This is a genomic window from Serratia sp. BIGb0163, from assembly GCF_024809935.1.
Taxonomy (GTDB): Bacteria; Pseudomonadota; Gammaproteobacteria; order Enterobacterales; family Enterobacteriaceae; genus Serratia; species Serratia quinivorans.
In genome coordinates this window covers 917,461-1,145,613 of the sequence record NZ_JANUDZ010000001.1, presented here as the reverse complement: position 1 = coordinate 1,145,613, position 228,153 = coordinate 917,461, and the positions used below count along the sequence as shown (strand labels likewise).

The 228,153-nt window shown below is 55.0% G+C and carries 227 protein-coding genes, 3 tRNA genes, 1 other RNA gene, 1 pseudogene and 1 other annotated feature (1 of these 233 only partly in view); of the genes and pseudogenes, 127 read left to right on the top strand and 105 right to left on the bottom strand.

Annotated features, from left to right (window positions below):
* Nucleotides 1-100 precede the first annotated feature (100 nt).
* Both M2406_RS05650 and tus read left to right on the top strand, forming a co-directional pair.
* Nucleotides 101-1,366 carry an MFS transporter gene (locus tag M2406_RS05650; RefSeq protein ID WP_259189943.1) on the top strand — a complete coding sequence of 422 codons (1,266 nt, stop codon included), beginning with the start codon at nt 101-103 and terminating at the stop codon, nt 1,364-1,366.
* A gap of 155 nt (nt 1,367-1,521) precedes the next feature.
* Nucleotides 1,522-2,460, top strand: a complete 939-nt coding sequence (tus, locus tag M2406_RS05645) for a DNA replication terminus site-binding protein (protein ID WP_259189942.1) — start codon at nt 1,522-1,524, stop codon at nt 2,458-2,460.
* Between the two features lie 97 nt (nt 2,461-2,557).
* Here tus and fumC read toward each other — a convergent pair whose 3' ends face one another.
* Complete coding sequence (gene fumC / locus M2406_RS05640; protein ID WP_115184753.1) at nt 2,558-3,955, bottom strand: class II fumarate hydratase; 1,398 nt, start codon at nt 3,953-3,955, stop codon at nt 2,558-2,560.
* 253 nt (nt 3,956-4,208) lie between these two features.
* Nucleotides 4,209-4,562, bottom strand: coding sequence for a hypothetical protein (locus tag M2406_RS05635; RefSeq protein WP_017892718.1), 354 nt, complete (start codon nt 4,560-4,562; stop codon nt 4,209-4,211).
* Between the two features lie 453 nt (nt 4,563-5,015).
* Between M2406_RS05635 and manA the strand changes: the two genes are divergently transcribed.
* Nucleotides 5,016-6,194, top strand: a complete 1,179-nt coding sequence (gene manA, locus M2406_RS05630) for a mannose-6-phosphate isomerase (protein WP_259189164.1) — start codon at nt 5,016-5,018, stop codon at nt 6,192-6,194.
* Between the two features lie 154 nt (nt 6,195-6,348).
* Nucleotides 6,349-7,878 (top strand): YdgA family protein, encoded by a 1,530-nt coding sequence (locus M2406_RS05625; protein WP_112363829.1) that lies wholly within the window; start codon nt 6,349-6,351, stop codon nt 7,876-7,878.
* Between the two features lie 43 nt (nt 7,879-7,921).
* On the opposite strand, the gene M2406_RS05620 is transcribed toward M2406_RS05625, so the two are convergent.
* Complete coding sequence (locus tag M2406_RS05620) at nt 7,922-9,073, bottom strand: serine hydrolase (protein WP_012145003.1); 1,152 nt, start codon at nt 9,071-9,073, stop codon at nt 7,922-7,924.
* Nucleotides 9,074-9,175: 102 nt separating this feature from the next.
* Here M2406_RS05620 and M2406_RS05615 point away from each other — a divergent pair, with 102 nt between their 5' ends.
* On the top strand, nt 9,176-10,105 hold the full coding sequence (locus M2406_RS05615; protein ID WP_259189162.1) for a LysR family transcriptional regulator: 930 nt from the start codon (nt 9,176-9,178) through the stop codon (nt 10,103-10,105).
* A gap of 11 nt (nt 10,106-10,116) precedes the next feature.
* Here M2406_RS05615 and ampC read toward each other — a convergent pair whose 3' ends face one another.
* The gene (gene ampC, locus M2406_RS05610) at nt 10,117-11,253 is read right to left on the bottom strand and encodes a class C beta-lactamase (RefSeq protein ID WP_259189161.1); all 1,137 of its coding nucleotides are present in this window, start codon (nt 11,251-11,253) and stop codon (nt 10,117-10,119) included.
* 191 nt (nt 11,254-11,444) lie between these two features.
* On the opposite strand from ampC, the gene M2406_RS05605 reads away from it, so the two are divergent.
* On the top strand, nt 11,445-12,332 hold the full coding sequence (locus M2406_RS05605) for a LysR family transcriptional regulator (protein WP_012145000.1): 888 nt from the start codon (nt 11,445-11,447) through the stop codon (nt 12,330-12,332).
* A gap of 2 nt (nt 12,333-12,334) precedes the next feature.
* Here M2406_RS05605 and M2406_RS05600 read toward each other — a convergent pair whose 3' ends face one another.
* On the bottom strand, nt 12,335-13,366 hold the full coding sequence (locus M2406_RS05600) for a Mal regulon transcriptional regulator MalI (RefSeq protein ID WP_218217785.1): 1,032 nt from the start codon (nt 13,364-13,366) through the stop codon (nt 12,335-12,337).
* A 225-nt stretch (nt 13,367-13,591) separates the two neighbouring features.
* Between M2406_RS05600 and malX the strand changes: the two genes are divergently transcribed.
* On the top strand, nt 13,592-15,211 hold the full coding sequence (gene malX / locus M2406_RS05595; RefSeq protein ID WP_259189158.1) for a maltose/glucose-specific PTS transporter subunit IIBC: 1,620 nt from the start codon (nt 13,592-13,594) through the stop codon (nt 15,209-15,211).
* Nucleotides 15,204-16,385 (top strand): MalY/PatB family protein, encoded by a 1,182-nt coding sequence (locus M2406_RS05590; protein WP_259189157.1) that lies wholly within the window; start codon nt 15,204-15,206, stop codon nt 16,383-16,385. The genes malX and M2406_RS05590 overlap by 8 nt, the downstream gene beginning before the upstream one ends.
* Nucleotides 16,386-16,422: 37 nt before the next feature.
* Here M2406_RS05590 and M2406_RS05585 read toward each other — a convergent pair whose 3' ends face one another.
* Nucleotides 16,423-16,791, bottom strand: coding sequence for an NUDIX hydrolase (locus M2406_RS05585; RefSeq protein ID WP_259189156.1), 369 nt, complete (start codon nt 16,789-16,791; stop codon nt 16,423-16,425).
* Nucleotides 16,788-17,384: an NUDIX domain-containing protein gene (locus tag M2406_RS05580; protein ID WP_259189155.1), complete on the bottom strand. Its 597-nt coding sequence runs from the start codon at nt 17,382-17,384 to the stop codon at nt 16,788-16,790. Before M2406_RS05580 ends, M2406_RS05585 begins: the two co-directional genes overlap by 4 nt.
* Nucleotides 17,385-17,484: 100 nt before the next feature.
* Here M2406_RS05580 and M2406_RS05575 point away from each other — a divergent pair, with 100 nt between their 5' ends.
* The 9 genes from M2406_RS05575 (at nt 17,485) to add (ending at nt 24,691) form a co-directional block, all read left to right on the top strand.
* Nucleotides 17,485-18,240: a DeoR/GlpR family DNA-binding transcription regulator gene (locus M2406_RS05575; protein WP_012144989.1), complete on the top strand. Its 756-nt coding sequence runs from the start codon at nt 17,485-17,487 to the stop codon at nt 18,238-18,240.
* 384 nt (nt 18,241-18,624) lie between these two features.
* Nucleotides 18,625-19,605: a 6-phosphofructokinase gene (locus tag M2406_RS05570; protein WP_259189152.1), complete on the top strand. Its 981-nt coding sequence runs from the start codon at nt 18,625-18,627 to the stop codon at nt 19,603-19,605.
* Between the two features lie 10 nt (nt 19,606-19,615).
* Nucleotides 19,616-19,930: a PTS sugar transporter subunit IIB gene (locus tag M2406_RS05565; protein ID WP_012144987.1), complete on the top strand. Its 315-nt coding sequence runs from the start codon at nt 19,616-19,618 to the stop codon at nt 19,928-19,930.
* Nucleotides 19,923-21,290 (top strand): PTS sugar transporter subunit IIC, encoded by a 1,368-nt coding sequence (locus M2406_RS05560; RefSeq protein WP_012144986.1) that lies wholly within the window; start codon nt 19,923-19,925, stop codon nt 21,288-21,290. Before M2406_RS05565 ends, M2406_RS05560 begins: the two co-directional genes overlap by 8 nt.
* On the top strand, nt 21,277-22,119 hold the full coding sequence (locus M2406_RS05555) for a class II fructose-bisphosphate aldolase (protein ID WP_259189147.1): 843 nt from the start codon (nt 21,277-21,279) through the stop codon (nt 22,117-22,119). The genes M2406_RS05560 and M2406_RS05555 overlap by 14 nt, the downstream gene beginning before the upstream one ends.
* Nucleotides 22,120-22,193: 74 nt before the next feature.
* Nucleotides 22,194-22,463, top strand: a complete 270-nt coding sequence (locus tag M2406_RS05550; protein WP_259189146.1) for a hypothetical protein — start codon at nt 22,194-22,196, stop codon at nt 22,461-22,463.
* A gap of 9 nt (nt 22,464-22,472) precedes the next feature.
* Entirely contained in the window at nt 22,473-22,910 is a 438-nt protein-coding gene (locus tag M2406_RS05545; RefSeq protein ID WP_026142359.1) for a PTS sugar transporter subunit IIA, read from the top strand.
* A complete protein-coding gene (locus M2406_RS05540; protein WP_259189144.1) occupies nt 22,907-23,503 on the top strand; it encodes an AAA family ATPase in 597 nt (198 codons plus the stop codon). The genes M2406_RS05545 and M2406_RS05540 overlap by 4 nt, the downstream gene beginning before the upstream one ends.
* Nucleotides 23,504-23,692: 189 nt before the next feature.
* Entirely contained in the window at nt 23,693-24,691 is a 999-nt protein-coding gene (add, locus tag M2406_RS05535; RefSeq protein WP_259189139.1) for an adenosine deaminase, read from the top strand.
* Between the two features lie 203 nt (nt 24,692-24,894).
* Here the strand turns inward: add and M2406_RS05530 are convergent, their stop codons facing one another.
* The 6 genes from M2406_RS05530 to M2406_RS05505 form a co-directional block, all read right to left on the bottom strand.
* A complete protein-coding gene (locus M2406_RS05530; protein ID WP_012144980.1) occupies nt 24,895-25,893 on the bottom strand; it encodes a bile acid:sodium symporter family protein in 999 nt (332 codons plus the stop codon).
* 66 nt (nt 25,894-25,959) lie between these two features.
* Entirely contained in the window at nt 25,960-27,000 is a 1,041-nt protein-coding gene (locus M2406_RS05525) for an oxidoreductase (RefSeq protein ID WP_012144979.1), read from the bottom strand.
* Between the two features lie 81 nt (nt 27,001-27,081).
* The gene (gene araC, locus M2406_RS05520) at nt 27,082-27,999 is read right to left on the bottom strand and encodes an arabinose operon transcriptional regulator AraC (protein WP_012144978.1); all 918 of its coding nucleotides are present in this window, start codon (nt 27,997-27,999) and stop codon (nt 27,082-27,084) included.
* Nucleotides 28,000-28,101: 102 nt separating this feature from the next.
* The gene (araH, locus tag M2406_RS05515; protein WP_012144977.1) at nt 28,102-29,085 is read right to left on the bottom strand and encodes an L-arabinose ABC transporter permease AraH; all 984 of its coding nucleotides are present in this window, start codon (nt 29,083-29,085) and stop codon (nt 28,102-28,104) included.
* A gap of 17 nt (nt 29,086-29,102) precedes the next feature.
* Entirely contained in the window at nt 29,103-30,638 is a 1,536-nt protein-coding gene (araG, locus tag M2406_RS05510) for an L-arabinose ABC transporter ATP-binding protein AraG (protein ID WP_259189136.1), read from the bottom strand.
* A 60-nt stretch (nt 30,639-30,698) separates the two neighbouring features.
* Nucleotides 30,699-31,682, bottom strand: a complete 984-nt coding sequence (locus M2406_RS05505) for an arabinose ABC transporter substrate-binding protein (protein ID WP_259189135.1) — start codon at nt 31,680-31,682, stop codon at nt 30,699-30,701.
* Between the two features lie 361 nt (nt 31,683-32,043).
* On the opposite strand from M2406_RS05505, the gene M2406_RS05500 reads away from it, so the two are divergent.
* From M2406_RS05500 to rsxC, 6 genes are all read left to right on the top strand, one after another.
* Entirely contained in the window at nt 32,044-33,729 is a 1,686-nt protein-coding gene (locus M2406_RS05500) for a ribulokinase (RefSeq protein WP_259189134.1), read from the top strand.
* A gap of 29 nt (nt 33,730-33,758) precedes the next feature.
* Nucleotides 33,759-35,264, top strand: coding sequence for an L-arabinose isomerase (gene araA, locus M2406_RS05495; protein ID WP_017892697.1), 1,506 nt, complete (start codon nt 33,759-33,761; stop codon nt 35,262-35,264).
* Between the two features lie 159 nt (nt 35,265-35,423).
* Complete coding sequence (locus M2406_RS05490) at nt 35,424-35,864, top strand: DUF2569 domain-containing protein (protein ID WP_259189133.1); 441 nt, start codon at nt 35,424-35,426, stop codon at nt 35,862-35,864.
* Nucleotides 35,865-36,135: 271 nt separating this feature from the next.
* Nucleotides 36,136-36,717, top strand: coding sequence for an electron transport complex subunit RsxA (gene rsxA / locus M2406_RS05485; protein WP_004938443.1), 582 nt, complete (start codon nt 36,136-36,138; stop codon nt 36,715-36,717).
* Nucleotides 36,717-37,289 (top strand): electron transport complex subunit RsxB, encoded by a 573-nt coding sequence (gene rsxB / locus M2406_RS05480; RefSeq protein ID WP_012144971.1) that lies wholly within the window; start codon nt 36,717-36,719, stop codon nt 37,287-37,289. The genes rsxA and rsxB overlap by 1 nt, the downstream gene beginning before the upstream one ends.
* Nucleotides 37,282-39,510: an electron transport complex subunit RsxC gene (gene rsxC / locus M2406_RS05475; protein WP_259189095.1), complete on the top strand. Its 2,229-nt coding sequence runs from the start codon at nt 37,282-37,284 to the stop codon at nt 39,508-39,510. Before rsxB ends, rsxC begins: the two co-directional genes overlap by 8 nt.
* A gap of 35 nt (nt 39,511-39,545) precedes the next feature.
* On the opposite strand, the gene M2406_RS05470 is transcribed toward rsxC, so the two are convergent.
* Entirely contained in the window at nt 39,546-40,439 is an 894-nt protein-coding gene (locus tag M2406_RS05470) for a helix-turn-helix domain-containing protein (RefSeq protein ID WP_012144969.1), read from the bottom strand.
* A gap of 381 nt (nt 40,440-40,820) precedes the next feature.
* Here M2406_RS05470 and rsxD point away from each other — a divergent pair, with 381 nt between their 5' ends.
* The 6 genes from rsxD to dtpA all read left to right on the top strand — a co-directional run bounded on the left by rsxD (nt 40,821) and on the right by dtpA (nt 46,003).
* Nucleotides 40,821-41,906 carry an electron transport complex subunit RsxD gene (rsxD, locus tag M2406_RS05465; RefSeq protein ID WP_259189091.1) on the top strand — a complete coding sequence of 362 codons (1,086 nt, stop codon included), beginning with the start codon at nt 40,821-40,823 and terminating at the stop codon, nt 41,904-41,906.
* Between the two features lie 9 nt (nt 41,907-41,915).
* Nucleotides 41,916-42,545 carry an electron transport complex subunit RsxG gene (rsxG, locus tag M2406_RS05460; protein ID WP_259189941.1) on the top strand — a complete coding sequence of 210 codons (630 nt, stop codon included), beginning with the start codon at nt 41,916-41,918 and terminating at the stop codon, nt 42,543-42,545.
* Nucleotides 42,542-43,240, top strand: a complete 699-nt coding sequence (locus M2406_RS05455; protein ID WP_259189089.1) for an electron transport complex subunit E — start codon at nt 42,542-42,544, stop codon at nt 43,238-43,240. Before rsxG ends, M2406_RS05455 begins: the two co-directional genes overlap by 4 nt.
* Nucleotides 43,240-43,881 carry an endonuclease III gene (gene nth / locus M2406_RS05450; protein WP_012144965.1) on the top strand — a complete coding sequence of 214 codons (642 nt, stop codon included), beginning with the start codon at nt 43,240-43,242 and terminating at the stop codon, nt 43,879-43,881. The genes M2406_RS05455 and nth overlap by 1 nt, the downstream gene beginning before the upstream one ends.
* Before the next feature lie 5 nt (nt 43,882-43,886).
* Nucleotides 43,887-44,258 carry a hypothetical protein gene (locus M2406_RS05445; protein WP_259189087.1) on the top strand — a complete coding sequence of 124 codons (372 nt, stop codon included), beginning with the start codon at nt 43,887-43,889 and terminating at the stop codon, nt 44,256-44,258.
* Between the two features lie 224 nt (nt 44,259-44,482).
* Nucleotides 44,483-46,003 (top strand): dipeptide/tripeptide permease DtpA, encoded by a 1,521-nt coding sequence (gene dtpA, locus M2406_RS05440; RefSeq protein WP_012144964.1) that lies wholly within the window; start codon nt 44,483-44,485, stop codon nt 46,001-46,003.
* A gap of 69 nt (nt 46,004-46,072) precedes the next feature.
* On the opposite strand, the gene M2406_RS05435 is transcribed toward dtpA, so the two are convergent.
* Together M2406_RS05435 and M2406_RS05430 are read right to left on the bottom strand one after the other, a co-directional pair.
* Entirely contained in the window at nt 46,073-48,163 is a 2,091-nt protein-coding gene (locus M2406_RS05435; protein ID WP_259189081.1) for a prolyl oligopeptidase family protein, read from the bottom strand.
* Between the two features lie 164 nt (nt 48,164-48,327).
* Nucleotides 48,328-48,891 carry a helix-turn-helix domain-containing protein gene (locus M2406_RS05430; protein WP_218217725.1) on the bottom strand — a complete coding sequence of 188 codons (564 nt, stop codon included), beginning with the start codon at nt 48,889-48,891 and terminating at the stop codon, nt 48,328-48,330.
* Between the two features lie 113 nt (nt 48,892-49,004).
* Here M2406_RS05430 and M2406_RS05425 point away from each other — a divergent pair, with 113 nt between their 5' ends.
* The 3 genes from M2406_RS05425 to M2406_RS05415 all read left to right on the top strand — a co-directional run bounded on the left by M2406_RS05425 (nt 49,005) and on the right by M2406_RS05415 (nt 51,343).
* Entirely contained in the window at nt 49,005-50,198 is a 1,194-nt protein-coding gene (locus tag M2406_RS05425) for a benzoate/H(+) symporter BenE family transporter (protein ID WP_259189080.1), read from the top strand.
* 117 nt (nt 50,199-50,315) lie between these two features.
* On the top strand, nt 50,316-50,795 hold the full coding sequence (locus tag M2406_RS05420) for an MEKHLA domain-containing protein (protein ID WP_218217726.1): 480 nt from the start codon (nt 50,316-50,318) through the stop codon (nt 50,793-50,795).
* Nucleotides 50,796-50,842: 47 nt separating this feature from the next.
* A complete protein-coding gene (locus M2406_RS05415; protein ID WP_012144959.1) occupies nt 50,843-51,343 on the top strand; it encodes a cupin domain-containing protein in 501 nt (166 codons plus the stop codon).
* Here the strand turns inward: M2406_RS05415 and M2406_RS05410 are convergent.
* Nucleotides 51,308-52,162 (bottom strand): aminoglycoside phosphotransferase family protein, encoded by an 855-nt coding sequence (locus M2406_RS05410; protein WP_012144958.1) that lies wholly within the window; start codon nt 52,160-52,162, stop codon nt 51,308-51,310. The genes M2406_RS05415 and M2406_RS05410 overlap by 36 nt on opposite strands.
* A gap of 143 nt (nt 52,163-52,305) precedes the next feature.
* Here M2406_RS05410 and M2406_RS05405 point away from each other — a divergent pair, with 143 nt between their 5' ends.
* Both M2406_RS05405 and M2406_RS05400 read left to right on the top strand, forming a co-directional pair.
* Complete coding sequence (locus tag M2406_RS05405; protein ID WP_017892687.1) at nt 52,306-52,683, top strand: RidA family protein; 378 nt, start codon at nt 52,306-52,308, stop codon at nt 52,681-52,683.
* A gap of 111 nt (nt 52,684-52,794) precedes the next feature.
* Nucleotides 52,795-53,064, top strand: a complete 270-nt coding sequence (locus tag M2406_RS05400; RefSeq protein ID WP_026142356.1) for a hypothetical protein — start codon at nt 52,795-52,797, stop codon at nt 53,062-53,064.
* Here the strand turns inward: M2406_RS05400 and M2406_RS05395 are convergent.
* Nucleotides 53,061-53,456 (bottom strand): nuclear transport factor 2 family protein, encoded by a 396-nt coding sequence (locus tag M2406_RS05395; RefSeq protein WP_115184774.1) that lies wholly within the window; start codon nt 53,454-53,456, stop codon nt 53,061-53,063. The two genes, M2406_RS05400 and M2406_RS05395, sit on opposite strands and share 4 nt — an antisense overlap.
* Before the next feature lie 233 nt (nt 53,457-53,689).
* On the opposite strand from M2406_RS05395, the gene M2406_RS05390 reads away from it, so the two are divergent.
* From M2406_RS05390 to gstA, 4 genes are all read left to right on the top strand, one after another.
* Entirely contained in the window at nt 53,690-54,355 is a 666-nt protein-coding gene (locus M2406_RS05390) for an HD domain-containing protein (protein ID WP_259189071.1), read from the top strand.
* Nucleotides 54,356-54,457: 102 nt separating this feature from the next.
* Nucleotides 54,458-54,724: a DUF3811 domain-containing protein gene (locus M2406_RS05385; protein ID WP_012144954.1), complete on the top strand. Its 267-nt coding sequence runs from the start codon at nt 54,458-54,460 to the stop codon at nt 54,722-54,724.
* A gap of 204 nt (nt 54,725-54,928) precedes the next feature.
* Entirely contained in the window at nt 54,929-55,813 is an 885-nt protein-coding gene (gene dapA, locus M2406_RS05380; RefSeq protein WP_017892683.1) for a 4-hydroxy-tetrahydrodipicolinate synthase, read from the top strand.
* 92 nt (nt 55,814-55,905) lie between these two features.
* The gene (gstA, locus tag M2406_RS05375; RefSeq protein WP_017892682.1) at nt 55,906-56,511 is read left to right on the top strand and encodes a glutathione transferase GstA; all 606 of its coding nucleotides are present in this window, start codon (nt 55,906-55,908) and stop codon (nt 56,509-56,511) included.
* 49 nt (nt 56,512-56,560) lie between these two features.
* Here gstA and pdxY read toward each other — a convergent pair whose 3' ends face one another.
* From pdxY to anmK, 5 genes are all read right to left on the bottom strand, one after another.
* Entirely contained in the window at nt 56,561-57,421 is an 861-nt protein-coding gene (gene pdxY / locus M2406_RS05370) for a pyridoxal kinase PdxY (protein ID WP_259189069.1), read from the bottom strand.
* A 65-nt stretch (nt 57,422-57,486) separates the two neighbouring features.
* Nucleotides 57,487-58,761 (bottom strand): tyrosine--tRNA ligase, encoded by a 1,275-nt coding sequence (gene tyrS / locus M2406_RS05365; RefSeq protein WP_012144950.1) that lies wholly within the window; start codon nt 58,759-58,761, stop codon nt 57,487-57,489.
* Between the two features lie 139 nt (nt 58,762-58,900).
* The gene (pdxH, locus tag M2406_RS05360; protein ID WP_012144949.1) at nt 58,901-59,554 is read right to left on the bottom strand and encodes a pyridoxamine 5'-phosphate oxidase; all 654 of its coding nucleotides are present in this window, start codon (nt 59,552-59,554) and stop codon (nt 58,901-58,903) included.
* A gap of 87 nt (nt 59,555-59,641) precedes the next feature.
* Nucleotides 59,642-59,944 carry an MliC family protein gene (locus tag M2406_RS05355; RefSeq protein ID WP_017892676.1) on the bottom strand — a complete coding sequence of 101 codons (303 nt, stop codon included), beginning with the start codon at nt 59,942-59,944 and terminating at the stop codon, nt 59,642-59,644.
* Nucleotides 59,945-59,989: 45 nt separating this feature from the next.
* Nucleotides 59,990-61,111: an anhydro-N-acetylmuramic acid kinase gene (anmK, locus tag M2406_RS05350; protein ID WP_012144947.1), complete on the bottom strand. Its 1,122-nt coding sequence runs from the start codon at nt 61,109-61,111 to the stop codon at nt 59,990-59,992.
* 367 nt (nt 61,112-61,478) lie between these two features.
* Between anmK and M2406_RS05345 the strand changes: the two genes are divergently transcribed.
* On the top strand, nt 61,479-61,943 hold the full coding sequence (locus M2406_RS05345; protein ID WP_026142354.1) for a glycine zipper 2TM domain-containing protein: 465 nt from the start codon (nt 61,479-61,481) through the stop codon (nt 61,941-61,943).
* An 87-nt stretch (nt 61,944-62,030) separates the two neighbouring features.
* Here the strand turns inward: M2406_RS05345 and slyA are convergent, their stop codons facing one another.
* Nucleotides 62,031-62,465 carry a transcriptional regulator SlyA gene (slyA, locus tag M2406_RS05340; RefSeq protein ID WP_012144945.1) on the bottom strand — a complete coding sequence of 145 codons (435 nt, stop codon included), beginning with the start codon at nt 62,463-62,465 and terminating at the stop codon, nt 62,031-62,033.
* Between the two features lie 180 nt (nt 62,466-62,645).
* Between slyA and M2406_RS05335 the strand changes: the two genes are divergently transcribed.
* The 3 genes from M2406_RS05335 to M2406_RS05325 are packed head-to-tail and all read left to right on the top strand — an operon-like array spanning nt 62,646 to nt 65,780.
* Nucleotides 62,646-62,882, top strand: coding sequence for a DUF1656 domain-containing protein (locus M2406_RS05335; RefSeq protein ID WP_012144944.1), 237 nt, complete (start codon nt 62,646-62,648; stop codon nt 62,880-62,882).
* Nucleotides 62,883-62,885: 3 nt separating this feature from the next.
* Nucleotides 62,886-63,743: an HlyD family secretion protein gene (locus M2406_RS05330; protein ID WP_012144943.1), complete on the top strand. Its 858-nt coding sequence runs from the start codon at nt 62,886-62,888 to the stop codon at nt 63,741-63,743.
* A gap of 9 nt (nt 63,744-63,752) precedes the next feature.
* Nucleotides 63,753-65,780 carry an FUSC family protein gene (locus M2406_RS05325; RefSeq protein WP_135344358.1) on the top strand — a complete coding sequence of 676 codons (2,028 nt, stop codon included), beginning with the start codon at nt 63,753-63,755 and terminating at the stop codon, nt 65,778-65,780.
* 9 nt (nt 65,781-65,789) lie between these two features.
* Here M2406_RS05325 and sodC read toward each other — a convergent pair whose 3' ends face one another.
* The gene (gene sodC / locus M2406_RS05320) at nt 65,790-66,311 is read right to left on the bottom strand and encodes a superoxide dismutase [Cu-Zn] SodC (RefSeq protein WP_259189065.1); all 522 of its coding nucleotides are present in this window, start codon (nt 66,309-66,311) and stop codon (nt 65,790-65,792) included.
* A gap of 240 nt (nt 66,312-66,551) precedes the next feature.
* Here sodC and M2406_RS05315 point away from each other — a divergent pair, with 240 nt between their 5' ends.
* The gene (locus M2406_RS05315) at nt 66,552-68,402 is read left to right on the top strand and encodes a polyurethanase (protein WP_135344359.1); all 1,851 of its coding nucleotides are present in this window, start codon (nt 66,552-66,554) and stop codon (nt 68,400-68,402) included.
* A gap of 66 nt (nt 68,403-68,468) precedes the next feature.
* Here the strand turns inward: M2406_RS05315 and M2406_RS05310 are convergent, their stop codons facing one another.
* From M2406_RS05310 to M2406_RS05300, 3 genes are all read right to left on the bottom strand, one after another.
* Nucleotides 68,469-69,365 carry an aldo/keto reductase family oxidoreductase gene (locus tag M2406_RS05310; RefSeq protein WP_259189063.1) on the bottom strand — a complete coding sequence of 299 codons (897 nt, stop codon included), beginning with the start codon at nt 69,363-69,365 and terminating at the stop codon, nt 68,469-68,471.
* Nucleotides 69,366-69,464: 99 nt separating this feature from the next.
* Nucleotides 69,465-69,704 carry a DUF1289 domain-containing protein gene (locus tag M2406_RS05305; RefSeq protein ID WP_012144938.1) on the bottom strand — a complete coding sequence of 80 codons (240 nt, stop codon included), beginning with the start codon at nt 69,702-69,704 and terminating at the stop codon, nt 69,465-69,467.
* Between the two features lie 21 nt (nt 69,705-69,725).
* Nucleotides 69,726-70,655, bottom strand: a complete 930-nt coding sequence (locus tag M2406_RS05300; RefSeq protein ID WP_189636444.1) for a LysR substrate-binding domain-containing protein — start codon at nt 70,653-70,655, stop codon at nt 69,726-69,728.
* A gap of 123 nt (nt 70,656-70,778) precedes the next feature.
* Between M2406_RS05300 and M2406_RS05295 the strand changes: the two genes are divergently transcribed.
* The 4 genes from M2406_RS05295 to M2406_RS05280 all read left to right on the top strand — a co-directional run bounded on the left by M2406_RS05295 (nt 70,779) and on the right by M2406_RS05280 (nt 75,125).
* Nucleotides 70,779-71,420 (top strand): NAD(P)-dependent oxidoreductase, encoded by a 642-nt coding sequence (locus M2406_RS05295; RefSeq protein WP_017892667.1) that lies wholly within the window; start codon nt 70,779-70,781, stop codon nt 71,418-71,420.
* Nucleotides 71,421-71,582: 162 nt separating this feature from the next.
* On the top strand, nt 71,583-73,220 hold the full coding sequence (gene eptA, locus M2406_RS05290) for a phosphoethanolamine transferase EptA (protein ID WP_012144935.1): 1,638 nt from the start codon (nt 71,583-71,585) through the stop codon (nt 73,218-73,220).
* Nucleotides 73,221-73,322: 102 nt separating this feature from the next.
* Entirely contained in the window at nt 73,323-73,943 is a 621-nt protein-coding gene (locus M2406_RS05285) for a TetR/AcrR family transcriptional regulator (protein WP_012144934.1), read from the top strand.
* 84 nt (nt 73,944-74,027) lie between these two features.
* Complete coding sequence (locus tag M2406_RS05280) at nt 74,028-75,125, top strand: alkene reductase (RefSeq protein WP_017892664.1); 1,098 nt, start codon at nt 74,028-74,030, stop codon at nt 75,123-75,125.
* A gap of 70 nt (nt 75,126-75,195) precedes the next feature.
* Here M2406_RS05280 and idi read toward each other — a convergent pair whose 3' ends face one another.
* Nucleotides 75,196-75,735, bottom strand: a complete 540-nt coding sequence (idi, locus tag M2406_RS05275) for an isopentenyl-diphosphate Delta-isomerase (RefSeq protein ID WP_115184785.1) — start codon at nt 75,733-75,735, stop codon at nt 75,196-75,198.
* A 331-nt stretch (nt 75,736-76,066) separates the two neighbouring features.
* Here idi and gloA point away from each other — a divergent pair, with 331 nt between their 5' ends.
* Both gloA and rnt read left to right on the top strand, forming a co-directional pair.
* Nucleotides 76,067-76,474, top strand: a complete 408-nt coding sequence (gene gloA, locus M2406_RS05270; protein WP_259189062.1) for a lactoylglutathione lyase — start codon at nt 76,067-76,069, stop codon at nt 76,472-76,474.
* A 78-nt stretch (nt 76,475-76,552) separates the two neighbouring features.
* Nucleotides 76,553-77,233 carry a ribonuclease T gene (gene rnt, locus M2406_RS05265; RefSeq protein ID WP_259189061.1) on the top strand — a complete coding sequence of 227 codons (681 nt, stop codon included), beginning with the start codon at nt 76,553-76,555 and terminating at the stop codon, nt 77,231-77,233.
* A gap of 68 nt (nt 77,234-77,301) precedes the next feature.
* On the opposite strand, the gene M2406_RS05260 is transcribed toward rnt, so the two are convergent.
* On the bottom strand, nt 77,302-77,649 hold the full coding sequence (locus M2406_RS05260; protein WP_012144929.1) for a Grx4 family monothiol glutaredoxin: 348 nt from the start codon (nt 77,647-77,649) through the stop codon (nt 77,302-77,304).
* Between the two features lie 414 nt (nt 77,650-78,063).
* Here M2406_RS05260 and M2406_RS05255 point away from each other — a divergent pair, with 414 nt between their 5' ends.
* Both M2406_RS05255 and sodB read left to right on the top strand, forming a co-directional pair.
* Nucleotides 78,064-78,885: a C40 family peptidase gene (locus M2406_RS05255; RefSeq protein WP_112363795.1), complete on the top strand. Its 822-nt coding sequence runs from the start codon at nt 78,064-78,066 to the stop codon at nt 78,883-78,885.
* Nucleotides 78,886-79,078: 193 nt separating this feature from the next.
* Nucleotides 79,079-79,657 carry a superoxide dismutase [Fe] gene (sodB, locus tag M2406_RS05250; RefSeq protein ID WP_259189054.1) on the top strand — a complete coding sequence of 193 codons (579 nt, stop codon included), beginning with the start codon at nt 79,079-79,081 and terminating at the stop codon, nt 79,655-79,657.
* A gap of 53 nt (nt 79,658-79,710) precedes the next feature.
* Here the strand turns inward: sodB and M2406_RS05245 are convergent, their stop codons facing one another.
* Complete coding sequence (locus M2406_RS05245; protein WP_004943739.1) at nt 79,711-79,800, bottom strand: YnhF family membrane protein; 90 nt, start codon at nt 79,798-79,800, stop codon at nt 79,711-79,713.
* A gap of 323 nt (nt 79,801-80,123) precedes the next feature.
* On the opposite strand from M2406_RS05245, the gene purR reads away from it, so the two are divergent.
* A complete protein-coding gene (gene purR / locus M2406_RS05240) occupies nt 80,124-81,149 on the top strand; it encodes an HTH-type transcriptional repressor PurR (RefSeq protein WP_012144926.1) in 1,026 nt (341 codons plus the stop codon).
* On the opposite strand, the gene punR is transcribed toward purR, so the two are convergent.
* Nucleotides 81,146-82,090, bottom strand: a complete 945-nt coding sequence (punR, locus tag M2406_RS05235; protein ID WP_259189051.1) for a DNA-binding transcriptional activator PunR — start codon at nt 82,088-82,090, stop codon at nt 81,146-81,148. The genes purR and punR overlap by 4 nt on opposite strands.
* Nucleotides 82,091-82,213: 123 nt before the next feature.
* Between punR and punC the strand changes: the two genes are divergently transcribed.
* Together punC and cfa are read left to right on the top strand one after the other, a co-directional pair.
* A complete protein-coding gene (gene punC, locus M2406_RS05230; protein ID WP_017892658.1) occupies nt 82,214-83,422 on the top strand; it encodes a purine nucleoside transporter PunC in 1,209 nt (402 codons plus the stop codon).
* A 340-nt stretch (nt 83,423-83,762) separates the two neighbouring features.
* On the top strand, nt 83,763-84,914 hold the full coding sequence (gene cfa, locus M2406_RS05225) for a cyclopropane fatty acyl phospholipid synthase (RefSeq protein ID WP_012144923.1): 1,152 nt from the start codon (nt 83,763-83,765) through the stop codon (nt 84,912-84,914).
* Between the two features lie 81 nt (nt 84,915-84,995).
* Here cfa and M2406_RS05220 read toward each other — a convergent pair whose 3' ends face one another.
* Both M2406_RS05220 and M2406_RS05215 read right to left on the bottom strand, forming a co-directional pair.
* Nucleotides 84,996-85,292, bottom strand: coding sequence for an I78 family peptidase inhibitor (locus M2406_RS05220; protein WP_017892657.1), 297 nt, complete (start codon nt 85,290-85,292; stop codon nt 84,996-84,998).
* A 29-nt stretch (nt 85,293-85,321) separates the two neighbouring features.
* Entirely contained in the window at nt 85,322-85,972 is a 651-nt protein-coding gene (locus M2406_RS05215; RefSeq protein ID WP_012144921.1) for a riboflavin synthase, read from the bottom strand.
* Nucleotides 85,973-86,214: 242 nt separating this feature from the next.
* On the opposite strand from M2406_RS05215, the gene M2406_RS05210 reads away from it, so the two are divergent.
* The 7 genes from M2406_RS05210 to M2406_RS05180 all read left to right on the top strand — a co-directional run bounded on the left by M2406_RS05210 (nt 86,215) and on the right by M2406_RS05180 (nt 90,864).
* A complete protein-coding gene (locus M2406_RS05210) occupies nt 86,215-87,591 on the top strand; it encodes an MATE family efflux transporter (RefSeq protein WP_012144920.1) in 1,377 nt (458 codons plus the stop codon).
* Between the two features lie 193 nt (nt 87,592-87,784).
* A tRNA-Val gene (locus tag M2406_RS05205) sits at nt 87,785-87,861 on the top strand.
* 21 nt (nt 87,862-87,882) lie between these two features.
* Nucleotides 87,883-87,959: transfer RNA gene (locus tag M2406_RS05200), tRNA-Val, on the top strand.
* A 21-nt stretch (nt 87,960-87,980) separates the two neighbouring features.
* Nucleotides 87,981-88,057, top strand: a tRNA-Val gene (locus M2406_RS05195).
* A gap of 141 nt (nt 88,058-88,198) precedes the next feature.
* Nucleotides 88,199-88,504 carry a cupin gene (locus tag M2406_RS05190; protein WP_012144919.1) on the top strand — a complete coding sequence of 102 codons (306 nt, stop codon included), beginning with the start codon at nt 88,199-88,201 and terminating at the stop codon, nt 88,502-88,504.
* Between the two features lie 402 nt (nt 88,505-88,906).
* On the top strand, nt 88,907-90,319 hold the full coding sequence (gene pykF, locus M2406_RS05185; protein WP_012144918.1) for a pyruvate kinase PykF: 1,413 nt from the start codon (nt 88,907-88,909) through the stop codon (nt 90,317-90,319).
* A gap of 308 nt (nt 90,320-90,627) precedes the next feature.
* Nucleotides 90,628-90,864, top strand: a complete 237-nt coding sequence (locus M2406_RS05180) for a major outer membrane lipoprotein (RefSeq protein ID WP_005165631.1) — start codon at nt 90,628-90,630, stop codon at nt 90,862-90,864.
* Between the two features lie 140 nt (nt 90,865-91,004).
* Here the strand turns inward: M2406_RS05180 and M2406_RS05175 are convergent, their stop codons facing one another.
* The 7 genes from M2406_RS05175 to sufA form a co-directional block, all read right to left on the bottom strand.
* Nucleotides 91,005-92,018: a L,D-transpeptidase family protein gene (locus M2406_RS05175; RefSeq protein ID WP_112363790.1), complete on the bottom strand. Its 1,014-nt coding sequence runs from the start codon at nt 92,016-92,018 to the stop codon at nt 91,005-91,007.
* Nucleotides 92,019-92,312: 294 nt separating this feature from the next.
* Nucleotides 92,313-92,726, bottom strand: a complete 414-nt coding sequence (sufE, locus tag M2406_RS05170; RefSeq protein ID WP_012144916.1) for a cysteine desulfuration protein SufE — start codon at nt 92,724-92,726, stop codon at nt 92,313-92,315.
* 95 nt (nt 92,727-92,821) lie between these two features.
* The gene (gene sufS, locus M2406_RS05165; RefSeq protein ID WP_012144915.1) at nt 92,822-94,042 is read right to left on the bottom strand and encodes a cysteine desulfurase SufS; all 1,221 of its coding nucleotides are present in this window, start codon (nt 94,040-94,042) and stop codon (nt 92,822-92,824) included.
* Nucleotides 94,039-95,331, bottom strand: a complete 1,293-nt coding sequence (gene sufD / locus M2406_RS05160; RefSeq protein WP_135344360.1) for a Fe-S cluster assembly protein SufD — start codon at nt 95,329-95,331, stop codon at nt 94,039-94,041. Before sufD ends, sufS begins: the two co-directional genes overlap by 4 nt.
* Nucleotides 95,306-96,052 (bottom strand): Fe-S cluster assembly ATPase SufC, encoded by a 747-nt coding sequence (gene sufC / locus M2406_RS05155; protein WP_012144913.1) that lies wholly within the window; start codon nt 96,050-96,052, stop codon nt 95,306-95,308. Before sufC ends, sufD begins: the two co-directional genes overlap by 26 nt.
* A gap of 42 nt (nt 96,053-96,094) precedes the next feature.
* Nucleotides 96,095-97,591, bottom strand: a complete 1,497-nt coding sequence (sufB, locus tag M2406_RS05150; RefSeq protein ID WP_026142350.1) for a Fe-S cluster assembly protein SufB — start codon at nt 97,589-97,591, stop codon at nt 96,095-96,097.
* Between the two features lie 14 nt (nt 97,592-97,605).
* The gene (sufA, locus tag M2406_RS05145) at nt 97,606-97,977 is read right to left on the bottom strand and encodes a Fe-S cluster assembly scaffold SufA (protein WP_012144911.1); all 372 of its coding nucleotides are present in this window, start codon (nt 97,975-97,977) and stop codon (nt 97,606-97,608) included.
* 555 nt (nt 97,978-98,532) lie between these two features.
* Between sufA and M2406_RS05140 the strand changes: the two genes are divergently transcribed.
* Nucleotides 98,533-98,937, top strand: coding sequence for a hypothetical protein (locus M2406_RS05140; protein WP_004943694.1), 405 nt, complete (start codon nt 98,533-98,535; stop codon nt 98,935-98,937).
* Between the two features lie 53 nt (nt 98,938-98,990).
* Here the strand turns inward: M2406_RS05140 and menI are convergent, their stop codons facing one another.
* On the bottom strand, nt 98,991-99,407 hold the full coding sequence (menI, locus tag M2406_RS05135; RefSeq protein ID WP_012144909.1) for a 1,4-dihydroxy-2-naphthoyl-CoA hydrolase: 417 nt from the start codon (nt 99,405-99,407) through the stop codon (nt 98,991-98,993).
* Entirely contained in the window at nt 99,404-102,460 is a 3,057-nt protein-coding gene (locus tag M2406_RS05130; protein ID WP_259189020.1) for an FAD-binding and (Fe-S)-binding domain-containing protein, read from the bottom strand. The genes menI and M2406_RS05130 overlap by 4 nt, the downstream gene beginning before the upstream one ends.
* Nucleotides 102,461-102,714: 254 nt before the next feature.
* On the opposite strand from M2406_RS05130, the gene ydiK reads away from it, so the two are divergent.
* Both ydiK and rprA read left to right on the top strand, forming a co-directional pair.
* The gene (gene ydiK / locus M2406_RS05125) at nt 102,715-103,815 is read left to right on the top strand and encodes an AI-2E family transporter YdiK (protein ID WP_012144907.1); all 1,101 of its coding nucleotides are present in this window, start codon (nt 102,715-102,717) and stop codon (nt 103,813-103,815) included.
* A gap of 250 nt (nt 103,816-104,065) precedes the next feature.
* Nucleotides 104,066-104,176: antisense sRNA RprA (gene rprA, locus M2406_RS05120), an RNA gene on the top strand.
* Between the two features lie 111 nt (nt 104,177-104,287).
* Here the strand turns inward: rprA and ppsA are convergent.
* Nucleotides 104,288-106,666, bottom strand: coding sequence for a phosphoenolpyruvate synthase (gene ppsA / locus M2406_RS05115; RefSeq protein ID WP_017892648.1), 2,379 nt, complete (start codon nt 106,664-106,666; stop codon nt 104,288-104,290).
* 533 nt (nt 106,667-107,199) lie between these two features.
* On the opposite strand from ppsA, the gene M2406_RS05110 reads away from it, so the two are divergent.
* The 9 genes from M2406_RS05110 to M2406_RS05070 all read left to right on the top strand — a co-directional run bounded on the left by M2406_RS05110 (nt 107,200) and on the right by M2406_RS05070 (nt 116,089).
* Entirely contained in the window at nt 107,200-108,021 is an 822-nt protein-coding gene (locus M2406_RS05110) for a pyruvate, water dikinase regulatory protein (RefSeq protein WP_017892646.1), read from the top strand.
* A 194-nt stretch (nt 108,022-108,215) separates the two neighbouring features.
* The gene (locus tag M2406_RS05105) at nt 108,216-109,262 is read left to right on the top strand and encodes a 3-deoxy-7-phosphoheptulonate synthase (RefSeq protein WP_135344362.1); all 1,047 of its coding nucleotides are present in this window, start codon (nt 108,216-108,218) and stop codon (nt 109,260-109,262) included.
* 102 nt (nt 109,263-109,364) lie between these two features.
* Nucleotides 109,365-109,850 (top strand): glutathione peroxidase, encoded by a 486-nt coding sequence (locus M2406_RS05100; RefSeq protein WP_012144903.1) that lies wholly within the window; start codon nt 109,365-109,367, stop codon nt 109,848-109,850.
* A gap of 168 nt (nt 109,851-110,018) precedes the next feature.
* Nucleotides 110,019-110,204, top strand: a complete 186-nt coding sequence (gene hemP, locus M2406_RS05095; RefSeq protein ID WP_012144902.1) for a hemin uptake protein HemP — start codon at nt 110,019-110,021, stop codon at nt 110,202-110,204.
* A gap of 93 nt (nt 110,205-110,297) precedes the next feature.
* Nucleotides 110,298-112,382, top strand: a complete 2,085-nt coding sequence (locus M2406_RS05090) for a TonB-dependent hemoglobin/transferrin/lactoferrin family receptor (RefSeq protein WP_259189014.1) — start codon at nt 110,298-110,300, stop codon at nt 112,380-112,382.
* 63 nt (nt 112,383-112,445) lie between these two features.
* On the top strand, nt 112,446-113,480 hold the full coding sequence (locus M2406_RS05085) for a hemin-degrading factor (RefSeq protein WP_259189013.1): 1,035 nt from the start codon (nt 112,446-112,448) through the stop codon (nt 113,478-113,480).
* Nucleotides 113,477-114,307 carry a hemin ABC transporter substrate-binding protein gene (locus M2406_RS05080; RefSeq protein ID WP_259189011.1) on the top strand — a complete coding sequence of 277 codons (831 nt, stop codon included), beginning with the start codon at nt 113,477-113,479 and terminating at the stop codon, nt 114,305-114,307. Before M2406_RS05085 ends, M2406_RS05080 begins: the two co-directional genes overlap by 4 nt.
* On the top strand, nt 114,307-115,311 hold the full coding sequence (locus M2406_RS05075) for an iron ABC transporter permease (protein WP_012144898.1): 1,005 nt from the start codon (nt 114,307-114,309) through the stop codon (nt 115,309-115,311). Before M2406_RS05080 ends, M2406_RS05075 begins: the two co-directional genes overlap by 1 nt.
* Nucleotides 115,304-116,089, top strand: coding sequence for a heme ABC transporter ATP-binding protein (locus M2406_RS05070; RefSeq protein ID WP_012144897.1), 786 nt, complete (start codon nt 115,304-115,306; stop codon nt 116,087-116,089). Before M2406_RS05075 ends, M2406_RS05070 begins: the two co-directional genes overlap by 8 nt.
* A 48-nt stretch (nt 116,090-116,137) precedes the next feature.
* On the opposite strand, the gene M2406_RS05065 is transcribed toward M2406_RS05070, so the two are convergent.
* From M2406_RS05065 to thrS, 23 genes are all read right to left on the bottom strand, one after another.
* Entirely contained in the window at nt 116,138-117,580 is a 1,443-nt protein-coding gene (locus tag M2406_RS05065; protein ID WP_012144896.1) for a protein adenylyltransferase SelO, read from the bottom strand.
* Between the two features lie 254 nt (nt 117,581-117,834).
* A complete protein-coding gene (locus M2406_RS05060) occupies nt 117,835-118,572 on the bottom strand; it encodes an EAL domain-containing protein (RefSeq protein WP_012144895.1) in 738 nt (245 codons plus the stop codon).
* A gap of 553 nt (nt 118,573-119,125) precedes the next feature.
* Nucleotides 119,126-120,139: a lipoate--protein ligase A gene (locus M2406_RS05055; protein ID WP_259189005.1), complete on the bottom strand. Its 1,014-nt coding sequence runs from the start codon at nt 120,137-120,139 to the stop codon at nt 119,126-119,128.
* Nucleotides 120,140-120,196: 57 nt separating this feature from the next.
* Nucleotides 120,197-120,661: an NlpC/P60 family protein gene (locus M2406_RS05050; RefSeq protein WP_026142348.1), complete on the bottom strand. Its 465-nt coding sequence runs from the start codon at nt 120,659-120,661 to the stop codon at nt 120,197-120,199.
* A 173-nt stretch (nt 120,662-120,834) separates the two neighbouring features.
* On the bottom strand, nt 120,835-121,227 hold the full coding sequence (arnF, locus tag M2406_RS05045) for a 4-amino-4-deoxy-L-arabinose-phosphoundecaprenol flippase subunit ArnF (RefSeq protein ID WP_259189004.1): 393 nt from the start codon (nt 121,225-121,227) through the stop codon (nt 120,835-120,837).
* Nucleotides 121,224-121,571: a 4-amino-4-deoxy-L-arabinose-phosphoundecaprenol flippase subunit ArnE gene (arnE, locus tag M2406_RS05040; RefSeq protein ID WP_135316309.1), complete on the bottom strand. Its 348-nt coding sequence runs from the start codon at nt 121,569-121,571 to the stop codon at nt 121,224-121,226. Before arnE ends, arnF begins: the two co-directional genes overlap by 4 nt.
* Nucleotides 121,568-123,235 carry a lipid IV(A) 4-amino-4-deoxy-L-arabinosyltransferase gene (gene arnT, locus M2406_RS05035; RefSeq protein ID WP_012144890.1) on the bottom strand — a complete coding sequence of 556 codons (1,668 nt, stop codon included), beginning with the start codon at nt 123,233-123,235 and terminating at the stop codon, nt 121,568-121,570. The genes arnE and arnT overlap by 4 nt, the downstream gene beginning before the upstream one ends.
* Nucleotides 123,232-124,137, bottom strand: coding sequence for a 4-deoxy-4-formamido-L-arabinose-phosphoundecaprenol deformylase (arnD, locus tag M2406_RS05030; protein ID WP_259189001.1), 906 nt, complete (start codon nt 124,135-124,137; stop codon nt 123,232-123,234). The genes arnT and arnD overlap by 4 nt, the downstream gene beginning before the upstream one ends.
* Nucleotides 124,134-126,116, bottom strand: a complete 1,983-nt coding sequence (gene arnA / locus M2406_RS05025) for a bifunctional UDP-4-amino-4-deoxy-L-arabinose formyltransferase/UDP-glucuronic acid oxidase ArnA (RefSeq protein WP_259188998.1) — start codon at nt 126,114-126,116, stop codon at nt 124,134-124,136. Before arnA ends, arnD begins: the two co-directional genes overlap by 4 nt.
* Entirely contained in the window at nt 126,116-127,096 is a 981-nt protein-coding gene (gene arnC / locus M2406_RS05020; protein WP_012144887.1) for an undecaprenyl-phosphate 4-deoxy-4-formamido-L-arabinose transferase, read from the bottom strand. Before arnC ends, arnA begins: the two co-directional genes overlap by 1 nt.
* Entirely contained in the window at nt 127,083-128,237 is a 1,155-nt protein-coding gene (gene arnB, locus M2406_RS05015) for a UDP-4-amino-4-deoxy-L-arabinose aminotransferase (protein ID WP_115184797.1), read from the bottom strand. The genes arnC and arnB overlap by 14 nt, the downstream gene beginning before the upstream one ends.
* A gap of 400 nt (nt 128,238-128,637) precedes the next feature.
* Nucleotides 128,638-129,393, bottom strand: coding sequence for a vitamin B12 ABC transporter ATP-binding protein BtuD (gene btuD, locus M2406_RS05010; protein WP_259188993.1), 756 nt, complete (start codon nt 129,391-129,393; stop codon nt 128,638-128,640).
* Nucleotides 129,394-129,418: 25 nt separating this feature from the next.
* Complete coding sequence (locus tag M2406_RS05005) at nt 129,419-129,970, bottom strand: glutathione peroxidase (protein ID WP_012144884.1); 552 nt, start codon at nt 129,968-129,970, stop codon at nt 129,419-129,421.
* A gap of 41 nt (nt 129,971-130,011) precedes the next feature.
* Nucleotides 130,012-131,019, bottom strand: a complete 1,008-nt coding sequence (gene btuC / locus M2406_RS05000) for a vitamin B12 ABC transporter permease BtuC (protein ID WP_012144883.1) — start codon at nt 131,017-131,019, stop codon at nt 130,012-130,014.
* A gap of 175 nt (nt 131,020-131,194) precedes the next feature.
* Nucleotides 131,195-131,653: a DUF2502 domain-containing protein gene (locus M2406_RS04995; RefSeq protein ID WP_259188988.1), complete on the bottom strand. Its 459-nt coding sequence runs from the start codon at nt 131,651-131,653 to the stop codon at nt 131,195-131,197.
* Nucleotides 131,654-132,167: 514 nt separating this feature from the next.
* Nucleotides 132,168-132,464 carry an integration host factor subunit alpha gene (gene ihfA, locus M2406_RS04990; protein WP_004943604.1) on the bottom strand — a complete coding sequence of 99 codons (297 nt, stop codon included), beginning with the start codon at nt 132,462-132,464 and terminating at the stop codon, nt 132,168-132,170.
* A gap of 4 nt (nt 132,465-132,468) precedes the next feature.
* Nucleotides 132,469-134,856 carry a phenylalanine--tRNA ligase subunit beta gene (gene pheT / locus M2406_RS04985; RefSeq protein ID WP_259188987.1) on the bottom strand — a complete coding sequence of 796 codons (2,388 nt, stop codon included), beginning with the start codon at nt 134,854-134,856 and terminating at the stop codon, nt 132,469-132,471.
* A 14-nt stretch (nt 134,857-134,870) separates the two neighbouring features.
* Nucleotides 134,871-135,854, bottom strand: coding sequence for a phenylalanine--tRNA ligase subunit alpha (pheS, locus tag M2406_RS04980; protein ID WP_012144881.1), 984 nt, complete (start codon nt 135,852-135,854; stop codon nt 134,871-134,873).
* A gap of 122 nt (nt 135,855-135,976) precedes the next feature.
* Nucleotides 135,977-136,099, bottom strand: a sequence feature (Phe leader region).
* The gene (gene pheM, locus M2406_RS04975; RefSeq protein WP_197724622.1) at nt 136,051-136,095 is read right to left on the bottom strand and encodes a pheST operon leader peptide PheM; all 45 of its coding nucleotides are present in this window, start codon (nt 136,093-136,095) and stop codon (nt 136,051-136,053) included. It overlaps the preceding feature by 45 nt.
* Nucleotides 136,100-136,215: 116 nt before the next feature.
* The gene (gene rplT, locus M2406_RS04970; protein WP_004943595.1) at nt 136,216-136,572 is read right to left on the bottom strand and encodes a 50S ribosomal protein L20; all 357 of its coding nucleotides are present in this window, start codon (nt 136,570-136,572) and stop codon (nt 136,216-136,218) included.
* Between the two features lie 43 nt (nt 136,573-136,615).
* A complete protein-coding gene (gene rpmI / locus M2406_RS04965) occupies nt 136,616-136,813 on the bottom strand; it encodes a 50S ribosomal protein L35 (RefSeq protein ID WP_004943591.1) in 198 nt (65 codons plus the stop codon).
* A gap of 98 nt (nt 136,814-136,911) precedes the next feature.
* A complete protein-coding gene (gene infC, locus M2406_RS04960) occupies nt 136,912-137,463 on the bottom strand; it encodes a translation initiation factor IF-3 (RefSeq protein ID WP_013812633.1) in 552 nt (183 codons plus the stop codon).
* A 3-nt stretch (nt 137,464-137,466) separates the two neighbouring features.
* Nucleotides 137,467-139,395 (bottom strand): threonine--tRNA ligase, encoded by a 1,929-nt coding sequence (gene thrS / locus M2406_RS04955; RefSeq protein WP_259188983.1) that lies wholly within the window; start codon nt 139,393-139,395, stop codon nt 137,467-137,469.
* A 487-nt stretch (nt 139,396-139,882) separates the two neighbouring features.
* Between thrS and M2406_RS04950 the strand changes: the two genes are divergently transcribed.
* Together M2406_RS04950 and M2406_RS04945 are read left to right on the top strand one after the other, a co-directional pair.
* Nucleotides 139,883-140,557 (top strand): GDSL-type esterase/lipase family protein, encoded by a 675-nt coding sequence (locus M2406_RS04950; protein WP_259188981.1) that lies wholly within the window; start codon nt 139,883-139,885, stop codon nt 140,555-140,557.
* 269 nt (nt 140,558-140,826) lie between these two features.
* On the top strand, nt 140,827-141,975 hold the full coding sequence (locus M2406_RS04945; protein WP_259188980.1) for an acyltransferase: 1,149 nt from the start codon (nt 140,827-140,829) through the stop codon (nt 141,973-141,975).
* A 1,102-nt stretch (nt 141,976-143,077) separates the two neighbouring features.
* On the opposite strand, the pseudogene M2406_RS04940 reads toward M2406_RS04945, so the two are convergent.
* The 6 genes and pseudogenes from M2406_RS04940 to M2406_RS04915 all read right to left on the bottom strand — a co-directional run.
* Nucleotides 143,078-143,374 (bottom strand): annotated as a pseudogene (locus tag M2406_RS04940) (putative metallopeptidase); the annotation flags it as partial.
* A 70-nt stretch (nt 143,375-143,444) separates the two neighbouring features.
* Entirely contained in the window at nt 143,445-144,287 is an 843-nt protein-coding gene (locus M2406_RS04935; RefSeq protein WP_259188978.1) for a hypothetical protein, read from the bottom strand.
* Between the two features lie 216 nt (nt 144,288-144,503).
* Entirely contained in the window at nt 144,504-144,962 is a 459-nt protein-coding gene (locus M2406_RS04930) for a hypothetical protein (protein ID WP_259188977.1), read from the bottom strand.
* Nucleotides 144,884-145,318, bottom strand: a complete 435-nt coding sequence (locus tag M2406_RS04925; protein ID WP_259188975.1) for a lysozyme — start codon at nt 145,316-145,318, stop codon at nt 144,884-144,886. Before M2406_RS04925 ends, M2406_RS04930 begins: the two co-directional genes overlap by 79 nt.
* Nucleotides 145,305-145,706, bottom strand: coding sequence for a phage holin family protein (locus M2406_RS04920; protein ID WP_259188973.1), 402 nt, complete (start codon nt 145,704-145,706; stop codon nt 145,305-145,307). Before M2406_RS04920 ends, M2406_RS04925 begins: the two co-directional genes overlap by 14 nt.
* Nucleotides 145,707-145,892: 186 nt before the next feature.
* Entirely contained in the window at nt 145,893-146,234 is a 342-nt protein-coding gene (locus tag M2406_RS04915; RefSeq protein WP_259188972.1) for a hypothetical protein, read from the bottom strand.
* A 319-nt stretch (nt 146,235-146,553) separates the two neighbouring features.
* Between M2406_RS04915 and M2406_RS04910 the strand changes: the two genes are divergently transcribed.
* A complete protein-coding gene (locus M2406_RS04910) occupies nt 146,554-147,039 on the top strand; it encodes a hypothetical protein (RefSeq protein WP_259188970.1) in 486 nt (161 codons plus the stop codon).
* 169 nt (nt 147,040-147,208) lie between these two features.
* On the opposite strand, the gene M2406_RS26505 is transcribed toward M2406_RS04910, so the two are convergent.
* Nucleotides 147,209-147,547, bottom strand: coding sequence for an antitermination protein (locus tag M2406_RS26505; RefSeq protein WP_405050615.1), 339 nt, complete (start codon nt 147,545-147,547; stop codon nt 147,209-147,211).
* Between the two features lie 241 nt (nt 147,548-147,788).
* Between M2406_RS26505 and M2406_RS04905 the strand changes: the two genes are divergently transcribed.
* From M2406_RS04905 to M2406_RS04895, 4 genes are all read left to right on the top strand, one after another.
* On the top strand, nt 147,789-148,325 hold the full coding sequence (locus M2406_RS04905; protein ID WP_259188969.1) for a hypothetical protein: 537 nt from the start codon (nt 147,789-147,791) through the stop codon (nt 148,323-148,325).
* 520 nt (nt 148,326-148,845) lie between these two features.
* On the top strand, nt 148,846-149,226 hold the full coding sequence (locus M2406_RS04900) for a hypothetical protein (protein ID WP_259188966.1): 381 nt from the start codon (nt 148,846-148,848) through the stop codon (nt 149,224-149,226).
* A 15-nt stretch (nt 149,227-149,241) separates the two neighbouring features.
* Complete coding sequence (locus M2406_RS26500) at nt 149,242-149,424, top strand: ANR family transcriptional regulator (RefSeq protein WP_405050614.1); 183 nt, start codon at nt 149,242-149,244, stop codon at nt 149,422-149,424.
* A 228-nt stretch (nt 149,425-149,652) separates the two neighbouring features.
* Nucleotides 149,653-149,901: a hypothetical protein gene (locus M2406_RS04895; RefSeq protein WP_115059017.1), complete on the top strand. Its 249-nt coding sequence runs from the start codon at nt 149,653-149,655 to the stop codon at nt 149,899-149,901.
* Here M2406_RS04895 and M2406_RS04890 read toward each other — a convergent pair.
* Nucleotides 149,865-151,067, bottom strand: a complete 1,203-nt coding sequence (locus M2406_RS04890; protein WP_259188964.1) for a site-specific integrase — start codon at nt 151,065-151,067, stop codon at nt 149,865-149,867. The two genes, M2406_RS04895 and M2406_RS04890, sit on opposite strands and share 37 nt — an antisense overlap.
* A gap of 352 nt (nt 151,068-151,419) precedes the next feature.
* Complete coding sequence (locus M2406_RS04885; RefSeq protein WP_259188963.1) at nt 151,420-152,046, bottom strand: hypothetical protein; 627 nt, start codon at nt 152,044-152,046, stop codon at nt 151,420-151,422.
* Between the two features lie 286 nt (nt 152,047-152,332).
* Between M2406_RS04885 and M2406_RS04880 the strand changes: the two genes are divergently transcribed.
* Nucleotides 152,333-152,542 (top strand): hypothetical protein, encoded by a 210-nt coding sequence (locus M2406_RS04880; protein ID WP_259188961.1) that lies wholly within the window; start codon nt 152,333-152,335, stop codon nt 152,540-152,542.
* A gap of 127 nt (nt 152,543-152,669) precedes the next feature.
* On the top strand, nt 152,670-153,359 hold the full coding sequence (locus tag M2406_RS04875; protein ID WP_012144877.1) for a MarC family NAAT transporter: 690 nt from the start codon (nt 152,670-152,672) through the stop codon (nt 153,357-153,359).
* Nucleotides 153,360-153,394: 35 nt separating this feature from the next.
* Here M2406_RS04875 and M2406_RS04870 read toward each other — a convergent pair whose 3' ends face one another.
* From M2406_RS04870 to M2406_RS04845, 6 genes are all read right to left on the bottom strand, one after another.
* Nucleotides 153,395-154,522 carry an ABC transporter substrate-binding protein gene (locus M2406_RS04870; RefSeq protein WP_041418547.1) on the bottom strand — a complete coding sequence of 376 codons (1,128 nt, stop codon included), beginning with the start codon at nt 154,520-154,522 and terminating at the stop codon, nt 153,395-153,397.
* A 149-nt stretch (nt 154,523-154,671) separates the two neighbouring features.
* Nucleotides 154,672-155,955 carry a septum site-determining protein gene (locus M2406_RS04865; protein WP_012144875.1) on the bottom strand — a complete coding sequence of 428 codons (1,284 nt, stop codon included), beginning with the start codon at nt 155,953-155,955 and terminating at the stop codon, nt 154,672-154,674.
* A gap of 260 nt (nt 155,956-156,215) precedes the next feature.
* On the bottom strand, nt 156,216-157,535 hold the full coding sequence (locus tag M2406_RS04860; RefSeq protein WP_167796641.1) for a cytochrome c: 1,320 nt from the start codon (nt 157,533-157,535) through the stop codon (nt 156,216-156,218).
* Between the two features lie 12 nt (nt 157,536-157,547).
* Nucleotides 157,548-159,329: a GMC family oxidoreductase gene (locus M2406_RS04855; RefSeq protein WP_026142344.1), complete on the bottom strand. Its 1,782-nt coding sequence runs from the start codon at nt 159,327-159,329 to the stop codon at nt 157,548-157,550.
* A 2-nt stretch (nt 159,330-159,331) separates the two neighbouring features.
* Nucleotides 159,332-160,057 carry a gluconate 2-dehydrogenase subunit 3 family protein gene (locus M2406_RS04850; protein WP_041418546.1) on the bottom strand — a complete coding sequence of 242 codons (726 nt, stop codon included), beginning with the start codon at nt 160,055-160,057 and terminating at the stop codon, nt 159,332-159,334.
* A 308-nt stretch (nt 160,058-160,365) separates the two neighbouring features.
* Complete coding sequence (locus M2406_RS04845) at nt 160,366-161,031, bottom strand: transglycosylase SLT domain-containing protein (RefSeq protein WP_017892622.1); 666 nt, start codon at nt 161,029-161,031, stop codon at nt 160,366-160,368.
* A gap of 109 nt (nt 161,032-161,140) precedes the next feature.
* On the opposite strand from M2406_RS04845, the gene ghoS reads away from it, so the two are divergent.
* The 5 genes from ghoS to M2406_RS04820 all read left to right on the top strand — a co-directional run bounded on the left by ghoS (nt 161,141) and on the right by M2406_RS04820 (nt 165,123).
* Nucleotides 161,141-161,440, top strand: a complete 300-nt coding sequence (gene ghoS / locus M2406_RS04840; protein ID WP_012144870.1) for a type V toxin-antitoxin system endoribonuclease antitoxin GhoS — start codon at nt 161,141-161,143, stop codon at nt 161,438-161,440.
* 131 nt (nt 161,441-161,571) lie between these two features.
* Nucleotides 161,572-162,516: a metal ABC transporter substrate-binding protein gene (locus M2406_RS04835; protein WP_259188956.1), complete on the top strand. Its 945-nt coding sequence runs from the start codon at nt 161,572-161,574 to the stop codon at nt 162,514-162,516.
* A complete protein-coding gene (locus tag M2406_RS04830) occupies nt 162,513-163,403 on the top strand; it encodes a manganese/iron ABC transporter ATP-binding protein (protein WP_017892620.1) in 891 nt (296 codons plus the stop codon). The genes M2406_RS04835 and M2406_RS04830 overlap by 4 nt, the downstream gene beginning before the upstream one ends.
* On the top strand, nt 163,403-164,263 hold the full coding sequence (gene yfeC / locus M2406_RS04825) for an iron/manganese ABC transporter permease subunit YfeC (protein WP_012144867.1): 861 nt from the start codon (nt 163,403-163,405) through the stop codon (nt 164,261-164,263). The genes M2406_RS04830 and yfeC overlap by 1 nt, the downstream gene beginning before the upstream one ends.
* Nucleotides 164,263-165,123 carry a metal ABC transporter permease gene (locus M2406_RS04820; RefSeq protein WP_259188955.1) on the top strand — a complete coding sequence of 287 codons (861 nt, stop codon included), beginning with the start codon at nt 164,263-164,265 and terminating at the stop codon, nt 165,121-165,123. Before yfeC ends, M2406_RS04820 begins: the two co-directional genes overlap by 1 nt.
* Nucleotides 165,124-165,160: 37 nt before the next feature.
* Here the strand turns inward: M2406_RS04820 and M2406_RS04815 are convergent, their stop codons facing one another.
* Nucleotides 165,161-165,610 (bottom strand): GNAT family N-acetyltransferase, encoded by a 450-nt coding sequence (locus tag M2406_RS04815; RefSeq protein ID WP_012144865.1) that lies wholly within the window; start codon nt 165,608-165,610, stop codon nt 165,161-165,163.
* A 264-nt stretch (nt 165,611-165,874) separates the two neighbouring features.
* Here M2406_RS04815 and M2406_RS04810 point away from each other — a divergent pair, with 264 nt between their 5' ends.
* Nucleotides 165,875-166,735, top strand: coding sequence for a fructosamine kinase family protein (locus M2406_RS04810; RefSeq protein WP_259188953.1), 861 nt, complete (start codon nt 165,875-165,877; stop codon nt 166,733-166,735).
* 49 nt (nt 166,736-166,784) lie between these two features.
* Here the strand turns inward: M2406_RS04810 and M2406_RS04805 are convergent, their stop codons facing one another.
* A complete protein-coding gene (locus tag M2406_RS04805) occupies nt 166,785-167,345 on the bottom strand; it encodes a YniB family protein (RefSeq protein ID WP_012144863.1) in 561 nt (186 codons plus the stop codon).
* 195 nt (nt 167,346-167,540) lie between these two features.
* Between M2406_RS04805 and M2406_RS04800 the strand changes: the two genes are divergently transcribed.
* The 4 genes from M2406_RS04800 to M2406_RS04785 all read left to right on the top strand — a co-directional run bounded on the left by M2406_RS04800 (nt 167,541) and on the right by M2406_RS04785 (nt 172,078).
* Nucleotides 167,541-168,827, top strand: coding sequence for an HdeD family acid-resistance protein (locus M2406_RS04800; RefSeq protein WP_259188949.1), 1,287 nt, complete (start codon nt 167,541-167,543; stop codon nt 168,825-168,827).
* A gap of 65 nt (nt 168,828-168,892) precedes the next feature.
* Nucleotides 168,893-169,558 carry a hexitol phosphatase HxpB gene (gene hxpB / locus M2406_RS04795; protein ID WP_135344375.1) on the top strand — a complete coding sequence of 222 codons (666 nt, stop codon included), beginning with the start codon at nt 168,893-168,895 and terminating at the stop codon, nt 169,556-169,558.
* Nucleotides 169,559-169,953: 395 nt separating this feature from the next.
* Nucleotides 169,954-170,502 (top strand): metal-dependent hydrolase, encoded by a 549-nt coding sequence (locus tag M2406_RS04790; RefSeq protein WP_112363171.1) that lies wholly within the window; start codon nt 169,954-169,956, stop codon nt 170,500-170,502.
* Between the two features lie 184 nt (nt 170,503-170,686).
* Complete coding sequence (locus M2406_RS04785; protein ID WP_259188947.1) at nt 170,687-172,078, top strand: L-cystine transporter; 1,392 nt, start codon at nt 170,687-170,689, stop codon at nt 172,076-172,078.
* Between the two features lie 131 nt (nt 172,079-172,209).
* Here the strand turns inward: M2406_RS04785 and kdgR are convergent, their stop codons facing one another.
* A complete protein-coding gene (gene kdgR, locus M2406_RS04780) occupies nt 172,210-173,001 on the bottom strand; it encodes a DNA-binding transcriptional regulator KdgR (RefSeq protein WP_012144858.1) in 792 nt (263 codons plus the stop codon).
* A 227-nt stretch (nt 173,002-173,228) separates the two neighbouring features.
* On the opposite strand from kdgR, the gene M2406_RS04775 reads away from it, so the two are divergent.
* Complete coding sequence (locus tag M2406_RS04775) at nt 173,229-174,623, top strand: MFS transporter (protein ID WP_259188944.1); 1,395 nt, start codon at nt 173,229-173,231, stop codon at nt 174,621-174,623.
* A gap of 47 nt (nt 174,624-174,670) precedes the next feature.
* On the opposite strand, the gene htpX is transcribed toward M2406_RS04775, so the two are convergent.
* The 4 genes from htpX to M2406_RS04755 all read right to left on the bottom strand — a co-directional run bounded on the left by htpX (nt 174,671) and on the right by M2406_RS04755 (nt 179,198).
* A complete protein-coding gene (gene htpX / locus M2406_RS04770; protein ID WP_012144856.1) occupies nt 174,671-175,549 on the bottom strand; it encodes a protease HtpX in 879 nt (292 codons plus the stop codon).
* A 289-nt stretch (nt 175,550-175,838) separates the two neighbouring features.
* The gene (prc, locus tag M2406_RS04765; protein ID WP_259188942.1) at nt 175,839-177,875 is read right to left on the bottom strand and encodes a carboxy terminal-processing peptidase; all 2,037 of its coding nucleotides are present in this window, start codon (nt 177,873-177,875) and stop codon (nt 175,839-175,841) included.
* A 19-nt stretch (nt 177,876-177,894) separates the two neighbouring features.
* Entirely contained in the window at nt 177,895-178,605 is a 711-nt protein-coding gene (gene proQ / locus M2406_RS04760) for an RNA chaperone ProQ (RefSeq protein WP_012144854.1), read from the bottom strand.
* A gap of 95 nt (nt 178,606-178,700) precedes the next feature.
* Nucleotides 178,701-179,198: a GAF domain-containing protein gene (locus M2406_RS04755; RefSeq protein WP_259188941.1), complete on the bottom strand. Its 498-nt coding sequence runs from the start codon at nt 179,196-179,198 to the stop codon at nt 178,701-178,703.
* Between the two features lie 246 nt (nt 179,199-179,444).
* Here M2406_RS04755 and yebS point away from each other — a divergent pair, with 246 nt between their 5' ends.
* The 7 genes from yebS (at nt 179,445) to M2406_RS04720 (ending at nt 187,495) form a co-directional block, all read left to right on the top strand.
* Entirely contained in the window at nt 179,445-180,692 is a 1,248-nt protein-coding gene (gene yebS, locus M2406_RS04750) for a membrane integrity lipid transport subunit YebS (RefSeq protein WP_026142343.1), read from the top strand.
* The gene (locus tag M2406_RS04745) at nt 180,661-183,291 is read left to right on the top strand and encodes a PqiB family protein (RefSeq protein WP_017892611.1); all 2,631 of its coding nucleotides are present in this window, start codon (nt 180,661-180,663) and stop codon (nt 183,289-183,291) included. Before yebS ends, M2406_RS04745 begins: the two co-directional genes overlap by 32 nt.
* 102 nt (nt 183,292-183,393) lie before the next feature.
* Complete coding sequence (gene rsmF, locus M2406_RS04740) at nt 183,394-184,830, top strand: 16S rRNA (cytosine(1407)-C(5))-methyltransferase RsmF (protein ID WP_115184979.1); 1,437 nt, start codon at nt 183,394-183,396, stop codon at nt 184,828-184,830.
* Between the two features lie 277 nt (nt 184,831-185,107).
* Nucleotides 185,108-185,647, top strand: coding sequence for a spore coat U domain-containing protein (locus tag M2406_RS04735; RefSeq protein WP_115184808.1), 540 nt, complete (start codon nt 185,108-185,110; stop codon nt 185,645-185,647).
* Between the two features lie 2 nt (nt 185,648-185,649).
* A complete protein-coding gene (locus M2406_RS04730; RefSeq protein ID WP_012144849.1) occupies nt 185,650-186,153 on the top strand; it encodes a spore coat U domain-containing protein in 504 nt (167 codons plus the stop codon).
* 5 nt (nt 186,154-186,158) lie between these two features.
* A complete protein-coding gene (locus tag M2406_RS04725; protein WP_174352549.1) occupies nt 186,159-186,707 on the top strand; it encodes a spore coat U domain-containing protein in 549 nt (182 codons plus the stop codon).
* Between the two features lie 23 nt (nt 186,708-186,730).
* Nucleotides 186,731-187,495: a molecular chaperone gene (locus tag M2406_RS04720; protein WP_259188933.1), complete on the top strand. Its 765-nt coding sequence runs from the start codon at nt 186,731-186,733 to the stop codon at nt 187,493-187,495.
* 3 nt (nt 187,496-187,498) lie between these two features.
* Here M2406_RS04720 and M2406_RS04715 read toward each other — a convergent pair whose 3' ends face one another.
* The gene (locus M2406_RS04715) at nt 187,499-187,648 is read right to left on the bottom strand and encodes a hypothetical protein (RefSeq protein ID WP_017892606.1); all 150 of its coding nucleotides are present in this window, start codon (nt 187,646-187,648) and stop codon (nt 187,499-187,501) included.
* Between M2406_RS04715 and M2406_RS04710 the strand changes: the two genes are divergently transcribed.
* The 3 genes from M2406_RS04710 to M2406_RS04700 all read left to right on the top strand — a co-directional run bounded on the left by M2406_RS04710 (nt 187,647) and on the right by M2406_RS04700 (nt 191,323).
* Nucleotides 187,647-189,995: a fimbria/pilus outer membrane usher protein gene (locus M2406_RS04710; protein ID WP_012144846.1), complete on the top strand. Its 2,349-nt coding sequence runs from the start codon at nt 187,647-187,649 to the stop codon at nt 189,993-189,995. The two genes, M2406_RS04715 and M2406_RS04710, sit on opposite strands and share 2 nt — an antisense overlap.
* An 18-nt stretch (nt 189,996-190,013) precedes the next feature.
* The gene (locus tag M2406_RS04705; RefSeq protein ID WP_259188929.1) at nt 190,014-190,946 is read left to right on the top strand and encodes a spore coat protein U domain-containing protein; all 933 of its coding nucleotides are present in this window, start codon (nt 190,014-190,016) and stop codon (nt 190,944-190,946) included.
* A 137-nt stretch (nt 190,947-191,083) separates the two neighbouring features.
* Nucleotides 191,084-191,323 carry a YebV family protein gene (locus tag M2406_RS04700; protein ID WP_012144844.1) on the top strand — a complete coding sequence of 80 codons (240 nt, stop codon included), beginning with the start codon at nt 191,084-191,086 and terminating at the stop codon, nt 191,321-191,323.
* A gap of 55 nt (nt 191,324-191,378) precedes the next feature.
* On the opposite strand, the gene M2406_RS04695 is transcribed toward M2406_RS04700, so the two are convergent.
* Both M2406_RS04695 and M2406_RS04690 read right to left on the bottom strand, forming a co-directional pair.
* Entirely contained in the window at nt 191,379-191,981 is a 603-nt protein-coding gene (locus tag M2406_RS04695; protein WP_259188927.1) for a C39 family peptidase, read from the bottom strand.
* 1 nt (nt 191,982) lies between these two features.
* On the bottom strand, nt 191,983-192,375 hold the full coding sequence (locus M2406_RS04690; protein ID WP_012144842.1) for an ASCH domain-containing protein: 393 nt from the start codon (nt 192,373-192,375) through the stop codon (nt 191,983-191,985).
* Nucleotides 192,376-192,703: 328 nt separating this feature from the next.
* Between M2406_RS04690 and yniD the strand changes: the two genes are divergently transcribed.
* Entirely contained in the window at nt 192,704-192,811 is a 108-nt protein-coding gene (gene yniD, locus M2406_RS04685) for a small membrane protein YniD (protein ID WP_012144841.1), read from the top strand.
* An 18-nt stretch (nt 192,812-192,829) separates the two neighbouring features.
* Nucleotides 192,830-192,967 (top strand): hypothetical protein, encoded by a 138-nt coding sequence (locus tag M2406_RS04680; protein WP_017892602.1) that lies wholly within the window; start codon nt 192,830-192,832, stop codon nt 192,965-192,967.
* 33 nt (nt 192,968-193,000) lie between these two features.
* On the opposite strand, the gene M2406_RS04675 is transcribed toward M2406_RS04680, so the two are convergent.
* The gene (locus M2406_RS04675; protein ID WP_012144840.1) at nt 193,001-193,165 is read right to left on the bottom strand and encodes a hypothetical protein; all 165 of its coding nucleotides are present in this window, start codon (nt 193,163-193,165) and stop codon (nt 193,001-193,003) included.
* Between the two features lie 165 nt (nt 193,166-193,330).
* On the opposite strand from M2406_RS04675, the gene M2406_RS04670 reads away from it, so the two are divergent.
* Complete coding sequence (locus M2406_RS04670; RefSeq protein WP_012144839.1) at nt 193,331-193,540, top strand: hypothetical protein; 210 nt, start codon at nt 193,331-193,333, stop codon at nt 193,538-193,540.
* Nucleotides 193,541-193,690: 150 nt separating this feature from the next.
* On the opposite strand, the gene M2406_RS04665 is transcribed toward M2406_RS04670, so the two are convergent.
* A complete protein-coding gene (locus M2406_RS04665) occupies nt 193,691-193,903 on the bottom strand; it encodes a M10 family metallopeptidase C-terminal domain-containing protein (protein ID WP_259189938.1) in 213 nt (70 codons plus the stop codon).
* A 135-nt stretch (nt 193,904-194,038) separates the two neighbouring features.
* The gene (locus M2406_RS04660) at nt 194,039-195,382 is read right to left on the bottom strand and encodes a 2-hydroxycarboxylate transporter family protein (RefSeq protein WP_012144837.1); all 1,344 of its coding nucleotides are present in this window, start codon (nt 195,380-195,382) and stop codon (nt 194,039-194,041) included.
* Nucleotides 195,383-195,869: 487 nt separating this feature from the next.
* Here M2406_RS04660 and pckA point away from each other — a divergent pair, with 487 nt between their 5' ends.
* The 5 genes from pckA to aroQ all read left to right on the top strand — a co-directional run bounded on the left by pckA (nt 195,870) and on the right by aroQ (nt 201,766).
* A complete protein-coding gene (gene pckA / locus M2406_RS04655; protein WP_259188924.1) occupies nt 195,870-197,489 on the top strand; it encodes a phosphoenolpyruvate carboxykinase (ATP) in 1,620 nt (539 codons plus the stop codon).
* Nucleotides 197,490-197,832: 343 nt separating this feature from the next.
* Nucleotides 197,833-199,212 (top strand): aromatic acid/H+ symport family MFS transporter, encoded by a 1,380-nt coding sequence (locus M2406_RS04650; RefSeq protein ID WP_012006519.1) that lies wholly within the window; start codon nt 197,833-197,835, stop codon nt 199,210-199,212.
* Between the two features lie 24 nt (nt 199,213-199,236).
* Nucleotides 199,237-200,499 (top strand): gallate dioxygenase, encoded by a 1,263-nt coding sequence (locus M2406_RS04645; protein ID WP_259188923.1) that lies wholly within the window; start codon nt 199,237-199,239, stop codon nt 200,497-200,499.
* Nucleotides 200,496-201,335, top strand: coding sequence for an amidohydrolase (locus M2406_RS04640; protein WP_259188921.1), 840 nt, complete (start codon nt 200,496-200,498; stop codon nt 201,333-201,335). The genes M2406_RS04645 and M2406_RS04640 overlap by 4 nt, the downstream gene beginning before the upstream one ends.
* A gap of 2 nt (nt 201,336-201,337) precedes the next feature.
* Entirely contained in the window at nt 201,338-201,766 is a 429-nt protein-coding gene (aroQ, locus tag M2406_RS04635; RefSeq protein ID WP_112363160.1) for a type II 3-dehydroquinate dehydratase, read from the top strand.
* Between the two features lie 3 nt (nt 201,767-201,769).
* Here aroQ and M2406_RS04630 read toward each other — a convergent pair whose 3' ends face one another.
* Entirely contained in the window at nt 201,770-202,996 is a 1,227-nt protein-coding gene (locus M2406_RS04630; RefSeq protein WP_259188917.1) for a LysR family transcriptional regulator, read from the bottom strand.
* Nucleotides 202,997-203,124: 128 nt separating this feature from the next.
* Between M2406_RS04630 and galB the strand changes: the two genes are divergently transcribed.
* The 11 genes from galB to M2406_RS04575 all read left to right on the top strand — a co-directional run bounded on the left by galB (nt 203,125) and on the right by M2406_RS04575 (nt 214,952).
* Nucleotides 203,125-203,865: a 4-oxalmesaconate hydratase gene (galB, locus tag M2406_RS04625; protein ID WP_017892595.1), complete on the top strand. Its 741-nt coding sequence runs from the start codon at nt 203,125-203,127 to the stop codon at nt 203,863-203,865.
* Entirely contained in the window at nt 203,862-204,575 is a 714-nt protein-coding gene (locus M2406_RS04620; protein WP_115184815.1) for a 4-carboxy-4-hydroxy-2-oxoadipate aldolase/oxaloacetate decarboxylase, read from the top strand. Before galB ends, M2406_RS04620 begins: the two co-directional genes overlap by 4 nt.
* 1 nt (nt 204,576) lies before the next feature.
* Nucleotides 204,577-205,668, top strand: a complete 1,092-nt coding sequence (locus M2406_RS04615) for a 4-oxalomesaconate tautomerase (RefSeq protein WP_259188914.1) — start codon at nt 204,577-204,579, stop codon at nt 205,666-205,668.
* 13 nt (nt 205,669-205,681) lie between these two features.
* Nucleotides 205,682-206,569, top strand: a complete 888-nt coding sequence (locus M2406_RS04610; protein WP_135344381.1) for an NAD(P)-dependent oxidoreductase — start codon at nt 205,682-205,684, stop codon at nt 206,567-206,569.
* Between the two features lie 143 nt (nt 206,570-206,712).
* Nucleotides 206,713-207,177: a heme-binding protein gene (locus M2406_RS04605; RefSeq protein WP_259189937.1), complete on the top strand. Its 465-nt coding sequence runs from the start codon at nt 206,713-206,715 to the stop codon at nt 207,175-207,177.
* Nucleotides 207,178-207,211: 34 nt separating this feature from the next.
* Entirely contained in the window at nt 207,212-207,733 is a 522-nt protein-coding gene (locus M2406_RS04600; protein WP_259188912.1) for a sorbitol dehydrogenase family protein, read from the top strand.
* Nucleotides 207,726-209,342 (top strand): GMC family oxidoreductase, encoded by a 1,617-nt coding sequence (locus tag M2406_RS04595; protein WP_259188911.1) that lies wholly within the window; start codon nt 207,726-207,728, stop codon nt 209,340-209,342. Before M2406_RS04600 ends, M2406_RS04595 begins: the two co-directional genes overlap by 8 nt.
* A 17-nt stretch (nt 209,343-209,359) precedes the next feature.
* Nucleotides 209,360-210,637 (top strand): cytochrome c, encoded by a 1,278-nt coding sequence (locus tag M2406_RS04590; RefSeq protein ID WP_259189936.1) that lies wholly within the window; start codon nt 209,360-209,362, stop codon nt 210,635-210,637.
* Between the two features lie 132 nt (nt 210,638-210,769).
* Nucleotides 210,770-212,080, top strand: a complete 1,311-nt coding sequence (locus tag M2406_RS04585) for an MFS transporter (RefSeq protein ID WP_012006506.1) — start codon at nt 210,770-210,772, stop codon at nt 212,078-212,080.
* 173 nt (nt 212,081-212,253) lie between these two features.
* On the top strand, nt 212,254-213,513 hold the full coding sequence (locus M2406_RS04580) for an MFS transporter (RefSeq protein ID WP_012006505.1): 1,260 nt from the start codon (nt 212,254-212,256) through the stop codon (nt 213,511-213,513).
* A complete protein-coding gene (locus tag M2406_RS04575; protein ID WP_259188910.1) occupies nt 213,510-214,952 on the top strand; it encodes a glycoside hydrolase family 32 protein in 1,443 nt (480 codons plus the stop codon). The genes M2406_RS04580 and M2406_RS04575 overlap by 4 nt, the downstream gene beginning before the upstream one ends.
* A gap of 51 nt (nt 214,953-215,003) precedes the next feature.
* On the opposite strand, the gene M2406_RS04570 is transcribed toward M2406_RS04575, so the two are convergent.
* From M2406_RS04570 to M2406_RS04560, 3 genes are all read right to left on the bottom strand, one after another.
* Nucleotides 215,004-216,005, bottom strand: coding sequence for a LacI family DNA-binding transcriptional regulator (locus M2406_RS04570; RefSeq protein WP_259188909.1), 1,002 nt, complete (start codon nt 216,003-216,005; stop codon nt 215,004-215,006).
* 67 nt (nt 216,006-216,072) lie between these two features.
* Nucleotides 216,073-216,636: a HutD family protein gene (locus M2406_RS04565; protein WP_259189935.1), complete on the bottom strand. Its 564-nt coding sequence runs from the start codon at nt 216,634-216,636 to the stop codon at nt 216,073-216,075.
* Nucleotides 216,636-218,006, bottom strand: a complete 1,371-nt coding sequence (locus tag M2406_RS04560) for a formimidoylglutamate deiminase (RefSeq protein WP_259188908.1) — start codon at nt 218,004-218,006, stop codon at nt 216,636-216,638. Before M2406_RS04560 ends, M2406_RS04565 begins: the two co-directional genes overlap by 1 nt.
* 177 nt (nt 218,007-218,183) lie before the next feature.
* Here M2406_RS04560 and hutC point away from each other — a divergent pair, with 177 nt between their 5' ends.
* The 4 genes from hutC to M2406_RS04540 all read left to right on the top strand — a co-directional run bounded on the left by hutC (nt 218,184) and on the right by M2406_RS04540 (nt 222,928).
* Nucleotides 218,184-218,939, top strand: coding sequence for a histidine utilization repressor (hutC, locus tag M2406_RS04555; RefSeq protein ID WP_012006500.1), 756 nt, complete (start codon nt 218,184-218,186; stop codon nt 218,937-218,939).
* A 158-nt stretch (nt 218,940-219,097) separates the two neighbouring features.
* Nucleotides 219,098-220,321, top strand: a complete 1,224-nt coding sequence (gene hutI / locus M2406_RS04550) for an imidazolonepropionase (RefSeq protein WP_115184823.1) — start codon at nt 219,098-219,100, stop codon at nt 220,319-220,321.
* Nucleotides 220,318-221,121 (top strand): N-formylglutamate deformylase, encoded by an 804-nt coding sequence (hutG, locus tag M2406_RS04545; protein WP_017892581.1) that lies wholly within the window; start codon nt 220,318-220,320, stop codon nt 221,119-221,121. Before hutI ends, hutG begins: the two co-directional genes overlap by 4 nt.
* Nucleotides 221,122-221,392: 271 nt before the next feature.
* Nucleotides 221,393-222,928 (top strand): serine hydrolase, encoded by a 1,536-nt coding sequence (locus M2406_RS04540; RefSeq protein ID WP_259188905.1) that lies wholly within the window; start codon nt 221,393-221,395, stop codon nt 222,926-222,928.
* A 9-nt stretch (nt 222,929-222,937) separates the two neighbouring features.
* Here M2406_RS04540 and M2406_RS04535 read toward each other — a convergent pair whose 3' ends face one another.
* Nucleotides 222,938-223,468, bottom strand: coding sequence for a chorismate mutase (locus tag M2406_RS04535; protein WP_259188904.1), 531 nt, complete (start codon nt 223,466-223,468; stop codon nt 222,938-222,940).
* Nucleotides 223,469-223,581: 113 nt separating this feature from the next.
* The gene (locus tag M2406_RS04530; RefSeq protein ID WP_259188903.1) at nt 223,582-224,076 is read right to left on the bottom strand and encodes an RcnB family protein; all 495 of its coding nucleotides are present in this window, start codon (nt 224,074-224,076) and stop codon (nt 223,582-223,584) included.
* 460 nt (nt 224,077-224,536) lie between these two features.
* On the opposite strand from M2406_RS04530, the gene M2406_RS04525 reads away from it, so the two are divergent.
* Nucleotides 224,537-224,716: a hypothetical protein gene (locus M2406_RS04525; RefSeq protein ID WP_041418544.1), complete on the top strand. Its 180-nt coding sequence runs from the start codon at nt 224,537-224,539 to the stop codon at nt 224,714-224,716.
* A gap of 55 nt (nt 224,717-224,771) precedes the next feature.
* Here the strand turns inward: M2406_RS04525 and M2406_RS04520 are convergent, their stop codons facing one another.
* The 4 genes from M2406_RS04520 to M2406_RS04505 form a co-directional block, all read right to left on the bottom strand.
* A complete protein-coding gene (locus tag M2406_RS04520; RefSeq protein WP_218218074.1) occupies nt 224,772-225,647 on the bottom strand; it encodes a nucleoside-specific channel-forming protein Tsx in 876 nt (291 codons plus the stop codon).
* Nucleotides 225,648-226,043: 396 nt separating this feature from the next.
* A complete protein-coding gene (locus tag M2406_RS04515) occupies nt 226,044-226,316 on the bottom strand; it encodes a hypothetical protein (RefSeq protein WP_012006493.1) in 273 nt (90 codons plus the stop codon).
* A gap of 72 nt (nt 226,317-226,388) precedes the next feature.
* Nucleotides 226,389-227,282, bottom strand: coding sequence for an aromatic amino acid DMT transporter YddG (gene yddG / locus M2406_RS04510; protein ID WP_259188902.1), 894 nt, complete (start codon nt 227,280-227,282; stop codon nt 226,389-226,391).
* Nucleotides 227,283-227,373: 91 nt separating this feature from the next.
* Nucleotides 227,374-228,153, bottom strand: the 3' portion of a protein-coding gene (locus M2406_RS04505; protein ID WP_012006491.1) for an APC family permease. 591 nt of this gene lie beyond the right edge of the window; only the last 780 of its 1,371 coding nucleotides appear in the window; its start codon lies off the right edge, out of view; it ends in the stop codon at nt 227,374-227,376.

Below are 228,153 nucleotides of genomic sequence, written 5' to 3'. Positions count from 1 at the left end.
CTGGCCCCTCCCTATGATTTTGTTAACTCATAATGTGTTGATATATACCCTAGTTCGGTAAGGAAAAACTGTGACAACCCCTGTGCGTTCTGCGGCCGGTATGCCGTCGACGCTGGCCGCCAACGACGATGCGGCTACTGCGCCAAAAACCCGACGCTCCACCCTTAACAAACTTCCCTACATCGAACGCGGAACGCCGCAGTTTATGCGCGTTACTTTGGCGTTGTTTTCCGCCGGTCTGGCCACTTTCGCCTTGCTGTATTGCGTGCAGCCGATCCTGCCGGTTCTGTCTCAGGACTTTGGCATCTCCCCGGCGGAAAGCAGCCTGTCGCTGTCGGTTTCCACCGGGCTATTGGCGATCGGCCTGATGTTTACCGGCCCGCTGTCCGACGCCATCGGCCGTAAATCAGTGATGGTGGTGGCGCTGCTACTGGCGGCTATTTGCACCCTGATTTGCGCCTTTATGACCAGTTGGCATGGCATTCTGCTGATGCGCGCGCTGATAGGCCTTTCACTTAGTGGTGTCGCCGCCGTTGGCATGACCTACCTGAGCGAAGAGATCCATCCCAGCTTTGTCGCTTTTTCGATGGGACTGTATATCAGCGGTAACTCCATCGGCGGCATGAGCGGCCGCCTGGTGACGGGGGTACTGACCGACTTCTTCTCCTGGCGGGTATCGCTGGCGGTGATCGGCCTGTTCGCGCTGGCCGCGGCCTGCATGTTTTGGCGTATTTTGCCCGAATCAAAACATTTTCGGGCCAGTTCGCTGCGCCCGCGCACCCTGCTTATTAACTTCCGCCTGCATTGGCATGACAAAGGCTTACCACTGCTGTTTGCCGAAGGTTTTCTGCTGATGGGCAGTTTTGTCACCATGTTCAACTATATTGGCTATCGCCTGCTGGCGGATCCTTATCACCTCAGCCAGGCGATAGTGGGTTTGTTGTCGGTGGTGTATCTGACCGGTTCCTACAGTTCGCCGAAGGCCGGAGCCATGACCTCCCGTTTTGGCCGTGGGCCGGTGCTGTTGGTGTCGACCCTGATTATGCTGATCGGGATCCTGATTACCGCGCTGGCTCCGGTAGCGGTTATTTTCATCGGCATGATGCTGTTCACCGCCGGTTTCTTTGCTGCCCATTCGGTTGCCAGCAGTTGGATTGGTCGCCGCGCGCGCCGCGCCAAGGGCCAGGCATCTTCACTTTACCTGTTCTGTTATTACGTGGGTTCCAGCGTCGCCGGTACCCTCGGCGGCGTGTTCTGGCACAGTTTCGGCTGGAATGGCGTGGTGGCCTTTATCAGCGTGATGCTGTTGTTGGCCCTGTTGGTCGTGCATTACCTGAAGAAACTGCCGGAAGCGGCCCGCGTTTAACCCCTGCCTTACCGCCTGCCTCTCGTGCAGGCGGTAACCCCCTTAAAACCGCTAGCAGGCTGGACTACTCGGTACCCCTGCTCACACTGCTGCCGATGTTGCCCTTTCGTTTGCTACTCTCTTATTGTATGTTGTAACTAAAATGGGAGTGCATGATGGATAAATACGGTTTAATAGGTAGGATGAATGCTTGTTTCAGCGAACTGGAACAGGCACTAACGGGCCTCCACCAGCAGATCCTGCCATTGCGCTTGCTGGCTGGGCGGGTGTTTAGCCTGCCCGAAATAGAGAAAGGCAAGGAACATGACGCGGTGGCGCAGATTGCCGTCGAACAGCATGTTGGCCTGGCCGCACGCGATTTGGCGCTGGAGCACTATCAGCGGCTGTTTATCCATCACAACAAGCACAACATCAGTAGCAAAGCGGCAGTGCGCCTGCCCGGTGTCATTTGCCTGGCGGTGGAGCAACCGGAATACCTGGCGCTGCAACAGCGAATTGCCCTGATTAACCGGCTGAAGGCCGAACTGGAACAGATCATCACCGTCGACTCCGGCCTGGCACCGGAGCAACGCTTTGACTTTGTCCACACTCACCTGCATGGCTTAATCACCCTTAGCGCCTATCGTAGCCTCACCCTTTTAACCAATCCGGATTCGGTGCGTTTTGGCTGGGCCAACAAGCATATTATCAAGAACGTGAAACGCGACGATATTCTGGCTCAATTGGAAAAAAGCCTGAAAGCCGGACGCGCGGTGCCGCCCCATAATCGCGAACAATGGGCCGAACTGGTGAGCCGTGAGATCGACGATGTCAGTCGCCTGCCGCAGCAGACGGTGCTAAAAATCAAACGGCCGGTAAAAGTGCAACCCATCGCCCGGGTGTGGTATCAGCCGCAGCAAAAACAGGTGCAGCACCCCTGCCCGCTGCCGCTGATTGCCCTGTGCCAGGTTGAAAACGGTGCTCAGGTGCCAAAAATTGGCGAATTGTTCAATTACGACGCCGCGGCGGTCAAACATAAATACAAACCCGATGCCAAACCTCTGCGGCTGCTGGTCAAACGACTGCATTTATATACCGACGTTCCCGATCGCTGACGCTGCACACTCGCAGACGATGACCATCCGGCTCCAGGCATTTCTCTCAATAAAAAAGGCTTACCTCAAGTAAGCCCTTTGCCACTGGTGCTATCGATTACTTCTTCATGCTGCCGACCATATCTTCCGGGCGCACCCACAGGTCGAATTCCTCTTCGGTCAGGTAGCCCAGCTTCAGCGCCGAGGCTTTCAGCGTCAGGCCTTCCTTGTGCGCTTTCTTGGCGATTTCTGCCGCTTTGTCATAACCAATATGGGTATTGAGCGCGGTCACCAGCATCAGTGACTCATTCAGCAACTGGCTGATGCGGTCACGGTTAGGTTCGATACCCACCGCACAGTGCTCATTAAAGCCCTGCATACCGTCGGCCAGCAGGCGAATGGATTGCAAATAGTTGTGGATCACCATAGGTCGGAACACGTTTAACTCAAAGTTGCCGGAAGCACCGCCGATATTCACCGCTACGTCGTTGCCCAGCACCTGTGCGCACAGCATGGTCATCGCTTCGCACTGGGTTGGGTTGACCTTGCCCGGCATGATGGAACTGCCCGGTTCGTTTTCCGGAATCGAAATTTCCCCGATGCCGCAACGCGGGCCGGAGGATAACCAGCGTACATCGTTGGCAATTTTCATCAGCGAAGCCGCCAGCCCTTTCAGTGCGCCGTGGCCGTGCACCAACGCATCGCAGGTGGCCAGCGCTTCAAATTTGTTGGGTGCGGTAACGAACGGCTGCCCGGTCAGGTCAGCCAGCGCCTTGGCAACGCGAACCGCGTATTCCGGATGGGTATTCAAACCGGTACCCACGGCGGTACCGCCCAACGCCAGCTCACTGATATGCGGGATACTGGCTTCAATGTGCTGCAGATTATGCGCCAGCATGGCTGCCCAGCCGGAAATCTCCTGGCCGAGGGTCAGCGGGGTCGCATCCTGCAAATGGGTACGGCCAATTTTGACGATATCGCGGTAGGCCTCTGCCTTGTCGCTCAGGGTTTTATGCAGCACTTTCAGTTCGGGGATCAGGTGCTCACGCACCGCGATCACCGCGGCCACGTGCATCGCGGTTGGGAACACATCATTGGAACTCTGGCTCTTGTTGACGTCGTCGTTCGGATGCACTCGACGCTCTTCGCCACGGACCCCGCCCAACAGCTCACTGGCACGGTTGGCCAACACCTCATTCATATTCATGTTGGTCTGGGTGCCGGAGCCGGTTTGCCAAATCGACAAGGGGAATTCATTGGCATGTTGATCCGCCAGCACTTCATCGGCGGCGCTGATAATGGCATTGGCACGCTCGGCAGGCAGTAAACCCAGGTCCATATTCACGCTGGCCGCCGCGCGTTTGGTCAACGCCAGCGCATGGATCAAGGCGGTCGGCATCTTTTCAGAAGAAATACGGAAGTGCTCCAGAGAACGCTGAGTTTGCGCCCCCCATAGCCGATCGGCCGGCACTTCAATCGGGCCCATAGAGTCTTTTTCAATACGAACGGCAGCCATCACGATCTCCTTAGTACAATTCCTAAAAATGTACGATTACGCCAACGCGCTCATGCCCGCCGGCACACCCCAACCAGTATAGTGACATAATAACTATTCGCATTAAGAGAGTTGGCTCACAGCATTTTTTCTCCATATGTCCCGTTTATTGTACGGCCATTATTGGCTGGTGAATTTTCTCGCTCCGCAAGATGAACATAGGTAATAAAAAAGCGCCGTCTGGCGCTCTGATTATTTATTTCCAGTCAGAAGATTAATGGTGATGTTGATTATAGGCATTAATTCTCTGGTCCTGCAGATGATTGATTTCATCATAGGCGTCCTGACGTTCATTATGGCGATAGACCCCCGCCCCCACTGCACCGACAGCAGCGGCAACCGGGTGAGCAACCGGTGTTGCCACCACCGGCGCAGCAGACACCACGACTGGCACCGGCGTGACTACCACAGGCCGCGGTACGACCACCACCGGACGTGGCGCTACGATCACCGGTCTTGGCGCTACCACCACCGGCCGGGCAATCCCATACCCATAGGCATGAGTGACCACCACGGCCGCATTGGCCCCGGAAGTACAGAGCAACAGGGCCAGTAACATTTTTTTCATCATCGCCTCAGTATTAATAATAATTAAATGGGGTTATAGGCGAGCACTGTATAGCGGCACTGCCTATTAAATTTAGCTAGCCGTGTGGTTGCCAATAGAAACGGAATAATTATGATGAGAAAGATATTCAGCCGGTAATAATTCAATGCAAAAAACACAGTTTGAAATATGCAGCAGTGATATGGGCCAAAATATTCAGACCTTCACTTTCTGCCAGAAGATATATTCAACGGCAAATTCATTGGCGTTTTTTTAAACTCTATTTACTCCGTAGTCACCGAAGGCGCAATTGTGACGGCGGTTGCTATCACGTTATACTTTGCCGGCCTTGGGCCACTTGTTTGATCGCGCCCCGCTTCCACGCCACAGTTCGCGTGTAGGATAAGGCGCACAAGGTTTTTAACAGTCAGCTACTACCGCCCCTGGCGGCGAACGCAAAGGATGTTTATCAAGATGCAAAAAATGACCAACGCAGTGCAAAACTATGCATGGGGCAGCCACGACGCGTTAACCCGGCTTTATGGCATCGCCAACCCACAAGGGCAGCCGATGGCGGAGCTGTGGATGGGCGCTCATCCGAAAAGCAGCTCCCGTGTGGCCGGTGCCGACGGTAATTTGCGCTCGTTGCGCGACGTGATTGATGAAGATCAGCCCAAACAACTGGGTGCCGACGTTGCCCGCCGCTTTGGTGAGTTGCCATTCCTGTTCAAGGTGCTGTGTGCCGACCAGCCGCTGTCTATTCAGGTGCACCCAAGCAAATCGGCCGCAGAAACCGGTTTTGCCAAAGAAAACGCCGCCGGTATTCCCCTGGACGCGGCTGAACGCAACTATAAAGATCCTAACCACAAGCCGGAGCTGGTGTTCGCCCTGACGCCTTTCCTGGCGATGAATGGCTTCCGCGAACTGTCCGACATTGTTTCCCTGCTGCAGCCGATCGCCGGAGCCCATCATGATATCGCCGCCTTCCTGCAACAGCCGGATGTCAGCCATCTGTCGTCCCTGTTTGCCAGCCTGCTGGCGATGAGCGGCGAACAAAAATCGCTGGCGCTGGGCGTGCTGAAGGCCGCACTGAATAACCAACAGGGTGAAACCTGGGACACGATTCGCTTTATCGCCGGTTTTTATCCGGACGACAGCGGCCTGTTCTCGCCGCTGCTGCTGAACGTGGTACAGCTCCAACCGGGTGAAGCGATGTTCCTGTATGCCGAAACGCCGCATGCCTATCTGAAGGGTGTAGCGCTGGAAGTAATGGCTAACTCGGACAACGTGCTGCGTGCCGGTCTGACACCTAAATTCATCGATATTCCAGAACTGTTAGCCAACCTGCAGTTCCGTCCACAGCCGGCATCCGGCCTGCTGACCCAGCCGCAAAAGCGCGGTGACGAACTGTTCTTCCCGATCCCGGTTGAAGACTTCGCCTTCTCACTGCATGACCTTTCCGCCGCCCCACAGGCGCTGGCGCAAAATAGCGCGGCCATTGTGTTCTGCGTTGAAGGTGAAGCGGTCTTAACCAAACAGGATCAGCAACTGGTGCTCAAGCCGGGTGAATCCTGCTTTATCGGCGCGTTCGAATCGCCGGTCAACGTCAGTGGCAGCGGCCGAATCGCCCGCGTTTATAACCTGTTGCCGTAAACACTCGGTAAATTTCCGCAAATTGGTTGCTGAAAGAGTGGCTTACCTTCACAATTAAACGCCTGCGGGTAAACGCCTGCCGGCGTTTTTTATTGGCCCAAATTTGCCCATCCATCTGTTTGCAACAGATGGCTTTATAAGGATGAACAGAACTATGAAAAAATCGTTAGTCGCTGTTAGCGTCATTGTGGTTCTTGGCGCAGCATGGACCGGGGCTTCCTGGTACACCGGCAAACTGATCGAACAACGGATGGGTGAAGTGGTTGATAACGCCAACAGCCAGCTGAAAGCCTACCTGCCGAAAGCCGGTGTCAAACTGGGTTATGAAAATTACCAACGCGGTATTTTCAGCAGTAAAATTCGCTATGTACTGCGTGCCGACGGCAGCGTCACCACCGACGATGCTCCGCTGAAAGCCGGTGACGAAGTGGCGTTTATGGAAACCATCGACCATGGCCCCTTCCCGTTTGCCCAGTTGAAAAAATTCAACCTGCTGCCAAGCATGGCGTCGGTGCATACCGAACTGGAAAATACCCCGGCGACCAAGGGCCTGTTTGAAATCACCAAGGGCAAATCGCTGTTCACCGCCGATTCCCGTATCTCCTACAGTGGTGATACCTCGTCTGCCATTGACGTGATCCCGCTGGAATACCAGAAAGACAAGTCCTCGCTGAAGTTTAGCGGTGCGACCATCAATGCCGACGTGTCCCGCGATATGAAAGCCATCACTCTGGACGCCAACAGCGACAACGCGGTGATCAGCGGCCCGAACCAGTTTGGTCAGACCGAGCAGGTTCAGCTGCAGGGCTTCTCGCTGAAAAGCCAGACCCACGCCGGGCAGTTCGATCTCAGCCTGGGCAACCAGAACATGGAGTTGAAACAGGTCAAGGTTGCCGTTGACGGTAAAGAGACCCTGACGCTGGACGGCTTCAAGCTGGCAAGCCAATTCGGGGAGAAAGACACTAACCTGAACGGCCAGATTGATTACACCATGGACGCGCTGAAGATCCAGAACAGCGACTTTGGCTCCGGCAAGCTATCGCTGAAAATCGACAAACTGGATGCCAAATCGCTGAAAGAGTTTGCCGACCGTTACAACCAACAGGCCATGCAGATGCTGCAACAGGCGCAGACCATGGATCCGGTTGCCTATCAGCAACAAACCACCGATATCCTGCTGCAGAACCTGCCGCTGCTGTTGAAGGGCAACCCAAGCATCAGCATTGCTCCACTAAGCTGGAAAAACAGCAAGGGCGAAAGTACCTTTACCCTGAATCTGGACCTGACCGATCCTGCGCAAGCCGGTTCCCCGGCAGAATCACCGGATCAGCTGATTGCCCGTTCAGTGAAAAAACTGGACGCTAATCTGAGCATTCCAGTGGCGATGGCGACCGAAACCACTTCGCAAACCGCGTTACTGCAAGGCTATAGCGCCGAAGAGGCGCAGAAACTGGCGCAGCAACAGGTGCAGGGTCTGGCGGCCATGGGTCAGATGTTCAAATTGACCACGCTGAAAGACGGGGTGATCGGCAGCAGCTTCCATTACGCCGACAACCAGGTTGATCTGAACGGCAACAAAATGTCGCTGCAAGAGTTCATCGGCACCTTTGGCCTGTTGGGTGCACCTGGCCCGGTCGAAACTCCGGCTCCGGACGCAGTCCCTGCTCCGGCACCCGCCCAGTAATATTTCCCCTCGGGGCCCGCTTGCTCGGGCCCCTGTTTTATCCTTAATCGCCGTACACCGCATCGCGTATCTGCTGAGGATACATCCCGCTCATGCCTTCAAACGCCGTGTTGGTCAGCGCCACCACGCTCAATGCCGCCTGCGGATCGTAAAACCAACTGTGTCCATAAACGCCACCCCACTGCAGGGTGCCGTTGTGCTGTGGCGTCGCCGCCAACTGGGCATCCACCAGCACCGCCCCACCAAAACCAAAGCCCCAGCCCGGCCCCTGAACCTCAGCCTCGGCCCCGACATGCGGCTGGCGCATCAGCTCCACGCTGGCCGGCTGTAAAATGCCCTCACCGCCGCTGCGTAACGTCTCCACCATGCGCAGCACGTCGTCAGCATCACCGACCATACCCGCCCCGCCAGAGGCAAAAGCCGACGGATCAAGCGCTCGTGACGGCGACATTTCGATATCAAAGCCGAACTCCTCCGGCAGTGTCAGCAGCATGCCATCCAGTAAAGGTTCCGGCCTGGTGGCGGTATCGTGATACGCGGTCGCCAGGTTGTCGGCGTCACTGGTGTAGAAACCGGTATTGCCCAATCCCAACGGCTGCGCGACCCAGTGTTCGAACACCTGCGGCAACGGCTTGCCCGCCACCTGCTCCAGCACCGCTCCCAGCACGTCGATCGCCAGAGAATAATGAAATTCGCTGCCGGGTTCCGCCAACAGATCTGCCTGCGCCAACAGACGTAAATTCTGCTCCAGCGTCAGCGACGACAACGCCAGTCCATCTTGAATACCCAACCGTTGATACGGCCCATCAACGGGCTGATTAAAACGATAGCCCAGTCCGGCGCTGTGGCTGAGCAAGTGGCGGATTTTAATTTCTGGCTGACGGCCATCGGCCAACGACGGAGTGAACCAGGGCAGCCAGCGGCTGACCGCGTCATCCAGCCCCAGCTTGTGCTGTTCGACCATGCGCATCGCCGCCAGTGTGATATAGGGCTTGGACACCGACGACAGTCGGAACTGTGTTTCACGACGCATCAACTTCTGTTGTTCTCGGTCGGCGTAACCGCTGGCCTCGGCGTAAATGACCTTGCCGTGCTGCGCCACCAGCACCACGCTGCCGACGATGCGCTGTTCGGCTATCGCTTTCTGGCTAACCGCCTGTACTCTTTTTATTAATGACTGATTCAGTTCCGACATGTTTTGTTGCTCTCTAAGGGATAATAAAATCAGTCTAAAACGATTATTATAAATTTAAACACCCAATTACTTAATGAATCATTAAGCAGGGATTACTGATAGATGAGTTCACTGTTGCAGTTACTGCCGTTTTTCGAAGCCGTTGCCCGGCTGGGCAGCTTTACCCAGGCGGCCAGTCAATTGGGCGTCACCCCACCCGCGGTGTCGCAAAATATTCAGGCGTTGGAAACCCGGCTTGGCGTACGGCTGTTCAACCGCACCAGTCGGTCGGTGCGGCTAAGCGATGAGGGCCACCTTTTTTACCAACGGGTGGCGCCGGCGATGGGCCAAATAGAGGGGGCCGCAGACGACGTTCGCGCCCTGCACGGTCACCCTTCCGGCCTGCTGCGCATTACCCTGCCGCAGTTGGCCGCCTCGCTGTTGGTGATGCCTCATCTGGCGGAGTTTCAGGCGCTTTACCCCGAGGTGCAGCTTGAACTGTTTACCGACGACCACTTTTCCGATTTGGTGTTGGACAGTTTCGATGCCGGTATCCGCATGCACGCCATGCTGCCAAAAGACATGATTGCAGTGCCGATCGACAACGGCCAACGGCGGATGATTATCGCCACGCCCGGCTATCTGGCAAAGTACGGCACACCACTGACGCCGCAGGCACTGTACGAGCACAACTGCCTGCGCTACCGTTTCCCCGTCAGCGGTAAGTTTGAGCCATGGTATTTCAGGCAGGATGAAGAGCTATTAATGCTGGAGTTCGGCGGCAGCCAGATATTTAATGAAGATCGCCTGATTAAAGACGCCGCGTTGGCGGGATTAGGCATTACCCAGCGCTTTAGCGGCACGGTGCAACGCGAACTAAACAGTGGACAACTGGTGGAAATACTGGCCGATTATGGCAGCGACTTCCCCGGGTTTTTCATCTACTTTCCGGCCAGTCGGCATATGCCGCTCAAGCTGCGGGTATTTGTTGATTTTATGCGGGAAAAGCGGGCGCACCAGTCATCGTCTCAGGACGCCATTACAGCGTCCTGAGAGGCCATTAATTAACGTTTATCCAGCGCCTGTATCAACTGGTAGGTGGCCGCAACCCGATCGTCGTTCGGGAACCATTTGTTGGCCAGCATCACCACGGCAATTTTCTTCGATGGGATGAATACCGCGTAGGTGGAGAAGCCACCGGTCGATCCGGTTTTATTGTACCAGGCAGCGCCCTGATCCTGCTTCGGCGGCGTTATCGCGGTAGCCGGAGTGCCGTTCATGATCATCCCGGCGTTGTTGCCTTCCGTCAGCGTCGTCAACTTTTCCGGATAAGCGTAGCTTTCCCACATCAGATCCTGGGTGAACACCCCGGCCCGGTAATAACCGGTATGGGTAGCTGCCAGTGCCTTGCGCCACTTATCCCCCACCTTGGCCACCTGCATGTTGGCTTCAAGGTAACGGATCAGATCCTCGGCATTGGATTTGATGCCGTAGGATTCTGCGTCCAACGGGCCGGGGGTGACTCGCACCGGTTGGTCTTTCTTATTGTAGCCCTGCGCGTAATTATCCATCTGCGCAGCCGGAACATTAACGTAGCTGTGGTTCATGCCCAAAGCCGGCAGCAGCTGTTTTTCCATCGCCTGCGCAAAGGGCTGGTTCAGGCTTTTGGCGGTGATCATCCCCAGCATGCCAATACCCAGGTTGGAATAAACCCGATAACTCCCCACGGCATGTGGTGGCTGCCAGTTTTTGTAATACGTCATCAATTGCGCGTCATTGGTCACTTCGTCCGGGACAAACAGCGGCAAGCCGGAGGTGTGTGTCGCCAGGTTCAGCAGGCTGACACGGTCAAAGGCGCTGCCACGCAGCTCAGGCAGGTAATGGCTGGCCGGTTCGGCGAACGACAGTTTGCCCTCATTTTGCGCATAGGCCGCCAGCGTGGCGGTGAAGGTTTTGCTCAATGAGCCCACTTCAAACAGGGTCTGGTTGGTGATCGGCTTGCCGGTCTGTTTGGACGCCACACCATAATCATAAAACTGCTGTTTCCCGTCCACCGACACGGCGATGGCCATGCCCGGCACGCCATATTTTTGCATCAGCGGCTGAATAATGGCGTCAATCTCGGCTTTGTCGGCAGCATGGCCTGCCGGCAGGATCATTGCGGCCAACAACGCGGCCGCCAGGCGATTTATTTTGGTCATGTGAAAGCTCTTGAGTTGCAGGGTATCGGCCGATGGCAAAAGATTTTATTGCCTGTCGACGCGAAGATATCCTTGGATGATGGTGTTATTCCTTTTCTGACTGCGTTAATTCCGCACCAGCAGGCTAAATATCAGGGTTTATCCCTGGGTTGACAAGCGATAAGAATTTCAGCCAGAATAAAGAAAAACTTATGGCTAACTTTATGCGTAACCGACTTCCCCTCAATGCCCTGCGGGCGTTTGAATCCTCCGCCCGTCACCTGAACTTTACCCGCGCCGGGCTGGAACTGAGCGTCACCCAGGCTGCCGTCAGCCAGCAGGTGCGTATGCTGGAACAGCAACTGGGTATTCAGCTGTTCCGTCGTCTGCCGCGTGGGTTGGATTTGACCGAAGAAGGACAGGCGCTGTTGCCGATATTGACCGACGCTTTCGACCGTATTGAATCGGTGTTGCAACAGTTTGAAGGCGGGCATTTCCATGAGGTGCTGACGGTAGCCGTGGTCGGTACCTTTGCCGTCGGCTGGCTGATGCCCCGTCTGGCGGCGTTCAGAGAGTCGCATCCGTTTATCGACCTGCGGGTGTTAACCAACAATAACCTGGTTAATTTGTCCGCCGACGGGATGGACTTCGCTATCCGTTTTGGCGAAGGCCGTTGGCCGGCGACCCACAACCTCAAATTGTTTGATGCCCCGCTGACGGTGCTGTGCCCGCCGGAGGTTGCCGCCCGCCTCCACAGTCCGCAGGATTTGCAACACGAGCGGCTGATGCGCAGCTACCGCAAGGACGAATGGGAACGCTGGTTTACCGCCGCACAGGTCACGCCGTGGCGGATTAACGGCCCGGTGTTCGACTCTTCCCGGCTTATGGTGGAAGGGGCGATCCACAGCGGTGGTGTAGCGCTGGCCCCGGCGCGCATGTTTGCTCGGGAGCTGCGCGAAGGTCTGTTACAGCGCCCTTTCAGCGCCGAAGCGGATCTAGGCGGCTACTGGCTGACCCACCTGAAATCACGCGATATGACCCCGGCAATGAAAGTGTTTGTCAGTTGGATCCAGCAACAGGTCACGGATGAACAACAATGAGGTCAGGCCGAGCCGCGCTTGATCAACAAGGGCGGCAGGATCACGTTTTGCGGCGCTAAGTCGGCGTCGGCAATCCGTTGCAGCAGGCGTGAGGCGGCGCTGCGCCCCACTTCCCGCGCGGAACTGGAGACCAGCGTCAGCGGCGGTTCGGTCAGTTCGGCCTCAGGCACGTCGCCGAAACCAATCAGCGCCACCTGCTGGCCGTAATAGGTATCCACACCCTCAGAACCGATGCTGCGCCCACTACGCACAATGCCAAAATAGGCCCCCAGCGCCACCGACGCCTTGTGGCAAACCAGCGCGCTGATATTGGGATGTTGCCGTAGCAGGTTTTCCGCCGCCTCCGCCGCGGCCCGTTGATGGCAGTCACATTCGACAATCCAGTCGGAGCGGAAAGGCAGGCCATACTGAACCAGCGTGGCACAAAAGCCCCCCAGCCGTTCGGCGCGGGTTAACGAACTGCCTTGCCCACCCAGATAGGCAATTTGGCTGTGACCGCGTTTGATCAGAAATTCGGTGGCCATTTTAGCCGCCTGCATATTGTCCGGCCGCACCACGTCGACCCCTTCCAGCCCATTAGAGCGCGCAGCGCACACCAGCGGCACGCCCTGCTCCGCAGCCTTTTCCTTCAGGCCCTCAGCCGAGCGTACGCCGCCCGCCAGCACCATGCCGTCAATGCCGTGCTCGAGCAAAGTATCAAAACAGCGCATCAGCCCCTTGCCGTCACGACCGCTTTGAGTCAGAAACAGCACTTTGCCGTGCGCCTCCAGCACCTCGCTCAGGCCCGCGGTCATTTCTGCATAAAACGGCTCGCAGATATCACGCAGGATCAGTCCAATCACCCCCGACTCGCCACCACGTAGCGTCGCCGCCTGACGGTTGCGCACGTAGCCCAAGCGCTCGATCGCCTGATTCACCCGCGCCACGGTGGTGGGCGAGATACGCCCTTTGCCGCTCAGCACCAGCGAAACGGTAGTGACCGAGACGCCGGCCTGCTGTGCAACATCGGTGATGGTAATCTTTTTGATGGTCATGACCTCTGCAAGCCCGATCCTGGGCATTCTGCCTGGTAAGGCAAATGGTATACCGAATCTGTTTGGTCAGTAAAACGTTTTACTGGTCTTGCCATTGTCGCCGTAAAGTGCACGCTGGAATTGTGATTAGCGGCGCATTTTTGCTAGGTAAAACGTTTTATCTTATTTTTACCTAACAGGGGTACACACCACTTTCGCACGTTTTTTCGCCAGGAGCCGCCGGTTATGCCAGCACCTAAAAAACAAAAAATCACGCTCTGGGAGTTTTTCCAGAGCCTGGGCAAAACATTCATGCTGCCCGTCGCCTTGCTGTCGTTCTGCGGCATCATGCTGGGCATCGGCAGTTCGCTAAGCAGCCGCGATGTCATTACCCTGCTGCCGTTTATCGGCCACCCTGCTTTCCAGTTGCTGTTCACCTGGATGAGCAAGATCGGCTCCTTTGCCTTTAGCTTCCTGCCGGTGATGTTCGCCATCGCCATTCCGTTGGGCATGGCGCGTGAAAACAAAGGGGTCGCCGCGTTCTCCGGCTTTGTCGGCTTCGCGGTGCTGAATCTGGCCACCAACTTCTATCTGACCACCACCGGCATTTTACCCACCACCGATCCGCTGGTGCTGAAAGCCAACAACATCCAAAACATTCTCGGGATCCAGTCGATTGATACCGGCATTCTGGGTGCGGTGATCGTCGGGATTATCGTTTATCAATTGCATGAGCGTTTCCACAACATTCGCCTGCCGGATGCGCTGGCATTTTTCGGCGGCACCCGTTTTGTGCCGATCGTCACTACCCTGGTACTGGGTCTGTGTGGTTTGGTGATCCCGCTGATCTGGCCGTGGTTCGCCGCCGGCATTACCGGTCTGGGCTGGGTGATCAACAGCGCCGGTGCCTTTGGCCCGATGCTGTTTGGCACCGGTGAACGTCTGCTGTTACCGTTCGGCCTGCAACATATTCTGGTGGCGCTGATCCGCTTTACCGAAGCGGGCGGCACGCTGGACGTCTGCGGCCATAGCGTGAGCGGCGCGCTGACCATTTTCCAGGCGCAACTCTCTTGCCCGACCACCACCGGCTTTGCTGAAAGCGCCACCCGCTTCCTGTCCCAGGGCAAGATGCCGGCCTTCCTCGGCGGTCTGCCGGGTGCGGCGCTGGCGATGTACCACTGCGCCAAGCCGGAAAACCGCCATAAGATTAAGGGCCTGCTGATCTCCGGCGTAGTGGCCTGCGTGGTCGGTGGCACCACCGAACCGATCGAGTTCCTGTTCCTGTTTGTCGCGCCTTTCCTCTACCTCATTCACGCCGTCCTGACCGGGCTGGGCTTCACCGTGATGGCGCTGCTGGGCGTGACCATCGGCAATACCGACGGTAATATCATCGACTTCGTGGTGTTCGGCATTCTGCATGGCACCGCCACCAAGTGGTATCTGGTGCCCGTCGTCGCGGCCATTTGGTTCGCTGCCTACTACGCCATTTTCCGTTTCTCCATTCAGCGCTTTAATATCAAAACGCCGGGTCGCGAGAGCGAAACCACCGCCAGCCAGAGCGCATCTGCAGGCCCGGTCGGCAAATCCGGCTATAACGTACCGGCCATTTTGGCGGCGCTGGGCGGCAGTGAGAATATTGTTTCGCTGGATAACTGCATTACCCGTCTGCGCCTGTCGGTCGACGACATGAGCAAGGTGGATGACGCCGCGCTGAAGGCCAATCGCGCCATCGGCGTGGTGCATCTCAACGAGCACAATTTGCAGGTGGTGATCGGCCCGCAGGTGCAATCGGTGAAAGATGAATTAGACTCACTGATAGCGGCAGCGCCTCCTGCTGCGGCCCTGCAGGGAGCGTCAAATGTTTGATTTTTCCACCCCGGTCGATCGCCACGGTACCTGGTGCACGCAATGGGATTATATCGCTGACCGCTTTGGCAGCGATGACCTGCTGCCGTTCACCATCTCCGATATGGATTTCGCCACCGCCCCCTGCATTCTCGAGGCGCTGCAACAGCGCCTGCAGCATGGCGTGCTGGGCTACAGTCGCTGGCAGCATGAAGATTTCCTCGGCGCGGTGCGCCACTGGTATCAGCAGCGCTTCAATACGCCCATCGACACCCAGATGGCGGTGTATGGCCCGTCGGTGATCTACATGGTGGCGCAGTTAATCCGCCTGTGGTCGGCACCGGGGGAATACGTCGTCACCCACACCCCGGCCTATGACGCGTTTTATAAGGTGATCCTCGGTAATCAGCGCCAACTGCTGGCCTGCCCGTTGCACAAAGACGGCAACGACTGGCAGTGTGATATGGCCCACCTGGAAGCGTTGCTGGCACGGCCGCAAACCAAAATTCTGCTGCTGTGCAGCCCGCATAACCCGACCGGTAAGGTGTGGCGCACCGAGGAACTGCAGCAAATGGCCGAGCTGTGTGAACGCCATGAGGTGCGGGTGATCAGCGATGAGATCCATATGGATATGGTGTGGGGCGAGCAACGCCATACGCCGTGGAGTCAGGTTGCCAGCACGCCCTGGGCACTGCTGACCTCCGGCTCCAAAACCTTCAATATCCCGGCGCTGACCGGGGCCTACGGCTTTATCAGCGATGATGCCGCGCGCGACGCCTACAACCAGCAACTCAAGGCCCGCGACGGGCTGTCTTCCCCGGCGGTGTTGGCGGTAGTGGCGCATATTGCCGCTTATCGCCACGGCGAACCCTGGCTGGACGCGCTGCGCGATTACCTGCAGGACAACCTGACCTACGTCGCCGAAAGGCTCCATCAGGCGTTCCCGCAACTGGCCTGGCAACCGCCGCAATCGACCTATCTGGCCTGGATCGATCTGCGCCCGTTGGGCATTGACGACCAACAGTTACAGCAGGTGCTGATCGAGCGTGAGAAGGTCGCCATTATGCCGGGGTTCACCTACGGCGAAGAAGGCCGTGGCTTCCTGCGGCTGAACGTCGGTTGTCCGCGCAGCAAGGTAGAGGCCGGTATGGACAAGCTGATTAACGGACTGAAATTTGTGTTGGACGAGGTTTAATCCACAGAGGCAGGCGAAAGCCTGCCTTTCCAGATGCTTACAACGCCACCTGCGGAATATCGTCCAGACGGTAATAAACGCCTAATCCTCGCTCATTGGCCAGCCGCACGTCATTATCTGCCCCCGCCGACGCCCCCTCAATACGATAGACTGCCTGGCACTGAGTAATCAGCCGATGAGCCACCGGGTAGAGATACTCCTCGCAAATGGCGTCGCCATGTTGGGTTGAACCGGCCGCCGCCGCCAGTGGTAACGCCAGCCATTCGCCAATTACCGGGACATGACCGCGCTGGTAGACCTCCAGCGCCGCCTGCTCCAACCGCTGTAAATTAGCGGCAATCCGCTGCGCGTCGCCATCGGTGCCGCTCCGATAAGGGCCGGCAATCAAAATCAGTTGAGCTTTCATAACACATTCCTCAGGGTGTGATTCAGGGCGACAAACTGCAACAGCATGATGGTTTTGGCATCGACGATGGACCCCTGCGCAATAGCGCTCAAGGCCTCTGCCAGCGGCAGTTCAATCACCTCCAGGTCTTCGCCTTCCGCTTCCACCCCGCCGCCATCACTGACCCGGTCGGCGGCATGGTATTCACCGACAAAGAAATGCAACTTCTCGGTGACGGAGCCTGGGCTCATATAGGCTTCAAATACCTTTTGCACGTTTTGCACGATATAGCCGGTTTCTTCCTGCGCCTCGGCGCGAATACGTTCCTCCGGCGAAGCGTTGTCCAACAGACCGGCGGCAGCCTCGATCAGCATGCCGTCGTGGCCGTTGACGAACACCGGGAAGCGAAACTGACGCGTCAGCACTACCGTCTGCGCCTGCCGGTTAAACAGCAAAATGGTCGCGCCGTCACCGCGATCGTAGGTTTCGCGACTTTGTCGCTGCCATACACCATCGCGGCGTAAAAAATCAAAGGTGGTTTTTTTCAGCAGATACCAGTCATCGGACAACACCCGGGTTTCGACAATGCGAACCCGTTCTTTGGTGGTTATCATGTTGATCAACTCCAGGGTCAGGAAAGGAAATTGATACTATCGTGCAGTTTCGTGTATGATCAAGGTATTTCGTGCAGAGAAAATTTAACGGGAAAACACCATGCTCACCAGCCAACGTAAAAAAATCATTCTGGAAAAACTGGCCGAGGACGGACAGGTTGTGGCCAAACAGCTCAGTGAGATGTTCGGGTTATCCGAGGATACTCTGCGGCGTGACTTGCGTGAGCTAGACAGCGAAGGACTGTTGCAACGGGTACACGGCGGTGCGCTGCCGGTCTCCCCGGCGATTGCCACCTTTGCCGAGAGAAACGGCCAGGAATCCACCGCCAAGCGGGCGATTGCCAAAGCCGCGGCGGCCATGATCGCCCCCGGCCAGGTGGTGATTATTGATGGCGGTACCACCTCCGCCGAGTTGGTGAAACACCTGCCACCCACGCTGGAAGCCACCATCGTCACCCACAGCCCCAGCGTGGCGGTCGGCCTGGTTGATCACCCCAAAGTTGAGGTGATCCTGATTGGTGGGCGGTTGTACAAACATTCGATCGTCAGCGTGGGCGCGGCGGCGGTTGAGGCAATGTCGCACATTCGCGCCGATCTCTACTTTATGGGCGTGACCGGCGTACACCCGACCGCCGGCCTGAGCACCGGCGATCTCGAAGAGGCCTATATCAAACGCGCTCTGGCAGCGCGCGCAGCCGAAACCGTAGTGTTGGCCTCTGCCGCCAAGCTGAATGCCGCCTCACAGTATGCGATTGGCGATCTCAGTCTGGCACAGAGCATTATTGTCGAACGTTCGACCGACGCCACGCTGATTGCCCCGCTGGAACAGGCCGGGTTGACGGTAATCAAAGCCTGAGTGGCCTGCACAATTAAATGACCTAATAAATACGTGGCTATTAAAACTTCCGCGTATTTATTATGGTTAATCTCCGCACGTCGGATAAAAATGCGAGAACAATCACACTTCATTAAACTTATTTTCTCCCGGCGAGTCACTTTCCCCTTGGCAAATAATTTCATAACAACTCAAATGTAACGTGATGATTATTAATAAATAGTGTTTAAATCCCGGTTATAGCCCCCAAATAAAAACGAGATCTCCCTCTCAAAAACCTCACCCATCATCAGCATGTCAAGGTCATTCACGAAAATATTTGTGATTGTTTTGTGATATCGCCTGCAAATTTTAGCGATGCCAAAAATGACAATGAGCTCCACGGAACAGATTGGGAGCAGGCATATGAAAATCGGTGTGGTAATAAGCGGCGGCGACGTCACCGGTATCAATAACTTTATATTCCAGGTCGCGAGACTGACGCAGGCAGATATCATTCTGTTTAACGGCGGAATACCCGGATTATTGGCTAATCATCATCAAGCTATCAGTCATCGTGACCTGGTTGATTACGCTATTTCACCAATGCCAATAATGTCTTCCGGCCGCACGGCCAAAAAACTGGTCGCCAGTGAATATGAAACCATCAGCAAACAGCTTAAGGCTTTGCACATTGACGTGCTTATTATGGCCGGTGGCGACGGTTCGCTGCAGTTTTTAAATACCCTCAGTGAATTTGGCGTTAACTGTTTTGGCGTAGGCATGACCATCGACAATGATGTTTTTGGCAGCCTTTACAGCATTGGTTTTTCCACCGCCTGCGAACAGGTGATCAAAGAGGTTTCCAAACTGCGTAACACCGGGCGCTCCCTGCCCGGGCGGGTGTTTATGATTGAACTGCTTGGCGGTTACTGCGGGGAACTAACGCTGCAGGCGGCGATCAAATCCAATGCAGACTTTGCCCTGATCCCGGAATGCCAACATGCCTTAAGCCAACTGGCAGATAAAATAAGCCAGCGACTGGAACAACAAAATAGCGTTATTATTTTATGTTCAGAAGGCTATACCAAAGAATATTCACCGGGTTTTCAGGGTGCCATCGACACAATGATTAAACAGCTCGAGCCAAAAATTGGTGTGCGCATCCGTAAAACCATTATGGGGTATGGCCTGCGCAATGGCGATCCCACCTGTGAAGAGATTTATCAGGGCACTATTATGGCCAGCGAAGTGGTTCGCTGTATTCACTCTGGCATGAAAAACAAGGCGGTCATTATTAATTCCGCTAACCAACCCATCCCTATTGATTTAATCAGCATGCAAAAACGTTTGGTTGATACCGAAGGACACCATTATAAACTCGCCAGGCAATTAAATATAATCTGAGGAGAGACTCATGCTTAAAATACTGTGCGTATGTGGCTGTGGCCTCGGCTCCAGCTTTGCCATCGAAATGAGCGCAAGAGCGGTGCTGAAAAAATTAGAGATTGAGGCAGATATTGATCACACCACTATCTCTGAGGCCAGCGCCTTTAAATCAGACATTATTCTGACCCAAAAAACCTTCGCCGACATTTTAAATGCCGACGCCAGCGAAGAAGAAAAGAAACGGGTGATTATTCTCCACCGGCTCACCGATAAGGCGGAAATTGAGCAAAAGATTGTGGCCTTTTTGAAAGAGCGCGATATGAAGGAAGCCCACCATGAATAGCCTGATTGACTTTATCGTCAAGGACCTGCTCGGTCAGGCTTCGATCCTGATCGCCTTTATTGCCATGCTGGGGCTGATACTGCAGAAAAAATCCACCGGAAAAGTGGCCGAGGGCACCTTTAAAACCCTGTTGGGTTTTCTGATCATGATGGCGGGCATCAACATTATTGTCGGCGCCCTGACCTATTTGAACAGCATCTTCACCCACGGCTTCGGCATGACCGGCTACATCACCGACGTCGCCGCCATTGCCGGCCTGGCCAACCGCGAACTCGGCTCGGAAGTGGCGATGACGCTGATGGTGATATTCGCGGTGAATATCATTATTGCGCGTATCACCCCGTTCAAATACATCTTCCTGACCGGGCAAGCCTTGCTGTGGATGGCCACCATAGGGGCGGTGATCGGCTATAAAGCGGGGCTAACCGGCCTGCCGCTGATCCTGACCGGCGGCATATTTGGCGGCGTAATGGCGGTGCTAATGCCGGCCTTGGCACAGCCGGTGGTGCGCAAGATTACCGGTTCGGATGATGTCGCTTTGGGGCATTTCTGCACCATCGGCTATCTGGTGCAGGCGGCGGTCGCCAAAGTGGTCGGTAAAGGATCCCGCTCAACCGAAGATCTGGAGCTGCCCGACAACTTCAAGTTCCTGCAGGACACCTACCTGTCGATGGCGGTGGTGATGATCCCGATGTATCTGATCCCCGCACTGGCCGCCGGCCCGCAATACATCGCCCAGTATGCCGGCGGCATGAATTATCTGATGTACTCCTTTATGCAGGCCATCCAGTTTGTTGCCGGGGTATTTATCCTCTACAGCGGCGTGCGTCTGCTGCTCAATGAGTTGGTCCCGGCCTTTCGCGGCATCGCCATGCGCATCGTACCGGACGCCAAACCGGCACTGGACTGCCCGGTACTCTTCCCCTACGCCCCTAACGCGGTGATCGTTGGCTTCCTGGCTACCACCCTGGGTTCCATCATCGGCATGATCGTTTTCCCGATGTTCGGGCTGGCGATGATCCTGCCCGGCCTGCTGACCAACTTCTTCGCCGGGGGCACCGCTGGCATCTTCGGCAATGCGCTTGGCGGCCGACGCGGCGCCATGATCGGCGGCGTGGTCCACGGCCTGTTTATCACCTTCCTGCCCGCCATTCTGGTGCCAATGCTGGAAAGCTACGGCTTTGTCGGCGTGACCTTCAGCGACTCCGACGTCATCAGTAGCGGCCTGGTGATGGGGCATGCCTTCCAGGGTAACTGGCTGTTCATCGCTCTGTTCATCATCTTCGTCACGCTGATTGCGTGGTTTGTTAACGGTAAATCAACCAAGCACCATGAGGAAAAAGTCCATGAAACTCTATAACTTCAACGAGCTGTTGTCCGTAGCCAAAGCCCGTGATTTCAAGGCAATAGGTTCATTCAACCTCCACTGTCTGGAGATGCTGCCGGCCTTTTTCAAAGCGGCCAGGGACACCCACAGCCCGCTGATGATCCAGATTTCAACCGGCACCGCCGAGTATCTGGGCTACAAACTGCTGGTTGATTCGGTACGCTCACTGGCAGAGAGTGAAGATGTGCCCACCTGCCTGCATCTGGATCACTGCTCGGATATCGCCTCCATCGTGACCGCGATCGACGCCGGTTTCAGTTCGGTGATGTACGACGGTTCTCACCTGGAAATGGACGAAAACATCGCCAATACCCGCAAGGTGATCGACATTGCACGCCAGCGCAACGTTTCGGTTGAGGCCGAATTGGGCGCTATCGGCGGTTCGGAGGACGGCAAGGCGGTGGCGGAAGAAGATATCACCTTTACCACGGTGGATGACGCCAAACGCTTTGTCGATGAAACCGGGGTCGACATGTTGGCCGTCTCGGTCGGCACCGTTCACGGCATGTACACCGGTAAGGCACATATCCAGCATCAGCGGCTGGCGGAAATCACCGCGGCCACCGGTACCCCACTGGTCCTGCACGGCGGCACCGGAGTCAGCGATGAGGACATGCGACGAGCAGTGGCAGGCGGTATTGAAAAGGTCAATGTGGGCACAGAAATGAACGTGCAATGGGTCGGACGCTGCATGCAAACATTCGAAAAGGGCAAGGTGAATGACAGCGTGCGCAAATTCCTGATCCCGGCCAATAATGCCGTCACCCAGGTATTAACGGAAAAGATCGGCCTGTTTAGATAATCACTGCCCCGTTTTCTTTTTAATATAACCCTACAACCCTGGTGCCCCGGCGCCCGTCGGGGCTGGAGAATACTATGCTTAATTTTATGAAATTACAGCGAAATAAAAAGGCCGCACCTGATGCGCAAAACGATGCTGAAGCCAATGATATATCAGCAGAAATAACATTATTGGAGCAGCAATTGGCCGCCGCGCCGGCAAACGGCGAAATTCATAAAAAATTAATGCTGACCTATAATCGGGCATTAAAGATTTATGCCAAAAATAAAAATCACCGCCAGGAAATCGATGTGGTTTTTATCAAAATGGACGAGCTGCGCAATATTATCAGGAAGTCTCTTTGAGGGAACATGATGACCATTAAACAACTGTTGATCGAGGCCGGAGCAATACAGGTCGGCGTGCAGGAAACGGACTGGAAAAAGGTGATTGAGTTGGCGGCACAGCCTTTGGTCGAGAACGGCTATATTCACCCTTCCTATCACCAGGCGGTGATCAGTAATACGCTGGCCCATGGCGCTTATTATGTGTTTGATGAGGGGATTGCCATCCCCCATGCCCGGCCGGAATGTGGCGTGATCAAAGATTGTTTCAGCATGGTGCTGCTGGACCAGGCCATCGCCTTTCAGGACAGTGAAAAGGCCGATATTGTCATCCTGTTCGGCGCAACGGACAGCAACCGGCATATTGAAGAAGGCATCCGGGCGATTGTCGAGTTACTGGACAACAAACAGCGGCTCGATAAACTGCGCGCCGCCAAACTCTGGCAAGAGGTGGTAGAAATCTTATGACTGCGCTAACTGACAGCAGCGACAAAACCGTTATTTTGGTCAATGGCATTCCGGCTTCTGGCAAGAGCACCCTCGCCCGTGCGCTGGCGCAGCACTTTAGCCTGCCTTATTTGAGCCTAGACGGCATCAAGGAACCCTTTATGGCGCAGCTGGACAACGTGGATCGTGAGCTTAACCGTCGGCTAGGTTACGCCGCCTATCAGGCCATTTGGTCTATGGTGGCGCAGGCACCGCAGCGCTGTATCTATGTGATTGACGCCTGGTATGGCTTTCAACCCAGAGAGTTGCTGCGCAAATACCTGCGCGAAGCGGGCGTGACTCAGGTTTTGGAAGTGTGGAATCAGATCTCCGCGGAGTTGGCGGCCGAACGCTATGCTGCCCGCCTCGGCCAGCGATCGGCAGGCCACCCCGGCGCAGAATATTTGCCTGAGCTGCGGGCGCTGGCCGAGCGTGCCATGCCGATGGCTATCGGTCCGGTGATCCGTGTTGATCAAGCGCTACCGCTGGAGATCGGCAAAATTACGCATTGGCTGGCGCTGCATGGCGTAGCCGATAACAACGATGAAAATATCACTAAACTGAGGGTCGGCTGATGGGGTCAACCCACAGTTTACCTGCCGGGTCGCGGGGGCGATTTTTCTCCCGCCTTCGCCTGAAAGTGCGGCACCAGTCGCAATTAATGTGATTGAAGTCGCTTTTTTATGCAACGACATGGCAATTTTCATCATTTTGTTTTTATACTGATCTGCACTTTACCTACAACAAAATAACGAGTGCACATCATGATTGACTCCCGCCTTCCGCTGACCGACATCCACCGTCACCTCGACGGTAACATTCGTGCGCAAACCATCCTCGACCTGGGCCGTCAGTTTAACCTTGCCCTGCCAGCCGACGAACTGGAAGCCCTGCGTCCGCACGTGCAAATCACCCATGCCGAACCGGATCTGGTCAGCTTTTTGCAAAAGCTCGACTGGGGAGTGGCGGTGCTGGGGGATTTGGAAGCCTGCCGCCGGGTCGCTTACGAAAACGTTGAGGACGCCGCTAACGCCGGTCTGCACTACGCCGAACTGCGGTTCTCGCCGTATTACATGGCGATGAAGCACCAGTTACCGGTAGCTGGGGTGGTAGAGGCGGTGATTGATGGCATTCGTTCCGGCTCCCGCGATTTGGGCATTGATGTGCGCCTGATCGGCATCATGAGCCGTACCTTCGGCGAGGCCGCCTGCTTGCAAGAGCTGGAAGGTCTGCTGGCACACCGTGACGGTATTACCGCGCTGGATCTGGCCGGTGACGAACTCGGCTTCCCAGGTGGCCTGTTCCTCAACCACTTTAACCGCGCCCGTGACGCCGGGTTGCGTATCACCGTGCACGCCGGTGAAGCCGCCGGCCCGGAAAGCATCTGGCAGGCGATCCGTGAGTTGGGCGCAGAGCGCATCGGCCACGGGGTGAAAGCCGTTGAAGATCCGGCATTGATGGACTTCCTGGCGGAACACGGCATTGGTATCGAGTCTTGCCTGACCTCCAACATTCAGACCAGCACCGTGCCTTCTCTGGCGCAGCATCCGCTGGCGAAGTTCCTGCGTCACGGCGTCATGGCGTCGATCAACACCGACGATCCGGCGGTTCAGGGCATAGAAATTGAGCACGAATACCTGGTAGCGGCACCACAGGCCGGGCTGACGCCGGCGGAGATCCGCACCGCTCAGGAAAACGGCCTGAAAATGGCATTCCTTAGCGAGCAGGAAAAGCAGGCGCTGCGCGATAAAGTCCGCGGCTGATTGAATGGAATAACGGGCGCTCTTACGCGTAATACTTACCAGTTGAAGCGATATTGTTCCCTCTCCTTTGGGAGAGGGTTAGGGTGAGGGGATGCATGCAGAATTGATGCAAAGCCCCTCACCCCGGCCCTCTCCCCATGGAGAGGGGGACGCCCACTTAAGCCACGACGTAGATTCTTATTACGCGATTTCGCGCCCATTTTTTACTTGGCTGTCTGCACCTCTGCGCGCTGTTTGGCGGTTTTGCGCGCATAGCGCTGGGCCAGTACGGCACACACCATCAATTGCACCTGATGGAAAATCATCAGCGGCAACACCATCGCACCCACTGCCGCCGCCGGGAACAGCACGTTAGCCATCGGGATACCGTTCGCCAGGCTCTTTTTCGAACCGCAGAACACTATGGTTATCTCGTCGGCGGTGTTGAATCCCAGCCAACGCGCGGCATAGGTGTTAATAATCAGTACCACCGTCAGCAGTACCAAAGACATCACCAGGATGGTCAGCAACGACCAGCCGTCAATCTTGTGCCAAATGCCCTCTACCACCGCGGCGCTAAAGGCGGTATACACCACCAGCAAAATCGATGACCGGTCAGTGAGATTAATCAGCTTGCGGTGGCGATCGACCCATTTGCCGATCAGCGGCCGTGCCAGATGGCCCACCACAAACGGCACCATCAGTTTCAAAATGATCGAACCGATGGCGTGTAATACGTCAGTATCACCGCCCTGGGTGTGCATCAGTGCGCCCACCAGCAGCGGCGAGAGGAAAACGCCGAGGATGCTGGATGCCGAAGCGCTGCATACCGCCGCCGCCACGTTACCGCCCGCCGCCGAAGTGAAGGCGATGGCCGACTGCACCGTGGCCGGCAGCGCACACAGGTAAAGGAAGCCCATATAGACCGTCGGCGTCATCAGCCCCGGCACCATCAAATTCATCGCCAGCCCCAGCAGTGGGAACAGCGCAAAGGTACTGAGGAACACCACCAGATGCAGCTTCCAGTGGCCCATGCCGGCGATAATCGCCTCACGCGACAGCTTGGCGCCATGCATAAAAAACAGCAGCGCGATGGCGGCGGTGGTCAGACGATCAAAGAAGGTTTTCCATATCCCTTCGCAGGGGAAAACCGAGGCGACGATCACCACCAGAATCAAAACCAGCAAAAATTTATCAATGCGCAGACGTTGCAACCAGGACATGGAACCGGATCCTTCGAGGAGTAAGGCGGGTTCGGTCAGCCGAACCCGGATAGGAAAGCACGACGGTTAGGCTACCGGCAGCGCTCTTTGCTGTTTTGCCGATTCCAGGCCCAGTTCGATCAGTTCCATCACCTGGATGGCATCGGCGGCCGGTACCGGGTTTTCACCCACACCGTTAATCGCATCACGCACAGCCGCGTAATAGGCTGGGTAGTTGCCCGGAATACTCAGCAGCGGTTTTTCCGCCAGCACGCCATCACGTGACAACGTCACTACACCGTCGCGCATATCATAACCCCAGTCCGCCTGCGGTAGACGCTCACCTGCTTTTAGCCGGTCTTCCTGCGGATCCAGGCCAAATTTGATAAAGCTGCCCTGGGTGCCATGCACGATATAACGGGCGGATTCCGCCGCCGCCAGCATCGTAGCGTGCAGGACCACCCGACGTTTGCCGTAGTTAAGCACCGCGTGGAAATAGTCCACCGACTGCGCGCCTGGACGCAGTTCGGCCAAATCAACAAACAGCGTTTCCGGCTTGCCGAACAGTTGCAGCGCCTGATCGATCAGATGCGGCCCCAAATCGTACCAAATGCCGCTACCTGCGCCGCCTAACTCACGCCAGCGCTGACGCACTTCTGGCCGGAAGCGATCGAAATGAGATTCGAAATAAACCACCTCGCCGAGCGCGCCTTCTTTCAGCAGCGTCTTAAGCGTCAGAAAATCACTGTCCCAGCGGCGGTTGTGGAATACCGACAACAGCCGGCCGCTCTGCTCCGCCTGTTGTTTTAACGCCTGAGCCTGTGACAACGTCACGGTAAACGGTTTATCCACCACCACATGTTTACCGGCGGCCATGGCCTGCTGTGCCAGCGGGAAGTGGGTATCGTTGGGGGTAGGAATGACGATCAGATCGATAGAAGGGTCGTTAAACAGCGCCTGCGGATCGCTGACTACCGTCATCGACGGCCAGTCTGCGTGCACTTTCCCGGCATCGCTGCTGGAAACGGCGGCCAACTCTACGCCGGGAGTGCCAACGATCAGTGGCGCATGAAAGGTTTTGCTGGCATAGCCGTAACCGACCAGCCCAACCCGAAGTTTTTCTGCCATGGTGTTTCCTCTTACTGGCTCGCAATAGACCCATCAGATTTGACACCATGATGCAGGCGGGAACAAGAAGTAAATTTAATGTTAACTTGAGGCCGCCACATAAGGCTGTTCACGTTGATTTCTGGCCGGGTAGTTTATCTCCAGGCTGCGGCGGCGGAAATCGCTCGGGCTAACGCCCACCCGCTTGCGAAATACCCGGGAAAAGTACAGCTGATCGTCATAACCCACCACCCGACCTATGGTGGCGATCGACTCCTGCGTAGTCTGCAACAGCAGCTTGGCGCGGATCACCCGCTGATCTTCGCGCCAGCGCAGAATATTGATGCCCACCTGCTCGCGGAACAAATGCGCCAACCGCGATGGTGACAAACAGACATGGCGCGCCACCTCGTCAATCCGCAGCTCGCCGGCCAGGTTGCCGGTGATAAACTGGCAGGCCTCAATGACTCGCGGATCCATAATTTTCTGCGGGCTGAGCGGGTCCTCCTCCATCGCGCGCAACAGCAGACGCTCCAGCAGGTTCATCCCCAGCTCTTCGGCAAAGCGGCGACCGGAACGCTGAGTCTGTTCGATATTGGCGAACAGCCGATCGAACTCCAGTAACAGGTTATTGTTCGGCAAGGTCAGGCGCCCCACTTCATGCGTTTTGCTGTGCCATTCCAGCCAGTCGGCCCAGTAGGCGCGCGGACGGAAATACACCCAGCGGTGATACCAGCAGTCGCTGTCCGGCGAACGGCCGTAGTAATGCGCCGCTTTAGGCGGAAACAGCAGCAGATCGCCAGGATTGCAGTAAAGGGTATCTTCGCCGTCAAACACCTTGCCCTGGCCCTTGATGGTCAGGTTGAGAATATAGCCCTTCATGCCGCCGGGGCGGTCGATAAAGAAATCCAGCGGACCGTCCGCCATGATCGGCGTCAGCCCCGCCACCAGATAAGCGTTAAAGGTGTAACCCGGCAACAGCGGGTTCGGCTGCGGTTCCTGTGCCATGCGATGATACATCGGTCCTCCCGGCAATCTTATAGCTTAGATATCAATCCTAGCTTAGCGGCCCGGTGGATAACTGCCCGGGCCGATAACAGAACTGTGAACAGGGTTGGCAATTTAAACGCTGCGTTTAGCCTGCTGTTTGTAACGGTCGAAAATCACCGCCGCCAGCAGGATCACGCCGCGCACCACATACTGCGAGAACGGCGAGATATTCAGCAGGTTCATGGCGTTTTCCACCGTGCCCAGGATCAGAATGCCGGCGATAACGTAGGAAATTTTACCGATGCCGCCTTTCAGTGACACACCACCCAGCACGCAGGCGGAGATCACGATCAGCTCATAGCCAATTGAGGTCATCGGCTGGCCACTGGTCATGCGCGAAGCCAGAATGATACCGGCGGCGGCGGACACCAGCCCGGACAGCATAAAGATCACGATTTTGGTGCGTACCACCGGCACCCCGGCCAGCCGCGCGGCCTCTTCGTTACCGCCAATCGCCAGCGTATTGCGGCCAAAGGTGGTCTTGTTGAGCAGGAAGCCAAACAGGATCAGACAGGCGACGGTGATCCAGATCGGCGCAGGCAGGCCCAGCCAGTTGGCGTAACCCAGGGCGAAGAAGCGTTCATCCTCAATGCCCACCGCTTTACCGTCGGAGATAATGTAGGCCAGCCCGCGGAAAATCTGCATGGTGGCCAGGGTGGTGATCAGCGCGTTGATTTTCAGCCGGGCGATAACGAAACCGTTAATCAACCCGGAGACCATGCCCAGTAACAGACCGGCGGCCACGCCGATCCACAGGCTTTCGGTCATGTTGATCACCACCGCGGTGGTCACCCCGGCGCAGGCAATCACCGAAGCGACCGACAGGTCAAAGTCACCGGAGGCCAGGCAGAACAGCATGCCGCAGGCCACCATGCCGGACATCGAAATCGCCAGCCCCAGCCCTTTCATATTGATAAAGGAACCAAAGTTGGGCACAAACAGCGCGCAGGCTAAAAACAGCACCGCAAACACCACCAGCATGCCGTAGCTGTCCCAAATTCGCGCCAGCCCCAGGCCGTTGCGTTTTTTCACAGAATGGGTCGTTATGGTCGACATCTCTTTCTCCTTCACAATCAGGCCACCGCCGCAGCGGCATCTGGGGCTATATCGGGGGTGCGCAGCATCGCCAGGCTGAGGGCTTTTTCCTCACTGGCCTCGTCATGCCGTAATTCGCCGGACAGTGCGCCTTCACGCATCACCAGGATACGGTCAGCCAGCCCCAGCACCTCTGGCAGGTCACTGGAGGCGAACAGCACCGCAATGCCGCGCTGCGCCAGTTGGTAAATGACGTGATAAATTTCATGCTTGGCACCGACGTCGATGCCGCGTGTTGGTTCATCGAGCAAGATCACTTTCATCTCTTCCGACAGCCAGCGGCCCAGAATGGCCTTCTGCTGATTGCCGCCGGACAAATTCATAATCAACTGCTCAGGGCCAGGCGTTTTGATATTCAATGCACGAATATGATGATCGGCATTGCTGGCCTCCCACCCTTTATTAATCAGGCAACCGGCGCGCAGGCTGTTGCGCCTTGCGCTGATGTTGATGTTGTCACGCACCGAGTGCACCGGGATGATGCCGTCCGCCTTGCGATCCTCCGGGCACAGCATGATACCGGCGCGGATCGCGTCAATCGGTGAACGAATGGCGATCGCCTGTCCATCCAGCATCAATTGACCGGCACTGACCCGTGTGGCGCCAAAAACCCCCTTCATCAGTTCACTGCGCCCGGCTCCCACCAGGCCGAACAGCCCGACGATCTCTCCGGCCCGCACGCTAAGATCGATCGCCGTTTTGACGCCCGGTGCTTTCAGCCCCTTGAGCTCCAGACGCACCGGCCCCAGCTCACGTGGCTGGTAGCCATAGACGTCACCCAGATCGCGCCCGACCATCGCCTGCACCAACTGCGCGTTATCCACCTGCTGCATATCGTCAAAGGTGCGCACGTAGCGGCCATCTTTAAACACGGTAATGGCGTCGCTGAGGGCAAATATTTCTTCCATACGGTGCGAGACATACAGGATCACCCGCCCTTCGGCACGTAATTCCCGGATCACCCGGAACAGTTGCTCAATCTCTCTGGCGGACAGTGAACTGGTGGGTTCGTCAAAGGCGATCACCTTGGCGTTGCGCGCCAGCGCCTTGGCGATTTCCACCATTTGCCACTGGCCGATCGACAGGTATTTCAGCGGCGTATCCGGATCAATATCCAGGCCCAGGTGTTCCAGTTGCAAGCGGGATTCATAGCGCAGCAGTTTTCTATCCACCAGCCCGCGTTTGGTCGGTAGTTGGCCAAGATAAATGTTCTCCGCCACCGTCATTTCCGGCACCAGATGCAGTTCCTGATAGATAATCGCCACCCCGGCATTCAACGCATCGGTGGTGTTGGCAAACTGCACCGACCGTCCCTGCAGCTGAATTTCCCCCTGGGTTGGCGCGTAATTGCCACTGAGAATTTTCAGCAGCGTGGATTTCCCGGCGCCGTTTTCCCCCATCAGCGCGTGGATCTGCCCGGCCTGGCAGCTAAAGCTGATGTCATCCAGCGCCTTCACGCCCGGGAAGGTTTTACCTATGCCTTTAAACGCCAAATACGGCAATGCGGCGGTCATGGTGTGCTCCTCCTGCAGTCAAAAATGCCGCCCGACAGAGTGCCGTGGGCGGCTCGCTTATTACATCAGGCCTTTTTTCTGCAGTTCGGTTTTAAAGTTGTCGCGGGTGATCAGCACCACGTCGGTCACTTCGGTGAACTTTTGCGGCTCTACGCCCTTTTCGACCCAGTCATGCAGCATCTGGATACTCTTGTAACCATGGATATCCGGGCTTGGCAGCAGCGAACCGTAGAAACCGGTGGCCTGTGCCTTGGACAGCTCGCTGACCGCATCCACGCCGTTGATGCCGATGCCGATCACGTTCGGCGCTTTGAAACCCTGGCCTTCGGTGGCGCGCACGCCGCCCAGCACGGTGTTGTCGTTCATGCCGACAATCAGCCAGTTTTTCACTTCAGGATGCTGCACCAGCATTGAGTTGGCGGCGTCAAACGCCCCAGGGATATCGTTGGATTTGGTCGGCACGCGATAAATTTGTTTCTCCGGGAAGCCAGCCGCCTTCAGCGCGTCTATCGAACCACCGGTGCGACGACGTGCGGTGTCCAGCTCATCGGCGGTGATCGCCATTACCGCGGTGTCCGCTAATTTCCAACCGCGCTTATTCTGCTCTTTCCACAATTCCTGCCCCTGACGCTCACCGATTTTGGTGGCGGCCATCATCACTAACGGCACGCTGTCCATAGGTTTGCCCTTGGCGGTGACAAACTGGTCATCCACCGCAATCACTTTCAGGTTGTAACTGCGTGCCTTGGCGACAATCGCCGAGCCGAGTTTCGGATCTGGCGTACAGATAACAAAGCCCTTGGCCCCGCTGGCCGCCAGGCTGTCGATGGCATTGAGGGTTTTCTCCCCGTCCGGCACGGCGATTTTTATCACTTCAAAACCAAGATCCTTACCGGCCTTGTCGGCAAACTTCCATTCGGTCTGGAACCAGGGTTCCTCCGGCTGCTTGACCAAAAAGCCCAGCTTAATGGTCTCGGCGATAGCTGAATGTGACATAACGGCCGCCAGACTCAGTGTCACCAGCGCCTTAGTGAATTTATGCATGATGCTCTCCGCTATTTTGTTTTCTGTGGCGACGAAAGCCGCTCGCCGTGAAAACGTTATCATTAGGGTGTCTGCTGTCGGCGCGTCGCTTATCTCGCGACATTCACCCACAACAAGAGTAAGACGGCTTAAGTTTTAGCGGGTATTTGTTACTGAAATGTAGAGCGCTATCACATCCGTGGAATACAGCAGATATGTGCATATATTTAGCGAATTCCGCCAAGCGATAACTTATGACAGCCGTCACAAAACCACTGCGGGAAGCAGAAAAGTGCATACTTCCAGCTAACGGCTCCTCACCTGCCCAGCGCTTCGGCTCCTATGGTTGTCACAGCGTATTAACACATCAGGAGTCAACATCATGACGGCAGGTGCTATTGCCCTGGGATTGGACTTCGGCAGCGACTCGGTGCGGGTGCTGGCGGTCGACTGCCATAACGGCGCGGAACTCGATACCGAAGTGGTTTATTACCCCCGCTGGCAGCGCGGCGAATTCTGTAACGCGGCGGAAAACCGTTTTCGCCACCATCCGCTCGACTATATAGAAGCCATGGAACAGGCGATCGTCACTCTGGTGCAGCGCATGCCCCCGCAACAGCGGCTGCAGGTGATTGGCATTGGCGTTGACTCCACCGGTTCTACACCGGCGCCGATCGACAGTCAGGGGCAGGTGCTGGCACTGCGTCCGGAATTTGCCGATAACCCCAACGCCATGTTTGTTTTGTGGAAAGACCACACCGCCATTGAAGAGGCTGACGCCATCAACCGGCTGTGCCGCAGCGGTGAGTTTCCCGATTATTCCCGCTATATCGGCGGCGTTTATTCCTCTGAGTGGTTTTGGGCCAAGATCCTGCATGTCACGCGCCAGGACGCCGAAGTACGCCAGGCCGCCTCCTCCTGGGTTGAACTGTGCGACTGGGTACCGGCGCTGTTGTCCGCTACCACCGCGCCACATCAGTTAAAACGCGGGCGCTGTAGCGTCGGTCACAAAACGCTGTGGCACCCGGACTGGGGTGGCCTGCCGCCCCAAGCCTTTTTTGCCGCGCTCGATCCTCTGCTGGTTGAACACCTGCCCTGGCCGCTGTTTGAAGACTGCCATACCGCCGACCTGCCGGTAGGTACCCTGAGCGCCGAATGGGCGGCACGCCTCGGGCTACCCACCACGGTGGTGCTGTCCGGCGGGGCCTTCGACTGCCATATGGGGGCCGTCGGTGCCGGTGCCCAGCCTTATACCCTGGTGAAGGTGATCGGCACCTCCACCTGCGACATTCTGATCGCCGATCGTCAGCGAGTCGACGGCCGCGCCATCGAGGGGATTTGCGGTCAGGTCGACGGCAGCGTAGTGCCGGGAATGATTGGCATGGAGGCCGGGCAGTCGGCCTTCGGCGATATGTATGCCTGGTTCAGCCGCCTGCTGAGCTGGCCGTTACATGCAGCGGCAAAAAACCAGCCTGAACTGCAACCGCAGCTACAAAAGATTGAAGCCGGTCTGCTGGCGGCACTGACCGATGCCTGGGTGGAAAACCCGTCACTGGATCATTTGCCGGTGGTGCTGGACTGGTTTAACGGCCGCCGAACCCCCTACGCCAACCAGCGGCTGAAAGGCGTAATAGCCGATCTGAACCTCGGCACCGATGCTCCGACGCTGTTCGGCGGCTTTATCGCCGCCACCGCCTTTGGCGCCCGCGCCATTATGGAATGCTTTGAACAGCAGGATATTCCGGTCGATAACGTGCTGGCGCTGGGCGGCATTGCGCGTAAATCTCCGGCGATTATGCAGGCCTGCGCCGACGTGATGAACCGACCGCTGCAAATTGTGGCCTCCGATCAGTGCTGCGCGCTGGGTGCTGCCATCTTCGCCGCCGTGGCCGCCGGCCGTTTCATCAGCGTGCCGGAAGCCCAGCGCCAGATGGCCTGCGGCATCGAACGTACCCTGCAGCCCGATCCGCAGCGCGTCGCTCGCTACCAACAACTTTATCAACGCTATCAACAATGGTGCCAGGCCGCCGAGCCGCGCTACGCCCCGACCTCCGGTTCAGCAAATTAAGCCTATACAATACAGAGGAGTCTTTTTTAATGAATGCATTCAAGCAGCGCGAAGTCTGGTTCGCCATTGGCAGCCAACATCTGTACGGCCCGCAAACCCTGCAACAGGTCAAGGCACACGCCGAACAGGTGGTGGACAGTCTCAACCGCGAAGCCGGCCTACCGGTAAAACTGGTGCTAAAACCGCTGGTCACCACGCCGGATGAAATCACCGCCCTGTGTCGTGACGCCAACTATCAACCGCAGTGTATTGGCATCCTGGCCTGGCTACACACCTTCTCACCGGCCAAAATGTGGATCGCCGGTCTGTCCGTGCTGCATAAGCCGCTGTTGCAGTTCCATACCCAGTTCAACGCCCAGGTGCCCTGGGACAGTATGGATATGGACTTTATGAACCTCAACCAAACCGCCCACGGCGGCCGTGAGTTCGGCTTTATCGGCGCCCGTATGCGCCAGCAGCACAGCGTGATTGCCGGTCACTGGCAGGATCCCGAGGCACACCGGCGCATTGGCCAGTGGATGCGTGTCGCCAGCGCCAAACAGGCCGGCCAGCAGCTGAAAGTGGCCCGTTTTGGCGACAACATGCGCGAAGTGGCGGTGACCGATGGCGACAAGGTCGGTGCGCAGATCCAGTTTGGTTACTCGGTCAATGCCTATGGTATTGGCGATTTGGTCAGCGTCATTAACGAAGTCAGCCGTGGCGATGTAGATACGCTGATTGAAGAGTATGAGGCCAGCTATGTGCTAAGCGATGCGGCCAAAATCAACGGCGCAAAACGCGAAAACCTGACTGACGCGGCACGTATCGAGCTGGGCATGAAACGCTTCCTCGAACAGGGCAACTTCCAGGCTTTCACCACCAACTTTGAAGACTTGCACGGCATGAAACAGCTGCCGGGGTTGGCGGTACAACGCCTGATGCAACAAGGCTACGGCTTTGGCGGCGAAGGCGACTGGAAAACCGCCGCGCTGCTGCGCATCCTGAAAGTGATGGCCGATGGGTTACACGGCGGCACCTCGTTTATGGAGGATTACACCTATCACTTCCAGCCGGGCAACGATCTGGTGGTCGGCTCGCATATGCTGGAGGTCTGCCCGTCGATCGCCAAGGAGCCTAAACCGCTGTTGGATATCCAGCCGCTCGGTATTGGTGGCAAGGCAGATCCGGCGCGGCTGATTTTCTCTACTCCGGCTGGCCCGGCAGTCAATGCCAGCCTGATCGACATGGGCGATCGCTTCCGCCTGCTGGTCAATCAGGTGGACACCGTGGAACAACCACACCCGCTGCCCAAGCTGCCGGTGGCGCGCGCCATCTGGCGGGCCCAACCCACGCTGGCGACCGCCGCCGAAGCCTGGATCCTGGCGGGCGGCGCCCACCACACGGTGTTCTCCCAGGCGCTGGACGCCGATATGCTGCGGCTGTATGCCGAAATGCATAACATTGAGTTCTTGCTGATTGACCAGGACACCACCCTGCCGGCATTCAAAAACGAGCTGCGCTGGAACGAAGCCTACTATCAACTTAACCGCCGTTAATCGCCCGGCTACCGGTGGCAAAATCGCCTGCCGGTAGCCAAACGTGCTGCCACGCCGCCTTGCTCCCGACCATCCGCTTGATATTGATGACGAAGCCCGCATTACCCGCTAAGCTATGCGGCTGTCACATTGGATCATGTCTTACCCAGGAAGCCGTTTATGTCTCAAGCTGATTACACCCGTATCGGCGGTTGGTTGCTGGCCCCGATGGCCTATCTGATTGTCACCCTGCTTAGCGCCAGTCTGATGCTGCTCCTGTATGGCATGGCGATTTTCGTGCCGGAATCGCGCGAATATCTGCTCACCAACGCCCAGGCGTTTAGCATGCAGTGGTATTTCTCGGTGCTGACCACTCTGGCGATGTGGTGCTTTACCCTGTGGCTGCTGTGGCTGTTCTGCCACCGTTCGCAGCGGTTCCCCAAATTGTTCCTGCTGTGGCTGCTGATTACCGTTTTGCTGGCGGTGAAAGCCTTTGCCTTTGCGCCGGTGCCGGATGAATTGGCGGTACGCAGTCTGGGTTGGCCACTGTTGATGGCCGCGTTGCTGGTGCCTTATATGAAGCGTTCCAAGCGAGTCAAAGGCACCTTTACCGAGAACTGAACAACGTTGTACATAAATATGGCCCGTCGCCTTTCAAACCGCAGCGTTGTTACCTGCACTCGCTCACCCCAGTTACTTACTTAAGTAAGCGCCTGGGGATGAGCGAGCTGGGCGCCTAGCTGCGATTTGAAATTCATAGGGCTTGGTTGTGTAAATATTCAACAAAAATGGGCAAAAAGTGGCAAAAAGGGTAATAACCCTGCTATCCCTATGTTGTGGTCAGGCCGCCAATTCCCGATAATAGGCGGCTTTTATTTTTTTAGGCATCGCAATGACCGAATACCTGCTCCTGTTTGTCGGCACCGTACTGGTGAATAACTTCGTCCTGGTGAAGTTTCTTGGCCTGTGCCCATTCCTCGGCGTTTCCAAAAAGCTGGAAAGCGCCATTGGCATGGGGATGGCCACCACTTTTGTTATGACGTTGGCCTCGGTCAGCGCCTGGGTGATTAACACCTTTATTCTGGTTCCGTTGGATCTGGTGTATCTGCGCACGCTGTCATTTATTTTAGTGATCGCCGTGGTGGTGCAATTTACCGAGATGGTGGTACGCAAAACCAGCCCGGCCCTGTATCGCCTGCTGGGTATTTTCCTGCCGCTGATCACCACCAACTGTGCGGTGCTCGGCGTCGCACTGCTCAACGTCAACCTCGGCTACAATTTCCTGCAGTCTGCGGTATACGGCTTCAGCGCCGCCGCGGGCTTCTCATTGGTGATGGTGCTGTTTGCCGCCATCCGTGAACGTCTGGCGGTAGCCGATGTGCCTGCGCCCTTCCGGGGCTCTTCCATCGCACTGATCACCGCCGGGCTGATGTCGCTGGCCTTTATGGGCTTTACCGGGCTGGTGAAATTCTAATGACCGCGTTATGGATTGCGATTGCTGCGTTAAGCGCCCTTGGCCTGCTGTTCGGTCTGGTGCTGGGCTATGCCGCGCGCCGCTTTGAAGTGGAAGAAGATCCGGTAGCCGAACAGGTCGACGAGATCCTGCCACAGAGCCAGTGCGGCCAGTGCGGTTACCCCGGTTGCCGTCCTTATGCCGAAGCCGTCGCCAACGGTGAGATGATTAACAAATGCGCTCCGGGTGGCGAGCAGGTGATGCTGAAGCTGGCAGAATTGCTCAACGTCGAACCACAGCCGCTCGGTAGCGAAGCCGCCGCCGAACCTGTGCGCCAGGTGGCCTACATTGACGAAGCCAACTGCATCGGCTGCACCAAGTGCATTCAGGCCTGTCCGGTGGACGCCATCGTCGGCGCTACCCGCGCCATGCATACCGTCATTACCGATCTTTGTACCGGCTGCGACCTGTGCGTTGCGCCGTGCCCTACCGACTGTATTGAAATGAGACCGGTCGCCACCACTACCGCCAACTGGAAGTGGGACATGAAGACGATCCCGGTGCAAGTGATCCACGTGGAGCAACATGCTTAATCTGTTCGCCGCCTTCAAAAAAGACCGGATTTGGGATTTCGACGGCGGGATCCATCCGCCGGAAATGAAGACCCAGTCCAGCGGTGTCCCGCTGCGTACCGCCCCGCTGCCGGATAAGTTTATTATCCCGTTGCAACAGCATCTGGGGCCGGAAGGTGAACTGTGCGTCAAGGTCGGCGACGCCGTGCTGAAAGGCCAGCCGCTGACCGTCGGCCGGGGCCGTACCGTACCGGTGCACGCACCGACCTCCGGCACCATCAGCGCCATCACACCGCATATCACCGCTCACCCTTCCGGGCTGGCAGAACTGTGCGTGATTATTCAACCTGACGGCGAAGACCGCTGGTGCGAGCGTGCGCCGGTAGCCGACTACCGTCAACTGACCGCCAGCGAGTTGATCCAACGTATTCATCAGGCCGGCATCGCCGGGCTGGGCGGCGCCGGTTTCCCGACCGCCAGCAAGCTGCAGGGCGGCATGAACGGGGTGGAAACCCTGATCCTCAACGCCGCCGAGTGCGAGCCCTATATCACTGCCGATGACCGCTTGATGCAGGAACATGCCGATCAGGTGATTGAAGGCACGCAGATCCTGCGCCACCTGCTGCAACCTAAAGTCACGCTGATTGGCATCGAGGACAATAAGCCCGAAGCGATCGCCGCGTTGAAACTGGCGCTGCGCGGTCAGCCAGGTATTGCCCTGCGGGTGATCCCGACCAAATACCCTTCTGGCGGCGCCAAACAGCTCACCAAGATCCTGATTGGCAAGGAAGTGCCGCACGGCAAGCACTCTTCCGCTATTGGCGTGCTGATGCAAAACGTCGGTACTGCCTTTGCCATTAAACGTGCGATTGTCGACGGCGAGCCGCTGATCGAACGCGTGGTGACTCTGACCGGTGAAGCTCTAAGCCTGCCGGGCAACCTGTGGGCGCGCATAGGCACACCGGTACAACACCTGTTGAAATTTGCCGGTTTCCAGCCTCAGGCTCAGCAAATGGTAGTGATGGGCGGCCCGCTGATGGGCTTTACCCTGCCCGCGCTCCACGTCCCCATCGTTAAGATAAGCAACTGTATTCTGGCCCCCTCGGTCAGCGAAATGGCACCACAAGAACAGGAACAGTCCTGTATTCGCTGTGGCCTGTGCGTTGATGCCTGCCCGGCGGGCCTGTTACCGCAGCAACTTTACTGGTTCAGCCGCGGCGAAGAACACGAAAAGGCCCGCAATCATAATCTGTTCGATTGCATTGAATGTGGTGCCTGCGCCTTTGTCTGCCCGAGCAATATCCCGCTGGTGCAGTACTACCGCCAGGAAAAGGCCGAGATCAAGGCCATCGATCTGGAAGCGGCACGCACGGCTGAAGCCAAGGCGCGTTACGAAGCCAAGTTGGCGCGACTGGAACGTGAAAAACTGGCGCGTGAAGAGCGCCATAAGAAAGCGGCAGTCAAACTGACCGATGGCGACCAGGATGCGGTTCAGGCGGCCCTGGCGCGAGTTCGCAGTAAAAATGCTGTACCGGCGACCGGCACCATCAGCGGCGACGCACCGGACAACAGCGAGATGATCGCGGCCCGCGAAGCCCGTAAAGCGCAGGCTCGTGAACGACGTGCCCAGCAGGAAACTGCTATAGCACCGGTAGCAACATCGGCTAGCGAAGATGAAGATCCACGCAAGGCCGCGGTTGCCGCTGCGCTGGCGCGAGTTAAGGCCAAGAAAGCGGCACAGCAGACGACGGTGGATGAACCCCCGACAGAGGCACCGGCGGCAGTGACGGAAGAAGATCCGCGCAAGGCCGCGGTTGCCGCTGCACTGGCGCGAGTCAAAGCCAAGAAAGCGGCACAGCAGACGACAGCGGTGGAAACTCCAGCCGAATCACCCGCAGTGGTGACGGAAGAAGACCCGCGCAAGGCCGCGGTCGCGGCAGCCATTGCCCGCGCCAAAGCCAAGAAAGCGGCGCAGCAGGCCACAGCGGTGGAAACTCCTGCCGAATCACCCGCTGTGGTGACGGAAGAAGATCCACGCAAGGCCGCGGTTGCCGCTGCGCTGGCGCGAGTTAAGGCCAAGAAAGCGGCGCAGCAGGCCACAGCGGTGGAAACTCCTGCCGAATCACCCGCAGTGGTGACGGAAGAAGATCCACGCAAGGCCGCGGTCGCGGCAGCCATTGCCCGCGCCAAAGCTAAAAGAGCGGCGCAAAGTCTGACCACGGCGGATACGGATAAAGAGTGACGGTGAGAGGTGCCTTGCAGGGCGCAAGGCACTTTTTAATCGATAGAAATCAGATAGGTATAATCAACGTCAATCTGGCGCATCTTGGAATCCAGACTCCTCGCCTTAGTTTGAATAATCTCCATCTCCACGCTCCCCTTCACCTCATGGCGCAACCCTGGCATCACGTGGGTAATCAGATAAGCGAAAAATTTTGTACACTCCATGGCGCTTCCCTGATGGTTGATAGAGATATATTCGCGCCCGACAATAGGGATGGTGTCGATATGGTGGCCCGACAAAATATCCTGTTTGTTCTCAGGATCCACCGCCATGATGTGGGTAGCCGAATATTGGCTGTCATCCGTGCTGCGGACGGAATGGATGCTGTACACCCGATGGCAGTCCACACTCAGACCACGGAAGAAGTCGGTAAAAATCTCGTCCTTCATCGCCATACAGGACGAATGTTCGATCTCCGTTTCCGAAGAGAAATCCAACTGCCGCGAGAACCCCACCAGTTGCATGTTCGGCAGCGTCAGGCGCTTCACCTCAGGGTAAAAATCGGCCGCAAAATCGGCGTCGAAACTAAAACGCGGCATCAGGTTCTTCACGTCCCAATGTTCCATCGAGCGGTAACGATTGGGGGTGGTTTCGAAGCGCTGTTTGAACATACGGGTAAAGGTTTGCTGCGAGTCGAAGCCCAGTTCGTCTGATATATCGATGATGGAACGGTGGGTAATGCGTAACGCCACCGCAGCGCGCGTCAGAATGCGTGAACGGATATAGGTGGCGAGTTGAATGCCGGTGATGCGTTTGAACTTGCGTTGCAGGTGCCATTTGGAATAGCCGGAAATGCGCGCGACTTCGTCCAGGTTTGGCCGTTTCTCCAGATGTATCTCAACCCACTCAATTAACTCTTCAATAAAAAATACATCTTCATTTGTCATTAATTTACATTCACTAACTCAATAATACTCGGGATAATAACCCACATAGATTATGTAAAAGTTGTTATTTTGTGCGAAAAAACGAACCAAAAAAAACCATATCAATCCAGAGGTTATTGCCTGCTGCCGGCCATAAATACCGGCAGTTTCGATCTTGCACTACCAATCTAGCCCGATTATATAACCAACAAAAATCCGATCGCGCCATAGGTCGGAGAAATTTAGGATTACATCCAGTGCTAAAAGGCTAATAGCCCTACAATTAAGACGTATTACCCTCCGGGTGATTCAGGTAGAATGCAGCGCTATAATTTTTCCTGCGTCTCCGCTGAGAGGCGCGTTGAACCTGCCGATGTCCGGCAAAGATAGGTGTAGTTCTCTATGAAGTTCAGGCCGGTACAACCCACAGCCAGCAAAGGCTTGCACATCGCCAGTTCCCCCTTCACCCATAACCAGCAAAGCACCAGCCGTATCATGCTGTGGGTGATGTTGGCCTGCATTCCCGGTATCGCTGCGCAGGTATGGTTTTTTGGCTATGGCACGCTGGTCCAGACCGCACTGGCGATGATCGTCGCCCTGCTGGCGGAAGGGATCATCCTTTCTCTGCGCAAATTGCCGGTGCGCACCCGGCTGGCGGATAACTCGGCCCTGCTGACCGCCCTGTTGCTGGGCATCAGTCTGCCGCCACTGGCCCCCTGGTGGATGATTGTCATCGGCACCTTCTTCGCCATCGTTATTGCCAAACAGCTGTATGGCGGCCTCGGGCAGAATCCGTTCAATCCGGCCATGGTCGGTTATGTGGTGTTGCTGATCGCCTTCCCGGTTCAGATGACCAGTTGGTTACCGCCGGATGAACTGCGGGCTACCGCGCTGTCGTTCCAGGATACCCTGTTGGCTATTTTCAGCGGCCACACAACGCAGGGCGCCACCATCCATGAACTGCAAATGGGTATTGACGGCATCAGCCAGGCCACCCCGTTCGACGGTTTCAAAACCGGCCTGCGCAGCGGTCATAGCGTTGAGCAGGTGCTGCAACAGCCGCTGTTCGGTGGCGCATTGGCCGGTATCGGCTGGCAATGGGTTAATCTCGGTTTCCTGGCCGGTGGCCTGTTTATGCTGGGTCGTCGTCTGATCCACTGGCAGATCCCCTTCAGCATGCTGGCGGCCATCGCCCTGTGTTCCGGTTTGGCCTGGTGGCTTGACCCGGCGCAGCAGGCCTCGCCGCTGATCCACCTGTTCTCCGGTGCCAGCATGCTGGGCGCATTCTTTATTGCTACCGACCCGGTCAGTGCCTCCACCACGCCGAAAGGCCGCCTGATTTACGGCGCATTGGTGGGCGTGCTGGTGTGGCTGATTCGCGTTTACGGCGGTTATCCGGACGGCGTAGCCTTTGCGGTGTTGCTGGCCAACATTACCGTCCCACTGATCGACCACTACACGCAGCCGCGCGTGTACGGTCACCGCTAAGGAGCCATGATGCTAAATTCAATGAGAAAGCATGGCACCACATTGGCGGTGTTTGCCGCTGTGACCACCGGCCTGACTGCGGTGGTCCACAGCCTGACGCAGAACACCATCGCCCACCAGGCCGCACTGCAGCAAAAGGCGCTGCTTGATCAGGTGGTGCCGCCAGAACATTACGACAACAATATGCAGACCGAGTGTTTCCTGGTCAGCAACCCGGCGTTGGGCAACGATGCGCCACATCGCCTGTATCTGGCGCGTAAAAATGGCCAACCCACCGCCGCTGCACTGGAAACCACCGCGCCGGACGGTTATTCCGGCGCCATTCAATTGCTGGTCGGCGCCGATTTCAACGGTACCGTGCTGGGTACCCGGGTGGTGGCACACCATGAAACCCCTGGCCTCGGCGATAAAATCGAACTGCGTATATCGAACTGGATCTCGTTTTTCAGCGGTAAAAAAATTGATGGCCCGGACGATAAACATTGGGCGGTGAAGAAAGACGGCGGTATGTTCGATCAGTTCACCGGCGCCACCATCACGCCGCGTGCGGTGGTCAATGCCGTTCGACGCACGGCGTTGTATATGGAAACGCTGCCGCCTAAACTTGATAGCTTACCTGCCTGTGGAGCCAGCGAATGAGTGAAGCCAAAGATCTGATTGTCCAGGGGACATGGAAGAACAACTCCGCGCTGGTGCAATTGTTGGGGATGTGCCCGCTGCTGGCCGTGACCTCTACCGTCACCAACGCCCTCGGGCTGGGGCTGGCGACCACGCTGGTGTTGATACTGACCAACACCTCGATATCCGCAGTACGCCGCTGGGTGCCGAATGAAGTCCGTATCCCGATTTACGTAATGATCATCGCTGCGGCGGTGAGCATTGTGCAAATGCTGATCAACGCCTATGCCTTCGGCCTTTATCAGTCGTTGGGGATATTTATCCCGCTGATCGTCACCAACTGTATCGTGGTTGGCCGCGCCGAAGCGGTAGCCTCAAAAAAACCGGTCGGTCTGTCCGCACTGGACGGCCTGGCGATTGGCCTGGGGGCTACCGGCGTGATGGTGACGCTGGGTGCGATGCGTGAGCTGCTGGGTAACGGTACCCTGTTCGACGGTGCCGATATGCTGCTGGGCAGTTGGGCCAAGGTACTGCGGATTGAGGTGGTTCACTTCGACAGCCCGTTCCTGCTGGCGATGCTGCCGCCGGGGGCCTTCATTGGTCTGGGCCTGTTGTTGGCGGTAAAATACCTGATTGACGAAAAAATGAAGGCGCGCACGGCCAAGGCATTATTGGCCGAACCGGCGCAGGGACAAGGACAGGCAGAAAAAGCGTAATGAATAAGCAGAAACGGCTGGAAATTCTTACCCGACTACGCGACAACGATCCGCATCCGACCACCGAGCTGGTGTACACCACGCCGTTTGAGCTGCTGATTGCCGTGCTGCTGTCCGCTCAGGCGACCGACGTCAGCGTCAACAAGGCCACCGCCAAGCTTTATCCGGTGGCCAACACGCCGGCCGCCATGCTGGCTCTGGGCGTCGACGGCGTTAAAGGCTACATCAAGACCATCGGCCTGTTTAACAGCAAGGCCGAAAACGTGATCAAAACCTGCCGCATGCTGCTGGAGTTGCACGCAGGTGAGGTGCCGGAAGACCGTGCGGCGCTGGAGGCCTTGCCCGGCGTCGGTCGCAAGACCGCCAACGTGGTGCTTAATACCGCCTTTGGCTGGCCGACCATTGCCGTCGATACCCATATCTTCCGCGTTTGTAACCGCACTAATTTCGCGCCGGGCAAAAATGTCGATCTGGTTGAAGAGAAGCTGCTGAAGGTCGTACCGGCCGAATTCAAGGTTGATTGCCACCACTGGTTTATCCTGCACGGGCGCTATACCTGCATCGCACGAAAACCCCGCTGCGGCTCCTGCATGATTGAAGACCTGTGCGAGTTTAAAGAGAAAGTTTATCCCGACGCCTGATTGCCATGGGCGCAACCTGGCGCCCCTCTCTCAGCCCCGCCACTGACCTATTTTTTATCGGAAATGTGATATCAAGCAGCAGTAACCTTGGTGTTCTCACGGATTTTAGTGAAAAACTCACTTCCCGCTTATTTTCAAGCGGAAAATTAGTCAAATATTGCGGCAAGTCTCACGTTTTGACGATCACATTGTCGTCACAACCGCCAGCCCTGTTTTCTCAAATTTCTATAATTTTACAAAACCCGCCATATGCACAACATTCCAATGGATTATTCACCCCACCTATTGATATGAACCATAAAAAGCCGATGCAGCAGAATATATCCCTGTTTGAATTCCGTATAGCTTTTAATCAAAACAAAAACTCGGCAAAGTAAATAAAGTTGAAAGTTAATGCTGCATAACATTTGCAACATGGTCGTTTCACTTCGCGAGCGTTATATGTAACAGGATATGACAAACGTATTGCCTCGTTGACAAAGATAGTGAACATTAACCGCCGTCATCCCATCCTATAACAACGCAGAAGGATGCAGTCCTGCATCACCTTTTGCAATTTCCCGTCTTTCTGAGTCGGGGCAGTGAAAAATCAGAGGTACCAGTGTCAACAGCAAACAACAACAGCGAACACCCTGAAAGCGTTAGTCTCAATGCCTTCAAACAGCCCAAGGCGTTTTACCTGATCTTCTCTATTGAGCTCTGGGAACGTTTTGGTTATTACGGTCTGCAAGGCATCATGGCGGTTTATCTGGTCAAGATGCTGGGCCTGAGCGAAGCCGACTCGATCACCCTGTTCTCCTCCTTCAGCGCGCTGGTCTATGGCTTCGTTGCCATCGGTGGCTGGCTTGGGGATAAAGTACTGGGCTCCAAGCGCGTGATCGTGCTGGGTGCGCTGGTGCTGGCCGTCGGCTATGCCATGGTGGCTTACTCCGGCCATGAGATCTTCTGGGTATACCTGGGTATGGCGACCATCGCCGTGGGCAGTGGCCTGTTCAAGGCTAACCCGTCCTCCCTGCTGTCAACCTGCTACGAGAAAGACGATCCGCGTTTGGACGGTGCATTCACCATGTACTATATGTCCGTCAATATCGGTTCTTTCCTGTCCATGCTGGCCACGCCGTGGTTGGCGGCCAAATATGGCTGGAGCGTCGCGTTCTCTCTGAGCGTCGTCGGCATGCTGATCACCCTGGTCAACTTTATGGTGTGTCACAAGTGGGTGAAACAACACGGTTCCAAGCCTGACTTTAAACCGCTGCAGGTTAAAAAACTGCTGATGGTGCTGGTGGGCGTGGTGGCGCTGGTCGCACTTTCAAGCTGGCTGCTGCATAACCAGATCATCGCTCGCTGGGCGCTGGCGATTGTTTCCATCGGTATCGTGATTGTGTTCGCCAAAGAAACCTTTGCGCTGCACGGCGCGGCACGTCGCAAGATGATCGTTGCCTTCCTGTTGATGCTGGAAGCCGTCGTGTTCTTCGTACTGTACAGCCAGATGCCAACCTCGTTGAACTTCTTCGCCATCCACAACGTTGAGCACAACATTCTCGGTCTGGCGTTTGAACCCGAACAGTATCAGGCACTGAACCCGTTCTGGATCATGCTGGCCAGCCCGATTCTGGCGGCGCTGTATAACAAGATGGGCGACCGTCTGCCGATGCCGCACAAGTTCGCCTTCGGTATGATCCTGTGCTCCGGCGCCTTCCTGGTGTTGCCGTGGGGCGCCAGCTTCGCCAATGAACAGGGTATCGTTTCGGTGAACTGGCTGATCCTGAGCTATGCGCTGCAGAGTATCGGCGAACTGATGATCTCCGGCCTGGGCCTGGCGATGGTCGCGCAGTTGGTACCACAACGTCTGATGGGCTTTATCATGGGTTCCTGGTTCCTGACCACCGCCGCCGCCGCGCTGATTGCCGGTAAAGTGGCAGGTCTGACCGCCGTGCCTGGCGACGTCAACGATGCGCACGCTTCACTGGCTATCTACAGCCACGTGTTTATGCAAATCGGTATCGCTACCGCCGTGATCGCCATCCTGATGATGCTGACCGCGCCGAAGCTGCATCGCATGACGCTGGACACCGCAGAAGATACCGAGAAGAAAGCTCAGGCGGCCGCTATCACCAACTGATTGCTGACAACGGATTCAGACAGGTAAAAGAAAGCCGGGGCATTAATTTGCCCCGGCTTTTTTATGTCATCAGGCTGTGGATTTTGCGCTCAAATTGTCCCACATAAACTCACTGACCAGTGCACCGTGGAATGCGGCCTGTTTCTTGTCCGCCGCGGCACTGTGCCCGCCTTCGGTATTCTCATAGAAATAGGCCTGCGGATACCCCATCTGCTGCATGCGTGCCGCCATTTTACGGGCGTGCGACGGGTTGACCCGATCGTCACTGGTGGCGGTGTAAAACAGCACCGGCGGGTAGGACACTCCGGCTTTGATATTGTGATACGGCGAGAAGGTTTTGATGTAGGCCCATTCTTCCGCCTTGCTCGGGTCGCCATATTCGGCAATCCAGGAGGCACCGGCGGAAAGCTGGGTATAGCGCTGCATATCCAGCAACGGCACTTCACAGACGATGCAGCCGAAAAGTTGCGGGTACAGCGTCAGCATATTGCCCACCAGCAATCCACCGTTACTGCCACCCCGTGCGCCCAGATGTTGTGACGATGTCACTTTTCGTGCGATCAAATCTTCAGCCACGGCGGCAAAGTCCTCATAGGCGCGATGCCGGTTTTGCTTTAACGCCGCCTGATGCCAGGCCGGGCCATACTCGCCACCGCCACGAATATTCGCCACCACGTACACCCCACCGCGTTCCAGCCAGGCCGGGGCCTTAGCTCCCATGTAGCCCGGCAAGAGCGACACTTCGAACCCGCCATAGCCATACAGCAAGGTTGGGTTACTGCCATCAAGCTTGATGCCCTTGGCTGAAATTTGGAAATACGGCACGCGCGTGCCGTCTTTAGACTCGGTGAAATGCTGGCTGACCTGATAACCGCTGGCATCAAAGTCCTGTGGCCCCTGCTTGAGCAGTTCCGCCTCACCGCCGTCGAGATTGCCCAGATACAGCGAAGTCGGTTGTAGGAATCCGCTGATCGTCAGGAAATAGTCGTTGGTTTCGTCATCGACCCCACCGGCGGAAATAGTGCTGATCGCCCCTGGCTTGCCCAGCGGCTTGCGCTGCCAGGTTTTGCCCTGCGGTGTCAGGACTTCCAACCGGTTGACCACGTTGTCCATGATGCTGAGGATCAGGTGGTCGCGAGTACCACTGTAACCGCTCAGCGCCGCCTGCGCGGTCGGGGCAAATAACACCGTTAGCTCACGTTTGCCCGCCAGATAATCATCAAAATGGGCCGCCAACAGCGAACCCGAAGGATAGCGCGCTCCGCCCACTTCCCAGTCGCTGCTCGGTTTAATCAATATCCACTCGCGGTGCGTGCTGAATTCGGCGTCGGCGGGAATGTCGATTTTGACCTGTTGATCCTGCTGATTAAGCAGATAGGTATCACGGCGGTAGAAGTCCAGACTGCGGCCCACGTAGTTGCGTTCAAACCCCGGCGTCTGGTCGTGATAAGCGAACACCGTCATATCCTGCGGTTGCGCTTCATACAAGGTCTGGGCGGCGCTCAGTGGCGTACCCCGCCGCCAGCGTTTGGCAATACGCGCATAGCCGGACTGAGTCATTGATCCTGCGCCGAAATCAGTGGCGATAAACAGCGTGTCTTTATCAATCCACGAGGCCTGGCTTTTCGCTACCGGCAGCACAAAGCCGTCTTTGACAAACTCTTTGTTGACCAGATCAAACTCACGAATTTCGGTGGCGTCACCGCCGTCCGGCGACAGTTCCAGCAGGCAATAGCGATACTCCGGCGCTAACGACTGCGAGCCGTGGAATACCCAGTCTTTGCCCTCGGCCTTGCCTAACGCATCGATATCCAACACCGTTTCCCAGGCTGGCTTGGCCTTGCGATACTCTTGCAGCGTAGTGCGTCGCCATAAGCCACGCGGATTGGTTTGATCCTGCCAGAAGTTGTAATAGTAATCGCCGCGCTTGGCGACCCACGGAATTTGGCTCTCTTTATTGAGAATATCCAGCACCTGTTTTTCCACCCGTTGGAAGCCTTCGCCCTGGGCGAAACGCGCGGTGGTACGCTGGTTTTCCTGTTTAATCCACGCCTGTACGGCCTTGCCCTGCAGCTGTTCCAGCCATAAAAATTCATCGGTGGAGCTGGCGCCATTTTCTGCCGCCATCGCCAGGCGGATACTGCTCGGTAATGAAGTCATCGCGAATACGGCTCCTGCGGTTTGTGCGCCGAGTTTAAGAAACTGGCGTCGGTTGCGGTGGGTAATAGGCAAACTCAAGCTCCCTTTGACGGTTAATAAGAATCATTTTCAACAAAGTAGGCGTTTGGCGAAGCCGAGTCAAAGCCTGCGCCCATGCCGTTGAGTCAAAATTTAGGATAATGGATAAGATCGTGAATGCGCACCGTCTGTTGACTGTCATTGCGATAGGCATGTGGCCTGTCGGCCTGAAAACGCATCGCCTCACCGCAGGTCAAGTGATGCCATTGGCCGTCAACCGCCAGTTCCAGTTCACCGCTGATGACAATCACGTGCTCAATTACTCCGGCCTCGTGGGCCGAAGATTCGCTGAGCGCGCCTGGCGCCAGATCGATAACGAACATGTCAAAACCCAGTTGCCTGTCGAATGGAAACAGCGGCACTACCCGCATATCGGCGTTGCCTTGATTGAACACCGGAGCATCGCCGTAGCGATGTAACGTGGCTTGCTGTTGCAGCGGCGAAATCTCCAAAAAGGCGGAAAAGGCCACGTTAAAGCCGGTGGCGATTTTCCATAAGGTTGCCACCGTCGGGCTCGATTCCCCCCGTTCGATCTGCCCCAGCATCGCCTTGCTGACGCCGGTGCTTTCAGCCGCCTGCGCCAGACTCCAGCCGCGCTGGCTGCGTAGAGAACGAAGCGTTTGGGCCAAATGGCCAGACAGTTCCTGCATGTTTTTCTCCCCTGATATTGCGGCTGATTATAGCCACTTGTGCGCTATAACGCACGGTGCTATGCTCGCCGCTTATCGTGCGTTATAACGCACAACCTTTACCGGAGTGAACCATGCGCCCTGCCATCTCTCTGCGTCATCTGTCTCTGCCTGCCGTTATGGCCGGGTTTGTTGCGGTATTGGTCGGCTACACCAGTTCGGCGGCCATTATCTTCCAGGCGGCTGCCGCTGCCGGTGCTACCCCCTTGCAGATCGGCGGCTGGCTGAGCATGTTGGGGCTGGGGATGGGCATTACCTCGCTCGGGCTTTCGCTGTATTACCGCACGCCGATCCTGACCGCCTGGTCAACCCCCGGCGCAGCGCTGCTGGTCACCAGCCTGCCCGGCACGCCGATTAACGAAGCGATTGGCGTATTTATCTTTGCCTCAGGGCTGATCCTGCTGTGCGGCGTAACCGGGCTGTTCGCCCGGCTGATGGATTATATTCCGCAGGATATTTCGGCGGCGATGTTGGCGGGGATTTTGCTGCGTTTTGGCCTGGATGCGTTTGCCTCGCTACAGGTCAATTTCGCACTCAGCGCCGGAATGGGACTGGTGTATCTGGTGACGCGGCGTTATCTGCCGCGTTATGCCATTGTACTGACGCTGCTGACCGGGCTGGCGATTGCGGCGCTGCAGGGCAACATTCATCTTTCACCACAACCGCTGGCATTCGCCATGCCGGAATTCATTACGCCGCATTTTAGCTGGTCGACACTGCTGGGGATTGGCGTGCCGTTCTTCGTGGTCACCATGGCGTCACAAAATGCCCCCGGTATTGCCACGCTAAAGGCGGCCGGCTACAGCGTGCCCACTTCGCCACTGATTAGCTGGACCGCGTTGACCGCGCTGCTGCTGGCCCCCTTTGGTGGATTCTCGGTGTGTATTGCCGCCATTACTGCCGCCATTTGTATGGGGCCAGACGTACACCCCAATCCACAGCGCCGCTATATGGCTGCCGTCGCCGCCGGGGTGTTTTATCTGTTGGCCGGCCTGTTTGGCGGCGTTATCAGTATGTTGTTCAGCGCATTGCCCGTGGCCCTGATCCACACCATTGCCGGGCTGGCCCTGCTGGGCACCATCGCCGGCAGTTTGCAACGCGCGCTGCAGGATGAAAAGCAACGCGACGCCGCGCTGATCGCCTTTTTGATCACTGCATCCGGCGTGACGCTGCTCGGCGTCGGCTCGGCATTTTGGGGGATTATTGGCGGCGCAATCGCCCATATCATCCTGTCGTTACCGCAACGCGCCAGCCGTTCAGGGGACTAACCAGCAAGTCGGGCTATAAATCGATCCCACCCGGCAATTTCTCCCCCCTTTGGCGATCTTCTGCTTAACTGAGAGAGGGACGAATGTTGCCCTCCAGGGATCGTTAAGGGAGTTTCTATGCCATCTTCAGCGCAGATTGACCTGATTCAACGGATAGACGCCGCATACCGCCACTGGACAGGTGACGGATTGCCCGGCCCGCAGGCCGCAGTCGGCGAACGCTTGGCCTGGCTGCATCAACAGGCTCCCTACAGCCTGCTGGCCCACACCGGCGGCGGCGATCCGGTGTTTATTTATGCCAATCACTGCGCACAACAATGCTTTGGCTATTCCTTTGATGAGTTTATCGCGCTGCCTTCCCGGTTAAGCGCTTCTCCGGCAGACCGCGCGGAGCGTCAGCAATTGCTGGACAAGGTCACTGAGCAAGGTATTGCACAGGGATATCGCGGGCTGCGGGTCGATAAATTCGGCGACACCTTCACCATTTATGACTGCGAGGTGTGGCAGATCCCAGACGGAGGCCAGGCCGCACTGTTCTGGCCACAGCCGAAACGCCGACCGGGCTGGTATGGCCAGCAGGAACATGCAAATCGATAATGGTCGGGACGCGTCATTGATTAAGTTACATTGTCACGAGATAACCTATGAATGAACAAGCCACGCTGTTAGCTCAGCGTTTGATCCGTAATTTCGAACAGGTTGAAAAAACGCACGACGCACGCCCGCCACTGTACGACAGCCTTGGTGCGCGTTTGGGTACCGGCACCGCCGCCGGTAAGCTGGGTGCCTCTATCGACGTAGTGGCACCGGGCATGCGTTCCTGCCCTTATCACTTCCACTATGCGCAGGAAGAAATGTTTATCGTGCTGGAGGGAACCGGTACCTTGCGGGTTGCCGGAGAACAACTGCCGATCAAAAGCGGTGACGTGATTTTTATCCCACCGGGGCCGGAATATCCGCATCAGATCATCAATACGTCGCAAGCGCCGTTGAAATATCTTTCCATCAGTACCCGCGAACAGCCCGAACTGGTGGAGTATCCGGACTCAGGCAAGTTCCAGGCGACGGCGCTGCGTGAAGGTAAAGCGGTGCGCTATGTGCAACGCCCCTCAGCCTCGCTCGATTACTGGCAAGATGAACCCTGAGTCCCCTTCCGGGAGCGAAAGCCCCAACGCACGGGCGGCCTGTTCTGCGACGCGAAAATCGATATCCGCCGCCTCGCCGTCTTCCATAAACCAGGCCGCGGACAATCCGGCCCAGGCGAGGATCCACCGCAGCAGCCGCTGGCGATCCAGTCCGGCCAACCGGCAGACCTGCTCGACCCGACAAAGAAAAATGTCGGGATCGGTGGCGATACCGTAGTTGGGATTGCAGAAGATATTGGCGTAATCGAAAGCACGCTCGCCATACAAACGTTTAGGATCGATCGCCAACCAACCGCGCTCAGCGAAGTCCAGCACGTTATCATGATGAATATCGCCGTGCAGCACCGTCTGTTCGCGCGGGCTGGTCAGTAACTCAGCCGCCACGCTGGCACTAAGACGCAACATGCCGCCATGCGCCTGCGCCGCCGGCCACAGTGAGTTGAACCACTGGTCCAGGGGAATAAGCTCCGGCAAAGGCTCGGCACGCGGCGCATGCAGGCGGGCAACCACCTGGCACAAAATCGCCGTGGCCTGTCGATCTTCGCCATCACGTACCATCTGCGCCAGCGAGAGGCGGCCTTGCGCACGCTCCAGCAAAATGCCGTCGTCATGCCAGGCCAGCACTCGAGCAGCACCATCGCCCTGCCACCAGCACATCAATAACCCGCCGAACTTCTCTTCCTGTTCACGGGCAATTTTCAACATGGCGGCGGCCCCCTGATAGCGTACCGGCATCAGCAGGCTGCTGTGAGTTTCAAATGCCTGACCGTCGGGCTGCAACTGCCAGCGTTGCATATAGGGAATTAAGGCCTGATTCATTACCTTGAAAGGTCCTTCACAGTTATAAATAAATGTTAGTGATATTATTAAAAAACAATAAATCTCTGCGTACTTCCGATGTTCGTCTCACTATCCTAACCAAGTTTGTATATTTTTTTAATTAATCTCTCGGGGTTTTTACCATGACATCATTGAAGCGCATTAATTATCCGCAATTACCGACGCCGGGCGGGCCCTATGTCCATGCTGTGTGCCATGGCAATACGCTGTACATTTCCGGCCTGACGGCATTTGCCACCGAAGCGCAAGGGCAAACCACGCAACAACAGACGCAGGCCATTCTGGAGCAGTTGGCGACCATCACCGCCGACGAGGGAACGAATCTAAAAGCGCTGATTAAAATCACGGTCTTCTTAACCGATATCGGCGATCTGCCGGCCCTGCGGCCGGTACTGTTTGATTATTTTGATGGGGCGCTGCCGGCCTGTTCGCTGGTTGCGGTCAGCGCACTGTTCTCACCGCTGGTCAGCGTGGAGATCGAGGCCGTAGTGGCATTATGAGATTGGGGCTACAGCCCCCGATGAAAACCGACCCGGCGCACGTTTGTCTTTTCCACCTTCGGGAAACTTCTGCTAATTTACCACTAAGAAATTTATTACCGACGAGACGTTATGCAGCAAAAGCCGGTTATGCACGAAGCCAGACAGTTAAAGCGCCTCAACGCCGCCACGCGACGGCAATCCCATATGTATAAATGGATTGCCTTTATCGCCGCGACGGACGCAGTGCTGGTGTATTTTTATGACCGGGATATGCGCAACATTACCTTTTCAGGCGCCGTCGCGCTGGTATGCGGCTATTTGTGGATCCGCGATCGCAACAAGGCGCGCGGATACCGACGGGAGTACGATCGCAAATTTGGCAAACACAGCGGCCTTTAGCCCTGCATGGCCTCCAGCACTTTTGCACTGTCAACAATTTGCACAAACTTGATGATTTTCCCGGCGCGCAGCTGATAAATATGCGCAAAGGATGCGGTAAATGATTTGCCGGTCGCGCCATAGGTGCCATGGTAGAAGCCCTGGGCAATCACGTTTTCACCGGCATCATAAAAATGGTCGACATCGGCGCGGTAGCCCTGCCATTCCGTTCCCAGACGTTGATGAACATTTTTGAAGATCGCCTGCGGGCCAATGTAGGTGCCGGCATAAGGAAAGCCTGCGGCTTCGGTCCACTCCGCGTCGGGCGCTAGTGCCGCCAACAGGTTACGACCATTCTCTTCGGCACTGCCGCCTTCATAGGTAGCGCGTACAATTTCAAGATTCGTTGGCATGGGGTTTCTCCGATAGCATTAGCAGGATATTCCGGTCACACCCCGCAGACACAGGCTTACACCAAGCGGGAATGACCGGAACAAGGCTATTGTAAGTTGCTTATTCCGGCACAAAAACCGTGATTATGGCAATAGTCTATTGCAGTACAGTAAACAATCTTTTTACCGCGCCGTCATAACGGCCTCATCGACGGCTGTTATGATTTTAGGTTTCCACCCATAAGGAGCATAGCGTGCATTTTTCAACCCTGGCGCAAGCATTGTTGCAGCCGTTTTCACCGCATCAGGAATTGGCCCAGGCCCTGTTGCCCCTGACACTCGATTCCGATGATGGCTCACATGACGTGGCTCATTTACACCGGGTGTGGAAAAATACTCGCAGTATCAGTCAGCAAGAAGGCGGTGACCGTCGCATTCTCTGTGCGGCCGTACTGTTGCATGACTGCGTGGCGGTGGAAAAAAACTCGCCACAGCGCCACCTGGCTTCACGCCTGGCGGCGGAAAAAGCCACCCTGACGTTGACGCAACTGGGCTGGGAGCCGCAGGACATCGCCAAAACCGCCCATGCTATCGAGGCTCACAGTTTCTCCGCCGCCATTACCCCGGAAACGCTGGAGGCCAAAATTCTTCAGGACGCTGACCGCCTGGACGCCATCGGCATGATTGGCGTGGCGCGCTGTTTCTATATTGGCGGGCGCATGCGCAGCGCGCTGTACGACGCTGCCGATCCGCTGGCGCAGCAACGCCAATATGACGATAAGCGTTTTTGTCTGGATCACTTCGAAACCAAACTGTTCAAGCTGCAGGAAGGCTTCCAAACCGCTACCGGCAAGAAAATGGCGCGGGAGCGCACAGACCGCATGCGGCGTTTTCTCAGCGAGTTGCAGGAAGAAATGTGACAGGTTGCTTCACCCTACCCGGCATTTCCGTTACGGCATCGGCATCTTCGGGCCTCTAATTGCTGTACACTGGCTGCCATCTTCACTGACCAGGCTATAACGATGAAAAAACTGACGCTGAAAGACATGACGGAAAGCGAACAACGTGAAGTAAAAACCGAGCTGGACAAGGCACGTAAAAACCTCGGCAGAGCATTAACCAACGCCGAAAATAACAAGATCAAGGACGAAGTGGTGGCGCGAATTACCGCCGCCCGCGCGAAAATTGAAAAAGCTACCCGCGCCGAGCGTAAAGCCAACCGTATTCAACCCACTGGCGAAACTTTCAACTGGACAGCCTCTATCAACAGCACTCGCCGTCCGCGTTAATCCCCCTCGAAAACCCTGCCAAGGCGGGGTTTTTTATTTCCTCCTTTTTATTAGCCAAACTCATCCGTGCCGCTTAATCATGATTAACCCTGTTATCAAGCGGTTGTAAATTGACAGCCTCATGCAGAATATTCATTATCAGCGCATCGTCCCTCGCTTGTTTTCTTATCTGGCTTCTTATTGCTCGTACTGAAGGAACTTATTATGGCCTCATTTTCCGGTATTTGGGTGGCGCTGGTTACCCCATTTAATCATCATGCAGTCGACCTGCCGGCCACCCAACGGCTGGCTCAGCATCTTATTGCCTCCGGCGTCGATGGACTGGTGGTCTGCGGCACTACCGGTGAGGCGGCCGCGTTAAGCCAGGACGAACAATTGGCGGTGCTCGACGCAGTGCTGGCCGTCACTCCGGCTCATCAGGTGGTGATGGGCCTGTCCGGTAATAACATGGTCGACACTTTGCAAATGCAGCAGGCCATCCAGCTGCGTGATATTGCCGGCGTATTGATCCCGGCCCCCTATTATATTCGCCCATCGCAATGCGGCCTGGTGGACTACTTTACCCAGCTTGCCGACGCCTCAAGCGTGCCGGTGATCCTGTATAACATTCCGCAACGCACCGGTATTACGATTGAACTGGCCACCCTGCGTCAGATCGCACGTCATCCACGGGTAAAAGCGATTAAGGAATGCAGCGGTAATCCTGACACCATGATGGCGCTGATTAATGACGGTGAAATCGACGTGCTGACCGGTGAGGATAACCTGATCCTGACTACGCTGTGCCTGGGTGGCACCGGTGCAATCTCGGCTTCCGCGCACATTCATCCAGAGCGCTTTGTACAACTGGTGCAACAGGTCGCAGAAGGCGATTTGATTGCCGCCCGCGCCAATTTCTATGCCCTGCTGCCGATGATCCACCAGATGTTCAGCTTCCCTAACCCGGCGCCGGTAAAAGCCGCACTGGCGCAGCAAGGGCTGATCCGCAATGAACTGCGTTCACCAATGCAAGCCGTGCCGCAAGCGTTGCAGCAGCAAATTGCCGCTACCCTGGCGCAGTTGCAACCGCAAGCCGCACTGATAAGTTAAATTTGTCGATTAAGGCGCTGTAATTTTGACGTTATAGGACTAGGATCAGAGGTTAAGCATGCCTGTCACTCATCATTATCAAGGAGCTTTCGATGAAACTGTTCTATAAAGCCGGCGCCTGTTCTCTGTCCCCCCATATTGTATTGCGCGAAGCAGGCCTGGACTTCACCGCAGAAAAGGTCGATCTGGCGCTGAAAAAGACCGAAAGCGGTGCGGACTATCTGACCATCAACCCGAAAGGACAGGTCCCGGCGCTGCTGCTGGATGATGGCAGCCTGCTGACCGAAGGCGTGGCAATTGTGCAATATCTGGCGGATCGCGTGCCGGATCGCGCTCTGATCCCCGCAGCGGGTACGCTGTCGCGTTATCATGCCATTGAATGGCTGAACTATATTGCCACTGAGTTGCACAAGGGGTTCAGCCCGCTGTTTAACCCGAAAACGCCTGAAGAATACAAAACCATCGCGCGGGAAAAACTGGACAAGCAGTTCGACTATCTGGATTCGGTGCTGGCGAAGCAGCATTTCCTGTTGGGCAACAAGTTCAGCGTGGCTGATGCCTATTTGTTCACCATTCTGCGCTGGGCCATCGCCCTGCAGTTTGATATCAAAAAGCGCAGTCAGCTTTCGGCCTATTTTGATCGCGTGGCCGCGCGACCTGCGGTGGACGCAACGTTGAATGCGGAAGGCTTGAAATAATACCCACGCCCCGGCGGCGAGAATACGCCGGGGCGCTCTGCCGGCAGCGTTACAGCATTACCGCTTTAAACTCGCAGGCCGGCTGCACAATACGCTCCTGAGCCGCCACCACCTGCAACTCATACTCACCCATTGCCTGGGTCGTCAGCATCACTTCATACACCGCCGCCGTGACGTGCTCGAGTGCTTTGTCCAACGCCTCACCCTTGAGCAAATTAACCAGCAACAGACCACTGGTCAGATCGCCTACGCCCACCGGTTGACGCTCGCCGAAGTCTACCAGCGGACGGCTGATGTGCCAGGCCTGACTAGCCGTGACCAGCAGCATTTCGAAACAGTCGATATTATAACCGGCGCGGCTCAGATGCTTGACCAGCACCAGCTTCGGCCCTTTGGCAATCAGTTCGCGTGCGGCGCTTACCGCCTGTTCCACGTTGGTCACAGTACGCTGGCTCAGCAACTCCAGCTCCAGCAGATTGGGCGCAATCATGTCACTGCACGGCAACGCCTGCTGACAATGAAACTCCGCCACGCCCGGTGCCACGATGCAACCTTTTTCCGGATGACCCATCACCGGATCGCAGAAGTACCAGGCGTTCGGATTGGCCTGCTTAACCTGACGCACAATCTCAAGAATATGGTTACCCTGCTCCGGCGAACCGATATAACCGCTCAGCACCGCATCGCAGTGCTTGAGTTGATCTATATCCGCAATACCCTGGGCAATCTCGGTCAGATGGCTGGCCGGCATCACGCAACCGGTCCACTTGCCGTACTGAGTATGATTGGAAAATTGCACGGTGTTCAGCGACCAGACGTTAACGCCCATGCGGCGCATCGGAAACTCTGCCGCGCTGTTGCCTGCATGGCCAAACACCACATGGGATTGAATAGAAAGAATGTTTTTCATCAAAAACCTGCTCTGAGGCCTTAAAAATAAAGGGGCCGCTGAGGGCCCCTTTGCTGCAACTTTGTTTACTGCCAATCAACCAGGCAGTAATGTTTTTTGCCGCGGCGCAGCAGCGTGTAGCGACCGAACAGACGATCGGCATCGCTGAAGTTGTATTCGGCGTTGGACTGCTTCTCACCGTTGATGGTCACCGCATTGGAACCGATCATGGTGCGCGCCTGGCCGCGTGAAGGCACCAGTTCAGCGTTAACCAACGCCTGCTGCAGATCGGCGTCGCCATCGAGCTTGATGGTCGGCATGCCGTCCTGTGCCAACTGGGCGAAGTCCGCTTCGGTCATCTCGTGCAGCGCGCCAGAGAACAGGCTCTGGGTGATACGCTTGGCCGCAGCCAGACCTTCAGCACCGTGTACCATACCGGTCACTTCTTCTGCCAGAACATACTGGGCGCGTGGCGCTTTACCGCTGTTTTTGTCTTCTTCTTCCAGCGCGTTGATCTCGGCCAGATCCATAAAGGTGAAGAACTTCAGGAAGCGGTACACGTCGGCATCGGCGGTGTTGATCCAGAACTGGTAGAACTTGTACGGGCTGGTTTTTTCTGGTGCCAGCCAGACTGCGCCACCTTCGGTCTTGCCGAATTTGGTGCCGTCAGCCTTGGTGATCAAGGGCACGGTCAGGCCGAATACCTGTTGCTGGTGCATGCGACGGGTCAGGTCGATACCGGAGGTGATATTGCCCCACTGGTCGGAACCGCCGATCTGCAGTTCAACCTGATGACGGTTGTACAGCTCGGAGAAGTCGAAGCCCTGCAACAGGTTATAGGAGAACTCGGTGAAAGAAATACCCGAGTCGTCACGGTTCAGACGCTGCTTCACCGCTTCCTTGTTGATCATCTGGTTGACGGAGAAATGCTTGCCGATGTCACGCAGGAAGGTCAGCACGTTCATGCCGCCGAACCAATCGTAGTTGTTGGCGGCAATTGCGCTGTTGCTACCGCAGTCGAAATCGAGGAACGGAGAAACCTGTTTACGGATTTTATCCACCCACTCATTCACCGTTTCGGTGGTATTGAGCTTGCGCTCAGCCGCCTTGAAGCTCGGGTCACCGATAAGGCCGGTGGCACCGCCAACCAAGGCTACCGGCTTGTGGCCTGCGAGCTGGAAGCGCTTCAGGCACAACAGAGGAACCAGATGGCCCAAATGCAAGCTGTCAGCGGTCGGATCGAAACCGCAATACAGTGCAATTGGCCCTTGCGCCAGTCGCTCTGCTAACGCTTCTTCATCCGTAACCTGGGCAACGAGGCCCCGCTCTTGCAGTTGTTTAATCAAGTTGCTGCTTGCCATCAATGACTCCATGTATAAACGAATGCACCTTTGTCGGTACACGACCTTTCGCCCACTGGCGAAATATTAAATTCAGAATAACGCATAGAATAAAGCGCCGGCGACATCAGTGCCAGCGCTTAAGGGGGATTTTCACCGATCAGGGTGCCAGTCGGTCAATTTTCCAGTCATTCCCGTCCCGTTGATACAGGAAACGGTCATGCAGACGGTTGGCTCCGCCCTGCCAAAACTCGACGGAGTCGAAATTAACCCGGAATCCCCCCCAGAAACTCGGCAATGGCACTTCGCCCTGTTGGAATTTTTGCTTCAGTTCGAGGAATTTGCTCTCCAGCACGCCGCGCGCTGAAATACGCGATGACTGCTGCGAGACCCAGGCGCCGATCTGACTGTCCTTCGGCCGGCTGGCAAAGTATTTCATGACTTCGAACGTGGACAGGCGCTCCGCTTTACCCAGGAAAATGACCTGACGATCAAGCATGTGCCACGGGAACAACAGGCTGATGTGCGGGTTATTCGCCAGTTGCTGCGCCTTGCGGCTGCCCAGATTGGTGTAGAACACCAGCCCTTTGTCATCAAAATGCTTTAGCAACACAATGCGCTGGTAAGGTTGGCCGTTTTCATCCACCGTCGCCACACACATGGCGGTCGGATCCGCCAGGCGGGCGTCACAGGCCTGTTTCAGCCAATGTTCGAACAGTTCCAGGGGATTGGTGGTCAGATCGTTACGGCGCAGGCCGCCACGGGTATATTCGCGGCGCAGGTCCGCAACATCAAATTCATTATTTTCAATCATTCGGTTATCAACCAACTGAAAAATCGTGATTCTATTCTGCGCCTGCGGCGTCAGGATCTCAATCGCTCTGACGCCGCAACGACCGGATCAATTCGTCAGCGTACAGTCGCTCATAATCACTTTGCCATTACGCTCAAGATAGGCGTTTTGGCCCTTCGACCAAAAGGTGTACTTATCATCGCTGTATTTTGCACCGGACATGGCCAGTACCTGTTTCAGCTTCAGTTGCTCACCGTCCATCAGCAGGCTGACGGTGCTTTCCTTACCGTCCAGTGACACCGTCAACGGCGTGGTGCCGCACTGGTAATGCAAGGTTTGGCTGTTTTGCGGCAGAACATAGCTGCAGCCGGCCAGCACCAATGTGCCGGCGGCAATAATGATTTTTTTCATGCTGTTGCTCCTTAGGGAAATCCATCGATTTCTATCCTAACAGAGCTAACGGCCCCCCAAAGGCAAAACCGGATAAATCCCACCCAGCAGGGTTTCACAACTGGCACCGGTCACCGAAGGCAGATTGCCGGGCTGCCCGGACAGGGTGCGAAACGCCAACCAGGCGAAGGCCAGCGCCTCCATATCGTCGCCGCTAATGCCGAAATCATCCGTCAGGCACACCTCGGTTCCTGGCAACAACGCAGACATTCGTGCCATCAGCAACATATTCCGTGCCCCACCGCCGCAAACCAGCAGACGTTCACAGCCGCCCGCCAACTGAACCTGTTCGCAAATGGTGACCGCCGTCAGTTCCGTCAACGTGGTTTGCACATCAACCGGGCTGACTGCCGCCAGACCCGCGAGCTGACGCTCCAGCCAGGCCGCGTTGAAATATTCACGCCCGGTGCTTTTCGGTGCCGGTAGCGAGAAGTAAGGATCGGCCAGCATCTGTTGCAACAGCGGCAAGCAAACGCGCCCCGCCATCGCCCAGCCACCATCCTTATCGTAAGGCTGTGATTGATGACGCCATATCCAGGCATCCATCAGCATATTGCCCGGCCCGGTATCAAAGCCACGCACCGCAGCCCCCGGCAACAGCATCGACAGATTGGCTATGCCGCCGATATTCAGCACCATGCGGCGCTCTACCGGGTGCGACAGCAGTGCCTGATGGAAAGCCGGTACCAACGGAGCTCCCTGACCGCCGTAGGCCATATCACGTCGGCGAAAATCGCCAACGGTGGTGATATTGGTCAGTGCGGCAATGCGATTATTGTCGCCCAACTGCATAGAAAAACGCGCATCCCCTTCGGGTTCATGCCAAACCGTCTGGCCATGACAACCAATGGCGGTAATGTCGTGCGCAGCCACACCGGTTTGCTTCAGCAAGCCCAGTACCGCCTCGCCAAACAGCGTGCCAAGCTGCGCATCCAGCCGTCCAACCGCAGAAAGCGTGGTCTGCTGGCCCTGGCACATTCCGAGAATATCCTGCTTCAGTTGGAGCGGCATCGGATGGCTGTAACTGGCCTGTTGCGCCACCATACGTCCGTCAATCGCAGCAAGCACCACATCGACCCCATCCAGACTGGTGCCAGACATAACACCTATATAGCGGCCTGACTTCATAGCGACATCCTTTACCCTTTACGGGGAAGCAAAATTTTGACCTGACAAATAAACCAGAATTGCCACATTAACGCCATGAAATATGTTGTATTTTTTCACCTCTGTGAGCGATGCGCCTGTTTTTAACCCATGCCGAATATTGATAAGTACGGCTAAACAGCGCTTCAACACGCAATGGAATTTCTTCCAACGCTGTTATAAAGCTAAACCACCGTTTATTATTGGTTGAACAGAACAAAGCTAAGCTGCGTGCAGTAGCGGGTTATGGTGATATGCGTGCGTTTAAGCCATACTTTGTCTATCATTTTTATGAATCTGGCCTGGTAAGGTTTCCCAGGTTATGGACTACTACCAACAGGAGTTTTATATGATCAAGCGTCTTCTCGTCGTTGCCATCGCCGCAGTTACGCTGGCAGGGTGCGCCAATGATTCTATGTCCGGCGACGTTTATTCCGCTTCGCAGGCCAAACAGGTGCAAACCGTGACTTACGGCACGCTGGTTTCTGTGCGCCCGGTCAAGATCCAGGGTAGTGAAACATCGAACACCATTGGTGCCATCGGCGGTGCCGTGCTGGGTGGTTTCCTCGGTAACACCGTTGGCGGCGGCACAGGCCGTAGCCTGGCGACGGCAGCCGGCGCTGTAGCAGGTGGCGTAGCAGGTAACAGCATCGGTGAAGCTGCCGGTCGTACTTCAGGCTATGAGCTGGAAATCAAGACCGACCAGAAAGAGAATATCGTGGTGGTTCAGAAGGCGGGCGACACCAAGTTCAGCCCAGGGCAACGCGTTCGTATGGCTCGCACTGGCGACACCATCACCGTGTCCCCACTGTAAGCTGAACCTAGCGGGTAAAACCGGAGGCTTTAGGCCTCCGGTTTCATTTCCGATGCTGTGAAATCTAATCGTATAAAGAAGAAGTTCTTATTGTTTATTTTGCAGTTCAGTAATGTTTTGTTCCAACTTGCCAATCAAACCTACCAACAATTGCACTTCGTCAGTGGTAATCCCACTCAAAATTTCACCACGCGTCGAACTGATCACGCTGTCCACCTCCCTGATAATGGGATCGGCAGCTTCAGTCAGCTTGATACGCTTCGCACGCCGGTCGTTGGCGCAGGTGTGGCGAGTAATCAGCCCCTTTTCTTCTAACTGGTCCAGAGTACGAACCAATGACGGTTGCTCAATGCCGATCGCCTTGGCCAGCTGGATTTGCGACTGCTCCGGCGGTAAACGATTGATACTGTGCAGGGTTACCCAATGTGTTTGCGTCAGCGCCAGCGGCTTGAGCCGATGATCGATCAGCGCGCGCCAAACACGAACTAATCGTGCTAAATCGGAACCTAATGTTGACTCCACTTACCCCTCCTTATAATTAGCATGCTAACATACCCTCCCAGAGTTTAGACTATTTTGAGTAACTAACATTAAAAACACAAATGTATATAATGTATATTGTGGAATTAGCCACCATTTTGGCCAGTTATTGTTTATTCTCTATGCAAAGACTCAACATATTCACTCATCGGGATTGTTAATGTGAATACTTCATGGCTCCATGCCTCGTCCCCGCTACCCGATTTGGTGCTGGGCGCCTCGCTTTATTTTCCACCCATATTTAAGGCTGTGTTGCTTGGCCTGGTTTTATGGCTACTGGTACACCACCTGTTGCGAGACTGGATTTATTCCGGCGAAATTTGGCATCCCATGCTGATGGATTTGTCTATTTTCGTCATTGCCGTCAGCGGCGCCCTGTGGCTTTTAGCAAGTTGGTAACCGATGACACATAAAACATTAAAATATTTTTCTACGGTAATCGTCTGTGCCATTGCCATCTGTGCCGGCTGGTGGTTGTGGAATTATTATATGCAATCCCCGTGGACCCGTGATGGAAAGGTACGCGCCGAACTCGTCAATATCACACCAGAAGTTTCTGGAAGATTAGAGAAAATAACCGTTCATGACAATCAGTTCATACCTGCGGGAAGTCTGATTTTTGCGATCGACCCCGTGCCATACCAGATTGCGCTCGACAATGCTGAGGCCGCACTGGCAAAAGCACGGTCCGATATGGCCAAAACCGACCATGAAGCGGCTCGCCGTCGCAGCCTGCCAAAAAATGTTATTTCTGCAGAAGATATGGATGAGTCAAATTTAGCAGCCCAGGCAATGAAAGCGGCCTATAAAGCCGCTCAGGCCAATCTGGAACAGGCCAAATGGAATTTAAGTAAAACTAAAATTTATGCCCCTACCGATGGCTATATCACCAATTTACAAGCCCGGGTCGGAAACTATGCCAGTGCCGGGACTCCGCTGGTCGCACTGGTCGACGTACATTCTTTTTATGTCCTCGGCTATTTTGAAGAAACCAAGCTAAAGCATATAAAAGAAGGCAATAAAGCGGATATCGTTTTATATAATGGCAACACTCAGCTCCGGGGCGAAGTAGAAAGCATTGGCCGCGCCATTTACGATCAGAGCGTTGAAAGCAGCAGTGATTTATTAATGGACGTGAAGCCCAACGTGCCTTGGGTACGGCTGGCACAGCGCGTACCGGTGCGGATAAAACTGCTGGATGTGCCTGCTGATTTACCCTTGGTCGCCGGCACCACCTGCACCATCTCCATTCATCAGTAAGGCTTACCAGTGAACCTGCCTTTTTTGGAATGGAACCGTACCCCCTGGGGGAAAGCCAGCGCTGGGCAATGGCGTTATGCGCTGCGCAATTCACTGGCGATGTGCCTTTCGTTATGGGTAGCGTTCGTCCTCAATCTTGACGAGCCTTACTGGGCACTCACCTCAGCGGCGGTGGTCAGTTTCCCCACCGTCGGTGGCGTGATCAGTAAAAGCATCGGGCGAGTTTTCGGCAGTCTGGTCGGTGCTGCCGCGTCAATGGCCATCGCCGGTCATTGCCTGAACGATCCCTGGCTGTTCACGCTGTTCATTGCCGCCTGGATCGGCCTGTGCACTTACATCTCCAATCATTATCAAAACAACGTCTCCTACGCCTTTGCATTGGCGGGCTATACCGCCGCCATCATTGCCTTTAGTACGGTCAACGTAACCGACACCCAGCAAATCTTTGATATCGCCCAGGCGCGCGTTTGCGAGGTGATTACCGGTATTCTGTGCGGCGGCCTGATGATGATGATCCTGCCCAGCACTTCGGACGGTGAAGCACTGTTGACCTCTCTGCGGCGCATGCACCTGCGGTTGCTGGAGCACGCCGCAATGCTGTGGCAACCCGAGATCACCGTACAGATGCGCACGTCACATGAAGGGGTCATCGGCCAGATCCTGACCATGAACCTGCTGCGTATTCAGGCCTTCTGGAGCCACTACCGGCTGCGTCGGCAAAATAACCTGCTCAACTATATGCTGCATCAACAACTGCGCATTACCAGCGTGATCTCCAGCCTGCGGCGCATGCTGCTGAACTGGCCGGATCGCCCGGCCAACCTGGCGACCGTTTTGGATCAGTTGCTAAACGAGCTACGCAATCCCGATACCGATAAATACCGGCTGGCCCGCATCCTGCAGCAGATAGCGCCGCAGGATCCTGCCGATTACCGCCACCGCGCCTTTTGGCTACGCCTACGCCATTTCTGTTGGTTGTACCTTAACTGCAGCCGATGGTTGCAACGGTTGGAGAACGCCACCCCGGTCAGCGAGATACAGCCGCCACGTGTGACTTCTCTGGCTCGTCATACCGACAGTTACGAGGCCGCCTATAACGGCCTGCGCACTTTTCTGTGCATTATCCTCGGCTGTGCTTACTGGATTAACACCCAGTGGGACGCCGGCAGTTCGGCACTGACGCTGGTCGCCATCAGCTGCGTGCTCTATTCCTCCACACCTTCGCCGATCAACAGCATCACTACCCTGCTCAAAGCGGTAACGCTGCTTTCGATCGTCTGTTTTTTGGTGAAGTTTGGCCTGATGATTCAGATAGATGATTTGTGGCTGTTCTGCGCCTTCCTGTTCCCGGTGCTGGTCACCATGCAGATGCTCAAGCTGCAGAATCCCTCCTATGCTGCACTCTGGGGGCAACTGATCGTGTTTATGGGCTCGTTTTTGTCCGTCACCAATCCGCCAAGCTACGATTATCAGTCGTTTATCAATGACAGCATCGGCAAAATTGTTGGCGTGCTATTAGCCGGCATGGCGTTCCAGATCTTGCGGCCGAGCTCAGACAAACGCAAAAGTAGGCGCATTATCCGCGCCCTACGGCGAGACTTTATCGATCAACTGAGTAAAAAACCGCAGCAGAGCGAGAGCCAGTTTGAATCGCTGATTTATCACCGCATCAGCCAATTGAATCAAAGCCAGGATCAAGAGGCACGCAGTTGGTTATTGCGCTGGGGCGTGGTGCTGCTCAACTGCAGCCATATCGTTTGGCAACTGCGCGACTGGCAGACCCGGTCCGATCCGCTCTCGGCGGTGCGCGACGTCTGCATTCACTGTTTGCGGGGCATTATGACGGAGAAAGGCGTACAGCACCGTTCGCTGGACGCCAGCCTGCAGGAGCTGCAGCGCATGAGCAATGCGTTGGCGCACCACCCGGAACAGGCGGCGCGCGATCTTGCCGGATTAATTTGGCGGCTTTATTGTTCGTTGCAACAGTTGCAGCAGGCCATCACCCCGCCTGACAGTACCGCGGCAACCGCGAGCTAAGCGTCTTTATCACTTAATGACGCCGCAGGCGAAACGCTCCCCTCCGCCCCCCAGCGGTTTCGGGCTATCGGCGTGGTTATCGCCCCCGGCGTGCACCATCAGCGCCTTGCCGGTTATTTCACTGATTTTTTTCAGCCGCGGCGCCAATACCGGATCCTTGGCCATGCCGTCGTTGGTCACGTAAATCGCCGGCAGATCCCCCAAATGGCCGTCGGCATAGGGGCCAAGGTGTTTACCGGTTTTTTGCGGATCAAAATGTCCGCCCGCGGCCAACGCCGCAACCGCCTTGCCCTCTTTCATCCCCGGCTCGCAACTGCCGTTCTCATGAACGTGGAAGCCATGTATCCCGGCCGGTAACGCTTTGAGCTGTGGGGTAAACAGCAGACCGTAGGGCGTTTCACTGATCGTCACTTTGCCAATCTCCTGGCCAACTCCCTGTCCGGTCACCAGATTCATGTCAACATCCGTCGTCGCCGCCTGGGCGACTCCGCAGGCCATCAGGCCGAAGGCCGCATACCAATAATGTTTCATTAATCAATCTCCTTGGATTTCCTGTGAGTATTGAGTATACGAGAATATGTGACGCCGACGCTCAAAATGCGCACAATTTTGCCGATCAAATTCGCATTATTAATAATTCATACTAATAATAATTCTACCGACATCGGTCCTCTGACCAGCTGTCGTTCGGTATATCCTCTCTACCAGCACAAGCTGCAATAGCTATTCAAAGATCACCCCGGCACTGCAGCTAATTCATAAGGAACTGATATGGGAATCTTTAATTATCAAGAGCTCGACGAGGCAAAATCCAAGGCGTTATTCACTGACGCCCTGGCGATTTCCACCTATGCCTATCACAATATCGATAACGGCTTCGATGAGGGCTACCACAATACCGGTTTTGGGCTGGGCTTGCCCTTCACGCTGGTGACGGCGTTAATTGGTAGCACGCAATCACAGGGTGGGTTACCCGGCATTCCCTGGAACCCCGACTCGGAAAAGGCGGCGCTGGCGGCGGTAAATAACGCCGGTTGGTCATTGATAGGGGCCGACCAATTGGGTTATAGCGGTAAAACCGACGCGCGTGGTACCTATTACGGTGAAACGCTGGGTTATACCACCGCCCAGGCTGAAGTATTGGGTAAATATGACAGCGAAGGTAATCTCACCTCCATTGGTATTGCTTTTCGTGGCACCAGCGGCCCACGCGAATCCCTGATTACCGATAGCATTGGAGATTTGATTAATGACCTGCTGGCCGGTTTTGGCCCTGCCGGTTATGCCGATAATTACAGCCTGAAGGCCTTTGGTACCCTGCTGGGGGATGTCGCCAAATTTGCCCAGGCGCACGGGCTGAGCGGCGATGATGTGACCATCAGCGGCCACAGCCTGGGCGGGATGGCGGTGAACAGCATGGCGGCGCTCAGCGACGACAATTGGGGCGGCTTCTATGCGCAATCAAGCTATGTGGCTTTCGCCTCACCCACACAATACGAGACCGGCGGCAAGGTGATTAATATCGGCTATGAAAATGACCCGGTATTTCGTGCGCTGGACGGCACCACGTTAACCCCGGCAACTTTTGGCGTGCATGATGCGCCGCAGGAGTCCGCCACCAATAATATCGTTAATTTCAACGATCACTACGCCTCTGCCGCCTGGAATATTCTGCCCTTCTCAATCCTGAATATTCCAACTTGGCTATCCCATCTGCCATTCTTTTATCAGGACGGCTTGATGCGGGTGCTGAATTCAGAGTTTTATTCGCTGACCGGCAAAGACTCGACGGTGATTGTCTCCAACCTCTCGGATGTCACCCGCGGTACTACCTGGGTTGAAGATCTCAATCGCAATGCCGAAAAACACAGCGGCCCGACCTTTATTGTCGGCAGTGACAGCAATGATTTAATCAAGGGCGGCACCGGCAACGATTATCTTGAGGGGCGTGCCGGTAATGACACTTTCCGCGACAACGGTGGTTTCAATATAATTTCCGGCGGCGAAGGCAATAACACCCTGGATCTGCAGCAAGCATTGAAAAATAGCGAGGTCGCCTACGACGGCAATACGCTCTACCTGCGTGACGCCAAAGGCGGCATCACTCTGGCCGAGGATATTGGCACACTGCGCACTAAAGAAACCTCCTGGATAATCTTCAGCAAAGAGCTGGATCATCAGGTTACCAGCGCCGGATTAAAATCGAGCGAAGGGCTAAAAGCCTATGTTTCGTCGCTCAACGGCGGCGCGGGCGATGACAACCTGCAGGCGCGTGCCAATGATAAATGGCTGTTCGGCGACGATGGCAACGACACCCTGCTTGGCCATGCCGGCGGCAATTTAACCTTCGTCGGCGGCGCCGGTAACGACGTCATACACAGTCAGGGCGGCAGCAACACCTTCCTGTTCAGTGGCGACTTTGGTCAGGACCAGATTTACGGCTATCAGGCGCAGGACAAACTGGTCTTTATGGGGACCGATGGCAGTAGCGAAGGCGGCAACTTCCGAGATTTCGTTTCTGAAGTGAACGACAATCTGGTGTTTAACTTTGGCGGCAATACGGTCACGCTGGTCGGACTGGGGCTTAACAGCCTGTCGGACGGCCAGGTGGTGCTGGCCTGAGCCCTGAGGAATCAAAAAGTAAAACCGGGCAGTCACCGCTGCCCGGCTTCTTATGATTATAGTGATTTAAGGTACGTCGTAACCCAGGGCCGCCTTGCGAATACGGAACCACTGCTGACGACTCAACGTCAACTGCTGCGCCTGCAGCGCCGAACGCACGCGCTCAATCTTGCCGGAGCCAATAATCGGCAGAGGAGACGACGGCAAACGCATCACCCAGGCGTACACCACCTGTTCGATAGACTCGGCGCCAATCTCCAGCGCCACCGCCTGCAGCTCATCGCGCAGTGGCTGGAATTCGGCGTCGCTGAACAGACGGCCGCCGCCCAAACAAGACCAGGCCATCGGCTTGATGCGCAATTGCTGGCACTGATCCAGCGTGCCATCCAGAATAGCCGGCTGATGGATCGGCGAAATCTCCAGTTGATTGGTCACCAGTGAGAACGGCAGACGCGACTGCAACAGCGTGAACTGCGTCGTGGTGAAGTTGGATACGCCGAAATGGCGTACCTTGCCGCTTTTATGCAGCGCCACAAAGGCTTCGGCCACCTCATCGGCATCCATTAACGGATCCGGACGGTGGATCAGCAGCAGATCGAGGTAATCGGTATGCAGATGCTCCAGTGAGCGTTCCGCACTGTCAACGATATGCTCACGGTCAGTAATGTAGTGGCCAATCGGGTTACCCGGTTTGGCGGTGGTGGCGATACCGCATTTGGACACCAGTTCCATCGACTGGCGCAGTGAAGGCTTCAGGCGCATCGCTTCACCAAAGGCTTGTTCGCAGGCATAGCCGCCGTAAATGTCCGCATGGTCAGCGGTAGTGACACCCAGCTCAATATGCTGCTCAATAAACGTCAGCAACTGCTGTGGTGACATGCCCCACTCCATCAAACGCCAGTATCCGCAAATCATGCGGGAAAATTCAGGCCCCTGCGGCGCGAGCTGTACACGGTTTACCATTGTTGAAACCTCATGACATTGTTTAATGCCAGCATACACAAGCGGATAACACGGTGGGAAGCGGAAAGCCGCGCTTACGTGCGGCAGATCAGAAATGACTTAGAACAACGACGGTTGTTCCGGCAAGGGCTCATCCGGCTGTTTACTGGCTCGCTGCAGGCGCAGCAAGCGTTGGTGGCACAGACGCAGCACGTCGCGTTTTTGTGCATCGCTCATTTGCATCCAGCCAAAGCGTTCCTCGCGGCTGCGCAGGCAACCACGGCAAAAGCCGCGATCGTCGGCCTGACAAATGCCGCGACACGGGCTGGGGATATCAAAAAACTCGAGCTGCTGCGCCACACGTCCTCCTGCGTTCTCTTGCTAATTGAAGACGCCATCGGCGCCGCTGGCAAGTGACTTTTCGGCATGTCGGTGAAAATAGTCGCGTAAATAACGCAGCGCCTGACGATTTTTCTCCGGCATTGCCCGTTCTAGCGTCAGCGCGTGCAGCCGCAGCGGGGCCGGTCGCCATTCAGGCATCAGTTGGATCAGTTCACCGCGCTGCAATTCATCCTCTATTTCATACAGCGGTTGAATCGAAATCCCCAGGCCGCTGCGAGTGAAGCCGCGCATCACGGTCATGCTATCGCTGACGATCTGCCCTTCCGCCAGACGTAATTTTAGCTGCTGACCGCCCTGATGATGCAAATCCAGATGCGCCCCGCTGAAAGCGCCCGAGATCCAGCGATGCTGCACCAGGTCCTGCGGCGCTTCCGGCACCCCGTACTGGCTAAGGTAGCGCGGAGCGGCACACAGCACCATTGGCCATTCGGCCAGTGGGTGAGCAATCATATTGGCATCGGCCAGTTGACGATTGACCCGCAGTGCAATGTCGATCCGTTGTTCGATCATGTCGACGATTCGATCGTCCGCCAACACCCGCAGAGTCAGTTTGGGGTGTGCCTGCAGCAGCGGTGCCAGCGCCTCTGCGAGCGGACGGCCGCCGATGCCAATGGTCGTAGCGATACGCAGCTCCCCCACCAGAGTGTCACGCAACTCGGCCAGCCGTTGTTCAGCCTGCTGCGCCTGAAACAGCATTGCCTCGCAGCCGGGGTGAAATGCCGCCCCTGCCTCGGTCAGCGCCAACCGTCGTGTAGAACGATGTAACAACGGCACACCGAGCGCTTTTTCCAACGAACGCATATGCTGGCTGACCGCCGATGGCGTCATGCCCAGCCGCCGGGCCGCGCCGGCAAAGGATCCTTCCGCCACCACGGTAGCGAAAACCGCCATTCGATTCAGTTTATCCACGATTATGAAGTTTTACTTACTCAAGAAAGCATGAATATGGCACTAATCAACTCTATTGTTAAGTACTACATTGTAGATACGCGCTCAGGTGAATCTGAGCTGATACACGACAGGAGCAAACAGATGAAAGTAGCCATTATTGGAGCAACAGGTTTTGTTGGCCGCCGCGTGGTGGATGAAGCGCTGAACCGCGGTTTGCAGGTCACGGCGATTGCACGTCAGCAAAAAGATTTGCCTGACAACGCAAACCTGACCATCGCTTTGGGCGACGTCGCCGACACCGAATGGCTGGCAAAACAGCTAACCGGTCAGGACGCGGTGATCAGCGCCTTTAATCCGGGTTGGGCGGAAGAAGATCTGTACGAGAAAACCACCAGGGGCTCCCAACAGATCCTGGACGCGGTGAAAAAATCCGGCGTCAAACGCCTGTTGGTGGTTGGCGGTGCCGGCAGCCTGGAAGTGGCTCCGGGCGTTGAACTGGTCGATACTCCGCAGTTCCCGGAAAATATCCGTCCGGGCGCTCAGGCCGTACGTGATTTACGCAATAAATTGCGCAATGACTCTCAACTGGACTGGACCTATTTGTCTCCGGCGGCACTGCTGGAGCCCGGCAAGCGTACCGGTCAGTTCCGTCTGGGCACCACCAAACTGCTGATGAACGGCCAGGCCCCGGCGGGTATCTCCGTGGAAGACCTGTCGGTAGCGATTATCGATGAGATCGAAAAACCGCAGTTTATTAAAGCGCAATTTACCGCCGCCTATTAATCATTCTCGCCTTAATCCCCCGCGCCAGACCGCCCGGTCTGGCGTCTTTCAAGCTAAACCAAAATTAAACAACTCTGCCACCAAACTGAATCTCTAAGGTTTTCTTAAGTTTCATCCTGTAAATTTCAGCGCATTACACAATATCAGGATTCAGATTTGGCAATGTCGTTACGTCAACGCTTACAGTGCAACAGCCTGGGTTTTATCCTCGCCAGTGCCTTATTCTTCACTCTGTTCCAGAATGCGTTATTCCTTCATAAGGCCTGGTCGTATATCACCTTCGATAACCTCCACAGCGTGATTTTCGCCGCCACCATGCCGGTGGTGATTTTCTGTGCGCTGAATATTATCTTCAGCGTGCTGACCGTGCCGTTCTTACGCAAGCCACTGATGATTTTCTTCCTGCTCGGCAGCGCGGCCGCCAACTACTTTATGTTCAGTTACGGCGTGGTGATCGACGGCAATATGATGCAGAACGCCTTCGAAACCAATCCCCAGGAAGCAACGGCGCTGTTGACACCGCGCATGGGTCTGTGGCTGTTCCTGCTGGGTATTCTGCCTGCGGTATTGGTTTGCTTTATCGAAATCCGTAAAACTCGCCCATGGTGGTACATGGTCGGGTTGCGTGCCGCTAATGTGATGCTCTCGGTAGTGGTGATCCTGATTATCGCCGCCCTGTTTTATAAGGATTACGCCTCGCTGATCCGCAATAACAAAAGCGTGGTGAAAATGCTGACGCCGTCGAACTTCGTTTCCGGCACCATCAAATTTACCCAGCAACGTTACTTCACCCGCAATTTGCCGCTGGTGAAAATCGGTGAAGATGCACGTAAAGGGCCAGTAATCACCGCACAGCAAAAGAAAACCCTGGTGATCCTGGTGGTCGGGGAAACGGCGCGTGCCGAGAACTTCTCATTGGGCGGCTATGAGCGTGAAACCAATCCGCGTCTGAAGCAGGACAACGTGGTGTATTTTAAAAACGCCAGTTCCTGCGGCACCGAAACCGCGATCTCCGTGCCTTGCATGTTCTCCAACATGCCACGCAAGGATTATGACGCCACCCAGGCTACCCATCAGGAGGGCATGCTTGACGTACTGGCGCATGCCGGTGTCAATGTGTTGTGGCGTGAAAACGACGGCGGATGCAAAGGTGCCTGCGATCGCGTGCCCCACGTTGACATGACCAAGCTAAAACTGCCGCAGGATTGCGACGGTGAAGTCTGCATGGATAACGTGCTGCTGTATAAACTTAACGACTACATCAACAGCCTGAAAGACGACGGCGTGATAGTGCTGCACCAGATGGGCAGCCACGGGCCGGCCTATTTCCGTCGCAGTACGCCAGAGTTCCAGAAGTTCTCACCCACCTGCAACAGTAATCAGATCCAGGATTGCAGCCACGAGCAGTTGGTGAATACCTATGACAACTCGCTGCTGTATACCGACGCCATGCTGGACGACACCATCAAGCTATTGCAACAGCATAGTGACAAGTTCAACACCGCGCTGGTGTATCTCTCTGACCACGGTGAATCGCTGGGCGAAAACGGCATGTATCTGCACGGCACCCCTTATGTGTTTGCGCCAAGCCAGCAGACCCATGTCCCCTTCCTGATGTGGATGTCTGCGGACTATGAGCGCAACTTCAAGGTTGATCGCCAGTGCCTGAGTACCATGGCAGAAAAGGATGATATCTCGCAGGACAACCTGTTCCACACCATGCTCGGCATGCTGAACGTGCAAACCCGTGAATATCAACCGCAGCTCGATATTCTGCAACGCTGCCGGGGAGCCGCCTAAGGGCTTAACTTCCGCACTTTATTCAGGCAAAGTATCACTCATCGTAACCGGCATTTTTATGCCGGTTTTTTTATTGTATTGACCTAGACCAATCGGTCTATTATGCTGACACCCATTATGACAAAACATGCGCACTGCCCTACAGATACCCGTGAACATTTGCTCGCTACCGGCGAGACCCTCAGCCTGCGCCTCGGTTTTACCGGCATGGGACTGAGCGAACTGCTGAGCACGGCGGGCGTGCCAAAAGGCTCGTTCTACCACTACTTCCGGTCGAAGGAAGTGTTTGGCGAAGCGATGCTGCAGCGCTATTTCGAACACTATGATGCGGCAATGCAGCAGCTGTTTGCCGACGATAAAGGTGATGCACGCCACCAATTGTTGAGCTATTACGCTCAGGCGATCAGCTACCACTGCCGCAGCGAATGCCATAACGCCTGCCTGGCGGTGAAATTGTCTGCCGAGGTGAGCGACCTGTCGGAACCCATGCGTCATGCGCTGGAAACCGGCAGTGCCCGGGTGATTGGTCACCTGCAGGATACGATCGAACGCGGGATCCGCGAAGGTTCATTGTCGCTGGCCATGAGCCCGGCGGCCACGGCGGAAACGCTGTACTCCCTGTGGCTTGGCGCCTCTTTACGCGCCAAAATCCGCCACTCGGTCGCCCCGCTGACCAGCGCGCTGGAAAGTATTGAACTGTTGTTGCGTCCGGCGCAGCGCTAAAAAAACCTGATTTATCATGAATTGCCGCATTGGGCGGTTTTACATTCGTTACTAGTCGACCGGTCTATTAATATAGGATGCACTATGAAGATTGAAAAATTGTTCTCCCCGCTGAAGGTTGGCGCTGTAACCCTGCCGAACCGCGTGTTTATGGCCCCGCTGACGCGCCTGCGTAGCATTGAGCCTGGTGATATCCCGACACCGCTGATGGGGGAATATTATGCCCAACGCGCCAGCGCGGGTCTGATTGTCACAGAAGCCACCCAGATTTCTTTCCAGGCGAAAGGCTATGCCGGCGCACCGGGGCTGCATACCCCAGAGCAGATCGCCGCGTGGAAAAAGATCACTCAGGCGGTGCATGACAAAAACGGCCATATCGCCGTTCAGCTGTGGCACGTAGGCCGTATTTCCCATAACAGCCTGCAGCCAGGCCAACAGGCTCCGGTTGCCCCTTCTGCGATCAATGCCGACACCCGTACTACCGTGCGTGACGAAACCGGGGCCTGGGTACGAGTACCAACCTCTACCCCACGCGCCCTGGAAACTGAAGAGATCCCAGGCATCATTAACGATTTCCGCCAGGCGACTGCCAACGCTCGTGAGGCCGGTTTCGACTTTATCGAACTGCATGCGGCGCACGGCTATCTGCTGCACCAGTTTATGGCTCCGGCATCTAACCAACGTACCGATCAGTACGGCGGCAGCATCGAAAACCGCACTCGCCTGACACTGGAAGTGGTTGACGCCAGCATCGCTGAATGGGGTTCAGAACACGTCGGTATCCGTATTTCACCGCTGGGCCCGTTCAACGGCCTGGATAATGGTGAAGATCAGGAAGACGCGGCGCTGTATCTGATTGAAGAGCTGAACAAGCGTAACATCGCTTTCCTGCATATTTCCGAACCCGACTGGGCCGGTGGCAAGCCTTACTCCGATGCCTTCCGTGACTCGGTACGCGCCCACTTTAAAGGGGTGATTGTCGGTGCCGGTGCCTATACCGCCGAGAAAGCAGAAGAGCTGATCAATAAAGGCTTTATCGACGCCGTGGCCTTTGGCCGTAGTTATATCGCCAACCCGGACCTGGTTGAGCGCTTTAAGCAGAGCGCTGAGCTGAACGAACCTAAACCGGAAACATTCTACGGTGGTGGTGCTGAAGGCTACACCGACTACCCAACGCTGTAAGTAAAACAGCAAAGCCCGCCGGTATGCCAATGCCGGCGGGCTTTTTGCCATTTAGCGGGAAACCTGTCAGTTAACTCGCAGCCAACCTTGCCCAACGTTCCATTTCATTGGCGCCAAGATCCTTCATTATTGTCAGAAACCAAACGGTAAACTTTTCAGGATTGCGCGTTGTTTCATCCGTTAATTGCTGAATATCAGTCCACGACCAACTATGGGCCTCTTCAGGCGCCCCCTGCGGTTTGCCGTCAAATAACCCGACGTAGATATGATCGAATTCGTGCTCAATTAAATCGCCGGGTACCGCAGCCTGATAGGTAAAACTGGAAACTTGTTGTAGCTCAGTGCTGAACCCCATCTCTTCCTGCAGGCGGCGCTGAGCCGCGGCCAGCGTTGACTCACCCCAGCGCGGGTGGCCACAGCAACTGTTGGTCCATAGCCCGGCCGAGTGATACTTACTGAATGCCCGCTGTTGCAACAGCAGGCGGCCCTGGCTATCAAAGATAAAAATTGAAAATGCCCGGTGCAGTAACCCCTGTTGGTGTACCCGCGTTTTGCTTTGGGAGCCAATGGCATTATCATCAGCATCCACCAGAATTAGCATTTCATCCATTGATCGGCTCCTTCGGCAAACGCGATGTTCTCGTACTGAAAAAAGTCATATTAACCAGATCCAAATTTATAAATTAATCCCGCCCAATCCGGACGCAACAACATTATCGTGACGCGCCATCCCTTGCAGTGGTTATAGTACCTATTTCCACCCGCCACACGGCGACAAAGTGTGCGGTTGTGTTACCCTGCCGAACTGATGAGTGACAACGTCACTGATGTAGTAATGCTCCCTGCCGTGGCATACATTGAAATCCCTTATGCGGCAACGCTATACTGGATTTGCTTCAATCCATCCGCCATTGGCAACGGCACATCCAATCAGAGGAATTATGCGCTTACTCCATACCATGATCCGCGTCGGTGACCTGCAACGCTCCATCGACTTCTATACCAAGGTATTAGGCATGCGCTTGCTGCGTACCAGCGAGAACCCGGAATACAAGTACTCACTGGCGTTTGTAGGCTATACCGATGAAAGCGAAGGTGCGGTGATTGAACTGACCTATAACTGGGGCACCGACAGCTACGAAATGGGCACTGCATTCGGCCACCTGGCACTGGGTGTGGATGATGTCGCCGCAACCTGTGACAGCATTCGTAATGCCGGCGGCAAGGTCACTCGCGAAGCCGGCCCGGTCAAGGGCGGCACCACGGTTATCGCCTTTGTTGAAGATCCGGACGGTTATAAAATCGAACTGATCGAAAACAAACACGCCGGCCACGGCCTCGGCAACTAAGGTCAACCAGGGGCGCTTACTGCGCCCTTGTTTTTCCCGCGTGATTACCGCCTGCAACCGGGCGCAAAATTTGCCATAATGAGCGCTGCATTCGATGAAGATAAGAAACTGATGGCCGAAAAAAGTGATCTTAACGCCCTGAGTGGCCGTTTTCGTGGGTTTTACCCCGTAGTAATAGATATAGAAACTGCCGGATTTAATGCCAAAACTGACGCGCTGCTGGAGATTGCCGCCGTTACGTTAAAAATGGATGAAGACGGCTGGTTGCAGCAGGACGAAACCCTGCATTTTCACGTGGAGCCTTTTGAAGGTGCCAACCTTCAACCCGAAGCGCTGGCTTTTAACGGCATAGATCCGAGTAATCCCCTGCGCGGTGCGGTCAGTGAATACGATGCACTGCACGCTATTTTTAAAGCGGTGCGCAAGGGCATTAAGGATCGCGGCTGTAACCGGGCGATAATTGTGGCGCATAACGCCAATTTTGATCACAGTTTCCTGATGGCTGCCGCCGAGCGTGCCAGCCTGAAACGCAATCCTTTCCATCCTTTCGCCACCTTTGACACCGCGGCGTTAAGCGGACTGGTGTTGGGACAAACGGTACTGGCCAAAGCCTGCATTGCCGCCGATATTCCCTTCGATAGTGCCCAGGCCCATTCAGCGCTGTATGACACCGAGCAAACCGCTCAGCTGTTCTGCGAGCTGGTTAACCGCTGGAAACGCCTTGGCGGTTGGCCGCTGGCGGTCACGAATACCGACTAAGAAAAAAATCGGGCGGCCCAGTATTAGCTGGCACCGCCCGATGACTTTCAACAATAAAACCGAGCCGATTATGGCTGCTGGTCTTCCTGCTGTTTGTACTTCTCTGCCGTTTCTTTGATCAGCTGCTGCAATTCGCCGCGCTGATACATTTCCATGATGATATCACAGCCGCCGACCAGCTCACCGTCTACCCACAGCTGCGGGAAGGTCGGCCAGTTGGCGTATTTCGGCAACTCGGAACGGATGTCCGGGTTCTGCAGAATATCAACGTAAGCAAAGCGTTCGCCACAGGCAGACAGTGCCTGCACGGCTTGCGCCGAGAAACCGCAGTTTGGCAATTTCGGTGAACCTTTCATGTACAGCAGAATTGGGTTCTCAGTGATCTGGTGCTGAATTTTTTCAATCGTCGTCGTCATTATATTGCTTCCTCAAGCCAAATCTCATGGCTACAACATGCATCACACTGGCTATTGTAGCGGCTGGAACAGTTGCAAGAAAACGCCATCTTTTGCAAGGGCATTCCCCCGTTGTCAGTCGCGTCTCACCGGCAGGGCCTTTCCGGTCAAAACATATGCTCAGAATAACATTTTTAATCCGGCCATTTCACTAATATATTTCCTGTCAAAAAGTGTACCTTAATAAATTCCCTGGCGGTCATTGTTGGTTTTTTATACATCAACAGTTTGATTTTTCGGCAAAAAAAATGCTATTAACGTTTTCTCACAATATGGATTATCATTTATGAGTTCTTCGCTGTTTTATATGGCGAAATTCGGGAATACTGTCACTCATTCGATATCTGTTCCGGGGCCAAGGTTGGTAACGTCGACATGCGTTTAATTCTTACGCTTTTTGTGCTGTTGTTTACACAGCTATTCTTTAATCTGGCGCATGCAGCGCCACAGGCACGTGTTGCCGCTGAGCAGCGCAAGAGCCACGTAAACGAAGCCCGGCCGGATGACCGCAAGAAAAAGAAAGCGGTTAAGGCCAGCAGCAAAAAAGTAAAAGTCACTACTCCGCAGAAAACCGCCAAGGTCTCCAAAGCCAAAACAGAAAAAACCGCTAAAAAGATCGTTAGCACAAAATCGAAAAACAAAACTCATAAAATAGCCAAAATTAAAGTGACCCCGCCGAAGAAGGGCTATAAAAAAGGCTATGGGCGCCATCGTGAAACCGGTATGGCAACCGCCAAATTGGTGGCTGACGAAAAACCACTGAAGCTTAGCCCTGCGCACAAAAAACGCTACCAGCATGCCAAGCAAACCGCGATGGCCAAGCTGATGGATCAAATGGGTAAACCTTATCGCTGGGGTGGCTCCTCGCCAAGAACCGGCTTTGACTGTAGCGGTCTGATTTATTACGCCTATAAAGACATCGTTAAAATTAAAATGCCACGTACCGCCAACGAGATGTATCACCTGCGTGACGCAGCGCCGATCAAGAAGAGTGAGCTAGAAAGCGGCGATCTGGTATTCTTCCGCATTAACAACCGCGGCGTGGCCGACCATGTTGGGGTTTATTTGGGTAACGGCAAATTCATTCAGTCCCCGCGTACCGGTGAAGAAATCCGCATCAGCCAGCTCGATAACGACTACTGGCAAAACCACTACATCGGCGCACGCCGGGTAGTCACGCCAAAAACCATTCGATAAGCTCCCTTGCGGCTGGCACTGTCAGCCGCTCTCCCCTGATCGTTTCCCCAAACCTCGTAGTCATAGCCAATCCCTTGCCCGTTCCCCCTGTAATTCATCGCGAAAATTGCTAAGCTAAATACCCACAATAAAAACAGGCCAATCTAATACCCGTTGTTACGACGGTGGACTGGCACTGTACAAGGAGAAAGCAATGTCGTTCGAACTTCCTGCATTACCTTATGAAAAAAACGCCCTCGAACCGCACATTTCCGCAGAAACTCTGGAATACCATTATGGCAAGCATCACAACGCCTATGTGGTTAACCTGAACAATCTGCTGAAAGGCAGCAAGTTTGAAGGGTTGTCCCTCGAAGAGATCGTTAAGGCCTCTGACGGCGCCATCTTCAACAATGCGGCCCAGGTATGGAACCACACTTTCTATTGGCACTGTCTGTCGCCACAGGGCGGCGGTGAGCCTGAAGGTAAACTGGCCGTGGCGATTAATCAGGCATTTGGTTCTTTCGCCGAATTTAAACAGCAATTCAGCGACGCCGCAGTGAAAAACTTTGGCGCAGGCTGGACCTGGCTGGTGAAGAAACCGGAGGGTTCGCTGGCGATTGTTAACACCTCGAACGCAGCGACACCGCTGACCGGTGATGATAAACCGCTGCTGACCGTCGACGTTTGGGAACACGCCTATTACATCGATTACCGCAACGCACGACCTGCCTACCTGGAAAACTTCTGGGCACTGGTTAACTGGGCATTTGTGGAAAAGAACCTGGCGTAACGCGGGGAAAAACAATCAGGCGCAGCGGGCTGCGCCTGTTTTACTTGAGGGGATCAGTTCAAAGCAGCGGTGAAGCTGAAAGCAATAATCACGGCCAGCGCACAAACGGTGGTGAACAGTGACATTTTCAGATCGGTATCCATTACAACTCCTTTTCAGATTGGGTTTCCCAAGGGTAAAAGGCACACAATTAATGCGTCAAACCATTTTCACACAGTTGAACAATAAAATCTTGTTATCATTTCCCGGTTTATTATACCGATTACCTCTTCCACTTTGGCTCAATATGGGACAAAATTCGCAGTTCACAACTGTGTACCGGCAAAATGCCCCTCCTGACCAAGCGCTGACGACTTCAACACACTAAAAACTCAGTTTTCGCTTCTTTGGAGAAGGATCTACGCAGGCAAACGATTAACATCACACTTACATACTGCAACATGTGAGTTCAGGAGTCATTCTTTACATGGCAACGATTAAAGATGTGGCCAAACGCGCTGGCGTTTCCACCACCACCGTTTCGCACGTCATCAATAAGACTCGTTTCGTCGCCGAAGAGACAAAAGCGGCCGTTGGCGCTGCGATTAAAGAGCTGCATTACTCACCCAGCGCCGTAGCGCGCAGCCTGAAGGTCAATCACACCAAATCGATTGGCCTGCTGGCCACCTCCAGCGAAGCCCCCTACTTTGCCGAAGTGATCGAGGCGGTAGAAAACAGCTGCTACAGCAAAGGCTATACGCTGATTTTGTGTAACTCGCACAACAATCTGGACAAACAGCGGGCCTATCTGGCGATGCTGGCGCAAAAGCGTGTTGATGGTCTGCTGGTGATGTGTTCGGAATATCCAGACCAATTGCTCGGCATGCTGGAAGACTACCGCAACATCCCAATGGTCGTGATGGACTGGGGCGCGGCCCGCGGTGATTTTACCGATAGCATCATTGATAACGCCTTCGCAGGCGGCTATCTGGCCGGGCGGTATCTGATTGAACGCGGTCACCGCGATATCGGAGCCATTCCAGGCCAACTGTCGCGCAATACCGGTGGCGGCCGCCATCAGGGCTTTTTAAAAGCCATGGAAGAAGCCAATATTGAAGTACGTGACGAGTGGATTGTTCAGGGTGACTTTGAGCCGGAATCCGGCTACAAGGCCATGCACCAGATCCTGTCGCAAAAACATCGCCCGACCGCGGTATTCTGCGGCGGCGACATCATGGCGATGGGCGCGATCTGCGCCGCCGACGAACTTGGGCTGCGGGTGCCACAAGACATTTCGGTGATTGGCTACGATAACGTGCGTAACGCCCGCTATTTCACCCCGGCACTGACCACCATTCATCAACCCAAAGAGCGTTTGGGTGAAATGGCGTTCACCATGTTGCTGGACCGTATTATCAGCAAGCGTGAAGAGTCGCAGGTGATTGAAGTGCATCCGAAACTGATTGAGCGTCGTTCGGTCGCTGACGGCCCATTCATCGATTACCGCCGCTAATTGCTAATGCCGGAGGCCGCTGTGGTTTCCGGCACCACTTCGCTTAGCCATTCCTGATTCAGCGTTTCACTGTCCCCCAGGTAATCCAACAGCCAGGCCATCGCCGGTGATGGCGTATTCTGCTGCCAGGTCAGACAACAGGGGCTGGCCGGAAACGGCTGCTGCAGCTGCAACGCTACCAGTTCCCCACGCTGCACCAATGGCAAGGCCTGATGCGCCGGCATCATGCCAACGCACAGGCCGGCACACAGACAATCCAGCGCCGAGGCCCAGTCCGGCACCACCAGCCGCCGTTGGTTGTCCAGTGTCCAGGTGACCCGCTTGGGCAGGTTGCGCGAGGTATCTTCCAGACACAGCGACGGGAAAGGCCGCAGTTGCTCATCATTCAACAGGCCATCCATCATCGCCAGCTGATGCTGCGGACTGACCACGCACAGCCAGCGCATGTCGCCCATATCGCGAAAGGCAAACCCGCCGCCGACCGGCACCGCACGCGTCGCCCCAATCGCCATATCAGCACGCCCGTCCACCAGCGCATCCCAGACGCCGTTAAACACCTCAGGTTGAACCATCAGTTCTACGTCGGGGAAATGGCGATAGAAGTCCAGAACCAGTTGGCGGCAGCGCTGGGGTTTAACAATGATGTCTACCGCAATTTTCAGTTGGCCACGCCAACCGTTAGCCACCTGCTGACACTGGCGGCGGGTGTCGAGCATTTTTTTGATGACACTGCGTGCCTCCTGCACAAACACCACGCCGGCCGGGGTCAGTTCCACGTCACGATGACGCCGTTCAAACAGCGGAACCGCCAGCCATTGTTCCAATTGCCGCACGGTATAACTGACCGCCGAGGGCACTCGGTGCAGCTCATGCGCCGCTGCGCTGAAGCTGCCGGTGCGGGCGACCGCATCTACCACATCGAGAGAATATTCAGACCACATAACCTTGCCTTCAATTTTTTTAACAGCACCTCGCAAATATTACCGTTTCACAAGCAGAGATCCAGCCGGATACACTTGCCGGCGCTAAAAACCTGCGACAATAAAATATTAATGAGAAATACCATGCGAAATTCCTTTGGTTTTATGTTCTATCTTGCCGGCCTGAGTATGCTAGGTTACCTGGCCACCGACATGTACCTGCCCGCCTTTGGCATAATGCAGCAAGACCTGCAAATTTCCGCCGGGGCGATCAGCGCCAGCCTGAGTATCTTCCTGGCCGGCTTCGCCTTTGCTCAATTGCTCTGGGGGCCACTTTCCGACCGCCTCGGCCGTAAACCGGTGTTGCTGATTGGCCTGGCGCTGTTTGCCCTGGGTTGCCTTGGCATGCTGTGGGTACAAAATGCTGTTCAACTGTGGTCACTGCGTTTCATCCAGGCCATTGGCGTCTGTTCCGCCGCCGTTACCTGGCAGGCACTGGTGATTGACCGCTACCGTGAAGGCAAGGCCAACCGGGTCTTCGCTACCATTATGCCGTTGGTGGCACTTTCACCAGCGCTGGCGCCGTTGGTCGGAGCCTGGCTGTTGAACCACATGGGTTGGCGTGCCATTTTTGCCGTGCTGCTGGGCATTACCATCATTCTCCTGCTGCCGACTCTGCTGTTGAAAGAAAACGCCAAACCCTTGCCTTCCGCAGAAAAGAAAAACAGCCTGACCTTCTGGCAACTGCTTAAATCCCCGGTGTTCAGCGGCAGCGTTACCATCTTTGCCGCCTGCTCAGCCGGCTTCTTCGCCTGGCTGACCGGTTCACCCTTTATTCTTGGCGATATGGGGTACAGCCCAAATGATATCGGCCTGAGCTATGTGCCGCAGACCCTGGCCTTCCTGTTAGGGGGTTATGGCTGCCGCACCGCGTTAAATCGCATTAATGGCAACACCTTACTGCCGTGGCTGCTGGTAGCTTATGGCATCAGCATGGTGGCGTTATATCTGGTTGCCACGCTGACCGAGCCAACGCTCACCACGCTGCTGATCCCGTTCTGCGTGATGGCGCTGGTCAACGGTGCCAGCTACCCAATCGTAGTGGCGAATGCGTTAACCCCGTTCCCGGAAGGCACAGGCAAAGCCGCAGCGCTGCAAAACACCCTGCAGTTGGGCCTGTGTTTTGTCGCCAGCATGCTGGTATCGGCCTTTATCGAACAGCCGCTGTTGGCAACGGTGACGGTGATGGTTTCTACGGTAGTATTAGCCGCATTGGGCTATATGCTGCAACGGGGAAAAGTGATGGATGAACAGCAGGCGACGCGACAGGAACATGCTAACTCTGCGTCATAATTATATGTATTAATAATCACTTAAAGAATATTTTTGCCGAGTGCGATTTACAGTTGAGTAAGCGCCTCGGCAAGCCTATACTCAAAACGACCTTTTAAAATAACACTTTTATAATTTCTTTATCACAAATTGCTGTTGTGTACGCGTATGGCGTCACACTTTTTTAAGGATTGTCTTTCCAGCGTTTCTTGCGCAGGAACCTTCTTAAAATTTTCCTCTGTTCATAGTCGGATATCAGACGCCACGGGGCTTTTTACCGTAGGTAAACGTATGCACCCGCAGAATTTGTCTAAGCTATTTTTTGGCGGGTCATAAGTCAGAAGAAGGTGATGGAGAAGCTATGAGTTCATCGTGTATAGAAGATGTGAGCATCCAGGACAACCCATGGTACCGTATCGCTCATGAAATGCTCAGCATGGCCGGTATTGAAATAAACGGCTCACGCCCATTCGATATTCAGGTTAAAAACCCCAATTTTTTTAAACGCGTGCTGCAAGAAGGCTCTCTGGGCCTGGGTGAAAGTTATATGGACGGCTGGTGGGAATGTGAACGGCTGGATATATTTTTTCAACACGTGGTCCGTGCCGGTCTGGAAAAGAAACTCCCCCACCATCTTAAAGATACTTTGCGTATTGCCGCCGCGCGACTCACCAATTTGCAATCGAAGAAACGCGCCTGGATAGTCGGTAAAGAACATTACGATCTGGGGAACGATCTGTTTACGCAGATGCTCGATCCGCATATGCAATATTCCTGCGCCTACTGGAAAGAAGCCACTACGCTGGAAGAAGCGCAAGAAGCCAAGCTGCGGATGATTTGCGAAAAGCTGCAACTGCAGCCGGGTATGAATCTGCTGGATATTGGCTGCGGCTGGGGCGGACTTTCCGCCTATGCGGCAAAAAATTATGGTGTTTCGGTGGTGGGCGTGACCATTTCCGCCGAACAGCAAAAACTGGCGCAGGAGCACTGTGCCGGGCTGGATGTCGAAATCCGCTTGCAAGACTACCGCGATTTACACCTGCAGTTTGACCGTATTGTTTCAGTCGGCATGTTCGAGCACGTCGGTCCGAAAAATTACCACACCTACTTTAAAGTGGTGGAACGTAATTTAAAACCGGACGGTCTGTTCCTGCTGCACACCATTGGCTCGAATCGGACAGATATGAATGTTGACCCGTGGATCAACAAATATATCTTCCCGAATGGCTGCCTGCCGTCGGTCTCGCATATTGCCCAGGCCAGTGAGGGGCATTTCGTGATGGAAGATTGGCATAATATTGGCGCCGATTATGATCGCACCCTAATGGCCTGGTACGAACGCTTCAAACAGGCGTGGCCACAGCTTGCCCAGCGTTATTCCGATCGTTTCGAACGCATGTTCAGCTATTATCTAAACGCCTGCGCCGGCGCCTTTCGCGCACGTGATATTCAACTATGGCAAGTGGTATTCAGCCCGAAAGGGGTTGAGGGTGGTATTCGCGTAACGCGATAATCGCGACTCCACGCAATAAAAGAACCCCGGCTAGCTTGCACTGACCGGGGTTCTTTTTATGTATTGACCAACGCGGGTATATCAGCCGCAATACACGCGGATGATCTTATCATCGCTGTCACCGAGGAAGTTCAGGCGACGCAGGTTAAAGTCCATCGTGACCGCAGAGTTATACGGAATAGCGCGCACTTGCGACTCAATCTGCACGCCTTCCAGCGCTGACATCGGTTTACCGACATAGCTCTGATATTGCGCCGCGCCACAGGTATCATTCTCTGTATCCACTGCGGTATTGGCCGCGCCCTGCTCAGGCGAGCTGCTACAAGCACTCAGCGCCAGCAGCGCCGTTAACATCAACGTTTTCCCATAAAACTTCACGCGATTGCTCCTCTCTGGTTTGTCGTTCGTCAGATCTTCTGCGCCAGCGCACTCGCCGCCGCCATTGCCGCTTCACGGCTCGCCAACACCCGCTCGACAGTATCAACCACCGCCTGCGTTTGTGGATCGATCTCAATATTCACCTTATCACCCAGACGTTTTTTACCCAGCGTGGTGCGCTCCAGGGTTTCCGGGATCAGATGTACGCAAAAACGGTTATTGACTACCTCACCGATAGTCAGACTAATACCATCGATGCCAATGAAACCTTTGTGCAGAACGTATTTCATCAGTTCCGCATCCGGCATGCGCAACCACACCTGACGATTATTCTCAGAGGTATAAATCTTGGCCACCTCTGCCGTGCAGATAATATGGCCGGACATCAGGTGACCGCCAATTTCATCATTAAATTTGGCCGCTCTTTCGATGTTGACCACGTCACCCAATGCCAGCTCACCGAGGTTGGTCAGGCGCAGCGTTTCTTTGATCAAATCAAAACTGACGCGGTTGCCCTCTACCGCCGTGACGGTCAGACAGCAACCGTTATGAGATACCGACGCGCCAAGCTCCAGCCCGGGCAGCAGTTCAGTGGGCATCTCGATGACATGAGTACGGAAGTTGGATTTTTCATCAATGGCGACCAGCGGCGCGGTGCCTTGTACGATACCGGTGAACATGTGGGCCTCTTCTTTCTAAAAATGTTTAAAGCGCTTGGGGCAGTTTGCCCCAGTTGACGAGGAAAACCAAACCCGAGGCGACAAAAAATCTGCGGCTGCGCATTTAATAACTATTTCATCACAGCATTTGCTTAACCACGCCGAGCGGGTACAATCTTTTTGAGAAAATTCCGCTATTTTTAATTGTTGTCCTTTCACGACGACCCTTCCCTCCATCATAAATAAATAGAAAAGGTGTATGCGTGCAGAAGTACTTAATTGAAGCGCGTAGCTTATTGGCCCTCGCAATCCCGGTGATCATCGCGCAAATATCACAAACCGCAATGGGTGTGGTTGATACCATTATGGCCGGTGCCTACAGCGCCACAGATATGGCAGCGGTTGCCGTTGGTACCTCAATCTGGCTACCGGCTATCCTGTTCGGCCACGGCCTGCTGCTGGCGCTAACGCCGGTGATTGCACAGCTGAACGGCGCCGGCCGACGCGATCGCATCGCTCATCAGGTCCGTCAGGGCTTTTGGCTGGCGGCCGCCGTCTCACTGCTGGTGATTATCGTGCTGTATAACAGCAAGTTTGTCATCGACATGATGCACAACATCGACCCGCAGTTGGCGGATAAAGCGGTAGGCTATCTGCATGCCATTATGTGGGGCGCGCCGGGTTATCTGTTCTTCCAGGTGCTGCGTGGCCAATGCGAAGGCCTGTCGAAAACCAAACCGGGTATGGTGATTGGTTTTCTCGGCCTGCTGGTGAATATCCCGATTAACTATATTTTCATCTACGGTAAATTCGGCATGCCGGAACTGGGCGGCGTCGGTTGCGGCGTGGCAACCGGCAGCGTCTACTGGTTTATGTTCCTGGCGATGCGCTGGTACGTGAAACATGCCCCATCACAGCGTGACATTCTGCCACAGGAAGGCAGCAGCATGCGGCCGGACTGGGCGGCGATGAAACGCCTGTTCGGCATTGGCCTGCCGGTGGCACTGGCGCTGTTCTTTGAAGTCACGCTGTTCGCCGTCGTCGCCCTGCTGGTTTCGCCACTGGGCATTGTTTCCGTGGCCGGGCACCAGATTGCACTTAACTTCAGCGCACTGATGTTTGTGTTGCCATTGTCACTGGGCGTCAGCGCGACTATCCGCGTCGGCTATAGGTTGGGCGAAGGCTCGGTCGAAGGCGCGCGGGTTGCCGCTTATTCGGCTATCGGCGTCGGTATTCTGATGGCCTGCTGCACCGCGTTGTTCACCGCCACCTTCCGCGAGCCAATCGCCCTGCTGTACAACGACAGCCCGGCGGTAGTTGCCATGGCCTCGCAGCTGATGCTGCTGGCGGCGATTTACCAGATCTCCGATTCCATTCAGGTGATTGGCAGCGGCGTTCTGCGTGGTTATAAAGATACCCGTTCAATCTTCTTCATCACCTTTATCGCCTATTGGATCCTGGGGCTGCCGAGCGGTTATGTGCTGGCGCTGACCGATATTCTGGTACCGGCAATGGGGCCAAGCGGATTCTGGATTGGCTTTATCATTGGCCTGACCTTCGCCGCCATCATGATGGCCATGCGCATGCGCTGGCTGCAAAAACAACCGGCGGCGCTGATCCTGCAGCGTTCCACCCGCTAAGCGTCGCTGTCGGCCGGTAAGTTAAACCGGTCGACAGCTTACGCACCATTGTTTGCAGAAAAAACCACCGCACTGCACACAAGCGCAGCAATCGCGTGAAATACCGGATAAAATTACGTTTTTCTCCTTGCCAGCACGCAGGTTGCTCGTTAATATTCGTCCCCGCTGTCAGCCATGACAGACAGGAAAAGATGCGTCCGTAGCTCAGTTGGTTAGAGCACCACCTTGACATGGTGGGGGTCGGTGGTTCGAGTCCACTCGGACGCACCAAATTCCTAAAAGCAGTACAGTGCGTCCGTAGCTCAGTTGGTTAGAGCACCACCTTGACATGGTGGGGGTCGGTGGTTCGAGTCCACTCGGACGCACCAAATATCTAAAAGCAGTGCAGTGCGTCCGTAGCTCAGTTGGTTAGAGCACCACCTTGACATGGTGGGGGTCGGTGGTTCGAGTCCACTCGGACGCACCAAATCATTGTTTCCTCAGTTTCACCCTATCGACTCGCGCTCCCTTTACCGTTAACTCGCCAGTACGATCCCGTAGCTTTGCTCCTGTCACCGCAAGCCGTATCAGGTATCATCAAGGCGAATACCTTATCAGGACCGAATCCATGCTGACATTTACTGCCCAGACCCCGTTCGAGAAACTCGACAACGGCCTCATCCGCCGGCAAGGCATCATGAGCAACGGCGCCCGTGCCACCGAAGTGAAATTCGACGCCGGTACCTTTGGCCAGTTGCAAAAGCGCGATTTCTCTTTGCAAACGCAGGTGGTTTCCGGTGAGTTTGAATTCACTCTGGGCAATGACATTCAGGTGGTGGTAGCCGGGGAAAGCATCGTTATTCCTGCCAACACCGCCAGCGGCTGTTTCTGTCTGACTGCAGGTACCCTGTGGGAAATCATTACCACAGGCTGATCGACAATAGTCTCACCAATGAAGTGGTTATTTGCGCAACAAACACCGGCTAAGGGTTTGCATTTGCGCCATATTTACTGCTGATTTGACGGAACCGAGGTTTTGCATCGGTTTTTTATTTTGTTTCCCGCCGCTTAGCCTTTATAATGCGCAACGTCTTTCAGTTGAATGGTTTCAGCCCTTGATCTGCGAAAACGCAATAACAACACATTTTCATCTCATCACGTTGCGCAGCATCCCCGCATCCCGGCGCGGGCTGAATTTTTCCGCCCCATTTCGACTCTGGTCACCTATCCTTAACTGTGTTTTGCACCACCAGGCACGACTCAAATCCCTTATCAGTGGCCTGACCGCTGGTTTTATTCGTTTTATTATCCATCACAACTTGTAGAAAACTCCGTCATGAAAAAGACCAAAATTGTTTGTACCATCGGTCCAAAAACCGAATCGGAAGAAATGCTGACCAACCTGCTGAATGCAGGCATGAACGTAATGCGCCTTAACTTCTCCCACGGCGATTATGAAGAGCACGGCAACCGCATCAAGAACATGCGTGCCGTGATGGCGAAAACCGGTCAGAACGCCGGCATCCTGTTGGATACCAAAGGCCCGGAAATTCGCACCATGAAACTGGAAGGCGGTAAAGACGCGGCGCTGGTTGCCGGTCAGACCTTCACTTTCACCACCGATCAGAGCGTTATCGGCAACAACGAACGCGTTGCGGTAACCTACGCCGGCTTTAGCGCTGACCTGAAAATCGGCAACACCGTATTGGTGGATGACGGCTTGATCGGCATGGAAGTCACCAACGTGACCGAAAGCGAAGTGATCTGTAAGGTGCTGAACAGCGGCGACCTGGGCGAAAACAAAGGCGTTAACCTGCCGGGCGTTTCCATCCAACTGCCTGCACTGGCCGAAAAAGACAAACGTGACCTGATTTTCGGCTGCGAACAGGGCGTGGACTTCGTTGCCGCTTCCTTCATCCGCAAGCGTTCTGACGTGCTGGAAATTCGTGAGCACCTGAAAGCGCACGGCGGCTCGCAGATCCAAATCATCTCCAAAATCGAAAACCAGGAAGGCCTGAACAACTTCGACGAAATCCTCGAAGCTTCTGACGGCATCATGGTTGCTCGTGGCGATCTGGGCGTTGAAATCCCGGTAGAAGAAGTTATCTTCGCTCAGAAGATGATGATCGAAAAATGTAACCGTGCACGCAAAGTGGTGATCACCGCCACCCAAATGCTCGATTCCATGATCAAGAACCCACGCCCTACCCGTGCAGAAGCCGGCGACGTAGCTAACGCCATTTTGGACGGTACCGACGCCGTGATGCTGTCTGGTGAGAGCGCCAAGGGCAAGTACCCACTGGAAGCCGTTACCATCATGGCGACCATCTGTGAGCGCACCGACCGCGTGATGCCAAGCCGTATCGACAGCCTGCATGACAACCGCAAGCTGCGCATCACCGAAGCCGTATGCCGTGGTGCTGTTGAAACCGCAGAGAAACTGGATGCACCACTGATCGTGGTTGCCACCAGCGGCGGCAAGTCAGCCAAATCCGTGCGTAAATACTTCCCTAACGCTGTGATCCTGGCGCTGACCACCAACGAAACTACCGCTCATCAGCTTATTCTGACCAAGGGCGTGATCCCACAGATGGTCAAGGAAATTGCCTCTACCGACGACTTCTATCGCATCGGTAAAGAAGCGGCATTGGCCAGCGGTTTGGCTCAAAAAGGCGACGTTGTAGTGATGGTTTCTGGTGCACTGGTACCAAGCGGCACTACCAATACTGCCTCGGTGCACGTACTCTAATATAAAACGTGACATAATTATTTTGACAAAAACGCCGCTTTGCGGCGTTTTTTTTAACACTGGTAAACCGTTTTCTCAAAAACGCAACCGCGGATTGCTCATTATTTAGCTAATTATAAATCGGAGTTGTCCCATGGAATCCAGCTGTTTTCCCTACATTTTTTAACTTTTTTTCAAAAGAAGATGCAAGTTTGAGCGAACGATCAAAATAAAGCACTCCAATCCAAAAAAATTATTCTCTTTCGAAAAAAGTTTGTGTAATACTTGTAACGCTACATGGAGATTAACTCAATCTAGAGGGTGTTATAATGAATCGTACTAAACTGGTACTGGGCGCGGTAATCCTGGCTTCCACTATGCTGGCTGGCTGTTCAAGCAATGCTAAAATCGATCAACTGTCTTCTGACGTTCAGACTCTGAACGCTAAAGTTGACCAGCTGAGCAACGACGTGAACGCAATCCGTTCTGACGTTCAAGCAGCTAAAGACGACGCAGCACGTGCTAACCAGCGTCTGGACAACCAAGCACACGCTTACAAAAAGTAAGATAGCTTCGGTTATTGAAAACGGCGCACAATGTGCGCCGTTTTTTTTATCTGTAGCTCCCCCCTGCTTCCCCCTGCCGCCAGGCGAAAAAAAGGGCTCAGCACGCTGAACCCCTCAGGATTATCCATTAAGACCGCGTTTTAATTCACCGAACTGATGGGTGCGCTCTTAAATAGGCCTTTATTCGCTTCCTGTGAGGCTACAGGCGCTAAACTGACTTCAGATGGGTTCTGGCCCAGGTTAACCAGTACCGGCATGCCAGAGCGGCGTACAACCGCGCTGTCGAACACGGCCTTATCGGTCTGCGCATCCCCGACAAAAGCTTTCTCGGTTTTCGACAACGTGATCGGCATGGTCTGCGGATCGTCACTCTCAACTCTCGACAGTGGCTGATGCACTTCTACGTAGCGCTTACCGTCCGGTTCAACGGAGATTTTCACCGGATCGTTGATGACCTGCACGCGTGTGCCGCGCGGAACCATATTAAACAACGCTTCAATATCCGTTGGGCGCAGGCGGATACAGCCGGAGCTGACGCGCATGCCGATACCAAAGTTGGCGTTGGTGCCGTGGATCAGGTATTCACCGTGTCCCATGGCCAGACGCATAGCGAACAGGCCCATTGGGTTTTCAGGCCCGGCCGGTACCACCCCCGGCAGCTTCACGCCTTTTTCCAGGTAGCGTTTACGGATATTGGCCGTCGGCGTCCAGGTCGGGTTCGGGATTTTTTGGCTGACAGAGGTCACCTGCAGCGGCGTGTGCATCCCCGTTTGGCCGATACCGATCGGATAAACAATCACTTTGTTTTCGCCTTTCGGGTAGTAATACAGACGCAGTTCGGCCAGGTTGACCACGATCCCCTCACGCTTGGTATCCGGCAACAGCATCTGGGTCGGGATAGTTAATACCGAGCCAGGCTTGGGCAGGAAGGGGTCGGTGCCCGGATTGGCCTCCAGCATGCCCAGCAAACCAATTTTATAATCGGCGGCAATCGCCTCCAGCGGGCGGCCATCGTTCGGTACGGTATAGGTGGTGTTCTCGCCAATCAGACGGCTGTCCGGCGGCGGCAGCGGGTATTCGCTCGCACTGGCGGCCTGGGTGCCAGTCAGTACGGTGGCAAATAGCATGCCCATTAAACTCAACGCACGTTTCATTATCATCCCTATTATGCTTATTACGGTTCGGCCACAAGGCTAACGGGCACTTGGCGGCGGGTAAATCAGACAAGACCTGATTAATACTAGCAATGCTGCAGTTAAAGGCAATAAGTCCTCTAAAAATCAACATGTTATAACGTAATCGCTTTATGGATTTGTCAATGCAACGTCAAGGGGTAAGCTGCTGATATGTCACTGATTTGCGAGGCGAACGAACAGAGTGTTGAGGGTTTGTAAAGACTCATTGACATAGGAAAAACCAGTAACGTATCAATGAGTCTCACCGCTATGTCAGAATTTGGCAGCCTGACTGCGGATAGCGCGGATCATCGCCTCTAACCCTTGCGAGCGTGAAGGCGTCAGGTGCTGACTCAACGCCAATTCGGCGAAGAAGGGACGAACATCCAGCTCGACGATCTGCTGCGGCGTCATTTGGTGATAGAGGATAAACACCACGGCCAGCAGCCCTTTGACGATGGCCGCATCACTGTCACCATGGAATTCAACACGCCCTTGATCATCAAGCTGCATCACAATCCATACCTGGCTCTGACAGCCGGAAATCAGATTGCCCGCCTGACGTTCAGTATCGTCAAGCGCCGGCAGCTTGGCACCCAGCTCAATGACATACAGGTACTTATCTTCCCAATTCAGGCAGCGGGAGAAATTACGCACTAACTTATCTTTGTCCGGCAAATTCGCCATGAGGATCCTTTCAATCATTCAGGGGGCGGCATGCCGACCCCATGTCACGGACTACCGATATTTATTCACCCGGAGGGATAAAGCCCCGGTTTGTCCTATCCCAGCAGTTTCTGGATACGCTGCAATCCGGCCACCAGCCGGTCTACTTCATCGCGCGTATTATATAACGCCAACGAAGCGCGGCACATGCTCGGCACATTATAGAACGCCATTAGCGGCATCGCGCAATGGTGGCCGGTACGAATGGCAATGCCGTACTGATCCAGGAAGCTGCCGACGTCATAGGCGTGGTGCTCACCCAGGTTAAAGGCGATCACTCCGGCACGCTCCGCCGGGCCGTAGATTTTAAGCCGGGGTACCTGTTGCAGAGCCTCCAGCGCGTAATGCATCAGCGACTGCTCGTAGTCACCAATCGCCTCCAGCCCCAGAGTATTCACATAGTCAATTGCCGCACCTAATCCCATCATGCCGGCGGTGTTGGGTGAACCGGCCTCAAAGCGCCACGGTGGCTCGGCGTAGGTGGTTCCTGCCGTCAGGCTGACCTGTTGGATCATCGACCCGCCCCCTTCCCAGGGTGGCATTTGCTGCAACAGTGCCTGACGACCGTAAAGAATACCGATGCCGGAAGGCCCATACAGCTTATGCCCGGAGAACACGTAGAAATCGCAATCCAACGCCTGAACATCCACCCGCTGGTGCATCACTGCCTGCGCACCGTCAATCAGTACCTTCAGGCCCGCCGCTTTTGCCTGGGCCGTAATTTCCTGCACCGGGTTCACCGTGCCCAACACGTTGGACACCTGGGTTAGCGCCAATAGTTTGGTTGACGCGTCGATCAAGCCCGGCAACCGGGCCAAATCCAGGGTGCCATCTGGCTGTAGCGGCCAGACACGCAGATTTAATCCGCGTTCCTGTGCCAGCATCTGCCAGGGTACGATGTTGGCGTGGTGCTCCATCTCGGTGATGATAATGCTGTCACCGGGCTGCAAAAAGTGGCGGCCAAAACTGTTGGCTACCAGATTGATGCCTTCGGTAGTGCCCTTGACGAAGATTATCTCTTCCGCCGAACCGGCATTGATAAACGCCGCCACCTTTTCACGCACCGCTTCCATTTCCTGCGTCGCTTCGGCGCTTAACGTGTGGATGCCCCGGTGTACCGCCGCGTAGCCATGACGGTAAAAATCCAGCTCGCGATCGATAACTGCCTGCGGTTTCTGCGCGCTGGCGGCGCTGTCGAGGTAAGCCAGCGGCTGGCCATTGACTTCTCGTGCCAACAGCGGAAATTCACTGCGTACCCGTTCAATAGGAAAACTCATGCTGCCTCCCCCGGCCCCGGCAGGCGCTGTGCAATGCGCGCCAACACCGATTCACGGATGGTGTCGTTGCCAATCCCCTCGGTCAGCTCCGCGGCAAAGGCAAAGATGATCATCTGCTGCGCCGCATGCTTGTCGATACCGCGCGATTGCAGATAAAACAGTTGCTCTTCATCGATACGCCCAACGGTAGCACCGTGACTGCACTTCACATCGTCAGCGTAGATTTCCAGTTGCGGCTTGGTATCTACCTCCGCCACCTTGCCCAGCAGCAGATTGTGGTTGGTCATCTGGCCATCGGTTTTAATCGCATGTTTGGCCACTTTGATCATGCCGTTAAACACCGCTTTGGCGCGATCGCTGACCACCACTTTGTGCAGTTGGCGGCTCTCGCAGTAACCCTTGTTGTGCTCCAGGTAAGTACGGGTATCGCAAACCTCTTTACCGACCGGCAGCACCAGGCTGTTGATCGTCAGGTTGGAACCTTCACCATTCAGCTGTGCGCTGGTGTTATGCCGCGTCAGCCCCGCCCCGAGCAGGAAACTGTCACTCTTCACCCGCGCATCGCGGCCAATCACCAGATCGTTATGGGCGAAGTGGTAGCTCGGCCGGCTTTCAAATGCCAGTTTGCAGTGCTGCAGTTGAGCATTGTCACCCACATTGGCGGTAAGGCGTGCGCCGGTGAAATGCGCGGCGTCGTTAAGGCTGACGTAATGTTCGATCACCTCAGCCTGCGCATTACGCGCAATCTCAAGATGATGGCGGTGATGGACGGTATTCACTTCGCCTTCAGCGCCACGTCCACTGCTGATATGCAGCAGATACAACGGCCGCTCTGCAATTTTGCCGGCCGCCACGCGGATAATACTGGTTTCCTGCGCCAGACTTTCGGTCAGATGCAGGAATATTTCGGCCTGGATCGGCTCCGGCAAGGCCTGTAGCGTCCCGTAGGGGGCCACGTCAAACTGGTAATCGCCCAGCTCGCTGTCACTCAATGCCGCGCTGAAACGCCCGTCGATAAACACCAGGCGGTAAGCGTCGATATCCAGCGCCAGTGCATCGCGCTGAGCGGCAGTGACCGGCTCGAGTGGCGGCTCCAGAAACTGTTGCTCCAGCAAACCTTCAAGCGGGGTGTATTTCCAGTTTTCATGCTTGCGGGTCGGCCAGCCCAGGCGCAAGGCCTGTTGCCAGTGTGCCAGCGCATGGGCGGAATGCTCGCCGCCGCGGGCTTCAAACAGACTGTAGAGTTGCTGCAGCGCGCGCGAATTATTGCTCGTCGGTAAGCCAGCCATAGCCCTGCTCCTCCAACTGTTTCACCAGGGTGAAATCGCCGGATTTGACGATGCGCCCCTGAGAAAGAACATGAACGTAATCCGGTTTGATGTAGTCCAGAATGCGCTGGTAGTGCGTGACGATAATGAACGAGCGCTTGCCGTCCCGCAGTGAGTTAACGCCGTTGGCAACAATTTTCAGCGCATCAATATCCAAACCGGAGTCGGTTTCATCCAGAATGCACAGGTCCGGTTCCAGCGCGGCCATCTGCAGGATGTCATTACGCTTTTTCTCGCCGCCGGAGAAGCCAACGTTAACTGAACGGGTCAGCAGATCGGGCGGCATATTCAACAGCTCAATTTTTTCTTCGATAAAATCAGCGAAATCGAAGCGATCGAGCGGCTCCTGATCGCGATATTTACGCACCGCATTAACCGAGGTCTGCAGGAAGAAATGGTTGCTGACGCCGGGGATCTCCACCGGATACTGGAACGCCAGAAACACCCCTTCACCCGCACGGTCTTCCGGTGCCAGTTCAAGCAGATCCTTGCCTTTGAAGGTCACTTCGCCCGCGGTCACTTCGTACTCTTCGCGCCCGGCCAGGGTCGCAGAAAGCGTGCTTTTGCCCGAGCCGTTCGGCCCCATGATGGCATGCACTTCGCCCGGTTTGATTTCCAGATCCAGGCCCTTGAGGATCTCGTTGCCTTCCGCGCTGACTTTTAAATTCTTGATACTTAACATGCAGTGTCCTTAGGTCGCGCTTTCGCGCTGTAAATCCGGCGATTAGCCCACGCTGTGTTCCAGGCTGATGGCCAATAGCTTCTGTGCCTCAACGGCGAACTCCAGCGGCAGCTCAGAGAACACGTCCTTACAGAACCCGTTGACGATCATCGAAATGGCATTGTCTTCGCTGATGCCACGCTGCAGACAATAGAACAGCTGGTCATCACCAATTTTTGAGGTCGTCGCCTCGTGTTCCAGCTGCGCACTGTTGTTGCGAGCTTCAACATACGGGAAGGTATGAGCGCCGCTATCCGGCCCGATCAGCATCGAGTCACACTGGGTAAAGTTACGCGCGTTTTCCGCACCCGGCAGGATCTTCACCAGCCCGCGGTAGGTATTCTCGCTGTGCCCGGCGGAGATGCCTTTGGCGATAATGGTCGAACGGGTGTTCTTGCCGATGTGGATCATCTTGGTACCGGTGTCCGCCTGCTGATGGCCGCTGGTCAGCGCCACCGAGAAGAATTCACCGATAGAATTGTCGCCCTGCAGGATCACGCTCGGGTATTTCCAGGTGATTGCCGAGCCGGTTTCCGACTGGGTCCACGACATTTTCGAACCCGCGCCTTCGCACAGCGCACGCTTGGTGACGAAGTTGAGGATACCGCCCTTGCTGTCACCGCCGGAGAACCAGTTCTGCACCGTCGAATATTTCACTTCGGCGTCTTTGTGCAGGATCACCTCCACCACCGCCGCGTGCAGCTGGTAGCTGTCACGCACCGGGGCCGAACAGCCTTCGATATAGCTGACATAGCTGCCTTCATCGGCGATCAGGATGGTGCGCTCGAACTGGCCGGTTTTGGCGGCGTTGATGCGGAAATAGGTCGACAGTTCCATCGGACAGCGCACGCCCTTCGGCACGTAAACGAAGGTGCCGTCGGAGGCCACCGCCGCATTCAAGGCGGCGAAGAAGTTATCGTTGGACGGCACTACGCGACCCAGGTATTTGCGCACCAGATCCGGATATTCATGGATGGCTTCGCCGAACGAGCAAAAAATCACCCCGCTCTCCGCCAACTTTTCACGGTAGGTGGTCGAAACCGAGACCGAGTCGAAGATAGCGTCCACTGCCACTTCGCTGCCTTCACGCACCGGAACACCGAGCTGGTTAAACGCCAGTTCAACCTCGCTGGTCAGATAATTGTTGTCCGTCGGTGCGCCGGGTTGCTGTTCTGCGCCAGGCTGCGAGCCGCAGGCGTCATCACAGCTGCCGCAGGACGGCGCCGAGTAATAGCTGTAATCCTGATAGTTCAGGCGCTCGTAGTTCGCCTTCAGCCAGTGTGGCTCTTCCATTTGCAGCCAGGCACGGTAGGCTTCCAGGCGGAACTCCAGCATCCACTCAGGTTCGTTACGTTTGGCCGAGATAGCGCGCACCACGTCTTCGTTGATGCCCATCGCCAATTCATCGGTGGCCAACTGGGTAAAAAAACCTTCTTTGTAGCGACCTTCGCTGACCCAAGCCTGCACTTCATTAGGCATTTCTACATTGCTTCGTGTCATGTTGATTGCATCGCTCAAACGCCAAAACTCTCGCCGCAACCGCAGGCATGCTGAGCTTTAGGGTTATTAAATTTGAATATCTGATTCAGCCCTTCACGGACAAAATCCACCGTGGTGCCATCGATAAACGGCATGGCTTTCAACGGCACATACAGCCTGGCGCCATCGCGCTCAAACAGCAGGTCGTCGTCAGCAGGAGCACGGGTGAGATCCAGCACATAGGCAAACCCGGCGCAGCCTGACTGCTTCACTCCGAGTTGCAGCCCCTTCACCTGCGAGTCCTGCTGCATTAGTTTTGTAATTTGTTGTACGGCATTGTCACTGAGCAAAATGCCTTGCCAGACATTTTCGTCCAGAGAAAAGGTGCCGACATTTTCCGTTTGCATATGGCCTACCTCACACTCGTGTTTTACCACAGCCAATCTGGGTTGCTACTATGTTAGTGATAACGATTATCACTTCAACCGTTTGTTTTACAGGGGTATCCGCTAAAAGCCTGGATTTTCGCTTCGGCATGCGGCAAGTGCGCGGGACAGTCAGCGCGCCAGGCGCTGCCGGTCAGAAATGGAATCATTTTATCCTTATGAATTTACTGCACATCCTGTATCACCATTGCACTTGCCCATTGGCTCGAACGCTTTACAGGGCCGGGCTTTTTATGTCGATTTAAACATTCATAGAAAATACCTATTTCTGAATTTTGTCTGTCTTAAAAATGCGTTTATCGACAATAAGGCGCATTTTACGCCATTCCCACTCAGCCGGCCGAGCCGACGAGGCGGCCACCTCTGATTAAAGTTTAGTCGTTACTGGCTATATTGGGTCGCCACTGCCTCTATGCATCCCCTGTCGATGATAAATATTTCAACAGAATGATTGATCGGCAACGCGCCAATAAATATGATAATGATTATCATTCAATTCACATTGGGCGTGAGCAAATGAATATCTCGATGAATGCGTGGCTGTTGGGCAAAATTGATGACTACAAATTCAGCGTGCGCGACGCCACGGTTGATTTCTATATGGCGGAGGCGTCACTTCGACGGCCTGAGTGCAACATCAACCACCTGAAACGCTACAACAACGTCAGTCTGAACATGGCGAATCTGTGTCTGGAAAATGGCGATGACGAAAGCTACCTGCATGCGTTGAGCAAACTGCATAATCGGCTGATCGTGGAAATCAATAATCCGCAGCGCTGTCAGCTATTCCGGGTGCAGAGCTATCATTTTGCCCGTCATACCCTGACCCTGATCTGCCAGAAATATGCGATGGAAGGTACCTGGGAGAAGGCCAACGCCTTCCAGAAGGACTTCGTCAAGCGGGTCCCCTTTCAGTTGTAAACCGGCCGAACGAAGAAACACCCGCAGACAGGGCTGCCTGCGGGGTAAAACGCTTAATCTATAACTGCGGTAGTCAGGCGCGAGGTGCAGCACAGGCGATCGCGCGAATCGAAGATTTCTATCTGCCACACCTGATGACGACGGCCAACGTGCAGCGCACGGCACACGCCGCGGACTTCGCCTTCAAATGCGGCCCGCAAATGGTTGGCGTTGATTTCCAACCCCACCACCTTCTGCTCACCTTCGCAGCACAGGTAACCGGCCATCGACCCCATCGACTCTGCCAGCACCACCGATGCCCCGCCGTGCAACAGGCCAAACGGCTGCCGGGTGCGCTGATCTACCGGCATGGTGGCCTCGAGGTAGTCGTCCTCCAGCCGGGTAAACCGGATGCCGACATGGCTGACCATGCAGCCTTCACCGGCATGGTTTAATTGTTCCAGCGTCGTTTCTCTTTTCCACAGTTTCACTCAATCATCTCCAGAAGTGCCTGTAATGGGTGTCGTACTGCGTTACCCTCAATGCGTTTGACCTGGCTGCGGCAGGAATAGCCGGTCGCCAGGCAACGCTGCCGTGGCAAACGTTGCAGCGCCTGGTGCCATGATAGCTCATAAATGCCGAGTGAATTCTGCAGGTTCTTCACTTCATGCCCGTAGGTACCCGCCATGCCACAACAGCCGACGCTGACATTTTCCAGCCTGGCGCCAAAGCGTGCAAAAATTGACGCCCAGTGTTGGCTACTGGTCGGCAATGCCGTGGTCTCGGTGCAGTGGCCGAACAGATACCAGGCTTCACCGGTCGCCGGCTGTTCCGCTCGCTCGGCCAGCAACTGTTGCAGCCATTCATGCACCAATTGCACCTGGAAGTCACCCCGAGTTTCCCCGAGGATCTCGTTATATTCGTCGCGATAACACAGCACCAGCGCCGGATCGACCCCCACCAGCGGCATGCCTAGCTTCGCCACCCGGTTGAGAAAATCGGCGGTCTTGCGCGCGGTGCGGGCAAAGCGCGTCAGGAAGCCTTTGATATGCTGCGCCTTGCCGTTAGGTGAGAACGGCAACAGCACCGGCCGATAGCCCAACTTCTCCACCAGCCGCACAAAATCGGCGACCACCTTGGCATCGTAATAACTGGTAAACGGATCCTGCACGATCAATACGTGCTGTTCGCGTTGTTGCGGGTTCAGCGCTTCAAGCTGTTCCAGCGTCATGGTGAGTGCGCCGTGGCCGGAGAGCTGCTGGCGCAGCGTCGGGCTGGAAAGCAGCGGCAAATCAACCATGCCAATAGTGTTGCGGCTCAACTCACGCACCCACGGCTGCCTGAAGAAGAAGTTGAACACTTTTGGCGCTTTCGCCATCAGCGGGGTGTAACTCTCGACCCCGGCGACCATATAGTCACGCGCCGGTCGCAGATAACGGGTGTGATAAAGCTGCAGGAAACGTGAACGGAAGCCGGGCACGTCAATTTTAATCGGGCACTGAGTGGAGCAGGCCTTACAGGCCAGACAGCCGGACATCGCCTCTTTCACCTCGTGCGAGAAATCGTACTCTCCTTTGCTGGCGTACCAACTGTTGCGGGTTTTCTCGATCAGGGCTCTGAAGCTAACGCGCTGCTTCGGCAGTTGCTTTTCCAGTTCCAGCGGATCGACACCCTGTTCGGACAGCAAACGCAGCCATTCACGCACCAGCGCCGCCCGCCCTTTTGGCGAGTGAATGCGGTTGCCGGTAATTTTCATCGACGGGCACATTGGGCTGCGAACGTCAAAATTGAAACACAAACCGTTGCCGTTACACTCCATGGCGCCACGGAACGAGGTGCGAACCTCGACCGGAATGCGACGATCGAGGGTACCGCGTTTGGCGGCGTCCACTTTCATCATCGGCGCATCGACGCCTGACGGCGAACAGATTTTGCCGGGGTTGAGCCGGTTGTCCGGGTCGAAAGCGGCCTTGATACGGCGCAGTTCCAGATACAGCTCGTCGCCAAAGAACGCCGGGCTGTATTCGGCGCGGAAACCTTTGCCATGCTCCCCCCACAGCAAGCCGCCATACTTGGCGGTCAACGCCACTACCTGGTCGGAAAGCTGCTTCATCAGCACTTCCTGCTGCGGGTCGCACATGTCGAGAGCCGGGCGCACGTGCAACACACCGGCATCCACATGGCCAAACATGCCGTAGCTGAGGTTATGACTATCGAGCAACTGACGGAATTCAACGATGTAGTCGGCCAGATGCTGCGGTGGCACACAGGTATCCTCGGCAAACGGGATCGGCTTGGCACGCCCTTTGGCATTGCCCAATAGCCCGACCGCCTTTTTACGCATGTTGTAAATGCGCTCGATGCCGTCCAGATCGCCACAGATTTGATAGCCAATCACTCCGCCCTGTCGCTCGGTGATTAGCTCGTCCAGCCGCAGGCACAAAGCCTCCATTTGCTGGTCGATCAGTGCCTTGTCATCGCCGGCAAACTCCACGATGTTCAGACCTAGCATCTCTTTATCCGGCACGTTGGTGATCAGTTCATTGACCGAATGCCAGACAATATCTTCGCGCGCCAGGTTCAAGACCTTGGAGTCGATAGTCTCGACCGACAGCGCTTTGGCTTCCACCATAAAAGGCGCGTTGCGCAGTGCGGAATCAAAGGAGTCGTATTTAACATTCACCAACCGGCGCACTTTCGGCAGCGGCGTAATATCCAGCCGCGCCTCGGTGATAAACGCCAGCGTTCCTTCGGCACCGGTCAAAATGCGTGTCAGATCGAAGGTTTGCAGGTCATCGCTGAACACATGGCGCAGATCGTAACCGGTCAGGAAGCGGTTAAGCTTGGGGAATTTTTCCAGGATCAACCCGCGTTGGTCGCGGCAACTGTTGAGCACCTGGTTATAAATGCGGCCTTCAACCGTATCTTCGTTGGCAATCGTTTCCGCCAACGGCGTCGGCATGGCTCGGGTGTCAATCATATCGCCACCCAGCAGCACCGCCCGCAAGCCCAATACGTGGTCGGAAGTTTTTCCGTAGACCAGCGATCCCTGACCGGAGGCGTCAGTGTTAATCATGCCGCCGAGCGTAGCGCGGTTACTGGTGGAAAGCTCCGGTGAGAAGAAATAACCGAACGGCCGCAGGTATTGGTTGAGCTGATCCTTGATAACCCCGGCCTCTACCTTGACCCAGCCCTGCTCGACGTTGATTTCAAGAATGCGGTTCATATGGCGCGACATATCCACCACGATACCGCTGTTGAGCGACTGCCCGTTGGTCCCTGTCCCACCACCGCGTGGGCTGAAGGTCAGCGCGGTGAAGCGCTCTTCGGTCGCCAGACGGGCAATAAGTGCCACATCCGCAGTAGAACGGGGAAACACTACCGCGTCAGGCAGCAACTGATAGATACTGTTATCGGTCGCCATCGTTAGCCGATCGGCATAACTGGTAGCGATATCGCCGTTAAACCCGTTTTGCTTCAACGCTTCCAAAAAATCGAGCACCCGTTGAACGAGGCCGGGCGCCTGAGAAATCTGTGGGATCATTCGGTTTTTGACCCTGTCTGTCTAATTTTTATGCGTGATTATGCACGCTGAATCAGGCCTTTATTCAGACCCACCCTGTTTTTTATTAGAGATAAAAACTAACATACTCGTTTAGTGAAGGCATGCAGATTATTGCAATTGTCCTGCCGAAGAATCGCTCGCAACAAAAGGTGCGCCGTGCTGTCGTTTTTCATCAACGTGCACCATGATTAAACGATCCCAAGGAGTTAACTGACCAGAATGAGAACCCATTCATGACAATCCCGAAATCCCGCTATGATTTGCCACGGATTATTTTTGGCGTGCTGTTTATCGCCATAATGATCGTCGCCTGTTTTTGGGTCATTCAACCTTTTATTCTCGGTTTTGCCTGGGCCGGCATGGTGGTCATAGCCACCTGGCCACTGCTGATTAAGCTGCAAAAAATACTTTGGGGACGGCGTTCACTGGCGGTGCTGGTGATGACGATACTGCTGATCCTGCTGTTTATCCTGCCAATCTCTCTGCTGGTCAGTAGCGTGGTGGACAACAGCGCGCCAATCGTGGCCTGGGCCAGCACGCCGGGCAAACTGCATATTCCCGATCTGGCCTGGCTGCAATCGATCCCGATGATCGGCGATAAGGTCTATCACAGTTACCACACCCTGGTGAACGCCGGTGGCAGTGCGTTGGTGGCGAAGGTGCAACCTTACTTCGGCCAGACCGCCACCTGGTTCGTGGCACAGGCCGCGCATATTGGCCGCCTGCTGTTGCATTGCACATTGATGCTGCTGTTTAGCGTGTTGCTGTATGCACGCGGCGAGCAAGTGGCTCTGGGCATTCGCCACTTCGCAACACGTTTGGGTGCGGAAAGAGGCGACGCCGCCGTGGTGCTGGGTGGTCAGGCTATCCGCGCGGTAGCGCTGGGCGTGGTGGTAACGGCGCTGGTGCAGTCGGTACTGGGCGGTATTGGCCTGGCGGTGACCGGCATACCTGCCGCTACCCTGCTGACGGTATTGATCTTTATCTGCTGCGTGGCACAGTTGGGGCCATTACTGGTGCTGGTACCGGCAATCATCTGGTTGTACTGGAGTGGCGATACCACCTGGGGCACCGTGCTGTTGGTATGGAGTTGCGTGGTCGCCACGCTCGATAACGTGCTGCGGCCAGTGCTAATCCGCATGGGTGCCGATCTGCCGATGATCCTGATCCTGTCCGGTGTGATCGGCGGCTTACTGGCTTTCGGCATGATTGGCCTGTTTATCGGCCCGGTGGTGTTGGCGGTGTCTTACCGTTTGCTCACTGCCTGGATGAATGAAGCGCCAGAACCGACTGCCGACCTGGAAGAAGTTGCCAAAGATCTGGAACAGATGTAACCCCGTTTCTGCCCGGGTCACCGGGCAGAACTCCCCTTTCCCCTCGCTTGCTTCCAGAATTAGAACATCCGCAATAATAAAATGCGCCGCCGTTTTTCACCTGATGAACATTATTTAAACATACCGAATAAATGCATCTTTTTATCACTGAGGTAAAAATAGCCGCTAGCAAAAATAAATTCCAATACGCTGGTTGATTAAGACGATTCTTAATGACTAATGACGCTTAAATACCTAGTATTATTGCCATATATTGCTTCAAATACCTGATTTAAAGCAAGATTTCCAAACAATGTAATGCCATACATGTGAATTGCTGTGTGTAGTCTTTGCCCGTCTCCTATGATGGGCTTTTTTTTATTCTTTTTTTGACCGCCTTTGTTCACTGCGCCTTTTTATTTACATTCAGAAATAAAAAAGCCGTAACCTGAGTTACGGCTTTCGCCTTAATAATTATCCCGTATCGCGAAAATTATGTTCTCTTCGACAGATTAACCCAGGTTTGCACCACGGTATCCGGATTGAGCGACAGACTGTCAATACCCTGATCCATCAACCATTCGGCAAAGTCTTCATGGTCAGACGGACCCTGGCCGCAAATACCGACGTATTTACCCTGACGCTTGGCCGCCTGAATCGCCATCGACAGCAGAATTTTCACCGCTTCGTTACGCTCGTCAAACAGCTCAGAGACCACGCCCGAGTCACGATCCAGCCCCAGAGTTAACTGAGTCATATCGTTGGAGCCAATGGAGAAGCCATCAAAGTGCTGCAGGAACTGATCTGCCAACAGCGCATTGGATGGGATCTCGCACATCATGATCACTTTCAGGCCGTTCTCACCGCGCTTCAGGCCCTGACGTGCCAATTCGGCCACCACCGCTTCCGCCTGCTCCACCGTGCGAACAAACGGCACCATGATCTCAACGTTGGTCAGGCCCATTTCGTTACGAACGCGTTTTACCGCGTCACATTCCATCGCGAAACAGTCACGGAAATTGTCGGACACGTAACGACCGGCACCGCGGAAGCCCAACATTGGGTTTTCTTCATGCGGTTCATACTTCTCGCCGCCGACCAGGTTGGCATACTCATTGGATTTGAAGTCGGACAGGCGCACGATCACTCGCTTCGGCCAGAACGCGGCGCCCAGCGTGGCGATCCCTTCCGTCAAACGACCAACATAGAACTCGGCCGGATGGTCGTAGCCCTGCATCAGCGTCCTGATTTCCGCCTGCAGCTCCGGAGTCTGCTGGTCAAACTCCAGCAACGCCTTCGGATGCACGCCAATCATACGGTTGATGATAAATTCCAGACGGGCCAGACCCACACCTTCATTCGGCAAACGCGCGAAGTCAAAGGCGCGGTCCGGGTTGCCGACGTTCATCATGATTTTTAACGGCAGATCCGGCAGTTCGGTCACTTCGGAACTCTGCACGTTAAAATCGAGGATATCGCTGTAGACGAAGCCGGTATCACCTTCTGCACAAGAAACGGTGACCTGTTGACCTTCTTTGAGCAGATCGGTCGCGTTGCCGCAGCCAACCACCGCCGGAATGCCCAGTTCACGCGCAATGATCGCCGCGTGGCAGGTACGGCCGCCACGGTTGGTGACGATGGCGGCGGCTTTCTTCATGATCGGTTCCCAATCCGGGTCGGTCATGTCAGTCACCAGCACGTCGCCTGGCTCAATGCGGTCCATCTCACTGATGTTATGGATGACCTTCACCGGACCTGCGCCAATGCGGTGGCCGATAGCGCGCCCTTCCACCAGCACCGGGCTGGTCGCGTTAAGCTGGTAACGCTCCATCGTTTGCTCGTTCGAACGCACGGTTTCCGGACGGGCCTGCACGATCAGCAATTTGCCGGTATGGCCGTCTTTGGCCCACTCGATGTCCATCGGGCGGCCGTAGTGTTTTTCGATCAGCAGTGCCTGATGTGCCAGCCCCTGAACTTCTTCGTCGGTCAGAGAGAAACGATTGCGTTGCTGCTCTGGCACGTCTTCAATTTGTACCTGCTTGCCGTGATCCTGCGATGGCGCATACACCATGCGGATTTTCTTCGAGCCGAGGTTGCGGCGCACGATAGCCGGGTTGCCTCTCAGCAACGTTGGTTTGTGCACATAAAACTCGTCCGGGTTGACTGCGCCCTGCACCACCATTTCGCCCAGGCCGAAGGCAGAGGTGATAAACACCACCTGATCAAAACCGGATTCGGTATCGATGGTGAACATGACGCCGGAAGATGCCAGGTCAGAACGCACCATGCGCTGTACGCCGGCCGACAAGGCCACGCCGCGGTGGTCATAACCCTGATGCACCCGGTAGGAAATGGCGCGGTCGTTAAACAGGGAGGCGAAAACGTGCTTAATCGCCACCATGACGGCGTCAATTCCCTGCACGTTGAGGAAGGTTTCCTGCTGGCCGGCGAAAGAGGCATCCGGCATGTCCTCTGCGGTAGCGGAAGAACGCACGGCAAATGACGCTTCCGGCTCGCCGTCGGCCAGTTGCTGGTAAGCCAGGTTAATCTCACGCTCGAATTCCGCATGGAACGGCGTGTCGATAATCCATTGACGGATTTGTGCGCCCGCCTTGGTCAATTGAGCAATATCGTCAACGTCAGTTTGATCCAGTAACTGATAGATGCGCTGGTTAACACCGCTTTGCTCGAGGAAATCGTTAAACGCCTGCGCGGTGGTGGCAAAACCGTTTGGCACGGCAACGCCCAAATCGGAAAGATTGGTGATCATTTCACCGAGGGAGGCATTTTTGCCGCCGACACGGTCAACGTCGTGCATGCCGAGCTGGTTGTACCAAAGCACATTACGCAAGTCTGGGCCATTGTTGGACATCGAGACAATCCTTATTGCTATCAGTAGGGTATAGACGGATTTAATTCGCTTGCTTTCTCAGCGCCGCTAAAACGGTGCCGAGTCAGACTAGCACAATGATCCATAGGAAATGGAAAGGTGAATCGATCAACCCGGTGAAGAAAGTGGATTTTAGGAAAACTTCCTGAAACGCAAAACCGGCCTGGAACCGTTCCCTGTCGCACTAATAGCTTAAATCTCAACAAATTAAGTATTTTTTAAACTTCAGTTTTAAAAACCCTGTTATTTACGCAGTCTTTGGTGAAAATTGCGTCATCATGACTAATAATTCCTCACGGGAAATAAACGCCCGCTTTTCATAAAATTTGAAATAGTGTTTTATCCCAGTATTTCTATCGCCAGCGTTTATTCCCTGACCGACCTGTTTATTCATCGACTCTGCCCGCATTATCACAATTTTTTTGCCCGCCCCTTTACCGTTGAATCATCTGCAGCCCATGATAAGGGCCAGCAGACGTGATAATGACGTCACTATTTCAGCTAAGGAGCCCCGGGTGGAAAGAAGCGTTTTTTATATTTCGGACGGTACGGCGATCACCGCAGAGGTTTTGGGCCACGCGGTGTTGTCGCAATTTCCGGTCAAGGCCACCACCTTTACGCTGCCCTTTGTGGAAACCGAAGCGCGGGCCCGTGGGGTTTGCCAGCAAATTAACGATATCTATCGTGATACCGGCGTGCGCCCGTTAGTGTTTTACTCAATCATTTCGCCGGAAGTTCGCAAAGTCATTACCCAGAGCGAAGGTTTCTGCCAGGACATCGTGCAGGCGCTGGTTGGCCCGTTGCAGGGGGAACTGGAGGTAGAACCTACCCCGGTGCCTAACCGCACCCACGGGTTGACCGCCAGCAACCTCGGAAAATATGACGCCCGTATCGCGGCTATTGACTACACGTTAGCCCATGATGACGGCATTTCGCTGCGTAATCTCGATCAGGCGCAGGTGATCTTGCTCGGCGTTTCGCGCTGCGGTAAGACTCCCACCAGCCTGTATCTGGCCATGCAGTTCGGTATCCGCGCGGCCAACTATCCGTTTACCGCCGACGATATGGACAACTTGCACCTCCCCGCCGCGCTGAAGCCGTTTCAGCACAAGCTTTTCGGCCTGACGATCGATCCGGAGCGGTTAGCCGCCATCCGTGAAGAACGGCGTGAAAACAGCCGTTATGCTTCCATTCGCCAGTGCCGGATGGAGCTGGCGGAAGTGGAAGCGCTGTTCCGTAAAAACCAGATCCGTTATCTGAACACCACCAATTATTCGGTGGAAGAGATCTCGACCAAAATCTTGGATATTCTGGGCATGAGCCGCCGCATGTTCTAGCCTTAACGCGGCGGGCCTGTCTCCTGCCGCGTGTTGTTTATTTCCCCACCGGCCACGTTTTTTGTGCTTTTTTTAGCGATTTTGATCAACAGAACACAGTTTCTCCGGTTGAATTCATCGGTTTTTACGTTATTGTGATCGCCATCACTTCCCGGCACTCCTGCCGCAGCGAAGAACAGTCTTTAGAGAAAATCATGCACAAAACAGATGAACTGCGGACCGCGCGCATCGACAGCCTCGTCACGCCGCAAGAGCTGGCGGAGAAGTTGCCAATCTCGGCGGAAATCGCGGACAACGTGACGGCCTCACGGCAGCGAATTGAAAAAATCCTGACCGGCGAAGATCGTCGCCTGCTGGTGGTGATCGGCCCCTGCTCTATTCACGATCTTGACGCCGCCATCGATTATGCCGGCCGGTTGAATGCGCTGCGCATCCGTTATCAGGATCGCCTCGAAATCGTGATGCGCACCTATTTTGAAAAACCGCGCACCGTGGTGGGCTGGAAAGGCCTGATCTCCGATCCGGCGCTGGATGGCACCTTCCAGGTCAATCGCGGGATCGAAATGGCGCGTAGGCTGCTGCTGGAAGTGAACCAGCTCGGCCTGCCAACCGCCACCGAGTTCCTGGACATGGTGGTCGGCCAATACATTGCTGATTTGATCAGTTGGGGCGCGATTGGCGCACGGACCACCGAAAGCCAGATCCACCGTGAAATGGCTTCGGCACTGTCCTGCCCGGTGGGCTTTAAAAACGGCACCGACGGCAACACCCGTATCGCGATTGACGCCATTCGTGCGGCCCGCGCCGGCCATATGTTCCTGTCACCGGACAAGCACGGCCAGATGACTATCTATCAGACCAGCGGCAATCCTTATGGCCATATCATCATGCGTGGCGGCAAGACGCCGAACTACCACGCAACCGATGTGGTCGCCGCCTGCGACAGCCTGCGCGAATTCGATTTGCCGGAGCAACTGGTGATCGACTTCAGCCACGGCAACTGCCAGAAATTGCATCGTCGCCAACTGGAAGTGGCCGAAAACGTCTGCCAGCAGATCCGCGCCGGTTCCGTCGCCGTTGCCGGCGTAATGGCAGAAAGCTTCCTGGTGGAAGGCACCCAGAAAATCATTGCCGGTCAGCCGCTGACCTATGGGCAATCGATCACCGACCCTTGCCTGAGCTGGTCCGACAGCGAACAGCTGCTGGCCATGCTGGCCGATGCGGTAGACACCCGCTTCTGATCCCAGCGCCGGGGCGCCCGCCCCGGTTTTTCTGTCTGTGCCCTGCTCATCTATACTGGTAACAATTCTTGTATCCCCCCTGAAAAGGATTTGGAGTCCGGCATGATCCACTCACTGTTATCCATCCCCTGCGTCACACTGCAAGGGGAACACAAAACCCTGGGCGATTTCCCCGCCCGGGCTTATCTGGTGGTCAACACCGCCAGCAAATGCGGATTTACTCCTCAATATCACGGGCTGGAAAACCTGTGGCAGTACTATCGCGAACGCGGCCTGATGGTGCTGGGCTTTCCCTGCAATCAGTTCGGCGCGCAGGAACCCGGCGATCCGCTGGAGATTGCCAACTTTTGCACGCTGAACTATGGCGTCAGCTTCCCGCTATTCAGCAAGGTTGAAGTTAATGGCCCAGGCGCGCATCCGTTGTTCAACGAGTTAAAGCGCCTGGCACCGGGCGTGCTGGGCACTCAACGCATTAAATGGAACTTCACCAAGTTCCTGCTGACCGCTGACGGCCAGCGGGTGAAACGCTACGCGCCGATCACCAAACCCGAACGCCTGTTTGACCGCATTGAAACCCTGCTGAAATAACCCTGAATTTTACGGGCTGAGCCATCTCGGCCCGTGCCACATCCCCTTCCTGCAAAAAGCTTCCATTGGTAAGAAAATTTTCCTTGATGTAACCTTTCGTTCACATGATAATGATTCTCACTTTGATATTAATTACTATTTAACGGTCTGTTTTATAAACACATGACGATGGATAATCACCACCACAACACGCCTGCCCAGGCTGCTCACACCGCTGAAAGTGGCCTGGCCACGCCGCCTTGCTACGACAGTGCGCAACTGCTCGATGCCGATGGCGTGGCGATCATCATCCATCAGGGCCAGCGCTATCAGTTACGACAGACCAAAGCCGGGAAATTGATCCTGACCAAATAATTCCCATCCCTTAACGCCAGCCACCCAGATCCTTTTTGATCCAGGCAGCCAGCAAATCTATTGATATGTTTAAAACATACGGAGAGTTGCGACATGCCTCTGATCTATTCCACCCGGCTGCGTTTATCCGCATTGAGTCTGGCGATTGCCTGTACTCTGCCGACGGTGACTTTTGCACAAACCAGCGAAACCCCTTCTTCTTCCTCGGCGATGGCACCGGTTAAAAAGGACAAAGCCAGCGACGAAACCATGACGGTAGCCGCCACCGGCAATGCGCGCAGCAGTTTTGAAGCGCCGATGATGGTCACGGTGATCGAGGCCGATACGCCGCAAAGCCAAACCGCCACCAGTGCCGGCGATATGCTGCGCCGTGTGCCGGGCATTACCGTCAATGGCACCGGTCGCAGTAATGGCCAGGACGTTTTCATGCGTGGCTATGGTAAAAATGGCGTGCTGACGCTGGTGGATGGCATCCGTCAGGGCACCGATACCGGCCACCTTGGCGCCACCTTCCTCGATCCGGCACTGGTGAAACGCATCGAAGTTGTACGCGGCCCTTCCGCCCTGCTGTATGGCAGCGGCGCACTGGGCGGCGTAATTGCTTATGAAACCGTAGATGCCGCCGATCTGCTGTTACCCGGCCATAATAGTGGCTACCGGGTGTATGGCACCGCCGGCAGCGGCGACCACAGCCTCGGCATGGGGGCCAGCACCTACGGCAGAACCGACAATCTCGACGGCCTGCTGTCATTTGGCACCCGCGACGTCGGCAATCTGCGTCAGGGCAACGGCTTCGATGCACCCAATGATGAAACCATCAGCAATCTGCTGGCCAAGGGAACCTGGACACTCGATGAGAATCAGTCATTGAGCGGCGACCTGCGCTACTACAACAACCGGGCGCAAGAGCCGAAAAACCCGCAGGAATCGGCCAGCAGCAGCGGTAACCTGATGACCGACCGCTCGACTATTCAACGCGACGGCCAGCTTGGCTACAAACTGAAACCTGTGGGTCAGGATTGGCTCGACGCCGAAGCCAAAATCTATTACTCCGAAGTGGAGATCAACGCCCACACCAACGGCAGTGAAGATGAAGCGCGCAAGCAAACCACTCGCGGTGCCAAACTCGAAAACCGCAGCCGTTTGTTTGCCGATACCTTCGCCTCTCACTTATTGACCTACGGCAGCGAGGCTTACAAGCAGGAGCAAACACCGGGTGGCGCGACAGAAAGCTTCCCACAGGCGAAGATCAACTTTGCTTCCGGCTGGTTGCAGGACGAAATTACCCTGCGCGACCTGCCGGTCACCCTGCTTGCCGGGACGCGTTACGATAACTACAAGGGTTCCAGCGACGGTTACGCCGATGTTGACGCCGACAAGTGGTCATCGCGCGGTGCCGTCACAGTGACGCCAACCGACTGGCTAATGCTGTTCGGTTCTTATTCGCAGGCTTTCCGCGCCCCGACCATGGGAGAGATGTACAACGATTCCAAGCACTTCTCTATCCCCATGGGGCCGACCACCATTACCAACAACTGGGTGCCTAACCCGAACCTGAAGCCGGAAACCAATGCCACCCAGGAATACGGTTTCGGGCTACGCTTTGACGATTTGCTACTGGCTGATGACAGCCTGCAATTCAAAGCCAGCTACTTTGATACCAAAGCCCGCGACTACATCACCACGGATGTCACCATGGAGCTGGGTCGTGGCCCTCGTGGCCCTTATTGCATCAGCTGCACCACTTTCTCGACCAATATCGACCGTGCAAAAATTTGGGGCTGGGACGCAACGCTGAGCTATAAAACCGCCATTTTTGGCTGGGACCTGGCGTACAACCGCACTCGTGGCAAGAACGAAAGCAGCGGCGAATGGCTAAACAGCATCAATCCGGACACGGTAACCAGCACGCTGGATATTCCACTGGGTGAAACCGGCCTGTCCACCGGCTGGGTGGCCACTGTGGCCCAACGAGCCACCCGCGTAGAAACCGGCACCGCAGAACAAGGCGGCTACGGCGTCAACGATTTTTACCTGAGCTATAAAGGCCGCGAACGCCTGCAGGGCGTGACCACCACGGTGGTGCTGGGCAACGCCTTTGATAAAGAATATTACTCGCCACAGGGCATACCGCAGGACGGGCGTAATGCCAAACTGCTGGTCAGCTATCAGTGGTAACGTTTTAAATCCGGCGGGCATGAAGATTGCCCGCCGCTTGATTCACACACAGGAGAACCCGCAATGAGCAATACCCTATATGCACGCTACCAGCAGGCAAAAATTGATAACCCAGGCAAATATGCGCGTGACCTGGCTGAAATTCTTGGCGTCAGCGAAGCGGAGCTGACCCACGCCCGCGTCGGTCAGGACACTCGTCGTCTGCAGGCCGATGCCCGTACCCTGCTGACCGAACTCGAACAGGTAGGCGTCACCAAATCCATTACCCGTAATAGCTACGCGGTGCATGAGCAAATGGGTCGTTATCGCAACCAGCACCTGAACGGTCATGCCGGGTTGATCCTCAATCCGCGTGAGCTGGATCTGCGTCTGTTCCTCAACCAGTGGGCCAGCGCTTTCGCCATGAGCGAAACCAACAAGCGCGGTGTACGCCACAGCATTCAGTTCTTCGATCATCAGGGCGACGCACTGCATAAGGTTTACACCACCGATGAAACCGATCTCCCAGCCTGGATGGCGCTGGTTGAACGCCACCTGAATGCGGAAAACCCGACGCTGGAACTGCAACCGGCAGACGCCGCGGTCAGTAACGCCTCGCCTGATGCTGACAAAATTGACCAGGAATGGCGTGCAATGACCGACGTTCACCAGTTCTTCCAGTTGTTGAGCCGCAACAAACTGACCCGCCAGCAAGCCTTCAGCGCCGTCGGTAACGATTTGGCCTATCGGGTCGATAACAGCGCCCTGAGCCAATTGCTTAACACCGCGATGGGCCTGCAAAACGAAATCATGATTTTTGTCGGCAACCGTGGCTGCGTGCAGATCTTTACCGGTCAGATTGAACGCCTGATGCCGCAGGAAGGCTGGATTAACGTGTTCAATCGCCGCTTCACCCTGCACCTGATCGAAGATGCGATCGCCGAAAGCTGGATCACCCGCAAGCCCACCAAAGACGGCTTCGTCACCAGTCTGGAACTGTTTGCCGCCGACGGCACGCAGATAGCTCAACTTTACGGCCAGCGTACCGAAGGCCAGCCGGAGCAAACTCAGTGGCGTGAGCAGGTTGCCGCGCTTGAACCCAAGGACGTTGCCGCATGAAACCTTCATTGACCCGTCGTCTGGCGCTGTGCATTGCGCTGGCGTTGCCGTTCACCGCTGCGGCGGCGGAACGTATTGTCTCGATAGGCGGTGACGTCACCGAAATTGCCTTCGCCCTGGGCGCGGGCGATGAAGTGATAGCGAGAGACAGCACCAGCCTGCAGCCGGAAACCGTTAAAAAACTGCCGGACGTCGGTTACATGCGCCAGCTTAATGCCGAAGGTATTTTGGCGCTGAAACCCACGCTGGTGCTGACCACCGAATTGGCCGAGCCGGCGCTGGTGCTCAAACAGCTGGAAGAGAGTGGCGTTAAAGTGGTGCGCATTCCCGGCGATACCACCTTGCAAAGCGTGCCGGAAAAAATCGCTGTGATCGCCAGTGCGCTTCAGCGCACCGAGCAGGGCAAGCAGTTGAGCACCCGTTACCAGCAGCAATTGGCGGCGGTGAAAACCGATGCGTTGCCGGTCAGAGTGTTGTTCGTCATGAGCCACGGTGGTATTACGCCCATGGCCGCCGGACAACACACGGCCGCCGACGCGGTCATCACCGCTGCGGGTCTGAAAAACGCCATGCAAGGATTCAGCCGCTATCGCCCGCTTTCGCAGGAAGGCGTGATAGCCAGCGCGCCAGATTTGCTGCTGGTCACCACCGACGGCGTAAAAACGCTCGGCGGCGAACAGGAGCTGTGGAAATTGCCTGGCATGGCACTCACCCCGGCGGGCAAGCAGCATCGCGTACTGGTGGTTGACGATATGGCGCTGCTGGGCTTCGGGCTGGAAACGCCCGCCGCGCTGGCCAAGCTGCGTCATGCGGCGGAGCAAAAGTAATGCGCTGCCGTACCTCTCCCCGCCTGGCGATGACCAGCCTGCTGGTACTGTTGGCACTATTGGCTTTGGGCGCGGCCAATATGGGGGCGCTGACGCTGTCATTCCGCACCCTGTGGCAACAGCCGTTCAGCGACACCTCCTGGCATATCTGGCTGAATATCCGTTTGCCGCGCGTGCTGCTGGCGGTAGTGATAGGTTGCGCGTTGGCGGTGTCCGGTGCCGTAATGCAGGGGTTGTTCCGTAACCCCTTGGCCGATCCCAGCCTGTTGGGGATCAGTAGCGGCGGCGCGCTGTTTGTCGCGCTGATTATCGTTATGCCGCTGGCCCTGCCGCCGGTGATTGCCCTGTATGGCCACATGCTGGCGGCATTTCTCGGCAGCATGCTGGTATCGCTGTTGATTTACGGCATCAGCCGCAGCGGCCACGGCAGCCTGTCGCGCCTGTTGCTGGCGGGTATCGCCATTAACGCCCTGTGCATGGCAGCGATTGGCGTGCTGTCTTACCTCAGTAATGACCAGCAACTGCGCCAGTTTTCACTGTGGATGATGGGCAGCCTGAGCCAGTCACAATGGCCCACCCTGGCCGTTTCCGCCTCGCTGATCCTGCCGACCATCCTGCTGACACTCTTACAGGCGCGCCGCCTGAATCTGCTGCAACTGGGAGATGAGGAGGCGCATTACCTCGGTGTGAATGTTCAGCGTGCCAAGTTACAGCTGCTGTTGTTGAGCGCATTACTGATAGGCGCAGCGGTAGCGATGAGTGGCGTGATTGGTTTTATCGGTCTGGTGGTGCCGCATCTGGTGCGCATGCGCCTCGGCGGCGACCACCGCTGGCTGCTGCCCTGTTCTGCACTGGGGGGAGCCTGCCTGCTGTTGGTCAGCGATACGCTGGCACGCACGCTGGTGGCTCCGGCAGAAATGCCGGTCGGTTTGATGACCAGCCTGATCGGCGGGCCTTATTTCTTATGGCTGGTGATGCGCCAGCGGGAGCGCGTGGGTGGATAACACAGCAAGCCTGACGGCGCAGCAGTTACGTTACAGCCTGGGTTCACGGCGGCTGATCAACGATGTCTCACTGAGTATCAATAGCGGCGAAATGGTGGCAATTATCGGGCCGAACGGCGCGGGTAAGTCGACGTTACTGCGCCTGTTAACCGGTTATCTGGCCCCAGGCTGTGGCGAATGTCAGTTGCTCGGGCGACCGCTGGAACAGTGGCAACCACAGCAGTTGGCGAAAGTGCGCGCGGTAATGCGTCAACATAGCGATCTGGCCTTCCCCTTTACCGTAGAGGAAGTGGTCAGTATGGGCCGTGCACCCCACGGCAAACGCGACGCACAACGGGCGGTACAACAGGTAATGGCGCAAACCGACTGTCTCGAATTGGCCCAGCGCGATTATCGCCAGCTCTCCGGCGGTGAACAGCAACGAGTGCAACTCGCCCGCGTGCTGGCGCAGCTTTGGCAACCGCAGCCAACGCCGGCCTGGCTGTTTCTGGACGAACCGACCTCGGCGCTGGATCTCTACCACCAGCAACATACGCTCAGGCTGCTGCGCACGCTGACGCGGCAACAGCCGATTGCAGTGTGCTGCGTATTGCACGATCTCAATCTCGCGGCATTGTATGCGGATCGTATTTTATTGATGCATCAGGGGCAATTGGTCGCGACGGGCACGCCGCAGGAAGTGTTGCAGGCAGAGATCCTCACCCGTTGGTATCAGGCAGATCTGGGCGTGGTTCATCACCCGGAAGTGGCGTTGCCACAGGTCTATTTGCGTCAGTAGTTTCTTTACCGGGCGCGCTGTACCGCGCCCGTCATCTTTCTTCGTCAATCAGCTAGAACAAGAAATTTCCAGATGTTTGCCCCAATCCGGCGGCAACGCGGCGAGATCGTCATACTCTGGGTTATCCGCGAATGGCGCCAGTAACGCCTGATGCAGCCGCGCCAGCTTACTGACATCATCTTGTTCGGCGCTTTCTATCGCCTGTTGCGCCAGATAGTTGCGCAGGATTAGCTTCGGATTCACTGCCTTCATCGCCTGCTGGCGCTGCGCGTCACTTATCTGTTCTTGCTGCAGGCGCTGGCGGTACTGCTGATACCAGCCATCGAATGCGGCGCGATCGATAAATTCATCTCGCAGTGGCGACTGCGCCTGCTGCTGCTCCGTCTGGCTTAGCAAGCGGAATGTCCGACTATAGTCCCGGCCCTCTTGCGCCATCAGACTCAGCAACCCGGTCAGCAAATCATTATCCTGCTGCGACTGGGTGAAAAAGCCGAGCTTGGCTCTCATCTGCTCCCCATAGGCACGCATCAGGGCCGGTTCATAGGCCGCCAGCGCATTTTGCAACTGCTCGGTGCTCATCAGCCCGGACAAGGTTTGTGCCAGGCGGTGAAGATTCCACAGCGCCACCGCCGGTTGGTTATCATAGGCATAACGCCCCTGATGATCGGAATGGTTACAGATATAGTCGGGCTTATAATCGTCAAGGAAGCCGTAGGGACCATAGTCGATGGTGATACCCAAAATCGACATGTTATCGGTGTTCATCACGCCGTGAGCAAAGCCGACGGTTTGCCAATGGGCGATGAGCCGGGCGGTGCGTTCGACCACATCGGTAAACCACAGCAGATAGCCATCGCTCTGATCTTTAAACTGCGGCCAGTGGCGGGCAATCACAAAATCAGCCAACTGCTGCACCTGCTCCGGCTGCTTACGGTAATAAAAATGTTCGAAATGGCCGAAACGCACGTGGCTTTCCGCTACGCGTAGCAGCATCGCCCCACGTTCAGCCTGTTCGCGATAGACGGGCTGATCGCTGGTCACAATGGTCAACGCACGCGTGGTTGGAATGCCCAGATGATGCAACGCCTCGGAAGCCAGGAACTCACGGATCACCGAGCGCAGCACCGCACGGCCGTCGCCCATACGTGAATACGGCGTCAGCCCGGCCCCTTTCAGATGCCAGTCCATGCTGCGACCATCCGCCAGCCGCTGTTCACCCAGCAAAATGCCGCGACCATCACCCAATTGCCCGGCCCAGACGCCGAACTGATGTCCGCTGTACACCTGTGCCAGCGGCCGCATACCCGGCAGCAGCGTTTCTCCCGCCCAAATAGGGGTTTTATCCTGGGTAAACCAGCTTTCGTCCAGCCCCAGCTCACGCGCCAGTGGCTCGCTGTGATACAGCAGGCGAGTCCCCGTTAACGGCGTGGGGTTCAATTCGGTATAAAAACCGGCTAATTGTTGTTGGTAAGCATTTTCAAACTGCGGCATAGGCCCTCCGTTCCACCTAGTGTAGAGCCTGGGCGTGGGGATTAACACGGAAGAAATGCAGGGAGAACGCATCTGCCTGATACCAGGACAGATGCGAGGGGATTGGCTTTTATGTATACCGATACGGCTTAAAAGCCTTTTTGCGCTGATGAATAAAATACTTTATCAGCGAGAGAATGATAATGAATAACAGTACCGGGATAGCAGCCAACTTCATCCCGACCATTATTGGAACCATTGTGTGTGTAGTACTCTCAATTATTGTTTTTGAACTCATCGGGCGTTACCCGTAACGCCGCCAAATTATCCACACCAACGCTGGGCCATAAAAAACCTTGCAGGCCAAAAACACCGGCGTGTCTGAGCTTATTAAAATACTCCTCCCTCTCTATTCCTTCGACGATGACTCCCTTGCACAGCAGATTGATATTCTTTAATAGCGAATCAATGACCACGTCATAACCCTGGTGGGTAAACAGCTGCCAGTAAAATCGCTTATCGATTTTCACGTAGTCGAATAGACCATCATACAATGCGGTCAGAGTTGCCTGACCAGAACCAAAGTCGTCCAACCACAGTGAGAATTTCTCACTAAGCCGACGAATTTTTTCATTGTTTTTCCCCGCCGAAAGATTCGGAAAACCCTCGCTGATTTCAAAGGCGATAAATGACCATTGTCTGATCCGTTCGCACAATTGATCGTCAGCAAGAATCAAATCGACCAGGATTTCTTCGACGTCAAGCGTCAACAATACATCGTTTTCGACAAACCAGGCGGCATTCTGCTCCGCCAAACTCAATTGTTCATTAAATAACTCAATCCTTTGCTCGGTGGACAATAAATTAATCCCAATGTCAGCCGGCATCGCCAAATCACCGTCCAGGCTATTAAAACGGTTCAAGATTTCCACCGCCAACAGCCTGCCCTCCATTGAGTAAACAGGTTGAAAAACATAGCTACTAATAAAGTCAGCTTCGAGTTGGATTTTCATTTCAATGCCATAGGCTGAATGGCGAACATCTCATCGTATATCAATATATTTTATCGATCAATCCCTGTGAGATTAATCGGAAATATCAATACGGCCAGTCATAATTTATCATTTTATTGATAGATTAAAGCTATATTAGGGGGGCATAACGCGGATATGAAAACAATTTGGCTTAAGGCAACAACCGTGACCCACGGCATGAATTTGAGAAGTATTTGGCTTATGTGATAAGATAATTCTGAAAATTTGACTTATCGACATTGTTTTAATTAAAGAAATTCCTATTCCGCGTTAAATATCAAATCAGTATCTCTGGCCTATGTACAACGTAGTGAGCTTAACTGATTAAATTTAATAACGCATCAATTCCTGGCGTTATTCCTTGCATTGAATCGGCAAAAAAATGCCCACCTTGATTTTCGGGTAAAATATGCTACCTGAGTGTTTTTACTGCATTTTTGTGCAAAAAAAGATTACGGCATGAAAGAGAGGCAAACTCGCGGCGTAAAAAAGGGATGAGTTGCCTCATCCCGGAGCATTCAGGATCCGAACGTTATTTGATCGTTTCAAGCAACCATTGTCGCAGCTCGGTTAATTCTGCGGCCTGCTCTGGGTACTGCACAATCAAAGCATCGCAGCAATTCGCCAACGCCTCGCTGCGATAGGTGCAGCCCACCAGCATCTCGGCCAGCCGTTGCAACGGTGCCGGGCTGAGACTGTCGGTAAAAATCTGCGCCCGGCAAATGGCGCCTTTTTCCACGTCAAAGAAGATATCTACCCCACCCCAGACAAACCGTTCATTCAGCAGGTGACTGAATGCCGGCGCCTTGCCGAAATTCCATTCCCAACTGCTTTGTTTGGCAAACTGTGCGGCAAAATCCGGCAAATCGGGATAAACGTCAGGCGAAATGATTTCTGCTTTCGCAGTCTCACCATAATGCTCAAAGAACGCCTGAGTTATTGCGTCGCACACCTGCTGGTGGCTGATATCGGCTTTAAACTCCGCCAGATTGGCAACGCGAGAACGTACCGAGGTGATGCCCTTGGCCTGCAATTTTTTAGGGTCCGGATTAAGGTAGTCGGCCAGGCGATTGAGATCCGCGTTCAGCAACAAGGTGCCATGGTGGAACCCGCGATCCTGAGTTTCCCGGTAGGCCGAGCCGGAGATTTTACGCACGCCCTCTGCGGTATCAATCACCAGATCATTGCGTCCCGATGCGGTGGCCGCAATGCCCAACTGAGCCAGAGCTTGCAGAATAATGCCGGTGGAGACGGTTTTATCGTAACCGGGTTTGCCTGCCATAAAGGTAAAACAGCTATTGCCCAAATCGTGGAATACCGCACCACCGCCGCTGCTGCGGCGTGCCAGACGAATACCGTCCTGCTCCATGCGGCGGGTGTTGCACTCTTTCCAGGGGTTTTGTGACTGACCAATGACCACGGTTTCGGCATTGCGCCACAGGAACAGAATTTTCTGCGTAGTCATTTCGCGGAAGATGCACTCTTCCACTGCCAGATTGAACCAGGGATCGTAGGAATCGGAAATCAACAGGCGTAAGTTACTCATGGCGGCCACCGTTAACAATGTGATACCGCCATGATACACCAAATCAAGAGGTTAGAGCTAAATGCGACGCGCCTGCCAGTAGACCTTCTTCCAGTACACGTTGTTCAGCGAGGAACGTATCACGCCGCGGCTGGTCGAGGCATGGATAAACTGATCGTTGGTGTCATAAATGCCAACGTGCAAACCATTCTCACCGCCACCGGTTTTGAAAAACACCAGATCGCCGGGCATCAGCTCATCGCGCGAGACTTTGGTTCCCAGCGAGGTTTGCTCTTCAGTAGAGCGTGGTAATTGCATATCGAAACGATCGCTGAAGGTGCGATAAACAAACCCGGAGCAGTCGACGCCACCGCGGTCTAACCCGCCATAGCGATAAGGGGCACCGTACCATTGACGCAGCTGTTCGTTTAACTGAGCGACAACCACAATCGAATCGGCCAATCTGCCGCTCGGTGGCGGCGCATGGCTGCTACAACCGGCAAGAATTAAACTGGCTAATAAAAACCAAATACGCATCCGCATAATATCCCTTCATTGAACAGATTGCCGCTTTATGCCTCCCGCTAAAGCATACCGCCTGCGAGGCAAAGCCGACACCAGCTAAGGAAAGCGCTATTTTGGGCTAATTTATCCCCCTGTAGGGGAAAAAGGCAAGCATGGTGAAGGAGATAATCGAATTGACGCCGGTTTTCGCGCTATTGGGGCGTTTTTACCTTGGCCTGACTGTTAATCAGCCACACGCCAAACAGGATAAACAGCGTGCCCAAGGTTTTCAGCAGCGTGGCGGATTCATTAAACCAGGGCAGGATCACCGCGGCCAGATAGACCAGCGCATAACTTACACTCAACAGCGGGTAAGCACGATTGAGTGGCAAATGGTGCAGCGCGAAGAACCAACACAGCATTGACAGCGCATAGCCAAAAATACCGCCGCTGACCACCATTAACGGCAACCAATACTGCATAAACAGGTTCAGGGTGACATCGGCAAATGACATCAGGGGGATCTGCGCCATGCCCCACTTCATCAGCAACTGTGCCAGCGTGACTAACAGCACGCTGGCCGCGCCCCAGGCATAACCTCTCATGGATTGATACTCATCAGCAGGATCCCCAGCATGATTGATGCCACTCCGTACCAATGGCGTGCGGTAGTCGGCTCATTAAACAGCCAGCGGGCGGCCAGCGTCACCAGAACAAAATTCAGGCTGAGCGTCGGATATGCCAGGCTGAGCGGCAAACGTTGCAACACATTAAGCCACACCGCCATGCCCAGCCCCAACAGCAAAACGGCCAGCGCCAACCAGCGCAGCGTTACCCCCCGCCTGACTTCGGGAGGTAACTGCCAGCTCAGAGCGGCCTGTTTCTGGCACAGCTGCCCACCACAGGTGAGCAGACTGACCACGACCACCAACAAATAGCCGACTATCATGGCTGCTGTTGGTACCAGAACAACGCCAGACGATTCATCACCTCAACCTTATCTGCTTTCGGCAGCTTTTGCTGATCAATGCTTTCTCCACGCGACAACTGCAACACCAGTGAGACATCGCCCTGTTTGCGCGCCTGTGCCAGCCACTGCGGGAAATCGCTGTCGCTGATGAGATGGCTGCGGGCATCCGGATACTCCAAACCGTAGGACACCTCCCCCTTCTGGTTAAACATCAATACGTCGCTGCGCTTCAACTCCCAGGCCAACCCAGCCGCTACGCCAACGCTGTCGGTCAGCACGTAGCGGCTATGGCCTAACTCAGCCATATTCACCCGGATAAAGTTTTGCGGCAGCTTGGAGTCGGTCACCTGCTGCGGAATGGCGTAACCAATCAACAAACACAGCAACAATGGGCAAGCCGCTGCCCAGCTCCAGCGTTGCGCATTATTACGCACCGACACTACGGCAAACAACAACCAACCGGCAAAGGCGATAATGCCGATAACAATCTTCGGCCACTCTTGCGCGGTAAACAAATGCACTTTGGGTAACAGTCCGGAGCCCAGAACCACCAGCGCCAGGATGCAGATTAAGCCAAACAATCCGTTTAATACGGCGTTAACCTTGAATACCTTGCTGCGCAATGCCGCCACGCAGTCTTCGGCATAGGCTGCCATCAGCAATGCCAGGGGTGCCATGCACGGTAAAATATAGGTCGGCAGCTTGCCCTTGGCGATGCTGAAGAAGATCAACGGCATCATTACCCAGCTAAGCAGGAAGAACAGTTCCGGACGCTGAACCCGTTCCCGCCAGCCCTTGAGCAAGGAGCCCGGCAGCAGTGCCAACCAGGGCAACACCGCCGCCATCAAAACCGGGACGTAATACCAGAACGGGGCTTTATGTTGCGCATTGTCCTCGGCAAAACGTTGAATATGCTCCACCCAGAAGAAGTAGTTCCAGAAATCTGGCTCACGCTGTGCGATGGCCAGCGCCCAAGGCAAGCTCAGCAGCACAGCCACCACGATAGCCACTGGGCCGTAGATCAGCAGGTCTTTAATTCGCCGTTGTTGAATGACAATCGGGATCACCGCGATCACCGGCACCGCCAGTGCCAGGAAGCCCTTGGTCATAAAGCCCATGCCGCAGGCCAGCCCCAACAGCACGTAGCCGCCCAGCTTGCCTTTGGCCGTGGTCGCTTTCAGCGTCAGATAATAACTGACCATCGCGGCGGCCAGCCACAAGGAAATCATCGGGTCCAACACGCTGTAGGTACCGATGCTGAATACCAGAACCATCGACAGGAAAATCAACGTCGCCAGGCTGGCACGGCGCGCATTGCGCCACATCAGCATTGCCAGTGCGAATACCAGCAGCGCCGTCATGCCGGTACTGAATACCGAACCGAAGCGCACCGCAAAGTTGGTATCGCCAAACAACCATTGGCTGATGTTATTGAACCAGTAGCCGGCCACCGGTTTTTCAAAATAACGCAGGCCAAGCAAATGTGGCACTACCCAGTCGCCGCGTTGCAGCATTTCGCGGCTAATCTCGGCGTAGCGGGTTTCATCCGGTTGCCATAGCAGGCGGCCGTTGAGCGGAATCAGGTAAACCAGTGCAAAAAAAATGGCCAACAAAATAGCCCATGATCCTTTTAGCGCCTTCATGAATCGTCCTTCACATCGGTTTGACAACCCAGCCAACCTTCGCGACCAGGGAAAGGAGCGCGCTCAACGCGGCCCAATGGCAATGACGCCAAATCTTGAGGCAACAGTGCGCTTAACGGACAGAATTCTATGCCCTGCCGTTGCGCCCGCTGCAGTAACTGCTCAAACATTGCGGCCTGTGACATGCCCTCCACTTCGGTATGAATGGTATACACCGGCACACCGCGATCGTTTTCAATCGCCCGCAGAATGTAATCGTTGAAATCATTCATACTCACTTCGCTGCCAATCACCTCATCAAAGGTGGGCAACGTGACCGGGATTTGTACGGTTCCCAACCGACCATCGCTTAACACCGGACGGAAAGGATGGGTGCCACGACAGTCGCTGTTGTAGTGAAAACCAAAACGCTGCTTCACTTCCAGCACCCGCGTATCGGCACGCCAACCGGCAACCGCCGAACATTTGACAGGCTGACCGGTACTGTTGGCCAGCGCATCCACACCGAGCTGAACCTGCTGCATCAGTTGCGCTTCTGACCAACGGCCAACCTTGGCCTGCCAACCCTGGTGATCCCAGGCGTGCAGCCCCACTTCATGCCCAGCCTGGGCAGTCAGTTTCATCAACGGCCCCAGGGCACGGGCAATATTACGCCCCGGCCAGGCCGTGCCTGCCAGCAAAATATCCCAGCCGTACAGTGACGCGGCATTGGAGCGCAGCATTTTCCACAGGAATTTCGGACGCAAAAGGCGCCACAAATGGCGCCCCATATTGTCCGGTCCAACGCTGAAGAAGAAACTGGCCTGAATATTGTACTTGTCGAACAGCTCCAGCAACTGCGGCACCCCCTCTCGGGTGCCGCTGAAGGTATCTACGTCAACTCGCAGACCGACTTTCTTCATGCACCGTCACCTTCCTGAACGGTCGTACGCAGGAAGTAATCCAACGTATCAGCGACGGTTTGCTGCATGGCGATGGTTGGCTGCCAATCCAGCAAGCGGCGGGCATTCTTGATGCTCGGCGTGCGGTGCTCAACGTCCTGATAGCCTTTACCGTAATAGCTGCTGCTTTCAACGTCCTTGAAGCCGGCAAAGGGTGGGAAACGGTCACGCAGCGGATGGTTGTTGAAGCTTTCGAGCAGCATTTCTGCCAACTCGCGGATACTGGCTTCATTGGTCGGGTTACCGATGTTGACGATCTGGCCATCGCACAGGCCATCACGGTTTTCGATAATGCGGAACAGCGCTTCGATACCGTCATTGATGTCGGTGAAGCAACGTTTTTGCGCCCCGCCGTCCATCAATTTAATTGGCGAGCCTTCCACCAGGTTGAGGATCAGCTGGGTAATGGCGCGAGAAGAGCCGATACGTGCGGCATCCAGGTTATCCAGACGCGGGCCCATCCAGTTAAACGGACGGAACAGCGTGAACTTCAAGCCTTCTTTGGCACCGTAGGCCCAGATCACTCGATCCAGCAACTGCTTGGATACCGAGTAAATCCAGCGTTGCTTGTTGATCGGGCCGACAATCAGGCGTGAGTGGTCTTCGTCGAATTCCTTGTCGTCACACATGCCGTACACCTCGGAGGTGGACGGGAAGATAATGCGCTTGTTGTATTTCACGCAGTCGCGGACGATTTTCAGGTTTTCTTCGAAATCCAGCTCGAATACGCGCAGTGGGTTGCGGGTGTATTCAATCGGTGTGGCAATCGCCACCAGCGGCAGGATCACGTCACATTTCTTGATGTGGTACTCGATCCACTCGGAGTGGATGCTGATATCCCCTTCCACAAAGTGGAAACGCGGGTTACCCAGGAAACGGCTGATGGCGTCAGAACCGATATCCAGACCGTAGATATCATAGCGGTCATCACGCAGCAGGCGTTCGGTCAGGTGGTTACCGATAAAGCCGTTAACGCCGAGGATCAGCACGCGGGTTCTGCGATTCATCACTGCGTTTGGCTTGGCGGCCAGGCGCACGTCGGTGGCGATCCCCATTTCCTGCGCCAGACGGCTGCCTTGCACGTACAAACCGACATCGTTTTGGCCGGCCACAATTTCCAGCGCACCTTCACCGCAGGCAATGATCAGAGGAGAGGTACTGAGCACGGTACCCGGTTGCTTGTCATGCCGGGTATCCAGCACGCGGGCACGCCAGACAATCAGTTTACGCTGGCCAAGGTAGCTGAAAGCACCAGGGTAAGGTTCGGTCACGGCACGGACCAGGTTGTTAATTTCCTGCGCTGATTTATGCCACAGAATTTCACCATCTGCCGCGGTGCGACGACCAAAATAGCTGGCTTCAGCTTCATTTTGCCTGGTGAATGAGGCCGTCCCGTTTTTCAGCTTCGGCAGTTGCTCTTTCAGCAGCGCCTGTGCCGCTTCCAGCACTTTTTTGTGCAGGGTCAGCGCGGTATCGTTAGCGGCAATCGCCACTTTGTGCTGGCCAACAATATCACCGGCATCCGGACGCTTAACCATTTTGTGCAGCGTGGCTCCGGTTTCGGTTTCCCCATTTACCAGCGCCCAGTTTACCGGTGCGCGACCACGGTAATGCGGCAGCAGTGAGCCATGCAGATTGAAGCCGCCTTTTGGCGCCAGTGACAGCAGCTCTTCGCTCAGCATATTGCGGTAATAGAATGAGAAAATAATGTCAGGCTGCATCTCGCGGATACGTTCGATCCACAGTGGATGGTTAACGTCTTCCGGCGCATAAACCGGCAACTCCAATTCGGCACCCACACGGGCAACGGAGGAGAAAAAGTTGTTCTCACCAGGATCGTCGGTATGGGTGAATACCGCCTGAATATCATAGCCCGCGTCAGTCAGCGCTTTCAGACCAGCGCAGCCAATATCATGGTAAGCAAATACGATAGCTTTCATTATTCTTCTTCCTGAGTATTGTGGTTCGGCTGTTCACCGACCACTTTCTGAACAAAATAACGGGGACGAGCACGAACGTCGGTATAGATGCGACCGATGTACTCTCCCAACAGGCCCATGCCGACAAATTGGGCGCCGATAAAGGTAAACAGCACGGCAAACAGGGTGAACACCCCGCCGCCCGACCATTCAGGTCCCATAATCAAACGCAAAGCGATCAACAGCACCGCCAGCAAAAAACCTGACAGAGCCACCACACTGCCCACCACGCTGAGCAAACGCAGCGGCGTCGTGGTCAGGCAGGTGATCAGGTCATACATCAGGTTAATCAGCTTCATCAGGCTGTATTTGGAATCACCAAACTCGCGCTCCGCATGCAGCACTTCAATTTCAGTGGTGCGGCGGGCAAAGGTATTCGCCAGAATGGGGATAAAGGTACTGCGCTCGTGGCAGTTCAACATCGCCTCGATAATATGGCGGCGATAGGCGCGCAGCATGCAGCCGTAATCCCCCATCGATTTACCGGTGGCACGTTGGATCATCATATTGATGATGCGCGAAGCGCTTTTGCGGAACCAGGAGTCCTGACGGTTGGCACGCACGGTTCCCACCACGTCGTAACCTTCTTCCGCCACTTTCACCAGACGCGGGATCTCTTCCGGCGGGTTTTGCAAATCGGCATCCAGCGTAATCACCAGATCGCCACTTACCTGATTGAAACCGGCCATGATCGCCGAATGCTGCCCATAGTTACGGTTAAGCAACACGGCAATCACGCAGCTGCCCGGCTGTTCGGCCGCGGCGGTCAGCATATCGGCAGAATTGTCGCTGCTGCCGTCATCGACCAGGATAATTTCATAAGGTTGGGTCAGTTGTTTACAGGCGGCGGTGGTACGTTCGAGCAAGGCAGGCAAACTTTCCTGCTCGTTATAGACCGGGATCACCACCGAAACTTTTTTTATCGGTTCAACGCGAGACACGTAACGACTCCACAACAGAAGACAAGGCTTTAACCACGCGATCAACATCGGCGTCGGTCATATCAGGGAATAGCGGCAAGGTGCACAGACGTGCCGAGTTCCATTCGGTATTGGGCAAGGAAAGCTGCGGATAGCGATCACGATAAAACTTCTGGGTATGGGCGGCACGGAAATGCAGGCCGGTACCGATACCCACTTCTTTCAGGCGTTCCATCAACTGGTCGCGATCGATACCGCAGCGTTCAGCGTCAACGCGCACCATAAACAGATGCCAGGCATGGTCATGCGGATAATCAGGTAATCCCAACGGCAGGAAAGGCGAACCTTCCAGAGCGGTGAGGTAACGTTGCGCCAGCGCCTTGCGGCGAGCATTAAGCTGCGGCAAGCGGGCCAACTGCACCACGGCGATAGCCGCGTGGATATCGGAAAGATTGTATTTGTAACCAGGCTCGACCACTTCGGCCTGGGGTTTGCGCCCCAACTGCTGGCGATCAAAAGCATCAACGGCCAGGCCGTGGAACTTCAGACAGCGCAGGCGATCTGCCAGTTGGTCGTCGTCGGTGGCGATCAGGCCGCCTTCGGCACAGGTCAGGTTTTTTATCGCATGAAATGAGAAAATCGCCGTGCCGCGAGCGCCCACCCACTCACCGTTGTAACGGGCGCCCACCGCATGAGCGGCGTCTTCAATCAGGGGGAGATTATGGCGTTTAGCCACCTCACGCAGTGCATCCATCTGCAACGGTGCGCCGGCGTAGTGCACCGGGACAATGGCTTTGGTTTTCGTCGTAATGGCGGCTTCAACATCACTGGCGCTGACCATCAGCGTATCGCGGTCAACGTCAATCATCACCGGCGTCGCACCGAGCAATTCAATCATGTTGAGGGTAGAAACCCAGGTCTGGGACGGGGTGATAACTTCGTCACCCGGGCCAATGTTCAACGCCATCAGGGTGATATGCATACCTGCAGTAGCGGAACAGACGGCGATGGCGTGTTTACAGCCGAAGGTGGCACAGAACTCACTTTCCAACTGCTGATTTTGCGGCCCGGTGGTGATCCAGCCTGAGCGCAATACCTTTTCTACCGCCGCGATCTCTTCATCGCCAATCGCCGGGCGTGAGAAAGGTAAAAATTGATCCATAGTTAACCCCAAACGTATCAAATTGCTTTAATGACACTGTAGATCTCTTTTATTTAACGAATATTAAACGCCAGAGAGAATCGTTCCTGATGGATTAACTGCCAATGTACGGCCGCAAGCTTAACTAAACCTTAAGATGCGATTTATTATCAGCTAACTATCTGATCTGCGGGGGCCATCATCATTAAATTTAATTGATTTCAAAATCAATTAGTTATAGTTATATGTAATTATATAATTATTCTGTTTGAACTTAATCATCGTAGCACTTCAGCGACGGCTTTCAAGATTGATGAGGTATTTTTGGGAAGCAAGGGGAAATAAAGCCGGTCGTTATCCGGCTATTTATATCAGGTCCGTTTATTTTTCGTTTAAGTCGCATTTTCAATGCGCTAACGCATTATGCCGTCCTGGTCATAATCCAGCGTTGATCGCCGACTGCCTGCAGGTGAAAATCCACGTCATAGATCTGTGAAAGCAATACCGGCTCCATCACTTCCCGCGTGGTTCCCTGTGCGACAAGGCGCCCGGCATGCAGCAACCAGACCCGATCGGCCTGCTGCAAGGTATGATTAAGGTCGTGCGCGCAAACCAACGCGCTACGTCCACTCTGACAAAACTCACGCAGTAACCGATCCAGCGCTACTTTTTGCGCCACGTCCAGGCTATTGGTCGGTTCATCCAGTAGCAATAGTTGGCTGTAAGGATTGACCGTCGGCCAAACCTGCAGTAATACCGCGGCCAGCCGCACCCGCTGCCATTCACCGCCGGACAACTGAGTCAGCATGCGCGGCAGCTTGTCCATCAGTTTAAAACGCTGGCACAGATAAACAATAGTGCTCTCCAGCGCCTGTTCCGTGCTACCTGCAGGCCGGTGCAGTTCCAGATACTGGAATACCGGCATCAGCGCCACTGGCGGCTGTTGCTGGCTTAAATAAGCACGGCGCAGAGCCAGTTCATTGCCCTGATAACTCGCCAGCGGCTGGTCTGCCAGCCGGATCTCGCCCGTGCCAGGCAGCATGCCTGCCAAACACGCCAGCAGTGTACTTTTGCCGGCACCGTTCGGACCAATAAGGTGAAACTGCAACCCAGCATCGACCTGTGCTGAAAATGGGGCCAGACGCCCTTCTACCCCAACCTGACTGAGTTGCAGCATTATGAATTATCGCTCCTTCTTTATATTACTTGGCCAACGCCTGTTTGACGGCGGCCACCAACGCAGGATCTTCCGGTGTCATATCCGGAGAGAAACGTTGGATCACATTGCCATCACGCCCGATCAGGAATTTCTCAAAATTCCACAGAATGTCACCGGTTTGCTTTGGTGCCCGGCCTTTACTGCTCATGCGCTCCAGGAATCCACTGTCCTGCGGCGTCACGGCTTGCGGTTCGGCGGCAATCAGCGCCTGGTACAGCGGATGACGGTTTTCGCTGTTCACTTCAAGCTTGGCAAACATCGGGAACTCAACGCCAAAGGTGCCACGGCAAAACGCCAGGATCTCTTCGTTGCTGCCAGGCTCCTGCCCGAGGAACTCGTTGGATGGGAAGCCCAATACCTCAAAACCCTGGTCACGGTAGGTTTCGTACAGGGCTTCCAGCCCGGCATATTGCTTGGTCAGGCCGCATTCCGAAGCCACATTGACCACCAGCAACACGCTGCCTTTATATTTGCCCAGCGTGGTGGATTGATTCTCGATAGTGTTCAACGGAATGTCATAAATCGCTTGAGTCATGGAGCTTATCCTCTTGTTTTACTTGCAGGTGAACAGAGAAACTACCTTAAGCTTTTTACCCGGGTCAGTAGCCAGATAAATAGCGGTGCCCCCAGCGTGGCGGTTACCACGCCGATGGGTAATTCAGCCGACAGTAGCGTAATACGCGCCACCACATCGGCCGCCAGCAACACACCGGCGCCAGCCAGTGCGCAGCCCGGCAATAAATATCGCTGATTGGTCAGGCCACTGAGACGCAGCATGTGCGGTATGACCAGTCCGACAAAACCAATCACCCCGGCCAAAGCCACACTGACGCCCACCAGCCAGCCGATGGCCAGCACCAGTAGATTACGCCACAGATGCAGGGAAAGCCCGAGCTGACGCGCCTGTACTTCACCCAGCGCCATAAAGTTTAGCGCCTTGCCCTGGCAACACAGCCAAAGCAGCACCGGTAACAATGCCAGCACCAGCCATTTCTGCCGCCAGTCTACACCGCCAAAACCGCCCATCATCCAATACATCAGTTGGCGCAGGTCCAGACTGGAACTAAAATACACCGCCCAGGTCATCACCGCGCTACACACAATGCCCAAGGCAACACCCACCAGCAGTAGACGCGCATTGGTCAGACGTTTGCGACGGGCAAAGCTCAGCAGCAGGAAGGTCATGACCAGCGCGCCGGCAATGGCGCTCAGGCTCATAAATGCTACCGGCAGCAGGCCGTTGCCCAGCAGCACCGTTAGCACCAGTGCCACCCCCGCGCCGTTGGCGACGCCCAGCAAACCCGGCTCAGCCAGCGGATTTTCAAACAGCGACTGCATTACCGCCCCGGCCACCGCCAGGCTGGCCCCTACCAACATCACTGCCAGCGCGCGCGGCAGGCGTAGTTGCCAGACAAACAGCTGCGCGGCCTCACCCGACCACTGTGAGGGCCAAAGCCAAACGTCGCCCGCACTGAGGCTGAAAACAAAGGCCACGGCAACGCCCAGCGTTAACAACAACAGATGGCGTTTATCGCGATGGCGCTGTTTGTGCAGCAATAAGGTAAAGGTCTGGCTGGCTGGCATAGGCGTGGCGATTCCCTGCTGGCCGCCAAGGCGGCCGAATAATTGACGTCTGGGTCAAATATTAGGGGGTTAGTGCCCGAAGGGAAAGCATTGCATCAGGAGAATCACAGGAAAACAGCAGCTAATCCTGCCGGTCACCCGTAGGTGATGGCAAAATCAGCCGCCGTTGAATCAATCAGCGACGCGGGTCGTTATCGTTTTGCGGGTAAGGTTTGCCATGGCCATTGTCCTTACCACGGTCATTGTCATTACCACGGTCATTGTCACGACCGCCGTTATCATGATGGTTGCCATTGTCACGGTGGTCGCCGTCGTTACGATTATCGCGTTCACCGTGGAACGGGTTACCGCCCCGGTCAGGGCCACGATGATCGTAACCACGCGGCGGCGAGGATTGCCAGCGGCCACCATCCCAATACATACCCCGATTGTTGCGCTCCCCCATGCCACGCCCCTGGTGCTCATGCCACCACTGCGGCGGACGCCAGTCATAACCATCCCAATAGTAACCCCGACGGTCCTGATCCCCCAGATGCACCGCCACTCCCGGCACGTTGATATCGATAGAGACATCCGCCTGCGCAGCCACCGGCAGCAACAGCGGTAAACACACCAGCAACAGGATCTTTTTCATTGTACGCTCCGACTTTATTTTCTTGCTGAGTGGGTTATATCAGTGTGCTTATTCTGCGCCTATCTCACCAACGCCTATTTTCGGATCGTTTTCATCTCCCTTACACATTCCATACTTTTTATTTTTTTGAATAAAACAGTCGCTAACAACCTTTAACGAATAGCTAAAAAACCGAATGCCGCACGCTATTTATAAGCACTGTAGTACTGAGCACGGCGCTAAGCGCCTGCTGCTTCGGGCCTCACGGTGGGGGTCATCGTGGCGGTAGCGGACCGGGGCACGACTACAATCACTATTAATCTCCAGGGGCTTCGGCCCCTGCTTTATTTCCACTCAATCAGAATGTAAAATACATATAAGAATAATCCGTAATAAATAAATTATTTAAATGTGAAGGGCCGGTGTCAATTTTATTGGGTAGGCGTATTTATTTTATATAGTCTAAGAATAAACCGAAAATTTCCGCTAAAAAAGAAAAAGGCCGCAAAAGCGGCCTTTTTTGGTTTCACGCAACTTACTCTTTCGGGCTTGCGTTCTCTACCCGACTTTTCAGTTTTTGCCCTGGACGGAAAGTGACCACGCGACGCGCCGTAATCGGAATGTCTTCGCCGGTCTTCGGGTTACGCCCCGGACGTTGGTTCTTGTCACGCAAATCAAAATTGCCAAAACCTGACAGTTTAACCTGCTCACCGTTTTCAAGAGCACGACGAACCTCTTCGAAAAACAGTTCTACCAGGTCTTTGGCATCCCGTTTGCTAAGCCCAAGCTTTTCAAACAGGTGTTCTGACATTTCAGCTTTAGTAAGCGCCATAGGTTCAATCCCTCAAGGATGCTTGGAATCGCTGTTTTAGAGCCTCTACACATTTTGCAACGGTAACGGCTATCTCCTCTTCTTCCAGTGTACGAGCGGTATCCTGCAATACCAGACTGATAGCCAGGCTCTTATAACCCTCTGCCACGCCCTTGCCACGGTACACATCAAACAAGTTTACGCCAACTACCTGATTTGCGCCAACTTTCTTACACTCTGCCAAAATATCTTCTGCGGGGACGTTTTCAGCCACCACAACGGCGATATCACGGCGGTTTGCCGGGAAGCGAGAAATCTCCCGCGCCTGAGGTACGGCGCGGCTTGCGACCTTGTCCCACTCCAGTTCAAACACCACTGTGCGGCCGTTAAGATCCAGTTTACGTTCAAGTTCCGGATGAACCACACCGATGAAACCTACACGTTCACCCTGGAAATAAATCGCTGCGCTCTGCCCTGGGTGCAGGGCCGGATTAGCCTCTGCCTTGAACTGAATTTCGGATAATTTACCGGTCAGCTCCAGGACAGACTCCAGATCCCCTTTTAAATCATAGAAGTCGACTGGCTTACGCGCCAGATCCCAATGTTCTTCATGCGTATGGCCCGCAATCACCCCTGCCAGCATGACGTCCTGACGGATACCCAGATTTGCCGCAGTATCAGGGACAAAGCGCAGGCCGCTTTCAAACAGGCGCAGACGCGTCTGCTGGCGATTCTGGTTATAAACCACCGCAGACAACAAGCCGGTCCACAGCGACAAACGCATGGCGGACATCTCTACCGAGATTGGGCTTGGCAGGATCAGCACTTCTTCGCCCGGGTGCAGCAAGGCCTGTACTTTAGGATCAACGAAACTGTAGGTGATCGCTTCCTGGTAACCGTGATCGACCAGCATGGTCTTCACGCGCTTCAGTGTCAGATCTGCTTCGCGATGCTTGGTCATGATCAGGTCAGCGCGGACCGGCACGTCAGGAATGTTGTTGTAGCCGTAAACACGCGCCACTTCTTCCACCAGGTCTTCTTCGATTTCCATATCGAAACGCCAGCTCGGCGCAACCGCCAGCCAGTTATCGCCCTGCTCGGTCACCTGGCAACCCAGACGACGCAAAATGTCACTGACCTGCTCGCTTGGCACCACATGGCCAATCAGGCGATCCAGCTTTTCACGACGTAAGGTAATGGTAGCGCGCTTCGGCAATTCACTTTCGGTGGTCACATCGATAACCGGGCCGGCCTGGCCGCCACAGATATCAATCAACAGGCGAGTCGCACGCTCCATCGCTTTGTACTGCAGCGCCGGATCAACACCGCGCTCGTAACGATGAGAAGCATCAGTGTGCAGCCCCTGACGACGTGCGCGGCCGGTAATGGCCAGCGGGTTGAAGAACGCACATTCCAGCAGCACGTCCTGGGTGGATTCATTCACCCCTGAGTGTTCACCACCGAAGATGCCGCCCATCGCCAGAGCTTTCTGGTGATCGGCAATCACTAAGGTATCGGCATTCAGTTTGGCTTCGGTACCGTCCAGCAACGTCAGAGGCTCCCCAACGTTGGCCATACGCACCACGATACCGCCTTCGATGCGGCTCAGGTCGAAGGCATGCATTGGCTGCCCCAGTTCCAACAGCACGTAGTTGGTAACGTCCACCACCGCATCTATAGAACGAATGCCGCAGCGACGCAGCTTCTCACGCATCCACAACGGGCTGGCAGCCTTGACGTCGATGCCTTTTACTACGCGGCCAAGGTAACGCGGACACGCCTGTGGCGCATCTACGCGGATCGGCAGCGTATCGTTAATGGTGGCAGCAACCGGGCTCATGTCCGGTTCGGTCAGGGCAACCTGGTTCAGCACCCCAACGTCACGCGCCACGCCAATAATGCCCAGGCAATCGGCGCGGTTCGGCGTTACGCTGATTTCGATCGCGTTGTCATCCAGCTTCAGATATTCACGGATATCGGTGCCAATCGGTGCGTCTTCCGGCAACTCAATGATACCGTCGTGATCGTCAGTAATACCCAGCTCGGAGAACGAGCACAGCATCCCTTCCGAAGGCTCACCGCGCAGTTTGGCGGCTTTGATTTTGAAATCGCCCGGCAGCACCGCGCCCACGGTAGCAACGGCCACTTTCAGACCTGTACGGCAGTTTGGTGCACCACAGACGATATCCAGTAAGCGATCGCCGCCCACGTTGATCTTGGTCACGCGCAGTTTGTCGGCGTTCGGATGCTGACCGCTCTCAACCACATGGCCCACGACGACGCCATTAAAGGCACCGGCTACCGGCTCCACGCCGTCCACTTCCAGGCCGGCCATGGTAATTTGATCGGATAATGCTTCGCTGCTGATGGCCGGGTTTACCCACTCGCGCAACCAGAGTTCACTGAATTTCATGTAATATTCCCGCCTTACTTAAACTGTTTGAGGAAGCGCAGATCGTTTTCGAAGAACGCACGCAGGTCGGTAACGCCGTAACGCAGCATCGTCAGACGCTCCATACCCATACCGAAAGCGAAGCCGGAGTAAACTTCCGGATCGATACCCACGTTGCGCAGCACGTTCGGGTGAACCATGCCGCAGCCCAGAACTTCCAGCCACTTGCCGTTTTTGCCCATCACATCCACTTCAGCGGAAGGTTCGGTAAACGGGAAATAAGAAGGACGGAAACGAACCTGCAAATCTTCTTCAAAGAAGTTATTCAGGAAATCATGCAGCGTGCCCTTCAGGTTGGTGAAGCTGATGTCCTTGTCGACAATCAGGCCTTCCATCTGATGGAACATCGGAGTATGCGTCTGATCGTAGTCATTACGGTAAACACGACCCGGCGCAATAATGCGGATTGGCGGCTGCTGCTCCTTCATGGTGCGGATCTGCACGCCAGAAGTTTGGGTACGCAGTAAACGCGTAGCATCGAACCAGAAGGTATCGTGATCGGCACGCGCCGGGTGGTGACCCGGAATATTCAGCGCGTCGAAGTTATGATAGTCGTCTTCAATCTCAGGCCCGGTCTCTACGGAGAAGCCCAGTTCGCCGAAGAAGGCTTCAATTCGGTCGATGGTGCGGGTTACCGGATGCAGCCCACCGTTTTCCATACGACGGCCCGGCAAAGAAACGTCGATGGTTTCTGCCGCCAGACGCTCATTCAACGCAGCAGATTCCAGCGCATTCTTACGCGCGTTCAGCGCTTCCTGTACCGCCTGCTTTGCCTGGTTGATCACCGCTCCGGCCGCCGGGCGATCTTCTGCCGGCACGTCACGCAGCGATTGCATCTGTAAGGTAAAATGGCCTTTCTTGCCTAAATATTCGACGCGTACCAAATCTAACGCGGCAACATCCTGGGCATCTTCTACGGCTGCCTTGGCATTGGCAACCAGCTCTGCGAGATGTGGCATTGCTTTCCTCTTCCTCTGGCCGATATGGCTCTAAGTAATTGTTATCTATTATTCGAACACGCCTTTGGCTCAACTCCAAAGCATTTTAAGTTATAGCCCGGCAATGACTTGAGATGGCCAAAAACAAAAAAGCCTCCACAGGGGAGGCTTAGGCGCTACTTTTCGTTTCTTCTCTTACGCGCAAAGCCTCCTGAAATCAGGCGCTAAAGTAAAAAAAGAAACGAAAAATAACAGAGTTCATGATTGCGTTACCTTGTCGATGATTGCCCACCAGCGATACGGCGGCGGTCAATAAAAGCCAGTATTTGTAGCTGAAAAACAAAGATTAAAGAGGGAGCAAGCCCCCTCTTTAATAACTGACTTACGCCAGTGCTGCTTTCGCTTTCTCGACCAGTGCGCCAAAGGCCACTTTGTCGAAGACTGCGATGTCAGCCAGGATCTTACGGTCAATTTCAATAGAAGCTTTTTTCAAGCCGTTAATGAATTTGCTGTAAGACAGGCCGTTCACACGAGCAGCTGCGTTGATACGTGCAATCCACAGCTGACGGAACTGACGCTTACGTTGACGACGGTCACGGTAAGCATACTGACCTGCTTTGATTACTGCCTGGAAGGCAACACGATAAACGCGCGAACGGGCACCGTAGTAACCTTTCGCTTGTTTTAAAATTTTCTTGTGACGTGCGCGTGCAATTACACCACGTTTTACGCGAGCCATATGCTCTCTCCTAAAGTCTTATTCTAGATTCAAAAAAAATGGCTTATGCGTACGGCAGGCACGCAACAACCAGGACCATATCGTTTTTAGACACCATGCCTTTCGGACGCAGGTGACGTTTACGCTTGGTTGCTTTTTTGGTCAGAATATGACGCAGGTTAGCATGCTTACGCTTAAAACCACCGCTGCCGGTTTTTTTGAAGCGTTTGGCTGCACCACGTACAGTTTTAATCTTTGGCATTTTAATTAAATCCACTTCGCATTGTTAAACAACGAATCAGTTAGGCGAATAAAACCCACACAACGCAAGCGCTGCGTGAGTTTTATTACTTGGAGGCCTTACTGCCTCTTCTTCGGTGCGAGCACCATGATCATCTGACGGCCTTCGATCCTCGTAGGGAAGGATTCGACAATGGCCAAATCAGAATCTTCACACAGGTCTTTACGGACGCGGTTAAGCACTTCCATGCCGATCTGTTGGTGCGCCATCTCACGCCCACGGAAACGCAGGGTGATTTTGGCTTTATCGCCATCTTCAAGAAAGCGAATCAGGTTGCGTAGTTTTACCTGATAGTCGCCATCATCGGTACCAGGACGGAATTTGATTTCCTTGACCTGAATAACTTTTTGCTTCTTCTTCTGTTCTTTTGTCGACTTGCTCTTCTCGTAGAGGAATTTGCCGTAATCCATGATTCGACAAACTGGCGGTTCGGCATTTGGGCTGATTTCTACTAAATCAACGCCCGCTTCCTCAGCTTTTTCAAGAGCTTCATTCAGACTGACAATACCAATCTGCTCGCCATCGACGCCGGTTAGGCGAACTTCTTGCGCGCGAATTTCTCTGTTAATGCGATTAGGACGCGCCGGTTGAACTCGTTTTCCGCCTTTAATACTTTATTCCTCCAGTTGATGAAGACTACGGCTGCGAATCTCTTTTAGCAGCTTGTCTACGACTTCATTTACGTCCAGGCTTCCCAGGTCTTTGCCACGGCGGGTACGAACGGCAACTTTGCCTGATTCGACCTCTTTATCACCGCACACCAACATGTAAGGAACCCGTCGTAAAGTATGTTCGCGAATTTTAAAGCCAATCTTCTCATTTCTCAAGTCCGCTTTAACGCGAATACCTGCGTCCTGCAATTTTTTGGTCAATTGCTGGACATAATCAGACTGGCTGTCGGTGATATTCATCACCACCACCTGTACCGGAGCAATCCAGGTTGGGTAGAACCCTGCGTATTCTTCGGTAAGGATACCGATGAAACGCTCCATGGAGCCCAAAATAGCACGGTGAATCATTACCGGGACCACGCGATCGTTGTTTTCGCCAACATACGATGCGCCTAAACGGCCCGGTAAGAAGAAATCGAGCTGCACGGTACCACATTGCCATGCACGATCCAAACAATCATGCAGAGTAAATTCAATTTTTGGTCCGTAGAAGGCACCCTCACCCGGCTGATATTCAAACGGAATCCCGTTTTCAGTCAGCGCAGCGGCCAGATCCTCTTCCGCACGGGTCCACATATCGTCAGTACCAATGCGCTTCTCAGGACGGGTAGAAAGTTTTACCGCAATCTTGTCGAAGCCAAAGGTGCCGTACACATCATAGACCATTCTGATGCATTCGTTCACTTCGGCACGCACCTGCTCTTCAGTACAGAAGATATGGGCGTCATCCTGGGTGAAACCACGCACGCGCATCAGGCCATGCAGAGAACCCGAAGGCTCGTTACGATGGCAACTGCCGAATTCGCCCATACGCAGCGGCAAATCGCGGTAAGACTTCAGGCCCTGATTGAATATCTGCACGTGACCCGGGCAGTTCATCGGCTTGATGCAATACTCGCGGTTTTCCGACGAGGTGGTGAACATGGCGTCTTTATAGTTTTCCCAGTGGCCGGTTTTTTCCCACAGCACACGGTCCATCATAAATGGCCCTTTCACTTCCTGATACTGGTATTCCTTGAGCTTCATGCGCACAAAGGCTTCCAGCTCGCGGAAAATAGTCCAGCCATCGTTGTGCCAGAACACCATGCCCGGCGCTTCTTCCTGCATATGGTACAGGTCGAGCTGCTTGCCGATCTTGCGGTGGTCACGCTTGGCGGCTTCTTCCAGACGCTGCAGGTAGGCATTCAGCTGTTTCTTGTCTGCCCAGGCAGTACCGTAGATGCGTTGCAGCATTTTATTTTTGCTGTCGCCACGCCAGTAAGCGCCCGATGTTTTCTGCAGTTTGAAATGATGACAGAAACGCATGTTCGGTACGTGCGGGCCACGGCACATATCGACATATTCTTCATGGTGATACAGGCCAGGACGGTCGTCATGGCTGATGTTCTCATCCAGAATCGCCACTTTGTAGTCTTCACCACGCGCAGCAAAGGTATCGCGAGCTTCTTGCCAGCTAACCTTTTTCTTGATGACGTCATAATCTTTGTCGGCCAACTCATGCATCCGCTTTTCCAGCAGATCCAGGTCTTCCTGTGTCAGGGTACGGTCAATATCAACGTCATAATAGAAACCATTGTCGATCACTGGACCGATCGCCATTTTGGTGTCTGGCCACAGTTGTTTGATCGCATGACCCAGCAGGTGCGCACAGGAGTGGCGCATGATTTCCAGGCCTTCGGCGTCCTTGATGGTGATGATCGCCAGTTGCGCATCTGATTCGATCAGATCGCCGGCATCAACCAGTTCACCGTTTACACGGCCGGCAATACAGGCTTTCGCCAGGCCAGGGCCGATATCAAGGGCAACATCGAGGGGGGAAACAGGGTGATCGAAATGACGCTGACTGCCGTCAGGAAGAGTAATAACAGGCATTAATAATTCCTTATCTACAGTGGTGACCCTCACGACAGATCACATGAAGAAATACAATAACGTTTAACTACATGAAGTTACCGACGCTATCCAGCTTTACCCTGCCAGATATGTACACTCATATGTACACAATTTAAAAAGTACTATGTTGTTACGCCATAACGGAAAGATGAGTGTAACACTATGAACAGATGAACTTCTAGACGCATCACCAGTATCCATTACCGCAAGCCGATCCACTGCATTCAGCGTAGTTGTATCGTATTGCGGTAATTTTTTGCCCCAAGCATGCCCCATCATCCTAAAACATCCCTGTCCCAAGTTTATCCCACCTCAGTGACCATCACTCCATACCCCACCACCTTGGCTAACCTTTAACTCAAAGATAAAATTTATTCTCGCTGCGCTACCTAAGCGAATACTTGCTCGCTAAGTTTTTTTTGAATATGCTCAGATGTCTAGAACTATCATAATGAAAGAGCTTGTTATGAAATCAAATATGTTAAAATTTAATGTAAAACTGGTAATGGTAGCATCAATAATTACGCTATCACTATTTAATTACTGTAAAGCAGATGCTTCGGTAAAAAGCAGTCCTGAATATTTAAAATTAAAAGAAATGTACTCTCAACATCCTGGTCACTTCAAATATATAATGTTTGGCGACAGTATAACCAAAAGTGGCAAATGGAATGACTTACTACCTGGCTACTCAATAGGGAATAGAGGAATTAGTGGCGATGATACTTCAGGAATGCTTGACAGGACTGTAGATATTGAAAGAACAGGAGCCAAAACAGTATTCATAATGGCCGGAACTAATGATATTTCAAGAAATATCACCCCTAGAGATGTTGCTAGAAACATCATCTCAATTTCAAACAGACTGAAGGCTGATGGAATTAATGTTGTAATTCAATCTACAATTTTGTCTGGTGAAAGCAAAGCTGGAAAAAACCCATCAATAAACACCATTAATAACTTACTGAAAAGTTATTCAATTAAATCAGGAACGACATTTCTAGATTTAAATACTAAGCTATCAGAAAATGGCTTACTAAAGAGCGAATATACTTATGACGGTACACACCTTACCGATAAGGGGTACGAAGTATGGAAGGGCATACTCCTAGACTTCTTAAAGAGCTATGGACAACACTAGTCATATTCACATGCAATTCGCAAGTTAAGATTTATATCACTATTCACATAGCCCCCGCATAGCTGCTGAACTCGCGGCTATGAAGCCGCATGCTCACCATACATATCATGAAGAAAATCCTAAAGTGACGATGGGTATTCATCTGATTTATATAAAAAAACAAACAAAACTCACACAATCACCCATACTAATAAACATCTACATTACATTACATTTACCATTTTGTTATGATTGGCAACATTTTCAATCTTACACCTCTGGGTAAACAGATGTCTCAACCAAAAAATTGGGCTCCAGAACTTGATGGTTTGCGCGGCTATGCTTCGTTATGGGTTGTTCTCGGTCACATATGTAACTTGACGAACTTCAACATGCCGATCCTACGAACGCCTAGCATTGGTGTTGATGTTTTCATCTTGCTTTCCGGTTACCTGATGGCGAAGAATTACACCGAACGTCAGCATTTTGAGCCCTGGGATTCGCCGAAAACTATCACTTCATTCTGGTTGAGGCGTTTCTTCCGTATAGCCCCTCTTTTTTACATTCTACTTATTGTCGCCGTTTTCTTTGGTGATACATTTGGTTACTACAGAGAACTAATATCTTCTGTGTGGATAGATGCTCAGGCTGATACAGACAAATATGGTGATACGTCATTTAGTAATTTGCTGACACATATTTCTTTCATGTTTGGATTTTTGCCATATTTTTCAGCAAGAACAGCAATTCCTGATTGGAGTATCGGTCTGGAAATGCAATATTACGCAATATTCCCATTCCTCATGCTATTGATAATGAAGTTTGGTTATATTCGCTCATCCGTGATACTAATGGCTTCTTGTGTAACCGTGGCATACATGGCGCCTGAGTATTTTTCAGCATTCCCACGACCATCCATGATTATCTTTAAGCTTCCAATGTTCCTGGCGGGAATGTTAATTTATAAATCAGTATCTGAAAACAAAAAACATTATATTATTATAGCAATGTTAGCGCCATTATTTTCTTGGTTTATGGGTTACTTTATATCTCGCGGATTAGTCGTCATTGAAGTATTTCTTATCATCGGATTAGCAGCATTGCTAATAAAGCATGGTGAAAATTCAATTGTGAACCGATTCGCAATTTTGGGAAAATCATTCCTTTCCACTCGATTAAGTCGCTTCCTTGGTGAAGTGTCGTACTCAGTGTATTTATTGCATTTGATGATAGTAATACCAACCATCGGTATTCTTGTTCAGTTTTCGTGGTTTGTCGATCTTCCGTCGGCGTTGCGTTTTTTAATCGTAACAGCAACTGTACTTCCTGTAACGTATGCTTTATCAACACTATTGTTTAAATATGTTGAAGAGAAAGGAATTGTTCTAGGGAAAAAATTAATAAAATCAAGAACTGTAAAAACCAGTGAGATTGCTTAAGCTGTAAATTTGTTCCATTAAGTTGCGGCGGTGTGGGTACAATTATTACCGCCGCAGCTTTAGATAGTTACAAGTAGGAAATGGCTCTCTCCATTTCTTCAGCGCTCAATGCAGTAGGCCAATACACTACTTTCTTGATATGGCCGTTAAACCAGTTCTCTGGGCCAATGTATGATCGGCCAATTGCCAGTCTATTCAGCGCGGGAGGAAGCGAGGTAACGGATCTGGAATACCAGTTGAACCCATCAAATGATTTTAGGTTAAGGCTTGGAGTGTCAAAAGAAAAAATCGCTGATTGCTCAGAATCCCTTACAGGCGACAGGCTGTAAATCTCAAGTGATTGTGAGACCCCGCCAGCATCAAATGTTGCCCACTGAGCCTGGCCGTTGTTATTCGTTATCTGGCGATACGCTAATCTGAGGTGCGCCCCAGCAACAGAATTATCAAGAACAGCGGCACAAGCCAGCGCATTATATGCGCCGCTGATGGATTGAATACTATGGGGGTGAATGCATGTCATGAGGACGGTACCACCAGACGCAACAACAAAATCTGCGGTGGTTGGAGTTGTGCATATGTCAGCCGCACGCTGCGCTTCAGAGCCCGATGTCGGGATGTAGGAAGAGGCACCATCACGTCGCTCTGCCTGAGCCCCCCAGACCCACACCGAACCCGGTGACGCAGGAACATATTGTGGTAAAGCTGGGGCACTGCTGTCGTTATTTGTTAAAGCCAGCGTAAAGCGTGGCGACACAGCAGCATTAGGAGTAATGGTAATCGCACAGCGGTACCATCCTTTTGCAAATTGCTCCATAGTTGCCTGCAAAACCTGCGGTGATGATTTCCCGATCTTCCCATTGCCCAAGTCGAAGTTTACGAACTGAGTTGTGGCTACAGCCCCCTGAGCAGCAATTTGTAGCACTTTCCCTGTATTGGCTTTTGCCCAGATGCTAAAGGTGTAAGGTTGATTTATTGTTGCTGCTAGCGTTGTAATAGCTTCCAGGGTGCGTGCTGCTGCCGTTGAGTCACTGGCTTCAATTAATTTTGTTGCTGTAACATTCCCATCTGGCGCAGCACTATCATTCCCTGTAAGAACAATCCCTGCCGCAGTCCAGCTCGCAGCCTGAGTAAATACCTCTTCGGCCTGCCCGAGCACGTACCGCCCTTTTTTCTCAAATGCAGACGATGCCCACATAAACTGAATATCTGCATCCAACAGGTGAGAGTGGTCAGGATTGTGCAGGCTGCCGGTGTCGCTCAGGATTTGGCTTAGTAGCCACTCTTTAACTTCGTTTGCTGGAACAAGGCCGATGTATGGCATTAACTGATGTGACTCTATGAACTGCAGGGGCGGGAATGGTCGCCCCTCATGAGTAATCCCTTGAGATTCTTTAGCCATATAATCCTCAAAAATGAAAAAATAATGAGGCTGAATCAGTGAATATTGTCCATTGCCCTAGCGAACTTATTTAATCGTAGCTCTGTATCTTTTTTACTTGGTCTTCGAAAAGCTCACTTGACTCTTGTCCATAATCAGCATTCACAACTTGATTCATTGCTTTAACTAAGTTTGAGAATTTTATCGTTCTGCCAGCCCATTCGCTAGCTTCCATAACTCTTCCGCCAGGCTCTACTCTTGAAATGTAACCTTTTACAATACTAATTAATTCAACCCAGCTAATATATTCACCAGAATCCTTTGACTCACCACTTCTCTGTAAATCAAGTTTTTTTGTGAAAACCTTTATATCTTCCTGCAACCTTTCCTTTTGCTTCAACAGACTTTCAAGTTCAATTTTTGAGTCTTCTATGTTTTTTATAACATCTTCATATTGAAATTTTAATTTTTCTACGGAATATTTTGATTCTGCTGTTTTTTGCTGTTCTGAATAAATTCTTCTTTGAGACTCTTCGGCTTCCTTATTTATTATTTCGTTTGACGCAAGTTCCTTCATTCGTTTTCTTTCGGCAAGTATAATTTTTTTCTCATCCTGCCACTCACTCATCATTCCAGAAAGAATGAATGAAATTCTATTAACCCAATCAATAAAAACACCAATCAAAGGATTTAATATTGGAATGCATATAACTAAAATAATTCCTGAAAGTGCAGGGTAGCATATGGAATGAAAAAAAAGCCCATCCTCATTTGTAATGGTTTTTATTTTTTGCTCAATTGACTTGTCGCTGAAGGCGACAAATAAAACTCTATCCCAATTCCAAAAAAACCATGATATTAAAAAACAACCAAGCAACGGGCTTTTAAACCTTTCAATAAAAGCTGCTTTTACACTCGATAATTCATCACTCATTTTTAATCTCAAAGAATCATAATAAAGTAATGATTTTAGTATAAACCTAAATAATTTTAAAGTTATATCCTACTGATTTCTTTCCTCCATTTATCAAGGCCTTCAACTCGCTCTGAGCATACTAACAAAGCCAATTTTAGTGATATGGAGTAGCTTAATAAGTCTCCCCAAGTATCCCCTTTTAGCTCTGGTGTATCACAGGGGAGAAAAACTGACTCAGGGGGAAGCAGAACTATTTTCTGAGGCTGCGTCGACGACATTTTGCTGCAAGAGGTCGATAACAGCGCGAGGCATAAGACTAATACCACATTTGTCGTTTTTAAGTGCTTCACGTAACTCCCTCTGGTAACGTTCCCCCCACTGGCGCAATTGCTGTTCTCGCAGTAGTTGCTCAGCTGATAAGGCTCTGTTCTTTCGGTCTTGTTCTTGCAGGATTGAGATTAGTCCTGACTGCTGCGCCAGCGTTGTTTCCTGCTGTTTGACCTTCTCGCTCGCCTTTACTGCATTACCGTGGAAGTAAAAAGCCAGCTTTCCAACAACGATCAAAACCACCAGCAGTAAGCCGATCGCCATCGTGCGAAAACTGAATGAGGTGTTCATGACAAAAACATCTCGCGTTCTGCCGCGCGACGCTTCACCAACCCAGGCATAACCTTGCCACCAGAGTTTTTCCATTTGGAAAACTCATCTGCAGCGCCTTTTGCATCACCGGTGTTGAATTTCTTCACCAGCGTTGAGCCTGCAAACGCAGAGCCGCCGATGTTGAATGCCAGCGACACCATCGCGTCAAACTGGTTCTGCGTCATTGGGCGCATAATGGCGCTGTTTACCGTCAACTCAAACACGGCCAAGTCATCAGAGAGGAATTGCTCTGCCTGCTCCTGCGTGATGCGTTCACCCTGCTTCACGCCCTTGGTGTGTCCCCAGCCAATCGTCCATGGCTTGCCGCCAGTGCCGGGGTCTGGATACGCCACCAGGCGAAGTTCTTCAAACCCCTTGATGAATCCACGGCCCTTATTACTTATCCGCATTGCTTACACCTTTCCTATTCAGGCCGCTGATACGCTGCAATAGTGAAATCGCAGCCTCTCGGATTACCCTGGCACCGATAACCCCCAGTACCGAGAACACAAACAGTTCGATTTTCATCGTCTCGGTTTTGGATAGCACGTCACCCATGCCCGGCAGCATCTCAATGGACCGAACCAATAGCGGTGAAAGGACTGGGACCGTAGTGACTGCAATCAAGCCAGTGAGTAATGCATCCACCAAGGCCGTGCGGATCTTGCCGCCGTAGAAAAGGACACGACCAAATGCCAAGGCTGATGTAATCACCATGCCATTTATCCAGTTGGCGTTAGTCGAATAAAGATTTGCCAACCAGCCAAGGAAGGCATTGTCATTATGGGGCATTTTCATACCTCCCCCTTCCGGGGCTCTTTCCCGGTTTCGGGTTATGGATAGGGATCAGCCACCAGCCGTAAACGAGTCGGCGATACGGGGTGTGCCAGGTGTGTGTCGGATGTTGGCTGGGGCTGAAATGCAAGAAGCCCCGGACATACCGAGGCTTTAGAACAATTAAAATTTGTTGGTGCTAACTTCAGGTTAATCCTGACCAATCATCACGGTAATACTTGGCAGTACATATCCACCATCAGAGCTTTCACCTACCGCTTGAATTGATACTGACTGGTTAGGTTCGATGTATGTGTTCCAAGAATTACAGGCGGAAGCTGGTACGGGAGTACCCGCAGGGAAAACAATAACCCCCTCTGCTTTTGCCTCAGTGACCCAAGAACCTTTGAATACCAACATATGCTTCGCTTTTGATTTACCACCAGGCGCGATAGCCATCAGAAGCGGCACACAGATGCGGCGACGGTATGGAGCTGGAGGAATGTTGAAAGTGAAACCGTTGTCTAAGTAATGAATTTCTGCAGCTTGCATGATCATATCTCCTTGTAAATTATTAGTTTTCGCCAACCATATCTGACGACAACTAAACCATACAACAAGAATGAAGTTCATCAACAACGGTCAGGGAAGTGCTATTTCTTACACAACACATGCATACCTCCTACTGTCGGAGCATTGCCGGGTCATCGGGTGAAGAAAGGAAATTAGCACCGCGAATGCATGGCGACATACGTCATTGAGTGAGGCATTGGGCGCTAAAATTTGGGTGGGCCGCACAATCACGACCTTTGATTTGAATTATGCTATCCGTGTTATATACGGCAATTGTGCAATCTAAAAAGGAAATATCATGAGTCTACTTACAGCAAATGAAAATGCTTTTATCCTGAAAACAAACAATGAAAGGAAAGGGCCATACAAGGCAAAATTTGCAGGTGATACTGTCATCATCAACGACAAAATGGCAGATATTGACGATGGAGATACCGTCATTAGAACCCTTCCAAGTGGAAAGGAAGAACATAAAATAATTAACAAAGTTAACTTTTATGATACTAAGATAGGTGGCTTTGGGCCCCATTTTCAGTTAAAGGTTGGATCAGCCAAAACCATGCCAGCCCAATCAACTCAAAATATTAATATCCATGGTGGCAATGTCCAGATTGGTAACAACAATCGCCAAGAGATCACAAATAGTATTGAAACAATCAATAATATTATTAACAACTCACAAGCAAGTGACGAAGAGAAGAAAGAAGCAAAAAACCTACTAGCGAAACTTGCTGAACATCCGTTAGTTACATCAATCGTCGGTGGTGCAATTTCGTTGCTTTAAAAACAGAAAAACCCGCACGGAGGCGGGTTATTTTAATAAGGCAGTGGTGATTTGTCAGCCCGCAGGCATTGAAATCCCATCATTAAGAGAGAATCTAGCCAAAATCACTCAATAATGCAAGACTTGGTTGATAAAATTTATAAATTTGTAGCCATATTACACAATCACGTCAATTTGAAGTCACTCTACTAAGTACTCTCTCTGCGGCTTCAGCGTCCTGGTAACACTTACTGATCAGCATCTGATAGAAGCGCTGCCAGTTTCTGTTCCATGTCGGCTGGCTCAGGCCAGGTATTAATCCCTTCACCACTTTGTAAGCCGGGGCTGTCGTGGTTGGCTTCAATCCTGTTCCGTGGCATCTACTACAGGTTTTTTCTACGGCCTTTCCTCCTGCCTTTGTGGCCGCTATGTCATATACCTTTCCACTACCGCCACATCTACACCTGGCCCGCTCAATGTCTGCCGTTCTACAGAAGTCATCCACTGCCAGTTTCGAAAGCAACACCATGCAGCGAGCCATTTGTCTATCCTATCAGATCACTGGTCTTGCTGGCGTGTCGTCTGCATTGACCAATTCAAGCCAACGCGCCACCAGCGTCGCAATGCTAAAAACATTAAGGCATTGCTGGCTAAAGAACGGGAGAAAGCATTATGAGCAAGCTTAGATGCACCGGCCTGTTTGAAGCAGCGCGGGAGCTAGAGAAGTAGTACACTCTCCGTCTATTTTTCACAACATAGGAAGTTTAGAGATGTCCCGCCCATTATTTCCAGCAGAAATTGAATTCAATGAAATTATGAAGGATGGAAATCATATTTCTCCAACTACCTTTGAAGCTATTCATCAATTCACGCTGCTGTTCTCACTTTTTGAGGCAAAATTACTTAATTGCGAAGGTTCACAAGGTAAAAGTGGACAATATGCCACTGACTTCATTGCGAGTGGGCTAGTTGATGTAGCTGATTTGGATAGTTCCTACGGCTACTTTGAGAACAGGTATTCAGATGCCAATCACGGAAAAGGCAAGTATCAAACTCTATGCGGAAACCGGGGAGGAGAACTGGGAAATGTAGTGAACAAAATCATAAACTCTGCATCTCCATCCGTAGAAGCAAAGCTTACTGCTTGCTTGTTTATAGCATTCAGATTAAGAAATAATTTATTCCACGGTCCTAAGTGGCTTTATAACATGGCATACCAAGTTGATAACTTTGGCGCTGCAAGCCACATTATTCAGTCAATTCTTAGGATATCACGGCATAATGGTGTGTGGAATGTAAATTCATAACAGCATCCAATGAATGCTTAATAACCTCGCTACAGCGAGGTTTTTTTTGGCATTTCTGGGAGGATAAACATTGTTCTTAATGCCCGATGATAACGAAATCATCTCACGCCTCAGTATCGCCGGTTCTACGCCTGATTCTGTCGCAACCCTCCTCCGCTGTGCCGGTTACAGCGGCATGACTGGCATAGCCATACGCAGACGGCTGATCAGGCTGGAGAAGGAAAAGGCCGTTGAGCGCGTTCGCCGCCCAGACATCAAAAAAATCTGCTGGGCCCCAACCACAAAATAACACTTCCCCGCCGGACACAATGAAACCTCGAGTTCCACAACGAATCAGCATCAAAGCTGAGGGGGTTCTATGCGCCTATAAGGCTGGCAAAAAGACGCCCGCGCGAACCTATCAACACAATCATTTAACGCTGCCAGTGGCCCGCTGCTGGCGTTTGCTTTCAAAAGACAACGGCCATTCATGGGAGGTCATGTCCCATGAGCGCTACAACAACCAGATAAGGATCTGAATATGACCAATTGTGAGTTACTAAAACACCTGGTTAAAGACGGTGGCAGTTATACCTGCAGCGAACTTCGCACACATCTTAATGCTGTTTTCCCTGGAGAAAATATTGATGTGAAGCGTACCCGCACGTTACGTGCCGCAATGGTTAACTCATGCCTTGTGAAATGCGAATGGGCTCATGTTGGGAAAGGAGAGAAATCAATCAAAGTGGTCAGTGTCGACCAGCGATTTGGTGACTACGCAAGAGCAAAACCAAAGGGTGTTCAGCAGAAAATCACTGATAGCTATCTACGCAGCGAACCGCCAGAAGTGGTACGCCAAATGCTGCTCGTCCAGCAATTCAACAAGCTGCTCGCCCCAGTAACCCACCAGCGCGCCTACTAATACCGGAGCATCATCATGACATTTGGATATAAAAACTTAGCGCACCAGGCCGCTGAGGCGGAACGCCGTGCCCATTATTCCGACGCGGCCAGTATTTGGCTTAAAGCATTCGAAGTGGCTCGGGCAGTCGATGTTACATGGGTACAAACCCGCATCGATTTTTGTGTCAACGCGGCATCGCGGAACTGGGGTAGATAAAATGCATCCTGTCGCTGATACCGGCAGCATTCAGAAAAACCTTCTCCGTAGTACAGCCCGAGAGCTTCTAAAAGATTTCGACTCCCCCACCAACAAATTCACCTTTCGACAGCTACTCGACAAACACGCAGTGAAAATCGCTCCCTATTGGCCTAAGCATCCACCGGCATGGTTGCGGCTTAACTGTGAGGTTCATCGGGTGCGGGAAGGGAAATAACAGAGGTAACCATGGAAAAAAAATCAGTAACACTTCAGCCGGTGCTTATCACCAGAGAAAGTGTCCAACAACAACTTGGCGGCATATCAAGAACCACCTTTTGGCGCAGAAAAAAACAATGGGAAAGAGCTGGTACGCCATTCCCCAAACCAGCCCCAGGGACAAACCCTATCCACGGCGGTGAACAATATAGATATTGCGACGTGATAAGATTTTTCCGTGCTCAGGGCCTCATTGATGAAACGCAGGACGCCACATGAGAAGCCCATATGTCCAGGGCATTTTGTTGCTCTTTGAGATATGAGTGCTGGTCATATACCGCCAATACGCCACCGAGTTTATGCCCCAGAACCTTCTCAGACACATGGGGCTCAATTCCTAACTCGCTCATTTTCGTCTTCGCTGTGCGGCGTAAGTCGTGCATCGCCCAGTCATGAACCCCCATCTCATTCCTGAGCTGTTCCGCCATGTTCAATAAAACACCTGCTGACATTGGGCGATCACCTTGCACAATGGCTGGCGGGAACAATTGAGATATGTTCGGGTAGAGCGACATGGCCTCTTCAATGAGTTTTGCAGCATCCTCAGAAAGCCCTCTTACAAACGGCTGGCGTGTTTTTGAGTTTTCAGCGGGAACGCGCCACGTTCTATTTTTTACGTCAAACTCCCCTTTCTTTGCCTTCCTTAGCTCAACACCTCGACATCCAGTCAACAGTAACAATTTTATGAAAATCTTGTTCTGAAGGACAATGCGGGAACCTTCCAGTGCCAGCCAGAAAGCCCCTATCTCATCATCACTAAAATACCGTTTAACCACGCCAACAGGCTTGCCGACGTCACTTATTCGAAGCGCGGAGATCGGATTGAGGTGTATCTTCTCTGTGCGAAGGCAATACGAGAAAACCTGCTTTAACTTCGACAACATGATCCCCGCAAACGTCTCTGCGCCGCTAGTTCTCATTCTTTTAAAAACTGGCTGCCAATGAGATATCTGCATTTCATCAACAATCATATCGCCGACGTATGGGGTTATATGGCGGTCAAATGCTCTTTCCCAATACTGGAGTTTTACAAGACGCTGCGCCTGTGCGCTGGATATCCAATGAGATAGGCAGTCTTTTACCGAAGCAGATCCTGCAATCGCTTCCAGAGTCATCGCTTTTACAGTGATGGGGTCTTTGCCTTCGGCAAGGGCTCGCTTGGCCTCTTGAACCATATCACGCGCTTCTTTGAGAGAAATATCATCGTAACTGCCCAGGGTCATGCGCCGTGCTTTACCCGTGTACCGGTAGCGGTATTGAAAGACGATCAGCCCGAGCGGTGTCACACGGATTGATAGCCCTCCGCCGTCTGGCATCTCGATCAGTTTGGGGATTGGTTTTCCATTGAGCTTACGGAGTTTTGCATCGGTGAGCACTGTGTACATCTCCAATTATGTACACAGATATGTACACAATTTAAGTGGCTTGGACTGAAATCGTATGAAACGGATTGAATCACTAGCCAAGGGCTTTTTCAAGCACCACAGTGTATTAAGAGGGGAAAATGAAACGGGGTGGAATCACGTGAACTGCCGGGCATTGCTTACACGACAGATCACATGCAGTACGAAAATTGGGTTGGGATTTAGTCAGTTAGGTTTCAGATCTCGCCCACAATTGCCAGATTGATACCTAACCTGGTACACAGAATGGAAAGCATACCTTCACAGCCAAATTGGCTAAGTGGATACTATCACTAAAATTGTTCCGGATAAATAAACTGCAATTCAGATCCAATCAGCGAATTGCCACATTACGCGACGATAAATAGCCTTTCAGGTAACTCAGGGTGGCAATCAGGCACAGGGAATACCCCAGGACTTCACAGCCCTCTTCTACCATATTCTTCACCACCCGGTTGTAACCATCGAGCATCAATGTCTGCCACAGTAAACTTATGCCGAACAGCCGTGAAAACACCAAGATACACAGCAGACCGGCACACATCATGCCGTAGCTCGGGTGCGTCACAAAATGCGCCAGCCCCTGCAATGTGGCTGCGATATGACGTGATGCATACCCCAAACAAATCAGTGCAACCACCACAGCAAACCAGATCCAAGAGCCATGCCAAAGCATATCAAAGGCAAAATCCATCTCTCGAATCAACATGCACAGAAAGAACCCCCCGACCAACATCCATGCTGGCCGATAAACAGCATCCCTGTATGCCACAATGAAAAAACAGGATGCTATGGCGGCAAGAATCAACTCCTGAGCTATTTCAGTTAACGAGGTTTCATAAACAAAATTATGCAACCAATGCACGTCGATAAAAATCAGGCCCACCAAGCCAGCCAGTAGCAGGCTGCAAAGCAGAAAGTGGCTTGCTTTTCCCAGTAAAATTTGCAGATTATGTTTCATAGTCACTCTCGTTATTATTTAAAGCGCGCCTATGGTATTTGTCTGTACCTGGGGATCGTGGCAATTAATGCGAAATAGAAGCAACTCGGGGAAAATTTGCGGTAAAAGTGCCATAAAAAACAAAAAAAACCACAAAACACCCTATGAAAGTGCAGGAAATCACCGTGTCGGAACAAGATAAAAAGAGCATCGAGGTATTTCAGCTATGGCGCACCTCATCCGCTCCCGCTATTCTGATGCCACTAACGGCAGAGTTGAGACAGCATCCCGCATCATGAATCGGTTATTGAAGTTACTCGTTGGCGTCTGCATCGTGCTGGTGGCTATTTTTGCATTGTTACACCTGGGGGCAGACCGCCGCCCAAGAGCCATTGCGGTAAACGAACCGCCCATCGAGTGTGAAGATACGCAGGAGATAACCAGCGATTGTGTGAATGACGATGATGCCAACACTGACGTGCTGCCCGAGCTGACCCCCTCCAGCACTCAGGGATAATGAGCTGCAAATACCATTCCTCTATATTTACAGCTCGCTTCCCTGGCGTTGCCGTTGAGCGTGCGGCAAGTTAGGGTATGACTTTATGCTGCGTCACAACATTCACTGAAAACAGGAAGTCTGACCCATGACGAGTATTCTGCAGTTATTCCAGGCCATTGGACTGGGTTTGGTGCTACTGCTGCCCCTGGCCAACCCACTCACCACGGTCGCGCTGTTGCTCGGTCTTTCGGGCAATATGACGCGCGAAGAGCGCAACCAGCAATCGCTGATGGCATCGGTCTATGTGTTCTTTATCATGACGGTGGCGTTCTATGCCGGCCAGTTGGTCATGAACACCTTTGGCATCTCTATTCCCGGTTTGCGGATCGCCGGCGGGCTGATTGTGGCGTTTATTGGCTTTCGCATGCTGTTCCCGCAGCAAAGTGCGGACGAAGCTCCAGAGGTTGAGAGCAAAAGCAAAGAGCTGCGCAAAAAAACCTCGGCCAATATCGCCTTTGTGCCACTGGCGATGCCCAGCACCGCCGGGCCGGGTACCATTGCGATGATCATCAGCTCGGCATCGAGCGTCAAAGAGAACACCCTGGGATTTGCACACTGGGTGCTGCTGGTTGCGCCAGTGGCCATCTTCCTGTCGGTAGCGCTGATTTTATGGGCTTGCCTGCGCAGCTCTGGCGCCATTATGAGGCTGGTGGGTCAAAGTGGCATTGAGGCGATCTCACGCCTGATGGGTTTCCTGCTGGTGTGTATGGGCGTGCAATTTATTATCAACGGCATATTGGAGATCATCTCCACCTATACCCCAGCCGTTGCCTGACCCATGAATACGGGCGCAACATGCGCCCGCTTCAGTTACTTACCTGTTGGCGCCTGCGCGCCTAAAATGCCCTTGCCTTCCGGCACTTCGGTAAAACGACTGAGGATCTCGCTGTAGGTTTTCGCCGGATCCAAATCCTTGAACTGGTTCGGATAGATAAACTTCGCCAAATACTCCAGCCCAACGATATTGTACGGGTGGTTATAGAAATTGTGATAGATGCCGTAGAAGCGACCGTCTTTCACCGCCGAAAGCTGGGCAAAACCTGGGCGCTGTTTCATCCGGTTAAATGCAGCATCTACCTGCTGTTGTGTCACACCATAGCCAAAAGGCACCGCGGCGTTGGTTTTACTGGCCCACTGGGAACCGGAGACAATATACGCATCCGGCTTCATGCTGATCACTTTCTCAAGCGATACGTCGCCGGTCGCGCCCGGTAGCAGTGCAGAACCCACGTTGCGTGCGCCTACCGCTTCAATCATCCCACCCCAGCCGACGTGTGCATGGGTGAAACAGCAGGATTCCAGCCCGTTCAGGCCGGCTTTGGCTTCAATAAACACCAGCGGCTTGGGTTCTACCGTTTTGGTCTTATCGAGGATGCTCTGATAGTGCTGCTGATAAAAGTCCGTGTACTGTTTCGCTTCACTTTCACGGTTTAGCGTTTCCCCCAGCAAGGTAATGCTTTTCGGGGTGTTCTCCACCGGTTTCAGCATGGTATCGATAAACAACACCGGGATATTCAGCGCTTGCAGCTTGTCGAGTACGCCAGTCTGGCTCAGAGAAGGTTTAGAGCGTAGCTGCGCCACCATCAGGTCAGGGTGTTTGGCAATAACGCTCTCCAGGTTAATCTCGCCCTTGTCGCTAAACCCCATATCGATAACGTTTTTGGCTTCTGGCCACTTGCTTTGCAGAATTTTCCAGGTTTCACCATCGCTCTTCTTCAGCAGGTTGTTCCACGCCACCAGCCGGGTAAAGGGATCGGCACGGTCCAGCAAGGCCAACGTCAGAATATCGCGCCCATCCTGCACCACAATGCGTTTCGGCTCTTGTTTAATCGTCAGGGTTTGACCAGAGGTATCGGTTAGGGTGAGCGGATAAGTGGTCGCCATCACCTGTGTAGAAAAGGCGCAGGCGAAAGCCAGCAAGGTTATTCGACGGTACACGTAACACTCCTTAGCGTGGGAAATTAATCCAGAAATAATAATGAGAATTGCTCCCATTATCAAAGAGAACGCCGGGCGTGTTTTCGGTTAATTGAAAAGAGATGTGAACAGCAACAAGGTGGTGCGCCGGAACCGGCGCACCAGTCAGGTTAAATCAGGCCGTAAATCAGCGCCGACAGCGCAATCAGCCCCATCACCAGCACAAATACATTGCTCAGCGCGCGGTAACGACGCATGGCGGGTACCCTACGCACCGCATACATCGGCAAAATAAACAGGATTGCCGCGATCAGCGGGCCGCTGATGGTTTCAATAATATGCAACGCACTCGGGTTCCAGACCGTCGCCGCCCAGGTCAGCAGGAACAGCAACACGGCAGAAATACGGTGTGTAATACGTGAGCTTAGCGGTTTGCCGACCGCGCGCGTCAGGCCGTCAATCAGGCTGGTCGCTCCTTCGGTCACCCCCAATGAGGTGCCCAGATAGGACTTGGCCATTGCCAGCATCGCCATCATCGGCCCCAAATAAGCGATCAACGGGTTGGAAAATTTGTTCGCCAGCGTGGTCAGCACGGTAATGTTTTGATCTTTCGCCTGCTGCATATCCTCGTGGGACAGGCTCAGCACGCAGCTGAAAACAAAGAACAATACGGTGACGCAGATCAGCACGTAGCTGTAGCGCATAATTCGCGCGCAGCGGCGTTCAGCCAGTTCGCCATACAGGCTCTTTTGGGTCGAAGCGAAGGACGAAATAATCGGCGCATGGCTAAAGGAAAACACCATCACCGGCACCGCCAGCCACAACGAATGCCACAGGTCCGGGCTACTGAACTGAGTGTTGGCCAGGCCACTGACAAAGTTGGCGGTTTGCCAGGTCGGCATCAGGTACAGCGAAATACCCATCAAAAATACCAGCAACGGGAATACCAGCATACCCATCGCCGAAACAATGGCGTCTTTACCGCGCAGCAGCACCAGGTTCAGCACCACTACCACCGCCAGGCTCAGCCAGATACGCGGTAGCGGCGTCAGGTGAAACTGATGAGTCAGGAAACTGTCCAGCGCGTTGGTGATCGAAATGCTGTACACCAGCACGATCGGGAAGAACGCCATCAGGTACAGCACCATGATGATTTTACCGGCCAGCACGCCAAAGTGCTCAACCACCACATCATGGATATTGCCGTCACGGCTGGAGCCGGAAAGCACAAAGCGGCTCAGTGCGCGATGCGGTAAATAAGTCAGAGGGAAGGCAAACACGGCCATCAGCAACAGCACCAGTGGGCCGTTTAAGCCGGCATTGATCGGCAGAAACAACGTACCTGCCCCCACCGCAGTGGCGTAGAGACCAAACATCCAGACGGTGTCCGTCTTGTTCCATTTGCCCGGCTGGGCGGAAGCCAGCGTGCCTGAATCGGGAGAAATCGTACTCATAGGAAAGCTTACCTTAATCTGCAGCGACAACGATTGCGCCTAACGGGATATCCTTCTCCGCGAATTTTTAATAATAATCAGTTATTTAACTCAGAATTTCATTCTTATGCCTGGTAAAAGGACGGCAAAGGATAATTAAAAACGTTGCCCAGGTCTATCTTTCACTGGTTGAGTGGCTGTTTCGCGAACAATAATCGCTGTGAAAATCGGCTGAGAAGCACAAAAAACCAGGGCCTCGAATGAGGCCCTGGGAGGATGACTTACTTGTTGGCGTCCGGATGTTCCGGCACCGCGGCGCTGCCCATGTCCTTCTGGTCTTTACGCACGCTGGCCACGTCTGAGGCGCTGACCGGCTTGGCGCTGTTACCCCAGCTTGAGCGAATGAAGTTAACCACTTCCGCTACCTGCTGATCGTTCAGGCGCCAGCCAAACGGTGGCATGGTGATGTTGGATACCGCTCCCTTCACCGCCGGCGTGGTGTTACCGGTCAGCACGATGTGGATCAATGAGGTCGCATCTTCGGTCTGCACCACCGGGTTGCCCTTCAGCGCCGGGAAGGCACGCTTGTAGCCCACGCCATCGGTACGGTGGCAGGCAGCACAGTTATCGACGTACAGCGCCGCTCCGGGCTTGCTGTCGTCACCGCGCCACAGATCCTTGGCTACGCTGTCCTCTACCGGTGCGGCCTGTTGTTTGCCGTCTTTCGGCGGCAGCGTTTTCAGGTAGCGCGAAATTGCCGTCAGATCCTCATCGCTGAGATACTGCAGGCTATGCTCAACCACGTCGCTCATGCCGCCAAACACGATGGACTTATCGTTACGCCCGGTTTTCAGGAACTCGGTCAGTTCGGCCTCGCTCCAGGTTCCCAGCCCATCCTTGTTGTCACCGCGCAGGCTGGATGCCACCCAACCGTCGATCGGCGCATTGCTGCCGGACAGGTAGTTGTCGCCGTCGTTATTGCTCAGCGCTTTTTCCTGCATGGTAATGCTACGTGGCGTATGGCAGGCACCACAGTGGCCCAACCCTTCCACCAGATAGCGGCCCCGTTCAATCACCGGATCGGCCTTGGTGTCCGCCACAAAGTCCGCCGGTGATGGCGCAAACATGCCGCGCCAGATGCTCAGCGGCCAGCGCATTGACAGCGGCCAGGGGATGTCGGAATCCTTGTTGGCCTGCTCTACCGCCGGTACGCCGTGCATGAAGTAGGCATACATGGCACGCATGTCGTCCTCTTTCACCAGCGCAAACGACGGATACGGCATCGCCGGGTACAGGGTGCTGCCGTTTTTGGCGACGCCCTTGCGTACCGCGTTGTCGAAGTCTTCGAAGCTGTAATCACCGATGCCGGTTTTCTTGTCCGGCGAGATATTGGTGGAGTAAATGGTGCCGATCGGCGTTTCCATCGCCAGACCACCGGCAAACTCTTTACCGCTTTTGCCGTTGGTATGGCAGGCCACACAGTCACCGGCACGCGCCAGATACTCGCCGCGTTTGATCAACTCGCTGCTGACCGTGGCGTCCTGCGCCCAGACGGAGAAACTCAGTGCACTGAGAACCAGTGCGGGAACAAATGCTTTCATCAGTCGCCGTCCTTATGCCTGCACCAAAGGGCCTGGGTTTTTCAGATACTGCTCGCGAATAGCGCGTGCAGACCAGTAAGCCAACGCGGCCACGGTGCCGGTCGGGTTGTAACCCAGCCCCTGCGGGAAGGCCGACGCGCCGATCGAGAATACGTTATGCACGTCCCAGCTCTGCAGATAGCGGTTCACCGCGCTGGTGTTCGGATCTTCGCCCATCACCGCACCGCCGTTCATATGGGTGGTTTGGTAGCTGGTGGTATCGAAATGGCTGTCGGCATTTTTTGGGCTGCCGGAGATCAGTTTCGGGTTCATGGCCTTGGCGATCGGCGCCATTTTCTCGTACATAAATTGCGACATCTTGACGTCGTTTTCCTGCCAGTCGAACGTCATGCGCAGCAGCGGCTGGCCGAACACGTTCTTATAGGTAGGATCGAGATCCAGATAGTTGCTGCGATAAGACTGGTGCGCGCCGTGGGCATCCATCGAGACATGATGGGTATAGGCATCTGCCACCGCCGCTTTCCACTTACTGCCCCAGGTCGGGGTACCCGGAGGGGTTGGCAAGCCGGAGATCGGTTTGGTGCCCGCCTGGTTGACCCAGAACGGCGAACCGCCAACAAAGCCTGCCTCGGCATGGTCAAAGTTGTCGGCGTTGAAGTCGTCCACACCCACACCGTTACCGCCGGCGCCGATGAACGGGTTAGTGAACACGTCCTTGTCGAAGAACGCCTTGATGGTGGTCATGTTCTGATAGGCGAAGTTACGCCCAACCACCCCTTCGCCGGTCACCGGATCGTAAGGTTTGCCGATGCCGGACAGCAGCATCAGGTGAACATTGTGGAACTGGAACGCGCCCAGGATCACCAGTTCGGCCGGCTGTTCGACTTCACGGCCCTGCGCATCAATGTAATTCACACCGGTCGCACGAGACTTGTCGGCGGTCAGGTTCACTTTCAACACGTTGGCGTTGGTGCGCAGCTCGAAGCGTTTTTCCATGCGCAATGCCGGCAGAATATTGACGTTCGGCGAGGCTTTGGAATACATATAGCAGGCGTAACCGCTACAGAAACCGCAGAAGTTGCACGGCCCCATCTGCGCGCCATACGGGTTGGTATAGGAATCAGAGGTGTTGGCAGAAGGCAGGTTATAAGGATGGTATCCCACGTCTCGCGCGGCTTTCTCGAACATCTGGGCGGAGAAAGTATTTTTCTGCGCCGGCAACGGGAAGTCATCGGAACGGTCACCGGCAAACGGGTTACCGCCCTTTTGGCCCACTTTCTGGCCTTTGATGGTCCAGGCGGTGCCGGAAGTGCCGAACACTTTCTCCGCTTTGTCGAAGAACGGCTCCAGCTCGGCGTAGCTGACACCGAAATCCTGAATGGTCATGTCTTTCGGGATGAAACTCTTGCCGTAACGTTCTTCGTAGTGACTGCGCATGCGCAATTCAATCGGATCGACCCGGAAATGCACGCCAGACCAGTGCAGGCCTGCACCACCCACGCCGGTACCCGGCAAGAACGCCGCCAACTGACGGTAAGGCACCGCCGTTTGGCTGGTATTATGACGAATGGTCACGGTGCTTTTTGACAAATCCTGGAACAGTTTGCGGCGAATGTTATAGGTCAGTTCGTCGATCACCTGCGGGTAGGAGCCGTCCGGATAGGTATCGCGCATCGGGCCGCGTTCCAGCGCCACCACGTTCAGCCCGGCCTCGGTCAATTCTTTGGCCATAATAGCGCCCACCCAGCCGAAGCCGACGATCACCGCGTCTACTTTTTTCATTACCGTTGCCATTGTTACCCCCTCTCCCCACGAATTGATACCGGGGGTAAGGGATAACGTTCCCCTCGCTCAACCCAGTCCATAAAGTCGGCGCGTGCGCCCGGAAAATTAATCAGCTTCCAGCCGACCATGTCTTTATTACCGCCATGGATCGGGTCGCTGAAGAAACCTTCGCGGGTGTTTTGCAGCAGGTAGGAGAAGAACAGCTTGGCAGGCAACTGCGCGAATTCCGCTTCGCCGGACTCAAATTTCTGCAACAGCGCGTCCTGCTGTGCGACGTCCAGCTCGGCAAAAGGTTTACCGGCGGTTTTCTTGCAGTAGGCATCGGCATCGGCGATACCCAGGTTGTAGATCTGTTTCGGCACCAGCGGCAGTTGGTAACCCATTTCCTTCGGGACATCCGGGTTAAACGGCCCCTGCATATACCAGATGGACCCGGTCGCGTACGGAGTATTCATCTGACGATCGATAAACTCCGGCACGCCGGCTTCCAGCGCGCCTGGGCCACGATCGTCGGCCGGGATCAGGCGTGCCACAGCCGCTTTGACGAAGGCCCACTCTTCCGGGGTAAAGAAGGTAGGCTGGTAGTCGCTTGGTTTTGGGGTGTCTGTTGCCGCGACCGCCGGTATTGAGGCTGTCAGCGCGCTAACGCCACTGCCGCCAATCACCGCTGCGGGGATTAAAGTCATCGATTTCAACAGGAAATCGCGCCGTGAATTGTTAGTTTTATCGTCCGACATATCACATTCCATCCAAAGATAATCACAACTATTTAACCTCAACCTTGCGGTCGATGCGGGTTTTAAACATAAATTGTTACTTATTTGTATATTTATTGAAGCCCAAAATGTGACCAAATGCCACGATGTTACCGGTAACTTATTGAATGAACGTAAAGATTTGCGGGTTAATGTAAAATTAACTATTCGTGCGGTTTTTTAGGTAACAGGATGGGAAATAACGAAAAATGAGAAGTGCATCGCGATTTTACCTCGCGCCAATAAAAAACCGGCCCCATTAAGAGGCCGGTTTAGCAAAGAAATCTGAACTAGGGTGACATTGCCTGGTAGGCGGTGGTCACCTTCCATAAATAGCGCGGCGCCTGCGGGGCCGGATGCTTTTTCTGGATATGCTGATAGAACTCATCCGGGCTCATCTGATTGATACGATTCACCGCTACGCGCTTGTCCGATGAGAAGGTCCGTAGCATGGCGCCCGCTCCATTCACATAAGAAACAATGGTGGCGTAACGTAACGTCTGTGGATCGTTGATCCCGGCTAGCTGCTGGCTTTGAAGAATATTGATATAGGCCGTTCCCAGATCAATATTAACCGCCGGATCCTTCAACTCACGCGAGCTTGGCTGCCCGCTTCTTCCTTTCAGACGATAGGCGTCACGCCCGGCGGTTGAAGGTTTCAGCTGCATTAATCCCACGGCGTTCGAGGTGCTGACTGCATTCGGGTTAAACCCGGATTCCACCTGAATAATCGCTTTAATCAGCGTTTCGTCAACGCCATAGCTGTTAGCGGCCTGACGAATGTAATCGTTATAGGCTATCGGTGTCCCTGTACGGTTAACCGGAGCCTGCGGGGGGGTCTTTAACCAACCGCCACGCGATGTGCCACTGCCTGAAATATTGGTTGCTGTTTGCGGGTCTTTGGCACAACCCGACAAAAGCAAAATTGCCGTCAGGCAACCTATTTTTGTTTTCACAGAATCCCTCACTCCTTTCAATGAGTTGCGTAGCATATACAACTTGTAAGGACGCCTGTACGCTTTTTTTGGTCTAATCTCAAGCTACTCGTATACCAAGAGGTGATTTATGAGTCAATCTGCAACAACGTGTTTTGTGGTGACTTTTCGCTATCAGGAAGAAGGATTAGCTGATTTGGCCAAGCTGACAGGACAATTAACCCTTCAGGGATTTGTCACGTCGGTGGCAGACGAAAACGGCGTTCCGCACGAACTGGGCAGCAACAGTTTTGCGCTGATAACCCCACTGGATCAACAGGATGTCCAGCTACTGGCACAGAAGCTTGGGCAGGTCGCGTTGGGTAAGACTCCTGAGGTCGATATTGTCACCTACGACGATTACGCTAAGCGGTTACATACTGATACATAAAATGCTATAACTCACCGGGTGGTATTATTTTTTCCATTGAGTAAATAACCGGCAGTCAGCCGGCAGGTGACGCTTGACTTTGCTCTAGTTGATATTGATAATCATTTTCATTTGAGCCAGGAGATGTCACCATGTTTATGAAACAACGCGCTTTTCCCCGCCTATCCATTATTAAGCCCTGCGGCTTTTTCCGCCCTGTCGCCCTGCTGTGCCTGTTACTGACTGCCGGCCTCGCCAGCCAGGCCGCATTGGCAGAAAAAAAACTGCGCGTGGTAACCACCTTTACCATTATTCAGGATATCGCCCAGAACGTGGCCGGTGACGCCGCCGTGGTAGAGTCGATCACCAAACCGGGCGCAGAAATCCATGATTATCAGCCGACGCCGCGCGATATCGTCAAGGCGCAGCATGCCGACCTGATCCTGTGGAACGGCATGAATCTGGAACGCTGGTTCCAGCGCTTCTTCGAGAACATCAAACAGGTGCCGGCTGCGGTCGTCACCGAAGGCATCACCCCGCTGCCGATCCGCGAAGGGCCGTATAACGGCAACCCGAATCCGCACGCCTGGATGTCCGCCAGCAACGCGCTGGTGTATATCGAGAATATTCGTAAGGCGCTGGTGCAGCACGACCCGGCCAACGCAGAAACCTATAACCGCAATGCCAAGGCCTATGCCGCCAAAATTGCCGCGTTGGACGCACCGCTGCGCGAACGTCTGGCACGCATCCCGGCAGCCCAGCGTTGGTTGGTGACCAGTGAAGGTGCCTTCAGCTATCTGGCAAAAGACTATCAGTTGAAAGAAGTGTATCTGTGGCCAATCAACGCCGATGAGCAAGGCTCGCCGCAGCAGGTTCGCCGGGTGATCGACGCCGTGCGCGCCAACCACATCCCGGTGGTATTCAGCGAAAGCACCATTTCCGACAAACCTGCCAAACAGGTCGCCAAAGAGACCGGTGCAAAATACGGCGGCGTACTCTATGTCGATTCACTGTCTGCTCAGGGTGGCCCGGTGCCGACTTATATTGACCTGCTCAATGTCACCGTACAAACCATTGCCAAAGGATTTGATCAATGACCACCGAGGTTTTTGTCCGCCCTGAATTGAGCGTGGACGACGTTACCGTCACTTACAACAACGGCCATACCGCGATCCACAACGCCAGTTTCACCCTGAGTGGCGGTGCCATCTGCGCGCTGGTTGGCGTCAACGGCAGCGGTAAGTCGACCCTGTTCAAAAGCATTATGGGGCTGGTCAGGCCCACCAGCGGCCGCGTACAGCTCAACGAACAGCCGGTCGCGCAGGCGCTGAAGAAAAACGTGATTGCCTATGTCCCGCAAACCGAAGAGGTTGACTGGAATTTCCCGGTGTTGGTGGAAGATGTGGTGATGATGGGCCGCTACGGCAAGATGAATTTCCTGCGTATTCCTTCCAAGGAAGACCGGTTGCGGGTCGATAAGGCGCTGGAGCGCGTTGGCCTGAGCGAACTGCGTTCTCGCCAGATCGGTGAGCTTTCCGGCGGGCAAAAAAAACGCGTCTTTCTGGCGCGAGCGCTGGCTCAGCAAGGCACGGTGCTGCTGCTGGACGAGCCCTTTACCGGCGTCGACGTCAAAACCGAGAATGCCATTATTGATCTACTGCGCGCGTTGCGCGATGAAGGCCACCTGATCCTGGTTTCCACCCATAACCTGGGCAGCGTGCCGGAGTTTTGCGATCGGGTGATCCTGATTAACCGCACGGTGCTGGCCGCGGGGCCGACCGAAACCACCTTTACCCAGAGCAACCTGGAACAGGCCTTCGGCGGCGTACTGCGCCATATCAACCTGTCCGGCCCGGATCTGCACGACGACAACGATCCGCGCACCCTGACGGTGTTGACCGATGACGAGCGCCCGGCGGTGTTCTACGGCCATACCAAGAGTGACCCGCCTGCGCAAAGCCAGCCAAAGGAGAAACAACCCTGATGCTGGAACTTCTGCTGCAACCCTTCAGTTACAACTACATGGTCAAGGCCATCTGGGTCAGCGCCATCGTCGGCGCCGCCTGTGCGTTCCTGTCGGCTTACCTGATGCTGAAAGGCTGGTCGCTGATGGGCGACGCGTTGTCGCACTCGGTGGTGCCTGGGGTCGCGGGTGCCTATGCGCTGGGCCTGCCCTACGCCGCGGGTGCCTTCTTCACCGGCATGCTGGCCGCGCTGGCCATGACGCTGGTGCGCCACGTCACTCGCCTGCGTGAAGACGCAATTATCGGCTTTATCTTTTCCACCTTCTTCGCCGTCGGCCTGCTGATCGTTTCGCTTAACCCAACCTCGGTTAACGTGCAGTCGATTATCTTCGGCAATATTCTCGGCATCGCCGACGAAGACGTGTTGCAGGTCGAGATTATCATCGGCGTATCGCTGCTGATCCTGTGCCTGGTGTGGAAAGATCTGCTGGCGGTGTTCTTTGACGAAAACCACGCGGTGTCGATTGGCCTGTCGCCGCTGCGGCTGAAGATCCTGTTCTTCACCCTGCTCAGCGCCTGCACCGTGGCGGCATTACAAACCGTCGGTGCGATTTTGGTGATCGCCATGGTTATCACGCCGGGGGCAACCGCCTATCTGCTGACCGACCGTTTCAGTCGGTTGGTGATCATTGCCATCGTGATCGGCGCATTAACCAGCAGCTTCGGGGCCTACCTGAGCTTCTTCCTCGACGGCGCGACCGGTGGGGTGATCGTGACCCTGCAGACGCTGGTGTTCCTGGCCGCCTTTTTCTTCGCCCCGAAACACGGTCTGCTGGCATCCAAACGCCGCGTAGCGCGTGAACAGACCGGAGGCCACTGATGGAAACTCTGTATCAACTGCTCAGCGAACCGTTCGCCTATCCGTTTATGCAACGGGCGATCCTGGCCGCTATCGTCACTGGCGTAGTCTGTGCGGTACTGTCCTGTTATCTGGTGCTCAAGGGCTGGTCGCTGATGGGCGATGCCATTTCGCATGCGGTGCTGCCCGGCATCGTGCTGGCGTTCGTGCTCGGTATCCCGGTGGTGATCGGCGCTTTTTTCTCCGGTATTTTCTGCGCGGTCGCCACCGGATACCTGAAAGAAAACAGCCGGGTGAAAGAGGATACGGTGATGGGCATCGTGTTCTCTGGCATGTTCGCCTTCGGGCTGGTGTTGTTTTCACGCGTCGATACCGATCAGCATCTGAGCCACATTCTGTTCGGCAATATGCTGGGCATTACCGATGCCGAACTGAAACAGACGCTGTTGATGGCCGGTATTACCCTGTTGGTGGTGCTGCTAAAGCGCAAAGATCTGATGCTCTACTGTTTCGATCCCAACCATGCCAGGGTGATTGGTCTGCCGGTGAAGCTGTTGCACTACGGGTTACTGTGCCTGCTGGCGCTGACCATTGTCGCTTCGCTGCAGGCGGTGGGGGTGATTCTGGTAATTGCGATGCTGATCGCTCCAGGGATTATTGCCTTTATGCTGTGCCGCAGCTTTGATCGCATGTTGATGGTCGCCACGGTGGTTTCGGTGTTCTCCTGCGTGCTCGGCACCTTGATCAGCTTCCACATCGACGGCGCTACCGGCCCCTGCATTGTGATCGTACAGGCGATGCTGTTTGTGGTCGCCCTGCTCTACAGCAAGTTCAGGCCGTTACAACGTCACGATAACGATTTGCTCAACGCCAAGTCCTGAAACAGGCGGCGGTGCCCAATAGCACCGCCGCCTGATGTTACTGCTGCTGGTAGATATCCGGCCGGACAATGTGCCAGACAAAATCCTCACGATTCACCGCTTCATAACCCACTTTCTGATACAGCCACGGCGCAGTGCCGGTCACCAACATTATCCGCCGCAGCCGTTGCAGCACAGGGTGTTCCAACGTGCAATCCATCAGCCAACGCGCCAGCCCTTGCCCCTGGTAATCCGGCGAGACAAACACATCACACAGGTAGCCAAAAGTGGCGTAATCCGTAACCAGACGGGCAAAGCCAATCTGTTGTTGCTGATGATACAAACCAAAACACAGGCTATTGTCGATGGACAACTGCACCGTCGCCAGCGAAATGCCACTCGCCCAGGTCGAGGTGGTCAAAAAAGCGTGGGTAAAGACGATATTTAATTCACTTTTATCACTGTTGATTCGGTATTCACCGCGTTGCCACTGCTGGTTTTGCTCCATTAATTTCTCATCTCATTGATAGTAAAAGACATCAATAAAAACCCCCCTTGTCTCAGCCGCAGCTGGCCTGATAAACATCGCCCTCCCGCCGGCAAGTTGCAACATGCGCCGTACTTAAATTAATCAATAGCGTATATACTTTGAGCAAACGCGGGTGGCGAGAAAATCGCCAATTGTTGGTGCCAGCTGTGCGCCAGGTCGTGTTTTCTTCAGGCTAAAGACGCTAACCTAATGAATTCGCAGGCAACACAGAGGGGGTGTACCATGTGGCAAGCCGTTAGCCGTCTGTTAAGTGAACATCTTGGCAGCGCAGAAATCCGCGAAAGAACCGAACTGCCCGGGGGCGATATTCACCCGGCATGGCGTGTGAATTACGGTGAGCACCAGGTGTTTGTCAAATGCGATGCCCGGGAACTGTTGCCGATCTTTACCGCCGAGGCCGACCAGTTGGAGTTACTTGCCCGCAGTAAAACGGTGCGAGTGCCGCAGGTGTACGGCGTCGGCAGCGATCGCGACTACAGCTTCCTGCTGCTGGAATACCAACCCCTGAAACCCTTTGATGCCCACGGCGCCTACTGTTTTGGCCAACAACTGGCTCATCTGCACCAATGGAGCGAACAGCCGCAGTTCGGCCTCGATTTCGACAACGATTTGTCCACCACTCCGCAACCCAACGCCTGGCAGCGCCGCTGGTCTGAATTTTTTGCCGAGCAGCGCATTGGCTGGCAGTTGCAGATGGCGGCAGAGAAAGGCATGACCTTCGGGGATATTGATGAGATTGTTGACGCGGTGTACCTGCGCCTGCAGCACCATCAGCCGCAGCCTTCACTGCTGCATGGCGATTTATGGCCGGCCAACTGCGCTTTAACCGCCAACGGCCCCTTGCTGTTTGATCCGGCCTGCTATTGGGGAGACAGAGAGTGTGATTTGGCGATGCTGCCACTGTATCCGGAGTTGCCGCCGCAGATTTATGACGGCTACCAGAGCGTCTGGCCTTTGGAGAATGGATTTATCGAACGTCAGCCGCTGTATCAGCTGTATTACCTGCTCAACCGCAGCAATCTGTTTGGCGGTCAGCATCTGGTCAAGGCCCAGCGCGCGGTGGAAGCCCTGCTGCATTCCTAACCGCAATAAGATCGAGGCGCTGAACCCAGCGCCTCAACTTCATCTCACCTTAAGCCGCGCCGGCCAGTTGGCCGAGCAGTTTGATGACAAACCAGGCGATCACCGCAATCACCACCGGCAAAATGTACAGCGGGAAGTATTGCAGCAAAATGGTGTGGTGCGGCAACGTGATACGTTCTTCCAACTGCGCGCGGGTGTGCCCCTCGCTGCCCTTGGCCTGTTCGAGGATCATCTGGTCTTCCAGGCCTTCGCGAATAAACTTCACCTGACGCGACATGCGCGCACCTGAAGCCTGCAAAGCCAGCCCGACGAAAATCAGAATATAAATCACGATAAACATGAAATTAGCGCCGCTGAACAGGCTTTTTTCTACGTCAGGAACCGGCGAGTTATACCAGAAGATATTCAGGAACGGCGTATTGAAGCGCACCATATCGACCATCACGTGGACAAAATCCAGCATTACCGCATTGATGCCTTTAGTCTTTTCGCTGTGCTGATAAACAAACATCAACATTGAGATCAGCGTCGACAGTAACGCAGGGATAAAAACCACCCAGCCAAGAATACGTTTGATAATGGCGATGCGCCCAGCCTGTTGATACGTCATGTGTTCCCCTTGTAAGCGACGTAACCGTAATTGGCTAAGTCTACCTGTAGTTACTGAAACTCGCCCACCGTTTTCTTCACCGTTACTGTGCTACAAGCGTAGCCGGGATTATCCGAAATCAACAGCTTAACGATGACCGCGCGTTACCATTAAATAGTTATATAGTTAAATCAATCCGTTTAAACAGGAGCCGCCATGATTCGGCTGATTATCTTATTGCTGGGCGCACAGGCGCTGCACGGCCAGCGCCGCCTGCTGATGCTGTTCGGCTGGTTGTGGATCTGCGTGGGCGTGCTAATGCTGTTTGATGTGTTGCAAGATGGTCGTTCGGTGCTGGCGTTAGATGCCTTGGCGGTAATACTGGCGCTGGAGGGGCTGGTGGCGATATCCGCCGCGTTGGTGATTGGCTCTGCCGCCAGCCGACCGGTGCTGCTGAAAGGGCTGAGCTTCTTGTTTATGGCCTTTTTGATACTGGACGTGCCCGCAGACGATAACATCGTCGCCACGCTGGTGTTTGGCAGCGCACTGTTGCTTGACGGTGCGGTACGTATCGCCTCCTCCACGGTGATCCAGCACAGCCGATGGAAACCGGTAGCGCTGGCCGGCAGCGGCGAAATTCTGCTGTCGCTGATGATTTTCGTCGGCTGGCCGGTGCCGCACCGGATGACGGTACCCTTTTGCCTCGGCGTAATGATCCTGCTTTCCGGTTGGGCGCTGCTGCGTATTGCACGGCGACTGGAAAGCTTTTCGCTGAATCAGAATCAGGATCAGGGTCAGCCCGAACCACAATGGACGCATGATATCACCCCGCTCAGCGTTTACGTCTGGACGCCAATAGGTTCGGCAAAGGACGCGCGCCGACGTTACATCGTCGACCGCTACATCGCTGCGGTAGACGGCGGCGGTAATATTTCCACCGGTCATGCCGCTCTGGCGCTCGATCCGGATCTGTATATTAGCCACTATCCGCTTAACGATATCAGCCACTCCGCACAGGATTTTCGCCAGTTGCTGCATTCCGGCGAGCAAAACAACGTCGACGGCCGTTTTCTGCCGGGCCTGCAACAAGAGGTGGCTGCCTGGTGCCCACCGGACAAAAAAATCCAGTTTCACCGCTATAACCCCGCGGCGCTGCGCACTTTCTGGCAGCACTATCAGCAGGACACCACCTATAACCTGACCCGTCGCAACTGTTCCACCACGGTGATTCGGGCACTCGACAGCGCGCTGGAGGGCGTACTGGGCGATAAGCATCTGTGGCGCCGTTTTCTGTTGCTGGTGCTCGATCCCAACCTGTGGATGCTGGCGGTGCTGCGCAGCCGTGGCGAAAGCATGACCTGGACGCCAGGATTGGTGCTGGACTATGCGCGCATGCTACAGCAGGTCACCGAGCGCCAACATCAGCGTTGGTGGTTAAAATTGCGGGAAGTGTGGCGTATCCTGCGCTTTGGCCGGGCTCAGCCCGGCAGGCAAAAGTTTTAGTCTCACCGTCAGCGATGATAAAGTGTTGGCCACATTCACCGGCGCCGGCAAGGAGTTAACCGCTAATGGCCTATTCGCAACGCATTGAAACCGCTATTTTTGATATGGATGGTTTATTGATCGATTCAGAACCCCTGTGGTTACAGGCGGAACTGGATATCTTTGGCGCACTGGGGCTGGATTTGTCTGACCGCCACAAGCTACCGGACACCCTGGGTCTGCGCATCGATCTGGTGGTGAAAATGTGGTACCAGGCCATGCCGTGGCAAGGGGTTTCGCAGGAAGAAGTCTCAGCGCGGATCATCGAACGCGCCATAGAACTGGTACGTGAAAAACAGCCGCTGTTGCCGGGCGTGCAGCAGGCGCTGGAGCTGTGCCGCAGTCTGGATCTGAATATCGGCCTGGCCTCAGCTTCGCCGCTGCACATGCAGCAACAGGTTCTGCAGATGTTTGACCTTGAAGGCTACTTTGACCAATTGGTTTCCGCCGAATATCTGCCTTACAGCAAGCCGCACCCCGAAGTGTATCTGATTGCCGCCGAACGTCTCGGCAGTGATCCACTGCGCTGTATCACTTTGGAAGATTCATTCAACGGCATGATTGCCACCAAAGCCGCCAGAATGCGTTCGATCGTTATCCCGGCGCACGAGTATCGCAACGATGCGCGCTGGGCATTGGCCGACCATAAGCTCGAAACGCTGGAACAGCTGACACCTGATCACCTGGCCTAATCTTCACGGCATCGGTCTGCTCCCGGTGCCGTTACTCATCCCCTTTAAGCCCCATCACCGCTTAATTTCAAAATAGCGCATTACGTCATAAAATAAATAAAACGCTATTTCATTTATATTGAGTTAGCCTGCCGCTCTCTCTATGCTAGGGCAATAAGAAAGCGCCGGGCGATCGGCACAGGCTGTCACTGCCACGCAACCTGATCCTGTCGTCCGGAGCTTTCTTCCTCCATCAGCCTTACCAGATAAAAAAATGCATCCCCCTTTAACACTGACCAAACAAGCCGTTGTAAAACCGTATAAAATAAACAATTGGTTACAGGGTAACTGCTTCCACTACTGGGAATTTTCCCATATACTGGATAAATTAACAGTTTATCAGCCGGAATTGCAGTATGACCGCGGAAGGACATCTTATTTTCTCTGTCGCTTGCGCGATTTTCGCCAAGAAGGCTGAGGTGACACCATCGCTTGCTACCGGCGACTGGTGGCATATTATCCCCGCCGCTCTGCTGACTTCGTTGCTGCCTGATATCGATCACCCCAAATCGGTGTTAGGCCAGCGCCTGCGCTGGATCGCCATTCCTATTTCACGCGCCTTCGGCCATCGTGGTTTTACTCATAGCCTGCTGGCGATCGCCGGTGGCATGGCACTGTTCCAGCTTGACGTGCCACGCAGTTGGCCGATCCCGCCGGATGTCCTGCATGCGATGATTATCGGTTACTTCAGCCACCTGTTGGCAGATATGCTCACCCCCGCCGGCGTGCCCTTGCTTTGGCCCTGTCGCTGGCGTTTTCGCCTGCCGCTGCTAAATTCTCAGAAAGGCAACCAACTCGAGCGCGCTCTGTGCCTGTGTCTGGTGGCTTTTGCGATCTACTGGCAAGGCGGTTGCACCCTTCCGGTGCAGTCCTATTTTGAACAAATAAAAAATATCAGACTGTGATCACAAAAAAACGGCCATTTAATATTCGCAAAGACTATTAATTAAACAAATCAGTCAACAAAGTTATATCAAATTCCATTTGGATATAAGTGAGCCGTTACGCAAACTGTTACGATATTTAGTATCGCTACGCCTTGGTGCATAGCCATTTTTATATAAGAAAAAATAATTGGAGACATTGGGGATGAATCTTCCGCTGGTTATTAACGTGGTGATTTTTGTCGCCCTCCTTTTGCTGTTGGCGCAAAGCCGTCATAAGCAATGGAGCCTGGCGAAAAAAGTACTGGTCGGCCTGGTCATGGGCGTGGTGTTCGGTCTGGCGCTGCAACTGGTGTACGGCTCGGACAACCCGGTACTGAAAGAATCCATCAGCTGGTTCAACATTGTCGGTAACGGCTATGTGCAACTGCTGCAAATGATTGTGATGCCGCTGGTGTTCGCCTCAATTCTGAGCGCGGTCGCCAAGCTGCACAACGCCTCTTCTCTGGGGAAAATCAGCTTCCTGACTATCGGCACCCTGCTGTTCACCACGCTGATTTCGGCGCTAGTGGGCGTGCTGGTGACCAACCTGTTTGGTCTGACCGCCGAGGGTCTGGTGCAAGGGGCGCAAGAAAGCGCGCGTCTGTCAGCGATCCAAAGCAACTACGTCGGTAAACTGGCCGACCTGACCGTACCGCAGATGGTGCTGTCCTTCATTCCTAAAAACCCGTTTGCCGATCTGACCGGGGCCAGCCCGACCTCAATCATCAGCGTGGTGATCTTCGCGACCTTCCTCGGCGTGGCGTCGCTGCAGTTGCTGAAAGACGACAAGCCTAAAGGCGAACGCGTGTTGGTGGCGATCGATACCCTGCAGGCCTGGGTAATGAAGCTGGTGCGTCTGGTGATGAAACTGACTCCGTACGGCGTACTGGCACTGATGACCAACGTGGTCGCCGGCTCTAACGTCCACGACATCATCAAACTGGGTAGCTTCGTCGTCGCCTCCTATCTGGGTCTGGCGATCATGTTTGCCGTGCACGCCGCCCTGCTGGCCTTCACCGGCGTTAACCCGTTGAAGTTCTTCCGCAAAGTATGGCCGGTGATCACCTTCGCCTTTACCAGCCGCTCCAGCGCCGCCAGCATTCCACTGAACGTGGAAGCGCAGACCCGTCGTTTGGGCGTACCGGAATCCATTGCCAGCTTCTCGGCCTCGTTTGGTGCCACTATCGGCCAGAACGGCTGTGCCGGTCTCTACCCGGCCATGCTGGCGGTAATGGTAGCCCCAACCGTCGGTATTAATCCGCTGGACCCGGTGTGGATCGCCACCCTGGTCGGTATCGTCACCATCAGCTCCGCCGGCGTTGCCGGTGTCGGTGGCGGTGCGACTTTCGCCGCGCTGATCGTGCTACCGGCGATGGGCCTGCCAGTTACGCTGGTTGCGCTGCTGATCTCGGTTGAACCGCTGATCGACATGGGCCGTACCGCACTGAACGTCAACGGCTCTATGGCTGCCGGTACCATCACCAGTCAGTTGATGAAGCAAACCGACAAGTCCATTATGGACAGCGAAGACGAAGTGGAACTGGCTCACCAGTAAATTTCGGCGGCATTAAAAAACCGGGGCTGAAGCAGGCCCCGGTTTTTTTACGTCTGAAAAACCGCTAAATCTAAAATAAAAAAAGCGCTGCCCATAACTGGCAACGCCATGAATTATTCGAACCCGCGGGATCAGAATGGGTAGTGGTGATAACCCATTTGCTCGGAAATGTTGCGGGCGGCGGTATGCAGACGTTTGACGTAATCGGCTTTGGCATCTTCCGAGTAACGAATGGACGGGAACGAGATACTCAGACCGGCGGTTACCACGCCAAAACGGTCAAACACCGGCACCGCAATGCAGCGCAACCCTTCTTCCTGCTCTTCGATATCTTCACCCACCCCCTGCTCACGCACCTGCTCCAGTTGCGACATCAAGGCCGCGGCATCGGTCAGGGTGTTCGGGGTGCTGCGGGTAAACTCAATTTTTGACAGGATTTGCGCCACTTCAGCCCGGTCGCGCCAGGCTAACAGCACTTTACCGATCGCCGTACTGTGCAGCGGGTTGCGACGACCAATACGCGAATACATACGCAGGTTATACATGGCATCGATTTTATGGATATAGACAATACTGTCCTCATCCAGCGCCCCGAGGTGAATAGCTTCGCGGGTGTGGCTCGACAGTTCGCGCATCTGGATATCGGCGCTGCGGATCAGATCGACGCTTTGCAGTGACTTGGCCCCCAGTTCAAACAGCTTGAGCGTGAGCGCGTATTTTTCCGACTCACCCTCCTGCGAAACATAGCCCAATGACTTCATGGTCTGCAGAAAACGGTAGACGGTGCTCTTGGACATCATCACCCGCTGGGAAAGCTCAGTAATGCCGATCTCGCGTTCCTCACCCAGCGCCTGCAAGATACCGAATACCTTCAGTACGGATGAAACTGCATCCGGTTGTTTATCTGAGTCTGCGTTAACCATAGTCAATATCCTATCCGGCATTTTCTGTTTTAAGAAATTTGAACAAGGGTTTCAGTATACGCGGTACCCCAGAGAGCACGCAATCTGCCCCGGGGACAAATGCCAGAGGGGCTTCGGCACTCTGCAGTGATAGGTTATTACAATTGCGCAGGAAACTGCGGGTGCAATCACAGACGAATATGATTAGCATGGTAATACTCCCCCGGATTAATACCTTCGAGAGCAACATGCGTTCTTGTACTGATGGCCTCCCCGTCCCACAACGCTACGGGGCTATCCTCGCCATTGCCCTGGGCATCACCGTTTCGGTGCTCGATGGCGCGATTGCCAACGTGGCACTACCGACCATCGCGCGCGATCTGAATGCCAGCCCGGCCAGCTCCATCTGGGTGGTTAACGCCTACCAGTTGGCGATCACCATTTCACTACTGTCGTTGGCCTCGCTCGGCGACCTGATTGGCTATCGTCGCATCTATCAGGCAGGCCTGTTGGTGTTCAGCATTACTTCGCTGTTCTGCGCCCTGTCAGACTCGCTGACGACGCTGACCATTGCCCGCGTGCTGCAGGGCTTTGGTGCCGCCGCCATCATGAGCGTCAACACGGCGTTGATCCGCATTATCTATCCGCAGCGGTTTCTCGGGCGCGGTATGGGCATCAACTCGCTGATTGTCGCCTTCTCCTCGGCCGCCGGGCCTACGGTGGCGGCGGCGATCCTGTCGGTGGCCTCCTGGCAATGGCTGTTCGCGATTAACCTGCCGATTGGTATCGTCGCGTTACTGCTGGGGATGAAGTACCTGCCCGGCAATAGCCAAAAAAGTACTAATCAGCGCTTTGATCCGACCAGTGCGGTGATGAATGCCCTGACCTTTGGGCTGCTGATCACCGCCATCAGCGGCTTTGCCCAGGGCCAGAGCCTGACGCTGATTTTCAGCGAAATCGCCGCGCTGCTGGTGATTGGCCTCTTCTTTGTTCGTCGCCAACTGCGTCAGGAGTTCCCACTGCTGCCGGTCGACCTGCTGCGCATCCCGATTTTCGCCCTGTCGATGGGCACCTCGATCTGTTCGTTCACCGCGCAGATGCTGGCGATGGTCTCATTGCCGTTCTTCCTGCAAAGCACGCTGGGACGTGATGAGGTCGCCACCGGGTTGCTGCTGACGCCCTGGCCTTTGGCGATAATCGTCATGGCACCGCTTGCAGGACGACTGGTGGAGCGCATTCATGCCGGATTGTTAGGCTGTATCGGTCTGGCGGTGTTTGCACTGGGCCTGTTTTTGTTGGCGCTGCTGCCGCAAAACCCTTCAGACCTGGATATCATCTGGCGTATGGTGCTGTGCGGTGCCGGTTTTGGGCTGTTTCAGTCACCGAATAACCACACTATTATTTCCGCCGCCCCGCGCAACCGCAGCGGAGGTGCCAGCGGCATGCTGGGCACCGCCCGGCTGTTGGGTCAGACCTCGGGAGCCGCGCTGGTGGCGTTAATGTTCAACCTGTTCCCCACCTCCGGCACTCATGCCTCATTGATTCTGGCCGGTACCTTCGCCACCCTGGCGGCAGCGGTCAGCAGCTTGCGCATTACCCAACCACGTGCGCAAGCGGAGCCAAGCAGTCAGCAAGCCAAATAGCGGACATAAAAAAACCCCGGAAACCGGGGTTTTTTACTTTCTGAAGGTTACTTCAGGTACTGACCTGAACGCAGCGCTTCGATACGTTTATCGAGTGGCGGGTGCGACATGAACAGTTCGCTGAACGACTTGGATTTGCCGTTGATGCAGAACGCCATCATGTTGCCCGCTTCCTGCGGTTCATAACTGGTTTTCAGCCGTTGCAGCGCCGCGATCATCTTCTCGCGGCCCACCAGTTTGGCGGAACCTGCATCGGCGTAGAACTCACGATGACGCGAGAACCACATGGTGATAATGCTGGCCAGGATGCCGAATACCAGCTCCAGAACCATCGACACGCCGAAGTAGATCATCGGGTTGCCGTTGCCTTCCCCTTCGCCGTCACGGTTGCCCAGGAAGCCGGCGGCGGCCTGTGCGATCAGTCGTGAGATGAAGATCACGAAGGTGTTCACGATGCCCTGGATCAGCGTCATGGTGACCATGTCGCCATTGGCAACGTGGCTGATTTCGTGGGCAATAACCGCTTCCGCTTCATCACGGCTCATGCTTTGCAGCAGGCCGGTGCTGACGGCGACCAGAGACGCATTACGGCGCGCACCGGTGGCGAAGGCGTTAATGTCTGGTGCGTGATAAATAGCCACCTGCGGCATGGCAATGCCTGCCTGCTGCGACTGACGGCGTACCGTTTCCAGCAGCCAGTTTTCGGTCTCGTTACGCGGTTGTTCAATCACTTCCCCGCCGACGGAGCGCAGCGCCATCCATTTGGACATCAGCAGTGAAACAAACGAACCGCCGAAGCCGAACAGACCGGCCATGATCATCAGGCCCTGAACGCTACTGGATTGGATTCCTGTCAGGCTGAGCACCAGCCCGAAAACCAACATCACCGCCAGGTTGGTGAGCAGGAACAGAGCTATACGCATCATAAAATGTTTACTTCCTCATAAATGTTAACAAAACGCTGCCTCGGATACCCTAGATGGTATGGGCATTCGTCACAGTTTCAAGAGTTGCACGCCATTAACCTACTAAAAATACGAAACTTTACAAAAACGGCGCTCAAGCAATACTTTTCAAATTGTAAACGATTGTTGCGCAAAACGGTGGGAATTTTTTTGCGTAAAATTAACGATGTGGGTTATTCAATACCGCCAGGAGCGCCCATTAAAAAACGCACCCGAAGGTGCGCTTTTCATTTACTGAGACTCGGCTGCGTTATTTCGCCGCCGCCGGCTGCGCCGGATCAAGGTGCGCCAGATCCAATGCGATGTGCACGGTTTCATCCAGATATGGGTCAGGTTCCTGGTAATCCTTCGGCAAATCTTCCAGGGCCTTCAGCGGCTTTTTACCGGCGCGCTGCAGGCGATCATTAACACGTTGCAGACGGGTAGCGTCATCATCGTGGTTCTCTTTCTCGCGCTGAACCAGATTGAGTGAGACGATGTTACGCTTGTCCTTCAGCGCCTTGTAATGAGCGATATCCTGCGCGATGTACTGGAACTCAGGATCCTTGGCGATACGCTGCTCATGATCCTTCAGCAGTTCAGGCTCAAACGGCTTCATGTCACCGGTTTTGGTGTAGGTCGCCGCATTGATGCTGTCCCACGGCATAGCGTTATCTTCAAACGCTTCACCGGTTTCCGCCGGATCAATGCCGCTTGGCATCAGGATATCCGGGGTAACCCCCTTACGTTGGGTACTGCCGCCGTTAACGCGGTAGAACTTCTGTATGGTGTATTGCACCGACCCCAACGCCGGCCACTCCGGACGCAGCATCTGATCGTAAATGCGGTTCAGCGAGCGATACTGCTGCACGGTGCCTTTCCCGAAGGTCGGTTCACCGACGATCAGCGCGCGACCATAGTCCTGCATTGCCGCGGCGAAGATCTCCGAAGCCGAGGCGCTGAAACGGTCAACCAGTACCACCAGCGGCCCCTTGTAATAGGTCACGCCGTCGGTGTCCGCGTCTTCACGCACTTTACCGTTGTTGTCACGTACCTGCACTACCGGGCCGCTCGGAATGAACAGACCGGACAGCGAAACCGCTTCGGTCAGTGCGCCGCCGCCGTTAGTGCGCAGGTCGATGATCAGACTCTTGACGTTCTGCTTGGCCATCTTCTGCAACTGAACTTTCACGTCATCGGTCAGGCCTACGTAGAAGCCCGGAATGTCCATCACCGCGACTTTCTCTTTGCCGACGGTCTTGATGGTCATTTTCACCGCGCGGTCTTCCAGACGGATACGCTCACGGGTCAAGGTGACCACTCGGGTTTTAGTGCCCTTGCCGGCCGGCAGGATCTCCAGGCGCACCTTGCTGCCCTTCGGCCCTTTAATCAGGGAAACCACGTCGTCCAGACGCCAGCCGATCACATCGACCACAGGCTTGCCCGCCTGGCCAACGCCGACAATACGGTCACCCACGGTGATCGCTTTGCTCTTCGCCGCCGGGCCACCTGGCACCATGGAGTTGATCAGGGTGTAATCGTCATCCATCTGCAACACCGCACCGATACCTTCCAGCGACAGGCTCATCTCGGTATTGAACTGTTCGGTATTGCGTGGGGAGAGATAATTGGTATGCGGGTCGATTTCATGCGCAAAGGCATTCATCGCCAGCTGGAAAACGTCTTCGCTGTTGCTTTGCGTCAGGCGCTTGATGGCAAACTGATAGCGCTTGGTCAGCGTTTCACGAATTTCCTTGTCGGTCTTGCCGGTCAGCTTGAGGTTCAGCTCGTCATATTTGACTTTCGCATTCCACAGCGCGTCCAGTTCGGCCTTGTCTTTCGGCCACGGCGCTTTGCTGCGGTCGAGATCAATAGTGTCGTTGCCGGTGAAGCTCATTGGCTTTTCCAGCAGCGACAATGCATAGGTGTAACGCTCAAAACGGCGTTTCTGCGCCAGATTGTACAGCGCGTATGGCGTATCGAGCTTACCGCTTTTCAGTTCTTCGCCCAGCTGATTGCGCTTGTTGGCGAATTGCGCTACGTCGGAGGCCAGCAGCACGTTATGGCTGTAGTCCAGCATATTCAGGTAACGATCGAAGATCTTGCCTGAAAAGTCCGCGTCGAGGCTAAACTGACGGTAATGAGAGCGAGTGAAGCGCGAAGTTACGCGCTCACTCACAGTGGCATGTTGCGGTTCCTGCTGCAGCTGAGGCAGTTGATCGATGCGGATGTTGGCTGGTTCCGCTCCGTAACTGACACCCGCCCACAACAGACCCGCGACTGCTGTTAATCTGACAAATTTGTTCATGCCTTGGTTGGCCTCCGTATCAGAACTGCAAGTGTTCTGCGCGCACAATCATCGCCAGACCGGAAGAGAGCTGCACACGTACGCCATCTTTGGCGATTTCAAGTACGGTTGCATCCATCGCACTCTGGCCTGCTCTGACTTTGATTTCCTGGCCAATTTGCAGTTTAGAGATATCCGTGACTGGCACACGACGCTGCTGGCTTTCCTCTTTGACTTCACGAGGTTGGCGAGCGGGCTGTGGGCGAGTTTGTGGGCGCGGCTTGCGGTTCTCCGGAGCGGCTCCGCCTTCGCGACGTGCAGCAGGTTTTTTACCGGCTGGACGTGGACGACGAGGTTCCGCAGCGGCTGATTCACCGGCAGCTTCACGTTTTTTGGCGTTTTGCTCGGCACGCTGTGCCTGAACTCGCGCTTTGGCTTCTTCAAGCTGTTGACGGGCATGATCGACATGCTGCTGTTCCAGCTCACCGCACGGGTTGCCGTCCAAATCAACGCGCTGTGCGCCAACTTTGACGCCGTACAGGTAACGCCAGCTTGAGGTGTACAGGCGCAGTGCAGAACGCAATTGCGTTTTGCTTAGGTTTTCTTCCCCCTGAACACGCTCGACCAGATCCTGAAAAATACCGATTTTCAACGGGCGAGCTTCGCCCTCGGCGCTAAAGCAGAGCGGAAAACGCTCGGCAAGAAAAGCAATGACTTCTTTACTAGAGTTCAACTTAGGTTGATTTTCCATGAAATTTCCTGATTACAACGGGTTTGCCAACCAGCGCAGGCATGAACAGGCGTCATTATAATGACGCCATCGGTAAATGCCACGTTAACCGTAGATCAACTTGCCGTTACAGTGACATATTTCGCACTATCACACTGTTCCAGCTGCGCGCAAAGCCCCGCCACCACTGCTTCCAGGCCCCTTTCGTCCTGTTCGTCGAAACGTTGATAAACTGTGCTGTCGATATCGAGAACGCCGATAATCTGACCGCCAACGTTGAGCGGCAGCACAATTTCTGCATTACTGGCCGCGTCGCAGGCGATATGACCAGGGAACTCATGGACATCGCCAACGCGCTGCACGCGATTTTCCGCCACGGCGCTGCCGCATACTCCTTTGCCAACCGGAATGCGCACACAGGCGATTTTTCCCTGGAACGGGCCCAGCACCAGTTGGGTGCCATCCATCAGGTAAAATCCGGCCCAGTTAACGTCGTCAAGGCGCTCATTGATCAGCGCACTGGCGTTGGACAACGCGGCGATAAAGTTGGTTTCCCCGTCGAGCAGCGCGCACAAATCACGTTTTAATTCCGCGTAGAATTGTTCTTTTGTCATGTGTTAACCATTAATACAGTGAAGAAGGCCACTAGCCCAAGTCTTAAGCCCTATAAAATAAGCATTAAATGCGTATAGCCACAAGGTTAATCATCTGTTGCTTCACAAAACCCTACCGGGCAGGGTATGTTTGCCGCTCAGAAACCCTGTTTTGCCGCCCGGTGCTTGGCCCTATAAGGCACGGACAGATTTATTTTTCAGCTACGCTAATCGATACGGCGAGCTCTGGGGCAGTTTTTTGTCATGATGAAAATACACGCGATCACCGGCCCGCTATCCAAAGCACGCCACCAGCGCTGTTGCGAATGCGACCTGCTGTTTGTATTGCCGCCACTGAGCGGCAAACAGGCGGCTTACTGCCCGCGCTGCGATGCCAAGGTGGTCAGTGGCCGTGACTGGTCGATGACCCGACTGACCGCCATGGCGGTCACCATGCTGCTGTTGATGCCCTTTGCTTTCAGCCAGCCGCTGATCAGCATCCGCCTGCTGGGGGTGCGCATTGACGCCAGCCTGCTGGAAGGCATCTGGCAGATGAGCCACCAGGGGGATCCTCTCACCGCCAGCATGGTGGCGTTTTGCACTATTGGCGCCCCGCTGACGCTGGCGCTGTCGCTGCTTTACCTGCGTTTCGGCCACGCACTGGGCATGAACCTACGCCCGGTGCTGCTGATGCTCGATCGCTTGAAAGAGTGGGTGATGCTCGATATTTACCTGATCGGCATGGCGGTGGCGACAATCAAAGTGAAAGAATACGCCGATATCCAGGCCGGCAGTGCGCTGATCGCTTACCTGGCGCTCACCCTGCTCAGCATCCTGACGCTGATCCACGTCAATCTGGAACAGCTGTGGGAACGCTATTATCCGCAGGAACAGCCGAAAGGCCTGCCAACGGCGCTGCATATCTGCCTGTCCTGCCATTTCACCGGTTACCCAGACCAGCGTGGTCGCTGTCCACGATGCCACATTCCGATGTGCCATCGGCAGCCCTACAGCCTGCAAAAAACCTGGGCGGCGCTGATTGCAGCGATGATTTTACTGATCCCGGCCAACCTGATGCCGATCTCCATCATTTACGCCAATGGCGCACGAATGGAAGACACCATCTTCTCCGGAGTGGTCTCACTGGCGACCTCCGGCAATGTACCGATCGCCGCCATCGTGTTCATTGCCAGCGTATTGGTGCCCTTTACCAAGGTCATCGTGCTGATCACCTTGCTGCTGAGTATTCATTTCAAGACCTCGCACAGCCTGAGAACCCGTATTCGCCTGCTGCGTCTGGTCACCTGGATCGGCCGTTGGTCGATGCTCGATCTGTTTGTTATTGCTTTAATGATGTCGCTGGTGAATCGCGACCAATTGTTATCTTTTACTATGGGGCCGGCAGCCTTTTATTTTGGGTCTGCGGTTATTTTAACTATTCTTGCCGTAGAGTGGCTGGATAGCCGATTGATTTGGGATGCACATGCAACAGGAAACGCCGAATACACCGACTGAAGCGCGGGTCAAAAACAAGCGCCGTATTTCGCCATTCTGGTTACTGCCGTTTATTGCCCTGCTGATCGCGGGGTGGCTGGTCTATAACAATTTCCAGGAACGCGGCACCACGGTGACCATTGATTTCCAGTCCGCGGCGGGCATTGTCGCCGGGCGTACTCCGGTACGTTATCAGGGGGTGGAAGTAGGCACCGTACAGAGCATCAGCCTGAGCAAGGATCTGCGCAGCATTGTGGTCGAAGCCAGCATCAAGAGTGACCTGGAAGACTCCCTGCGCGACGGCACCCAGTTTTGGCTGGTCACGCCCAAAGCCTCACTGGCGGGCGTGTCTGGCCTGGATGCCCTGGTGGGCGGCAACTATATCGGCATGATGCCGGGCACTGGGAAACCTCAGACCCACTTCACCGCGCTCGATACCCAGCCCAAGTATCGGCTGAACACCGGTGAGCTGATGATTCATCTGCACGCTGACGATCTCGGCTCGCTCAACACCGGTTCGCTGGTGTATTACCGCAAGATCCCCGTTGGTAAGGTCTATGACTACACCATCGCCGAAGGCAATAAGGGCGTCACTATCGACGTGCTGATCGACCGCCGCTTTGCCAATCTGGTGAAGGGCAGCAGCCGTTTTTGGAACGTCTCGGGCTTCAAGGGTGATTTCAGCCTGGCGGGTGCTTCGGTGCAGATGGAAAGCCTGGCCGCGCTGGTCAACGGTGCCATTGCCTTTGACTCACCGCTAGATGGTCAGCAGGCCAAGGCCGATCAAAGCTATACCCTGTATCCGGACCTGGCACACAGCCAGCGCGGCGTGAATATTACGCTTGATCTGCCGAGCGGCAATAACCTGAGTGAGAACCGCACGCCGCTGATTTATCAGGGATTACAGGTAGGTACCCTGACCAAGCTAACACTGCAACAGGACAGTAAGGTCACCGGTGAGTTGACCATCGATCCGTCGGTGGTGGATTTAATGCGCAGCGGCACGCGGATTGTAATGCGCAGCCCACGCCTGAGCCTTAACGACGCCAAACTCAGCCAGTTGCTGACCGGCAATACGCTGGAACTGGTACCGGGCGAGGGTGAACCGCAACAGCATTTCAACGTGCTGGACAGCAGCGAAACCCTGCTGCAACAGCCGGGCGTGCTGACCGTAACGCTGAACGCGCCACAGAGCTACGGCATTGACGTCGGCCAGCCGCTGGTGGTGCACGGCGTTAAGGTCGGTCAGGTGATGAGTCGTGCCCTGACGGACAACGGCGTGGTATTTACCGCCGCCATCGATGCCCAATATCGCCGCCTGCTGCACAAAGACAGCAAGTTCGTGGTCAACAGCCGCGTCGACGTCAAACTAGGCCTGGACGGCATGGAAGTGCTGGGGGCCAGCGCGCAAGAGTGGCTGGACGGCGGCGTACGCATCATCCCCGGCAGCAAGGGCGAGCCTGTCGGGCAGTATCCGCTGTATGGCAATAGTGAAAAGGCCGAGGCCGGTATTATCGGCAACAGCCCTACGCCAACCCTGACGTTGACCGCCGTCAGCCTGCCGGACGTACAGGCCGGATCGGTGGTGCTGTACCGTAAATTCCAGGTGGGCGAGATTGTTAACGTGCGTCCAAAGGCCAACGAGTTCGAAGTTGATGTTTATATCAGCCCGGAATACCGCAAGCTGCTGACCAGTGAAAGCATTTTCTGGGCCGAAGGCGGAGCCAAGGTGCAATTGAACGGCAGTGGTCTGACGGTGCAGGCTTCACCGCTCAACCGGGCGCTGAAAGGGGCTATCAGTTTCGATAATTTGCAGGGCGTGACGCTGAGCAAAGGCGCCAAACGCATGCTGTACGCCACAGAAACCGCCGCCCGCGCGGTAGGCAGCCAGATAACCCTGAAAACTTACGACGCCAGTAAAGTGTCGGCAGGCATGCCACTGCGTTATCTCGGTATCGATATCGGCCAGGTAGATTCGCTAAAATTGGCGCCAGAGCGTAATGAAGTCCTGGTCAAGGCCGTACTGTACCCGGAATACGTGCAGACCTTCGCCCGTCTTGGCAGCCGGTTCTCCATAGTATCACCGGAGATTTCCGCCGCCGGGGTCAGCAACCTCGACACCCTGTTGCAGCCCTATATTAACGTGGAGCCAGGCCGTGGGCGCGAGCTACGCAGCTTTGAACTGCAAGAGGCTACGATCACCGACTCGCGCTACCAGGACGGCCTGAGCGTGATCCTCGACGCCGCCGAAACCGGCTCGTTGCAGATTGGGACTCCGGTACTGTTCCGTGGGGTCGAAGTGGGTACCGTGACAGGCTTCTATCTGGGCGCCATGTCCGATCGCATTCACGTCGCGCTGCGTATCAGCAAGAAGTACCAGTATCTGGTGCGTAACAACAGCGTGTTCTGGCTGGCTTCCGGCTACAACCTGCAGTTCGGCCTGACCGGCGGCGTGATCAAGAGTGGGACCTTCCAGCAGTTTATTCGCGGCGGCATTGCTTTCGCCACTCCGCCGAGTATTCCGCTGGCGCCGAAGTCAACGCCGCACAAGCACTTTATGCTGAATGCGGAAGAGCCAAAAGACTGGCGTGAATGGGGCACCGCCATCCCTAAAGAGTAAATTCCTCACCCTCTCAGGGGCTCGGCAATGCCGGGCCCCTACTTTTTTCGGTTTGTGGTAAACTCCCGCCCTTATTTTGATAGCTGCCAGAGAGCTCACCCCGTGGCCAAACCCGCCTGCGTTTTTTTGCCGCCCGCCTTTCTCGAGGCGACGCGCGCCATCATGCCCGCCGACCTGTCGATGGACGATTTCATTGCCGCCTGCCAGCGCCCGCTGCGCCGCAGCCTGCGAGTTAATACGCTAAAAATCAGCGTCACCGACTTTCTGACGCTGGTGCAGGATTATGACTGGCGTCTGGAGCCCATCCCCTGGTGCGCGGAAGGTTTTTGGATCGAACGCGGGGACGAAGAACTGCGGCTGGGCAGCGCTGCTGAACACCTGAGCGGCCTGTTTTACATTCAGGAGGCCAGCTCAATGCTGCCGGTCAGTGCGCTGTTCGCCGGAGCCGAAGCACCAAGCCGGGTACTGGACGTAGCGGCCGCACCCGGATCCAAAACCACCCAGATTGCGGCGCTGATGAACAATCAGGGCGGCATTGTCGCCAATGAATACTCCGCCAGCCGGGTCAAGGTATTGCACGCCAACATTAGCCGCTGTGGCGTGAAGAATGTGGCCCTGACCCACTTCGACGGCCGGGTGTTCGGCGCTGCGTTGCCGGAAAGCTTCGACGCCATCTTGCTCGATGCGCCCTGCTCTGGCGAAGGTGTGGTGCGTAAGGATCCGGACGCCATGAGTAACTGGTCACCGGAAAGCGTGACCGCCATTGCCGACACCCAGCGTGAACTGATCGACAGTGCCTTCCATGCTCTGGCGCCCGGCGGCGTGATGGTTTACTCCACCTGCACGCTCAACGCGCAGGAAAATCAGCAGATCGTCAACGGGCTGCTGGCAACCTACGGCGATGCGGTCAGCATTGAACCGCTGGGTGACTTGTTCCCCGGTGCTAAGCAGGCGTTAACCGCCGAAGGTTTTCTGCACGTGTTCCCACAAATCTACGACAGCGAAGGCTTCTTCGTGGCGCGGTTGCGTAAGCACCACTCCGTCCCCCCGCTGGCAAAGCCAAGCTATAAGCTGGGCAAATTCCCGTTCACTCCGCTTTCCGCTAAGGATTCGGCCGAGATCGCTCAGGCCGCAGCGGCCTCCGGATTAGCCTGGGATAAAACCAGCCGTCTGTGGGCTCGCGATAAAGAAATCTGGCTGTTCCCTGCCGAACTGGAAGCACTGGTTAATAAAATTCGCTTCTCGCGTATCGGGCTGAAACTGGCCGAGCGTTTCACCAAAGGCTACCGCTGGCAGCATGAAGCGGTTATCGCACTGGCGGTTGCCGACGGCAAACAGCGTTTTGAACTGGACGCCACGCTGGCGCAGGAGTGGTTCCACGGCCGTGACCTCTACCCGGAGCCACCGCCGCAGACCGATGAATGTATTGTCACCTACCAGCAACAGCCGCTGGGTATCGCCAAACGCATCGGCAGCCGGATCAAAAACAACCTGCCGCGCGAACTGGTTCGTGACGGCGTGTTGGATTTCCATCAATAATCCCCTGTCACTGGCCGGAAAACTCCGGCCAGTTAATACCGCTAATAATATTCCGACAGGAGAATATTATTATTCTAATCATTTTCCCCTCTGGGTATTCTCGCCCTTTCCATTGAGAAGATAACGACGCCTTTCAAAATAAAGAAAATTTTCATCCTCTCACCAAGACAATTCCGGGTTCTTACTCTATTAATTAAACTGTAAATACATTAATGCGTTTATCCATTTCCGGATGGCGTTTTTTGGGGCTCACCTTTAACACGGCAAGGAAAAAGACATGAAAAAAATTCTGATGGCATTGACCTCGGCAGCCACCTTGCTGTGCGCGAGTGGTGCAGCCAACGCAGCTGGCACTATTCAGGGTAACCTCGGGGTAACCTTAACCATTGGCGCAGGTTGCGTGGTCGGCGGCGGTAACAGCGCGGGGAGCGCCAACGACTTTGGCTCTATCGACTTCGGTACCTATTCTTCCCTGTCCAACATTATCGACGCCAGCGCAACCGGTTCCGGCGGTGCGGGGACTTTGTCGCTGACCTGCACCACAGGGACCGCCTACACCGTGGCATTAAACAACGGTTTGCATGTAGGTGCCGGTAACCAGCGCCAAATGGCCAGCACGGCGGGTGCCTTGATCAAGTACAACCTCTACCAGGATCAGGCCCGCGCTACCGCCTGGTCCAGCGGTGCCAACGCCCTGACCGGCACCGGTACTGGCGCAGCGGTTCCGTTGATTGTCTATGCCCGTGTCCCGGCGGCAGCCACCACGCCCGATCCTGATACCTACAACGATACGGTGACCATGACGGTAACCTGGTAACAGTGCGGCAGGTTGTTTTGGGCTGTGGATTGCTGGCGTTAAGCCTGGCGGCGAATGCCGATAGCAAAACCGCCACTATTGGCGTCAGCGCCACCTTGTTGAAGGCATGTGAAGCCGGCAGCAGTTCGGGTGGCAATGTCAGTTTCGGCTCACTGGACTTCGGTACGGTCTATTTCCTCACCACCAGTGTCAGCGTAGCGGGTCAGCAAAACGCCGGAGCCATTCGCGTCAAATGCAACAATGGCACCAGCTACAATGTCCTGCTTAACGGGGGGCAAAGCGGCAACACCGCTGCCCGCTATCTGAAAAGCGCCGCCGGCCAGCAGGTGAACTACAACCTGTATACCAACAGTTCGCACAGCATCATCTGGGATAACCTGACCGGGGTGTCGCAAACCGCCAACGGTCAGGACAACTGGTTACCGGTGTACGGCATGATCCCGGTGCAATCCACCCCGCCGATCGGCAGCTACACCGATACCGTGCAGGTCACCATCAATTGGTAATGGCAATGCGTATTTTAAGCAGTGGTTTACTGCTCTGGATGATAACGCCGCCAGTACTGGGCGACACCGGCGTCAACGATCAGCAAAAGACCCAGGCAATGACCGTCAATGCGACGGTGGTTAAAGGCTGCATCCTGGGTAGCGGCAGCAGCGACGTCACCACTTTCGGTAACCTCAGCTTTGGTCAGGTCTCTTCGTTAGCCAGCAATATCAGCATCGTTTCCAGCTCCGGGGCCGGTTCCGTGCTGTTTCGCTGTAATCCTGGCCTGAGCGTCACACTGGCGCTTGGCATCGGCAACAACGTCACCGGCTCCATCTCCGCCGGACGCAAATTAAAAAACACTCTGACCCCAGAAACCCTGATTTATCAACTCTATCAGGACAGTAACTATTCTACCATTTGGGGCGATGGCACCAACGGCGGCAGCACTGAGATCGTTGCTGCCACCGGCAGCACCCAGGAAATAAAAGTTTATGCCCGTTTGTTCTCGACCAGTACCCTGCCCACCAGTGGCACTTACAGCGATACGGTCTTACTGACGGTCACTTATTAGTATTTTGAAATAAGGATTTAGCCATGCGTATACCCTTCCGACTGCCATTGACGGCAGCACTGCTGACTGTCGGCCAACAACAGGCGCTGGCCGCCGCCTCAATCCTGATTTGGCCCATTGACCCAGTCATTGAAGATCAACAGCCTGCAACGGCGCTGTGGCTGGAAAACCGCGATACTAAACCGGTCTATATGCAAGTTCGCGTACTCGGTTGGAAACAAACCGCCGGCAAAGACGATTACAGCAACCAGAGCGAAGTGATCGCCAGCCCGCCGGTAGCCTCTATTGCCCCAGGCAAACGCCAACTGATCCGGCTGGTTAAGCAAACCCCGCCGCCTGCCGGCCAGGAGCGTGCCTACCGTATTCTGATTGATGAAGTCCCGGTGAAAGATTCAGGCAACCCATCCGCACCAGATGGCGCACAAATGGGATTGAAATTCCAGATGCGCTATTCGGTACCGCTGTTTGTCAGCGGCAAGGGCGTCTGGACCAAGCAGGATTCAGAGAAACCGCGCGATTATGCCACCGCCAGTCAACCGCAACTCAGCTACCGGCTGTTGCAGCAAAGCAGCCAGCGCTGGCTGGAGGTACGCAACCAGGGCACGGTGCACGCGCGCATCTCCAAAGTGACGATGCAGGGGAAGACGCTCAATGCCGGCCTGATGGGTTACGTATTACCCGGCTCGCAGATGCGCTTTGCCATACCGGCCTCTGGCAGCTTCAGCAGCGGTCAACTGCAAGCCACGGTCAACGACAATAAACAGCCAATAACCCTGCCTGCTTACTGAGTGTCAGGTGCCGTTAACCAGGATAGCGTCACCCAGGCGTAACGGGTTCGGGCTCAAACCGTTAGCCTTCGCCGTACTCTGCGCAGTGGCCACACCGTGGTCACCGTACGCCTGCGCCGATGATTTACCGCCCCCGCCCAGCGCCATCAGCATGCCGGACACCACCTTGTATCTGGAGCCGGTGGTCAATGGGCGTCAAACCGGAAAAGTGGTACCGGTCAACTACCGAGGCGGCCACTATTACCTTACGCCGCAGCAGTTGCTCGATGCAGGCCTGCCAGTGGCGGATAAACAGGCGAAAGAAATTGCGGTCGACCAATTGGAGAAAGTAGACGTCACCTACAGTGGCGATACCCAGCAGTTGATGATCAACGTCCCCAACGACTGGTTACCCAATCAGAAATTCAACGCTCAAAACCCGCTGGATCGCCTGCCGGCACAAAGCAGCCTCGGTCTGCTGTTCAATTATGATATTTATGCCAGCCAAAGCAGCGCCAACGGCCAGCCGGGCTATCTTTCCGCCTGGAGTGAACAGCGGCTGTTCGACGGCTTTGGCGTGGTGTCCAACACCGGTATTTTCCGCGGCAGCTTTAACGACGGTGCCAACAACAGTGACCAGGGCAACCGCTATATCCGCTACGACAGCCAGTGGCGCTATAACGATGATGAACGCCTGCTCAGCTATACCGCCGGCGATCTCGCCACCGGCGCTCTGACCTGGAGCAGCTCGGTGCGTATCGGCGGCGTCCAGCTGGCACGTAACTTTGCCTCGCGCCCGGATCTGATCACCTATCCGCTGCCGCAGTTTTCCGGCCAGGCGGCGTTGCCCAGCAGCGTCGATCTGTATATCAACAGCTATAAAAACAGCAGCACCAGCGTTAACCCTGGCCCTTTCACCCTCAATACCGTGCCCTACATTAACGGCGCCGGGCAGGCCACGGTGGTGACTACCGACGCGCTGGGCCGCCAGGTCAGTACCGTGGTGCCGTTTTATGTCGCCAGTAATCTGTTGCAGGCCGGCATGAGCGATTTCAGCCTGTCCAGCGGCGCGTTACGGCGCAATTATGGTATTAATTCAGCCGATTATGGACAGTGGGTGGCCAGCGGCAGCGGGCGTTACGGTGTCACGGACTGGTTAACCCTGGAAGGTCGAGCCGAAGGAGCCGCAGAGTTGGCGGTGGGCGGCGCAGGGGCCAATATTCGTGTTGGTCAGTGGGGGGTATTCAATGCCTCTTACAGCTACAGTCAGGCCGGCGAAAATGCCTTTAACGATTATCAACCTTCGCAGCAGCGCAACTACTACGATCCGCTGACCGGTCAACCCATCCCTCAGCCCGACACCCAGCCGGTCTATCAGTACAGCACCGACCATGGCGATCAGAGCAGCATCGGCTACACCTACAGCAATCGCTATTACAGCCTGAATGCCCAGCGCATTCTGCGCAGTGCGGGCTTTGGCGATATTTCGGTGTATAAAAGTGACTATCGCCTGAGCCGCCGTACCGATCAACTGACCGGCAGTATTGGTCTGAACCGATTCGGTAGCATCGGGGCCGGCTATTTCGATGTACGCGATGCCATTGGCCTGCGCACTCGCCTGGTTAACTTCTCTTACAGCATTTCACTGTGGCGCAATACCAGCCTGTATGCGTCAGTGAACCGCGAAATCGGCAGCAGCGGCTACAGCGCCCAGCTGCAACTGTCTATCCCCTTCGACAGTTGGGGTACCGCCAGCGTCAGCGCCTCTCGTGACAATGAAAACCGCTGGAACCAACGCGTCAGCTACAGCCGCGCCGCGCCGACCGACGGCGGTTTGGGCTGGAACCTGGCCTATGCCGATGGGCAAAGCAGCGAAAGCTACACCCAGGCCGATATCACCTGGCGCACCCGCCTGCTCGAAGCCCGCGGCGGGATGTACGGCAATAGCGATGATTACACCCGCTGGGGCGAAGTGAGTGGTTCGCTGGTGGCGATGCAAGGCGATCTGTACGCCACCAACACCATCAACGATGCTTTTGCATTGATCTCTACCGACGGCTATCCGGACATTCCGGTACGCTATGAGAATCAGTTAATCGGCGTGACCAACGCCAAAGGCTATCTGCTGGTGCCGACCGTCACCTCCTATTACCACGCCAAATTCCAAATCGATCCGCTCAATCTGCCGGCGGACGTGGCGGTTCCCAGCGTGGAGAAAACCGTGGCGATCCGCGATCACAGCGGCTTCCTGGTCGATTTCCCTGTCCAGCAAATCTCCGCCGCCGACATCAAACTGGTCGACGCACAGGGGAAACCGCTGGCCAACGGCAGCGAAGTCGCGGTTATCGGTAGCAAGCAGCAAAGCTACGTCGGTTGGGATGGCATGGTTTATGTGGATCCGGTGCAACGGCAAAACCGCCTGAGCGTCATTCCGGCCGACGGCAGCGCCCCCTGTCAGGCGCAATTTAGCCTGACCAAAACCCAGGGGATCCAAAGCATCGGCCCCATTGTTTGCCAGTAATTCATGATGGAGAAAAATATGATTAGTGGATCCAAAGCGTTATTACTGGCGCTGCTGCTGCTCATCGGCCGACAGGCGCTGGCCGACTGCACCACCGCCAACGGCAGCGTCACCTTGCCAGGCAGCAGTACTTTCGCGGTTTACAATGGCTCGCTCAGCGCGCAGGGCACTGCCGGACTCAACTGCAGCGGCCTTGGCCTGTCATTGCTGACGCAAAATACCGTGACGGTAAAGATTAACTCCACCACGCACAATATGGCGCTGGCCAATGCCGACGGTTCCGGCGATACCATTCCCTACCTGATTTACCCCGATGCGAATTACCAATATCCCTATAGCGTCGGGCAAACCATCGATTACAGTTCATTGAACCTGTTGACGCTGATCCTTATCTCCCCAAACGTCAACTTTCCGTTGTATATCAAGACCACCGCCGGGGCTAACGTCCGTTCCGGCACCTATACCGATACCGTCAATCTGGTCTGGAACTACCATATTTGCGGCCTGGGTCTGATTGGGTTGTGTATTTGGTGGGATGGCACCAATAAGCCCAGTACCGTAACCATTAGCCTGACGCTCACCAAAGACTGCCTGTTCGGCACCGCGCAAAACGTCAACTTTGGCAGCATGGCGCTGGTCGGGCAGTTTAACCCGGTGAACCAGAGCATCACCCTCACCTGCACCAAAACCGAGGGCTACAACACCTACTTTACCGACGGAAATAACCCGGTGACCGGCTGGCGACGCATGAAAAGCGGCACCAGCAACTATATGCAATACCAAATTTACCTGCCCAACAGCTCCACGGTATGGAACAGCACCAACAAGCAAGCCGGGGCGGGTACCGGCTTGGCACAAAGCATTCCTTACCTGGCGCGAATCAACCCGGCGCAAACCGAAGTACCGGTAGGAACCTATCAGGACAACATCAGTTTTGTGGTGGAGTATTAAGCCCGGCCGCTAGCCACGGATTGCCAATGTTGCCAGCTTGTATTTTTTATGTGGCATTTTTTGCTCATTTGACTATGCTGATGATGACGGCCTCAACTGGTCACACCTCATACCAGCAGATCAAGCAAGGAGTTCCAATGGGCAAAACCGTGGTAAAAATAGGCAGTTTCGAGGTCGACGATGCGCATTTGTCCTCCTCGCCCGAGCAGGCCAGTACGCTGGCGATCCCTTGCAAGTCGGATCCCGATCTGTGCATGCAGTTGGACGGTTGGGATGAGCACACCAGCATCCCGGCGATACTCGATGGCAAGCAATCGCTGCTGTATAAGCAACATTACGATCGGCAAAGCGATGCCTGGGTGATGCGATTGGAATGAACGATGACAAACTGAAGAACGCGCGGTGTCCCAACAGGAGCACGGCGCGTTTTTTTTATCTGATAGCAATACCACGGCCGGCGAAGAAACGACCAAAATGGCTCAGCGGTAAAGTCACCTGTTGGCGCGTAGCCGGGCTGTCACCGGAAGGATTATGGAAGGTCACACCCTTCCCCTCAGCCGCGGTAACCAACACCAGATGGCCACCCCGCTGCGGTGGCGTCTGCTCGGGCCGGCGAATGCCGGGATGTACCGAAGCGATAAAATAACGCCGCTGCGCCAGTAACTGCGGCAACGTTTCTACCTCAACACCGACCCGCACCTCGGCCTCCAGCGCAAACTGCTCACGCACATAGTCGACAAATGGCGCGTAAATCAGCCCTTTGATACGTTCACCTTCCCGCACGTAAGCACCGTACGGCAAACTGCGGCGTGCCAGTTCCAGTAGTGGCGGCGCATCCCCGTCGCGATGGGTCAGCACCATTTTCAGGCAGGCCATGCCACAGACGTGATTGGCCCACTCGATATATTCCGCCCGATCGCGTGCGCCACTGAGCGCCCAGTTGGCATCATCGGCCAGCGTCGCTCGACCGGCAATCAGCGCCGCCGCCAGTTCGGGCGTCGCCCATTGACAGACGTAAGGGACCGAGGAGCTCAAATCAGAAAGTCTCTGCCACTTTGAAATTCATCAGCACCAGCGTCATATCCGGTGAGAACAGCTCATATTCTTCGAAGAAGCTTTGCAGCTCTTTGCGCCAGTAGGCCAGGGAACGGTCACCCTCACCTTCAGCAAAAGCATGGGCTTCATCAACCTGATCGTAGGTTTTCATTTCGACCGACGTCAGCTCTACCGCACACACCGGGTTGCCTTTACCATCAACCACCACAAACACATCACCGGCCAGCGGGATGCCTTCGCCGTCAAGATTGGCGCAGGTGGCCGTCTTGGTACCGTTGAGGATCAGTTTGACTACCTCATCGGCCTGCTGCTCGGTGTTGCCAAACGCCCAACGTTCGGTGTTTTCGTATTTCTTCGGAATTTCGTTCGCCATTGCCATACCTTATTGAATGAATCATTGTGCAGACAGAATAGTACAACGTATTCCCCGCTGCCTGCACCTGCCGAATTCACCCTCAATCTTCTAATCCCGCAGCTTTACAGGCTATTTACGGTAAATCCCTGTGCCTATGTCGGGACAACAGGCATACTGTGAACGCAATTTACTCCATGGCTATCAGCCCGGCGGCAAAATGAAGCATGACGACCAAAATTCCGATGACACCTTCAGCGCCTTATTAAAGGTGCTGGCAGTGGTAGTGATTGCTATCTTTATTATCGCCGTCTGGTATTTCATCTGATCGGCAAAACAGGAGGTCACATTGGCAACCAAACGCATGCGTACCAAGCACTGGAAGATGTTTTTGATACTGTTGCTGATCTGTCTCGCCCTGCTGTTATTGCGCTGGGCGGCGATAGTCTTCGGCTAATGGCAGGGAGCAAAACAGATGGCAAAACGAAACGGCAACGGGGTACAGATCGCCTTACTGCTACTGGCGCTGGTGATTTTGGTCTGCGGTATTTTAATGATCACCACTGAGCTGGGTCATCAGGTACTCGAAGAGATCGAAGATATTCTCGAATAACACCAGTCCGGTCGGATACTGGCTCACATCACCTTATCCTCGTTCCGCGGGTTGTTTGGTTTCCGGTTCCAACAGCTCGCGCAAATAGGCAATCCGCGCCTCTCCTTGCGGTAACCACAGACGACGCAGCCACTGTGGCACTTCTGCCGGCTGGCTCCGGCGATGGTACTCAGCCAGTTGTTCAATCAGTTTCATCATTCACCCTCCACAGTTTCGACACTGTCAGTATTGGGTGAAAAAACCAGAAGAAATACTGATGGCTTATCTTTTATGCTTCCTGATTTAATATTGTGCGATCGGTACGGTGGCGAACCCCATGCTCAACTGCTACATTGACCAAAAATCACCCAGCCGAGGTAAACGATGATGTTCTCGGAGCAGGAGATAAAACCCGTGTGGGACGAAGTGGCGCGCTTGATCGGCGACAGCGTGATGCAGTTACGCCATCGTGGCGAGGTTTTATCGGTAGAAACGTTGGCGAAACATCTGGCGCAGCAACTGGCCGACAGTCACGATATTGAACGCCGGATCCTGATTGGTACCGCGATCAACATGCTGAAAGATGGAAAATGAATCGCCAACCGAAAGGGTTGGCGATTCTGCAGAAGCCCGAGGTATGCAAGCCCGGCCTTCTGTGCGCAATTATGTCAGGCTAACATGACGGAATTAATAGGAATTGTCGGGTTTTTCCCCAAAATACCGAATTTTTATTGCCATCTGGCCTCAAGCCAGCACGAAATCACTGGTTTCCAGCGGCTGCCCCACCACTTTCACCAGAAAATCGCTAGCGTCAAACCCACCGCCCAGATTGATGGCTAAATCGCTGACGTGCGCCTGCGCGTCGTAGCTCAGCATTGCCTCACCCGCCTTGCCGCTGAACTGGCTGACAAATTCGATGCCGTTGCTGCTGCCGGCATTAAACAGCGACAGATCAATTTTATCCTCATACAGAATTATCTGATAAAAAATAATCTCGTCAATTCTGATTCCATTTCAATGCTTATTATTAATCGATGACATAAATAAAAAAACCGGGGCAATCCACCCCGGTATCCATAATTCAGTCTGGACTCAGATTAACCAACCCAACAATAGCGTGGCGCCAATCACTGTGGACGCACCGCCGATACGGGTGGCGATTTGCGCAAACGGCATTAACCCCATACGGTTGGACGCGGATAGGATCGCCACGTCGCCAGTCCCACCTAACCCACTGTGGCAGCAGGTGACGATCGCCGCTTCAACCGGGTACATTTTCAGGTATGGCGCAATCAGGAAGCTCACCAGCCCCATCGACAGCACCACCGAACCGCAGACCACCACATAGCCTACCGAGAACACCGCCACCACGCTTTCCAGCGGTACGTACAGCATGCCCAGGCCAATCATCAGCGGCCACACCAGCGCGGTTGAAACAAACTTATAAAAACTGTGCGCACCGGTTTCCATTGAGGTCGGGATCACCCGGCAATATTTGCACAGTACCGCAAACAGAATCATCAGCACCGGGCCGGGAATGTGGACGATGTGTTCGAACAACCCACCGACGATAAAGAAGGCGCAGATCACCAGCAGCCCGCCGCCCATCAGTTGGAAATCCACGTTGCCGGTGCTTTCCTTGATGGCAAACACCGCGTTGTCCTGCGCCGACCGGATCAGCATACCGTCACCGCTTAGTGCCTTGCGCTTCATCCCCAGACGGGCCAATACGCCTGCCGCCACAATGGCGAAGATATTGCCCAGCACCGCCGCCGGTGCCAATTGCGCCACGTACACGTCCGGCGTCGATCCAAGGATTGCTGAATAAGCCAGCGACAGCGGTAATATGCCCTCGCCGATACCGCCACCGATAATCGGCACAATGATAAAGAAGAAGGTGTGATAGAAGGTAAAACCAAACAGTTTGCCCACCAGCAGCCCGGTCACCACCGCCGTCACCGTGCCGACCACCAAAGGCACGAACATGCGGATCATGCCCTGGATCAGGATCACCCGGTTCATGCCGAGAATGCTGCCGACCACCAGGCTGGCGATAACAAAATACAGCAGGTTGGCGTCTTTCATCAGCAGATGAACGGTACCCATCACGTTCGGCTGGAAGAAATTAAAATAGACCAGCACCGAAGGCACCATCAGGCACAGAATCGCCGGCCCACCGATATCACGCAGCACCGGAATGCTTTTGCCCAAATGCGCCAGCGCAAAACCCAGCGTCATAATCACCGCTAAACCGCCGATCATATTCTTTGGCAAGAAGTTGGCATAAGCCGAAATGGCAACAATGGCACAAATAGTAATAAACAACGCCACCGGCACGGCACCGATATTCATTTTCCGGATTTGATTAATCAGCCCTGATGAATCAGGCGACAACGCCTGTTTATCACAGGCCATTTCTGCATTTATCTGTTTCATTGTTCACCCTGCTGACAAGTGTTCAGTACGGAGCGGATCGCCCATCGATTTATGAAATAACTTAAACGGTTAAAAAATTCCATCATAAAACGATGAGGGGTTTTATTATTTATAATTAATTAAAATAGTAGACAGCCATGACGATATGATAAAAAATAAAAACACCAAACTAAATTCCGTCTTATTAATCCAATATTGTGAACTTCCACCGATGTTGGTTTTAATTAATTATCGTCAGCGTTTTGTAATTAAAATAATCAGGCTTGAATTCGCTGCTATGCTATAGATGGAAGTAAAAATCCGTGCGTTTATTAATGAGAACCGGAGCGGTAATTAGCTGAATCCGGTCAGCTGTACCCGAGCCTGCCCATGCACGCGGCACCGTGCAGAAAACAGGCAATAATATATGCCCCATGGCTTTCAGATTGTCGCCGACAGCGCGGCAGCCCGAAAGTCTGCAGGCATAGAACTAATAAGGAAGTAGGATATGTCTTCAATCGCGATTACCCCACAAACACTGGCCCGTTACGGCATCCATCAGGCTACCGAAATCGTCCATAACCCAAGCTACGAGCAATTGTTTACCGAGGAAACCCGTGCCGACCTGCCGGCACTGGAACGCGGTACGGTAACAACGCTGGGCGCGGTCAACGTCGATACTGGTGAATTCACCGGCCGTTCACCGAAAGATAAATACATCGTGCGTGACGACACTACGCGCGATACCGTCTGGTGGTCCGATAACGGCACCGGCAAAAACGACAACCAACCGCTATCGCCAGAAGTCTGGCAGCATCTGAAAACGCTGGTGGGTAACCAACTTTCCGGCAAGCGTCTGTTTGTGGTGGACGCCTTCTGCGGCGCCAATGCCGACACCCGCCTGAAGGTGCGTTTCATCACCGAGGTGGCCTGGCAGGCGCACTTTGTCAAAAATATGTTTATCCGCCCGACGGATGAAGAACTGCAGAATTTCGAACCGGACTTCGTGGTAATGAACGGGGCCAAATGCACCAACCCGGACTGGCAACAGCAGGGGCTGCATTCAGAGAACTTCGTTGCCTTTAACCTGACCGAGCGTATCCAGCTGATCGGCGGCACCTGGTACGGCGGCGAAATGAAGAAGGGCCTGTTCTCAATCATGAACTACCTGCTGCCGTTGCAGGGTATCGCCTCAATGCACTGTTCGGCCAACGTCGGCGAACAGGGTGACGTGGCGGTGTTCTTTGGCCTGTCCGGTACCGGTAAAACCACCCTCTCCACCGATCCCAAACGTCAGTTGATCGGCGATGACGAGCACGGCTGGGATCATGACGGCGTGTTCAACTTTGAAGGTGGCTGCTACGCCAAGACCATCAAACTGTCGCAGCAGGCCGAACCTGAGATCTATCAGGCTATCCGTCGCAACGCACTGTTGGAAAACGTGCAGGTGCTGGCCGATGGCAGCATTGATTTTGATGACGCCGGCAAGACTGAAAACACCCGCGTTTCCTACCCAATTGACCACATTGAAAACATCGTCAAGCCAGTGTCCAAGGCCGGTCATGCGAAGAAAATCATCTTCCTGACAGCGGATGCCTTCGGGGTATTGCCGCCGGTATCACGCCTGACGCCGGAACAGACTCAGTACCACTTCCTGTCTGGTTTTACCGCCAAGCTGGCCGGTACCGAGCGCGGCATCACCACGCCAACCCCAACCTTCTCCGCCTGTTTCGGCGCCGCGTTCCTGACGCTGCACCCGACGCAGTACGCCGAAGTGCTGGTGAAACGTATGGAAGCGGCCGGAGCGCAGGCCTATCTGGTGAATACCGGTTGGAACGGCAGCGGCAAGCGTATTTCCATTAAGGACACGCGCGGCATCATCGACGCCATTTTGAACGGGGAGATTGAACACGCCGAAACCTTCACCTTGCCGATCTTTGGCCTGGAAGTCCCGACCGCGCTGCCGGGAGTTGACCCTTCCATTCTCGACCCGCGTAAAACTTACGCGGACGAATCGCTGTGGCAAGAGAAAGCTCAGGATCTGGCGCAGCGCTTTATCGATAACTTTGCCAAATACACCGTGACACCGGCAGGTGAAAAACTGGTCAGCGCCGGCCCTAAACTCTAACTAGCCTGCAGGACGCGCCAATGCCCTGCAGACCATCAAACTGAATTTACCGCATTATTGATCTATACCTCCATTCTCAGGGTGCCCCATGGCACCCTGTTTTTTTATCCAAATAAACAAAACTCATACCTCGTTAATCATTTTCCGGCAGACACCGGCAGCCACAGTCCCTAACGTGGTAACTGAGTCGTCAGTCAGGAATCGCACAATTAGCTGTTTTTTATAAAATAAATGATATAAATATTCTGACAATGCCCACTGGCGCTCATTCAATACGTTTCCGGCCTGCAACCAAAGTTTTAATCCGATCACATATTAATAAAAAAAACAGAGAGCGTACCCGATGAGCAACCGCAACATTGTCGACGTCAAAGCGTGGATAGACTCCCGCCCGATTTCCCGCTATCAGTGGCTGGTATTAATTCTGTGTTTCGTGATCATCATGTTTGATGGTTATGACGCCGCGGTGATGGGTTTTATCGCCCCCGCACTGATTGAAGACTGGGGTATTTCGCGCGCCGAAATGGGCCCGATCCTCGGTGCTGCGATGTTTGGCGTCGCTTTGGGTGCGCTGATCGCCGGCCCCTATTCCGATCGTTTTGGCCGCAAGAAGGTGCTGCTGCTGTCCATTTTGTGCTTTGCGTTGTTCAGCCTGCTGAGCACCTTCGCCCGCACCCCGCTGGAAATGGCCTTGCTGCGTTTTCTTACCGGCCTGGGCTTGGGCGCGGTGATGCCCAACTGTGTCACGCTGGTGTCAGAGTATATGCCCGAACGCCGCCGCGGCCTGATGATCACCCTGATGTACAGCGGCTTTAATATTGGTTCCGGTGCCGGCGGGTTTATCGCCGCCGCCATGTTACCGCACTATGGCTGGAAGGCGGTGCTGTTCCTGGGCGGCATCATGCCGCTGCTGATGTTGCCGCTGCTGATTTGGATCCTGCCGGAATCGACGCTGTATATGGTAGTGCGCAACCATCACAAAGAAAAAATTGCCCAAATCCTGCGCCGCGCCGGTGGCGTGTTCAGCGCCGGTACCACCTTCATACTGAAAACCCCGGTGATCCCAAAGAAAGCCCGCGTGCTGCAACTGTTCAGTAATGGTTACGCCAGAGGCACCCTGGTGCTGTGGCTGACCTATTTTATGGGGCTGTTCGTGATTTACCTGCTCAACGGCTGGCTGCCGACCATCGTGCGCGGCGCCGGTTTCTCACTGGAGCGCGCCGCGATTATCGCCGGTCTGTTCCAACTGGGCGGTACCCTGGGAGGCCTGCTGGTGGGTTACCTGATGGACCGCTTCGTCGCCAAACGGGTGATCGGACTGTTTTATCTGATGGGCATGTTCTGCCTGCTGTCACAGGGTATCTGGGGCTTTGGCCCGACGCTGCTGGCGGTGTTGGTCTTTGTTAGCGGCATGTGTATCAACGGGGCGCAGACCGGTCTGCAGGCATTCTCACCGGCATTCTACCCCACTGAAATGCGCGCGACCGGCGTCAGCTGGATGCACGGCATCGGCCGCAGCGGCGCCATTATCAGCTCGTCAATGGGTGGCGTATTGCTGGGTATTTTCCCCGGAGCCACCAGCATTTTTATCATTCTGGCGATCCCGGCGTTGCTGGCGGCGATCACTATCATTAATCATCAAAAGGCACATCCGGCAGAAATGGTTAAGGGCATCGACATCACCGATCTGCCCGCGTTGTCACGCACCATGAATAACCGGTAATTCTTATTAATACAGAGGTAGACGATGGCTAAGATCATTGGCGGATTGGCGGTGTCACACACCCCAACCATCGGTTTTGCAGTGGATCACAACAAGCAGAACGAAACGGCCTGGGCGCCCATTTTTGACGGTTTCGCCCCGATGCAGCAATGGCTGGAAGAGAAAAAGCCGGACGTGTTGCTGTATGTCTTCAACGACCACGTGACCTCGTTTTTCTTCGATCACTATTCGGCATTCGTGCTCGGCATTGACGACAGCTACGCGGTGGCGGACGAAGGTGGCGGCCCGCGTGATTTGCCGCCGATTCGCGGCCATGCGGCGCTGTCACAGCACATCGGTGCCAGCCTGATGGCCGACGAGTTTGATATGTCGTTCTTCCAGGATAAGCCGCTCGATCACGGGCTGTTCTCTCCGCTCTCCGCCCTGCTGCCGTGGCAGAACGGCTGGCCGATGCAGGTGGTGCCGCTGCAGGTCGGGGTGCTGCAGTTCCCGATCCCTTCGGCTCGCCGCTGCTACAAGCTCGGTCAGGCGCTGCGCCGGGCAATTGAAAGCTTCCCGGAAGACTTGCGCGTCGCGGTGGTGGCCACCGGCGGCGTCTCGCATCAGGTGCATGGCGAACGTTGCGGTTTCAATAACCCGCAGTGGGATGAGCAGTTTATCGACCTGCTGGTTAACGATCCGGAGCGCCTGACCGAAATCACGCTGGCGGAGTACGCCACCCTGGGTGGGCTGGAGGGCGCGGAGGTGATCATGTGGCTGATTATGCGCGGTGCCCTGTCGGCCAACGTCGAAAAACTGCATCAGGCCTATTACCTGCCGTCCATGACCGGTATCGCCACGCTGATCCTGGAAAACCAGGCGCGCGAGGCACCGGTAGATGTCCATCAGCGCCAGCGCGACAAAATCAACCTGCAACTGGCGGGGGTTGAGAAACTGCCGGGCACCTATCCCTTTACCCATGCGCGCAGCCTGAAAGCGATCCGTATCAACCGTTTCCTGCACCGGCTGATCCAGCCGGCCTGGCGCGAACGCTTCAATAACGCCCAGCAGGCGCTGTTCGACGAAGCGCAGCTCACCACTGAGGAACAGCAGCTGCTGCGCGAGCTGGACTGGCGCGGGCTGATCCATTACGGCGTCAGTTTCTTCCTGTTGGAAAAGCTCGGGGCGGTGGTCGGGGTATCCAACCTGCATATCTACTCGGCGATGCGTGGCCAGACGCTGGAAGAATTCCAGCAAACCCGCAATCAGCAAGTGTTGTATTCCGTTGCGGGGAAAGCGCCAAAATGAATATTTTTGACCAGCCGAAAATAGACTGTCACCACCATATTTTCGACCCACAGCGCTTTCCCTATGCGTCAGGCAGTGGTTACAACCCACAAGGCCACGAACTGGCAACCCTGGAACATTATCGCGCGGTGATGCAGGCCTACGGCATTCGCCACTCGTTGATTGTCGGCCCGACGTCGGCTTACAACACCGATAACCGTTACCTGCTGGCGGCACTGGCCGGTGGCGAAGGCCGTCACAAAGGTATTGCCGTGGTGCCGCGTGATGTGGACAGCCAAACTCTTGCCGGATTGCAGTCACAGGGCGTGGTCGGCATCGCGCTGAATGTGGCGATGCTCGGCGTCGAACCTTTCTTGCAGTTGGATCGGCTAATGGGGCAACTGGCAGAACTGGAGATGTTCGCGCAAATCCAGGTGCAGGACGACCAGTTACCGGCGCTAATGCCGCTGCTGGCACGCACCCGCACCCGGCTGCTGTTCGACCATTCGGGTCGGCCGGACGTCAGCGCGGGTCTTCAACAACCGGCGTTTCAGGCTCTGCTGTCGTTGGCGCAGCGTGAGCACACCTACGTCAAGCTTTCCGGTCTGGCCAAGTTTTCACGCCAACAGTATCCGTTCCGCGACGGTCAGCCTTACCTGCTGGCGCTGCTGGCGGCCTACGGCGGTGAGAAATGCATGTGGGGATCGGACTGGCCTTTCCTGCGTGCCACCGAACGCATGGATATGGGCACGCTGCTGATGCTGGCCGAACAGATGTTCCCCGACGCACCAACGCGCCGGCAAATTTTATGGCAGACGCCGCAGCGGCTGTTTGGTTTTAGCGAGTTATCGGAGTAAAGATGAAAACCATTTACGTGCTCAATGGCCCGAACCTGAACCTGTTAGGCACCCGCGAGCCTGAGACCTACGGCACAGATACGCTGGCGACCATCGAACAACTGTGTCGTAGCACCGCCGCCGAGCTGGAGTGCCGGCTGGAGTTTCGTCAGACCAACCATGAAGGTGAAATGATTGACTGGATCCAGCAAACGCGCGGCAAGGCCCATGCGCTGGTGATCAATCCGGCAGCCTGGACGCACACCTCGGTGGCAATACGTGACGCCGTCACGGCGGTAGACTTGCCACTGTTCGAGGTGCATATCACCAACGTGCACAAGCGCGAACCGTTTCGCCATCACTCTTATCTGTCCGACGTGGCCAACGGCGTGATTTGCGGCTTTGGCATTCAGGGATACCGTTACGCGCTGATGCAGGCGGCACGGTTATAATCGCTACAGGTTAACCGCACAGACTTCCCGCAGGCAGGCGATCAGCGCCTGCGCCGCCGGGGAGTGCAGGCTGCCGGTGCGGCAACTCAGACCAATGGCGCGTCCGGTATTGGGCAGCGCTATCGGTAACTGAACCAGTTCACCGGAGGCCAGCTCATATTCCAACTGGTGGGCTGACACCGCCGCCAGCATGTCTGAATTCAGCAGCAAACCCCTCACCAATGCCAAATCGCCGGTTTCCACCACCGGATTAGGTACCGGAATATTCATCGCCAGGAAGCAATCGTCCAGCAAGCGCCGCGCCGGCGTGGCGGAGCGTGGTAAGACCCAGCGCGCCGCTCTCAGCTGTTCAGGCCTTAAGCCTGGTGTCGCCAGTGGGTGATCGCGGCGCGCCAGCAGCACCATATCCTCGGTAAACAGCGTTTCACTGTACACATCGGCGGCATAATCGCTGGCGCGCAGAGCACCAAAAATAAAATCGATATCCCCGGAACGCAGCTCGGTGGCCAGGGCGACAAAGGCGCTTTCGTTGGTCACCACGCTGACGCCCGGATAGCGGGAGGTCAGTTGGATGATGGCCTGCGGCAACAGCCGGGTACGTCCCAACGGTAATGCCCCCACCCGCACACGCCCCTCCAGCACCCCGCGGCGAGCAGCGATATCCGCGGGAATATGTTGCAGTTCATTCAGCGCACGGCGAACGTTAGCCTCGATTTCACGGCCAGCCAGCGACGGTACCATCCCCTGTGGGGTGCGCTCCAGCAACGGCACCCCGGCACCGTTTTCCAGCACCTTGAGCGCGGCACTGATCGCCGGCTGGCTTAGTCCGAGCAGCGTGGCGACGGTTTGCATATGCCGGGTTTCACACAGGCAGACGAAAATCTGCAGTCGTCGCACATTGAACAGGTACAAGGGTTCGGGATCGCCGCGCGTCTGCCCCCCCTTGCCCTGTAAGCGCTTTAGCAGCGCCGGTATCTGGTGCAATTCATCAATCGCCCGCCGGGCGCGCGGCAGCACGCATTTGCCAAAGTCGGTCAGCAGCATGCCGCTAGCATGGCGTTCAAACAAGGGTGCCGCCAGCTGCTGCTCCAAATCGCGGATTGAGCGGGTGACTGCTGACTGGGTTCGGAATAGCTCATCGGCTGCGCGTGAGACGCTACCCTGGGTCACTACCTGACTGAATGCCCTGATTTGCATCAGGTTTGTCAGCATATTCTCATCATAGTCCATCGCGTCATCTCCTTTTCCCGTGGCTGGCAATATAAATAAAACGCATACCTGCTGCAATCAAATGAATTATCCGTCACCCGCCTGAGCTGACAGCATGAAGTCATTACACCGACCCAAGGAATCCGATGATGACGAATACAGCCTCAAACAAAACCGCCCTGGTAGTCAGCGCCCATTCCGCCGATTTTGTCTGGCGTGCCGGCGGCGCGATCGCCCTGCATACCCAGCTCGGCTATCAGGTCCACGTGGTTTGCCTGTCGTTTGGCGAGCGGGGAGAATCCGCCAAGCTGTGGCGTAAAGGCCAGATGACCGAGGACAAAGTGAAAGCCTCCCGGCGCGAGGAGGCCCACGCCGCCGCCGAGATCCTGGGCGCCAGCATCGAATTCTTTGATATGGGTGACTATCCGCTACGGGCCGATAAAGAGGCGCTGTTCCGCCTGGCCGACGTATTCCGAAAAGTACAGCCGCACTTTGTGCTGACCCATTCGCAAAAAGATCCGTACAACTACGATCACCCGCTGGCCAGCCACCTGACTCAGGAGGCCCGCATTATCGCCCAGGCAGAAGGCTATCGCCCAGGTGAAACCATCGTCGGTGCGCCGCCGGTGTACCTGTTCGAACCGCATCAGCCGGAACAGTGCGAATGGAAGCCGGACGTGCTGCTGGATATCACCGAAGTATGGGACAAAAAATACCAGGCGATCCAGTGTATGGCCGGTCAGGAACACCTGTGGGAATACTACACCCGCGTCGCCCAGCAGCGCGGCGTGCAGGCCAAACGCAACGTCGGCATCACCAGTAGCAAAAACATCGTTTACGGCGAAGGCTACCAAAGCATCTTCCCGCGAGTGACGGGAGAACTGGCATGAGCCTGATCGGTAAAAAAGGCGTGGTGATCCGCAATATCCCACGGGCAAACGCCAACACTCTGGATGCCCTGGCCGAATTTGGTGTAGCCACGGTGCATGAAGCGCAAGGCCGCAAAGGCCTGCTGGACCCGGCAATCCGCCCGATCCAGCAGGACCACGGCATTGCCGGCAGCGCAGTGACGGTGTTGGTCGCCCCCGGTGATAACTGGATGTTTCACGTGGCGGTTGAGCAGTGTCGGCCCGGCGACATTTTGGTGGTCGCCCCCACTTCCCCCTGCAGCGACGGCTACTTCGGCGATTTGCTGGCCACCTCACTGAAAGCACGCGGCGTGCGCGGTCTGATCGCCGACCTCGGCGTGCGTGATACTCGCACCCTGCGGGAAATGGGCTTTCCGGTCTGGTCACGGGCGGTGTATGCCCAGGGCACGGTGAAAGAGACGCTCGGTTCAGTCAACGTACCGCTGGTCTGCGCCGGGCAACTGATTTACCCCGGCGACGCGATGATCGCCGATGACGACGGCGTGGTGGTGGTGCGACAAACCGAGGCAGAACAGGTGCTGGCGGCCAGCCGTCAGCGTGCCGAGCTGGAAGAGAGCAAGCGTCTGCGTATGGCCAACGGCGAACTGGGGCTGGATATCTACCAGATGCGCCCACGGCTGGCGGAAAAAGGCCTGAAATATTACGACTCACTGGATCTGCTGGAGGATTAACATGCGCCAACGCCGGATCCCCTGTTTACTGATGCGCGGCGGCACCTCCAAAGGGGCCTTCTTTCTCGCCGGGGATTTACCCGCCGACCCGAACCAACGCGATCGGGTGCTGCTGGCAGTAATGGGTTCCCCCGACCTGCGGCAGATTGACGGCCTCGGCGGCGCCGATCCGCTGACCAGCAAGGTGGCAATCGTCAGCCGTTCACCGCGTGACGACGCCGATGTCGACTACCTGTTCGCCCAGGTCAGCGTTGACCAACCGCAGGTGGACTACGGCCAGAACTGCGGCAATATCCTGGCGGCGGTGGCTCCGTTCGCCATTGAGCGCGGGTTGGTTAAGCCCGGCCCAGTCTCGACCGAAGTCCGGATCTTTATGCAGAACACCGGCCAGATTGCTCTGGCGCGCATCGCCACCCCCAATGGAGAAGTGCAATACGACGGGGACCTGGCCATTGATGGCGTACCTGGCCGCGCAGCGGAAATCGTACTGACCTTCAGCGATATTGCCGGTTCCAGCTGCGGCTCGCTGCTGCCGACAGGCAATCCGCAGGACAGTTTTGACGGCGTGGCGGTGACCTGTATCGACAACGGTATGCCGGTGGTGTTGCTGCGTGCGGCGGAGGTCGACCGCAGTGGCTATGAAACCCGCGAACAACTGGATGCCGATCAAGAACTGAAAGCCCGCCTGGAGAGCATCCGCCTGCAGGCCGGGCCAAAAATGAACCTCGGTGACGTCAGCCAACGTAGCGTGCCCAAAATGACCCTGATTGCCGAAGCGCGTCACGGTGGCACCCTCAGCAGCCGTACCTTCATTCCGCACCGCTGCCATGCCTCGATCGGCGTACTGGGCGCGGTCAGCGTCGCCACCGCCTGCCTGATCCCCGGCAGCGTCACCCAGGGGCTGGCCCAGGTCGGCGACGGCGCGGAACTGCGTCTGAGCGTTGAACACCCCAGCGGCGAGTTCGGCGTGTTGTTGCAGCGCGATCCAACCCACGGCGGCGCAGCCTCGCTACTCGGTGCCGGTTTACTGCGCAGTGCCCGGCTGATTTTTAGCGGTGAAGTCTGTATTCCCGGCGCAGTATGGGCCCACTAATCAAGGAGATACCATGAGCTTAGCTCTCCCCTCGGTAGCGTTAATCGGCTTTGGCGAAGTCGGCGGCATTCTGGCGCAGGAGCTACGTGCGCAAAACATTGCCGTCTGTGCCTTTGACCCACAGGCTTCGCTGGCCATGGCGCAGAAAGCGGCCGCCTGTGGCGCCCACTTCGCCTCAACGCTGGTGCAGGCGCTGGAAGGCGCAACGCTGGTGTTTTCCGCCGTCACCGCCGCCAATACGCTGGCGGTTGCACAACAGTGCGCACCGTTGCTGCGTCCGGGCCAAACCTTTCTCGATCTCAACTCTGCGGCCCCCAATACCAAGCGCGCCGCCGCCGAGGCAATCAGCGCCAGCGGCGCGGTCTACGTGGAAGTGGCGGTGATGGCGCCGGTGCCGCCCAAGCGCTTGAAAACCCCACTGCTGCTGGGCGGTGAGGGTGCGGTGACGATCGCAGCGCAGCTCAATGCCCTGGGTTTCAACAGCCAGGTCTACAGCCCTCACATCGGGGAGGCCTCGGCCATCAAAATGTGCCGCAGCGTGATGATTAAGGGGCTGGAAGCCCTGACCGCCGAGTGCCTGCTCGCCGCCCAGCGTTACGGTGTCGAACAGCCGGTACTGGATTCCCTGCACGCCAGCTTCCCGTCACTGGGTTGGGACCAGCAGTTGCCCCACTACCTGATCAGCCGGATCGCGGAGCACGGCAAACGCCGGGCCGAGGAGATGCGTGAAGTAGTGCAAACGCTGCGAGACGTTGGCATTGAGCCACACCAAAGCCTGGCGACCGTCGCCAGCCAGCAGGGGCTGGTTGACGCCATGAGCGCCCAAAGGCTGGCCTATTCGGAACTGACGCCTTTCGTTTGGCAAACCGCATTGAGCAAAATTTATCCGGCCGGTGATTAACATCAAAAAAACCAAAATATTTCACACGCCGAACATTGTTAACAACCTGATAACGGCGTATTTTGTACCAAATGATTCATAGCAAGCTAACCATATATCTCTTCGCGGGCTACGCCGCCCCCTTTGCACTGGAAAACACTGTGATGAAACGTCTCTCTGCCCCCCTCTGCGCCCTGGCCTTACTGGCATTAGCCAACACCGCCACGGCAGCCCAAGCTCCGCAACTCAATAACGCCCAGGCAAATCAGGTGATCGCCAGCGTGCATTCAACGCTGAAAACGCAAAACAGCTTCGGCTGCGTGGCAGTGGTCGACAGCAGTGGCACGTTGCTGGCCTTCCAGCGTTTCGACGGTTCCCCGTTGGGTTGCGTCGATGCCTCCATCGGTAAAGCGCGGGCCTCCGCGCTGTATCGTGCACCCACGTTGAAATTTATGCAGCGCCTGCAAAACGGTGAAATCACCGTACTGAGCATTCCGCACGTGGTGGCACTGGGCGGCGGTTATCCACTGACGCTGAACGGCGAAGTGGTTGGTGCTGTCGGTGTCAGCACGCCAAAACAGGAAATCGACAACCAGGCATCGCAAACCGCCGCCGGCGCGTTGAAATAACCGCGGCCTGACCTTCCCGTTCGAGGAACTCATCATGATTTCAATTTCACGCCGCCGGCTGGTGCTGGCTTCGGCGAGTCTGTGGGCGGTTGGCGTTGTCGGTCAAAACCTGCTGGGCCGCGCCGCATTTGCTCAGTCGCAACCTGGCACTATGCCGGACAACTTTCTGGCTATTTCGCGCCTGCTGACCGACATTCCACTACCGGATCCGCACCTGGCGCTGCGCCTTTATGTCGCGTTGCAGCCCCTGTTCCCACAGCTTGAGCAGCAGGTTGACACGCTGGCTACTTTGATGGCGCAGCATGCCGATCTGGCCGGCGAAGACTTTCATACGCTGATCCAACGCCAACCTGAACCCCTCGCTGCGCTGTACCAGTCACTCATCAGCGGCTGGTATCTCGGCGTGATCGGTGATCCTGCCAGGCCAATCTGTATCGCCTTTGAAAATATCGTCAGCTACCAACGGGTGCGCGCCGCGTTGCTGCCGCCGAGTTATTGCCCCGGCGAACCCAATTTCTGGACTCATCCCCCACGTAAGGAGACGGCGCATGTCTGATTCATTAAATGCCGATGTTGTGGTAATTGGCGCCGGTATCGCCGGTTCGTTGGCGGCATTGAAAATGGTGCAGGCCGGCGCTTCGGTGCTGATGCTGGAGTCCGGCCCGGAAATCAAACGCGATAAGGCGGTCGAGTTGTTTCGCAACTCGCCGTTCAAAGGCGATTTCACCGAACCCTTCCCGCCCGAACCCTGGGCACCGCAGCCGAAATTTATTCCGACGGACAACAACTATCTGATCCAGAAAGGCCCGGATCCGTACCGCGCCCAATATCTGCGCGGCGTCGGCGGCACCACCTGGCACTGGGCCGGGCAGGCTTTTCGCCTGCTGCCAAACGACATGCGGATGAAAACCCTGTACGGCGTCGGCCGCGACTGGCCAATCGGTTATGAACAGTTGGAGCCTTATTATTGCGAGGCGGAGTACCAGATGGGGGTGTCCGGCGACAGCGAACTGGACTCGCCGCGCTCCCGCCCCTACCCGCTGCCCGGCATCCCTCTGCCTTACGGTTTTGAACGCCTTAAGCAACGCATCGCCGGGTTGGGTTACGAGGTAGGTATCGGCCCGCAGGCGCGTAACAGCGTGCCCTATGACGGCCGCCCGGCCTGTTGCGGCAATAACAACTGCATGCCGGTCTGCCCGATCGACGCGCAGTATCACGGCGGCATTTCGGCGAATAAAGCCCTGGCGGCCGGGGCGCGTATTATCGCCAATGCGGTCGTGCACCGCATCGAGGCCAATGACCAGGGACAGATCGTGGCGGTGCATTATCTCGACCGCAACAAGGTCAGCCATCGCGTCACCGGCAAACGCTTCGTGCTCACCGCCAACGGTATCGAAAGCCCAAAAATTCTGCTGATTTCCACCAGTGAACGCTACCCGAACGGCATCGCCAACGGCTCCGGTATGGTGGGCCGCAACCTGATGGATCACCCCGGTAGCTCGGTGGAATTCTACGCCGACGAGCCGGTCTGGTTCGGCCGCGGCCCGATGCGTCCCGGCAGCATCAACAACCTGCGCGACGGCGCCTTCCGGGCCGAACGTTCAGCGCTGCGCGTTGACGTGTCCAATACCTCGCCGGTGCGTTACCTCACCGAGAGGCTGATCCGCCAGGGTTACTACGGCAAAGCGCTGAACGACAAACTGGCATTCCAGTCCGAACGCTACGTGCAGCTGAAATGCCTGCTGGAAATGCTGCCGGAACCGGAAAACCGCGTCCAGCTGAGTCAAACCGAGAAGGACGCCTGGGGCATTCCCAAACTGGAGGTGTACTACAAATTCCCGGAGTATGTTCACCGCGGCTACGACCAGTCGATGCTCGACTTTCAGCGGATCGTCAAGCAGATGGGCGGCAGCGAGGCGATTTACAGCAAACGTGGCCTGTATGACAACAACCAACATATTACCGGCACCATGATCATGGGCAGTGACGGCAGCGACTCGGTAGTCGACGGCGACTGCCGCAGCCACGATCACCCTAATTTGTTTATCGCCGGTACCGGCGTGATGCCGTCGGCCTCAACCGTTAACTCCACCCTGACCGGCGTCGCGCTGGCGCTGCATATGGCCGATCGGGTGTTGGACAGCCTGAAAGGAGGCATGGCGTGAACAAAATCTTAACGGCCCTGCTGCCGCTGCTGGTCAGCGGCAATCTGTGGGCACAATCCAATGGTGCTGACCTGATCAAGCGCGGCGAATATCTGGCGCGCGCCGCCGACTGTACCGCCTGCCATACCGCGCCAGGCGGACCGGCGTTTGGCGGTGGCTATCCGGTGAATACCCCGTTCGGCGTGATTTATGGCACCAATATTTCCGCCGATAAACAGTTTGGCATCGGCAACTGGAGTGACGATGAATTCGTCGCGGCGGTGCGTGACGGCATCGGCAAAGACGGCGGCCAGCTATACCCGGCAATGCCTTACGATGCCTTCACCAAAATGACCCGCGACGACGTGCTGGCGATCAAGGCTTATCTACTGTCACTGCCAGCGGTAAAACAGGCCACGCCGAAAACCGATCTCTCCTTCCCGTTCAACCAGCGCTGGGGAATGCGTTTCTGGAAATGGTTCAACTTCGACCAGGGTGAGTTAAAACCCGATCCGGCACAGAGCGCCCAGTGGAATCAGGGCCGTTATCTGGTCGAAGCCCTGGCCCACTGCGGCACCTGCCATACCCCACGGAACCTCACCATGGGCATGGACAGCGACAAAGCCTTCGCCGGTGGCGATCTCGGAGCCTGGACCGCCTATAACATCACCCCGGACAAAAACGCCGGTATCGGCAGCTGGTCGCAGCAGGATCTGGTCAGCTACCTGAAAACCGGCTATGCACCGGGCCGTGCGTCGGCGTCCGGCCCAATGACCGAGGCGGTCGAACACAGTTTGCAGTACTTGCCGGAGACGGATCTGCAGGCGATGGCGGTTTATCTGCGCAGCGTACCGGCCATTGCCGATGCGCAACAAAGCAAGCCGCGTGATAGCTGGGGCACGGCGTCACAGGATTATCTCGACCGACGCGGTCGCAATAACAACCCACAGGACGGTGCCGCGCTGTTTAACGGCAACTGCGCTGCCTGCCATGGTGCGGATGGCGGCGGCATCGGGAAAGGGTTCCACGCCTATCCATCGTTGTTTAATCATGGCAGCACCGGCGCGGCCGCAGGGAATAACCTGGTTTCGGTGATCCTGGGCGGCGTACACCGCAACATGCAGCAAGGGGAGATCCTGATGCCGTCGTTCGCCAGCGAACTCAGCGACTCGCAGATTGCCCAGTTGAGTAATTACGTCAGCAAACAGTTTGGCAACCCGGCGGCGGCCAACGTCAGCGCCGAACAGGTGCAAAAACTGCGCGCTGACGCCGGACTGCCCCAGCCACCGGTGGTTTTACAGGGCGACAAACCCTGATTCCAACCCCACCAGGGTAATGACGTTCTTACCCTGGTGATCCCCCCTCACAGTTCCCGCTGAAAATAATTGATTGTTTTGCCATAAGAATTTAGAACGGAGTAACAATAATTCAAATACCGGGGAATGGGGATGAGCACACCAACGACGGTGATTGACGCACGTCAGTCGCGGCAGGCATTACTGGCCGGATCGGTCGGCAACTTTATCGAGTGGTATGAATTTGGCGTTTACGGTTTTCTCGCCACCGTGATCGCCGCCAACTTTTTCAGCCTGCAGGGCGAAAGCGAAATCACCAGCCTGATCCTCACCTACGCCGCCTTTGCACTGGCCTTTTTCTGTCGGCCGATCGGTGCGGTGATTTTCGGCCGCATCGGCGATCGCATTGGTCGCCGACCGACGCTGATTGCGGTATTGCTGCTGATGACGGTAGCCACGGCGCTGATCGGCGTGATGCCCACCTATGCCTCTATTGGCGTTGCCGCCCCGCTGCTGCTGACCCTGTTGCGCATGTTCCAGGGGCTGTTTGCCGGCGGTGAGTTCGGCGGCGCAGTGTCGCTGATGACCGAGTTCGCGCCCAAGGGCAAGCGCGGCCTGTTCGGTGCCTGGCAATCGCTGACCGTCGCGTTCGGGCTGCTGGCCGGTGCCGGGTTAGTGGCGCTATTGGCCGCGTTATTGACGCCGGAACAGCTGCACGATTGGGGCTGGCGCATTCCCTTCCTGCTGGCACTGCCGATGGGCGCGGTGGCATTGTGGCTGCGGTTGAAACTGCAAGAAACGCCAACCTTTACCCAGGCGCAACAAACCCGTAGCTCGACGACGCAGCCACCAGCGGTAAAACTGAGCGGCGTAGCAAAAACCATTGCTCTGGGCATTGGCCGCATGATGGGCTGGTCCGCCGCCGGTTACACTTTTTTGGTCGTCATGCCCTCCTATCTGCAAACCTCGCTGCACGCCACCTTCCAGCAGGCACTGGTCGCCACGGTGCTGGCCAACATCGGCTTCGCGCTGACCATTTTGCCCGCCGGTATCCTCAGCGATAAGCTGGGACGCAAAACGGTGATGCTGACGGCCGTGGTGGCGGTTATCCTGTTTACCTTCCCGCTGCTGCACCTGTTGCAGGACCCGCAAAGTTCACTGCTGACCAAAGGCATCGCGGTGATGATTGCCGGTGCGGTGGTCGGCTTGCTGGCCGGCCCCGGCCCGGCGATGCTGGCAGAAATGTTCCCCACCCAGGTTCGTTATACCGGTTTGGGGCTGGCCTACTCGCTGTCCAATGCGGTGTTCTCAGGCTCCGCTGGGCTAATTATCACCGGGCTTATCAAGCAGACCGGCAACCTCGATATCCCGGCCTACTACGTGGTAGCCACCTCAGTGGTCAGCCTGTTCGCGCTGATGACCCTGCGCCGCGACGATCATCTGCGTTCACTTAACGAATCTTGATCCCTTTGGGGCGCCCAGCGCGCCCTGTTTCCCCTTCGGTGATTTCGATCACACTCGCAAAATGTTAACGTTAACTTTTGTGATTAACATCGCAATACCTTACTTTGATGGCTTTATCTGGTTTAAAGTTAACGTTAACAATAGTGCCAATTTCATCCATCAGGGCATTCCACATGAACCGCGAAACAAAAAAATATTATGTGCTTCTCAGCGGCCTGTTGTTTTTCTTCTTCTTTACCTGGTCATCCAGCTTTTCACTGATCTCAATCTGGCTGAACCAGAAAATCGGCCTGAAAGGGACTGAAACCGGGCTGATCTTCGCGGCAATGTCGATCATGGCGTTGTGCGCCCAACCCTTGTACGGTTTTATTCAGGACAAGCTTGGGCTGCGTAAGCACCTGCTGCTGTTTGTCGGCGTGCTGCTGTTACTCACCGGCCCGTTCTTTATCTATGTCTACGCCCCGCTGCTGCAGAGCAACCTGGTGGTCGGCGCACTGGTGGGCGGCGTGTTTGTCAGCCTGGCGTTCAATGCCGGTATTGGCGCGCTGGAATCCTATACCGAACGAGTCAGCCGCATCGTCGGTTTCGAATTCGGCCGGGCGCGCATGTGGGGGTCATTGGGCTGGGCCAGCGCCACCTTCTTTGCCGGCTTTAACTACAATATCGACCCCAATATCAACTTCTGGATCGCTTCGGCCTCGGCGGCAGTGTTTCTGCTGTTGCTGTGGCAAGTGCGTGAGCTGAAACCCAACGCCATGGCCGGTCTGGAATACGGCAAGCCGGAAAACCTGAAGCTGCAGGACGCACTGGCCCTGCTGCGCCTGCCGGGGTTCTGGGCGCTGGTGGTGTTTGTGCTGGGCACCAGCATCTACGGCGTGTTTGACCAGCAGTTCCCGGTGTATTTCGCCTCGCAGTTCCCCACCCACGAAGAAGGCAACCGCATGTACGGTTTCCTTAATTCGCTGCAGGTGTTTCTGGAGGCCGGTGGCATGTTCCTGGCCCCGCTGCTGGTTAACCGCATTGGCATAAAGCAAAGCCTGTTGCTGGCCAGCAGCGTGATGGCGCTGCGCATGGTCGGTTCCGGCTTTGCCAGCGGCGCCCTGATGATTTCCGCCATGAAACTGCTGCACGCCGTAGAATTGCCAATCCTGCTGGTGGCGATGTTCAAGTACATCACCACCCGTTTCGACAGCCGCCTGTCCTCCACGCTGTACCTGGTGGGCTTCCAGTTTATCAGCCAAATCGTCGCCGGTTTTCTGGCACCGCTGGCCGGTTATGGTTACGACCGCATCGGCTTTGCCGACACCTATTTGCTGATGGGTTGCGCGGTGGCTGGAACCACGCTGATTTCCTGCTTCCTGCTGCGCGGCGAGACCGTCGCCAGCGCGCCTCAATTTCAATCCACGTTAAAATCAAGTGAGCCAACCCAATGAAAAATGCCTTAGCTCAAGCCGATCATGCGGTCGAAGCCCTGCGCGCTCAGCGTCAGGATCTCTACTACCCGCGCTTTCATCTGGCCCCGGCCGCCGGCTGGATCAACGATCCCAACGGCCTGGTGTGTATTAACGGCGTTTATCACGCTTTCTACCAGCACCACCCTTACGACCAGAACTGGGGGCCGATGCACTGGGGCCATGCCACCAGCCGGGATCTGGCGCACTGGCAGCACCAGCCGATCGCTCTGGCTCCCGGTGACGACTATGACAAGGACGGCTGTTTCTCCGGCTGCGCAGTAGATGATAACGGCGTACTGACGCTGCTCTATACCGGCCACGTCTGGCTGGGTAAAGCCGGTGATGACGATCAGGTGCGCGAGGTTCAGTGCCTGGCCACCAGCGAGGATGGGATCCATTTTGTTAAACACGGGCCGGTGCTGTTGCCGCCGGAAGGCATTCAACACTTTCGCGATCCGAAAGTCTGGCGCGCCGGTGACTGCTGGTGGATGGTGGTCGGAGCCAAAGAGAACGGGCTGGGACAGGCGCGCCTTTATCGCTCTAGCGACCTGCGCGACTGGCAGTTTGACCGCGTGCTGAGCGGAGCGCAAACGCTGAGTCAGGGCTTTATGTGGGAGTGCCCGGACTTCTTCCCGCTGGGCGAAAAACAGGTTCTGTTGTTTTCACCACAGGGGCTGGCGGCCCAGGGTTACCGGAATCGCAACCGCTTCCAGAGTGGCTATTTGCTCGGCCACTGGCAGCCGGGTGAGGATTTTGGCATCACACAGCCCTTCTGTGAGCTGGACAGCGGGCACGATTTCTATGCGCCGCAAAGCTTCGCCGCCGCCGATGGCCGTCGCATGCTGTTTGCCTGGATGGACATGTGGGAATCTCCGATGCCGAGTAAAGCGCACGGCTGGGCCGGTGCACTGACCCTGCCGCGTGAATTGACGCTGGCAACCGATGGCAATGTACTGATGAACCCGGCGCGGGAGCTGACGGCGTTGCGCGGTCAGCAACATTCGTTTGCCGCGGTCACATTGAGCAACCAACGGCAAGCTCTGGACGGCGAAGTGCAAGAATTGGCGCTGACGCTGAACCTGGCCAACAGCAATGCCGAGCGCTATGGCATCACTATCGGCAAAGCGGCAAGGCTGTACGTCGACAATCAGGCCCATCGCTTGGTGTTAGAGCGGTTTAGTGAGGAGCCAGGGCTGTGCGGTTGTCGCAGCGTTCCCCTACCGGAGGGGGACGAACTGTCGTTGCGAGTCTTTATTGATCGTTCATCGCTGGAGGTGTTCGTCAATCAGGGTGTGGCCTGTCTGACCAGCCGCATCTACCCGGCCGACGGTCAGCGCGGCGTTAGCCTGTTTGCCGAAGGCGGACAGGCGCAGTTTGCTGCATCACAGGGCTGGGAACTGGAAAGTATCTGGGACTGACCGCCCGGTTAATGGTAGGGGCGCCGCATGCTGCGCCCCATTTCCCCAGAGTCACAGTGATTCGCGCAGCAGCAGCGGGCAAGCCACTTTTCGCGTCTCCCGGTGATCCAGCTGATTAATCAGGTGCAGCGCCGCCTGGCGGCCCAATTCGTAGTGCGGCAGTTGTACCGTGGTCAGCGGCGGCAGGAACAGTTGACCAATGCCGACCATATTGTCATAGCCCAGCACCCCGACCTGCTGGGGGATTTTCCAGCCCTGTGCCAACAGCACCTGGTAGACCATAAACGCCACCCGATCGTTGCCGCATACCACCACATCGCAATCGCGCTGCCCCGGCGAGAAATGTCGTTGCAGCAGTTCCACGCTGTCGCGGTAGTGCTCGTCGCCGTCGGTCAGATCAAGATGATATTGCCGCAACTGCTCAACATCGCCACCGGCCTCACGCCAGGCTCGCTCCAGCCCACGACGGCGCAACCCGGCCGCCAGGGTATTTTCCGGCAGGTGAATGCACAGCGGCGCACGATACCCTTTGACGATCAGTGTACGCATGGCATCGTACTGCCCCTGCTCATCATCGGGGATGTAGCTGGCAACCGCATGTTCCGGGCAGACGCAATTGGCCAGCACCAGTTTTTTATCCAGCAATTTGGCAGGCAGACTCACCTGGCGCAGCCCCATGGTGGTGAAGATCACCCCGTCCGGCCGATGCGCCAGCAGCAAATCGATGGTGTGCTCCGCGCTGTCATCGGCGAACAGGTTGACGACAAAACTGTTCCAGCCGTGTTCACGCGCGGTTTTTTCAATCGACAGGATCATGTCAACCGAGAAAGGGGTGGTCGCGGTATCCAGCGCCAGCACGCCGAGGGTTTGCACCCGGCTGCTGTCACCGCGAATACGCCGCGCCGCGAGATCGGGCACGTAATCGAGTTGGTCAATTGCCAGCTTAACGCGTTGGTAGGTGTCCGACCGCAGCTTATCGGGCTCGTTGATGGCGCGGGATACCGTCATTAACGATACCCCGGCAAGTTTGGCAACGTCTTTCAGCGAGGCCATGCGCCCTTCTCTGTGTCGGATAGAAAACCAGATGATCCCACAACTTAGCGCCGGACTCTAGCCCACTTTAGCCGGGTGTGATGTCGGCCCACAGAATAACGCTATCCTCCACCAGCGGCGTCAGTGAACCGGAGTGCTCACCTGCCGCCCACCAGCCTCCTTCACGCACTGCCAAAGTGACACCGTCACCCAGCACCCAATTGCCCTGCAACACGTACAACACGCCCGCATGTTGCGCCGGTAACCTGGTCGCCGCTGTTACGCGTTGCACCCTGGCAGCCCAGCGCCCACGCCGGGTCATGATATTGAAATCCTGACTGCTGCCCCCCAGCAAGGTCGCCTGCAGTGCCACATCGCCAGAGAAAGAGAACGGCTCGCCGACCTGTGACAGGTGATGATCAATCTGCCCTTCGCTGAACAGGTGAACACCGTCACCTTCCAGCAGCGTGATAGAGCGATCTATGCCGTTGAACGCCGAAAACGGGCCGTCCTGCGCGATGGTGGCGATACTGGCGCGCCAGTCAAAGTCCTGAGCCCCCGGCGGCCAACAGGCAATCTCGCGGGTTTCCCCGCCGCCATTGCGCCACGGCGTGACCGGCAGTGCAGCAAAATCAAAACGCGTCAGGCTCATCATGCCTCCTGCTGGAAGGTTTTCAGCACCTGCAAGAACTCCGTGCTGCTCTGTTGCTGTAACGCGTGACGCCCCTGGTCGATCACCTGACGACCGCCGACAAAGACGTCGCGAATTTGTTCTTTACCTCCGGCAAACAACCAGCGATTCAGAATGGAGGCATCCGGTGCGGCGGCCAGGTAAGGATCGTCACCGTCCAGTACCAGCCAGTCGGCACGGTAGCCGCTTAGCAAACGACCGATCGGCGCGCCACAGGCCTGTGCCCCACCCTGCAGGGCCTGCTGATAAAGCACGTCAGCCACCGCAGGCTGCTCCGGCGTGGTCAGGCGGTTGCGCCGCTGGTCACGCAGGCGCTGGCCGTATTCGAACCAGCGCAGCTCCTCTACCACGTTGAGCGATACATGGCTGTCGGAACCAATGCCCCAACGGCCCTGATGTTGCAGATAAGCGTCACCGGGGAAAATACCGTCGCCCAGATTGGCTTCGGTGGTCAGGCACAGGCCCGCCACCGCCTTGCTGCGCGCCAACTGCTCGAGCTCGTCGCGATCAAGGTGGGTAGCGTGCACCAGACACCAGCGGCTATCCACCGGCAGGTGCTCATACAACCAGGCCACCGGACGACGACCGCTCCAGGCCAGGCAGTCATTAACTTCTTTTTGCTGCTCGGCGATATGGATATGCACCGGCAGCGTTTGATCGGATGCCGCCAGGATCTGCTGCATCTGGCCCAGTTCCACCGCACGCAGCGAGTGGAAACACAAGCCCTGGTTCTGCAGGGGCTGATCAACCAACTGCCGTGCGATCACCTGCTGCTGTTCCAGATAGCCGTCCGCATCCTGAATAAAACGTCTTTGCCCCGGCTGGGCGGGCTGGCCGCCGAACCCGGCGTAGCTGTACAGCACCGGCAACAGCGTCATACCGATCCCCGCCTGCGCCGCCGCCTGGCTGAGCCGACCGGTCATTTCGCCACGATCGGCATAAGGATTGCCGTCGGCACCATGATGCAGATAGTGGAACTCTGCCACCTGGGTGTATCCGCCTTTCAGCATTTCGATATACAGTTGGCGAGCAATGACCTCAACCTGCTCCGGCGTCAACCGCTGTACCAGGCGATACATCAGATCGCGCCAGGTCCAGAAACTGTCCTGCGGATTGCCCGCCACCTCCGCCAACCCGGCCATCGCACGCTGAAAGGCGTGAGAATGAAGGTTCGGCATACCCGGCACTACGTCGCCGTGCAGTCGGGTACAGCCCTCAGGATCGGCATCGGCAGTCACCTGGGTCAGGTGGCCTTGCGCATTAACGTCCAACCGAACGTTATGCGCCCAGCCTTCAGGAAGCAGAGCGCGTGAGGCAAAATAAGCAGGCATGGCAGAATTCCACTGTTAGTGTAAAGACTAATAACGCGCGATAATCGCGCATCCGAAAAATGCACTGGCCCATCGCATTGCTGTGGCGAACCGGCCCTTAGTTGTATATACATATACATACGCCGACACCAACAGTAAACTGGTGTTATTATTTTTTTATTTGACGAGGTTAACGTCTTGGTTGATCAACAGACCGTGCTGCAACTGGCTGCTGCCATGAGCGATACCCCCGCCCCGATCTATCAACGGGTCAAGCAGGCGATCGTAAACCAAATCCGTGCCGGCCACTGGTTACCGCACCAACGCGTCCCCTCGGAAAGTGAACTGGTGGCCGAGCTTGGCGTCAGTCGCATGACCATCAACCGTGCGCTGCGCGAACTGACCACCGAAGGTTTCCTGATCCGCATGCAGGGCGTGGGGACCTTTGTCGCCGAAGCCAAAGCGCACACCGCCCTGCTGGAAGTGCATAACATCGCCGACGAAATCGCCGCCCGTGGCCACCGCCACAGCAGCAAGATCCTGCAGCTAAAGGCCCGTCCGGCCAGTGAAGAAGAAGCGCTGGCACTAGGCATTCAACCCGGCCAGCAGCTGTTCTATTCGCAAATCGTGCATTATGAAAACGACCTGCCGGTGCAGGTGGAAGACCGCTGCGTCAATCCTCTGATCGCCCCCGACTACATGCTGCAGGATTTCGATCGCGTCACGCCTTATATCTACCTGACGCAGGCCGCCCCGTTGACCGCAGGCGAGCACATCGTGGAAGCCGTGGTACCAACCCATCAGGAGCGCGAACTGCTGCAACTGGAGGACCACGAACCCGGCCTGCTGATCCATCGCCGCACCTGGTCCGGCAAAACCGTCGTGACCTCGGCGCGCCTGCTGTACCCCGGCAGCCGCTATCAACTGTTTGGCCGTTTCACCAGCGAAGTCTGACCCCGGCGGGTGCTGCTTTGGCACCCGTCCTTCCACAACGATCACATCCCGATAACAAATTTTTATCCCGCCTCTTGTGACAACTCAATGAATGCGCTAGGTTGTTTTTAATTGTATATACAACCATGTGGGAGCCAAGGCTCCGGCGGAGAAAAGCCATGACTTCTGAGATTCACTGCGACAGCCTGTGGTACGGGGCCGATATCGTCACCATGCGCGACGGCAAGTATCACACCCTCAGCAACGGCGCGATCGCCACGCGTGACGGCAAAATTGTCTGGCTAGGCGAATATGACGCGCTGCCGGCGACGCTGACCGCAGATGAAAGGGTAAAATTCGACGGCGGCATAATCACGCCAGGCTTTATCGATTGCCACACCCACCTGGTGTTCGGCGGCAACCGCAGCGCAGAGTTCGAACAGCGCCTGAACGGCGTGAGCTATGCCGAGATCGCCGCTCAGGGCGGCGGCATCATTTCCACGGTCAAGGCCACCCGCGATGCCGACGAAGAACGGTTACTGGAACAGGCTCTGTTCCGACTGCGCCCTCTGCTGGCAGAAGGCGTGACCTGCGTGGAGATCAAATCCGGTTATGGACTGACGCCGGAAAGCGAACTGAAAATGCTGCGCGTGGCGCGTCGACTGGGCGAACTGCTGCCGGTAGAGGTGAAAACCACCTGCCTGGCGGCGCACGCACTGCCGCCGGAATATGCCAACAGGGCCGACGACTATATCGATTTGGTGTGCAATACCATTATTCCTCAGGCCGCCGCCGCCGGGCTGGCTGACGCGGTTGACGCCTTCTGTGAACATCTGGCGTTCTCACCGGCCCAGGTGGCACGGGTGTTTGCCGCCGCAGAAGCCGCCGGACTGCCGGTGAAACTGCACGCCGAACAGCTTTCCGCGCTGGGTGGCAGCGAATTGGCGGCGCAGCACCATGCGCTTTCCGCCGATCATCTTGAATATGCCACCGAACAGGATGCCCGGGCGATGGGCGACGCCGGTACCGTTGCGGTGCTGTTGCCGGGCGCTTACTACCTGCTGCGCGAAACCCAATGCCCACCGGTTGATTTATTCCGTAAACACAACGTGGCGATGGCGATTGCCAGCGACGCCAACCCTGGCACCTCTCCGGCACTGTCGCTGCGCCTGATGATCAACATGGCCTGTACGCTGTTCCGTCTGACACCGGAAGAAGCTCTGGCAGGCGTAACGACCCACGCGGCGAAAGCGCTGGGCCTGCAGGCGAGCCACGGCACGCTGGAAACCGGCAAGGTGGCCGACTTTATACACTGGCCGCTGTCGCGACCGGCTGAACTGGCTTATTGGTTGGGTGGACAACTGCCCTGCACGGTGATTTTCCGAGGAGAAATACGTCAATGACCATTCGCGATCCTTTTGATTTCCATGCTGGCAGCCTGCCGCTGCTGATCAGCATTCCCCACGCCGGGACCCGGCTCACTCCGGCGGTTGAGGCCGGTTTAACCGAGGATGCACGGCCGCTGCCCGACACTGACTGGCATATCCCTCAGTTATATGATTTTGCCCGTGCGATGGGTGCCAGCGTGCTGGTCGGCAATTACTCGCGCTTTGTCATTGACCTGAACCGCCCGGCGGACGATAAACCGCTGTATACCACCGCCACCACCGGCCTGTACCCTGACGTGCTGTTTGACGGCCGTCCGAGTTTTCAGCCGGGCAAGGCACCTTCTGACCAGGAACGGGCCGGCTATCTGCAGCAGATCTGGCAGCCGTATCACCAGCAGTTGCAAGACGAACTGGCGCGGTTAAAGGCTAAACACGGCTACGCGCTGCTGTTTGATGCGCATTCTATCGCCTCGGTGATCCCGCGTTTATTCGACGGTAAACTGCCAGATCTCAATCTGGGTACCAACGGCGGCGAAAGTTGCGCCCCGGCGCTGAGCGACCGTCTGGTTGCCTGTTGTGAACAACAACAGCAATTCACCCACGTGCTTAACGGCCGCTTCAAGGGGGGGTATATCACTCGCGCTTATGGACAACCGCACCAGCAGCAGCACGCGATCCAACTGGAGTTGGCGCAGGTGAACTACATGTCCGAACAGTATCCCTTTGCCTTTGACCCACAGCGCGCCGCTTCCCTGCAACGCCTGCTGAAACAAATGATCGACAGCCTGCTGTCCTGGGGTGGCCAGCCGCGCTAACCCTTTTCGTCCCTGCTGCGGGGTCAGGTTATGGCCCCGCAGCCAGCACGCCCTCTGAACGATATTTCTTAGCCGGCTAATTTTCTGGCGCACATCTTGCTTCTCTCCCTCCACCGTTTCGATTTGCGTACTGCATCGCAGTTTTGATCGAAAATCTGCCTATCTGGTCGGAACAGCGCACAAAACAGCGGCACAGGGATTTCGCGGTACGCGACAATCTGGCGAAAAGCCCGCTGAGGCACAAATCAGGAACTTACTCTGGAGGCGATGTATGTCCGAAGTCCCACTAAACTGGCGCGCCGCACAGGCATGCGCCGAGCAGTTGCTGGCTGATTGGCAGCGCGACGGCGAGCCCGGCGGTGCCATTACCCTGTTCGACGCCGCACAGGTCCAGGCGTGCGCCAGCGCCGGTCTGGCTGACCTGGCACAAGAAACCCCTTTTACCGCCGACAGCGTGGTGCGTTATGCGTCGGTGACCAAACATATTTTTGCCGCGCTGGCGCTGAACGCCACCGACAACGCCCTGAACCTGGATGACCGGCTTGGCGACTTGCTGCCGGAGCTGCAGGCCCCACTGGCGGACGTTACCGTCGGGCAGGCGCTGGACATGACCAGTGGGCTGCCTGACGTGCGTGAAACCCTCGGGCTGCTGGGCATCTCGGTACATACCCGCAGCGAAGCGCAACCGGTGATGCAGTTCCTTCAGGAGCTTGGCGGGCTGAACTATCCGGCCGGCAGCGAAATCACCTATACCAATACCGGCTATCGCCTGGTTGAGGCGGCGCTGCAAGCCAAGGGGTATGACTTTAACCATCTGGTGCAGCAACACATCGCCCAGCCGCTAAAAGTGCAGCTACGGGCGCCAGAGAGCTGGTTTGACGTGGTACCGGGGCTAACCCCCGGTTACTGGCGTTCAAAACAGGGTTGGCAACTGGCCAGTGCCGGCCTGCATCTCTCCGCCTCCGGCAGTCTGACCGGCAGCGCCAATGCCCTCACCCGCTGGTTGCAAACGCTGCTGGCCGATCAGGGGCCGGGGCGCGGCGTGCTGGCGCAACTGAGCGCTCCGCGACACCTCAATCAGGGTCAACTCAGCGCTTACGGGTTGGGGCTGGCGCGAACTCCGCTCGGCAAACATCGTCTGCTGGGACACGGCGGCTCCCACGCCGGTTACAAAACCTACTTCCTGCTGGCACCCGATAGGCAAGTCGGTGTCGCACTGGTGGCTAACCGCGAGGACTGCGACAGTTTCGGCATGGCATTGCGGGTGATGGCCGCCTTACTGGGCGCAACACTACCGCAACGCAGCTGCGCCATTCCCGATGGCATTTACACCACGGTAGCCGATCCCTATTGGCTGGAAGTGAAGGACGGTAATGTCGCCTATATGGGGAGCGATGAACCGCTGTATCAGGCCGATGACGGCTACGCGGTCTCGCTTTCCGCCCATATGCCGATGCGGCTGAAATGGACCGGCGAAGCGGTTGAGGGAGAAGTCTGCCACGTGGAACGCCGTTTCCTGCCGGTCACGGCCAACCGCGAGTGTCTGAAACACGTGCAGGGTTTGTGGTATCACCCGCAATACCGCACCGCCTTTGAAATTTGCGGTGACCAGGTACACATCGGCGTTGGCCCCGCAGCGCAGTACGGCACTATCAGCTCACTGGGTCAGGGCCGCATGCTGGTCGAAAGCAGCGACGGCCCGTGGCAGAAGCGTTTTTGCCTGTACTTTCGTGGTTATAGCGTGAACTTGATTGCCAACCGCAGCCGGGTACTGACCTTTCAGCGTAGCGGTGCCGGTGGCGATTAATCCTGCCCATCACCCCGGTTTGCCGGCCCGAACGGCCAGTAAGGCGGTAAACAGCCGCTGCTTGTCGGCCTCACTGAGGTTAGTCTGCGTTAGAGTATGAATGAAACTGTTACGGGCGGCTTCGGTCAGCGGACCGGTTTTCAACTGCTGCGCCAGCCGCTGTAAAATGCGGCTGCTGAGTTCGGCAATTTGTGGCCGCACGCTATCCAACGGGCGCGGCTGCCAGTCATTTTCCGGTTGTGCCAGCCAGTCGGCGCGGAAACGGTACTGAATTGCCTTGGCGGCATCCATTTGCGCCAGGATAAATGGCCGCACCGTCAGCGGATCCAATCCCAGGCGTTCTGCCTCTGCTTGCGCGCCAGCCAACACTTTAGATTCCTGCGCCAAATCCTCGATCGGCAAATGCTGCTGCGCCTTGTAACCGGCAACGTCCTTCATATAAGCCAGCCGCTGATTAACCAGTTCGCCGAGCGCCACACCGCCGTCCGCCAGCGCTGAAAAACTGACCAGGCAGCAGGCAATCAATAACGTCCTGAACATGACCATTCCTTATCTTCTCGAAAATAATCAGGAAAAGAGTTCACCACGTTCCCCTACCCCAGGCAAATAAAAAAGCCTCGCCGAAGCGAGGCTTTAAAACGGAGTGTGTAATCTTAGTTAAATACGCCGTTGATCACCGAGGCCACCAGGGCGGTACTCAGCGCCACCAGCACCAGATCGTCACCGGCTATACGCCATTCATAGCCCGGGTAATAAGGCAGATCGCGCAACATGGATGACGGCACCATTTTCTTGGCGATGCCCGGAGGCAGCGGCTTGCCGCGCGCCAGATTTTTGGCAATCCCCGGCGGCAATGAGCTGTAGCCGGTCAAACCATAGTTTCGTGCCAGTGAACGTGCACGATCGCGGGTAATACTGACGGAAACCAGCCCCTGGTCACTCTCGTTGCCTTTGGCTTTATTCCCATGATTGCCGTTATTACCATGATTACCGCTGTTGCCATGATTACCGCTGTTGCCATGATTGCCACTGTTGCCATGACCGTTACCGTTACCGTTGCCCCCTTTATCGGCAAATGCCGGGGCGGATGACAGGCCCATCGAAACAATCAGCGCCAGCACTGTGAGAGTAGTACGACGTTTGCTCATGATTTCACTTCCTGCATGGGTTATTAACGTCACTATAAGCCTAATTCCCCACATAAAGCATGCGGAAAACTCTGAGAGTATGATCCCCTTTAGAGACCTGTGGCAGGCAATGTTGAGAAATATTATTCCAGCGCAAAACAATTCGATAAAACCGAATTTTAAGCCCAGATTTTTCTTGCAGCAAAATAAGTCTTGCCGTAGTTTGGCAGTGTCACAAAAAAGAGTTAGCTTGCTCTTTTTCGTCGCACCTCAAATCATTTATTATCATCCAGAATGATAATTCTGACGATTTCCCGCCGCTCAGTGCGGGATTCTTTTTACCAATAATTAGACATCAGATGCACCAATACAGTGCTTTTTGTTGAGATTTGGTTGCCAATACTTTAAATTCAGCGTCTGAGAAACCTTAACCTCCCGCGGTAGCCAGTTGGCGACGGGTGGGCGTTCAGGAGCAAAAGACATGCAAATGACCCTCATGGAATATATCACGCAGCACTTTAATGGCGATCTTCACCGCTACGCGCAATCCGAAGGCGTGAGCCGTGAACAAATCATCAGTTGGATTGATAATGAATGCCACGTAATCAAAGGACGATTATTTATGCCGGTGCGACATTTACCCGCTGAACAAGTGCAGTGATGACGAAAAAAAACCCCGCCAAAGCGGGGTTTTCTGTTTCTGATACCACGGAAAATCAGAAGTTATAACCGGCGACCAGGTAGTAGCCCCAGCCGGTGGATTTGATTGGGCCTTGTGGAGTACCGATATCCACGCCATCCTGCCACTGGCCGCCGTTATGGAAGTAACGGGCCACGAAGGAGTAGTGCCAGTGATCGTAGTTCAGCGCCAGAATATGGCTGGAAGCGATCGAGTTACTGGTGCGTGCCTGACGTCCATTAACCGTGAAGTCGTCTTTGCCCAGATCGGAACCAAAGTCAAAGTTGGTAAAGCCGATGTAGCTCAGATTGCCGCCCCACACCTGGGTCAACGGCACAAAGTATTTCACCTTGAAACGGTAACCATCCCAGCTGTTTTCGTTGGCAGCCTGATAGTTTTCCCACTGGTATTTGGCATAGATGTTCATCGACAGGCTCATCGGCAGGCCGGTCTCGATATCGGTGCCCAGACCCATGTACCAGGTGTTCTGACGGCCGTCGGTGTCGTGGCCCAGGTCATAGATGTAGTTGTTGGCGAAGTACCATTCTTTGAATGGACCAAAGCTCAGATCGGTACCGGTCAGTTTGTCGATAGAGAAACGAGGTTCGATCTCCATAAACATCGGTGAGCCCTTGTCCCAGATACCACGGTCCGGGGTGTTACCAACGCCGAAGAATTTAGGCACATCGACGTAGCCATAGAAATCAAACCAATCTTTTTTAGCGAAGGCTTCGTACTCCAGGTAGACGTCGTTGTTCAACTGAGGTCCGAAACGGGTGTGGTAGCTGCCCACCACGTTAACGCTCTGGTGCCACCAATCCGAGACGTATTGGCTGTCTTTGCTATCAGCCATTGATGATGCACTGTAAGACGCTGCGAGCAGGATACCTGCTGCGAGAGCTATTTTTTTCATTTTATTACCACATGCTTAAAGGGCCATTTCCTGCCCGTTAGAAAAGATGACAATGAGTCTGACGACACCTGGCGTTGCCTCCGCTTACAAACTTCTTGGGCGACGCGCGCATTATAGAAATCACCGGGTGTAAGAATCTGTGATCCAGTTATGCATTTCGCGAATAGGTAATCGATTGCGTTCACATTTGTCAAATTATGTTTCATGAAAATTCACGTTCGCTGTGATTTTTGTCATGCACGGTGATTTTTAAAGCAGTTTCTGTGCCAATTGTGCGCAACACAAAAAGTTACCGGATCTTTTCGCAGAAATGAAAAAGCCGGTGTTTTTAGCACCGGCATTTCTTGGGAATGCTACTGAGGAAAACGGAGGATACGGCGGAACACTTGCCAGGATTCAGCTAATTGAAGGTATTGCCTTGGCGATATTTTCCTTACGGAATACCACCTCTTGCCCCGGCTGGATCTCCCACTCCCTGGGCGGGATATCCACCTTCGGCGCGGCGGCGATCACCGAGCCATAAATCAGTTTGTCTTCCCGGCGCAGAATGCTGACATCAAGCTGATATTCATGGCGCAGATTGGCGGTAGTCAGGCGCACGGTATCACCGCGCATATAACTTCCACCGTCAATCTCTGGCTGCTGAATGAATTGGATATCGTCTCTCATTTTTATGTTCCTTCATGTTTGTCTGCTAGTTAGATTCTAGTTCAACATTGGGCAACCGGCGGAGCATTTCCGTTAGTTTCCTCGGGTTGCCCGCCAACAAATTAACGATCCCAGAGTCACCATTACCACGCCCTGCCAGAAACTGGCGGTCAGTGCGGTATTCAATACCAGTGCGGCAAATACCGCCGACAGCACCGGGGTAAAATAGGATACCGTCGCCAACAGCGTCATATTGCCGTGCAAAATACCCACATTCCACGCCGCGTACCCCGCCCCCATCGCCATGCCGGCACAGAGTAACGTCAGGGTCACCGGCAGGGTGAACTGCATCCCGCTTTCGTGGCTAAAGGCGTATTTCACCCACAGCGCAACGGCGGTCAGGGTAATAAACAGCACCACGCCGTTATGGCCCTGGGCAATTCTCTTGGTCAGGTTGCAATATAACGCCCAAATTATCGCGCCACCGAAGGCCAGCGAATAACTCAATGGATTGCTGCGCACGTTTGCCAGCATTTGCGCCGGCGACCAGCCGCCCTCACCGCTCATGATCCAACCGATACCGAACAATGACAGCAGTAATCCGGGCAGTAGCCACCACTTGGCCCTTTGTCCGTTAAACACCAGCGCCAACAGTACGGTGAAACAGGGCCAAAGGTAGTTGATCATCCCGACCTCGATGGCCTGCAGGCGGGTGTTGGCATAGCCCAGCGACAGCGACAGACAGATCTCATAGCTGACAAACAGCAGGCTGCCGAGGATCAGGTAGGCGCGTGGGAAATGGCGAAGATTGGGTAGCCGGAGCGCCAACAGCAGAAAAACCGCGCTGACGCTGTAAATCATCGCGGCACCGCCAATGGGCCCCAACCCTTCGCTGACGCTGCGGATCAGGCCAACCACGCTGCTCCACAGCAGGATCGCCAGCAGACCGAGCAAAGTGGCTTTATACGAAACGGGGAGTGAAGACATGGAGGTGATCCAATCGGTTATTTTTTATCAGTATTTTCACTCTACTGTCCGACGGACAAAAAAGAAAGGCGGGAAACCCCGCCTGACTCAGTTATTGCTGCGGTTGTCGTTCCAGCTGCGGTGGCGGCTGGCGGAAACGCCGGGTGAGATACGCCAGGTAACCAAAGCCCATAACCGCCCAGATCAGTCCCATGGTCAGCGAGCTTTTTTCCAGGTTTAACCACAACACGCCGACAGTTAAAGCCCCGACCAATGGCAGGAACAGATAGTTGAAGCGATCCTTCCAGCTCTTGTTACGCCCCTCGCGAATATAGAAATGACTGATCACCGACAGATTAACGAAGGTAAAAGCCACCAGCGCACCGAAGTTGATCAATGCGGTCGCCGTGACCAGATCGAAAGACAGCGCAGACAGTGCGACCAGCCCCACCAGCAACACGTTGAGTGATGGCGTGCGCCATTTCGGGTGGATATAGCCGAAATATTTTTCCGGGAACACGTTATCGCGCCCCATCACATACAACAGCCGTGAAACGCTGGCATGCGATGCCAGGCCCGAGGCCAGGGTGTTGATAAAGGTGACGCACAGGAAAATCGACTGGAACAGCTTGCCGCCCACGTACAGCGCAATTTCCGGCAGTGCCGCATCCGGCTGATGGAACCGCTGAATCGAAGGGAAAAACAGTTGGATAAAGAATGACACGCTGATGAAGATCACCCCACCATACAGCGCGGTCAGAAAGATAGCGCGCGGGATCACCCTGGCGGCATCGGGCGTTTCTTCACATAGCGTGGTCACCGCATCAAAGCCGAGGAAAGAGAAACACAAGATGGTGGCGCCGGTGATGATCGGCAGTAAATGCGCATTTTC

What these genes read in the sequence shown, in the direction of transcription:
- M2406_RS04515 (WP_012006493.1), bottom strand. Translation starts at nt 226,316, where the DNA reads ATGAGAGACGATATCCAATTCATTCAGCAGCCAGAGATTGACGGTGGA.
- aroQ (WP_112363160.1), top strand. Translation starts at nt 201,338, where the DNA reads ATGAAAACCATTTACGTGCTCAATGGCCCGAACCTGAACCTGTTAGGC.
- M2406_RS05650 (WP_259189943.1), top strand. Translation starts at nt 101, where the DNA reads ATGCCGTCGACGCTGGCCGCCAACGACGATGCGGCTACTGCGCCAAAA.
- M2406_RS05620 (WP_012145003.1), bottom strand. Translation starts at nt 9,073, where the DNA reads ATGTCGGAACTGAATCAGTCATTAATAAAAAGAGTACAGGCGGTTAGC.
- idi (WP_115184785.1), bottom strand. Translation starts at nt 75,735, where the DNA reads ATGGATGAAATGCTAATTCTGGTGGATGCTGATGATAATGCCATTGGC.
- M2406_RS04675 (WP_012144840.1), bottom strand. Translation starts at nt 193,165, where the DNA reads ATGATGAAACTGATTGAACAACTGGCTGAGTACCATCGCCGGAGCCAG.
- M2406_RS26500 (WP_405050614.1), top strand. Translation starts at nt 149,242, where the DNA reads ATGACATTTGGATATAAAAACTTAGCGCACCAGGCCGCTGAGGCGGAA.
- rsxG (WP_259189941.1), top strand. Translation starts at nt 41,916, where the DNA reads ATGCTAAATTCAATGAGAAAGCATGGCACCACATTGGCGGTGTTTGCC.
- rsxA (WP_004938443.1), top strand. Translation starts at nt 36,136, where the DNA reads ATGACCGAATACCTGCTCCTGTTTGTCGGCACCGTACTGGTGAATAAC.
- M2406_RS04930 (WP_259188977.1), bottom strand. Translation starts at nt 144,962, where the DNA reads ATGGAAAAACTCTGGTGGCAAGGTTATGCCTGGGTTGGTGAAGCGTCG.
- M2406_RS05430 (WP_218217725.1), bottom strand. Translation starts at nt 48,891, where the DNA reads ATGCAGGAACTGTCTGGCCATTTGGCCCAAACGCTTCGTTCTCTACGC.
- M2406_RS04835 (WP_259188956.1), top strand. Translation starts at nt 161,572, where the DNA reads ATGTTTATGAAACAACGCGCTTTTCCCCGCCTATCCATTATTAAGCCC.
- sufA (WP_012144911.1), bottom strand. Translation starts at nt 97,977, where the DNA reads ATGCAAACGGAAAATGTCGGCACCTTTTCTCTGGACGAAAATGTCTGG.
- purR (WP_012144926.1), top strand. Translation starts at nt 80,124, where the DNA reads ATGGCAACGATTAAAGATGTGGCCAAACGCGCTGGCGTTTCCACCACC.
- M2406_RS04605 (WP_259189937.1), top strand. Translation starts at nt 206,713, where the DNA reads ATGAAACGTCTCTCTGCCCCCCTCTGCGCCCTGGCCTTACTGGCATTA.
- M2406_RS04755 (WP_259188941.1), bottom strand. Translation starts at nt 179,198, where the DNA reads ATGACAAAAGAACAATTCTACGCGGAATTAAAACGTGATTTGTGCGCG.
- M2406_RS05435 (WP_259189081.1), bottom strand. Translation starts at nt 48,163, where the DNA reads ATGACTTCATTACCGAGCAGTATCCGCCTGGCGATGGCGGCAGAAAAT.
- M2406_RS05545 (WP_026142359.1), top strand. Translation starts at nt 22,473, where the DNA reads ATGACCATTAAACAACTGTTGATCGAGGCCGGAGCAATACAGGTCGGC.
- M2406_RS05410 (WP_012144958.1), bottom strand. Translation starts at nt 52,162, where the DNA reads ATGAATCAGGCCTTAATTCCCTATATGCAACGCTGGCAGTTGCAGCCC.
- M2406_RS04640 (WP_259188921.1), top strand. Translation starts at nt 200,496, where the DNA reads ATGAATATTTTTGACCAGCCGAAAATAGACTGTCACCACCATATTTTC.
- M2406_RS05415 (WP_012144959.1), top strand. Translation starts at nt 50,843, where the DNA reads ATGAATGAACAAGCCACGCTGTTAGCTCAGCGTTTGATCCGTAATTTC.
- anmK (WP_012144947.1), bottom strand. Translation starts at nt 61,111, where the DNA reads ATGAAGTCAGGCCGCTATATAGGTGTTATGTCTGGCACCAGTCTGGAT.
- M2406_RS04535 (WP_259188904.1), bottom strand. Translation starts at nt 223,468, where the DNA reads ATGTTCAGGACGTTATTGATTGCCTGCTGCCTGGTCAGTTTTTCAGCG.
- pdxY (WP_259189069.1), bottom strand. Translation starts at nt 57,421, where the DNA reads ATGAAAAACATTCTTTCTATTCAATCCCATGTGGTGTTTGGCCATGCA.
- M2406_RS05005 (WP_012144884.1), bottom strand. Translation starts at nt 129,970, where the DNA reads ATGACTCAAGCGATTTATGACATTCCGTTGAACACTATCGAGAATCAA.
- M2406_RS04525 (WP_041418544.1), top strand. Translation starts at nt 224,537, where the DNA reads ATGCAAATGACCCTCATGGAATATATCACGCAGCACTTTAATGGCGAT.
- rsxC (WP_259189095.1), top strand. Translation starts at nt 37,282, where the DNA reads ATGCTTAATCTGTTCGCCGCCTTCAAAAAAGACCGGATTTGGGATTTC.
- M2406_RS05085 (WP_259189013.1), top strand. Translation starts at nt 112,446, where the DNA reads ATGAGCAATACCCTATATGCACGCTACCAGCAGGCAAAAATTGATAAC.
- M2406_RS05590 (WP_259189157.1), top strand. Translation starts at nt 15,204, where the DNA reads ATGTTTGATTTTTCCACCCCGGTCGATCGCCACGGTACCTGGTGCACG.
- M2406_RS05050 (WP_026142348.1), bottom strand. Translation starts at nt 120,661, where the DNA reads ATGCGGATGCGTATTTGGTTTTTATTAGCCAGTTTAATTCTTGCCGGT.
- M2406_RS04860 (WP_167796641.1), bottom strand. Translation starts at nt 157,535, where the DNA reads ATGAAAGCATTTGTTCCCGCACTGGTTCTCAGTGCACTGAGTTTCTCC.
- sufC (WP_012144913.1), bottom strand. Translation starts at nt 96,052, where the DNA reads ATGTTAAGTATCAAGAATTTAAAAGTCAGCGCGGAAGGCAACGAGATC.
- M2406_RS05420 (WP_218217726.1), top strand. Translation starts at nt 50,316, where the DNA reads ATGCCATCTTCAGCGCAGATTGACCTGATTCAACGGATAGACGCCGCA.
- M2406_RS04885 (WP_259188963.1), bottom strand. Translation starts at nt 152,046, where the DNA reads ATGAAACATAATCTGCAAATTTTACTGGGAAAAGCAAGCCACTTTCTG.
- punR (WP_259189051.1), bottom strand. Translation starts at nt 82,090, where the DNA reads ATGTGGTCTGAATATTCTCTCGATGTGGTAGATGCGGTCGCCCGCACC.
- M2406_RS05330 (WP_012144943.1), top strand. Translation starts at nt 62,886, where the DNA reads ATGACACATAAAACATTAAAATATTTTTCTACGGTAATCGTCTGTGCC.
- pykF (WP_012144918.1), top strand. Translation starts at nt 88,907, where the DNA reads ATGAAAAAGACCAAAATTGTTTGTACCATCGGTCCAAAAACCGAATCG.
- M2406_RS05550 (WP_259189146.1), top strand. Translation starts at nt 22,194, where the DNA reads ATGCTTAATTTTATGAAATTACAGCGAAATAAAAAGGCCGCACCTGAT.
- M2406_RS04585 (WP_012006506.1), top strand. Translation starts at nt 210,770, where the DNA reads ATGAGCACACCAACGACGGTGATTGACGCACGTCAGTCGCGGCAGGCA.
- M2406_RS04735 (WP_115184808.1), top strand. Translation starts at nt 185,108, where the DNA reads ATGAAAAAAATTCTGATGGCATTGACCTCGGCAGCCACCTTGCTGTGC.
- arnD (WP_259189001.1), bottom strand. Translation starts at nt 124,137, where the DNA reads ATGAAGAAAGTCGGTCTGCGAGTTGACGTAGATACCTTCAGCGGCACC.
- M2406_RS05075 (WP_012144898.1), top strand. Translation starts at nt 114,307, where the DNA reads ATGCGCTGCCGTACCTCTCCCCGCCTGGCGATGACCAGCCTGCTGGTA.
- M2406_RS05100 (WP_012144903.1), top strand. Translation starts at nt 109,365, where the DNA reads ATGATCCACTCACTGTTATCCATCCCCTGCGTCACACTGCAAGGGGAA.
- ihfA (WP_004943604.1), bottom strand. Translation starts at nt 132,464, where the DNA reads ATGGCGCTTACTAAAGCTGAAATGTCAGAACACCTGTTTGAAAAGCTT.
- M2406_RS05600 (WP_218217785.1), bottom strand. Translation starts at nt 13,366, where the DNA reads ATGACCATCAAAAAGATTACCATCACCGATGTTGCACAGCAGGCCGGC.
- M2406_RS04610 (WP_135344381.1), top strand. Translation starts at nt 205,682, where the DNA reads ATGAGCTTAGCTCTCCCCTCGGTAGCGTTAATCGGCTTTGGCGAAGTC.
- M2406_RS04775 (WP_259188944.1), top strand. Translation starts at nt 173,229, where the DNA reads ATGCGTTCTTGTACTGATGGCCTCCCCGTCCCACAACGCTACGGGGCT.
- ampC (WP_259189161.1), bottom strand. Translation starts at nt 11,253, where the DNA reads ATGACCAAAATAAATCGCCTGGCGGCCGCGTTGTTGGCCGCAATGATC.
- M2406_RS26505 (WP_405050615.1), bottom strand. Translation starts at nt 147,547, where the DNA reads ATGGTGTTGCTTTCGAAACTGGCAGTGGATGACTTCTGTAGAACGGCA.
- M2406_RS04540 (WP_259188905.1), top strand. Translation starts at nt 221,393, where the DNA reads ATGTCCGAAGTCCCACTAAACTGGCGCGCCGCACAGGCATGCGCCGAG.
- hemP (WP_012144902.1), top strand. Translation starts at nt 110,019, where the DNA reads ATGGATAATCACCACCACAACACGCCTGCCCAGGCTGCTCACACCGCT.
- M2406_RS04595 (WP_259188911.1), top strand. Translation starts at nt 207,726, where the DNA reads ATGTCTGATTCATTAAATGCCGATGTTGTGGTAATTGGCGCCGGTATC.
- sufD (WP_135344360.1), bottom strand. Translation starts at nt 95,331, where the DNA reads ATGGCTGGCTTACCGACGAGCAATAATTCGCGCGCGCTGCAGCAACTC.
- M2406_RS05190 (WP_012144919.1), top strand. Translation starts at nt 88,199, where the DNA reads ATGCTGACATTTACTGCCCAGACCCCGTTCGAGAAACTCGACAACGGC.
- M2406_RS04915 (WP_259188972.1), bottom strand. Translation starts at nt 146,234, where the DNA reads ATGCAAGCTGCAGAAATTCATTACTTAGACAACGGTTTCACTTTCAAC.
- arnE (WP_135316309.1), bottom strand. Translation starts at nt 121,571, where the DNA reads ATGATAGTCGGCTATTTGTTGGTGGTCGTGGTCAGTCTGCTCACCTGT.
- gstA (WP_017892682.1), top strand. Translation starts at nt 55,906, where the DNA reads ATGAAACTGTTCTATAAAGCCGGCGCCTGTTCTCTGTCCCCCCATATT.
- M2406_RS04580 (WP_012006505.1), top strand. Translation starts at nt 212,254, where the DNA reads ATGAACCGCGAAACAAAAAAATATTATGTGCTTCTCAGCGGCCTGTTG.
- M2406_RS04850 (WP_041418546.1), bottom strand. Translation starts at nt 160,057, where the DNA reads ATGTCGGACGATAAAACTAACAATTCACGGCGCGATTTCCTGTTGAAA.
- arnA (WP_259188998.1), bottom strand. Translation starts at nt 126,116, where the DNA reads ATGAAAGCTATCGTATTTGCTTACCATGATATTGGCTGCGCTGGTCTG.
- M2406_RS05405 (WP_017892687.1), top strand. Translation starts at nt 52,306, where the DNA reads ATGACATCATTGAAGCGCATTAATTATCCGCAATTACCGACGCCGGGC.
- malX (WP_259189158.1), top strand. Translation starts at nt 13,592, where the DNA reads ATGCCAGCACCTAAAAAACAAAAAATCACGCTCTGGGAGTTTTTCCAG.
- cfa (WP_012144923.1), top strand. Translation starts at nt 83,763, where the DNA reads ATGAGTTCATCGTGTATAGAAGATGTGAGCATCCAGGACAACCCATGG.
- M2406_RS05560 (WP_012144986.1), top strand. Translation starts at nt 19,923, where the DNA reads ATGAATAGCCTGATTGACTTTATCGTCAAGGACCTGCTCGGTCAGGCT.
- M2406_RS05385 (WP_012144954.1), top strand. Translation starts at nt 54,458, where the DNA reads ATGAAAAAACTGACGCTGAAAGACATGACGGAAAGCGAACAACGTGAA.
- hutG (WP_017892581.1), top strand. Translation starts at nt 220,318, where the DNA reads ATGACCATTCGCGATCCTTTTGATTTCCATGCTGGCAGCCTGCCGCTG.
- M2406_RS05130 (WP_259189020.1), bottom strand. Translation starts at nt 102,460, where the DNA reads ATGATCCCACAGATTTCTCAGGCGCCCGGCCTCGTTCAACGGGTGCTC.
- M2406_RS05315 (WP_135344359.1), top strand. Translation starts at nt 66,552, where the DNA reads ATGGGAATCTTTAATTATCAAGAGCTCGACGAGGCAAAATCCAAGGCG.
- M2406_RS04715 (WP_017892606.1), bottom strand. Translation starts at nt 187,648, where the DNA reads ATGCTGATGGCGCTGGGCGGGGGCGGTAAATCATCGGCGCAGGCGTAC.
- M2406_RS04855 (WP_026142344.1), bottom strand. Translation starts at nt 159,329, where the DNA reads ATGGCAACGGTAATGAAAAAAGTAGACGCGGTGATCGTCGGCTTCGGC.
- M2406_RS04925 (WP_259188975.1), bottom strand. Translation starts at nt 145,318, where the DNA reads ATGCGGATAAGTAATAAGGGCCGTGGATTCATCAAGGGGTTTGAAGAA.
- M2406_RS04815 (WP_012144865.1), bottom strand. Translation starts at nt 165,610, where the DNA reads ATGGAGCAAAACCAGCAGTGGCAACGCGGTGAATACCGAATCAACAGT.
- M2406_RS04790 (WP_112363171.1), top strand. Translation starts at nt 169,954, where the DNA reads ATGACCGCGGAAGGACATCTTATTTTCTCTGTCGCTTGCGCGATTTTC.
- M2406_RS05140 (WP_004943694.1), top strand. Translation starts at nt 98,533, where the DNA reads ATGAATATCTCGATGAATGCGTGGCTGTTGGGCAAAATTGATGACTAC.
- rplT (WP_004943595.1), bottom strand. Translation starts at nt 136,572, where the DNA reads ATGGCTCGCGTAAAACGTGGTGTAATTGCACGCGCACGTCACAAGAAA.
- proQ (WP_012144854.1), bottom strand. Translation starts at nt 178,605, where the DNA reads ATGGAAAATCAACCTAAGTTGAACTCTAGTAAAGAAGTCATTGCTTTT.
- M2406_RS04800 (WP_259188949.1), top strand. Translation starts at nt 167,541, where the DNA reads ATGATTCGGCTGATTATCTTATTGCTGGGCGCACAGGCGCTGCACGGC.
- rpmI (WP_004943591.1), bottom strand. Translation starts at nt 136,813, where the DNA reads ATGCCAAAGATTAAAACTGTACGTGGTGCAGCCAAACGCTTCAAAAAA.
- M2406_RS05470 (WP_012144969.1), bottom strand. Translation starts at nt 40,439, where the DNA reads ATGACAAATGAAGATGTATTTTTTATTGAAGAGTTAATTGAGTGGGTT.
- M2406_RS04565 (WP_259189935.1), bottom strand. Translation starts at nt 216,636, where the DNA reads ATGAGCCTGACGCGTTTTGATTTTGCTGCACTGCCGGTCACGCCGTGG.
- btuD (WP_259188993.1), bottom strand. Translation starts at nt 129,393, where the DNA reads ATGCTGCAACTCAGTCAGGTTGGGGTAGAAGGGCGTCTGGCCCCATTT.
- yddG (WP_259188902.1), bottom strand. Translation starts at nt 227,282, where the DNA reads ATGTCTTCACTCCCCGTTTCGTATAAAGCCACTTTGCTCGGTCTGCTG.
- M2406_RS04875 (WP_012144877.1), top strand. Translation starts at nt 152,670, where the DNA reads ATGACGAGTATTCTGCAGTTATTCCAGGCCATTGGACTGGGTTTGGTG.
- M2406_RS04900 (WP_259188966.1), top strand. Translation starts at nt 148,846, where the DNA reads ATGACCAATTGTGAGTTACTAAAACACCTGGTTAAAGACGGTGGCAGT.
- M2406_RS04690 (WP_012144842.1), bottom strand. Translation starts at nt 192,375, where the DNA reads ATGGCGAACGAAATTCCGAAGAAATACGAAAACACCGAACGTTGGGCG.
- yfeC (WP_012144867.1), top strand. Translation starts at nt 163,403, where the DNA reads ATGCTGGAACTTCTGCTGCAACCCTTCAGTTACAACTACATGGTCAAG.
- M2406_RS04575 (WP_259188910.1), top strand. Translation starts at nt 213,510, where the DNA reads ATGAAAAATGCCTTAGCTCAAGCCGATCATGCGGTCGAAGCCCTGCGC.
- M2406_RS05570 (WP_259189152.1), top strand. Translation starts at nt 18,625, where the DNA reads ATGAAAATCGGTGTGGTAATAAGCGGCGGCGACGTCACCGGTATCAAT.
- M2406_RS05355 (WP_017892676.1), bottom strand. Translation starts at nt 59,944, where the DNA reads ATGAAAAAAATCATTATTGCCGCCGGCACATTGGTGCTGGCCGGCTGC.
- ppsA (WP_017892648.1), bottom strand. Translation starts at nt 106,666, where the DNA reads ATGTCCAACAATGGCCCAGACTTGCGTAATGTGCTTTGGTACAACCAG.
- pckA (WP_259188924.1), top strand. Translation starts at nt 195,870, where the DNA reads ATGTCTTCAATCGCGATTACCCCACAAACACTGGCCCGTTACGGCATC.
- M2406_RS05280 (WP_017892664.1), top strand. Translation starts at nt 74,028, where the DNA reads ATGAAGATTGAAAAATTGTTCTCCCCGCTGAAGGTTGGCGCTGTAACC.
- M2406_RS04910 (WP_259188970.1), top strand. Translation starts at nt 146,554, where the DNA reads ATGAGTCTACTTACAGCAAATGAAAATGCTTTTATCCTGAAAACAAAC.
- dapA (WP_017892683.1), top strand. Translation starts at nt 54,929, where the DNA reads ATGGCCTCATTTTCCGGTATTTGGGTGGCGCTGGTTACCCCATTTAAT.
- M2406_RS05175 (WP_112363790.1), bottom strand. Translation starts at nt 92,018, where the DNA reads ATGAAACGTGCGTTGAGTTTAATGGGCATGCTATTTGCCACCGTACTG.
- btuC (WP_012144883.1), bottom strand. Translation starts at nt 131,019, where the DNA reads ATGCCAGCCAGCCAGACCTTTACCTTATTGCTGCACAAACAGCGCCAT.
- M2406_RS05625 (WP_112363829.1), top strand. Translation starts at nt 6,349, where the DNA reads ATGAAAAAATCGTTAGTCGCTGTTAGCGTCATTGTGGTTCTTGGCGCA.
- manA (WP_259189164.1), top strand. Translation starts at nt 5,016, where the DNA reads ATGCAAAAAATGACCAACGCAGTGCAAAACTATGCATGGGGCAGCCAC.
- M2406_RS05525 (WP_012144979.1), bottom strand. Translation starts at nt 27,000, where the DNA reads ATGGCAGAAAAACTTCGGGTTGGGCTGGTCGGTTACGGCTATGCCAGC.
- M2406_RS05605 (WP_012145000.1), top strand. Translation starts at nt 11,445, where the DNA reads ATGGCTAACTTTATGCGTAACCGACTTCCCCTCAATGCCCTGCGGGCG.
- M2406_RS04680 (WP_017892602.1), top strand. Translation starts at nt 192,830, where the DNA reads ATGGCAAAACGAAACGGCAACGGGGTACAGATCGCCTTACTGCTACTG.
- tyrS (WP_012144950.1), bottom strand. Translation starts at nt 58,761, where the DNA reads ATGGCAAGCAGCAACTTGATTAAACAACTGCAAGAGCGGGGCCTCGTT.
- M2406_RS04895 (WP_115059017.1), top strand. Translation starts at nt 149,653, where the DNA reads ATGGAAAAAAAATCAGTAACACTTCAGCCGGTGCTTATCACCAGAGAA.
- M2406_RS05345 (WP_026142354.1), top strand. Translation starts at nt 61,479, where the DNA reads ATGATCAAGCGTCTTCTCGTCGTTGCCATCGCCGCAGTTACGCTGGCA.
- hxpB (WP_135344375.1), top strand. Translation starts at nt 168,893, where the DNA reads ATGGCCTATTCGCAACGCATTGAAACCGCTATTTTTGATATGGATGGT.
- M2406_RS04630 (WP_259188917.1), bottom strand. Translation starts at nt 202,996, where the DNA reads ATGGACTATGATGAGAATATGCTGACAAACCTGATGCAAATCAGGGCA.
- M2406_RS05540 (WP_259189144.1), top strand. Translation starts at nt 22,907, where the DNA reads ATGACTGCGCTAACTGACAGCAGCGACAAAACCGTTATTTTGGTCAAT.
- M2406_RS04705 (WP_259188929.1), top strand. Translation starts at nt 190,014, where the DNA reads ATGATTAGTGGATCCAAAGCGTTATTACTGGCGCTGCTGCTGCTCATC.
- M2406_RS05425 (WP_259189080.1), top strand. Translation starts at nt 49,005, where the DNA reads ATGCGCCCTGCCATCTCTCTGCGTCATCTGTCTCTGCCTGCCGTTATG.
- M2406_RS05555 (WP_259189147.1), top strand. Translation starts at nt 21,277, where the DNA reads ATGAAACTCTATAACTTCAACGAGCTGTTGTCCGTAGCCAAAGCCCGT.
- sodC (WP_259189065.1), bottom strand. Translation starts at nt 66,311, where the DNA reads ATGAAACATTATTGGTATGCGGCCTTCGGCCTGATGGCCTGCGGAGTC.
- M2406_RS04805 (WP_012144863.1), bottom strand. Translation starts at nt 167,345, where the DNA reads ATGACGTATCAACAGGCTGGGCGCATCGCCATTATCAAACGTATTCTT.
- M2406_RS04530 (WP_259188903.1), bottom strand. Translation starts at nt 224,076, where the DNA reads ATGAGCAAACGTCGTACTACTCTCACAGTGCTGGCGCTGATTGTTTCG.
- galB (WP_017892595.1), top strand. Translation starts at nt 203,125, where the DNA reads ATGACGAATACAGCCTCAAACAAAACCGCCCTGGTAGTCAGCGCCCAT.
- hutI (WP_115184823.1), top strand. Translation starts at nt 219,098, where the DNA reads ATGACTTCTGAGATTCACTGCGACAGCCTGTGGTACGGGGCCGATATC.
- sufS (WP_012144915.1), bottom strand. Translation starts at nt 94,042, where the DNA reads ATGAGTTTTCCTATTGAACGGGTACGCAGTGAATTTCCGCTGTTGGCA.
- M2406_RS04570 (WP_259188909.1), bottom strand. Translation starts at nt 216,005, where the DNA reads ATGGCCTCGCTGAAAGACGTTGCCAAACTTGCCGGGGTATCGTTAATG.
- M2406_RS05395 (WP_115184774.1), bottom strand. Translation starts at nt 53,456, where the DNA reads ATGCCAACGAATCTTGAAATTGTACGCGCTACCTATGAAGGCGGCAGT.
- kdgR (WP_012144858.1), bottom strand. Translation starts at nt 173,001, where the DNA reads ATGGTTAACGCAGACTCAGATAAACAACCGGATGCAGTTTCATCCGTA.
- M2406_RS04615 (WP_259188914.1), top strand. Translation starts at nt 204,577, where the DNA reads ATGCGCCAACGCCGGATCCCCTGTTTACTGATGCGCGGCGGCACCTCC.
- M2406_RS05310 (WP_259189063.1), bottom strand. Translation starts at nt 69,365, where the DNA reads ATGGTAAACCGTGTACAGCTCGCGCCGCAGGGGCCTGAATTTTCCCGC.
- M2406_RS04725 (WP_174352549.1), top strand. Translation starts at nt 186,159, where the DNA reads ATGCGTATTTTAAGCAGTGGTTTACTGCTCTGGATGATAACGCCGCCA.
- M2406_RS05505 (WP_259189135.1), bottom strand. Translation starts at nt 31,682, where the DNA reads ATGCATAAATTCACTAAGGCGCTGGTGACACTGAGTCTGGCGGCCGTT.
- M2406_RS05245 (WP_004943739.1), bottom strand. Translation starts at nt 79,800, where the DNA reads ATGGATACCGATCTGAAAATGTCACTGTTCACCACCGTTTGTGCGCTG.
- eptA (WP_012144935.1), top strand. Translation starts at nt 71,583, where the DNA reads ATGTCGTTACGTCAACGCTTACAGTGCAACAGCCTGGGTTTTATCCTC.
- arnF (WP_259189004.1), bottom strand. Translation starts at nt 121,227, where the DNA reads ATGAGAGGTTATGCCTGGGGCGCGGCCAGCGTGCTGTTAGTCACGCTG.
- araC (WP_012144978.1), bottom strand. Translation starts at nt 27,999, where the DNA reads ATGTATCATCGCATGGCACAGGAACCGCAGCCGAACCCGCTGTTGCCG.
- sodB (WP_259189054.1), top strand. Translation starts at nt 79,079, where the DNA reads ATGTCGTTCGAACTTCCTGCATTACCTTATGAAAAAAACGCCCTCGAA.
- M2406_RS05455 (WP_259189089.1), top strand. Translation starts at nt 42,542, where the DNA reads ATGAGTGAAGCCAAAGATCTGATTGTCCAGGGGACATGGAAGAACAAC.
- araH (WP_012144977.1), bottom strand. Translation starts at nt 29,085, where the DNA reads ATGTCGACCATAACGACCCATTCTGTGAAAAAACGCAACGGCCTGGGG.
- M2406_RS04720 (WP_259188933.1), top strand. Translation starts at nt 186,731, where the DNA reads ATGCGTATACCCTTCCGACTGCCATTGACGGCAGCACTGCTGACTGTC.
- M2406_RS05295 (WP_017892667.1), top strand. Translation starts at nt 70,779, where the DNA reads ATGAAAGTAGCCATTATTGGAGCAACAGGTTTTGTTGGCCGCCGCGTG.
- M2406_RS04890 (WP_259188964.1), bottom strand. Translation starts at nt 151,067, where the DNA reads ATGTACACAGTGCTCACCGATGCAAAACTCCGTAAGCTCAATGGAAAA.
- arnT (WP_012144890.1), bottom strand. Translation starts at nt 123,235, where the DNA reads ATGAAGGCGCTAAAAGGATCATGGGCTATTTTGTTGGCCATTTTTTTT.
- fumC (WP_115184753.1), bottom strand. Translation starts at nt 3,955, where the DNA reads ATGGCTGCCGTTCGTATTGAAAAAGACTCTATGGGCCCGATTGAAGTG.
- nth (WP_012144965.1), top strand. Translation starts at nt 43,240, where the DNA reads ATGAATAAGCAGAAACGGCTGGAAATTCTTACCCGACTACGCGACAAC.
- M2406_RS05400 (WP_026142356.1), top strand. Translation starts at nt 52,795, where the DNA reads ATGCAGCAAAAGCCGGTTATGCACGAAGCCAGACAGTTAAAGCGCCTC.
- M2406_RS04650 (WP_012006519.1), top strand. Translation starts at nt 197,833, where the DNA reads ATGAGCAACCGCAACATTGTCGACGTCAAAGCGTGGATAGACTCCCGC.
- pheS (WP_012144881.1), bottom strand. Translation starts at nt 135,854, where the DNA reads ATGCCACATCTCGCAGAGCTGGTTGCCAATGCCAAGGCAGCCGTAGAA.
- M2406_RS04820 (WP_259188955.1), top strand. Translation starts at nt 164,263, where the DNA reads ATGGAAACTCTGTATCAACTGCTCAGCGAACCGTTCGCCTATCCGTTT.
- ghoS (WP_012144870.1), top strand. Translation starts at nt 161,141, where the DNA reads ATGAGTCAATCTGCAACAACGTGTTTTGTGGTGACTTTTCGCTATCAG.
- M2406_RS05080 (WP_259189011.1), top strand. Translation starts at nt 113,477, where the DNA reads ATGAAACCTTCATTGACCCGTCGTCTGGCGCTGTGCATTGCGCTGGCG.
- araG (WP_259189136.1), bottom strand. Translation starts at nt 30,638, where the DNA reads ATGACCGCCGCATTGCCGTATTTGGCGTTTAAAGGCATAGGTAAAACC.
- M2406_RS04785 (WP_259188947.1), top strand. Translation starts at nt 170,687, where the DNA reads ATGAATCTTCCGCTGGTTATTAACGTGGTGATTTTTGTCGCCCTCCTT.
- gloA (WP_259189062.1), top strand. Translation starts at nt 76,067, where the DNA reads ATGCGCTTACTCCATACCATGATCCGCGTCGGTGACCTGCAACGCTCC.
- M2406_RS04745 (WP_017892611.1), top strand. Translation starts at nt 180,661, where the DNA reads ATGCAACAGGAAACGCCGAATACACCGACTGAAGCGCGGGTCAAAAAC.
- rsxB (WP_012144971.1), top strand. Translation starts at nt 36,717, where the DNA reads ATGACCGCGTTATGGATTGCGATTGCTGCGTTAAGCGCCCTTGGCCTG.
- M2406_RS04700 (WP_012144844.1), top strand. Translation starts at nt 191,084, where the DNA reads ATGGGCAAAACCGTGGTAAAAATAGGCAGTTTCGAGGTCGACGATGCG.
- M2406_RS05635 (WP_017892718.1), bottom strand. Translation starts at nt 4,562, where the DNA reads ATGAAAAAAATGTTACTGGCCCTGTTGCTCTGTACTTCCGGGGCCAAT.
- M2406_RS05255 (WP_112363795.1), top strand. Translation starts at nt 78,064, where the DNA reads ATGCGTTTAATTCTTACGCTTTTTGTGCTGTTGTTTACACAGCTATTC.
- M2406_RS04660 (WP_012144837.1), bottom strand. Translation starts at nt 195,382, where the DNA reads ATGAAACAGATAAATGCAGAAATGGCCTGTGATAAACAGGCGTTGTCG.
- M2406_RS04865 (WP_012144875.1), bottom strand. Translation starts at nt 155,955, where the DNA reads ATGAGTACGATTTCTCCCGATTCAGGCACGCTGGCTTCCGCCCAGCCG.
- M2406_RS04600 (WP_259188912.1), top strand. Translation starts at nt 207,212, where the DNA reads ATGATTTCAATTTCACGCCGCCGGCTGGTGCTGGCTTCGGCGAGTCTG.
- M2406_RS04620 (WP_115184815.1), top strand. Translation starts at nt 203,862, where the DNA reads ATGAGCCTGATCGGTAAAAAAGGCGTGGTGATCCGCAATATCCCACGG.
- M2406_RS05065 (WP_012144896.1), bottom strand. Translation starts at nt 117,580, where the DNA reads ATGCCGCAGTTTGAAAATGCTTACCAACAACAATTAGCCGGTTTTTAT.
- M2406_RS05585 (WP_259189156.1), bottom strand. Translation starts at nt 16,791, where the DNA reads ATGAAAGCTCAACTGATTTTGATTGCCGGCCCTTATCGGAGCGGCACC.
- rsxD (WP_259189091.1), top strand. Translation starts at nt 40,821, where the DNA reads ATGAAGTTCAGGCCGGTACAACCCACAGCCAGCAAAGGCTTGCACATC.
- M2406_RS04670 (WP_012144839.1), top strand. Translation starts at nt 193,331, where the DNA reads ATGATGTTCTCGGAGCAGGAGATAAAACCCGTGTGGGACGAAGTGGCG.
- araA (WP_017892697.1), top strand. Translation starts at nt 33,759, where the DNA reads ATGAATGCATTCAAGCAGCGCGAAGTCTGGTTCGCCATTGGCAGCCAA.
- M2406_RS05575 (WP_012144989.1), top strand. Translation starts at nt 17,485, where the DNA reads ATGCTCACCAGCCAACGTAAAAAAATCATTCTGGAAAAACTGGCCGAG.
- M2406_RS04950 (WP_259188981.1), top strand. Translation starts at nt 139,883, where the DNA reads ATGAAATCAAATATGTTAAAATTTAATGTAAAACTGGTAATGGTAGCA.
- M2406_RS04905 (WP_259188969.1), top strand. Translation starts at nt 147,789, where the DNA reads ATGTCCCGCCCATTATTTCCAGCAGAAATTGAATTCAATGAAATTATG.
- pheT (WP_259188987.1), bottom strand. Translation starts at nt 134,856, where the DNA reads ATGAAATTCAGTGAACTCTGGTTGCGCGAGTGGGTAAACCCGGCCATC.
- M2406_RS04945 (WP_259188980.1), top strand. Translation starts at nt 140,827, where the DNA reads ATGTCTCAACCAAAAAATTGGGCTCCAGAACTTGATGGTTTGCGCGGC.
- M2406_RS05090 (WP_259189014.1), top strand. Translation starts at nt 110,298, where the DNA reads ATGCCTCTGATCTATTCCACCCGGCTGCGTTTATCCGCATTGAGTCTG.
- M2406_RS04645 (WP_259188923.1), top strand. Translation starts at nt 199,237, where the DNA reads ATGGCTAAGATCATTGGCGGATTGGCGGTGTCACACACCCCAACCATC.
- ydiK (WP_012144907.1), top strand. Translation starts at nt 102,715, where the DNA reads ATGACAATCCCGAAATCCCGCTATGATTTGCCACGGATTATTTTTGGC.
- M2406_RS05215 (WP_012144921.1), bottom strand. Translation starts at nt 85,972, where the DNA reads ATGTTCACCGGTATCGTACAAGGCACCGCGCCGCTGGTCGCCATTGAT.
- add (WP_259189139.1), top strand. Translation starts at nt 23,693, where the DNA reads ATGATTGACTCCCGCCTTCCGCTGACCGACATCCACCGTCACCTCGAC.
- M2406_RS04920 (WP_259188973.1), bottom strand. Translation starts at nt 145,706, where the DNA reads ATGAAAATGCCCCATAATGACAATGCCTTCCTTGGCTGGTTGGCAAAT.
- arnB (WP_115184797.1), bottom strand. Translation starts at nt 128,237, where the DNA reads ATGGATCAATTTTTACCTTTCTCACGCCCGGCGATTGGCGATGAAGAG.
- M2406_RS04710 (WP_012144846.1), top strand. Translation starts at nt 187,647, where the DNA reads ATGCCGGACACCACCTTGTATCTGGAGCCGGTGGTCAATGGGCGTCAA.
- M2406_RS05580 (WP_259189155.1), bottom strand. Translation starts at nt 17,384, where the DNA reads ATGATAACCACCAAAGAACGGGTTCGCATTGTCGAAACCCGGGTGTTG.
- sufE (WP_012144916.1), bottom strand. Translation starts at nt 92,726, where the DNA reads ATGGCGAATTTGCCGGACAAAGATAAGTTAGTGCGTAATTTCTCCCGC.
- M2406_RS05105 (WP_135344362.1), top strand. Translation starts at nt 108,216, where the DNA reads ATGCACAAAACAGATGAACTGCGGACCGCGCGCATCGACAGCCTCGTC.
- sufB (WP_026142350.1), bottom strand. Translation starts at nt 97,591, where the DNA reads ATGACACGAAGCAATGTAGAAATGCCTAATGAAGTGCAGGCTTGGGTC.
- M2406_RS05060 (WP_012144895.1), bottom strand. Translation starts at nt 118,572, where the DNA reads ATGAAAATCCAACTCGAAGCTGACTTTATTAGTAGCTATGTTTTTCAA.
- M2406_RS05180 (WP_005165631.1), top strand. Translation starts at nt 90,628, where the DNA reads ATGAATCGTACTAAACTGGTACTGGGCGCGGTAATCCTGGCTTCCACT.
- thrS (WP_259188983.1), bottom strand. Translation starts at nt 139,395, where the DNA reads ATGCCTGTTATTACTCTTCCTGACGGCAGTCAGCGTCATTTCGATCAC.
- pdxH (WP_012144949.1), bottom strand. Translation starts at nt 59,554, where the DNA reads ATGATTGAAAATAATGAATTTGATGTTGCGGACCTGCGCCGCGAATAT.
- M2406_RS05285 (WP_012144934.1), top strand. Translation starts at nt 73,323, where the DNA reads ATGCTGACACCCATTATGACAAAACATGCGCACTGCCCTACAGATACC.
- yebS (WP_026142343.1), top strand. Translation starts at nt 179,445, where the DNA reads ATGAAAATACACGCGATCACCGGCCCGCTATCCAAAGCACGCCACCAG.
- tus (WP_259189942.1), top strand. Translation starts at nt 1,522, where the DNA reads ATGGATAAATACGGTTTAATAGGTAGGATGAATGCTTGTTTCAGCGAA.
- M2406_RS05530 (WP_012144980.1), bottom strand. Translation starts at nt 25,893, where the DNA reads ATGTCCTGGTTGCAACGTCTGCGCATTGATAAATTTTTGCTGGTTTTG.
- M2406_RS05445 (WP_259189087.1), top strand. Translation starts at nt 43,887, where the DNA reads ATGGGCGCAACCTGGCGCCCCTCTCTCAGCCCCGCCACTGACCTATTT.
- M2406_RS05490 (WP_259189133.1), top strand. Translation starts at nt 35,424, where the DNA reads ATGTCTCAAGCTGATTACACCCGTATCGGCGGTTGGTTGCTGGCCCCG.
- M2406_RS04560 (WP_259188908.1), bottom strand. Translation starts at nt 218,006, where the DNA reads ATGCCTGCTTATTTTGCCTCACGCGCTCTGCTTCCTGAAGGCTGGGCG.
- punC (WP_017892658.1), top strand. Translation starts at nt 82,214, where the DNA reads ATGCGAAATTCCTTTGGTTTTATGTTCTATCTTGCCGGCCTGAGTATG.
- rnt (WP_259189061.1), top strand. Translation starts at nt 76,553, where the DNA reads ATGAGCGCTGCATTCGATGAAGATAAGAAACTGATGGCCGAAAAAAGT.
- htpX (WP_012144856.1), bottom strand. Translation starts at nt 175,549, where the DNA reads ATGATGCGTATAGCTCTGTTCCTGCTCACCAACCTGGCGGTGATGTTG.
- M2406_RS05565 (WP_012144987.1), top strand. Translation starts at nt 19,616, where the DNA reads ATGCTTAAAATACTGTGCGTATGTGGCTGTGGCCTCGGCTCCAGCTTT.
- prc (WP_259188942.1), bottom strand. Translation starts at nt 177,875, where the DNA reads ATGAACAAATTTGTCAGATTAACAGCAGTCGCGGGTCTGTTGTGGGCG.
- M2406_RS04830 (WP_017892620.1), top strand. Translation starts at nt 162,513, where the DNA reads ATGACCACCGAGGTTTTTGTCCGCCCTGAATTGAGCGTGGACGACGTT.
- M2406_RS04810 (WP_259188953.1), top strand. Translation starts at nt 165,875, where the DNA reads ATGTGGCAAGCCGTTAGCCGTCTGTTAAGTGAACATCTTGGCAGCGCA.
- M2406_RS04935 (WP_259188978.1), bottom strand. Translation starts at nt 144,287, where the DNA reads ATGAGTGATGAATTATCGAGTGTAAAAGCAGCTTTTATTGAAAGGTTT.
- M2406_RS05500 (WP_259189134.1), top strand. Translation starts at nt 32,044, where the DNA reads ATGACGGCAGGTGCTATTGCCCTGGGATTGGACTTCGGCAGCGACTCG.
- M2406_RS05615 (WP_259189162.1), top strand. Translation starts at nt 9,176, where the DNA reads ATGAGTTCACTGTTGCAGTTACTGCCGTTTTTCGAAGCCGTTGCCCGG.
- M2406_RS04520 (WP_218218074.1), bottom strand. Translation starts at nt 225,647, where the DNA reads ATGAAAAAAATAGCTCTCGCAGCAGGTATCCTGCTCGCAGCGTCTTAC.
- M2406_RS04995 (WP_259188988.1), bottom strand. Translation starts at nt 131,653, where the DNA reads ATGAAAAAGATCCTGTTGCTGGTGTGTTTACCGCTGTTGCTGCCGGTG.
- M2406_RS05260 (WP_012144929.1), bottom strand. Translation starts at nt 77,649, where the DNA reads ATGACGACGACGATTGAAAAAATTCAGCACCAGATCACTGAGAACCCA.
- M2406_RS05055 (WP_259189005.1), bottom strand. Translation starts at nt 120,139, where the DNA reads ATGAGTAACTTACGCCTGTTGATTTCCGATTCCTACGATCCCTGGTTC.